Source organism: Magnetospirillum sp. LM-5 (genome assembly GCF_902729445.1).
Taxonomy (GTDB): Bacteria; Pseudomonadota; Alphaproteobacteria; order Rhodospirillales; family Magnetospirillaceae; genus Magnetospirillum.
Map to the genome: position 1 here is coordinate 57,101 of NZ_CACVCE010000023.1, position 205,438 is coordinate 262,538.

185 protein-coding genes and 2 tRNA genes (1 of these 187 only partly in view) are annotated in these 205,438 nt (G+C 66.6%); 100 read left to right on the top strand and 87 right to left on the bottom strand.

Annotated features, from left to right (window positions below; all coding sequences use genetic code 11):
- A protein-coding gene (gene pyc, locus MTBLM5_RS09890; RefSeq protein WP_173975958.1) for a pyruvate carboxylase crosses the window boundary here: on the bottom strand, window positions 1–1,637 show its 5' end (the start). 1,807 nt of this gene lie to the left of the window's left edge; the window shows 1,637 of its 3,444 coding nt (coding positions 1–1,637); the start codon lies at window positions 1,635–1,637; its stop codon lies beyond the left edge, outside the window.
- A 179-nt stretch (window positions 1,638–1,816) separates the two neighbouring features.
- Between pyc and MTBLM5_RS09895 the strand changes: the two genes are divergently transcribed.
- The 5 genes from MTBLM5_RS09895 (at window position 1,817) to MTBLM5_RS09915 (ending at window position 7,694) form a co-directional block, all read left to right on the top strand.
- Complete coding sequence (locus MTBLM5_RS09895) at window positions 1,817–2,563, top strand: (Fe-S)-binding protein (RefSeq protein WP_173975959.1); 747 nt, start codon at window positions 1,817–1,819, stop codon at window positions 2,561–2,563.
- Entirely contained in the window at window positions 2,556–3,974 is a 1,419-nt protein-coding gene (locus tag MTBLM5_RS09900; RefSeq protein WP_173975960.1) for a LutB/LldF family L-lactate oxidation iron-sulfur protein, read from the top strand. Before MTBLM5_RS09895 ends, MTBLM5_RS09900 begins: the two co-directional genes overlap by 8 nt.
- Window positions 3,967–4,590, top strand: coding sequence for a lactate utilization protein (locus tag MTBLM5_RS09905; RefSeq protein WP_173975961.1), 624 nt, complete (start codon window positions 3,967–3,969; stop codon window positions 4,588–4,590). The genes MTBLM5_RS09900 and MTBLM5_RS09905 overlap by 8 nt, the downstream gene beginning before the upstream one ends.
- A gap of 8 nt (window positions 4,591–4,598) precedes the next feature.
- On the top strand, window positions 4,599–7,310 hold the full coding sequence (locus MTBLM5_RS09910) for an FAD-binding and (Fe-S)-binding domain-containing protein (protein WP_173975962.1): 2,712 nt from the start codon (window positions 4,599–4,601) through the stop codon (window positions 7,308–7,310).
- Between the two features lie 75 nt (window positions 7,311–7,385).
- Window positions 7,386–7,694 carry an STAS domain-containing protein gene (locus MTBLM5_RS09915; RefSeq protein ID WP_173975963.1) on the top strand — a complete coding sequence of 103 codons (309 nt, stop codon included), beginning with the start codon at window positions 7,386–7,388 and terminating at the stop codon, window positions 7,692–7,694.
- Between the two features lie 6 nt (window positions 7,695–7,700).
- Here the strand turns inward: MTBLM5_RS09915 and MTBLM5_RS09920 are convergent, their stop codons facing one another.
- Window positions 7,701–9,287: a peptide chain release factor 3 gene (locus MTBLM5_RS09920; RefSeq protein ID WP_173975964.1), complete on the bottom strand. Its 1,587-nt coding sequence runs from the start codon at window positions 9,285–9,287 to the stop codon at window positions 7,701–7,703.
- A gap of 63 nt (window positions 9,288–9,350) precedes the next feature.
- On the opposite strand from MTBLM5_RS09920, the gene MTBLM5_RS09925 reads away from it, so the two are divergent.
- Both MTBLM5_RS09925 and MTBLM5_RS09930 read left to right on the top strand, forming a co-directional pair.
- The gene (locus MTBLM5_RS09925; protein ID WP_173975965.1) at window positions 9,351–9,545 is read left to right on the top strand and encodes a hypothetical protein; all 195 of its coding nucleotides are present in this window, start codon (window positions 9,351–9,353) and stop codon (window positions 9,543–9,545) included.
- A 64-nt stretch (window positions 9,546–9,609) separates the two neighbouring features.
- Complete coding sequence (locus MTBLM5_RS09930) at window positions 9,610–10,872, top strand: sensor domain-containing diguanylate cyclase (RefSeq protein WP_173975966.1); 1,263 nt, start codon at window positions 9,610–9,612, stop codon at window positions 10,870–10,872.
- A gap of 21 nt (window positions 10,873–10,893) precedes the next feature.
- Here the strand turns inward: MTBLM5_RS09930 and pheT are convergent, their stop codons facing one another.
- From pheT to rpmI, 4 genes are all read right to left on the bottom strand, one after another.
- Window positions 10,894–13,290 carry a phenylalanine--tRNA ligase subunit beta gene (pheT, locus tag MTBLM5_RS09935; RefSeq protein WP_173975967.1) on the bottom strand — a complete coding sequence of 799 codons (2,397 nt, stop codon included), beginning with the start codon at window positions 13,288–13,290 and terminating at the stop codon, window positions 10,894–10,896.
- The gene (pheS, locus tag MTBLM5_RS09940) at window positions 13,287–14,366 is read right to left on the bottom strand and encodes a phenylalanine--tRNA ligase subunit alpha (RefSeq protein ID WP_173975968.1); all 1,080 of its coding nucleotides are present in this window, start codon (window positions 14,364–14,366) and stop codon (window positions 13,287–13,289) included. The genes pheT and pheS overlap by 4 nt, the downstream gene beginning before the upstream one ends.
- A gap of 79 nt (window positions 14,367–14,445) precedes the next feature.
- Window positions 14,446–14,802, bottom strand: a complete 357-nt coding sequence (gene rplT / locus MTBLM5_RS09945; RefSeq protein ID WP_068502442.1) for a 50S ribosomal protein L20 — start codon at window positions 14,800–14,802, stop codon at window positions 14,446–14,448.
- 1 nt (window position 14,803) lies between these two features.
- A complete protein-coding gene (gene rpmI / locus MTBLM5_RS09950; protein ID WP_173975969.1) occupies window positions 14,804–15,010 on the bottom strand; it encodes a 50S ribosomal protein L35 in 207 nt (68 codons plus the stop codon).
- A gap of 186 nt (window positions 15,011–15,196) precedes the next feature.
- On the opposite strand from rpmI, the gene MTBLM5_RS09955 reads away from it, so the two are divergent.
- The 10 genes from MTBLM5_RS09955 (at window position 15,197) to MTBLM5_RS10000 (ending at window position 28,316) form a co-directional block, all read left to right on the top strand.
- Window positions 15,197–15,556 carry a hypothetical protein gene (locus tag MTBLM5_RS09955; protein ID WP_173975970.1) on the top strand — a complete coding sequence of 120 codons (360 nt, stop codon included), beginning with the start codon at window positions 15,197–15,199 and terminating at the stop codon, window positions 15,554–15,556.
- Between the two features lie 309 nt (window positions 15,557–15,865).
- Window positions 15,866–17,680 (top strand): trypsin-like peptidase domain-containing protein, encoded by a 1,815-nt coding sequence (locus MTBLM5_RS09960; protein WP_173975971.1) that lies wholly within the window; start codon window positions 15,866–15,868, stop codon window positions 17,678–17,680.
- A gap of 215 nt (window positions 17,681–17,895) precedes the next feature.
- On the top strand, window positions 17,896–18,387 hold the full coding sequence (rimP, locus tag MTBLM5_RS09965) for a ribosome maturation factor RimP (protein WP_173975972.1): 492 nt from the start codon (window positions 17,896–17,898) through the stop codon (window positions 18,385–18,387).
- 24 nt (window positions 18,388–18,411) lie between these two features.
- Entirely contained in the window at window positions 18,412–19,923 is a 1,512-nt protein-coding gene (nusA, locus tag MTBLM5_RS09970; protein WP_173975973.1) for a transcription termination factor NusA, read from the top strand.
- A gap of 5 nt (window positions 19,924–19,928) precedes the next feature.
- Window positions 19,929–20,522 carry an RNA-binding protein gene (locus MTBLM5_RS09975; protein ID WP_217425010.1) on the top strand — a complete coding sequence of 198 codons (594 nt, stop codon included), beginning with the start codon at window positions 19,929–19,931 and terminating at the stop codon, window positions 20,520–20,522.
- A 67-nt stretch (window positions 20,523–20,589) separates the two neighbouring features.
- Window positions 20,590–23,256, top strand: a complete 2,667-nt coding sequence (gene infB, locus MTBLM5_RS09980) for a translation initiation factor IF-2 (protein WP_173975974.1) — start codon at window positions 20,590–20,592, stop codon at window positions 23,254–23,256.
- A gap of 36 nt (window positions 23,257–23,292) precedes the next feature.
- Window positions 23,293–23,733 carry a 30S ribosome-binding factor RbfA gene (gene rbfA, locus MTBLM5_RS09985; RefSeq protein WP_173975975.1) on the top strand — a complete coding sequence of 147 codons (441 nt, stop codon included), beginning with the start codon at window positions 23,293–23,295 and terminating at the stop codon, window positions 23,731–23,733.
- 181 nt (window positions 23,734–23,914) lie between these two features.
- Window positions 23,915–25,519, top strand: a complete 1,605-nt coding sequence (locus MTBLM5_RS09990; protein ID WP_254430979.1) for a tetrathionate reductase family octaheme c-type cytochrome — start codon at window positions 23,915–23,917, stop codon at window positions 25,517–25,519.
- Between the two features lie 3 nt (window positions 25,520–25,522).
- Window positions 25,523–26,134, top strand: a complete 612-nt coding sequence (locus tag MTBLM5_RS09995) for a cytochrome b/b6 domain-containing protein (protein ID WP_173975977.1) — start codon at window positions 25,523–25,525, stop codon at window positions 26,132–26,134.
- A gap of 223 nt (window positions 26,135–26,357) precedes the next feature.
- Window positions 26,358–28,316, top strand: a complete 1,959-nt coding sequence (locus tag MTBLM5_RS10000; RefSeq protein WP_173975978.1) for a methyl-accepting chemotaxis protein — start codon at window positions 26,358–26,360, stop codon at window positions 28,314–28,316.
- A gap of 61 nt (window positions 28,317–28,377) precedes the next feature.
- Here the strand turns inward: MTBLM5_RS10000 and MTBLM5_RS10005 are convergent, their stop codons facing one another.
- A complete protein-coding gene (locus tag MTBLM5_RS10005; RefSeq protein ID WP_371814012.1) occupies window positions 28,378–28,872 on the bottom strand; it encodes a methyl-accepting chemotaxis protein in 495 nt (164 codons plus the stop codon).
- A 49-nt stretch (window positions 28,873–28,921) separates the two neighbouring features.
- On the opposite strand from MTBLM5_RS10005, the gene MTBLM5_RS10010 reads away from it, so the two are divergent.
- From MTBLM5_RS10010 to MTBLM5_RS10030, 5 genes are all read left to right on the top strand, one after another.
- Window positions 28,922–30,544, top strand: coding sequence for a recombinase family protein (locus tag MTBLM5_RS10010; RefSeq protein ID WP_256367169.1), 1,623 nt, complete (start codon window positions 28,922–28,924; stop codon window positions 30,542–30,544).
- A 206-nt stretch (window positions 30,545–30,750) separates the two neighbouring features.
- Window positions 30,751–32,457, top strand: coding sequence for an iron ABC transporter permease (locus MTBLM5_RS10015; RefSeq protein ID WP_173975981.1), 1,707 nt, complete (start codon window positions 30,751–30,753; stop codon window positions 32,455–32,457).
- A gap of 167 nt (window positions 32,458–32,624) precedes the next feature.
- A complete protein-coding gene (locus tag MTBLM5_RS10020) occupies window positions 32,625–33,686 on the top strand; it encodes an ABC transporter ATP-binding protein (RefSeq protein ID WP_254430980.1) in 1,062 nt (353 codons plus the stop codon).
- A 69-nt stretch (window positions 33,687–33,755) separates the two neighbouring features.
- Window positions 33,756–34,769 (top strand): Fe(3+) ABC transporter substrate-binding protein, encoded by a 1,014-nt coding sequence (locus tag MTBLM5_RS10025; RefSeq protein WP_254430981.1) that lies wholly within the window; start codon window positions 33,756–33,758, stop codon window positions 34,767–34,769.
- A gap of 135 nt (window positions 34,770–34,904) precedes the next feature.
- The gene (locus MTBLM5_RS10030) at window positions 34,905–35,300 is read left to right on the top strand and encodes a (2Fe-2S) ferredoxin domain-containing protein (RefSeq protein WP_173975984.1); all 396 of its coding nucleotides are present in this window, start codon (window positions 34,905–34,907) and stop codon (window positions 35,298–35,300) included.
- 149 nt (window positions 35,301–35,449) lie between these two features.
- Here MTBLM5_RS10030 and MTBLM5_RS10035 read toward each other — a convergent pair whose 3' ends face one another.
- The gene (locus MTBLM5_RS10035) at window positions 35,450–36,877 is read right to left on the bottom strand and encodes a plasmid recombination protein (RefSeq protein WP_173975985.1); all 1,428 of its coding nucleotides are present in this window, start codon (window positions 36,875–36,877) and stop codon (window positions 35,450–35,452) included.
- Between the two features lie 455 nt (window positions 36,878–37,332).
- Between MTBLM5_RS10035 and MTBLM5_RS10040 the strand changes: the two genes are divergently transcribed.
- Together MTBLM5_RS10040 and MTBLM5_RS10045 are read left to right on the top strand one after the other, a co-directional pair.
- The gene (locus MTBLM5_RS10040; RefSeq protein WP_173975986.1) at window positions 37,333–38,631 is read left to right on the top strand and encodes a DUF3987 domain-containing protein; all 1,299 of its coding nucleotides are present in this window, start codon (window positions 37,333–37,335) and stop codon (window positions 38,629–38,631) included.
- A complete protein-coding gene (locus MTBLM5_RS10045; protein ID WP_173975987.1) occupies window positions 38,628–39,041 on the top strand; it encodes an HIRAN domain-containing protein in 414 nt (137 codons plus the stop codon). Before MTBLM5_RS10040 ends, MTBLM5_RS10045 begins: the two co-directional genes overlap by 4 nt.
- A 176-nt stretch (window positions 39,042–39,217) precedes the next feature.
- Here MTBLM5_RS10045 and MTBLM5_RS10050 read toward each other — a convergent pair whose 3' ends face one another.
- The 10 genes from MTBLM5_RS10050 to MTBLM5_RS10095 all read right to left on the bottom strand — a co-directional run bounded on the left by MTBLM5_RS10050 (window position 39,218) and on the right by MTBLM5_RS10095 (window position 53,090).
- Window positions 39,218–40,777: a methyl-accepting chemotaxis protein gene (locus MTBLM5_RS10050; RefSeq protein WP_173975988.1), complete on the bottom strand. Its 1,560-nt coding sequence runs from the start codon at window positions 40,775–40,777 to the stop codon at window positions 39,218–39,220.
- 130 nt (window positions 40,778–40,907) lie between these two features.
- Entirely contained in the window at window positions 40,908–41,495 is a 588-nt protein-coding gene (locus MTBLM5_RS10055) for a DUF3035 domain-containing protein (protein WP_173975989.1), read from the bottom strand.
- A gap of 3 nt (window positions 41,496–41,498) precedes the next feature.
- Window positions 41,499–42,002 carry a signal peptidase II gene (gene lspA / locus MTBLM5_RS10060; protein WP_173975990.1) on the bottom strand — a complete coding sequence of 168 codons (504 nt, stop codon included), beginning with the start codon at window positions 42,000–42,002 and terminating at the stop codon, window positions 41,499–41,501.
- A gap of 5 nt (window positions 42,003–42,007) precedes the next feature.
- Window positions 42,008–44,863, bottom strand: a complete 2,856-nt coding sequence (gene ileS, locus MTBLM5_RS10065) for an isoleucine--tRNA ligase (RefSeq protein ID WP_173975991.1) — start codon at window positions 44,861–44,863, stop codon at window positions 42,008–42,010.
- A gap of 17 nt (window positions 44,864–44,880) precedes the next feature.
- Complete coding sequence (locus tag MTBLM5_RS10070) at window positions 44,881–45,867, bottom strand: bifunctional riboflavin kinase/FAD synthetase (RefSeq protein WP_173975992.1); 987 nt, start codon at window positions 45,865–45,867, stop codon at window positions 44,881–44,883.
- 89 nt (window positions 45,868–45,956) lie between these two features.
- Window positions 45,957–47,651 (bottom strand): hypothetical protein, encoded by a 1,695-nt coding sequence (locus MTBLM5_RS10075; RefSeq protein WP_173975993.1) that lies wholly within the window; start codon window positions 47,649–47,651, stop codon window positions 45,957–45,959.
- A 74-nt stretch (window positions 47,652–47,725) separates the two neighbouring features.
- A complete protein-coding gene (locus MTBLM5_RS10080; protein ID WP_173975994.1) occupies window positions 47,726–48,457 on the bottom strand; it encodes a hypothetical protein in 732 nt (243 codons plus the stop codon).
- Window positions 48,458–48,663: 206 nt separating this feature from the next.
- Window positions 48,664–49,692, bottom strand: a complete 1,029-nt coding sequence (gene dctP / locus MTBLM5_RS10085) for a TRAP transporter substrate-binding protein DctP (protein ID WP_173975995.1) — start codon at window positions 49,690–49,692, stop codon at window positions 48,664–48,666.
- Window positions 49,693–49,701: 9 nt separating this feature from the next.
- On the bottom strand, window positions 49,702–51,795 hold the full coding sequence (locus tag MTBLM5_RS10090) for an adenylate/guanylate cyclase domain-containing protein (RefSeq protein ID WP_173975996.1): 2,094 nt from the start codon (window positions 51,793–51,795) through the stop codon (window positions 49,702–49,704).
- A gap of 89 nt (window positions 51,796–51,884) precedes the next feature.
- Window positions 51,885–53,090 carry a class I SAM-dependent rRNA methyltransferase gene (locus MTBLM5_RS10095; protein ID WP_173975997.1) on the bottom strand — a complete coding sequence of 402 codons (1,206 nt, stop codon included), beginning with the start codon at window positions 53,088–53,090 and terminating at the stop codon, window positions 51,885–51,887.
- A gap of 230 nt (window positions 53,091–53,320) precedes the next feature.
- Here MTBLM5_RS10095 and ccoN point away from each other — a divergent pair, with 230 nt between their 5' ends.
- The 11 genes from ccoN to panC all read left to right on the top strand — a co-directional run bounded on the left by ccoN (window position 53,321) and on the right by panC (window position 63,785).
- The gene (ccoN, locus tag MTBLM5_RS10100) at window positions 53,321–54,772 is read left to right on the top strand and encodes a cytochrome-c oxidase, cbb3-type subunit I (RefSeq protein WP_173975998.1); all 1,452 of its coding nucleotides are present in this window, start codon (window positions 53,321–53,323) and stop codon (window positions 54,770–54,772) included.
- 14 nt (window positions 54,773–54,786) lie between these two features.
- Window positions 54,787–55,515 carry a cytochrome-c oxidase, cbb3-type subunit II gene (ccoO, locus tag MTBLM5_RS10105; RefSeq protein WP_173975999.1) on the top strand — a complete coding sequence of 243 codons (729 nt, stop codon included), beginning with the start codon at window positions 54,787–54,789 and terminating at the stop codon, window positions 55,513–55,515.
- Window positions 55,516–55,583: 68 nt separating this feature from the next.
- Window positions 55,584–55,694, top strand: a complete 111-nt coding sequence (locus tag MTBLM5_RS10110; RefSeq protein WP_173976000.1) for a cbb3-type cytochrome c oxidase subunit 3 — start codon at window positions 55,584–55,586, stop codon at window positions 55,692–55,694.
- A gap of 1 nt (window position 55,695) precedes the next feature.
- On the top strand, window positions 55,696–56,559 hold the full coding sequence (ccoP, locus tag MTBLM5_RS10115; RefSeq protein WP_173976001.1) for a cytochrome-c oxidase, cbb3-type subunit III: 864 nt from the start codon (window positions 55,696–55,698) through the stop codon (window positions 56,557–56,559).
- A gap of 262 nt (window positions 56,560–56,821) precedes the next feature.
- Complete coding sequence (gene ccoG / locus MTBLM5_RS10120; RefSeq protein ID WP_173976002.1) at window positions 56,822–58,252, top strand: cytochrome c oxidase accessory protein CcoG; 1,431 nt, start codon at window positions 56,822–56,824, stop codon at window positions 58,250–58,252.
- A gap of 13 nt (window positions 58,253–58,265) precedes the next feature.
- A complete protein-coding gene (locus MTBLM5_RS10125; protein WP_173976003.1) occupies window positions 58,266–58,754 on the top strand; it encodes a FixH family protein in 489 nt (162 codons plus the stop codon).
- Window positions 58,751–61,090 carry a heavy metal translocating P-type ATPase metal-binding domain-containing protein gene (locus MTBLM5_RS10130; RefSeq protein WP_173976004.1) on the top strand — a complete coding sequence of 780 codons (2,340 nt, stop codon included), beginning with the start codon at window positions 58,751–58,753 and terminating at the stop codon, window positions 61,088–61,090. Before MTBLM5_RS10125 ends, MTBLM5_RS10130 begins: the two co-directional genes overlap by 4 nt.
- A complete protein-coding gene (ccoS, locus tag MTBLM5_RS10135) occupies window positions 61,087–61,287 on the top strand; it encodes a cbb3-type cytochrome oxidase assembly protein CcoS (protein ID WP_173976005.1) in 201 nt (66 codons plus the stop codon). The genes MTBLM5_RS10130 and ccoS overlap by 4 nt, the downstream gene beginning before the upstream one ends.
- A gap of 22 nt (window positions 61,288–61,309) precedes the next feature.
- Complete coding sequence (locus MTBLM5_RS10140; protein ID WP_082910747.1) at window positions 61,310–62,065, top strand: helix-turn-helix domain-containing protein; 756 nt, start codon at window positions 61,310–61,312, stop codon at window positions 62,063–62,065.
- Window positions 62,066–62,081: 16 nt separating this feature from the next.
- On the top strand, window positions 62,082–62,915 hold the full coding sequence (gene panB, locus MTBLM5_RS10145; protein WP_254430983.1) for a 3-methyl-2-oxobutanoate hydroxymethyltransferase: 834 nt from the start codon (window positions 62,082–62,084) through the stop codon (window positions 62,913–62,915).
- 12 nt (window positions 62,916–62,927) lie between these two features.
- Window positions 62,928–63,785, top strand: a complete 858-nt coding sequence (gene panC / locus MTBLM5_RS10150; RefSeq protein WP_173976007.1) for a pantoate--beta-alanine ligase — start codon at window positions 62,928–62,930, stop codon at window positions 63,783–63,785.
- Between the two features lie 19 nt (window positions 63,786–63,804).
- Here panC and MTBLM5_RS10155 read toward each other — a convergent pair whose 3' ends face one another.
- Entirely contained in the window at window positions 63,805–65,763 is a 1,959-nt protein-coding gene (locus tag MTBLM5_RS10155; protein ID WP_173976008.1) for a methyl-accepting chemotaxis protein, read from the bottom strand.
- 153 nt (window positions 65,764–65,916) lie between these two features.
- Between MTBLM5_RS10155 and MTBLM5_RS10160 the strand changes: the two genes are divergently transcribed.
- The 7 genes from MTBLM5_RS10160 (at window position 65,917) to MTBLM5_RS10190 (ending at window position 74,909) form a co-directional block, all read left to right on the top strand.
- Window positions 65,917–66,261, top strand: coding sequence for a DUF952 domain-containing protein (locus MTBLM5_RS10160; RefSeq protein ID WP_217425011.1), 345 nt, complete (start codon window positions 65,917–65,919; stop codon window positions 66,259–66,261).
- 1 nt (window position 66,262) lies between these two features.
- Window positions 66,263–67,324: a quinone-dependent dihydroorotate dehydrogenase gene (locus MTBLM5_RS10165; RefSeq protein WP_173976009.1), complete on the top strand. Its 1,062-nt coding sequence runs from the start codon at window positions 66,263–66,265 to the stop codon at window positions 67,322–67,324.
- On the top strand, window positions 67,321–68,187 hold the full coding sequence (locus tag MTBLM5_RS10170; protein WP_254430984.1) for a TIGR01459 family HAD-type hydrolase: 867 nt from the start codon (window positions 67,321–67,323) through the stop codon (window positions 68,185–68,187). The genes MTBLM5_RS10165 and MTBLM5_RS10170 overlap by 4 nt, the downstream gene beginning before the upstream one ends.
- Before the next feature lie 14 nt (window positions 68,188–68,201).
- Window positions 68,202–69,218, top strand: coding sequence for an NAD(P)/FAD-dependent oxidoreductase (locus MTBLM5_RS10175; RefSeq protein WP_173976010.1), 1,017 nt, complete (start codon window positions 68,202–68,204; stop codon window positions 69,216–69,218).
- A gap of 88 nt (window positions 69,219–69,306) precedes the next feature.
- Window positions 69,307–70,719 carry a diguanylate cyclase gene (locus MTBLM5_RS10180; protein WP_173976011.1) on the top strand — a complete coding sequence of 471 codons (1,413 nt, stop codon included), beginning with the start codon at window positions 69,307–69,309 and terminating at the stop codon, window positions 70,717–70,719.
- A gap of 56 nt (window positions 70,720–70,775) precedes the next feature.
- Window positions 70,776–72,509: a diguanylate cyclase gene (locus tag MTBLM5_RS10185; RefSeq protein ID WP_173976012.1), complete on the top strand. Its 1,734-nt coding sequence runs from the start codon at window positions 70,776–70,778 to the stop codon at window positions 72,507–72,509.
- Window positions 72,510–72,518: 9 nt separating this feature from the next.
- On the top strand, window positions 72,519–74,909 hold the full coding sequence (locus MTBLM5_RS10190; protein ID WP_173976013.1) for a DUF748 domain-containing protein: 2,391 nt from the start codon (window positions 72,519–72,521) through the stop codon (window positions 74,907–74,909).
- Here MTBLM5_RS10190 and mog read toward each other — a convergent pair whose 3' ends face one another.
- Genes mog through MTBLM5_RS10210 form a run of 4 tightly spaced genes read right to left on the bottom strand, consistent with a single transcriptional unit; the run spans window position 74,910 to window position 80,162 of the window.
- Window positions 74,910–75,440 carry a molybdopterin adenylyltransferase gene (gene mog, locus MTBLM5_RS10195; RefSeq protein ID WP_173976014.1) on the bottom strand — a complete coding sequence of 177 codons (531 nt, stop codon included), beginning with the start codon at window positions 75,438–75,440 and terminating at the stop codon, window positions 74,910–74,912. It abuts the gene before it with no gap.
- Between the two features lie 3 nt (window positions 75,441–75,443).
- Window positions 75,444–76,196: a YkgJ family cysteine cluster protein gene (locus tag MTBLM5_RS10200; protein ID WP_173976015.1), complete on the bottom strand. Its 753-nt coding sequence runs from the start codon at window positions 76,194–76,196 to the stop codon at window positions 75,444–75,446.
- A gap of 10 nt (window positions 76,197–76,206) precedes the next feature.
- Window positions 76,207–78,282, bottom strand: coding sequence for a heparinase II/III family protein (locus tag MTBLM5_RS10205; RefSeq protein ID WP_173976016.1), 2,076 nt, complete (start codon window positions 78,280–78,282; stop codon window positions 76,207–76,209).
- Window positions 78,282–80,162: a nucleoside-diphosphate sugar epimerase/dehydratase gene (locus MTBLM5_RS10210; RefSeq protein WP_173976017.1), complete on the bottom strand. Its 1,881-nt coding sequence runs from the start codon at window positions 80,160–80,162 to the stop codon at window positions 78,282–78,284. Before MTBLM5_RS10210 ends, MTBLM5_RS10205 begins: the two co-directional genes overlap by 1 nt.
- 29 nt (window positions 80,163–80,191) lie before the next feature.
- Here MTBLM5_RS10210 and MTBLM5_RS10215 point away from each other — a divergent pair, with 29 nt between their 5' ends.
- Window positions 80,192–82,027, top strand: a complete 1,836-nt coding sequence (locus MTBLM5_RS10215; RefSeq protein ID WP_173976018.1) for a hypothetical protein — start codon at window positions 80,192–80,194, stop codon at window positions 82,025–82,027.
- Complete coding sequence (locus MTBLM5_RS10220; RefSeq protein ID WP_173976019.1) at window positions 82,024–82,965, top strand: glycosyltransferase family 2 protein; 942 nt, start codon at window positions 82,024–82,026, stop codon at window positions 82,963–82,965. The genes MTBLM5_RS10215 and MTBLM5_RS10220 overlap by 4 nt, the downstream gene beginning before the upstream one ends.
- On the opposite strand, the gene MTBLM5_RS10225 is transcribed toward MTBLM5_RS10220, so the two are convergent.
- A complete protein-coding gene (locus MTBLM5_RS10225) occupies window positions 82,952–84,208 on the bottom strand; it encodes a glycosyltransferase family 4 protein (protein WP_173976020.1) in 1,257 nt (418 codons plus the stop codon). The two genes, MTBLM5_RS10220 and MTBLM5_RS10225, sit on opposite strands and share 14 nt — an antisense overlap.
- Window positions 84,205–85,413, bottom strand: a complete 1,209-nt coding sequence (locus tag MTBLM5_RS10230) for an O-antigen ligase (RefSeq protein ID WP_173976021.1) — start codon at window positions 85,411–85,413, stop codon at window positions 84,205–84,207. Before MTBLM5_RS10230 ends, MTBLM5_RS10225 begins: the two co-directional genes overlap by 4 nt.
- A 67-nt stretch (window positions 85,414–85,480) precedes the next feature.
- On the opposite strand from MTBLM5_RS10230, the gene asnB reads away from it, so the two are divergent.
- The 3 genes from asnB (at window position 85,481) to MTBLM5_RS10245 (ending at window position 88,536) form a co-directional block, all read left to right on the top strand.
- The gene (gene asnB, locus MTBLM5_RS10235) at window positions 85,481–87,511 is read left to right on the top strand and encodes an asparagine synthase (glutamine-hydrolyzing) (RefSeq protein ID WP_173976022.1); all 2,031 of its coding nucleotides are present in this window, start codon (window positions 85,481–85,483) and stop codon (window positions 87,509–87,511) included.
- 111 nt (window positions 87,512–87,622) lie between these two features.
- Entirely contained in the window at window positions 87,623–87,919 is a 297-nt protein-coding gene (locus MTBLM5_RS10240; RefSeq protein ID WP_173976023.1) for an ATPase inhibitor subunit zeta, read from the top strand.
- A gap of 14 nt (window positions 87,920–87,933) precedes the next feature.
- Window positions 87,934–88,536 (top strand): exopolysaccharide biosynthesis protein, encoded by a 603-nt coding sequence (locus MTBLM5_RS10245; protein ID WP_173976024.1) that lies wholly within the window; start codon window positions 87,934–87,936, stop codon window positions 88,534–88,536.
- On the opposite strand, the gene MTBLM5_RS10250 is transcribed toward MTBLM5_RS10245, so the two are convergent.
- The 7 genes from MTBLM5_RS10250 to hisB are packed head-to-tail and all read right to left on the bottom strand — an operon-like array spanning window position 88,533 to window position 92,529.
- A complete protein-coding gene (locus tag MTBLM5_RS10250) occupies window positions 88,533–88,901 on the bottom strand; it encodes a histidine triad nucleotide-binding protein (protein WP_173976025.1) in 369 nt (122 codons plus the stop codon). The two genes, MTBLM5_RS10245 and MTBLM5_RS10250, sit on opposite strands and share 4 nt — an antisense overlap.
- 9 nt (window positions 88,902–88,910) lie before the next feature.
- Complete coding sequence (locus MTBLM5_RS10255; RefSeq protein ID WP_173976026.1) at window positions 88,911–89,237, bottom strand: phosphoribosyl-ATP diphosphatase; 327 nt, start codon at window positions 89,235–89,237, stop codon at window positions 88,911–88,913.
- Complete coding sequence (hisF, locus tag MTBLM5_RS10260; RefSeq protein WP_173976027.1) at window positions 89,234–90,010, bottom strand: imidazole glycerol phosphate synthase subunit HisF; 777 nt, start codon at window positions 90,008–90,010, stop codon at window positions 89,234–89,236. Before hisF ends, MTBLM5_RS10255 begins: the two co-directional genes overlap by 4 nt.
- Window positions 90,011–90,016: 6 nt before the next feature.
- The gene (gene hisA, locus MTBLM5_RS10265) at window positions 90,017–90,742 is read right to left on the bottom strand and encodes a 1-(5-phosphoribosyl)-5-[(5-phosphoribosylamino)methylideneamino]imidazole-4-carboxamide isomerase (RefSeq protein ID WP_173976028.1); all 726 of its coding nucleotides are present in this window, start codon (window positions 90,740–90,742) and stop codon (window positions 90,017–90,019) included.
- Window positions 90,739–91,284, bottom strand: coding sequence for a methyltransferase domain-containing protein (locus MTBLM5_RS10270; RefSeq protein ID WP_173976029.1), 546 nt, complete (start codon window positions 91,282–91,284; stop codon window positions 90,739–90,741). Before MTBLM5_RS10270 ends, hisA begins: the two co-directional genes overlap by 4 nt.
- Window positions 91,281–91,925 (bottom strand): imidazole glycerol phosphate synthase subunit HisH, encoded by a 645-nt coding sequence (hisH, locus tag MTBLM5_RS10275; protein WP_173976126.1) that lies wholly within the window; start codon window positions 91,923–91,925, stop codon window positions 91,281–91,283. The genes MTBLM5_RS10270 and hisH overlap by 4 nt, the downstream gene beginning before the upstream one ends.
- A 4-nt stretch (window positions 91,926–91,929) precedes the next feature.
- The gene (gene hisB / locus MTBLM5_RS10280; RefSeq protein WP_173976030.1) at window positions 91,930–92,529 is read right to left on the bottom strand and encodes an imidazoleglycerol-phosphate dehydratase HisB; all 600 of its coding nucleotides are present in this window, start codon (window positions 92,527–92,529) and stop codon (window positions 91,930–91,932) included.
- 119 nt (window positions 92,530–92,648) lie between these two features.
- Between hisB and MTBLM5_RS10285 the strand changes: the two genes are divergently transcribed.
- From MTBLM5_RS10285 to hslU, 3 genes are read left to right on the top strand one after another with little or no spacing between them, the layout of a single operon-like run.
- Entirely contained in the window at window positions 92,649–93,809 is a 1,161-nt protein-coding gene (locus MTBLM5_RS10285; RefSeq protein ID WP_173976031.1) for an SGNH/GDSL hydrolase family protein, read from the top strand.
- The gene (gene hslV, locus MTBLM5_RS10290) at window positions 93,806–94,354 is read left to right on the top strand and encodes an ATP-dependent protease subunit HslV (RefSeq protein ID WP_173976032.1); all 549 of its coding nucleotides are present in this window, start codon (window positions 93,806–93,808) and stop codon (window positions 94,352–94,354) included. The genes MTBLM5_RS10285 and hslV overlap by 4 nt, the downstream gene beginning before the upstream one ends.
- Before the next feature lie 3 nt (window positions 94,355–94,357).
- On the top strand, window positions 94,358–95,680 hold the full coding sequence (gene hslU, locus MTBLM5_RS10295; protein WP_173976033.1) for an ATP-dependent protease ATPase subunit HslU: 1,323 nt from the start codon (window positions 94,358–94,360) through the stop codon (window positions 95,678–95,680).
- Between the two features lie 49 nt (window positions 95,681–95,729).
- On the opposite strand, the gene MTBLM5_RS10300 is transcribed toward hslU, so the two are convergent.
- Window positions 95,730–96,323, bottom strand: a complete 594-nt coding sequence (locus MTBLM5_RS10300; protein ID WP_173976034.1) for a YajG family lipoprotein — start codon at window positions 96,321–96,323, stop codon at window positions 95,730–95,732.
- Window positions 96,320–96,925: a YajG family lipoprotein gene (locus MTBLM5_RS10305; protein ID WP_173976035.1), complete on the bottom strand. Its 606-nt coding sequence runs from the start codon at window positions 96,923–96,925 to the stop codon at window positions 96,320–96,322. The genes MTBLM5_RS10300 and MTBLM5_RS10305 overlap by 4 nt, the downstream gene beginning before the upstream one ends.
- Window positions 96,926–97,051: 126 nt before the next feature.
- Here MTBLM5_RS10305 and MTBLM5_RS10310 point away from each other — a divergent pair, with 126 nt between their 5' ends.
- Entirely contained in the window at window positions 97,052–98,392 is a 1,341-nt protein-coding gene (locus MTBLM5_RS10310) for a hypothetical protein (RefSeq protein ID WP_173976036.1), read from the top strand.
- A 4-nt stretch (window positions 98,393–98,396) separates the two neighbouring features.
- Here MTBLM5_RS10310 and MTBLM5_RS10315 read toward each other — a convergent pair whose 3' ends face one another.
- Window positions 98,397–98,936 (bottom strand): hypothetical protein, encoded by a 540-nt coding sequence (locus MTBLM5_RS10315; protein ID WP_173976037.1) that lies wholly within the window; start codon window positions 98,934–98,936, stop codon window positions 98,397–98,399.
- 186 nt (window positions 98,937–99,122) lie between these two features.
- Between MTBLM5_RS10315 and MTBLM5_RS10320 the strand changes: the two genes are divergently transcribed.
- Window positions 99,123–99,677, top strand: a complete 555-nt coding sequence (locus MTBLM5_RS10320; protein ID WP_173976038.1) for a Crp/Fnr family transcriptional regulator — start codon at window positions 99,123–99,125, stop codon at window positions 99,675–99,677.
- Here MTBLM5_RS10320 and MTBLM5_RS10325 read toward each other — a convergent pair.
- From MTBLM5_RS10325 to MTBLM5_RS10350, 6 genes are read right to left on the bottom strand one after another with little or no spacing between them, the layout of a single operon-like run.
- Window positions 99,670–100,710 (bottom strand): glycosyltransferase, encoded by a 1,041-nt coding sequence (locus MTBLM5_RS10325; protein WP_173976039.1) that lies wholly within the window; start codon window positions 100,708–100,710, stop codon window positions 99,670–99,672. The two genes, MTBLM5_RS10320 and MTBLM5_RS10325, sit on opposite strands and share 8 nt — an antisense overlap.
- A gap of 4 nt (window positions 100,711–100,714) precedes the next feature.
- Complete coding sequence (locus tag MTBLM5_RS10330) at window positions 100,715–101,467, bottom strand: glycosyltransferase family 2 protein (protein ID WP_173976040.1); 753 nt, start codon at window positions 101,465–101,467, stop codon at window positions 100,715–100,717.
- Entirely contained in the window at window positions 101,464–102,597 is a 1,134-nt protein-coding gene (locus MTBLM5_RS10335) for a glycosyltransferase family 4 protein (RefSeq protein WP_173976041.1), read from the bottom strand. Before MTBLM5_RS10335 ends, MTBLM5_RS10330 begins: the two co-directional genes overlap by 4 nt.
- A gap of 3 nt (window positions 102,598–102,600) precedes the next feature.
- Window positions 102,601–103,332: a polysaccharide deacetylase family protein gene (locus MTBLM5_RS10340; RefSeq protein ID WP_254430985.1), complete on the bottom strand. Its 732-nt coding sequence runs from the start codon at window positions 103,330–103,332 to the stop codon at window positions 102,601–102,603.
- 44 nt (window positions 103,333–103,376) lie between these two features.
- Window positions 103,377–106,196, bottom strand: a complete 2,820-nt coding sequence (locus MTBLM5_RS19130; protein WP_173976042.1) for a glycosyltransferase — start codon at window positions 106,194–106,196, stop codon at window positions 103,377–103,379.
- A complete protein-coding gene (locus MTBLM5_RS10350; protein WP_173976043.1) occupies window positions 106,193–107,416 on the bottom strand; it encodes a DUF2478 domain-containing protein in 1,224 nt (407 codons plus the stop codon). Before MTBLM5_RS10350 ends, MTBLM5_RS19130 begins: the two co-directional genes overlap by 4 nt.
- A gap of 94 nt (window positions 107,417–107,510) precedes the next feature.
- Here MTBLM5_RS10350 and moaA point away from each other — a divergent pair, with 94 nt between their 5' ends.
- Window positions 107,511–108,497 (top strand): GTP 3',8-cyclase MoaA, encoded by a 987-nt coding sequence (moaA, locus tag MTBLM5_RS10355; RefSeq protein ID WP_173976044.1) that lies wholly within the window; start codon window positions 107,511–107,513, stop codon window positions 108,495–108,497.
- A gap of 70 nt (window positions 108,498–108,567) precedes the next feature.
- Window positions 108,568–109,335: an NAD kinase gene (locus MTBLM5_RS10360; protein ID WP_173976045.1), complete on the top strand. Its 768-nt coding sequence runs from the start codon at window positions 108,568–108,570 to the stop codon at window positions 109,333–109,335.
- A gap of 7 nt (window positions 109,336–109,342) precedes the next feature.
- On the opposite strand, the gene MTBLM5_RS10365 is transcribed toward MTBLM5_RS10360, so the two are convergent.
- Window positions 109,343–111,187: a DUF262 domain-containing protein gene (locus tag MTBLM5_RS10365; RefSeq protein WP_173976046.1), complete on the bottom strand. Its 1,845-nt coding sequence runs from the start codon at window positions 111,185–111,187 to the stop codon at window positions 109,343–109,345.
- Window positions 111,188–111,267: 80 nt separating this feature from the next.
- Complete coding sequence (locus MTBLM5_RS10370) at window positions 111,268–112,053, bottom strand: carboxylesterase (RefSeq protein WP_254430986.1); 786 nt, start codon at window positions 112,051–112,053, stop codon at window positions 111,268–111,270.
- A 14-nt stretch (window positions 112,054–112,067) separates the two neighbouring features.
- On the opposite strand from MTBLM5_RS10370, the gene MTBLM5_RS10375 reads away from it, so the two are divergent.
- The 6 genes from MTBLM5_RS10375 to MTBLM5_RS10400 all read left to right on the top strand — a co-directional run bounded on the left by MTBLM5_RS10375 (window position 112,068) and on the right by MTBLM5_RS10400 (window position 117,958).
- Window positions 112,068–113,297, top strand: a complete 1,230-nt coding sequence (locus MTBLM5_RS10375; protein ID WP_173976047.1) for a glycosyltransferase family 4 protein — start codon at window positions 112,068–112,070, stop codon at window positions 113,295–113,297.
- The gene (locus tag MTBLM5_RS10380; RefSeq protein WP_371814009.1) at window positions 113,294–114,214 is read left to right on the top strand and encodes a glycosyltransferase family 9 protein; all 921 of its coding nucleotides are present in this window, start codon (window positions 113,294–113,296) and stop codon (window positions 114,212–114,214) included. Before MTBLM5_RS10375 ends, MTBLM5_RS10380 begins: the two co-directional genes overlap by 4 nt.
- Window positions 114,211–115,146 (top strand): metallophosphoesterase, encoded by a 936-nt coding sequence (locus MTBLM5_RS10385; RefSeq protein ID WP_173976048.1) that lies wholly within the window; start codon window positions 114,211–114,213, stop codon window positions 115,144–115,146. Before MTBLM5_RS10380 ends, MTBLM5_RS10385 begins: the two co-directional genes overlap by 4 nt.
- Before the next feature lie 64 nt (window positions 115,147–115,210).
- Entirely contained in the window at window positions 115,211–117,127 is a 1,917-nt protein-coding gene (gene thrS, locus MTBLM5_RS10390; protein ID WP_173976049.1) for a threonine--tRNA ligase, read from the top strand.
- A gap of 116 nt (window positions 117,128–117,243) precedes the next feature.
- On the top strand, window positions 117,244–117,765 hold the full coding sequence (gene infC, locus MTBLM5_RS10395; protein ID WP_068503915.1) for a translation initiation factor IF-3: 522 nt from the start codon (window positions 117,244–117,246) through the stop codon (window positions 117,763–117,765).
- Window positions 117,766–117,868: 103 nt separating this feature from the next.
- A tRNA-Ser gene (locus tag MTBLM5_RS10400) sits at window positions 117,869–117,958 on the top strand.
- Between the two features lie 63 nt (window positions 117,959–118,021).
- On the opposite strand, the gene MTBLM5_RS10405 is transcribed toward MTBLM5_RS10400, so the two are convergent.
- From MTBLM5_RS10405 to MTBLM5_RS10430, 6 genes are all read right to left on the bottom strand, one after another.
- Window positions 118,022–118,528: a polymer-forming cytoskeletal protein gene (locus MTBLM5_RS10405; RefSeq protein WP_254430987.1), complete on the bottom strand. Its 507-nt coding sequence runs from the start codon at window positions 118,526–118,528 to the stop codon at window positions 118,022–118,024.
- A complete protein-coding gene (locus MTBLM5_RS10410; RefSeq protein ID WP_254430988.1) occupies window positions 118,509–119,618 on the bottom strand; it encodes a M23 family metallopeptidase in 1,110 nt (369 codons plus the stop codon). Before MTBLM5_RS10410 ends, MTBLM5_RS10405 begins: the two co-directional genes overlap by 20 nt.
- Window positions 119,619–119,845: 227 nt before the next feature.
- Window positions 119,846–121,888 (bottom strand): hypothetical protein, encoded by a 2,043-nt coding sequence (locus tag MTBLM5_RS10415; RefSeq protein WP_173976050.1) that lies wholly within the window; start codon window positions 121,886–121,888, stop codon window positions 119,846–119,848.
- A complete protein-coding gene (locus MTBLM5_RS10420; protein WP_173976051.1) occupies window positions 121,885–124,551 on the bottom strand; it encodes a DUF4159 domain-containing protein in 2,667 nt (888 codons plus the stop codon). The genes MTBLM5_RS10415 and MTBLM5_RS10420 overlap by 4 nt, the downstream gene beginning before the upstream one ends.
- Window positions 124,545–125,402, bottom strand: coding sequence for a DUF58 domain-containing protein (locus MTBLM5_RS10425; RefSeq protein WP_173976052.1), 858 nt, complete (start codon window positions 125,400–125,402; stop codon window positions 124,545–124,547). Before MTBLM5_RS10425 ends, MTBLM5_RS10420 begins: the two co-directional genes overlap by 7 nt.
- On the bottom strand, window positions 125,399–126,334 hold the full coding sequence (locus tag MTBLM5_RS10430; RefSeq protein ID WP_173976132.1) for a MoxR family ATPase: 936 nt from the start codon (window positions 126,332–126,334) through the stop codon (window positions 125,399–125,401). Before MTBLM5_RS10430 ends, MTBLM5_RS10425 begins: the two co-directional genes overlap by 4 nt.
- Before the next feature lie 52 nt (window positions 126,335–126,386).
- Here MTBLM5_RS10430 and MTBLM5_RS10435 point away from each other — a divergent pair, with 52 nt between their 5' ends.
- Genes MTBLM5_RS10435 through MTBLM5_RS10450 form a run of 4 tightly spaced genes read left to right on the top strand, consistent with a single transcriptional unit; the run spans window position 126,387 to window position 129,401 of the window.
- The gene (locus MTBLM5_RS10435) at window positions 126,387–126,917 is read left to right on the top strand and encodes a DUF1285 domain-containing protein (protein WP_371814013.1); all 531 of its coding nucleotides are present in this window, start codon (window positions 126,387–126,389) and stop codon (window positions 126,915–126,917) included.
- A complete protein-coding gene (locus MTBLM5_RS10440; protein ID WP_173976054.1) occupies window positions 126,866–127,543 on the top strand; it encodes a CoA pyrophosphatase in 678 nt (225 codons plus the stop codon). The genes MTBLM5_RS10435 and MTBLM5_RS10440 overlap by 52 nt, the downstream gene beginning before the upstream one ends.
- The gene (locus MTBLM5_RS10445) at window positions 127,540–128,832 is read left to right on the top strand and encodes a CCA tRNA nucleotidyltransferase (protein WP_173976055.1); all 1,293 of its coding nucleotides are present in this window, start codon (window positions 127,540–127,542) and stop codon (window positions 128,830–128,832) included. The genes MTBLM5_RS10440 and MTBLM5_RS10445 overlap by 4 nt, the downstream gene beginning before the upstream one ends.
- Window positions 128,829–129,401, top strand: coding sequence for an isoprenylcysteine carboxylmethyltransferase family protein (locus tag MTBLM5_RS10450; RefSeq protein ID WP_173976056.1), 573 nt, complete (start codon window positions 128,829–128,831; stop codon window positions 129,399–129,401). The genes MTBLM5_RS10445 and MTBLM5_RS10450 overlap by 4 nt, the downstream gene beginning before the upstream one ends.
- Here MTBLM5_RS10450 and MTBLM5_RS10455 read toward each other — a convergent pair.
- The 3 genes from MTBLM5_RS10455 to MTBLM5_RS10465 all read right to left on the bottom strand — a co-directional run bounded on the left by MTBLM5_RS10455 (window position 129,394) and on the right by MTBLM5_RS10465 (window position 136,175).
- Entirely contained in the window at window positions 129,394–130,269 is an 876-nt protein-coding gene (locus tag MTBLM5_RS10455; protein WP_173976057.1) for a transglutaminase family protein, read from the bottom strand. The genes MTBLM5_RS10450 and MTBLM5_RS10455 overlap by 8 nt on opposite strands.
- Window positions 130,266–132,728, bottom strand: coding sequence for a circularly permuted type 2 ATP-grasp protein (locus MTBLM5_RS10460; RefSeq protein WP_173976058.1), 2,463 nt, complete (start codon window positions 132,726–132,728; stop codon window positions 130,266–130,268). Before MTBLM5_RS10460 ends, MTBLM5_RS10455 begins: the two co-directional genes overlap by 4 nt.
- A gap of 114 nt (window positions 132,729–132,842) precedes the next feature.
- The gene (locus MTBLM5_RS10465; protein WP_173976059.1) at window positions 132,843–136,175 is read right to left on the bottom strand and encodes a DUF2126 domain-containing protein; all 3,333 of its coding nucleotides are present in this window, start codon (window positions 136,173–136,175) and stop codon (window positions 132,843–132,845) included.
- A 174-nt stretch (window positions 136,176–136,349) separates the two neighbouring features.
- On the opposite strand from MTBLM5_RS10465, the gene MTBLM5_RS10470 reads away from it, so the two are divergent.
- Both MTBLM5_RS10470 and MTBLM5_RS10475 read left to right on the top strand, forming a co-directional pair.
- On the top strand, window positions 136,350–137,813 hold the full coding sequence (locus MTBLM5_RS10470) for a circularly permuted type 2 ATP-grasp protein (protein ID WP_173976060.1): 1,464 nt from the start codon (window positions 136,350–136,352) through the stop codon (window positions 137,811–137,813).
- 4 nt (window positions 137,814–137,817) lie between these two features.
- Window positions 137,818–138,765 (top strand): alpha-E domain-containing protein, encoded by a 948-nt coding sequence (locus MTBLM5_RS10475; RefSeq protein ID WP_173976061.1) that lies wholly within the window; start codon window positions 137,818–137,820, stop codon window positions 138,763–138,765.
- Between the two features lie 5 nt (window positions 138,766–138,770).
- On the opposite strand, the gene MTBLM5_RS10480 is transcribed toward MTBLM5_RS10475, so the two are convergent.
- The 4 genes from MTBLM5_RS10480 to MTBLM5_RS10495 all read right to left on the bottom strand — a co-directional run bounded on the left by MTBLM5_RS10480 (window position 138,771) and on the right by MTBLM5_RS10495 (window position 139,980).
- Window positions 138,771–139,058, bottom strand: coding sequence for a HigA family addiction module antitoxin (locus tag MTBLM5_RS10480; RefSeq protein ID WP_173976062.1), 288 nt, complete (start codon window positions 139,056–139,058; stop codon window positions 138,771–138,773).
- A 10-nt stretch (window positions 139,059–139,068) separates the two neighbouring features.
- A complete protein-coding gene (locus MTBLM5_RS10485) occupies window positions 139,069–139,347 on the bottom strand; it encodes a type II toxin-antitoxin system RelE/ParE family toxin (RefSeq protein WP_173976063.1) in 279 nt (92 codons plus the stop codon).
- Between the two features lie 97 nt (window positions 139,348–139,444).
- Window positions 139,445–139,520: transfer RNA gene (locus MTBLM5_RS10490), tRNA-Ala, on the bottom strand.
- Between the two features lie 88 nt (window positions 139,521–139,608).
- Window positions 139,609–139,980 carry a TIGR02300 family protein gene (locus MTBLM5_RS10495; protein WP_068498278.1) on the bottom strand — a complete coding sequence of 124 codons (372 nt, stop codon included), beginning with the start codon at window positions 139,978–139,980 and terminating at the stop codon, window positions 139,609–139,611.
- A 182-nt stretch (window positions 139,981–140,162) separates the two neighbouring features.
- Between MTBLM5_RS10495 and aroA the strand changes: the two genes are divergently transcribed.
- The 8 genes from aroA (at window position 140,163) to MTBLM5_RS10535 (ending at window position 147,370) form a co-directional block, all read left to right on the top strand.
- Window positions 140,163–141,500, top strand: a complete 1,338-nt coding sequence (gene aroA, locus MTBLM5_RS10500; RefSeq protein WP_371814010.1) for a 3-phosphoshikimate 1-carboxyvinyltransferase — start codon at window positions 140,163–140,165, stop codon at window positions 141,498–141,500.
- A gap of 99 nt (window positions 141,501–141,599) precedes the next feature.
- Complete coding sequence (gene cmk, locus MTBLM5_RS10505) at window positions 141,600–142,241, top strand: (d)CMP kinase (RefSeq protein WP_173976065.1); 642 nt, start codon at window positions 141,600–141,602, stop codon at window positions 142,239–142,241.
- Between the two features lie 143 nt (window positions 142,242–142,384).
- Window positions 142,385–144,061, top strand: coding sequence for a 30S ribosomal protein S1 (gene rpsA, locus MTBLM5_RS10510; protein ID WP_173976066.1), 1,677 nt, complete (start codon window positions 142,385–142,387; stop codon window positions 144,059–144,061).
- Between the two features lie 281 nt (window positions 144,062–144,342).
- Window positions 144,343–145,302 (top strand): Abi family protein, encoded by a 960-nt coding sequence (locus MTBLM5_RS10515; protein ID WP_173976067.1) that lies wholly within the window; start codon window positions 144,343–144,345, stop codon window positions 145,300–145,302.
- Between the two features lie 107 nt (window positions 145,303–145,409).
- Window positions 145,410–145,694, top strand: a complete 285-nt coding sequence (ihfB, locus tag MTBLM5_RS10520) for an integration host factor subunit beta (protein WP_068498288.1) — start codon at window positions 145,410–145,412, stop codon at window positions 145,692–145,694.
- Window positions 145,695–145,703: 9 nt separating this feature from the next.
- The gene (locus MTBLM5_RS10525; RefSeq protein WP_173976068.1) at window positions 145,704–146,003 is read left to right on the top strand and encodes a lipopolysaccharide assembly protein LapA domain-containing protein; all 300 of its coding nucleotides are present in this window, start codon (window positions 145,704–145,706) and stop codon (window positions 146,001–146,003) included.
- Between the two features lie 24 nt (window positions 146,004–146,027).
- Window positions 146,028–146,735, top strand: coding sequence for an orotidine-5'-phosphate decarboxylase (pyrF, locus tag MTBLM5_RS10530; RefSeq protein ID WP_173976069.1), 708 nt, complete (start codon window positions 146,028–146,030; stop codon window positions 146,733–146,735).
- Complete coding sequence (locus MTBLM5_RS10535) at window positions 146,732–147,370, top strand: phosphoribosylanthranilate isomerase (protein ID WP_173976070.1); 639 nt, start codon at window positions 146,732–146,734, stop codon at window positions 147,368–147,370. Before pyrF ends, MTBLM5_RS10535 begins: the two co-directional genes overlap by 4 nt.
- Here MTBLM5_RS10535 and MTBLM5_RS10540 read toward each other — a convergent pair.
- From MTBLM5_RS10540 to MTBLM5_RS10555, 4 genes are all read right to left on the bottom strand, one after another.
- The gene (locus tag MTBLM5_RS10540; protein ID WP_173976071.1) at window positions 147,345–148,478 is read right to left on the bottom strand and encodes a GGDEF domain-containing protein; all 1,134 of its coding nucleotides are present in this window, start codon (window positions 148,476–148,478) and stop codon (window positions 147,345–147,347) included. The two genes, MTBLM5_RS10535 and MTBLM5_RS10540, sit on opposite strands and share 26 nt — an antisense overlap.
- Window positions 148,479–148,531: 53 nt before the next feature.
- A complete protein-coding gene (locus tag MTBLM5_RS10545; protein WP_173976072.1) occupies window positions 148,532–149,818 on the bottom strand; it encodes a pitrilysin family protein in 1,287 nt (428 codons plus the stop codon).
- Window positions 149,815–151,164: a pitrilysin family protein gene (locus MTBLM5_RS10550; protein WP_173976073.1), complete on the bottom strand. Its 1,350-nt coding sequence runs from the start codon at window positions 151,162–151,164 to the stop codon at window positions 149,815–149,817. The genes MTBLM5_RS10545 and MTBLM5_RS10550 overlap by 4 nt, the downstream gene beginning before the upstream one ends.
- 88 nt (window positions 151,165–151,252) lie before the next feature.
- A complete protein-coding gene (locus MTBLM5_RS10555; RefSeq protein ID WP_173976074.1) occupies window positions 151,253–151,696 on the bottom strand; it encodes a ligand-binding protein SH3 in 444 nt (147 codons plus the stop codon).
- A gap of 136 nt (window positions 151,697–151,832) precedes the next feature.
- Here MTBLM5_RS10555 and MTBLM5_RS10560 point away from each other — a divergent pair, with 136 nt between their 5' ends.
- Complete coding sequence (locus tag MTBLM5_RS10560) at window positions 151,833–153,224, top strand: tetratricopeptide repeat protein (RefSeq protein WP_254430990.1); 1,392 nt, start codon at window positions 151,833–151,835, stop codon at window positions 153,222–153,224.
- On the opposite strand, the gene MTBLM5_RS10565 is transcribed toward MTBLM5_RS10560, so the two are convergent.
- The 12 genes from MTBLM5_RS10565 to MTBLM5_RS10620 all read right to left on the bottom strand — a co-directional run bounded on the left by MTBLM5_RS10565 (window position 153,225) and on the right by MTBLM5_RS10620 (window position 164,177).
- Complete coding sequence (locus MTBLM5_RS10565; protein WP_371814011.1) at window positions 153,225–153,725, bottom strand: 3TM-type holin; 501 nt, start codon at window positions 153,723–153,725, stop codon at window positions 153,225–153,227.
- A gap of 2 nt (window positions 153,726–153,727) precedes the next feature.
- Window positions 153,728–154,198, bottom strand: coding sequence for a cell wall hydrolase (locus MTBLM5_RS10570; RefSeq protein ID WP_173976075.1), 471 nt, complete (start codon window positions 154,196–154,198; stop codon window positions 153,728–153,730).
- The gene (locus MTBLM5_RS10575; protein ID WP_173976076.1) at window positions 154,195–154,500 is read right to left on the bottom strand and encodes a hypothetical protein; all 306 of its coding nucleotides are present in this window, start codon (window positions 154,498–154,500) and stop codon (window positions 154,195–154,197) included. Before MTBLM5_RS10575 ends, MTBLM5_RS10570 begins: the two co-directional genes overlap by 4 nt.
- 20 nt (window positions 154,501–154,520) lie before the next feature.
- A complete protein-coding gene (gene terL, locus MTBLM5_RS10580) occupies window positions 154,521–156,008 on the bottom strand; it encodes a phage terminase large subunit (protein WP_173976077.1) in 1,488 nt (495 codons plus the stop codon).
- Complete coding sequence (locus MTBLM5_RS10585; protein ID WP_173976078.1) at window positions 156,005–156,316, bottom strand: hypothetical protein; 312 nt, start codon at window positions 156,314–156,316, stop codon at window positions 156,005–156,007. Before MTBLM5_RS10585 ends, terL begins: the two co-directional genes overlap by 4 nt.
- 322 nt (window positions 156,317–156,638) lie before the next feature.
- Window positions 156,639–156,908 carry a hypothetical protein gene (locus MTBLM5_RS10590; protein WP_173976079.1) on the bottom strand — a complete coding sequence of 90 codons (270 nt, stop codon included), beginning with the start codon at window positions 156,906–156,908 and terminating at the stop codon, window positions 156,639–156,641.
- A 1-nt stretch (window position 156,909) separates the two neighbouring features.
- Complete coding sequence (locus MTBLM5_RS10595; RefSeq protein ID WP_173976080.1) at window positions 156,910–158,751, bottom strand: hypothetical protein; 1,842 nt, start codon at window positions 158,749–158,751, stop codon at window positions 156,910–156,912.
- Between the two features lie 66 nt (window positions 158,752–158,817).
- Window positions 158,818–160,506: a hypothetical protein gene (locus tag MTBLM5_RS10600; protein WP_173976081.1), complete on the bottom strand. Its 1,689-nt coding sequence runs from the start codon at window positions 160,504–160,506 to the stop codon at window positions 158,818–158,820.
- A gap of 11 nt (window positions 160,507–160,517) precedes the next feature.
- Complete coding sequence (locus tag MTBLM5_RS10605) at window positions 160,518–162,443, bottom strand: hypothetical protein (protein WP_173976082.1); 1,926 nt, start codon at window positions 162,441–162,443, stop codon at window positions 160,518–160,520.
- Window positions 162,440–163,012: a hypothetical protein gene (locus MTBLM5_RS10610; RefSeq protein WP_173976083.1), complete on the bottom strand. Its 573-nt coding sequence runs from the start codon at window positions 163,010–163,012 to the stop codon at window positions 162,440–162,442. Before MTBLM5_RS10610 ends, MTBLM5_RS10605 begins: the two co-directional genes overlap by 4 nt.
- Window positions 163,013–163,076: 64 nt before the next feature.
- Window positions 163,077–163,346 carry a hypothetical protein gene (locus MTBLM5_RS10615; RefSeq protein WP_173976084.1) on the bottom strand — a complete coding sequence of 90 codons (270 nt, stop codon included), beginning with the start codon at window positions 163,344–163,346 and terminating at the stop codon, window positions 163,077–163,079.
- 12 nt (window positions 163,347–163,358) lie between these two features.
- Window positions 163,359–164,177, bottom strand: a complete 819-nt coding sequence (locus MTBLM5_RS10620) for a phage capsid protein (protein ID WP_173976085.1) — start codon at window positions 164,175–164,177, stop codon at window positions 163,359–163,361.
- 387 nt (window positions 164,178–164,564) lie between these two features.
- Here MTBLM5_RS10620 and MTBLM5_RS10625 point away from each other — a divergent pair, with 387 nt between their 5' ends.
- From MTBLM5_RS10625 to MTBLM5_RS10640, 4 genes are all read left to right on the top strand, one after another.
- Window positions 164,565–165,260, top strand: coding sequence for a chemotaxis protein (locus MTBLM5_RS10625; RefSeq protein ID WP_068496375.1), 696 nt, complete (start codon window positions 164,565–164,567; stop codon window positions 165,258–165,260).
- 321 nt (window positions 165,261–165,581) lie between these two features.
- Window positions 165,582–166,424, top strand: coding sequence for a bifunctional DNA-formamidopyrimidine glycosylase/DNA-(apurinic or apyrimidinic site) lyase (mutM, locus tag MTBLM5_RS10630; protein ID WP_173976086.1), 843 nt, complete (start codon window positions 165,582–165,584; stop codon window positions 166,422–166,424).
- A gap of 5 nt (window positions 166,425–166,429) precedes the next feature.
- Window positions 166,430–166,789 (top strand): hypothetical protein, encoded by a 360-nt coding sequence (locus tag MTBLM5_RS10635; protein WP_173976087.1) that lies wholly within the window; start codon window positions 166,430–166,432, stop codon window positions 166,787–166,789.
- Between the two features lie 29 nt (window positions 166,790–166,818).
- Complete coding sequence (locus tag MTBLM5_RS10640; RefSeq protein ID WP_173976088.1) at window positions 166,819–167,595, top strand: enoyl-CoA hydratase; 777 nt, start codon at window positions 166,819–166,821, stop codon at window positions 167,593–167,595.
- 171 nt (window positions 167,596–167,766) lie between these two features.
- On the opposite strand, the gene MTBLM5_RS10645 is transcribed toward MTBLM5_RS10640, so the two are convergent.
- On the bottom strand, window positions 167,767–168,186 hold the full coding sequence (locus MTBLM5_RS10645) for a hypothetical protein (RefSeq protein WP_173976089.1): 420 nt from the start codon (window positions 168,184–168,186) through the stop codon (window positions 167,767–167,769).
- Complete coding sequence (locus MTBLM5_RS10650; protein WP_173976090.1) at window positions 168,183–168,926, bottom strand: tetratricopeptide repeat protein; 744 nt, start codon at window positions 168,924–168,926, stop codon at window positions 168,183–168,185. Before MTBLM5_RS10650 ends, MTBLM5_RS10645 begins: the two co-directional genes overlap by 4 nt.
- Window positions 168,927–168,995: 69 nt before the next feature.
- Between MTBLM5_RS10650 and MTBLM5_RS10655 the strand changes: the two genes are divergently transcribed.
- Together MTBLM5_RS10655 and MTBLM5_RS10660 are read left to right on the top strand one after the other, a co-directional pair.
- Window positions 168,996–169,844, top strand: a complete 849-nt coding sequence (locus MTBLM5_RS10655) for an SDR family oxidoreductase (RefSeq protein ID WP_173976091.1) — start codon at window positions 168,996–168,998, stop codon at window positions 169,842–169,844.
- Between the two features lie 87 nt (window positions 169,845–169,931).
- Window positions 169,932–172,259, top strand: a complete 2,328-nt coding sequence (locus MTBLM5_RS10660; protein ID WP_173976092.1) for a cache domain-containing protein — start codon at window positions 169,932–169,934, stop codon at window positions 172,257–172,259.
- A 533-nt stretch (window positions 172,260–172,792) separates the two neighbouring features.
- On the opposite strand, the gene MTBLM5_RS10665 is transcribed toward MTBLM5_RS10660, so the two are convergent.
- Window positions 172,793–174,457, bottom strand: coding sequence for a methyl-accepting chemotaxis protein (locus MTBLM5_RS10665; RefSeq protein WP_173976135.1), 1,665 nt, complete (start codon window positions 174,455–174,457; stop codon window positions 172,793–172,795).
- 189 nt (window positions 174,458–174,646) lie between these two features.
- Complete coding sequence (locus MTBLM5_RS10670) at window positions 174,647–175,522, bottom strand: branched-chain amino acid aminotransferase (RefSeq protein WP_173976093.1); 876 nt, start codon at window positions 175,520–175,522, stop codon at window positions 174,647–174,649.
- A gap of 91 nt (window positions 175,523–175,613) precedes the next feature.
- Here MTBLM5_RS10670 and MTBLM5_RS10675 point away from each other — a divergent pair, with 91 nt between their 5' ends.
- From MTBLM5_RS10675 to MTBLM5_RS10685, 3 genes are read left to right on the top strand one after another with little or no spacing between them, the layout of a single operon-like run.
- A complete protein-coding gene (locus MTBLM5_RS10675; protein WP_173976094.1) occupies window positions 175,614–176,111 on the top strand; it encodes a MarR family winged helix-turn-helix transcriptional regulator in 498 nt (165 codons plus the stop codon).
- Between the two features lie 5 nt (window positions 176,112–176,116).
- Window positions 176,117–176,797, top strand: coding sequence for a response regulator (locus MTBLM5_RS10680; protein WP_173976095.1), 681 nt, complete (start codon window positions 176,117–176,119; stop codon window positions 176,795–176,797).
- Window position 176,798: 1 nt separating this feature from the next.
- The gene (locus tag MTBLM5_RS10685; RefSeq protein WP_173976096.1) at window positions 176,799–178,124 is read left to right on the top strand and encodes an ATP-binding protein; all 1,326 of its coding nucleotides are present in this window, start codon (window positions 176,799–176,801) and stop codon (window positions 178,122–178,124) included.
- 1 nt (window position 178,125) lies between these two features.
- On the opposite strand, the gene MTBLM5_RS10690 is transcribed toward MTBLM5_RS10685, so the two are convergent.
- Window positions 178,126–178,404, bottom strand: coding sequence for a hypothetical protein (locus tag MTBLM5_RS10690; RefSeq protein ID WP_173976097.1), 279 nt, complete (start codon window positions 178,402–178,404; stop codon window positions 178,126–178,128).
- A gap of 251 nt (window positions 178,405–178,655) precedes the next feature.
- Between MTBLM5_RS10690 and MTBLM5_RS10695 the strand changes: the two genes are divergently transcribed.
- The 9 genes from MTBLM5_RS10695 (at window position 178,656) to MTBLM5_RS10735 (ending at window position 188,256) form a co-directional block, all read left to right on the top strand.
- Window positions 178,656–179,576, top strand: coding sequence for a cytochrome c3 family protein (locus MTBLM5_RS10695; RefSeq protein ID WP_173976098.1), 921 nt, complete (start codon window positions 178,656–178,658; stop codon window positions 179,574–179,576).
- A complete protein-coding gene (locus MTBLM5_RS10700) occupies window positions 179,573–180,187 on the top strand; it encodes a cytochrome b/b6 domain-containing protein (RefSeq protein ID WP_173976099.1) in 615 nt (204 codons plus the stop codon). The genes MTBLM5_RS10695 and MTBLM5_RS10700 overlap by 4 nt, the downstream gene beginning before the upstream one ends.
- Before the next feature lie 37 nt (window positions 180,188–180,224).
- Entirely contained in the window at window positions 180,225–181,274 is a 1,050-nt protein-coding gene (locus MTBLM5_RS10705; RefSeq protein WP_173976100.1) for an ethylbenzene dehydrogenase-related protein, read from the top strand.
- Between the two features lie 179 nt (window positions 181,275–181,453).
- Window positions 181,454–182,623: an isovaleryl-CoA dehydrogenase gene (locus tag MTBLM5_RS10710; protein ID WP_173976101.1), complete on the top strand. Its 1,170-nt coding sequence runs from the start codon at window positions 181,454–181,456 to the stop codon at window positions 182,621–182,623.
- A 2-nt stretch (window positions 182,624–182,625) separates the two neighbouring features.
- Window positions 182,626–184,233, top strand: coding sequence for a carboxyl transferase domain-containing protein (locus tag MTBLM5_RS10715; protein ID WP_173976102.1), 1,608 nt, complete (start codon window positions 182,626–182,628; stop codon window positions 184,231–184,233).
- Window positions 184,234–184,237: 4 nt separating this feature from the next.
- On the top strand, window positions 184,238–185,020 hold the full coding sequence (locus tag MTBLM5_RS10720; protein WP_173976103.1) for an enoyl-CoA hydratase/isomerase family protein: 783 nt from the start codon (window positions 184,238–184,240) through the stop codon (window positions 185,018–185,020).
- A gap of 4 nt (window positions 185,021–185,024) precedes the next feature.
- Window positions 185,025–187,028, top strand: a complete 2,004-nt coding sequence (locus tag MTBLM5_RS10725) for an acetyl/propionyl/methylcrotonyl-CoA carboxylase subunit alpha (RefSeq protein WP_173976104.1) — start codon at window positions 185,025–185,027, stop codon at window positions 187,026–187,028.
- Window positions 187,025–187,918 carry a hydroxymethylglutaryl-CoA lyase gene (locus MTBLM5_RS10730; RefSeq protein ID WP_173976105.1) on the top strand — a complete coding sequence of 298 codons (894 nt, stop codon included), beginning with the start codon at window positions 187,025–187,027 and terminating at the stop codon, window positions 187,916–187,918. Before MTBLM5_RS10725 ends, MTBLM5_RS10730 begins: the two co-directional genes overlap by 4 nt.
- Entirely contained in the window at window positions 187,819–188,256 is a 438-nt protein-coding gene (locus MTBLM5_RS10735; RefSeq protein WP_254430991.1) for a hypothetical protein, read from the top strand. The genes MTBLM5_RS10730 and MTBLM5_RS10735 overlap by 100 nt, the downstream gene beginning before the upstream one ends.
- 263 nt (window positions 188,257–188,519) lie before the next feature.
- On the opposite strand, the gene MTBLM5_RS10740 is transcribed toward MTBLM5_RS10735, so the two are convergent.
- From MTBLM5_RS10740 to rfaD, 6 genes are all read right to left on the bottom strand, one after another.
- Window positions 188,520–189,446, bottom strand: coding sequence for a ribose-phosphate pyrophosphokinase (locus MTBLM5_RS10740; protein WP_068498655.1), 927 nt, complete (start codon window positions 189,444–189,446; stop codon window positions 188,520–188,522).
- Entirely contained in the window at window positions 189,443–190,564 is a 1,122-nt protein-coding gene (locus MTBLM5_RS10745) for a hypothetical protein (RefSeq protein WP_173976107.1), read from the bottom strand. The genes MTBLM5_RS10740 and MTBLM5_RS10745 overlap by 4 nt, the downstream gene beginning before the upstream one ends.
- 80 nt (window positions 190,565–190,644) lie before the next feature.
- A complete protein-coding gene (gene pgeF, locus MTBLM5_RS10750; protein WP_173976108.1) occupies window positions 190,645–191,412 on the bottom strand; it encodes a peptidoglycan editing factor PgeF in 768 nt (255 codons plus the stop codon).
- 11 nt (window positions 191,413–191,423) lie between these two features.
- Window positions 191,424–192,491 carry a class I SAM-dependent methyltransferase gene (locus MTBLM5_RS10755; RefSeq protein WP_173976109.1) on the bottom strand — a complete coding sequence of 356 codons (1,068 nt, stop codon included), beginning with the start codon at window positions 192,489–192,491 and terminating at the stop codon, window positions 191,424–191,426.
- Between the two features lies 1 nt (window position 192,492).
- Window positions 192,493–193,299 (bottom strand): prolipoprotein diacylglyceryl transferase, encoded by an 807-nt coding sequence (lgt, locus tag MTBLM5_RS10760; RefSeq protein ID WP_173976110.1) that lies wholly within the window; start codon window positions 193,297–193,299, stop codon window positions 192,493–192,495.
- Window positions 193,296–194,282: an ADP-glyceromanno-heptose 6-epimerase gene (rfaD, locus tag MTBLM5_RS10765; protein ID WP_173976111.1), complete on the bottom strand. Its 987-nt coding sequence runs from the start codon at window positions 194,280–194,282 to the stop codon at window positions 193,296–193,298. The genes lgt and rfaD overlap by 4 nt, the downstream gene beginning before the upstream one ends.
- Before the next feature lie 147 nt (window positions 194,283–194,429).
- On the opposite strand from rfaD, the gene MTBLM5_RS10770 reads away from it, so the two are divergent.
- From MTBLM5_RS10770 to MTBLM5_RS10780, 3 genes are read left to right on the top strand one after another with little or no spacing between them, the layout of a single operon-like run.
- Window positions 194,430–194,678, top strand: a complete 249-nt coding sequence (locus MTBLM5_RS10770; RefSeq protein WP_173976112.1) for a carboxymuconolactone decarboxylase family protein — start codon at window positions 194,430–194,432, stop codon at window positions 194,676–194,678.
- Window positions 194,671–195,207: an RNA polymerase sigma factor gene (locus MTBLM5_RS10775; RefSeq protein ID WP_173976113.1), complete on the top strand. Its 537-nt coding sequence runs from the start codon at window positions 194,671–194,673 to the stop codon at window positions 195,205–195,207. The genes MTBLM5_RS10770 and MTBLM5_RS10775 overlap by 8 nt, the downstream gene beginning before the upstream one ends.
- A gap of 60 nt (window positions 195,208–195,267) precedes the next feature.
- Complete coding sequence (locus MTBLM5_RS10780) at window positions 195,268–195,597, top strand: accessory factor UbiK family protein (RefSeq protein ID WP_173976114.1); 330 nt, start codon at window positions 195,268–195,270, stop codon at window positions 195,595–195,597.
- Here MTBLM5_RS10780 and MTBLM5_RS10785 read toward each other — a convergent pair.
- Both MTBLM5_RS10785 and MTBLM5_RS10790 read right to left on the bottom strand, forming a co-directional pair.
- Window positions 195,586–196,767 carry an alanine--glyoxylate aminotransferase family protein gene (locus MTBLM5_RS10785; protein WP_173976115.1) on the bottom strand — a complete coding sequence of 394 codons (1,182 nt, stop codon included), beginning with the start codon at window positions 196,765–196,767 and terminating at the stop codon, window positions 195,586–195,588. The two genes, MTBLM5_RS10780 and MTBLM5_RS10785, sit on opposite strands and share 12 nt — an antisense overlap.
- A gap of 6 nt (window positions 196,768–196,773) precedes the next feature.
- A complete protein-coding gene (locus MTBLM5_RS10790; RefSeq protein ID WP_173976116.1) occupies window positions 196,774–197,763 on the bottom strand; it encodes a DUF2125 domain-containing protein in 990 nt (329 codons plus the stop codon).
- Between MTBLM5_RS10790 and MTBLM5_RS10795 the strand changes: the two genes are divergently transcribed.
- Window positions 197,762–198,343 (top strand): gamma-glutamylcyclotransferase, encoded by a 582-nt coding sequence (locus tag MTBLM5_RS10795; protein WP_173976117.1) that lies wholly within the window; start codon window positions 197,762–197,764, stop codon window positions 198,341–198,343. The two genes, MTBLM5_RS10790 and MTBLM5_RS10795, sit on opposite strands and share 2 nt — an antisense overlap.
- Here MTBLM5_RS10795 and MTBLM5_RS10800 read toward each other — a convergent pair whose 3' ends face one another.
- Window positions 198,344–199,357 carry an ion transporter gene (locus MTBLM5_RS10800; RefSeq protein ID WP_173976118.1) on the bottom strand — a complete coding sequence of 338 codons (1,014 nt, stop codon included), beginning with the start codon at window positions 199,355–199,357 and terminating at the stop codon, window positions 198,344–198,346.
- Window positions 199,358–199,494: 137 nt separating this feature from the next.
- Here MTBLM5_RS10800 and cobA point away from each other — a divergent pair, with 137 nt between their 5' ends.
- The gene (gene cobA / locus MTBLM5_RS10805) at window positions 199,495–200,247 is read left to right on the top strand and encodes a uroporphyrinogen-III C-methyltransferase (RefSeq protein ID WP_254430992.1); all 753 of its coding nucleotides are present in this window, start codon (window positions 199,495–199,497) and stop codon (window positions 200,245–200,247) included.
- Window positions 200,244–201,005, top strand: coding sequence for a CbiX/SirB N-terminal domain-containing protein (locus tag MTBLM5_RS10810; protein WP_173976120.1), 762 nt, complete (start codon window positions 200,244–200,246; stop codon window positions 201,003–201,005). The genes cobA and MTBLM5_RS10810 overlap by 4 nt, the downstream gene beginning before the upstream one ends.
- A 38-nt stretch (window positions 201,006–201,043) precedes the next feature.
- Here MTBLM5_RS10810 and addA read toward each other — a convergent pair whose 3' ends face one another.
- Window positions 201,044–204,499 (bottom strand): double-strand break repair helicase AddA, encoded by a 3,456-nt coding sequence (addA, locus tag MTBLM5_RS10815; RefSeq protein WP_173976121.1) that lies wholly within the window; start codon window positions 204,497–204,499, stop codon window positions 201,044–201,046.
- Between the two features lie 112 nt (window positions 204,500–204,611).
- On the opposite strand from addA, the gene MTBLM5_RS10820 reads away from it, so the two are divergent.
- Complete coding sequence (locus tag MTBLM5_RS10820; RefSeq protein ID WP_173976122.1) at window positions 204,612–205,373, top strand: ABC transporter substrate-binding protein; 762 nt, start codon at window positions 204,612–204,614, stop codon at window positions 205,371–205,373.
- Window positions 205,374–205,438: the final 65 nt, after the last annotated feature.

Here is a 205,438-nt window from a genome sequence, read left to right on the forward strand (position 1 = left end):
TGGGCGTCGCGCATGGTGGTGTCGGTCAGCAGCACCCGGTCTTGCGCCAGCATCCAGTCGGCCAGGCCCTTGGCGCCCTGTTCGGCCAGGATCTGCTTGGTGCCGGATGGAATGTCGCCAAGCGGCAGATGGGGCAGGGGCGGCGCGTATTCCTGGTGCGGTCGGGTGCTGCCCTTGACCTCGGGGTGGCCGTTGACCATCACCTCGGCGACGAAGGACAGCAAACGGGTGGCGCGGTCCTTGCGGGCGGAATGATGGAACAGTTCCGGCGTTTCGTCGATGAAGCGGGTGGTGTACTCGCAGGCGACGAAGCGCGGATGGGCGATGACGTTTTCCAGGAAGGTCAGGTTGGTGTTGACGCCGCGGATGCGGAACTCGCGCAGCGCGCGGTCCATGCGGGCGATGGCCTCGTCGGGGGTCGACGCCCAGGCGGTGACCTTTTCCAGCAGCGAATCGTAATGCCTGGTGATCAGCGCCCCGGAAAAGGCGGTGCCGCCATCCAGGCGGATGCCGAAGCCGTTGGCGCCGCGATAGGCGGTGATGCGGCCGTAATCGGGGATGAAATTGTTGGACGGGTCCTCGGTGGTGACGCGGCACTGGATGGCGTGGCCGTTCAGGCGGATGTCGGCTTGGCGGGGCACGCTGGAACCGGGCGCCCCGATGGGCGCGCCGCCGGCGATCAGGATCTGCGACTTGACGATGTCGATGCCGGTGACGACTTCGGTGACGGTGTGCTCGACCTGGACGCGGGGATTGACCTCGATGAAATAGAAGGCGCCGGTATCGGCATCCATCAGGAACTCGACGGTGCCGGCGTTCTGATAGCTGACGGCGCGGCCCAGCTTCATGGCGGCGGCGCACAATTCGTCGCGCTGGCGTTCGGACAGATAGGGGGCGGGCGCGCGTTCCACCACCTTCTGATTGCGGCGCTGGACCGAGCAATCGCGCTCGAACAGATGGACCAGATTGCCGTGGGCATCGCCGATGATCTGCACTTCCACATGGCGGGCGCGGCGCACCAGCTTTTCCAGATAGACCTCGTCATTGCCGAAGGCGGACTTGGCCTCGCGCCGGGCGGTGGCGACCAGTTCGATCAGCTGGGTGTCGTCCTCGATCACCCGCATGCCGCGGCCGCCGCCGCCCCAACTGGCCTTCAGCATCAGGGGATAGCCGACATCGGCCGCCAGCTTCAGGCAGGCCTGGTCGTCATGGGGCAGCGGGCCGGTGGCCGGCATCACCGGCACGCCGGCCGCGACGGCGGCGTTGCGGGCCGACACCTTGTTGCCCAACAGGCGCATGACGTCGGAAGACGGCCCGACGAAGGTCAGGCCGGCGGCTCGGGCTGCGTCGGCGAAATCGGGGTTTTCCGACAGGAAGCCATAGCCGGGATGAACGCCGTCGGCGCCGGATTCACGCGCGACGCGGATCATCTCGTCGGCGGACAGATAGGCCTCGATGGGGCCCAGTCCGGTGCCGATCAGATAGCTTTCGTCGGTCTTGAAGCGGTGCAGCGCGAAGCGGTCCTCGGTCGAGTAGACCGAAACGGTCTTCAGGCCCAGCTCGGTGGCGGCGCGCGCGATGCGGATGGCGATCTCGCCGCGATTGGCGATCAGAAGCTTGGTGATGGGCTTGGACATGAAGGCCGCCTGTTCAAAGGTTGTCAGAGCCGGTTCATCCGGCATTTTTCGCGCGCTATACACAGAAAACCACCAGCGCCATCCTGGCAACCGCCCGTATGGGCCATCGAACGGGTAGGCGCGCCGTTTGGAAAGTGGTATTACCAGATGGATGCCCCGTCGTCACTCAGAGAGAAGCCATGCCTTTGCCCGGCCGCCCCGACACCGTCTATTATTTCGGCACCTGCCTGGTCGATCTGTTCTATCCCGAGGCCGGTCTGGCCGGGATGGAGCTGTTGAAGCGGGCCGGGATGCGGGTGGTGTTTCCCGCCGACCAAAGCTGCTGCGGCCAGCCGGCCCGGAATTCCGGCTATTTCGACGAGGCCCGCGCCGTGGCGCTGCGTCAGATCAAGGCCTTTCCCCAGCCCTGGCCGATCGTGGTGCCGTCGGGGTCGTGCGCCGGCATGATGAAGACCCATTATCCCGACTTGTTCGAAGGCCGGCCCGAGCACGAGGCCGCCAAGGCCTTTGCATCCAGAGTGTTCGAACTGACCGACTTCCTGGTCAACGTCGTCAACATCCGGTTGACCGACAAGGGCCAGCCGCTGACCGTCACCTGGCACGGCTCGTGTCATTCGATGCGCGAGATGGGGGTGGTCGATCAGCCCAAGGCCCTGCTGCGCCAATTGGCCAACGTCACCCTGGTCGAGAACGGCCGCGAGAAGGAATGCTGCGGCTTCGGCGGCACCTTCGCGGTGCGCCAGCCGGAAATCTCGGCGGCCATGGTCGCCGACAAGGTGGCGGCGCTCGAGGACACCCGGGCGGCCCGGGTGGTCTCGGGCGATTGCGGCTGCCTGATGAACATCACCGGGGCCATGGGCAAAAAGGGCAGCCCCATGGGCGGCCAGCACATCGCCCAATTCCTGCTGGAGCGCGTCGATGGGTGACTTCACTTCCCGCGCGCCGGCCGCGCTGAACGATCCCACCTTGCGCGCCAATTTCCGCCGGGCCATGGACGGCCTGATGACCAAGCGCGCCGCCCAGTTCGCCGACCAGGACGCCTGGGAGAGCTTGCGCGCCCGGGGCGCCGCCGCCAAGGCCCGTGTCGTCGCCCGCCTGCCCGAATTGTTGGTGGAACTGGAAGCCAACCTGACCCGCAACGGCATCGTCGTTCATTGGGCCGAAACCACCGCCCAGGCCAACGCCATCGTGCTCGACATCTTGCAAAAGGCGGGTGCGAAAACGGTGATCAAGGGCAAGTCGATGGTGTCCGAGGAGATGGAGCTGAACCATCACCTGGAAGCCCACGGCATCCGCGCGGTGGAATCCGACCTGGGCGAATACATCATCCAATTGGCCGGCGAGGCCCCCAGCCACATCGTCATGCCCTGCATCCACAAGAACAAGGCCGAGATCGCCCGATTGTTCGAGGCCAACATCGCCGGCCTGGGCTACACCGAGGATGTCGATGCCCTGACGGCCGCCGCGCGGGCGGCGTTGCGCGGCCAGTTCGCCGCGGCCGATGCCGGCATCTCGGGCGTCAATTTCGCCGTCGCCGAGACCGGGACCCTGGTGCTGGTGGAAAACGAAGGCAACGGGCGGCTGTCCACCACATTGCCGCCGCTGCACATCGCGGTGATGGGCATCGAGAAGCTGGCGGAAAAGCTGGACGATCTGCCGGCGCTGTTGTCCTTGCTGCCGCGCTCGGCCACCGGTCAGGCCATCACCACCTATGTCAACATGATCAGCCGGCCCCGGCAGCCGGGCGAGAAGGACGGGCCCAAGGCGGTCCATGTGGTGCTGCTGGATTCCGGGCGTTCGCGCGTCTATGCCGACGCCCAGCTGCAAGACACGCTGCGCTGCATCCGCTGCGGCGCCTGCATGAACCATTGCCCGGTCTATTCCCGGGTCGGCGGCCACACCTACAAGTTCGTCTATCCCGGGCCGATCGGAAAAATCCTGACGCCGCAGCTGGAGGGACTCGATTGCGCCGGCGACCAGCCGCACGCTTCGACCCTGTGCAACGCCTGCGTCGAGGTCTGTCCGGTCAAGATCCCCATCGCCGACATTCTGGTCCGGCTGCGGGCCGAATCGGTCAATTCCACCGGCTCGGGCGCGGTCAAGGGCGCCGGCTCGATGCGCAAGCGCCTGGAAAGCCTGGCGTGGCAAGGGTGGGCGGCGATGTACAAGGTGCCCATGCTGTACCGCCTGGGCAGTTGGGGGCTGACCCGGCTGGGCAATTGGCTGCCGGACAGCCTGCCGATGCTGAAGCGCTGGACAGCGGTGCGGACCCGGCCGCGCTTCGCCGCCAAGACCTTGCACGAACTGGCCCGCGACAAGGGTTACGACCATGAATGAGACCGCCCGCGCCAACATCCTGGCCCGCCTGCGGGCGGCGCCGCGCCAAATGGTGCGGGACCGGCCCGACTGGACGCCGCCGACCTATGGCGAGGGTCGCCTGGCCCGGTTCCGCGCCATGCTGGAAGCGGTGCACGGCGAAATCCACGAGGTCACCACCGAGGATTGGGCGGAACGCCTGGGCGTGCTGCTGGCCGATCGCGGCGCGACCCGGGTGATGGTTCCGCCCGGCCTGGCCCTGCCCGACGGGCTGGTCGCCGTCCCCTATGACCAACCGGTCGAGGAGCTGAAGGCGGTCCTGGTCCAAGGTGTCGAGGCCGGCATCACCTGGGCCAAGGCGGCCATCGCCGATACCGGCACCCTGGTCTTGTGGCCCGACGCGGACGAGCCGCGCCTGACGAGCCTGCTGCCGCCGATCCATGTGGTGCTGCTGCGCCTGGGCAGCCTGGTGGACAATCTGGCCCAAGTGATGGCCGATCAGAACTGGGCGGCGGGCATGCCGACCAACGCGCTGCTGATCTCGGGGCCGTCGAAGACCGCCGACATCGAACAGACCCTGGCCTATGGCGTGCACGGCCCGAAAGAGCTGATCGTCCTGGTCCTGACCGACGCCTGAGGCCCGCCATGACCACCCTGATCCACGACCTTGCCGCCTTCGTTCCCGACGACCGCCTGATCCGCGATCCGCTGCGGCTTTTGGCCTATGGCACCGATGCCAGCTTCTATCGGCTGGTGCCCAAGGTGGTGGTCAAGGCCGAAAGCGAGGACGAGGTCCGAAGCGTGCTGGATGTCTGCCATCGCCACCATGCGCCGGTGACCTTCCGCGCCGCCGGCACCAGCCTGTCGGGGCAGTCGGTCACCGATTCGGTGCTGCTGCTGCTGGGCGACAATTGGAACGGGGTGCGGGTGCTGGACCAGGGTCTTAGCATCGCGCTGCAGCCGGGCGTCATCGGCGCGGAGGCCAACCGCCGCCTGGCCGCCTTCGCCCGCAAGATCGGCCCCGACCCGGCCAGCATCGATAGCGCCAAGATCGGCGGCATGGCCGCCAACAATTCCAGCGGCATGTGCTGCGGCACCGCCGACAATTCCTATCAGACCCTGGTGACCATGCGGCTGATCCTGGCCGACGGCACCTTGGTCGATACCGGCGACGCGGCCTCGGTGGAACGCTTCCGCCACAGCCATGCCGGATTGCTGGCCGAACTGGCCGAACTGGGCCGCGCCACCCGCGCCGACCAGGCGTTGGCCGAACGCATCCGCGCCAAGTTCGCCATCAAGAACACCACCGGCTACGGGCTGAATTCGCTGGTGGATTTCGAGGACCCGCTCGACATCTTGCAGCATCTGATGATCGGGTCCGAGGGCACCTTGGGCTTCATCGCCGAGATCACCTATCGCACCGTGCCCGATCACGCCGACAAGGCCAGCACCTTGATGCTGTTTCCCGACCTGGCCGAGGCCTGCCGGGCGGTGGCGATCTTGAAAAGCCACCCGGTGGCGGCGGTGGAACTGATGGACCGCCCGGCGCTGCGCGCCGTCGAGGACAAGCCCGGCATGCCGGACGGTCTGGCCGATCTGCCCGACCAGGCCGCCGCCCTGCTGGTGGAAACCCGTGCCGAGAACGCGGCCGCCCTGGCCGCCAATATCGAGGCGATCAGCCAGGCTCTGGCCGGCTTTGGTTTCGCCCGGCCCCATGCCTTCACCACCGATTCCGGCGAGAGCGCCAAACTGTGGAAGATCAGGAAGGGCCTGTTTCCGGCGGTGGGCGCGGTCCGCAAGGTCGGGACCACGGTGATCATCGAGGACGTCGCCTTCAAGATTCCCGACCTGGCCGCCGCCACCCTTGACCTGCAGGCGCTGCTGACCCGGCACGCTTATCCGGAAGCGATCATTTTCGGCCATGCGCTGGACGGCAATCTGCACTTCGTCTTCACCCAGGATTTCGGGCAAGAGGCGGAAGTGAAACGCTACGCCGCCCTGATGGACGACGTCGCCGATCTGGTGGTCAACAAGTATGACGGGTCCTTGAAGGCCGAACACGGAACCGGCCGCAACATGGCGCCCTTCGTCGCCCTGGAATGGGGCACCCAGGCCCACGCCTTGATGTGGCGGATCAAGCGGCTGCTGGACCCGCAGGGGCTGCTCAATCCCGGTGTCATCATGGATGACAACCCGCATGCCCATCTCGAGAATTTGAAGCCGCTGCCGCCGGCCGATCCTTTGGTCGATACCTGCATCGAATGCGGCTTCTGCGAAAGGATGTGCCCGTCGCATGGCCTGACCCTGTCGCCCCGCCAGCGCATCACCGGCTGGCGCGAGATCTCGCGCGCCGATGCCGCCGGGGAAGACAGCCGGGCCTTGTCGACGCTTTACGATTACATGGGGCTCGACACCTGCGCCGCCTGCGGCTTGTGCGCCACCGCCTGTCCGGTCGGCATCGAGACCGGCAGTCTGATCAAGGCGCTGCGCGGGCGCAAGGCGGGCGGCCTTGAAAAGGGAATCGGCCGGCTGGCCGGCAAATATTTCGGCGCCACCCTGACCGCCACCCGCCTGGGCCTGGCGGCCGCGTCGCTGGTGCGCCGCCACTGGCCGCGCCCGGCCCAGTCACCCCGACCGGGCAAGCCAGCTTCGACCGGCGACGCGGTGGTCTATATCCCGTCCTGCGCCTCGCGAGCCATGGGCACGGCGGCGTCGGATGGCGAGACCCGGCCTTTAACCTCGGTGGTCGCCACCATCTTCGACCGCGCCGGCTTCGCCATGGTGCTGCCCGACGGGCTGGACGAACTGTGCTGCGGGTTGCCGTTCGAAAGCCGCGGCCTGGCCGCCACCGCCCAATCCAAGGGCGACCAGATGCTGGCCGCCCTGATCACGGCCAGCGACGGCGGCCGGTTGCCGGTGGTGATGGACACCTCGGCCTGTTCCAACCGGCTGAAGGCGATCCGCCAGGCCGGCCTGACCGTGCTGGACCTGGTCGAGTTCCTGGCCACCCGTGCCCTTCCGCGCCTGACCATCCGGCGCCAGACCGGCCCGGTGCTGCTGCATGTGCCCTGTTCGATCAAGAAGCAGGGGCTGGAAGAGGCGATGATCGCCCTGGCCCGGGCCTGCGCCGATCAGGTGGTGGTGCCGGAATCGGTCACCTGTTGCGGCTTCGGCGGCGATCGCGGTTTCGCCGTGCCGGAATTGAACAGCCACGCCTTGCGCCGACTGACGGTGCCCGAGACCTGCCCAGAGGGATTTTCCGCCAACCGCACCTGCGAGATCGGTTTGACCGAGCATGCCGGCATCCCCTATCGCTCCATCGCCTATCTGGTCGAGCGCTTAAGTCGAATGGCATAGGCCAGAGGTGATGCGGACAGGCGCGGATGTGTGTAAGGTAGCGCCTGTGTGCAACGCCAGGGGTAGTGGTGCTCGATGGAGTACGTGGTTGAGAACGAGCAGGGCGACAATTCCGGGATTGTCATCTGTCTGACCGGGCGGGTCGATTATGCGGCGGTCGGCAGCTTCACGTCGATCATCGAGACCGCGCAGGAATTGGCGCCCAAGCGGCTGCGGGTCGACATGACCCGGGTGTCCGGCATCGATTCGGTCGGGTTCGGCCTGATGATCATGCTGCGCGAGGCATTGCCGACCGCGCAGATCGTCCTGTCGGGCGCCGAAGGCGTGGCCAAGCGGCTGCTGGGCCTGTTCGACGCCTCCAGCCTGTTCGAAATCCGCGAATAAGCCGGCTTAATGCTGCTCGCGGGTGGCGGTGAAGCGGACCTTGGGGAAATCCTGGCCGGCCCGGCCCAATTGCCATGAATTGCGCGCCAGATAGACCAGGCCGCCATCGCGGTCTTCAGCCATGTTCGACTTGTTGGCGGCCATGAAGCGCTCCATCTCGGCCGGCTCGTCGGCGAAGACCCAGCGGGCGGTGACGAAGCCGCCATCCTCGAACCCGGCCTTGATATTGTATTCGGCCCCGATGCGGGTGGTCAGCACGTCGAACTGCAAGGGGCCGACCACGCCGACGATCCAGGTCGAGCCGTCCAGCGGCTTGAACACCTGGCTGACTCCTTCCTCGGCCAGATCGTCCAGCGCCTTCTTCAATTGCTTGGCCTTCATCGGGTCGTCCAGGCGGACCCGGCGCAGCACTTCCGGGGCAAAGGTGGGAATGCCCAGGAAGTTGATGTCCTCGCCCTCGGTCATGGTGTCGCCGATGCGCAATTGCCCGTGGTTGGGGATGCCCATGATGTCGCCGGGGAAGGCCTCTTCCGCCAGTTCGCGGCTTTGCGCCAGGAAGAACACCGGATTGTAGACCGCCATCACCTTGCCCGACCGCACATGCTTGAGCTTCATGCCGCGCTTGAACTGGCCCGAGCAGATGCGGAAAAAGGCGATGCGGTCGCGGTGGTTGGGATCCATGTTGGCCTGGATCTTGAACACGAAGCCCGAGACCTTGTCTTCGGCCGGCTCGACGATGCGGGTGTCGGCCTTGCGGGCCAGGGGGGCGGGGGCCAGCCGGCCGACGCCCCTCAGCAATTCGGCGACGCCGAAGGTCTTCAAGGCCGAGCCGAAGAAGACCGGGGTCAGGTGACCGGCCAGGAAGCTTTCCAGATCGAATTCGGGATAACCGCCCCTGACCAGCTCGACATCGTCGCGAAGCTTGTCGGCGGCGGCCTTTCCCACCGCCTCGTCCAGGCGGGGATCGTCCAGGCTGGCATCGACGGCGATTTCGGCGATGTGGTCGCCGCGGCCGGGATCGAACAAGATCACCCGGTCGCGCAGCAGGTCATAGACGCCCTTCAGGTCGCGGCCCATGCCGATGGGCCAGGTGACCGGGGCGACGTCGAGCGCCAGGGTCTTCTCGATCTCGTCCAACAGGTCCAGGGGATCGCGGCCCTCGCGATCGACTTTGTTGACGAAGGTGACGATGGGCACGTCGCGCAGGCGGCACACCTCGAACAGCTTCAGGGTCTGGGTCTCGATGCCCTTGGCGGCGTCCAGCACCATGACCGCCGAATCGACGGCGGTCAGGGTGCGGTAGGTGTCTTCCGAGAAATCTTCGTGGCCGGGCGTGTCCAGAAGGTTGTAGGACAGGCCCTCATGTTCGAAACTCATCACCGAGGCCGACACCGAGATGCCGCGTTCCTTTTCGATGGCCATCCAGTCCGACCGGGTGCGGCGCTGCTCGCCCCTGGCGCGCACGGCGCCGGCCATCTGGATGGCGCCGCCGAACATCAGAAGCTTTTCGGTCAGCGTGGTCTTGCCCGCATCGGGATGCGAGATGATGGCGAAGGTGCGCCGAAGCGCCAGTTCCTGGATCAGCGTGCTCATGGGGGCGGTTTTTCCCCGGTTCTGCACCGGAAAGCAAGCGAATTGACGAAAGGAAGGCTGTCCATGACCACGCTTATCCTGCCACCCGATCTGGCCGACCGCCTGGACGCCGTCGCCCGCCGTCTGCGCCGCAAGCCCGAGGAATGCGCGCTCGCGGCCATCCGCACCTTCATCGAGGATTGCGAAGACAACGCCCGGCTGGCAACCAGCCTGAACCCCGACGGCATCGCCCGCCCGCCCGAGGATTTTTGGGATTAGCACACAAGGTTGAAAATCCCTTATAGTCATTGGTCATAGTGCAGCGATTAGGCGCTCCCCTCCGATGCAGCTTTCGATCTCGCGTACCTTGGTGGTGATCTACTCGGCGATCGCCGTGGTGTCGTTCGCGGCCATCGGCATGGCCAGCACCTGGATTCAGGAACGTTCCGTCACCACCATCGCCGCCGCCGAGTCACGCCGCAACGCCGAACTGATCTTCCAGAATCTCTATTCGGTGATGCGCAAGGGCTGGAGCAAGGCCGAGATCACCGATCTGGTCGGCCGCATGAACGACGCCATCCCCGACATCCGGGTGTCGGTCTATCGCAGCCAGCAGGTGGCCGATTCCTTCGGCGAGATCGAGGGCGACCGCGTGGTGCGCAGCACCGACCAGGACATCGCCGCCGCCATGGCCTTGGGCCAGGACCGGCTGATCACCCTGGGCGACACGCTGCGCTATATCTATCCGGTCACCGTCAGCGCCGAGTGCCAGGAATGCCATGTCGGGGCGAAGATCGGATCGGTCAACGGGGTGATCGACATCCGTTTCCCGATCTCGCGCCTGCGGGTGCCGCTGGAATTCACCCTGGGCACCATCACCTGGGTCTTCACCGCCGTCATCGCCATCATCTTCGTGCTGGTGCTGGTCAAGGTCCGCTATCTGGTGGCGCGGCCGATCACCAATCTGGCCCGCCACATCGACGGCATCGTCGTCTCGGGCGACCTGTCGCGCCGCGTCACCGGCCGGTCCTATCAATGGCTGTCCGAGGTGGGCTCGCTGGCCCACAACTTCAACCGCCTGATGGAGGACCTGGAAAGCAGCCGCGCCGCCCTGGTCGAGCAATCCATTACCGACCCGCTGACCGGCCTGGCCAATCGCCGCCGCTTTTCCGAGGCCCTGGCCGCCGAAGTGGTGCGTTCGCAGCGCTACGGCCATCCGTTCGGGCTGATCATGCTGGATCTCGACGGCTTCAAGCCGATCAACGACCGCCACGGCCACGCCGCCGGCGACATGGTGCTGTCGGCCGTCGCCGAGGCGCTGACCGCCAATGTGCGGGTCAACGACCTGGCCGCCCGGTTGGGCGGCGACGAATTCGTGGTGCTGCTGCCGGAAACCGGGCCGGAAGGCATCAAGGCGCTGTGCGACAAGCTGACCCACGCCATCCACGCCCTGCGGGTCACCACCGCCACCGCCGAATTGTCGGTGGGTGTCAGCCTGGGCGCGGCGCTGTTCCCCGACCAGGGCCGCTCGGCCGGCGAATTGCTGGCCCGCGCCGATGCCGCCATGTATGCCGACAAGGGACGGCACAAGAGCCGGGGGTTCTAAGCCCCGGCCCCTGCCGGCAGGTCAGCCGCGCAGCGTTCCCCCGGTGGCCTTGACCACCGCATCGACCACCTTCTTGGTCACCGCCTCGATCTCGTCGTCGGTCAGGGTCTTTTCGGTCGGCTGCAGGGTGATCGACACCGCCAGCGACTTCTTGCCCTCGCCGACATTCGGCCCTTCATACAGGTCGAACACCGAGGCGTCGGTGATCAGCGCCTTGTCGGCACCTCGCGCCGCCTTCAGCACCGTATCGGCGGCAACCTTGGCATCCAGCACGAAGGCGAAGTCGCGTTCAAGCGGCTGGAAGGCGGCCAGCTTCAACAGCGGCTTGGCCTTGGTCGCACGCGCCTTGACCGGCGGCAGGGCTTCCAGGAACAGCTCGAAGGCCACCATCGGCCCCTTGACGTCCATCTGGGTCAGGATGCCGGGATGCATCTCGCCGAAGAAGGCGACGGCCTTGTTGCCCAGCTTCAAGGTGCCCGAGCGGCCGGGGTGGTACCAGGCCGGCGCTTCCGCCACCACCTGGAACGAATCCGGGTTGGCCCCGGCGGCATTGATGGCGGCCAGCAGATCGGCCTTGGCGTCGAACAGATCGACGGCCCGGGCCTTGTCGGCCCAATGGCGGGCGCTAGCGCGGCCGGCGCGAAGACCGGCGGCGACGGCGCGCTGCTGGCCGGGCATCGGACCGTCGAATTGCGGGCCGATCTCGAACAGGGCCAGGTCCTTGAAGCCACGGTCGGCGTTGCGGCCGGCCGCCGCCACCAGATTGGGCAGCAGGCTGGGGCGCATGCAATCCAGGTCGGCCGAGATCGGGTTGGCCAGATGCAACTCGGGCGCGCCGCCGCCGAACAGCTTGGCCTGGTTCGAGGCCAGGAACGACCAGGTGACGGTCTCGACCATGCCGCGCGTCGCCAGATGACGGCGCACGAACGAGGCGCGGCGCTGGCCGGGCGTCAGCACCGGCTTCGGCGTGGTCGGGCGCGGCAGCGGCACTTCCGGCAGCTTGTCGAAGCCGTTGACGCGGATCACCTCTTCCACCAGATCGTGCTCGGCCGAGATGTCGCCGCGCCAGGACGGCGGCACCACCAGCAGACCGCCGGCATGTTCCGACACCGTGCAGCCCAGGCCCCTCAGGATGGCTTCCTGCTTGGCGACCGCCACATCGACGCCGCCCAGGCCGGCGACACGGGCCGGGCGCAGCACGATCGATTTCTGCCATTCCGGCGGTTCGCCGGCGACGATGATGTCCGACGCTTCGCCGCCGCACAGTTGAAGGATCAGCCGGGTGGCGATCTCGGTGGCATCGACCAGGAAGGCCGGATCGACGCCGCGCTCGAAGCGGAAGCGGGCGTCGGACAGGATGTCCAGCTTGCGGCCCGTCGCGGCGGTGCGGATCGGGTCGAAAGTGGCGGTTTCCAGGAAGACCTCGGTGGTCGTCTCGGTGCAGCCCGAATGCTCGCCGCCCATGATGCCGGCCAGGGCTTCCGGCCCGGCCTCGTCGGCGATCACCGTCATGGTCGGCTCAAGCGCATAGGTCTTGCCGTTCAGGGCCACCAATTGCTCGCCGGATCGCGCCAGGCGGGCGCGGATGTCGCCCTTGACCTTGCCAGCGTCGAACACATGCAGCGGCCGCGCCAGGTCGTAGGTGACGTAATTGGTGATGTCCACCAGGGCGGAAATCGGACGCAGGCCGATGGCGGTCAGGCGGTCCTTCAGCCAGGCCGGGCTTTCGCCGTTCCTGACGCCCTTGATCATGCGGCCGACGAACATCGGGCAGGCCGAGGCGGTGTCGGCGGAAAATTCCAGCTTGACCCCGATCGGCGACTTGAAGGTGCCCTTGACCGGGCTTGCATCCAGCGGCTTCAGCGTGCCCAGGCCCGAGGCGGCCAGGTCGCGGGCGATGCCGCGCACGCCCAGGCAGTCGGCGCGGTTGGGGGTGATCGACACCTCGATCATCGGATCGACGCTCAAGATATCGACCAGCTTGGTGCCGGGCGTCAGCGTGGCGTCCAGTTCGGCGATGCCGTCATGGTCCTCGCCCATCTCCAGCTCGCGCCACGAGCACATCATGCCCTGGCTTTCGACGCCGCGGACATTGCCCTTCTTCAGGGGCTGGCCGGTGGCGGGAATGACCACGCCGGGCTGGGCCAGGATCACCTTCAGGCCGGCCCGGGCGTTGGGCGCGCCGCACACCACCTGCAGCACCTGGCTGCCGTTATCGACCTTGCACACCCGCAAACGGTCGGCGTCGGGATGCTTGTCGGCCTCCAGCACATGGCCGACGACGAAGCCGGAAAGCCGGGCGGCCGGATCGACCACCCCTTCCACTTCCAGACCCATCTCGGTCAGGCGGGTCTCGATCTCGGCCAGGGTGGCGGTGGTTTCCAGGTGGTCCTTCAACCAGGACAGGGTGAATTTCATCGGGTCAGCCCCCCGGACAGCGTGGGCACGTCAAGGGGCACGAAGCCGTAATGCTTCAGCCACCTAAGGTCGGATTCGAAGAAGGTGCGCAGATCGGGGATGCCGTATTTCAGCATGGCGACGCGCTCGACGCCCATGCCGAAGGCGAAGCCCTGATACTCGTCGGGATCGATGTTGCAGGCCCGCAGGACGTTGGGATGGACCATGCCGCAGCCCAGGATTTCCAGCCAGCCTGCCCCGTTTCCAATTTTGAGCTCGCCACCCTCGCGCGAGCAGCCGATATCGACCTCGGCCGACGGTTCGGTGAAGGGGAAGAAGCTGGGGCGGAAGCGCACCGGCACCTCGTCCACCTCGAAGAAGGTGCGCACGAACTCGGCCAGCACGCCCTTCAGGTGGCCCATATGGGTCGCCTTGTCGATGACCAGACCCTCGATCTGATGGAACATCGGGGTGTGGGTCATGTCGGAATCGCAGCGATAGGTGCGACCGGGCGCGATGATGCGGATGGGCGGCTGGTTGGCCAGCATGGTGCGGATTTGCACCGGGCTGGTGTGGGTGCGCAGCAGATGGCGCGAGCCGTCTTCCTGTTCGCCGAAATAGAAGGTGTCGTGCATCTGCCGGGCCGGATGCTCGGCCGGGATGTTGAGCGCGGTGAAATTGTGGAAATCGTCCTCGATGTCGGGACCTTCCGCCACCTCGAAGCCCATGTTGGCGAAGATGGCGACCATCTCGTCCATCACCTGGGCGATGGGGTGGACGCGGCCCGATTGCGTGTCGGGGCGGACCGGAAGCGTGACATCGACCCGCTCGCGGGCCAGGCGCTGATCCAGGGCGGCGCTATCCAGCACCGCCTTGCGCGCGGCGATCGCTTCGGCCACCTGATCCTTGACCTGGTTCAGCGCGGCACCGGCGGCCTTGCGGGCCTCGGGGTCCATCTTGCCCAGCGACGCCATCAGGGCCGAGATGCTGCCCTTCTTGCCCAACAGCGCGACGCGCGCCGCTTCCAGGGCGTCACCGTCGGCGGCACCCTCGACCGAGGCCAGCGCGGCGGCCAGGATATTATCCAGATCTTCCATCCCGAGTTCCCCATCAGACACGAAAGGGGGCCGCCTTCTCAGGCAGCCCCCTCCATCGATTTCAAAGGCCGGACCAGCCTTACTGGAGGGCCGCCTGGGCCTTTTGAACCAGCGACTTGAAGGCTTCCGGCTCGCGCGCGGCGATGTCGGCCAGGACCTTGCGGTCCAGGGCGATGCCGGCCTTCTTCAGGCCGTCCATGAAGCGCGAATAGGGCAGGCCGTGCTGGCGGGTGCCGGCATTGATGCGCTGGATCCACAGGGCGCGGAAATTGCGCTTCTTGGCCCGGCGATCGCGATAGGCATAACGCAGCGCCTTCTCGACCTTCTGGATCGCCACCCTAAAGCAGGTGGAGGAACGGCCGCGGAAGCCCTTGGCCAGCTTCAGAATCTTCTTGTGACGGGCGGACGTGGTCACGCCCCGCTTGACGCGCGCCATGTTACTTGTCTCCGTACGGCAGGTAGTAGGTCTTGACCTTCTCGGCATCACCCTTGAACAGGATGAACGTGCCGCGGGCCTGACGCTTCATGTCCTGGGGCTTGGCCGACAGGCAGTGACGCTTGTTGGCGGCAGCGGCCTTGACCTTGCCGGTGCCGGTGAGCTTGAACCGCTTCTTGGCGGCGCTCTTGGTCTTCATCTTGGGCATTTTCGCGATCCTTGCGAATGAGAGTTCAGATGCGTTTCCGAGGCGGCGGGGCATGCCCTTGATCAGGCCCGCGCTCGCCCGAAGGGTGATGCTTATAACGGCAGAGGGCCGCGATTGCAAGGGGGTGCGCCTCTTGACGAAAGGACGGTGCTGACATCTGATAGACCACGGCCCTGGGAGACAGCCATGAGCGAGTCCGAACCCGTGACATTGCACGAGGACGAGAAAACAGGAGATCGGTTTCTCGTCTACGGGACCGACAAGGGACTTCGGCTTGATATCCGTTATGAAGGCAATTCCCTGTGGATGACGCAGGCGCAAATCGCTGAGCTGTTCGGTCGCGATGTTTCGGTGATTTCCAGGCACATCGCCAATGTGATCGAAGACGGGGAGCTTCCTCAGGAAGGCAATTTGCAAAAAATGCAAATTGCCGGATCAACGCGCCCTGTCGTCCTCTACAGCCTCGACATGGTCATTTCGGTCGGCGCCGGGTTCAAAACTCAAGTGCAACAGCGATTGATTTTGCGAAGGCCTCGATGGGGGTAAGGAGGCCGGGGCGCTTTCGGGTTGTGGTGTTGCAGGTCCAGACGATGCCGTGGATGCCGTTTTCCGAGACGGCGTTGAAAAGGGTTTGGCGCGGAAGGCTGATCGCAGCGAAGCCATGATGATGGCCACCGACGGCCTGATCACTGCCGTTAGCGGGTGGCGCTGAATGCTCATTTCTATTTTTTCTTGGCTGGCCAGATGGACTTGGCAAAGTTGTGAGGATAGCAGCTGACCCAACGCGCATCCCGTTGGTTGAACATCTTTTCCATCTGCCGCAAGATTGGCTTATTGTGGTGATGGGGGGTGATCATGCGATCTACGTTCCGGCTGGCGCCAAGCCTGATCGTGCTGGCGCTCGTCTTGGGCGGGTGCCGGACGATCCAGGACGTCGCCTACGTCAAAGGCAGCGATGCCGCAAACGAAGGGCGCTACGAAGAAGCGTTCGAACGCTTCAAGTCTGTTGCTGCCGTCGATGGATACGACGGCCAGGCTTCGGCCCAATACCGGCTGGGCGAGATGTATCTGAATGGCCAGGGCACCCGGCGTGATCCTGCCGCAGCCAAGAGGATGTTCGAACTCGCTGCCGCCAACACCGACCGCAGCTGGCGTCGCCTGGCGCTCTACAAGCTGGGCGCCATGCACGATGAGGGCATGCCCGGTGTCGTCACCAAGGATCGGCTGAAGGCTGCCGAATACTTCAAGAAGGCGGCCGATGATGGCTACGATATCGCCACCGACCGTCTCAAGAGCCTGCAGCGGCACCCGGAGGTGTTCGTGCCGCTCCATCCAGAGGAATTCACCCGCCCGGAGACCGGCGTGGCGCCAGCCGGGCTGTCGGCCGCATTCAAAGCCTTCGAGCGCGGCGATGCCGAAGGCGCCTTGAAGATCTTCATGTGGCACGCCAAGAAGGGGAACGAGCAAGCTCAGGCCGCAGTGGCCAAGTTCTACAAGGACGGCCTGGTGGTGCCGAAGGATCCTGCCAAGTACGCCGGTTGGGCCTGGCTCGCCGCCCGCAACGGCAATCCGCAAGCCCAGTTCGAAATGGGACTGCTCTACAACGAGGGGGAGACCGTCCCCGGCAGCGACGACGAAGCTCTGCGTTGGTTCTCAATGGCCTCGACCCAAGGCCTTGCTGAGGCCACCAACTGGTTGGGGATCATCGCCGCCAACCCCGTCGACAAGAACGTGAAGCCTGACTGGGAAAAGGCCGTCGGGCACTTCCGAAAAGCAGCCGAGGGCGGTTCCGTCTTCGCGTTGGTGAACCTCGGCGATGCCATGGTTGAGGGACGGGGCTTGCCCAAGGATGCCGATGGCGCCCGCCGTCTATACCAGAAGGCCGCCGACGCCGGGAATGTCGTAGCACGGCGTAAGTTGATCGAGATGGGCCTGACGCCGATTGCCAAGGCGGCGGAGACGCCTGTGAAGCCGATGGTGGCCACCAAGTCAGCAGCGGCAGCGGTAGCAATTCCATCAGCTACTCCAACTGCCGCTCCAGCCCCAGTACCCCCGGTGCCGGTCGCACCGCCGCCACCGGTCGTGGTCAGTATGACAGTGCCGCTGCCGAAGCCTTCGCCGGTGGAGATTTACTCGAAACTGTCGCCGTCGGTCTTCCGCCTGATCGCGGTCAACGTGGGCAAGGACGGAGGAGCCACCGGCTCTGCCGTCGCGCTGACCGGCTCGCTCGCCATCACCAACTGCCATGTCACCGACGGTCATGATGGTCTTGGCGCCAAGCTCGGCGGGCAGGTGGCGGTGTTCCGCGTCATCAACGGGAACCGGAAGAAGGACATGTGCGTGATCAAGGCCGATCAGCGCCTCGTCCCGGCGACGGATGTCCGCCGCTATTCAGACCTGAAGGTGGGCGAAAAGGTCTACGCTATCGGCTCGCCCAAATCGCTGGAGAACACGATCTCGGAAGGCATCGTGTCGGGTCTGCGGACGTCCGACGGAGTTCGCTATGTCCAGACCACGGCGCCGATCGCTCCAGGCTCATCTGGCGGCGGTCTGTTCGACGAAGAGGGGCGTCTGATTGGCATCACCACCTGGAAAGTGCCCGGGGAAGGCAACCTGAACTTCGCCGTCGCCGTCGATGAGGCGCTCGAAGTGCTCGACCGCAGCAAGTAGGGGAATGGCTATGATCCGAAAGCCGCGCCGCCCAAGAACTTGAGGTTCGGCGTCACCCCACTCTCTTCTTGCCCTCTCGGACGAATCCGCATATTGTCCGCTCCATAGACACATTCTTGCTTCATTCCCAAGAGGTCGTGTTCGATCGGAGGGATTGATCGTAAGGGTGGGCCAGTGGCCCACTTTTTTTGTTTTTTGGACCCTGGATCACGATAATGGACCTTGAAACCCGCCTGACCGCGCTGATCGCCCCGTCGCTGGAAGCGATGGGATACGAGCTGGTGCGCGTGCAGTTCCAGGGCAAGACCCACCCGACCCTGCAGATCATGGCCGAACGCGCCGACCAGGCGCCGATGACCGTCGATGATTGCGCGACCATTTCGCGCTCGCTGTCGGCGCTGCTGGATGTCGAGGACCCGATCCAGGGCGGTTACGTGCTGGAGGTCAGCTCGCCGGGCATCGACCGGCCGCTGACCCGGCCCAAGGACTTCCAGACCTGGGCCGGCTTCGAGGCCAAGCTGGAAAGCCTGGTCGCCGTGGATGGCCGCAAGCGTTTCCGGGGCCGCCTGGTCGGCCTGGAAGGCGAGGCGGTGCGCATCACCCTGGATTCCGGCGACGCCCTGGTGCCGCTGGCCGATTTGAAAAGCGCCAAGCTGGTGCTGACCGATGAACTGATCGACGCCGTGACCGCCAAGGGTCAGGCGTAAGGAAACAAGGGAAACAGACGAGCAATGGAACGTATCGCAGCCCTGCCCCGCCCCGAGCTTCTCCAGGTCGCCGACGCGGTGGCCCGCGACAAGGGCATCGACCGCGACGAAGTGCTGGAAGCGATGGAACAGGCCATTCAGAAGGCCGGTCGCTCGAAGTACGGTCACGAACACGACATCCGCGCCCATATCGACCGCAAGACCGGCGAGATCCTGCTGGCCCGCTATATCGAAGTGGTGGAAGAGGTCGAGAACGAGACCACCCAGCTGCCGCTGGCCCGTGCCCTGAAGAAGAAGCCCGACGCGGTGGTCGGCGACTTCCTGGTCGATCCGCTGCCGCCCATCGATTTCGGCCGCATCGCCGCCCAGACCGCCAAGCAGGTCATCGTCCAGAAGGTGCGCGACGCCGAGCGTCAGCGCCAGTTCAACGAATACAAGGACCGCGTCGGCGAGATTTCCAACGGCCTGGTCAAGCGCGTCGAATTCGGCAACGTCATCATCGATCTGGGCCGCGCCGAGGGCTTGCTGCGCCGCGACGAGCTGATCCCGCGCGAGACCTTCCGCACCGGCGACCGCGTGCGCGCCTATATCTACGACGTCCGCCAGGAGCAGCGCGGCCCGCAGATCTTCCTGTCGCGCACCCATCCGACCTTCATGGCCAAGCTGTTCGCCCAGGAAGTGCCGGAAATCTATGACGGCATCATCGAAATCCGCGCCGTCGCCCGTGACCCGGGCTCGCGCGCCAAGATCGCCGTGATCAGCCACGATTCCTCGATCGACCCGGTCGGCGCCTGCGTCGGCATGCGCGGCTCGCGCGTGCAGGCGGTGGTCGCCGAACTGCAGGGCGAGAAGATCGACATCATCCCGTGGTCGAGCGAATACGCCACCTTCGTCGTCAACGCCCTGGCCCCGGCCGAGGTCAGCAAGGTGGTCCTCGACGATGAATCCCACACCATGGAAGTGGTGGTGCCCGACGATCAGCTGAGCCTGGCCATCGGCCGGCGCGGCCAGAACGTCCGCCTGGCCAGCCAGTTGACCGGCTGGTCCATCGACATCATGACCGAGGCCGAGGAATCCGAGCGCCGCAACGAAGAGTTCCGGTCGCGCTCGAAGATGTTCATCGACGCCCTGGATGTGGACGACGTCATCGCCCATCTGCTGGTGACCGAAGGCTTCTCGAGCGTCGAGGAAGTGGCCTTCGTGCCGGCCGAGGACATTTCCGGCATCGAGGGTTTCGACGAGGATGTCGCCGTCGAGCTGCAGAACCGCGCCAAGGCCTTCCTGGCCGAGCAGGACGAGCGCTACGATTCCATGCGCCGCGATCTGGGCGTCGTCGACGAGATGGCCGCCATCGAGGGCCTGGCCCCGTCCATGCTGGTCAAGCTGGGCCATCGCAACATCAAGACCCTGGACGATCTGGGCGACCTGGCGTCGGACGAACTGATCGACATCCTGGGCAAGGAAGAAATGACCGAGGACCAGGCCAACGCCGTCATCATGGCCGCGCGCGCGCACTGGTTCGAGGGTGAGGGCTGAGACCTTTGGAGGCCGAGGGCGAAGAGGAAATCCTGACCGGGCCGGAGCGGCGTTGCGTCGTCACCGGCCAGGTACAGCCCAAGGCGGAGTTGCTGCGTTTCGTGGTCGGACCCACCGGTGAGGTGGTCCCCGACATCGAACGGAAGCTTCCCGGGCGGGGAATCTGGTTGAGCCCCCGCCGGGATGTGGTAAATACGGCCGTGGCGAAGCGAGCCTTCTCGCGCGCCGCGCGCCGCCCGGTGACGGCGCCCGAGGATCTGGCCGACCGGGTCGAGGGATTGTTGGCCCGCCGGGCGCTGGAATGTCTGGCCCTGGCGCGGCGCGCCGGCCAAGCGGTGTGTGGCTTCGAGAAGGTCAAGGCCGCGCTGGACGGGGGCACCGTGGCGGTGCTGGTCGAGGCCCGGGACGGGTCGCGGGCCGGCCAGGCCAAGTTGACACCCAAGGCGGGGGGCGCCATGCAGGTTCGCCTGTTCGACGCCGCCGATCTGGGCCTGATTTTCGGCCGCGACCACGCGGTCCATGTCGGCGTGGCGGCGGGGGGGCTGGCCGATCGATTGAAGGAACTGGCCAGGCTTCTGGCCGGGTTCCGCGAAGAGTGACGTTATGAGTTGATGTGAGGTCGGACCATTCTGGTCCGCCGAAAGCCGAAAGAGACGAAGTCCGTTCATGAGCGAGTCCGACAACCAAGATCGCAAGACCCCGTTGAAGCTGTCGCAGCCGGGGAAGCTTGAACTGAAGAAGACGGTGGAATCCGGTCAGGTCCGCCAGAGCTTCTCGCATGGCCGCTCGAAGGTGGTGACCGTGGAAGTGCGCAAGAAGCGCACCTTCACCGCCGACGCCGGCGGCGCCATGCACGAGGTGCGTGGCCAGCAGGCCCATTCCGGCGCCGAGGCTGAGTTGGCCAAGGCCGTGGCGATCGTCGAGGCCGCCCAGCAGGCAGCCAGCGCCCACGACCTGACCAACCACGAGAAGGTGGCCCGCGCCAAGGCCCTCGAGACGGCGATGAAGGTCGCCGAGGACGCCCGCCTGCGCGCCGAGGAAGAAGCCCGCATCCGCGCCGAGGAAGAGGCCCGCGCCGCCATCGAGGCCGCCGAGCGGGCCGCCATCGAGGCCGAGGAAGCCGCCAATCGCCCCGAGCCCGAGGCCGTCGAGGCCGCTCCGGTGGCCGAGGAAGCCCCGGCTGTCGCCGCTCCGGCCCCGGTCGCACCCGCTGCCGCCGCTCCGGCTGCTCCGGCCGCCGCTGCCGCCACGCCGGCCGAGCCCCGCCAGGGTCCGCGCATGACCGCGCCGCCGCCGCCGCGCCCCGAGGGTGCCGCCGCCCCGGCCGCCGCTGGCGTGGCCCGTCCGCGCACCGCCGAGGAAGAAGAAGAGGAAGAGGAGCGCGCCAAGAAGCGCGCCGCCGCCCACAAGCCGGCCCCGGTCAAGCGCACCGAACCGCGCCGTCGCACCGGCAAGCTGACCATCACCGCCGCCCTGGACGACGACGATCGCGGCGAACGCGGCCGTTCGCTGGCCGCCGTCAAGCGCGCCCGTGAACGCGAACGCCTGAAGCACCTGCAAAAGGGATCGGAGAAAGTCATCCGTGACGTCATCATCCCGGAAAGCCTGACGGTCCAGGAACTGGCCAACCGCATGGCCGAACGGGGCGGCGACGTCATCAAGTGCCTGATGCGCATGGGCGTGATGGCTTCGATCAACCAGTCGATCGACGCCGACACCGCCGAGCTGGTGGTCGCCGAGTTCGGCCACAACATCAAGCGCGTCTCCGACGCCGACGTGCTGGTCGGCCTGGAAGGCGAGGTCGACGACGACGCGGTGCTGGTCACCCGTCCGCCGGTGGTCACCATCATGGGTCACGTCGATCACGGCAAGACCTCGCTGCTGGACGCCCTGCGCGAAACCGACGTGGTGTCGGGCGAAGCCGGCGGCATCACCCAGCATATCGGCGCCTATCAGGTCCAGTTGGCCTCGGGCGCCAAGATCACCTTCATCGACACCCCCGGCCACGAAGCCTTCACCGCCATGCGCGCCCGCGGCGCCAAGGTGACCGACATCGTGGTGCTGGTGGTCGCCGCCGACGACGGCATCATGCCGCAGACGGTGGAAGCCATCCGCCATGCCAAGGCCGCCGGCGTGCCGCTGATCGTCGCCATCAACAAGATCGACAAGCCCGGCGCCAATTCCGAACGGGTCCGCCAGGAATTGCTGCAGCATGACCTGGTCACCGAGGAACTGGGCGGCGACATCCTGGCTGTGGAAGTCTCGGCCAAGAAGCGCATGAATCTCGACAAGCTGGAGGAAGCCATCCTGCTGCAGGCCGAGATCCTGGACCTCAAGGCCAACGCCGCCCGCGCCGCCCAAGGCACCGTGGTCGAGGCCAAGATGGAAAAGGGCCGCGGCCCGGTCGCCACCGTGCTGGTCCAGAAGGGCACCTTGAAGGTGGGCGACGTCTTCGTCGCCGGTTCCGAATGGGGCAAGGTCCGCGCGCTGGTCGACGACAAGGGCAACCGCGTCGAGGAAGCCGGCCCGTCGACCCCGGTCGAGGTGCTGGGTCTGGACGGCGTTCCCGCCGCCGGCGACGACATCATCGCCGTCGAGGACGAATCCCGCGCCCGCGAAATCTCGGGATACCGCCAGCGCCAGGACCGCGAGGCCCGGGCCAAGGCCGCCGCCCGCGGCACCCTGGAACAGATGTTCTCGGCGATCCAGGCCGGCGAGGCCAAGGAACTGCCGATCGTCATCAAGGGCGACGTGCAGGGCTCGGTCGAGGCCATCACCGGCGCGGTCGAGAAGATCGGCAACGACGACGTCAAGGTGCGCGTGCTGCACGCCGCCGTCGGCCCGGTCAACGAATCCGACGTCACCCTGGCCAAGGCCTCGAACGGCCTGATCATCGGCTTCAACGTCCGCGCCAACCCGCAGGCCCGCGACATGGCGCGCCGCGACGGCGTCGATATCCGCTATTACAGCATCATCTATGACGTCACCGACGACATGAAGAAGATGCTGTCGGGCATGCTGGCCCCGACGCTGAAGGAACACCAGATCGGTTACGCGCAGATCCGCGAAGTCTTCAACATCACCAAGGTCGGCAAGGTCGCCGGCTGCATGGTCACCGAAGGCATCGTCAAGCGTGGCGCCGGCGTCCGCCTGTTGCGCGACAATGTGGTGATCCACCAGGGCGAGCTGAGCCAGCTCAAGCGCTTCAAGGACGACGTCAAGGAAGTGCGCGAAGGCTACGAGTGCGGCATGTCGTTCGCCCATTACGACGACATCCGCAACGGCGACGTCATCGAGTGCTTCGAGGTCGAGGAGATCGCCACCACCCTGTAAGGGCGGGGCGATCTTTCATCGCGCGAAAGGACCACCATGCCCAGGGGCTACAAGCCGCCCAGCCAGCGCCAATTGCGCGTCGGCGAGGAACTGCGCCACATCGTCGCCAACATCCTGGAACGCGGTGACATCCGCGATCCCGATCTGGCCGGGCGGGCCATCACCGTGACCGAGGTGCGGGTCAGCCCGGATCTCAAGAACGCCACCGTGTTCGTGGTGCCCTTGGGCGGCGGCGACGCCACGCCGTTGATCAAGGGCTTGAAGCGGGCGAAGGCCTTTCTGCGCCACGAAATGGCCCGTCAGATCGACCTTAGGGTGGTGCCGGACCTGTTCTTCGAGGCCGATACCAGCTTCGACGAAGCCGGCCGTATCGAGGCGTTGCTGCGCAGCCCGGTGGTGCGCCGCGACCTGGGCGACGATGATTTCGCCCCCGCCGCCACCTCGGACGGCGTCGATGGCGCCGACGACGGCGAATAGCCCTCTCCGACCGCATCCGACCCGAACATCGCGTCACCGCAAGGTGATCGACGGCGGCGCGGGCGCGCACGCCGGTTGAGCCACATCAACGCGGCCTAATTTACCAAGTGCTACATTTTACGCCGCACCTCCATCGACCGGGAGCGCGCCGATGGGGAATTCCTTGCCACAGGGGGGAACCATGCTGGCAAAATCCACGTTCATCGCCCTAGCCGCCCTGATGGTCGCCCTGGTTGTGGGCGGCCCGGGTCACGCGGCCCAGGATGCCGGTCCCAGCCTTCGCCAGGCCAGCACCGCCGATCACAGCAAGTTCAAGGATCTGCAAGGCCCGTTCGCCTCGGGCCCCGAGGTCACCAAGGCCTGCCTGTCATGCCATACCGAGGCGGCCAAGCAGGTCCACAAAAGCCTGCACTGGACCTGGGACTACACCAATCCGCAGACCGGCCAGAAGCTGGGCAAGAAGAACATCATCAACAATTTCTGCGTTTCGCTGGGCACCAACGAACCGCGCTGCACCTCGTGCCATGTCGGGTTCGGCTGGAAGGATGACGGCTTCGACTTCGCCTCGGAAGCCAATGTCGATTGCCTGGTCTGCCACGACCGCACCGGCAGCTACAAGAAGTTCCCGACCGATGCCGGGCATCCCAATTATGTCGAGAAGCAGTTCCCGCCCGGCAGCGGCAAGGTCTGGCCGCCGGCCGATCTGGCGAAGGTGGCGCAAAATGTCGGGCCGTCCAGCCGCCAGACCTGCGGCGCCTGCCACTTCTTCGGCGGCGGCGGCGATGCGGTCAAGCATGGCGACATCGATTCGTCGCTGGGCAAGCCCGACAAGGCCTTGGACGTCCACATGGATGCCAACGGCCTGAACTTCACCTGCGCCACCTGCCACACCACCACCTGCCACATCACCGCCGGCTCGCGCTTCGCCACCAAGGCGGTGGACAAGACCGGCATCGACGTTCCCGGCCATACCGACGGCAACCGCGCGACCTGCGAATCGTGCCACGGCATGGCGCCGCACAAGAACGACACCTTCGCCGCCAAGTTGAACGACCATACCGACCGGGTGGCCTGCCCGACCTGCCATGTGCCCACCTTCGCCCGCAAGCAGGCGACCAAGACGGTGTGGGACTGGTCGACCGCCGGCAAGCTGAAGGACGGCAAGCCGTTCATGGTCAAGGACCCGTCGGGCCACGTCACCTATGACAGCATGAAGGGCGACTTCCAGTTCGCCGCCAACGTGGTTCCGGCCTATCGCTGGTTCAACGGTGACATCAAGTACACCGTGAAGGGCGAGAAGATCGACGACAGCCGCACGGTCGGCATCAACATGCTGGGTGGATCGGCCGCCGATCCCGCCGCCCGCATCTGGCCGTTCAAGGAATTCAAGGGCCGTCAGCCCTATGACACCGTCAACAAGACCTTGTTGATGCCCCATGTGTTCGGCAAGGACGAAAACGCCTTCTGGGGCAATTTCGACTGGGGCAAGGCGCTGACGGCGGGCATGGCCAATGCGGGCTATCCCTATTCCGGTCAGTATGGCTTCGTCGATAGCGTCTATTACTGGCCGATCACCCACATGGTGGCGCCCAAGACCGACGCGGTGAAGTGCGGGTCCTGCCATTCGGCCGAGGGCCGCCTGAAGGACCTTCCCGGCTTCTACATGCCCGGTCGCGACCGCTTCGCCTGGCTGGACCTGATCGGGTTCGGGCTGGCGGGGCTGACCCTGGCCGGCGTGGTTCTTCATCTGGTGTTGCGCGTCGCCTTGTCGCGGCGGGGGAGGTAAATCATGGCTAAAGCCGTCGTCTTCACCCGCTTCGAGCGGCTATGGCACTGGACCCAGGCGATCTTGATCGTGGCCCTGATGCTGACCGGTTTCACCGTCCACGGGACCTTGTCCCTGATGAAATGGGGCCGGGCCGCCGACCTGCACGTCACCTTGGCCTGGGCGTTGCTGGTTCTGTGGGCCTTCGCCATCTTCTGGCATGTGACCACCGGGCAATGGCGTCACTACATCCCGACCGGCGACAAGCTGGTCGACGTCGCCCGTTATTACACCATCGGCATCTTCCAGCCGGGGGTGAAGCATCCCTACAAGAAAAGCCTGACGGCCAAGCACAATCCGCTGCAACGCCTGGCCTATCTGTTCTTCAAGCTGATCATCTCGCCGGCCCTGTGGGTGTCGGGGCTGCTTTACATGTTCTACAACGACTGGCCGGCCTGGGGATTGGGCGGGTTGTCGCTGGGATTGGTGGCTTTCGTCCATACCGGCGCAGCCTTCCTGATGCTGGTCTTCTTCATCGCCCACGTCTATATGGCCTTCACCGGCAAGCCGTGGTGGGAGATGGTCGGCTCGATGATCACCGGCAAGGCCGAGGTGGTCGATCCGCCCACCGGCTAAGGTCAGATTATCCGTCATTCGGCACCCTATGACGCCCTGCCTTGTGCAGGGCGTTTGCCGTCAATGTCGCCGCCGCCGATCGCGGCCATCGCTATCTCGCAGGGCGGCCATTGAGAATTCTCGATGCTGGACTGGATCGACACGGCCTAACATGAACAAGCCCGTGCGGTGACGGGACGGCTTGCTTCCGCCCGGACTTGCACGCGGCAAGGAGGGGTGGGCCATGAAGAAGACGGGAATCAACGGGCGCCTGGTGGCCAGTTTCGCCGCGACGCTGGGCTTGGTGGTGGCGGCGGTGGTGCCGCTGCTGCTGCATCAGATTTCTTCGACCATCATGCGGGCGGAAACCCGCGAACTGGAGGGCGTCAACGACGCCTTCACCGCCGCGGTGGCCACCGCGGCCGACACCGGTGCCGGCATGGCCTGGCTGGTGGCGACCGTGCCCGAGGTCCAGCAGGCCTTCGCCATCGGCAACCGCGAGCGTCTGACCCACATGTTCGCCCCCGGCTTCGCCACCCTGAAGGAAAAGGTCGGGGTCGATCAGTTCCAATTCCATACCGCACCGGCCCGATCATTCCTGCGGATCCACATGCCCGGCAAGTTCGGCGACGATCTGTCGTCGTTTCGCATGACGGTGGTGGATGCCAACCGCAGCCGCCAGCCGGCGATCGGTCTGGAAAGCGGGGTCGGCGGTTTGGGAATCCGCAGCGTCGTCCCGATGGCGTGGGAAGGTGTGGCCAGCGGCACGGTGGAATTCGGCATGTCGGTCGGCAAGCCGTTCGTCGAATCCTTCAAGGCGCGCTTCGGCGTCGATCTGGCCATCCATGTCGTCGATCCCAAGGCCGATGGCTTGAAGGTGCTGGCCGCGACGGTGTCCCAGGCCGTCCTGGCCGAGCCCGACCTGCGCCAAGCCCTGGCCGGCCAGCGGATCATCCGTCAGGCCGAGTTGGGCGGCCAACCGGTGGCGGTCCTGGCGGCGCCGGTGATGGATTATTCCGGCAAGCCGGTGGCGGCGGTGGAAATCATCCTTGATGCCACCGACTATGTCGCCCAGTACGGCCAAGCCCGCCTGATCGCCGGGGCGATCGCATTGGTGTCGCTGGCGGTGGGGTTGGCGGTGGCCTGGGTGCTGGCCCGTGGCATCTCGGCGCCGCTGCTGGGCATTACCGCGGTGATGCACCGCCTGGCCGATGGAGAGCTGGACGTGGCGGTGCCCTCGACGGCGCGCACCGACGAGGTCGGCGAAATGGCCCGTGCGGTCGAGGTCTTCAAGCGCAATGCCATCGACAAACTGGCGATCGAGACGGAAAGCCAGCGCTCGCGGGAGATCGAGGATCAGGCCCGGGCGGAACGCGACAACGCCGCCGCCGAGCACGCCCAGGGGGTTCGCTCCCGCGTCGAAGAGGTCGACCGCGCCACCGGTGCGATCAGCACCACGGCGCTAGGAATGTCCGAGCGCTCGCAGCGCAGCGGCAGCCTGTCGCTGGAGATGGGCGAGGCGGCCCGCATCACCAGCGAACGGGCCAGCATCGTGTCCGAGGCGACCAGCCAATTATCCATCGCCGTCGATGAAATCGCCCAGCAGGTCAGCGCCGCCAACGACATCACCCGCAAGGCGGTCAGCGAGGTCAGCGAGACCGCCAACCGCATGGAGGGATTGACGGCGGCGGTTCAGGCCATCGGCCATGTGGTCGGACTGATTCAGGGAATCGCCGCCCAGACCCGCATGCTGGCTTTGAACGCCACGATTGAAGCCGCCCGCGCCGGCGAGGCCGGCAAGGGTTTCGCCGTCGTCGCCGACGAGGTCAAGCACCTGGCCGACCAGACCGCCAGCGCCACCGGCGACATCGCCCGGCAGGTTTCCGAAATCCAGGATTCCGCCAAGGTGATGGCCGACAGCATTGCCGACGTCGTCACGGTCATCCAGACCCTCGACGGCGTTTCATCGACCATCGCCGGCGCTGTGCAGCAACAGGATGCCTCGACCCGCGAAATCGCCGAGCATGTGGGTGAGGTGGCCCGCCAGGCCGACGTGGTGTCCAACTCGGTCAGCTTGCTGGCGCGGACCTCGGCCAAGACCTGCGCCGGTACCATTCGGGTGATGTGGAGCGCCAAGGCGCTGGCCCAGACCGTCGATAGCCTGACCGGTGAGACCGAGGACTTCCTGGCCCGTCTGCATTGACCTGGTCGAACCATCGAGGCAAAAGCCGCACCTGACGCCTTGGCGTCAGGTGCGGTCGGGATCAAGCGCCGGATTGCGCGCGCACCCTTTCCAGGAAGCGATCGGTCTCGCCGGTCAGTCCGTCGACCAGATCGGCCAGACTGCTGGCGCTCCAGATCACCCGCACGGTTCCGGCGCAGGTCTGCGCCGACGATTTCGACAGGTCGGAGACGTTCTTCGAGACGGTATCGGCCTGGTGGGCGACCTCGTCGATATTGTCGGCGATGTCGTGGGTCGCCGCCTCCTGTTGCTGGACCGCTCCGGCGATGGCCGCCGACACTTCGTCGAGCGACCGGATGATCTCGACCACGCCGCCGATCCGTTCGGCCATCTGCCGCGACGAATCCTGGACGTCCTGGACCTGGTGCGAAATTTCCTCGGTGGCCTTCGAGGTCTGGTTGGCCAGGGCCTTGACCTCTTCGGCGACGACGGCGAAGCCTTTACCGGCTTCGCCGGCCCGCGCCGCCTCGATGGTAGAGATTTGTCCTATTAAACAGAAGATAGGACGCTGGATTATGCTCCACCCTCAGCATAAACTAAGGTTCCGCTTCGCTCGGACCGGAACCATGGCTCTCGCATTTTCCTACCTGCGCATGTCGCGCCCGGAACAGATCAAAGGCGACTCGCTCCGGCGTCAGCTTGAGGCATCACGTGAGTATGCCATCAAGCACGGCCTGACCCTCAACGAAACCATGCAAGACATCGGCGTATCCGCCTTCCGAGGTAAGAACCGCACCGAGGGAACGCTGGCGGCCTTTCTCGACCTGATCCGGGACGGCGACATTCCATCGGGATCGGTATTGCTGGTTGAGAACCTCGACCGGCTGTCACGGGAGCAGGTCTCCACCGCCCTGGCGCTGTTCCTGTCGATCATCGACGCCGGGGTTTCCATCGTCACCCTGTCGGACGGCCAAGTGTATTCCAAGGCGGAAGTGGATCGGGATTTCACCAAGCTGCTGATGTCCATCGTCTACATGGCCCGCGCCCATGATGAGAGCGCCATGAAATCGGCGCGGCTGGTCGAGAGCTGGAAGGCCAAGCGGGCTCGGGCGCAAGCCGATCCAAAGGCGAAGCTCACAGGGTGCATTCCCGGATGGCTGACGCTCAACAAGGCTCGGACGGAATTCCGGGTTCGGGAAGATCGGGCGGCGATTGTCTGCCGCCTCTTCGAGGAATGTGCTTCTGGAATCGGCAGCCGGATGAGTGCGCGGAGGCTGAACGATGAAAATGTCACTCCGTTCGGGCGGGCCAAGGGCTGGCGCAACACAAGCATCCGCCAGATCCTGACGAACGAGGCGGTGATCGGGCGCTTCCAGCCCGGCGTGATGAAGGATGGGGTGCGGGTTCCGGAAGGTCCGCCCATCGAGGGCTATTTCCCGGCCATTGTGCCCGAGGCTCTGTTCTTCCGCGCCCAGAAGGCGATGACCGGGCGGCGGAAAGGATCGGCGGGGCAGGATCGGGGAACCTGTGCCAATTTGTTTCGCGGGCTTGTCAGATGCGCCTATTGCGGCGGCCCAATGTATTATCACACCAGCGGTGGCCTGCCCGAGGGGCGGGGCTGGCTGCAATGCGATATCGCCCGCCGCCGGGTTCGGAAAGATGGGGAACTCGTATGCTCCCACATCAAAACCTATCCTTATGAAATGCTCGAAAGGCACGTCCTCGCCTGCTTGCCCGATATCGACATCAGCCAGATGCTCGATTTGGAAAATCAGGCGACCGCCGCCCTGCGAGAAGAGCTTGGCCAAGTGGAGGCCCGGCTTGCCTCCGCCTTGGCCAAGCAGAAGCGTCTGGTGGCGATGGCGGAGGAGGTCGAGCCCGGTGACGGTGACGAGGTTGACGATGCCTTGGCTGGCCGAATCGCGGAATTGCGATCGGAAATCCGCTCACTACGAGCCCGCCGAAAGGAATTGGAGGGACGCCTTCAATCGACAGAGGCGGCAGTTGTGAACGGCGAGCATGAACTGATGATGGCCGCATTGGAGCACATGCAGCGCCTGGACGAGATCGACGACCGCTCGGAGCGCTACCGGGCCAGAGCCAGCTTCGCACAGGATCTGAAGCGGTTCATTGAGCGGATCGATATCAATGAAGCCTTTGCAGACGTCATTCCCCATGGCGGCGAGGGCATTGCCCTTATTCTCGATGCCAAGGCCTTCGCCGGAATGATGGAAGGGAATCAAGCGTAAAGGGTGTTCTAAAGCGCTTGCTTGGGCTATCTGACCGCAAGTGCCATGACAGCGGCCATTGGGCGGAAATGTCCGCTACGGCCCAGTTGTGCCAGATTTGGACATTCGTGCTGCCTAGCGGCCGATGAGTTGTCCGATGAGTTTGACTCTGCTTGGCATTCTCAATATTGTTCGGCAGGGAACAACCCCCTGAGCAGGTGCTTGGCATGAACGGAACGGCCCCCCTTGATACCGCTGTGGGTCCTCGGAATCCGCCTTTTTTCAAGATGGAGCGGAAATTTGGATTCGGTTCCGGGTGGGTCATATCGACGCTTTTAATCGCGGTTCTGGTTGGTGCTCCGGTGGCATTTATACTCGGCCATGTTTTCGTGTCGTCGGGTGATATATGGGGGCATCTCGCCCAAACGGTACTGCCGTTGTATATCGTCAACTCCATACTCCTCATGATCGGAGTTGGCGCTTGCGTGATGGTCGGTGGCGTCGGCACGGCATGGCTTGTCACCATGTGCCGATTTCCGGGACGGAACACCCTCGAATGGGCGCTATTATTGCCCATGGCCATGCCGGCCTATGTCGTGGCCTACACCTATACCGGCCTTCTCGATTTTTCAGGTCCCGTTCAGACGCTTCTTCGGGATGTTTTCGGCTGGAGTTCATCACGCGACTATTGGTTCCCGGAGATCCGTTCGCTGGGCGGCGCCATTGCTGTCATGTCCCTCGTCCTCTATCCCTATGTTTATCTTCTGGCGCGTTCGGCCTTTATGGAACAATCGGTCTGCGTGCTTGAAGCCAGTAGGACGCTGGGCCGAGGCCCCTGGAGCGGATTCTTCAAGGTGGCGCTTCCCTTAGCGCGGCCATCCATCGCCGCCGGAACGGCGCTGGCACTTATGGAAACATTGAACGATTTCGGAACGGTCCACTATTTCGCCGTCGATACCTTTACAACAGGGATCTACCGAACGTGGCTTGGCCTGGGAGAGCCGACAGTTGCATCCCAACTGGGGGCTGTCCTGCTTCTTTTTGTCCTAGCACTGGTGATCATCGAACGTATTTCGCGTGGTGTTGCGAGGTTTCATCATACGACGTCCCGTTATAGACGCCTGCCCGGCTACCAGCTGAGCGGATGGCGCTGCCTAACCGCCCAGTTGTTCAGCTTCAGCGGGTTGTTCTTCGGCTTTGTGCTGCCTGCGACGATCCTAGCTTGGTGGTCGCTTCGCTATAGCGTCCTCAACTTCGATTTTCTCCCCATTGTGCGCAACAGCTTCCTCTTGGCGCTGGTTGCTGCTCTTGCGGCTGTATCAGTCGGGGTCGTCATGGCTTATGCGCAGAGGCTGAGCCCTTCACCGACAACCCGCTCGGCAGTTCGCCTCGCCAGCCTTGGCTATGCGATCCCCGGTTCAGTCATTGCCGTCGGCACGATGGCTCCCCTGGCAATGATCGACAACATAGTCGCGACTTTCGTGTCCGAGCACTTCGGCGTCAATGTTGGGATGTTGCTGACAGGCAGCATTGCCGCACTGGTTTACGCATATCTTGTGCGTTTCCTGGCTGTGTCATTCAATGGCATCGAGGCGAGTTTGGCCAAGGTCACCCACTCCATGGAGGCAGCCTCCAGGACCTTAGGACAGGGAGCCTTCGGGACGTTGCGTCGCGTTCACATTCCGCTGATCAGGGGATCGCTTCTGACGGCGGGCCTTCTCGTTTTTGTCGATGTTATGAAGGAACTTCCTGCAACGCTCATCATGAGGCCGTTCAATTTCGATACGCTTGCAGTTCGCACATTCTCTCTTGCTTCAGATGAGCGTCTGATGGAGGCCGCCGCGCCGGCATTGGTGATCGTACTGGTGGGACTATTGCCCGTAATCATGCTCAGCTATGCGGTTGCCAAGTCCCGCCCGGGAGGAAAGTCATGAACAAAATATCCACCAAACCAGTCCCCGCCCTGTGTGGCCCTGGTCCACATTGCTCATTCAATCCCCATGGCGGCTGCGCAGCCGACCCTGTTCGCACGTCGCCATGCCCTCCGGGGTCAGCGTGCCTGATTATGGATCGTGTTTCATGCGCATATGGCGAGAACCGCGTGGTCGACGACGTTTTCTTCGCTGTACGGCCGGGCGAGTTGTTGTGCCTGCTAGGGCCGTCCGGATGCGGCAAGACCTCAACGTTACGCATGGCAGCAGGCCTGGAGAAGCCGGTAGAAGGGCGGATTCTGCTCAATGGCCAGTTGGTAGGTGGCCAAGGGGTCCATGTGCCGCCTGAAAATCGAAATGTTGGGTTCCTCTTCCAAGACTACGCCCTGTTTCCTCATCTCAACATCCTGGACAATGTCGCCTTCGGCATTCTCAACAAGCCCAAGGCCGAGCGTCGTGACCGCGCCATTGAGATGCTGAGACAGGTCGGCATGGATAAGTTCGCCGATGGCTGGCCACATCAGTTATCTGGCGGTCAAATGCAGCGCGTAGCTTTGGCGCGGGCTTTGGCGCCAAAGCCCATGTTGATGCTGCTCGATGAGCCATTCTCTGGGCTGGACAAGCGCTTGCGGGATCAGATTCGAGACGAGACACTGCATGTGCTGAAATCCTCTGGCGTTTGCGTGCTGATGGTCACGCACGATCCCGAGGAGGCAATGTTCATGGCCGATCGCATAGCGATAATGCGGGGAGGCCGCATCATTCAGATCGGCGAACCCGAGGAGTTGTACAGACGTCCGGCATCCTCCTTCGTCGCATCGTTCTTTGGCGAGGTGAACCGCCTCTCCGTGAGAGTTATGGACGGGGAAGCGCTGTCACCGTTCGGTTCGTTTCCCGCCCCAGACTTCAAGGATGACGAGGTGGTCGATCTGGTGATCCGTCCCGAGGCGGTGTCACTTGAAGTTGACGACGACGGCATTGCGACCGTTCTGGTGTCGCACATGCTGGGGAGATCCAATCTCATCCATATGCGCATCGACTCCGATCACGCCCCCCCCCTCCATCTTCACGCGCGAACGACAGGGAGCCTTCCACACATCGAGGGAGCCCGCATCTCGGTCACCATTGATCGATCACAGGTCCATGTTTATGCGCGGGAGGATCAGGTAGACCCCGACCCCGTACCAGAGGACGTTCCCGCACCACCATCAAATGTGGGAAACTTCTGCTGACCCGTTTTCTTGCTTCATCCCAACAAACGAGTGAGGACTTGTACAGTGACACCCACTAGCAAACACATCTTGTCTCTCATCCGGATCAGCGCCGCCGCGCTGTTCAGCATCTCTGCTTGCACCGTTTCTGCGGCCGAGGTCAATGTCTATACTGCGCGCAAGGATCATCTAATCAAGCCGATCCTCGATAAATTCACGCAGCAGACGGGCATCAAGGTTAATCTGCTATCAGCAGGTGAAGATCAGTTGATCGAAAGACTGAAAAGCGAGGGCAACAATAGCTCCGCCGATATCTTCCAGACTACCGACGTAGCTCGTCTCAACCGTGCACGGGTCGAGGGGCTGCTGCAGCCAATATCGTCGCCGGTTCTTGAGAAGAACGTCCCCACAAAGTACCGAGACCCCCAGGGCTATTGGTTCGGCCAGTCGGCTCGTGCGCGAGTGATCTTTTTCAGTAAGGACCGCGTCAAGCCCTCCGATCTTTCCACCTTCGATGACTTGGCCTCCCCGAAATGGAAGGGGCGCGTTTGCGTGCGCAGTTCGGCTTCTGCCTATAACCAATCCCTGCTGGCGGGAATGATTGCGGTCGATGGGTTAGAAGCTTCAGAAAAGTGGGCCAAGGGTGTAGTCGACAACATGGCCAGGAAGCCGCAAGGCGGCGACCGCGATCAGATTGCCGCCGTCGCATCGGGACAATGCGACATCGCCATTGCCAATACCTATTACTTCGCGGGAATGCTGAAATCCGACAAGGCCGAGGAGCGCGACGCAGCGAACAAGGTCGCGCTGTTCTGGCCAGGGCAGCAGGGGCGTGGCACGCATATGAATATCTCGGGAGCGGGTGTCACCAAGTCCGCCAAGAACAAGGCAGAGGCAATCAAGCTGATGGAGTTCCTCTCAGGAGTAGAAGCGCAGCAGTTTTACGCCGAGGCCAATAACGAGTTCCCCGTTCTTCCTGGGGCCAAGCGCTCGCAGCTCGTATCGTCCTGGGGAGATTTCAAGGAGGAGACGATCAACGTCGCCATGTTGGGAGAGAACAACGTCCAATCTATTCGTATCTTCGATCGGGTTGGCTGGAGATAATCTTCCGACGAAACGCATGACAAGCCCAGATCCAGACTGAAGGTTCTTCATTGAGAGCCTTCTATCTGGCAGGGCATCATGGTCCCTTCATATTTGGCAATTTCGCCAGATAGCGGCGGGCCGCAACTACTACACATGAAATGGTATGATCGCAGGAGGTACGGCGTGAGCGACCAGATCCAATCTCTCTACTTCCGCATGCACATTTTTGTCTGCACAAACCGCCGCCCCGACGACAATCCGAAGGGATCATGCGCAGCCCACGGCTCTGAAACCCTGCGCGAGCATCTTAAGGATGCCCAGAAGCGGCTGGGTCTCAAGGATGTGCGGGTCAATTCAGCCGGATGCTTGGATCGCTGCGGCCACGGCCCGGTGTTGGTGATCTATCCTGAGGGGATTTGGTATAGCTTCCGCAGTACTGCCGATATCGACGAGATCTTGGAAACTCATATCGTCTGTGGCAGACGGGTAGAGCGATTGATGGTGGACAAGCCTTTCTTACCTGAGATTGATTCAGAATTTAGTGATTAGCCTCTGTCTCATGGGGCCTCCAAAGAGTTTATTGGTACACGCGGCAAACATATAGTGATCGGCTTGTCGGATGGCTCCTGTGGGTCACGAAGTGCCGATGGACCGAAACCCGTTGGATGGCCGGATTTTATGAAAGCGGCCATCTGCCGCTATCTTTCCCTCCCCCGCTCCCTTTCCGGCTCCGTCATGGCGACGTCCTGGATGGTTAGCAGTGTGTCACGGAGCCAACGAACTGCCTGCCGGTGACGCTGATGGAGGGATCCGCCACCATGGAGGCGGATCCAAGCCCCAATCCCCTCGGACACAATCCGGGAGGGATTGACCAGGATGGAAACATGCCCCAGCAGCTTTGCGCCAACCTCCATGAGATACAGCATGCGCTTTCGCGCCCGCGTCACCATTGCTGCCTGCCAGCCCCCAAACTCCTTCAACTCGTCGGCATATTCGGCAAGCTGACGTTCGTACTTGGCCCATTCTTCGTCGCCCTTGCCATTGCGCAAGGCTTCCACGGCCCGCGTGTCACACTGCCATGACTCAAATTCCTGGCGGAGACCGCGGCGCTCAAGGAATGTCCCAAGATCCTTCTTTTGCGCCGTGACAATGTCATGTTCGGCCCGCACCTCGGCGAGGACAACGATGCGCTCCTGCTCAGCGGCCTCGGCGCGGCGCTGTGCTTCCTGGGCGGCAGTCTCGGCGGCCTGCGCCTTGCGCAGTGACAAATCGGCCTCGTCTTTGACAAACTTGGCAGCGGCGGCTGACAATTCCGCCGCTTGGCGAAGCGCCGTCATCTTGCCCTCCTCCATCAATGCCAGATTGCGGGCATGATGCGCCTCGACCCGCTTGTCGATGGCGGCATCCTCGTGTTGCTTGATGCGGGCGTAGTATTCCCGGATGGGCTGGTGATGGGCCTTGCTGTGACGCTGGCCCCGCTGGAGGCCGAGCGGCGCCATGGCATTGGCATAGCGGTCCTGTCGTTCGGAGAAGGCGTCCTTGCCGGAGCCGAAGACCAGATCATGGTTCAGGGTCCAGCCCATCACCGGCGCAGATTTGGTGCCGTCCTTGCGGGGACGGCCCCGGCCCTTTTTCTCCACCTTGACCGCCGTTGTCACCCAAACATGGGCATGAGGCACAGATTCATCGAAATGGGCGGTGAGGGTGACCAAATTGGCACCGAACTCCTCTTTGAGAAAGGCCACGGTCGCCACCTTCCAGGCCGTGAGCCGATCCTGATCCCAGTCACCGTCCCGCCCGGTCTGGCCGGGGCCGGCGAAGTAAGTGTGAGAGGCACTGACCAGCAGCTCGCGTGCCACCACCTGGCCGACCTTCGGCTCCAGGCCGACGGCGGCCAGGCGCACCCGCACATCCTCGACGACATAGCCGGTGCCCACCAGCGTCTCATTGAGGGCGGTTCGGGCCGGATCGATGTTCTCGCCCAACCACGAAACCGACGGATCGCGCATGGTGTGCTGGGCGGCCTGTCGCAGCGTCCCCCATGTGTGGCTCTTCCGACCATGTCTGAAAACGCAGAGAGGCCCCCTGCCGCTGCCGCCGATGTTGTCGTTCGTCGCGATTACCATGACATCCCCCCGCAAAATCTCCCCCGCCGTCGACATCGGGCGAAATTTGAAACCGGCAAGGGGAAAAATGCAGCTCGCCTAAAAGGCGGCACCTACGCCGTCGGGTTTCCCGTTCGGAAAGCCGACCTGTAGGCAAGGGCGCTGCCCTTAACCCGAAGTGTAAAATCGTGCTGACCGAAACATCCGATTCGTCGGCGCGAAGGCGATGACGAAGCGGCATCGCCGGCCAAAGCCGTAATGCCCAGCCAGTGCCGACGGGGTGCCGACGCCCTGCTGACGCCGCCAAATCGGCCCGAGAGGCGCGGATTTCCTGGGGGTCGCGGGCATTGTGCCGACGCTGACGCCGGGGTCGCCACGGAGCCGAAAACAAATTGCCAAATCCACTTGATGGCCGCCGACGGGGGCCTAGGTCAACGAAAGCGGACGACGGTGTCCGCCCCATCAGGAGACCCGCCATGCCCAAGCCCACCCGCCCTAAACGCCCCAAGACACCGCCCATCGATCCGCGACAGATGGATCTGCTCGACTTCATCGCCGCTGGCAAGCTGAACGGCGAGCGGGGTGAGACCCTGCGCGGCCTGATGGCCGCCAAGCCTGATCCGCGCAGTTGGCGCGGCACGACCATGGTTCCGCCCGGCACCCTGTTGGACCGGGTGGTGGCCCTGTTCCAGCGGACCACGGACTTCCCGCTGGAGCTGCCGGCCTTCCTTGTGCTCCACGCGTTGGCGGCCTATCTGCTGGAGCGCGAGGTTGAGATCGAGGTGGCGGGAACCAGGCTGAAGCCGGATCTGTGGTCCACCCTGCTCGCGTCCAGCGGGGCGGGCAAGACCAAGACCGCTTCGGTGCTGAAGCGGGTGATGCCCATGCGGCTGTTTCCCGAAACCACCTCGGCGGCACGCTGGATCGAGGAGATGGAGACCCATAACAAGTGCCTGTGGCTTCAGGACGAATGGGCGCAGCTCCTCAAGCGCATAGAAAGCCAGACCTGGGCGGAGGAGATGCGGGGCTACCTTCTCACCCTTCACGACAATCAGGAGATGTCGCGACGGACAAAGACAGGGTCGCTGGTCATCGAGGATCCGGCCTTGGTCATCTTCGGCACGACGGTTCTGGAGACCTTCAACCAGAACGTCTCGGTCGAGTCCATGCTGGATGGCTTCATGCAGCGATTCGGCATCATTATCGGTGATGCCGATCCGAAGCGCACGCCCGACATGTTCCCCATCTACCGGGTGGAGGAGCCGGGCAACCTCGCCCCGCTGCATACCGCCTGGGAGGCGATCGCCGCCGTGCCGCTGCACCGGACCTATACGGTGACGCCGGAGGCCGAAGCGGAATTCGAGGCCGGTTTCCGCAATCATTTCCAGCAGCACAATTCCATCCCCCCATCGTTCTTTAGGCGCGTCCTTTGGCGGGGGTTCAAGCTTGCGGTGGTCTACCACGTCATGCTGGGCAAGGCTGACGCCGACATCGACGCCGAGGACATGGGCTGGGCCATGCGAGTGGCGCTGCTGCACCTGACCGATGCTCGCCGACTACTGGACGGGTATCACCTCACCGAGTTGGAGGACATCGTGGTCAAGGCCGAAGCCTACCAGGCGAAGATCGGCCGGCGGCCGAGCAAGCGGGAGCTGATTTCCAGGGTGCGGGGAATTCGCAACAATGCCATGGCGGAGTTCGTGCTGGAGTTGATGTCACCGCTGCCGGGGGCCAATGACAACACCGGCCCGACCGATGACAAGGTCGCCGCATGAGCGGCCATGACAAGCTGGCGCGGATCAGCGCCATCGTTGACGGCAAGGATTGGCGGGCGGCGAACAGGCCGCCCCTGACCTACCGCGGCCGAGTTGCAGGAGCCTACTTCTATGATGGAGCATTTGACTGGTCGCAGCAGACCGCCCGCCAGGGCGCAAGACAGGGCGATGTGCTGGCCGCGATCAGAGAGCCCGACAATCCCTACGACCGCCACGCCATCGCCTTGTGGACCTTTGACGCCCAGGTCGGCCATGTTCCGGCGAACGTGGCCTGTGACCTGGCCCCCCTGATGGACGCAGGACACCCTCTCTGGGTCCAGGTATGGCGCGAGGCGATCACGGATGAGCCGTCCAATATCGAGATTGTCTATTTCGGTCCCGCCATTGATGAATGGCGCGACCGGCAATGACGGCGCCGGTGATTCGGGATGGCAACCGTCTGGAAGATGCCGCCCATCCCCATCCAGGCCCGTAGCAGGGGGGCGTATGACCGGTTCGGCACGGAGCACTCCATTGAGCGCGTTGCCGCTCGGGTGGTCTCCCTGCGGTGAACGACCGAGCGGGTGCGTTCAGCGGCACAGTATCATCAGGCTGCGAGGGAAAGCGGTGTCCTACACGGCGAAGATTGTACTTGTTTAATAGAACGAAACTTGGTGGCGTTCAGGGCCAGCATGCGGGTCTGCGAGGCGATGGCGTTGATCATCGACACCACATCGCCGATGGCCTGGACCGAGCCCGCCAATTGCTCCATCTGGTTGGCGGTGGCATCGACGTCCTCGACGGTCTTGCGGGCGATCGCGGTGGAGTGGGCCACCTGCTGGGCGATCTCGTTGATGGCCAGGGCCAGTTGCCGCGTGGCGTCGGCGACGCTGTTGGCGCGTTCGTTGGAGATGCGGGCGGATTCTCCGACATCAAGCGAGCGGCTGCCCGATCGCTGCGACCGGTCGGCCATGGTCTGGGCGGTGCCGCGAATGCCCAAGGTCGCATGATCCACCGCCGCCACCTTGGTCTTGACCGACGCCTCGAAATCGTCGGCCATCGACAGGATCGCCGCCGCACGGTCGCGGGCAGCCCGGCGCCGTTCCTCCTCTTGCTCAAGGCGCAGATGTTCGGCCTCGGCCATGGCGGTGCGGAAGATCTCGACCGAGCGCGCCATGTCGCCGACCTCGTCGTGGCGGTTCTGGGCGGGAATGGCGATGCCGGTCTGACCGTCGGCCAACTGCAGCATGACCCCGGTGATATCCTTCACCGGTCGATAGATCGAATGGGCCAGCAGCCAGCCGACAATGACGATGACCGCGATGCCGCCAAGCTCGATGGCCAAGCCGGTGGAGCGGGCCTGGCGACCGATCCGGTCGGCCAGGGCCTGCGACTGTTCCATGTCGGCGTGGGCCTTGGCGGACAGCGCGTTCAAGGCCGGCTCCAGGATTTCCCGGTGGGCCTGGATCATCACCTTCTCGGCGGCGCGGGCGGCCTGGGCCTGGTCGAGGGCGGTGGTGACCGCGGCGCGATAGGCGTCAAGCTGGCCGCGCAAGCCGGTTCCGTCCGCCAAACGTTGGAATTCGGCGGCCAGCTCGGTCCACGCCGCGCGGGACTCGGGGCCGGGTTTGGTCAGGGCGGCGGCTTCGGCCCGGCGCATCGACAGGAACGCCACCGACAGGCGCGGCTGGTCAAGTCGGCGAACCGCCTCGTCGATCCTGGCCCCGGCCGGGCCGTCGCTGGCGTCCAGGCCGGCGGCGATCTGCAGGCCGACCATCGTGCGAAAGCCATCGACATAGCGGCCGACGCCTTCGCGCACCTTGGCCGCCAGGGCCTGCTGCTCGGTCTGGTCGGCCGGCAACCGGGAGGTCAGTCCGTCCAGGGCGGCGGTCATGGCGGCGACCGCTTGGGCGTGCTCCCGTTGCGATTGGGCATCGTGGCGAAGCAGGAAATTCTTTTCATGCCGCCGGGCTTCCAGCAATCCGACCGCCAGCTTATCGACCTCATCGAGAACCTGGCGTTGGGTGCTGGCCGCCTCCAGGCTGGCTTCGACCTGATGGCGGCTGACGGTCTGGATTGCCGACGAACCGGCGAAGACCAGGCCGGCCAGGACCACCAGCAACCCGATCTGAACTTTCAGCGAAACGCGAGATAGCAGGCTCTGCATGCCCCCCTCCATCGGAAAAGGGAATCGACAATAACCTGTAGTTTATATCCGGAGGGGGTGTGGCACCACCGCGCGACCCCGGCCTGGGCCGGGCGTCAGACCTGCAAGCCAGGCATAGCGGCTGTCAGGATCAGTCGAAAATGCCTTCCAGGACGCCCTTCTTGCGCCGTCCGATGCGCGGGGTATCGCCTTCCAGGGTCGAGCGACCGAGCGCCTGGTTCTCGCGCAGGCGCTGGGCTTCCTTGGCGGCGTCCAGCTGTTCGCCGAAGCCGGGGCCGGCCGGCTTTTGCCAGAACACGATCTTGTCGGCGAAGCTCTTGTCGGCCTCGGCGATCGACTGGGTTTCCTTGTTGATCAGCATGCGGATGTTGGGCTGGATGTTCTCCGCCCCGGCCTTCTTCAGCAGGGCGACGTCGCCCTGGGTGCGGCCTTGGGTGGAAACCGGCGTGACCTGACGGGCGTTGCCCAGCAAAGCCTGGCGGGCCTGGTCGCGGGTGTTGCCTTCCTGCGGCCGGGCGGCGCCGGGTGACGGCGGGCGCAGGGCGAAGTCGGGCGGCATCGCCAAGGGGGCGCGTTCGACCACCTGGAACTCGTCGGGGACCGATTTCTCGAAGCCCATGCTTCGCTTGACGCTGTCGCAGCCGGACAGCAGAACGACCATTACCCCGCAGGTCAGCAGGGCGGGCAGGGGGCGGCGGAAGAGGGCGAGCATCGTCATGGCCTAATTCTTATCCGAGTTCCGGCGTGTGAACAAGGAATCCAATATCAACAGCACGGCGCCGATGCTGATGGCCGAATCGGCGACATTGAAGGCCGGCCAATGATAGCCGGCGACATGGACGTCCAGGAAGTCTGCGACCGCGCCCCAGCGCAGCCGGTCGATGACATTGCCCAGCGCGCCGCCGATGATGGCGCCCAGCGCCAGGGCGACCAGCGCGTTCTCGGCCCTTTTCAGCCACACCGCCAGGCCGGCCGAGATGGCCACCGACAGCACCGACAGAACCAGCCAGTTCCAGTCGCCGCCATTGTTGAAGATGCCGAACGACACGCCGCGGTTCCACGCCATCACCAGATCGAAGATCGGCAGGATTTCGACCCGGACCGGGCTGAAGAAGGGGGTGTCGGTCACCCCCTCGGGCCGCATCACCCGCTCGACGATCCAGTATTTGGACACTTGGTCGAGGATGATGATGATGGCCGCCAGGCCCAATCCGCGTCGCAACATGGCCGTCAGCCCGCCACCGCTTCGGCGCAGCGGGCGCAGATTCCGGCGTGGGCTTGGTGGCCGACCTCGGGCAGCACCTTCCAGCAGCGCTGGCATTTGTCGCCCTCCGACGGGCGCGACACCACGCCGACACCGTCGATGTCGGGCAGGCGGAACGCCTCGGCCGGGGCCTCGCCCTCGACCACCAGCATGCCCGAGGTGATGGCAAGTTCGGCCATGTCCTGCCCTTGGATGGCGGCGGCCAGGGCGCCCTCGACATAGAGGACCGGATTGGCCTGCAGGCTGGAGCCGATGCGCTTGGCGGCGCGTTCCACTTCCAGGGCGCCGGTGACGACGCGCCGCACGCTGCGGATATTGTCCCACTTGGCGGCCAGGTCCGGGTCGGCCCAGCCGGCCGGGATGTCGGGGAAGGTTTCCAGATGGACCGAGCCGTCTTCCGACGGATGGCGGGCCAGCCAGGCTTCCTCGGCGGTGAAGCAGGCAAACGGGGCCAGCCACTTGCACAAGGAATCCAGCACGATATCGAACACGGTACGGGCGGCGCGGCGGCGCAGGGAATCGGGCCGGTCGCAGTACAGTGCGTCCTTCCTGATGTCGAAATAGAAGGCCGACAGATCGACGGCGCAGAAATTGTGCAGCTCGGTGAACCAGCCGTGGAAGGTGAAGTCGTCGCAGGCGGTCTTCAGCCCGGCATCCAACTCGGTCAGGCGGTGCAGCACCCAGCGTTCCAGCTCGGGCATCTGGTCGGGCGCCAGCTTCTCGGCGGGGTTGAAGCCGTCGAGCGCGCCCAGCAGATAGCGCAGCGTATTCCTGAGTCGGCGATAGATATCGACCTGGGTCTTCAGGATTTCCGGGCCGATGCGCAGATCGTCGGAATAATCCGAGCCCACCACCCACAGGCGCAGGATGTCGGCGCCTTGGGTGCCGACCACGTCCTGCGGGCTGACGACGTTGCCCAGCGACTTGCTCATCTTGCGGCCGTCCTCGTCCAGGACGAAGCCGTGGGTCAGCACCGCGTCATAGGGCGCCCGGCCACGGGTGGCGCAGCTTTCCAGCAGCGAGGAATGGAACCAGCCGCGATGCTGGTCCGAGCCTTCCAGGTACAAGGATGCCGGCCAGGCCAGGTCCGGCCATTCGTCGCCTTCCAGCACGAAGGCGTGGGTGCAGCCGGAATCGAACCACACATCCAGGATGTCGAACACCTGCTCGTAATCGGCCGGGTCGCGGCCTTCGCCCAGGAAGCGCTCGGGCTTCGAGGTGTACCAGGCGTCCGATCCCTCGGCCTCGAAGGCGGCGACGATGCGGTCCATCACGGCGGCGTCGCGCAGGGGCTGGCCGGTCCTTTTGTCGACGAAGACGGTGATCGGCACGCCCCAGGCGCGCTGGCGCGACAGGCACCAATCGGGCCGGCTTTCGATCATCGAACCGATGCGGTTCCTGCCTTGCGCCGGCACGAAGCGGGTGTCGTCGATGGCAGCCAGCGCCTTCGCGCGCAAGGACGTGGTTTCCATCGACACGAACCATTGCGGCGTGGTGCGAAAGATCAAGGGCGCCTTGGATCGCCAGGAATGCGGATAGGAATGCTCGACCTTGCCATGGGCCAGCAGGGCACCGCAGGCCTTCATCGCCTCGATCACCGGCTTGGCGACCGGGCTGTAATACTTGCCGTTCTTGCCCTGGGCCAGCACGGCCTGGCCGGCGAAGATCGCCACCGACGGGTAATAGGTGCCGTCGGGCTGCACGGTGTCGGGCACGGCGATATTGTTGGCCCGGCCCAGATGGAAGTCGTCCTCGCCATGGCCGGGCGCGATATGGACGAAGCCGGTGCCGGTGTCGGTGGTGACGAAGTCGCCCTCCAGCAGCGGCACGGCGAAATCATAGCCGCCGGCGGCCTGCGGATGATTGCGAAGCGGATGGCGGCAGATGGTGCCGGCCAGGCCAGAGCCCTTATAGGTTCCCAGAACCTCATAGGATGCGAAACCGGCATCCTTCTGGACCTGTTCCAACAGCGGTTGGGCCACCAGCATGCGCACGCCTTCAAAGGCATGCGGGCCGGCATCGGCGGCGAAGCCCGACGGCGTGACCAGCACATAATCGATGTCGGCGCCGTAAGCCACGGCACGGTTGCCCGGCATGGTCCACGGCGTGGTGGTCCAGATCACCACCTTGGCGCCGACCAGTTCGCTCTTGGGGCTGGTCTCGACCGGGAAGCCCACCCAGATGGTGGTGCTGGTATGGTCGTGATACTCGACCTCGGCCTCGGCCAGGGCGGTCTTTTCCACCACCGACCACATCACCGGCTTGGCGCCCTTGTACAAGGACCCGTCCAGCAGCACCTTGCCCAGCTCGCGGGCGATGGTCGCTTCGGCCCGGTTGGTCATGGTGGTATAGGGATGGTTCCAGTCGCCGCCCACGCCCAGACGCTTGAATTCCTCGCGCTGGATGTCGATCCATTGGCGCGCGAACTGGCGGCATTCCTCGCGGAACTGCACCACCGGCACCTGATCCTTGTCCTGACCGGCCTCGCGGTACTTTTCCTCGATCTTCCACTCGATCGGCAGGCCGTGGCAGTCCCAGCCGGGAACGTAATGGGCATCCTTGCCCAGCATGGACTGGGTGCGGTTGATGACGTCCTTCAAGATCTTGTTGAGCGCGTGGCCGATATGCAGGTGGCCGTTGGCGTAGGGCGGGCCGTCATGCAGCGTGAACTTGGTCTTGCCCTTGCCGGCGGCGCGCTGACGCGCGAACAGGCCGATCTTTTCCCACCGCGCCAGCAGCTTGGGCTCGAGCTCGGGCAGGCCGGCCTTCATCGGGAAGTCGGTCTTGGGCAGGAAGACGGTGGCTTTGATATCGACGCTCATGGCGGTGCTCGGGGGGCTTATGGTTCGGCCACCGGCACCAGCGGGCCGGGGCTTTCGGGGAAATGGCGCAGGGCCAGCATGGCGCGGGCCTGAAGGGCGTCGGCGGCGATCTGGGCCTTCAGGGAATCCAGGCCGTCGAAGCGGCGTTCGGGGCGGATGAAATCGACCAGGGCGACCCGCAGATGGCGGCCGTACAGATCCTCGGAATGGTCGAACAGGTGGACTTCCAGCACCGGCGGCCCGCCACCGACGGTCGGGCGGTGGCCGAAATTGGCGATTCCGTCGCGCCACAGGGTGGTCGCGCCCTTGTCGATGCCGGCCCTGACCGCATAGACCCCGGCGGCCGGCGGCTGGTATTCGCCCAGGTGCAGGTTGGCGGTGGGAAAGCCGATGGTGCGGCCGCGGGCGTCGCCATGTTCGACGCGGCCTTCGATTTCCCAATAATGGCCCAGCAGGCGGGCGGCGTCGGCGGGGCGGGCCTCGACCAGATGGGTGCGCACCGCCGTCGAGGAATAGGTCTCGCCCGAAGGGGCGACTTCCGGCGGGACCGAGGTGAAGCCGAAGCGGCCTTCGTCGGCCATTTTCTGCAGCAGGGCGCCGGTGCCCTGGCGGCCCTTGCCGAACACGTAATCATAGCCGACCACCACATGGCGGACGTTCAGGCAATGGCCCAGCACCTCGTCGATGAAGGCCTGGGCCGACAGGTTGGCGAAGTCGGCGTCGAAATGCTGCTGGAACAGCAGGTCGATGCCCAAGGCCTCGATCAGGCGGGACTTGACGCGAAACGGCGTCAGGCGGAACGAGGCCTGGGCCGGATTGAAGAAGGCGCGGGGATGCGGTTCGAAGGTCATCACCCCATGCGGCGCGCCCAGTTCGGTGGCGATGCGCTTGGCGGCCAGGATCACCGCCTGGTGACCGCGATGGACGCCGTCGAAATTGCCAAGCGCCACCACCGCCCCGGACAGGTCGGAGGTCAGTTCGCCGCAATGTCTGATCAAACGCATGATGCCGCCGCCGGCTCGGTTCCAAGAATCAGGGACGGTAAGGGGTATCCGATGCCGGCCTTGGACGCAAGCGCGGCTGCAAGGGATGATCAGCCGAAGCCGGCCTTGACCAGCAGCTGGTGGAAGTCGCGCAGGGCCTTTTGTTGCTTTTCGGGGTCATTGATGCCCTCGACGAAGCGGGCGTCGAAATTGGGCATGCGCAACAGCTTGATGATGCGTTCGCGCGCGCGCGCCAGCGCCTTGCCCTCGGGCAGCACGCCGGCACCGGCGAATTTGACCAGGCGCACGGCGCGGTCGCGGATATGGTCGGTCGGGTGGTCCAGCTTCTCGATGACGTTCTCGTCCACCAGGAAGCGTTCCAGCACGCCGTCGATATGGGCGGTAACCTTCTTCTTGACCTCGTCGGGCAGCGCCGACGACAACGCGGCATTGAAGGCGTTGGTGGCGGTCTGCAGCCGTTCCTTGGGTGAATTGGTCCGCCGGGTCAGCTCGCCGATGACGCGGGCGGAAAAGACCAGATCCAGCTGCTTGACGATGTCGGCCAGATGCTCGTCGGCGAAGCCGGTCTTGCTCAGCTCGGCCAGGTACATGACGCCGGTGGCCTTGTCGGGAAGCGCGTGGACGGTGTTGGTGATGGCGGCGCGCCGGCCGGTGGCGCCGCCTTGCTCGACGAAGCGGGTACCGCGCACGGTCAGGGCCTCGGCCGCCTCGGCCCCGGCCAGCAGGCCGCCGGGCGACAACAGCCGCACCAGCACCTTCTGGTATTCCTCCATCTCCTTGCCCGGGTCGTTGCGCGACAGCGGGTTCGAGGATTTGAGCTGGCGCATGGCCCGCTCGATCATGACGTGGCGGCTGCCGGGCAGGCGGCCTTGGCCGAACAATGTGTTCAGCTTCAAGGTGGTGTCCTGGGCCTCGCTTTTCGAGCAATCGAACTTGCCGTCGGCCAGGTCCAGCATCGCCACGATGGCCGAGCCCAGTGCCGGCTGCCAGCCCAGGATCTCCTGGATGATGTTGGCCCCCAACACATCGGCGATGACGGTGTCGAGCAGCAGGCCGGCCTGACGGTTGGGCTCGCCCAGGGCCAGGCGGCACAATTGGTCCAGCTTGCCCACCCAGTTGCGCCGTCCGATCAGGTCGCGCGACAGCACCACCATGGCCAGATATTCCGGCCCGTCCTCGCCCTTGCCGGCCAGGTCCTCGAACAGGTCGGAAAAGCGCTCGCCGATCTGCGGCAGCTTCAGTCCGTCGGCGCGCCGGGCCTGGGCATAGATCTGGTCCAGGGCGGCGAACATATCGTCGCGGCGCTGCTTGGCCGGGATCTCGGTACCCTTGGTCTGCAGCGTCGCCACCAGATCGACCGCCGACGGCACCAGGCTGTCCTTCTCGCGGATGCGGCCGAGTTCCTTGGCGTTATGCAGCAATTCCGTCGGCGTCAGGAACACCTGTTCCAGATAGGTGCGGAAGATGCGGTTCATCGCCATCCGGCTTTCCAGGCCGAAATAGTCGCGCGGGCGTTCGCAGATGGCCGGGGCGGAATCGATGGGGTTGATGCGGACGACGGATTCACCCTTGGGCGACTGGGTCTGCTCGAACAGAACGGTCTCGTTCATCGAGCCGTCGTGGTTCAACCAGTTGCGCATGACCCGCGCCCCGGCGCAGGACTTGTCGGACAGGAACTTCTTGGCCAGGGCGCGCGCGTCTTCTTCCTTGTCCCGAGCCGACTCGGTGACCCAGCGGCCTTCCTTCAACACCTGGACTTCGAAGTTCTCGCGCCCCGACGCCACCGTGACCCCCGGATTGTGCGTTACTCTTGTCTATCTATCCGGGGTGTGCCGATAAGAATCGGTTAATGGCCGGGTCAGTCCTCGACCTCTAGTGCCGTCAGGATGTCCTCGAAATCGCCGTCGATGTTGGCCGGGGCGATCTGGGCGAACAGGTCCAGGATGATGACCGCGTTCAGCACCGCGTCGCGGGTGGCGACCGTGCGCAGCCGCTCGGCCAGGCTGGAATTGACCACGCTCATCTCCTCGTAGCGGTGCTTGAGGCCTTCCAGCGAGGCCTTGGCGTCGATGCCGGCCATGTGGTTGCGGACATGCTCGGCCAGCAGCCAGGTGGCGAAGGAGCGGAACAAGGTTTCCTGCTCGTCGGCGAAGGGCAGGTGGAAGCGGGCCATCGGCCGCAGGAACTTGGTCTGCGGGCAGCCCGAAGTGGCGCAGATCAGCCCCATCAGCGAGGCCAGACCCTGTTGCAGGGTGGTCTTGGTGACCACCGTGCGGTTGGCGGTGCCGACCTCGACCACCGAGCGTTCGTGCGACACCCTTCCAGCGAAGTCCGGCAAGATGGTGGCCAGACCCAGGGCGGCCGGGCACCATTGCTCGGTCGCGGCCAGCGGGCAGTTGGGGCACTTGTTGCACGACAGCCGGGCCCATTCGGGCTTGGGCGCGTCGGGCGGCAGTTCCAGGCGGTGGGTCTTGGCGTCGAAACGAAGCGTGATGGCGATGTCCGGCTGGCCGGCGGTGAAGAAGGTGTAGCGGATGGTTCTTGCCGCCGATAAGGCCAGGCTGGCGTTCGCGCTGTCGATGTGAGCCATGGTCCCGTTCGCCGTCCTTCGACGTGCGCCTTCCTTGGTCACAATATCATCAAATATTGCAACGAGTTCGATTGAATGAATCATAGGGCCGGCAAGGCCAGGCGACAATCACTCGGAAGGATGTCGGGTAGCAACCCCAAGCGCCTCGGGTGGCAACCTTAGGCCTTATACTTACGCATCGCTCGCCTACTTCCTTCGCCCCGGACTCAGCGGCCGCTGCGAATGGCCTGGATGAACATCCCCACCCATTTCTCGCCCTGGTCGCCCAGTTCCTCCAGGATCGCCTCTTCCACCGGCGGGCGGAAGACGGCGCGGAACGCGGCGCGTTCCTCGGGCGTCGGGGTGCGCACATTCATGCGCTTGCGCAACCCCATCAGGCCGCGCTCGGATCGTTCCAGGCGGTCGGCGATGGCCCGGCCGTGGGCGATGGCGGCCGTCGCCGCCTGGCGCACCAAGGCCTGGTCCTCGGGCGCCAGGGCATCGAGCGTCGGGCCGTGGAACAGGAAGACCAGCGGGGCGTACAGATGGTTGGTCAGGGTGGCATAGCCCTGGACCGTGTCGAAATTGCGTGAAACGACGGTGATGGCCGGATTCATCTGGCCATCGACCGCCCCGGTGGCCAGGGCGATCATCTCTTCGCGCGACGACACCCGCATCGGCCGCGCGCCGGCGGCGCGGATCATCGCCTCGAGCGGCTTGAAGCCGGGGATGGCGCGGACGTTCAGGCCCCACATGTCGTCGGGCACGCGGATGTCGCGATCCAGGTTGGTCAGGATGTGAAAGCCGCCCGGATCGACGAAACCCAGCAGGCGCATCTTGGTGGTGGCGGCCATGTCGGCGGCCAAGGCCTGGCCGAACGAACCGTCCAGCACCCGCCGGGCCTGGGGGATGGTGTCGAAGGCAAACGGCAGGTAAAGGACCTGGATCGGCGGATGCAGGGGGGAAACGCCGCCGATGGTGGTCATGGCGGCGTGCAGGGTTCCCTTGTTGACCAGGCCGGTCATGTCGCGATTGCCGCCGACCAGGCCGTCGGACAGGATCTCGACGGCGATGCGTCCGGCCGACAGGCGCTTGACCTCGGCACGGAAGAAGTCGGCGGCGGCGGCCACCGGGTCCGACTTGGGCAGATGCTGCTGCGGATGGCCCAAAAGGATCTGCACGGCGGCGGCGCCGGCATTGTCGGGCCGGGCCAGCAGGGCCGCCAGGATCAACAGGAGCGCGCGGGCCAATGTCATCGACGTCTCCTATTTGCTGGTGAACCGCAGGGCGCCGTCCCAGTCGGCGGGACAGCCCTCGGCTTGGAAGTGCCGGGCGTTGGCCAGCAGCAGATGGCCCGCCTTGTCGGCCGGGTGTGACTCGGTAAAGGCGGCGAAGCCGTCGATCGCGGCGGCCCAATCGCGGGACTCATAAGCGGCGAAGGCCCGGTTCCACGCCGCCAGATGCGGATGGTCGGCTCCGGCCTCGTCCACCAGTTCGTGGACGGCCATGGGGATCGAGGCCCCGGCCACCACCACCGGCCCGAACGGGCGCAGCAGGAAGCGGCCCGCCACCGCCTGCGCCACCGCGTCGGTGACCAGCAACTCGGTGCCCAGTTGCTTGTTCAGGCTTTCGATGCGCGACGCCAGGTTCACCATCGCCCCCAGGGCGGTGTATTGCATGCGGTCCGACGATCCGACATTGCCGACCATGGCGATACCGGTATGCAGGCCCATGCGGGTGACCAAGGCCGGACCCGCCTGATCCTTGTGGATGCCATCCCGGCAGGCCAGCATCGCCCGGCAGGCGTTGACCACATGGTCGGGATCGTCCAGCGGCGCGTTCCACATCGCCATCACCGCGTCGCCGATATACTTGTCGATGGTGCCGCGGTTGGCGTGGATCGCCGTCGACATCCGGTCGAAATAGTCCGACAGCCACGGCAGCACCGCTTCCGGGTCCATGGATTCGGTGGCGGCGGTGAAGCCTTGCAGATCCGAGAACATCACCGTCAACGGCCGGCGTTGGCCGCCGATGGTGGTGCCGATGCCCGAGCGCACGATGTCTTCGACCAGCCCCTTGGGCACATAGCGGCCGAAGCTGGACAGGCCGGCCTTCATGGTGTCGACCGCATTGGCCAGGGCGTCGATTTCCAGGATCGGCGAACGGGTGCTGACCGGCGTGTCCAGTTCCAGCCGGCGGATGCGGTCGGTTTCCTCGATCAAGGCGTGGATCGGCCGGACCAGCAGGCGCGACAGCCACACGATGGCAGTGGTGGCGATCAGGACGAAGGCGGTGCCGATCCCTAAGATGGCCATGCTGGCCTGACGCAAGGGGCCGACGAAGACATCTTCGGGGGCGACCACGCCGATCACCCACTTGCGGCCGAACTGGTCGGGGAACGGGCTTAAGCTGGCCAGCCAGGTGCTGCCGTCCTCCTTGGATTGGACGGTGAAGTTTTGTGTGCCGCCGCGATAGGCCTCGACCGCCGCCGACACCACCGGGTCATCGACCTCGGAACCGTGCACCAGGGTCAGGCGCCCGTTTCTCTGCATGGCGATGCGGTCGGCATAGGGATAGCCGATCAGCCGCAGATCCTCGTCCAGGATGAAGGTGGTGCCGCCCAGGCCGACGCTGCGTTCGCGCAGGAAGGCCGACAGCGAATCGATCGACAGGTCGGCGCCGAACACGCCGACGCGGGTGCCGTCCTCGGTGGTCAGGCGCTTCGACAGGGTCAGGCCGGGCCGGCCGGTGCCGCTGAAGACATAGGCGCCGGAACTGACCACCTGGTCATCGGGCATCGCCGCCACGTACCACGGCCGCTCGCGCGGGTCATAGGTGGCGTTGGCGCGCTCGATCTTGATCACCTTGCCCCAGGTGCTGAGGTACAGATAGGTGTCGCGCCGCTCGCCCGACGAGGAATCGATGACCCGCATCACCCATTTGGCGTCGGCCGGCGGCTTGGCCCCGGCCGGGCCGAACTTGGTCATCTCGGGGCTCAAGCGGACGATCTGGTGGAAGGCGCCGTCGCCGTGCAGGCCGTAATACAGGCTGTAGGCCTGGGGGATGCGCTGCAATTGTTCGAACAACGGCCGCAAGGATTCCGGCCGGTGCAGCCCGTCCTGGGCCGCCTGGCCGGCCGCCGCCGACATCTGCACCGCCGCCGCCAGGTTGCCGAACAGGGCGGTGACGGTGATCTTGACCTCGCGCTCGGCCAATTGCATGGCCTGGACCGCCATCTGACGGGCCAGCATCGCGTTCTGGCGATAAAGAAAGCCGACCATCGCCACCGTCAGCGGGACGACGACGATCAGAAAGGTCACCGCGATGCCGATTCGCAGGCGTACTCTGGACTTTTCCATGGTGCGCCCCCCGCGCCGCCGCGCTTATGCCTTTATACATAAGCGTGGGGCAGGGTAGTCGGCTATTGGGCGAAGATCAACCCGACAAACTAATCCAGCTGTAGGGTCACCGCCTTGAGATAGGCGCTTTCCGGCACCATCGGATGCAGCGGATGGTCGGCGCCGGCGCCCGAGCGGCGCAGAATCCGCCCGGTGCGGCCGGCCTGGGACAGTCCGTGGGCGATCTCGTCGGTGAACAGGTCCAAAGGCATGTGATGCGAGCACGAGGCGGCCAGCAGGAAGCCGCCCGGCTCGACCAGGGGGGCGGCCAGGCGAACCATCTTGCGATAGCCCTTCGAGGCCGCCTGCAGGTCCTTCTTGGACTTGACGAAGGCCGGCGGGTCGACCACCACCATGCCGAACCGCTCGCCGGCGCTGTGCAGGCGGGCCATTTCGGCGAAGGCCTCGGCCCGGACCCAGGTGACGCGGGCGCCGTTCAGCTCGGCCGAGCGGGCCGCCAGTTCCAGCGAATGTTCCGACCGATCGATGGCGACGATTTCGGTGGCTCCGGCCATCGCCGCCTGGACGGCGAAGCCGCCGGCATAAGTATAGACGTCCAGCATGCGCCGGCCCTTGGCCAGCCCTGCCGCGAAGGCCCGGTTGTCGCGCTGGTCGTAGAACCAGCCGGTCTTCTGGCCGCCATCCAGGTCGGCCAGGAAGCGGCAGCCGTTCTCGATCAACTCGACCGGGCCGTCGATGGCGCCCAGCGCAACGCGGTGCTCGAGGGCCAGGCCCTCGAGGCCGCGCACCGGGCTGTCGTTCTTCAGCACGATGGCGGCGGGCGCCAGCACCTCGGTCAGGGCATCGAGCAGCAGGGGCGTTAGCCGCTCCATGCCGGCGCTGTTGACCTGGGCCACCAGCACGTCGCCATAACGATCGAGAACCAGACCGGGCAGTCCGTCGGCCTCGGAATGGATCAGCCGGTAATGCGGCGTCGGGAACAAGGTGTCGCGCAAGGCGAGCGCGGCCCGCAGGCGGCGAGCCAGGAAGGCGGCATCGACCGCTTCCGTCCAGTCGCGCGACAACGCCCGGGCGGCGATCAACGAATGGGGGTTGAAGGTGGCCACCGCCAGTTTCTCGTCGCCGGCATCCTGGATGGTGACCAGGCTGCCGGGCGGCAAGGACTTGGCGTCGGAGGTCATCTCGATCTCATTCGAGAAGATCCACGGGTGGCCGGCGCGGAAGCGCCGCGACCGGCCCTTGGCGAAGCGAATCACCGGGCGGGTGGCGGGCGTGTCGGGGGATGAGGCGGGCATGGCCCCACTCTAACGAGCGGAATGAATCCAGGAAAGGCAGAAAAACTGCGGTGGAGACCTTAATTTTTAAGCGATTTTGATATGGATCAATGGCGTTCCTTGTTCATCTGGTCATAGTGCGCCCACTCGAGGCAAAGTCTATCCGACCGGTTCGTGCGGCGGGGGAACGTTTCGCATGGGCCGGTAGGCGCTTCGGGTTGACCCTTTTCCGGTCGAAACAGGAGTTCGGCATGAGCACCAACACCGACGCCACGCGCTATTGCGAAGACGTGGTGAAGAAGTTCGTCCTTGCGGCGATTTTCTGGGGTGTGGTGGGCTTTCTGGCTGGCGATTTCATCGCCTGGCAGCTGGCCTTCCCCGCCCTGAACATGGACCTGGAGTGGACCACCTTCGGTCGTCTGCGTCCCGTTCACACCTCCGCCGTGATCTTCGCCTTCGGCGGCAATATTCTTTTCTCCACCTCGTTGTATGTGGTTCAGCGGACCTGCCGCGCCGAATTGTTCGGTGGCGCCGGTCTGGGCAACTTCATCTTCTTCAACTTCCAGGCGCTGATCGTCGTGGCCGCCCTGACCTATGTGCTGGGCTTCAGCCAGGGCCAGGAATACGCCGAGCCGGAATGGTGGATCGACCTGTGGCTGACCGTGATCTGGGTGGCCTACCTGATCGCGTTCGCCGGCACCATCATGAAGCGCAAGGAACCCCACATCTACGTGGCGAACTGGTTCTTCTTCTCGATGATCCTGACCGTCGCCATGCTGCACCTGGGCAACAACCTGGCCGTTCCGGCCGGTCTGTTCGGTGGCTCGTGGATGAAGTCGTACAACCTGTTCGGTGGCGTCCAGAACGCCATGACCCAGTGGTGGTACGGCCATAACGCGGTGGGCTTCTTCCTGACCGCCGGCTTCCTGGGCATCATGTACTACTTCGTGCCCAAGCGCGCCGAGCGTCCGGTCTATTCGTACCGTCTGTCGATCGTGCACTTCTGGGCCCTGATCTTCCTGTACATCTGGGCCGGCCCGCACCATCTGCATTACACCGCCCTGCCGGATTGGGCCCAGACTCTGGGTGCCACCTTCTCGGTGATGCTGTGGATGCCGTCGTGGGGTGGCATGATCAACGGCCTGATGACCCTGTCGGGCGCCTGGGACAAGCTTAGGACCGATCCGGTCATGCGCTTCCTGGTGTCGTCGGTGGCCTTCTACGGCATGTCGACCTTCGAAGGTCCGATGATGTCGATCAAGGCGGTGAACTCGCTGTCGCACTACACCGACTGGACCGTCGGCCACGTGCACTCGGGCGCCTTGGGTTGGGTTGCCTTCGTGTCGTTCGGTGCCCTGTACTACCTGGTTCCGAAGCTGTGGGGCCGTAAGGAAGTCTACTCGCTGAAGCTGGTGGGTGTGCACTTCTGGGTCGCCACGATCGGTATCGTGCTGTACATCACCGCCATGTGGATTTCCGGCATCATGCAGGGTCTGATGTGGCGTGCGTACGACAACCTTGGTTTCCTGCAGTACTCGTTCATCGAGACCGTGGAAGCCATGCACCCCTACTACGTGATCCGTGCTCTGGGCGGCCTGCTGTTCGTCCTGGGTGCGCTGGTGATGGTCTATAACTTCGTTAAGACCATCAAGGGTGACGTGGCCGACGAGGCCATGCAGCCCTCCACCGCCGGCGCTCGCTAAGGGGAGGAACGGCAATGTCTGTCTTCAAGCATCACAAGCATCTTGAAACCAACGTCTTCTTCCTGGCGGTCGGCATTCTGCTGTGCGTGATCGTGGGCGGCCTCGTCGAGGTCGTGCCGCTGTTCCACATCGAATCCACCATCGAGAAGGTCGACGGTGTTCGTCCGTACAGCCCGCTCGAGCAGGCTGGTCGTGACATCTATGTCCGCGAAGGCTGCTACAACTGCCATAGCCAGATGATCCGTCCGTTCAAGGACGAGGTCGAACGCTATGGTCACTACAGCCTGGCGGCCGAGTCCAAGTATGACCACCCCTTCCAGTGGTCGTCGAAGCGTACCGGCCCGGACCTGGCCCGCGTGGGTGGCAAGTACACCAACGACTGGCATGTCCGTCACATGATCAATCCCCGCGACGTTGTTCCGGAATCGATCATGCCGGGTTATCCGCACCTCATGCGCGCTCTGGATACCTCGAACATCCAGGGCAACATGAAGGCGCTTCAGATCGTCGGTGTTCCTTACACCGATGCTCAGATCGCCAATGCGGTGAAGGATCTGACCGAACAGGCTTCCAGCGACTCGCCGGACGCCGCCGTTCTGAAGTCCTACCCGAAGGCCCGCATGGGTGATGTCGATGGTGACCCCAAGAAGGTCACCGAAATGGATGCGCTGGTGGCCTATCTGCAGGTCCTCGGCACCATGGTCGACTTCACCAAGGTTAAGCCGGAAACCATTCGCCGTTAACGGAGGGACACGGAGTGACTCTTATTCAAATTTCTGAGTTCCTCCGTTCCATCTGGGGACTTTGGTTGATGGTTTTGTTCCTCGGGATCGTCATCTACGCCTTCCGCCCCAAGAACAAGGATCGGCTGGAATCGTACGGTGACATCCCCCTGAGGGACGACGACGACAAGGAGCGCTAACATGGCTTCGATGGAAAAGGACTCGGTTTCCGGTCAGATGACGACCGGTCACGAGTGGGACGGCATCAAGGAGTTGAACACTCCTCTGCCGAAATGGTGGGTTTATGTGTTCTGGGCCTGCGTGCTGTGGGCCATCGGTTACTGGATTGCGATGCCGGCCTGGCCGACGCCTACGGGCTACACCCAGGGCATGCTGAACTATTCCTCGCGCGCCAACGTCGCCGAGGATCTGAAGGCTCAGCAGGCTTCGCGCGCCCAGTGGATGGCCAAGCTGCAGAACGCTTCGCCCGAGGACATCGTGAAGGACAAGGCCCTGCTCAACTTCGCCCAGTCGGCGGGTAAGGCCCTGTTCGGCGAAAACTGCTCGGCCTGTCACGGCGCCGGCGGTGTCGGTGTTCCCGGCGCCTATCCGCGTCTGGCCGATGACGAGTGGATTTGGGGCGGCACCCTGGCCGACATCGAACAGACCATCAAGTTCGGTGTCCGCAATGCCCACCCGGATTCGCGTCAGAGCGAAATGCTGCCCTTCGGTACCGGCGACGCGTTGTCGGCCGACCAGGTCAGCCAGCTGGCCGACTATGTCGTGTCGCTGAGTGCCAAGACCCCGGCCGCCGGTTCGCCCGGCGAGGCCCTTTTCGCTGAACGTTGCTCGGCCTGTCACCAGGAAGGCGGCGTTGGCATGAAGGACCTGGGTGCTCCGGCGCTCAACAACAACATTTGGCTCTACAAGGGCGGCAAGGAGGGTGTGATCGCCCAGATGACCAAGCCCAAGCACGGCTCGATGCCCGCTTGGACCGAGCGTCTGGACGCCGGCACCATCAAGATCCTGGCTGTCTACGTCCACTCGCTGGGTGGCGGCAAGTAAGCCAAGGTGATCGGGTCGGGGTGCGCTCTGTTCGCGGGGCGCACCCCGTCTCCGTTTCTGGTGTCCTGACCCGAAGGTTCGCGCCGCGTGCCTTCGGGTCAGGGCATTTGTCATTGGTCGATTACCTGAAATTAAGTTGACGCCGGCCGCGCTGCGCGCGCATTTCGGCGATGATCGTTGGATGGCCCGGTCGATCGCCCGTTTCGGGCGCCCCGTTTCCGGCGCAAAGCAAGGGGCTCGGCCCCCGGAGAGAAGTGTCGCGATGAACCAGCATGTGTCGCCGCCCAAGCAATCCACCTCGCTATACGCCGAGACGGTGATCATCCACCCGCGCGCGGTCAAGGGCATCTACCGTAACCTTAAATGGTGGTTGATGGCGCTGACCCTGGGCTTCTGGCACCTGGCGCCGTTCCTGCGCTGGGACCGCGGCCCCGGCGCGCCGGACCAGGCCATCCTGGCCGACCTGGATGGGCGGCGCGGCTATTTCTTCTTCATCGAGATCTGGCCGCAGGAAGTCTATTACCTGACCGGCCTGCTGCTGCTGGCGGCGATCGTCTTGTTCTTCATGTCGGCCGTGGCCGGCCGCGTGTGGTGCGGCTTCCTGTGCTGGCAGACGGTCTATACCGACCTGTTCATCCTGGTGGAACGGCTGGTGGTCGGCGACCGCCCGGCCCGCATGAATCTGGTCCGGCGCAAGTGGGATGCCCACAAGATCACCAAGACCGCCATCGTCCATGCGCTGTGGCTGGTGATTTCGGCGGCGTGCGGCGCCTCGTTCGTGCTGTTCTTCGGCGACGCCTTCCAGACCCTGAAGGAAATCCTGACGCTGGAAGCGTCGATCGGCGCCTATTCGTGCATCTTCATCATCGGCGGCTTCTGCTATCTGCTGGCCGGCTTCGCCCGCGAGCAGGTGTGCCTGTACATGTGCCCCTATTCGCGCTTCCAGTCGTCGATGCTCGACGAGCATTCGCTGATCATCAATTACGAGACCTGGCGCGGCGAGCCGCGTGCCCCGATGCGCAAAGGCGGCACCTTTGAAGGGCGCGGCCATTGCATCGATTGCAAGGCCTGCGTCCAGGCCTGCCCGACCGGCATCGACATCCGCGAAGGTCTGCAGATGGGCTGCATCGGCTGCGGCCTGTGCGCCGACGCCTGCGACACCGTGATGAAGAAGTACGGCTTGCCCCCGCACCTGATCAGCTATGATTCGGCCAACAATGTCGAGGCCCGGGCCAGGGGCGCCAAGGGCGAGACCAGGCTGATCCGTCCGCGCACCTTGATCTACACCGCCCTGATCGTGGTCATCGCCGCCGGCATGATGATCTCGCTGGGGACCCGGCGCACCACCGAGGCCAACGTGCTTCACGAGCGCACGCCCTTGTTCGTGGTGCAGTCAGACGGCACCGTGCGCAACGGCTATACCTACAAGGTGCTGAACATGATCCGCAAGGACCGGACCTACCGGGTGAAGGTGGCCGGTCTCGAGGGGGCCACCATCAGCGTGGTGGGCGGTGCCACCCGTGTCACCGAGACCGAGTTGCAGGTGACCGGCGACGATATCGGCACCTTCCGTGTCTATGTCGATGTGCCGGAAAGCAACCTCAAGGGCAAGAAGACCCCGATCTTCTTCGAGTTGACGGAATTGTCCGAGGGGAGCACGCTCCGCACCGAATCTCTGTTCGCGGGACCATAAGGATATGACGAGCATGGCAAAGACCCGCCAACGCGGCTGGTGGTATCCCTATATCTTCGTTGGCGCCTTCCTGGTGGTCATCGGGGTCAACGCGACCTTGGCCTATTTCGCCACCTCGACCTTCACGGGCCTGGCGGAAACCGACGCCTATGAAAAGGGCCGTCTTTACAACCGTGCGCTCGAGGCGGCCAAGGCCCAGGCCGAGATGGGCTGGACGGTCGAGACCAAGCTGAAGCCGGTGGCCGGAATCCAGCCGGGCATGGATATCGACATCGCCTACAAGGACCGCGACGGCAAGCCGGTCGAGGGTTTGGCGGTGACCGCGTCGGTGATTCGTCCGACCCTGGGCGGCTTTGATCACCAGATCACCCTGGCCCCGCTGGGCGGTGGGCGTTATGGCGGCCATTACGACCTGCCCCTGAACGGGGTGTGGGACCTGGAAATGGCGGCGATCGGCGACGGCGTTTCCTATCAGCACAGCCAGCGCATCGTGGTTCCGTGATCGAAACACCCTGCCGTCATTGCGGGTCGCCGGTTCCGGCCTCGCTGGGCGGCGAGTTCTGTTGTCGGGGCTGCGAGGGCGCCTTCGAGCTGCTCCAGGGGCTGGGGCTCGAGCGCTATTACGCGCGCCGCTCGCTCGACCCCAACGCCCGGCCGACCCGTCCGGACGAGGCCGCCTCGGCCTTCCATGACGTCTCCGCCCATGTGCGCCAGGACGACACGGGCGAAGCCAGCCTGAACCTGATGGTCGAGGGCATCCACTGCGCCGCCTGCGTCTGGCTGATCGAGGCGCTGCTGTCGCGCCAGCCGGGCGTTACCTGGGCGCGGGTCAACATGACCACCCGGCGCCTGGTGGTGCGCTGGCGGCCCGATCAGGTCGATCCCGGCACCTTCCTGGCCCCGGTTTTCAAGGTCGGCTATCGCCTGGTGCCGTTCGACCCGGCCAAGCTGGGCCGCGAGACCGACAAGGCGGAAAAGGACCTGCTGCGCGCCATGGCGGTGGCCGGCTTCGCCGCCGGCAACGTCATGCTGCTGTCGGTGTCGGTGTGGGCCGGGCATTTTTCCTATATGGGGCCGGCGACCCGCGACCTGATGCATTGGATCAGCGCCCTGATCGTGCTGCCGGCGGTGCTGTATTGCGTGCGGCCCTTCGCCCGCTCGGCCTTCACCGCTTTGCGCGGCGGGCGCACCAACATGGACGTGCCGATCACCCTGGGTGTGACCCTGGCCTCGGCCATGAGCCTGGCCGAGACCATCCGCTCGGGCGAGCACGCCTATTTCGATTCGGCCATCACGCTGTTGTTCTTCCTGCTGATCGGGCGCTATCTCGACAGCCGGGCCAGGGGGCGCGCCCGCTCGGCGGCGGAACATCTGCTGGCGCTCGACGCCGTCGCCGTCACCGTGCTGGAAGCCGACGGCACCCAGAAGCTGGTGCCGCCGACCCAGGTGGCGGTCGGCCAGACCGTGCTGGTGGCGGCCGGCGAGCGCATCGGCGTCGATGGGCTGGTGGCCGAGGGGGTGTCGGATGTCGATACCAGCCTGATCACCGGCGAGACCGTGCCGGCGGCCATCGGCCCCGGCGCGCGGGTGTTCGCCGGCACCATCAACCTGTCGGGGCCGCTGCGCCTGACCGTCGATGCCGTCGGCGAGAGGACCTTGCTGGCCGAGATCGTGCGCATGATGGAGGTGGCCGAGCAGGGCCGCGCCCGCTATGTCGCCCTGGCCGACCGGGTGGCGCGGTGGTACGCGCCCGTCGTCCATGTGGCGGCTCTGGTCACCTTCCTGGGCTGGGTGCTGCTGGGGTCCATTCCCTGGCAGGTGGCGCTGCTGCATGCGGTGGCGGTGCTGATCATCACCTGTCCGTGCGCCCTGGCCCTGGCGGTGCCGGTGGTCCAGGTGATCGCCTCGGGCCGGCTGCTGCGCCAGGGCATCTTGCTGAAATCGGCCACGGCGTTGGAACGCTTCGCCGAGATCGACCGGGTGGTGTTCGACAAGACCGGCACCCTGACCCTGGGCCGTCCTGTATTGATCGAGGATGGCGGCTGGACCGCCGCCGACCTGGCCGATGCCGCCCGTCTGGCCGCCGGCTCGCACCACCCGCTGGCCAAGGCGCTGGCGTCGGCGGCGCCATCGGTGGGGCTGGCGCCCGATCTTCGCGAGGAACCGGGACGCGGCATGGTCGCGGGCGCCATCCGTCTGGGCAGCCGCGCCTGGCTGGGCATCGCCGACGACGACCATGCCCAGGGGCCGGAATTGTGGCTGGACCGGCCGGGCTTGGCCCCGGTGCGCTTCGGCTTCCAGGATGGGCCGCGCCCCGATGCGGCGGCAATGGTGCGGGACCTGAAGGCCCGCGGCCTGACCGTCGAGCTGTTGTCGGGTGACCGCGAGGCGACCGTGCGGCTGCTGGCGGCCGAATTGGCCATCGATACCTGGCGGGCCGGCTGCACCCCGGCCGACAAGGTGGCCCGGCTCGAGCACTTGAAGGGCCTGGGCCACAAGGTCCTGATGGTCGGCGACGGCTTGAACGACGCCCCGGCCCTGGCGGCCGCCCATGTCTCGGCCTCGCCGTCCAGTGCGGTCGATGTCAGCCAGACCGCCGCCGACGTGGTGTTCCAGGGCGAGCGCCTGGCGCCGGTGCTGGAGACCTTGCGGGTGGCGGAAAAATCGCGCCGTCTGGTGATGGAGAATTTCGCCCTGGCCCTGGGTTACAACCTCTTTACCGTGCCCTTGGCGGTGGCCGGCCAGGTCACCCCCCTCATCGCGGCGATTGCCATGTCGACCTCGTCGCTGGTAGTAATTGGCAACGCCCTGCGGCTGACGCGCGGGAGAAAGGCTTGACCAATCTTTTGATGCTGATTCCGGTGGCCCTGGTTCTGGGGCTGATCGGCCTGGTGGCCTTCCTGTGGGCCCTGAAGTCCGGTCAGTTCGACGACCTGGACGGGGCGGCGCATCGCATTCTTTTCGAAGATGACGACGCAGCACCCACCGAACCGCCGGCGACCCCGCCGGCCGGTCCCACCGGATCATCGGGCTGACGGGGGCGAATGGTTGAGTGTGATGCCGCCGCCACTGGACTTTGAAGACCACAAGGCAGAACGCGAAATCGATCTCGCGCGGCCGTCATGCCGCAATTGCGACGTCGTGCGCGAGATCGCCTTCTGTGCCGACCTGTCGTCGGACGAGATCAAGCGCCTGGCCAGCGTGCGCTGCCACGCCGAGCTGCCGGCCGCCTTCACCGTCTTCCGCGAGGGCGACGTCGCCGACCACGTCTATTCCATCTCGGGCGGCGCGGTGAAGCTTTACAAACTTCTGTCCGACGGGCGACGCCAGATCATCGGGTTCCTGTTCTCGGGCGACCTGTTCGGCCTGGGGCTCGACGGCGGCTATGCCTATACCGCCGAGACCCTGACCCAGACCCAGTTGTGCCGCTTCACCCATAGGAAGCTCGATTCGTTGCGCGGCGAGATTCCGATGCTGGAACGCCGGCTGTTCACCATGACCGTCAAAGACTTGGTGGCGGCACACGACCAGATGCTGCTGCTGGGCCGCAAGACCGCGCGCGAAAAGGTCGCCAGCTTCCTCGACACCTTGTCGCGGCGCGCCGTCGAGCGCGGACTGGCCGCAAGCCCGGTCGATCTGCCGATGAGCCGGGCCGACATCGCCGATTATCTTGGCCTGACCATCGAGACGGTCAGCCGCACCTTCACCCAATTGAAGCGCGACGGCATCATCGGATTGCCGGCCTCGGGCCATGTGGTCCTGCAAGACACCAAGCGCCTCAAGGAAACCGCCGAGGGCGGCCCCACCGGTTGAAGCGAGGATCGCCACCGTGAGCACCCAAGTCCAAGCCAAGCGGGTCACCACCCGCGACATCCGCGCCCGCAAGGGTGGCGAACCGATCGTCGTGCTGACCGCCTATACCACCCCGGTCGCGCGCCTGCTGGACCGCCATGTCGACGTGCTGCTGGTCGGCGATTCGCTGGGGATGGTGCTTTACGGCATGGACACCACCCTGGGGGTGACGCTGGACATGATGATCAATCATGGCCGTGCGGTGATGCGCGGCTCGGACCATGCCTGCGTGGTGGTCGACATGCCGTTCGGCAGCTATCAGGAAAGCAAGGAGGTGGCGTTTCGCAACGCCGCCCGGGTGATGGTCGAGACCGGCTGCGCCGCGGTCAAGCTGGAAGGCGGCCGCGAGATGGCCGACACCATCGCCTTCCTGGTCGAGCGCGGCATTCCGGTGATGGCCCATGTCGGGTTGAAGCCGCAGGCGGTCCACGCCGCCGGCGGGTTCCGGGCGCAGGGCCGCCAGTCCGAGGAAGCGGCCGGCATCCGCGCCGACGCCCGCGCGGTGTGCGAGGCCGGGGCCTTCTCGGTGGTGGTCGAAGGCACGGTCGAGCCGGTCGCCCGCGCGCTGACCGCCGAGATCATGATCCCGACCATCGGCATCGGCGCCTCGCCGGCCTGCGACGGCCAGGTGCTGGTCAGCGACGACATGTTCGGTCTGTTCTCGGATTTCACCCCGAAATTCGTCAAGCGCTATGCCCAACTGGGTCCGATCATCGACCAGGCGGCGGCGACCTATGCCGCCGAGGTCAAGACGCGCGCCTTCCCCGGCCCCGAACATTGCTTCGGCGTGCCCAAGCCCCCCAAGATCTGACGAGCGTTGCCCATGGCCGAATCCCTCGACATCGTCCGCTCCAAGGCCGACCTTCGCGCCCGGGTGCGCTATTGGCGCGACCAGGGCCTCAAGGTCGCCTTCGTCCCCACCATGGGGGCGCTGCATGACGGTCATCTGGCGCTGGTCACCGCTGGCCTGGACATCGCCGACCGGGTGGTCGCCTCGGTGTTCGTCAATCCGACCCAGTTCGGCCCCAACGAGGATTTCTCGCGCTATCCCCGCCAAGAGGAACGCGACGCCCAATTGCTGGACCAGGCCGGCTGCGCCCTGCTGTTCGCGCCCACCGTCGACGAGATGTATCCGCAAGGCTTTGCCTCCAAGGTGTCGGTGGCCGGGGTGTCGGAAGGCTTGTGCGGCGGTGCCCGGCCCGGCCATTTCGACGGTGTCGCGACGGTGGTGACCAAGCTGCTGTTGCAGGCCCAGGCCCATGTCGCCCTGTTCGGCGAGAAGGATTGGCAGCAATTGACGGTGATCCGCCGGCTGGTCACCGACCTGGACATCCCGGTCGAGGTGGTGGGCGTGCCGACGGTGCGCGAGGCCGACGGGCTGGCGATGTCATCCAGGAACGCCTATTTGTCGGCCGATGACCGCAAGGTGGCGCCGACGCTGCATCGGTCCTTGCAGAAGGTGGCCGAGGGCCTGAAGGCCGGCAAGGGGTCCGAGGAACTGTGCCATCTGGCCGCCGCCGACCTGCTGGCCGCTGGTTTCTCGTCGGTCGATTATGTCGAGGTGCGCGACGCCCTGACCCTGGCGCCGATGGCGCACCTGACCGGGCCGGCCCGCATTCTGGCCGCGGCCCGGCTGGGCGCCACCCGCCTGATCGACAATATCGGGGTCGGCCCGGTCTAGCGGATTTCGGCGGGGCCGGCTATTCCGCCGCCTCCAGCAAGGTGTTGGGCAAGGGTTGGTCGAGCGCCAGGCCGACGCGGCCGTTGCGGGTGCCGCGGACCCTGGCCTGGACGGTGACGCCGTGTCCGGGCACGGTCAGCGCCAGGGTTTCGCCCGGCTTGAAATCCACGCCGGCGGCGACGATCGAGGCCCCCGTCTCGCAGACGTCGAACAGTTCGCAACTGGCGCATTTGCCGGGGCCGTCGACCATGCATTGTTCGCTCACCCGACGGCGGGCCAAGGTGCGGCGGTCAACGTCGGACGTGGCGGTGCGCACAGTGTGAATCAGGGTCACCGACAGCGCCTCGACGGCACGGTTGAGCAGGCCGGCGGTGTCTTGCACCGTCTCGGAGCGACGGCCGGTATCCTCGGACTGGTTGGCGACCATGCCGATCCGCTCGGAAACCTCGCCGGCGGCGCGGCCGGTTTCGGCGACATTGCGGGCGATTTCGCCGGTCGCGGCACTTTGTTCCTCGACAGCGGCGGCGATGGCGGCCGAGATGCCATCGACGGCGCGAATGGATTGGGCGATCAGATCGACTGCCGCGACCGCCTCGGCGGTGACGCTGCGGATGGTTTCAATGCGGGCGGCGATCTCGCCGGTGGCCGCCGCCGTCTGGTTGGCCAGGCTCTTGACCTCGCCGGCCACCACGGCGAAGCCCTTGCCGGCTTCCCCGGCCCGGGCCGCTTCGATGGTGGCGTTCAAGGCCAAAAGGTTGGTGCGCCCGGCGATGTCGGTGATCATGCGCGACACCTCGCCGATCTGGCCGACCGCCTCGGACAGGGCCCGGATGCGCTGGTCGGCCGATTGGGTCGCCTCGACCGCCAGCCGGGCCGAATGGGCCGCGCCCGACACCTGTTCGGAAATCTCGCCGATCGAGGTGGACAATTGCTGGGTCGCGGCGGCGACCGCCTGGACGTTGCTCTTCGCCTGGTTGGCCGCGGTGGCCACACCCTGCGACTCGCGGATGACGTCCAGGGCCGATTGCGCCATGTGGGACGCCTGGGCCGACATTGCCCCGGTCTGCGCCGACACCGCGTCCAGCGCATGGCGGGTCTCACGTTCGATGGTGTCGGCCATGGCCCTGAGCGAGGCGACCTTGTCGGCCTCGGCGGCGGCGCGGTCGGCCTCGCGCCGGATCTCGGCCGCGTGGACCGCGATGGCCTGGGCCTTGAACACCGCCACCGCCCGAGCGATGTCGCCGATCTCGTCCTTGCGGCCCTCGGACGCCGGGATGGCGACCTCGAGGTCACCGCGGGCCAGCCGCCCCATGACCTCGGTCAATTGGCGGATCGGCCGCACGATCTGGCGCGACGCCACCCACGACACCACGCCCAAGCCGGCGCCGAGGCCGATGACCAGCACCGCCAGGATCGAATCCAGGCTGCGGCGATAGACCGCCGGCACCTCGTCGCCCAGCACCTGCACCTCTTGGGCGTTGCGGTCGGTCAGGACGGTCAGCTTGTCGTTCAGGGCCTTGCGGACCTTGCGGTTGGCATCGTTGTCGCCGAAGGTGCGGGCCTCGGGCAGGCTGGCCTCACGCGATAATCGCACCAATTCGGTTCTGAAGCGGATGAAGTTCAAGGTCGCCTGTTCGGCCTCGTCATACTGGTCAAGCTGATCGGCCGGCGCGAAGGTCTTCCACTGGGCCACCTGGGTCTTCAGCGTTTCCAGGTTGGCCAAGAGCGGTTTGGCGTACTTTTCCGAAACGTCCGGCCGGTCCGACATATAGATGCCGCGGGAATCCATCACCACCGCCAGCACCAGGCTGTTGATGCGTTCGCCGATGATGGCGCGTTGCGAGGCGGCCTCCATCTCGGCCACCACCGCGCCGTACTGGCGCAGCGTCGAGATGGCATAGGCGCCGATCGCCACGGCGACCAGGGCCAAGGTGGCCGAGGCCACGCGAATCTTGTTTGCCAACGGCCACGAGCGCATCTGTCCCTCCTGATCCGGATCGACCCCGAACCTGGGATATTTGACCGCCATCGCGGTGCGATAACCCCTACTGATGGCGGGGTGATCGGGCCAACACCCGAGATCACATTATCGATGAACGCCCCGACACTTTGCGGTATGGTCCGCCCCATCATGAGTCCGACCATCTACCATATGTGCCGTGCCGAGGAATGGCGGGCCGCCCAGGCCGTAGGGCGCTATGGCGGCTCGTCGCAGGATGTGGCCGACGGCTTCATCCATTTCTCGACCGCCCTCCAGGTCGAGGCCAGCGCCGCCAAGCATCGCGCCGGCCAGGACGGTCTGGTGCTGCTGGAGGTCGATGCCGCCCGGCTGGGTCCCGCCTTGAAATGGGAGCCGGCGCGCGGCGGCCAATTGTTCCCGCATCTTTACGGATCGCTGCCGGTGGCGGCGGTCAAAGCCGTTCACGACCTGCCGCTGGTCGATGGCCGTCATCACTTCCCGCTTCTGAGGGGCTGACTTGTTCGATTACTTCAAGCTCGCCGGGCCGGTCATCCGCAGCCTGGACCCGGAAAAGGCCCACGGCCTGACCGTCCGCGCCCTGGCCTGCGGCCTGGTGCCCGGTCAACCGCGCGTCGATTCCGCCATGCTGGAAAGCACGCTGTGGGGCCTGCGCTTCCCCAATCCGGTCGGCCTGGCCGCCGGCTTCGACAAGAATGCCGAAGTCCCCGACGCCATGCTGCATCAGGGCTTCGGCTTCGTCGAGATCGGTTCGGTGACGCCCCGTCCGCAGCCCGGCAATCCCAAGCCCCGGATGTTCCGCCTGCCCGAGGACCGGGCCATCATCAACCGCATGGGCTTCAACAACCAAGGCCTGGAGGCGGTGGCCAAGCGCCTGGAAGCGCGGCCGCGCATCGGGATCGTCGGCGCCAATCTGGGCAAGAACAAGGACACCGAGGACGCCGCGTCGGATTACGAGAAGGGCGCCGCCCGCCTGGCGCCGCTGTCGGATTATCTGGTCATCAACGTGTCGTCGCCCAACACGCCGGGCCTGCGCTCGCTGCAGGGCCGCGACCAACTGGAAGGGCTGGTCGGGCGCACCCGCGAAGCACTTGACCGGGCGGTGCCGTCGGGCAAGCGCCCGCCGCTGTTGCTGAAGATCGCCCCCGATCTGAACGACGAGGATCTGTCCGACATCGCCGCCGTCGCCCTGGCCGGCGCGCTGGACGGGCTGATCGTGTCGAACACCACCATCGCCCGGCCGGACAGCCTGAAATCGGCTTTTTCGAAGGAAACCGGCGGCTTGTCGGGGGCGCCGCTGTTCGCGCCTTCGACCGCCGTGCTGGGCCGCATGTATGTGCTGACCCAGGGGAAATTGCCGCTGGTCGGGGTCGGCGGCATCGCCAGCCCGGAACAGGCCTATGCCAAGATCCGGGCCGGCGCCTCGCTGGTCCAGCTTTACTCGGCGATGATCTATGAAGGCCCCGGCCTGGTCACCCGGGTCAATCGCGGCCTGATCGGCCTGCTGGCCAAGGACGGCTTTGCCAGTCTGGCCGACGCGGTGGGGGCGGATCACCGGTGAGCATTCCGATCATTGCCGGATTGTCGGCGCTGGCCGACCGTTTCGACGGGCTGATCCTTGATCTGTGGGGGGTGATCCATGATGGGGTCGAGGCCTATGCGGGCGCTCGCGAGGCCCTGGTCGCCATCCGCGCCGCCGGCAAGAGCACCTTGTTGCTGTCCAACGCGCCCAGGCGGTCCGACGCGCTGGTGACCCAGTTGGACAAGATGGGCATCGGCCGCGAGCTCTATGATTTCGTGCTGTCCTCGGGCGAGGCGGTCCATCTGGAGCTGAAGGACCGCACCGATCCCTTCTATGCTGTGCTGGGCCGCAAGCTCTATCATCTGGGCCCCGAGCGCGACCGCAATGTCTATGACGGGCTGGATTACCGTCCGGTGCCGCTGGACCAGGCCGATTTCATCTTGAATACCGGGCCGGTCGAGCTGACCGAGACCTTGGCCGATTACCAGGCGTTGCTGGCCGAAGGGGTCGGGCGCGGCCTGCCGATGGTATGCGCCAATCCCGACCATGTGGTGATCCGCCAAGGGGCGCGCATCATGTGCGCCGGTGAACTGGCCAGCCGCTACGCCGAACTGGGCGGCCGGGTCTCGACGCGCGGCAAGCCCGACCCGGCCATCTACGGTCAGGTGTCGTCGATCCTGGGGGCGGCGAAGGACCGCATCCTGGCGGTCGGCGACGCCCTGCACACCGATATTCGCGGTGCCAACGGCGCCGGCATCGGCGCCATCTTCGTCACCCAGGGCATCCATGCCGAGGAACTGGGCATCCGCCCCGGTGACATTCCCGATGCCAGCCGCCTGGACGAAGTGGTCGCCCGCCATGGCGACCGACCGTTGGCGGCATTGCCCACTCTTTACTGGTGAAAGGCTCGACCTGCATGAACTACGAAACCGACGCGGTGGTGGTGGGAGCCGGCCCGGTGGGTCTGTTCGCGGTGTTCCAATGCGGCATGGTCAAGATGCGCTGCCATCTGGTCGATGCGCTGGATGCGGTCGGCGGCCAATGCATGGCGCTGTACCCGGAAAAGCCGATCTACGACATTCCCGGCTTCGCCAGCCTGCCGGCGGCCGAGCTGATCGCCCGGCTCGAGGCCCAGGCGGCGGCCTTCAAGCCGACCATCCATCTGGGCCGCCAGATGGTCGGGCTGGACCGCGTGGCCGATTCCTGGCGCTGCACCCTGTCGGACGGCACCCAGATCACCGCCAAGGCGGTGATCGTCGCCGCCGGCTCGGGCGCCTTCGGCCCCAACCGGCCGCCCTTGGACGGCATCACCGCCTTCGAGGGCAAGGGGGCCGGCCTGGGCGTTCATTACTTCGTCGCCCGACGCGAGGATTTCCGGGGGAAGAAGGTGGTGATCGCCGGGGGCGGCGATTCCGCCGTCGATTGGGCCATCTCGCTGGCGGAACTGGCCGAGCGGGTGATGGTGGTGCACCGCCGGGCGAAGTTCCGCGCCGCCCCCGAATCCGAATCGCGCCTGAAGGACCTGGCCGATGCCGGCCGGGTCGAACTGGTGGTGCCTTATCAGCTGCATGGGCTGGAAGGCGATAACGGCCGGCTGGCGGCGGTCACCGTCGCCACCCTGGAAGGCGAGGTCCGCCGCCTGGAGGCCGACGCCCTGCTGCCGTTCTTCGGTCTGGCCACCAACCTTGGTCCGATCGCCGAATGGGGGCTGGCCATGGATCGCAACACCATCGCCGTCGATCCGGCGACCATGGCCACCAGCGCGCCCGGCATCTTCGCCGCCGGCGACATCTCGGCCTATCCCGGCAAGCTGAAGCTGATCCTGACCGGCTTCGCCGAGGCGGCCAGGGCCGCCCATTCGGCCTATGAATTCGCCCATCCCGGCGAGGCGCTGCATTTCGAGCACTCGACCAGCGCGGGCGTTCCGCGCTGATCTGGGCGTTTCTTCTTTCCGGTTGGCGTGCCAAGGGACCTCTGCGAAGATGGCTCCACGGGGGGGATTCCACGACGGATCGGGGCCGATGGCAGAGGAAAAGACCAAGCTATCCCTGAAAAAGGGCACACGCGCCAAGACCGACAGGGCCGATCCCTGGCAGGTGCTGGTGGTCGATGACGAGCCCCAGGTCCACAGCATGACCCAGGTCCTGCTGCGCGACTTCCAGTTCGAGGGCCGGCCCTTCGCCATCGTCAGCGCCCATTCGGCCGGCGAGGCCCAGGAGATCTTGAAGGCCAACCACGACATCCCGGTGGTGCTGCTGGACGTGGTGATGGAAACCGACCATGCCGGGCTGGATCTGGCCCGCATGATCCGCGAGGATTTGGGCGACCGCCGCCAGCGCATCATCCTCAGGACCGGCCAGCCGGGCGAGGCCCCGGAACGCGACGTGATGCTGGCCTACGACATCAACGATTACCGCGCCAAGACCGAGCTGACCGCGCAGAAGCTGTTCACCGCCTTGGTCGCGGCGCTTCGGTCGTGGCAGCAGATTTCCACCATCGAGCAGTTGAACGCCACCCTGGAAGCCCGGGTCGAGGAACGCACCCGCGACCTGGCCGAGGCCCGCGCCTTCGCCGAATCCCTGGTCGAATTGATGCCGCAGCCGGTGTGGTTCAAGGATGCCCAGCAGCGCTACCGTCTGACCAACCGCGCCTTCCGCGAATTGTTCGCCATCGCCCCCGACCAGTGGCACGGCATGACCGCCGCCCAGGCGCTGGGGGCGCGCATGCCGGCGCACGAAGAGGCCGGCGACCAGTCCCTGCTGGGCGGCCACCAGGCTCGCATCGAGCTCGAGACCCAACTGGTCGATGCCCGGGACCAGCAGCGCACGCTTCTGATCACCAAGGGGGTGTTCACCCAAGACGAAACGGTGCTCGGCATCATCGGCATCGCCACCGACATCAGCGAGCGCAAGGCGCTGGAAAAGGAACTGCACCGCCTGGCGGTCACCGACCCCCTGACCGGTGCGGCCAATCGTCGCCGTTTCATGGCCAGCGGCCATATCGAGATCGAGCGCGCGGCGCGTTATCAGACCCCGCTTTCGGTGGTGATGCTGGATATCGACTATTTCAAGAAGGTCAACGACACCCACGGCCACGGAATCGGCGACGAGGTGCTGCGCAAGGTCGCCGACGCGGTGCAAGGGTGCCTGCGCGAAATCGACCTTCTGGGCCGCCTGGGCGGCGAGGAATTCGCCGTGTTGTTGCCGGAAACCGGATTGGACGCGGCCGTCGCGGTGGCGGAACGCTTGCGCCGGGCCATTGGGGCGATCATCATTCCCGTGACCGGCGGCGCGCTGACGGTCACTGCCAGCTTCGGTGTCGCCGAACGCGACGCCGACGAATTGCTGTTCGACACCTTTCTTGGCCGCGCCGACGGGGCCTTGTATCGGGCCAAGGAATCGGGGCGCGACCGGGTGGATGCCTGTCGGCCATAAGGGGACGGGCCGCCTTCCAGGGGGATGGAAGGATCGGCCGAGAAAGGGGTATGGACATGGAACCGGGCCAGAACATCATCGATCTCGCCACGGAACGGCGACGCCGGGGACCGCGCTTCGACGGCGAGATGATGCAGATTCTCGAGGTCAGCCGCGACCTGATCTGCCTGTGCCGGGCGGGCGCCATCACCGCCATCAACGGGGCGGGCGCCCGCATGCTGGGCGGCAAGACCACCGAGGAATTGATCGGGCGGCGCATGGCCGAATTCCTGATCCCCGAATACGGCCCGGTGCTGGACCTGTTCCTGGCCGGCATGGCCAGCGAAGACCGGCCGGTGCCCACCCGCATCCAGCGCCTTGACGGCTTGACCCGCGATGTCGAGCTGCAGGTGCACCGCGCCCGCGAGATCGCCGCCGACGCGACGGTGGTGACCTGCCGCGACATCACCAAGGAAGGCAAGCTGGCCGGCTCGGCGCAAGACAGCGATTCCCGCTTCCACCTGCTGGTCGACAATTCGATGAACCTGGTCTGCCATGTGGTGGGCGGGGTGATCCGCTATGTCAACCAGTCGGGCCTGAAGATGCTGGGCGCGGCCGAGCCCGAGGCGGTGCTGGGCCGCCGCCTCGAGGAGATCTTCCATCCCGATTACGCCGATCTGTTGAAGGGCGAGATGATCGAGACGGCGATCGCCGAGGATGCCTCGGTGCCGCTCAGGCTGCACCGTCTGGATGGCTCGAACTTCGACGCCATCGTCAAGATCGCCAAATTGCCGTCGCGCACCGGCCTGGAGCTGATGGTCGAGGCGCGCGACATCACCGCCCACAACCGCGCGGTGATGGCCCTGCGCCGCGCCAACGAAACGCTGGAGATGCGAGTGGTCAGCCGCACCCGCGAACTGGCCGAGCAACGCGCCAAGGCCGAGGAGATGCGTCAGATCGCCGATGCCGCCCGACGCTTCACCGAACGGTTGACCGATACCCTGCCCAGCCCGGTGTGGTTCCGCGACGCCCGCGGCAACATCCAAAGCACCAACCGCGCCTTCCGCGACCTGTTCGGCCCGGGCGACGGCGCCGCCGTCCTGCCCGACGAAGACGCGATCTCGGACGTCGAACTGATGGCCGGAACCATCGAACGGACCAGCTTCGAGGCGGCGATCCTGCTGCCGGGCGGCGGCCGCCTGGACGGGCTGTTCCTGAAGACCGCGTTTTGCGACGAGGAAGGTCGCCCGGTCGGCACCATCGGCATCATGACCGACATCTCGGATCGCAAGGTGATGGAGCGCGAGCTGCGCCGCCTGGCCACCACCGATCCGCTGACCGGCGCCCACAATCGCCGCAACATCTTGTCCCTGACCACCAACGAGATGGAACGTTGCCTGCGCTATGGACACGAGATGTCGGTGCTGATGCTGGATGTCGATTTCTTCAAGATGATCAACGACCGACACGGCCACGCCACCGGCGACGAGGCGCTGAAGGCCTTGGTCGCGGTGTGCAAGGATTCGCTGCGCGACATCGACGCCATCGGCCGCATGGGCGGCGAGGAATTCGCCATCATGCTGCCCGAGACCGGGCTGTCCGGCGCGCTTGAGGTGGCCGAGCGGCTGCGGGCCAATATCGCGGCGTTGCGACTGAAGCTGGCCGATGGCGACACCATGGGCATCACCGCCAGCATCGGCTTGACCACCTGCCGCCCCGTGGACGTGGCGGTCGATATCTTGCTGAACCGCGCCGACCAGGCGCTGTACCGCGCCAAGGAATCGGGGCGCAACCGGGTCGAAGCGGGCTAGAGGCCGCCGGTGACCGGGCGTCGGCAGGCAATCTGGTGGGGGGCGGCGGCACTGGTGCTGGCGGCCCTGGCCGGGCTGGCCCATTGGGGGCCGGATGCCGGCCTGCGCTGGGCGTTGAACCGCGTCCTGCATCAAATGGGCTGGACCCAGGTGGCCATCGCCCATGCCGATTTGTCGCTGTTCAACGGCGCCATCGTCGTCAAAAGCATGGAAGCCGGGCCCAGCCTGGGCCGTGCTCTCGGCATCGACGGGCTGGATTTGCGGTTCCGCTGGAGGCCGCTTTTGTCGAAGCGGGTCGAGGTCGAACGGCTGGACCTGTCGGGGGTCACGGTCGAGGCGCGCCGCGTCGGCTCGGCCATCGAGGTCAACGGATTGCCGGTCGCCGCCAGTGGCGGCGCCGGCGGCGAGTCCTGGAGCTTCGACATCGCCGCCCTGGCCCTGACCAACAGCACCTTCCACCTGTTCGACGGGGCGTTCAAGGCGACCATCGCCATCGACCGCTTCGACCTGACCGACCTGAAGAGCTGGGCGCCGGACCAGCCGGCCCGCTTTCGCCTGGCCGGGCGGATCAACGGCGCGCCGCTGACCCTGTCGGGCCACGCCACCCCGTTCGCCGACCGGCCGGCGCTGGCCGTGACCCTCGACATCGCCCGGTTCGATCTGGGCAGCCTGGCCGAGCTGGCCAAAGGCGCCGGCATCACCCCGCCGAGCGGTGTGCTTGACGCGCGCATCAGCGTCGAGGGCCAACCGGACAGCCTGGCCGCCGAGGGTCGTTTCGCGGTGGCTGGCGCCGCCCTGGCCTGGGACGGCGGTCGCATCTCGGCCGAGCGCCTGGAATGGACCGGCACGGCATCGCTGGCCACCCGGGCCTTGGCGGGCAAAAGCGTGATCGACAATCTGCGGGTCGTCACCGGCGACATGACCATCGCCAATCGCCGTCTGACCATCGACGGCACCCTGATGCCGGCCAAGGCCTTCGGCATCCTGCCGCCGCTGGCCGGTCGGGCCGAGATGGTGGCCGACGGGGTGTCGATCCTTCAGCCGGACCGGGAATGGCTGAGCGCCGACCGGATCGACGCCCGCGGCATCCAACTGGCCGCCGGTCAGCCGGCGACCATTGGCCGGATCGACTTTCGCATGCTGTCGGCCTTGGCCGGCAGGGGCGCCGAGGCCTTTCCCCGCCGGGTCGAAAGCCGTCAGGTCGGGCTGGAAGGGCTCAGCGTCGATCCCGATGGTCGGGTGACGATGGCCGCGGCCAACCTCACCGGCGCGCTGATCAGGGTGACGCGGCTGAAGACCGGCTGGGTCGGGTTGGGCCAGGGCGATGACGGCGGCGGCGAGATGCCGTCCTTCGCCGTCGGCCGGCTGCGCATCGACGGCCGCTCGCGCCTGGAATACGAGGACCGCGTCCCCTCCGAGCCGGTGCGGGTGGCCCTGGACGGGCTGGACCTGACCGCCAAGGACCTCGACAGCACGCGGCCCGGCCGCGACAGCCCGTTCACCCTGAAGGCCCGGCTGGGCGAGGGCCGCATCACGGCCTCGGGTGATATAAGGCCGTTCGCCGATTCCTTCGCCGGCCGCGTCACCGTCACCGCGCGGGCCATCGACTTGCCGGTGCTGTCGCCCTATGCCGCCGATGTGCTGGGGGTGCATCTGCATACCGGCCAGTTGGACGCCGACATCAAGGCCAGCACCGACAACGGTCGCCTGACCGGTCAGTTGGAATTGACCCTGACCCGGCTTTACGTCGCCCAGCCCGACCCCAACGCCAAGCTGGCCAAGCAGGCCGACATGCCCATCGAGACGGTGCTGGACCTTTTGCGCGATTCCGAGGGCCGCATCCGCCTGACCATCCCGGTCAAGGGCGAGCTGGCCAATCCCGATTTCGACGTGTCCGACGCCGTCGGCCAGGCGGTGGCCGGCGCCCTGAAATCGACGGTGTTGACCACGCTGAAGGTGGCCTTTCCGGTCGCCGCCCTGATCGGGCTGGTGATCGACGAGGCGGAAAAGCCCCGCCTGGGGCTGGAGCCGTTGCGCTTCGCCGCCGGCTCCAACCAACTGGAAGGCCCGGCGCTCGAGCAGTTGGGAACGGTCGGCGGCCTGTTGCGCCAGCGTCCGGGGCTGAGATTGTCGGTGTGCGGCACCGCCGACACCCACGAGGATTGGAGCGCGCTGATCCGCGCCGGCAGTCTGCTGGCCCGCCTGCAGACCCTGGTCGGCAAGGAACCGGCCACGCCCCCCGACTCCGAACGGCTGCTGGCGCTGGCCGATTCGCGCGCCCAGGCCGCCAAGACCTATCTGGTCGAACGCGCCGGCATCGATCCCGGCCGCCTGTTCACCTGCCGCTCGCGGGTCGATTCCGACAAGAATGCGCCGCCCGGCGTGCTGCTGCTGTTGTAATTATTTCTGCTTGGGTCGGAAGGCCTGGCACACGGACGGGTCGGTTTCCAGGAACGGGCCGCCGACCAGGTCGATGCAATAGGGGATGGCCTGCATCACCGCGCCCAGGCAATCGGCGATGGCGCTGGGCTTGCCGGGCAGGTTGACGATCAAGCTGGCGCCGCGAATGCCGGCGGTCTGGCGCGACAAGATGGCGGTCGGCACCACCTTCAGGCTTTCCATCCGCATCAGCTCGCCGAAGCCCGGCATCATCTTTTCGCACACCGCCTGGGTCGCCTCGGGGGTGACGTCGCGCTTGGCCGGGCCGGTGCCGCCGGTGGTCAGGATCAGGCAGCATCCTTCCCGGTCGGCGAGGTCGCGCAAGGTCGCCTCGATGGTCGGCTGGTCGTCGGGGATCAGGCGGCTGATGGCTTGCCACGGGCTGACCAGCGCCTTGGTGATCCAATCCACCATCGCCGGCCCGCCCAGATCCTGATAAACGCCGGTCGAGGCGCGGTCGGACACGGTGACGAAACCGATCTTGGCATTCATGGCTTAAGTCCTCGACAGGCGGGTCAGGTCGGCCGACCAACTGGTATAGCGGGCGTGATAATCGGCCTGGCCGGGATCGGCGGCGGTACGGGCGGCGAACGCGTCCAGGACCGGGCGTTGACGGGATGCCACCAGGGCGGCGTCGGTGCCGGCCAATTGGCGCAGCAATGGTCCGAAGCCCATCACCACGTTGCCGCCGGCCTGGGTGGCGGTCTGGGCCAGGATCTGGCCCATGCGCGGCTCGGCCTGCATCACCCTGGCGGCGAAGGCGCGGATGGCGGGCTGGTCGGCGAGCAGGGCATCGTGTTCGGCCCGCCAGTCGGTGTCATCGACGATCATGTCGTCTTGAAGCACCACCGGCGCCTTCTCGCCTGCGTCGCACTCCCAGCCGGGCCGAGGTGTCAGCAGGTCGGCCTGGTTGTCGGGTTCGCGCCAGCCGACCAGCGGCATGGTGCGGCAGCGGATCGGCTTGGTGTGGTGAATGCCGCACAGTCCGTCGGATTGCAGTTCGGGGCAGCGGAAGCTGGGCGGGATATAGGCGGTCGGCGCCACCCGCACCGGTAACAGCCGGCCCGGACCGACGGGGATCAGCAGGCCGACCCCGGCGCCGGGCTCGCGGCCGGGGGTGGCGCGAAGCGGCGACCACACCACCGCCAACGGGAAGCGGACAGCATGGGCCAGCGCCTCGGGGATGGTGAGCGGCACCCAGCCGAAGCAGCATTTGCCGCAGGCGGTGCAGGAAAATCGCGTGTCCATGGGTTCAGTCCTACAGCCCTGCGGGCGGGTTTGGCAAGCCGTAGCCGGCCGAGAACGGCACCGTCAGACCCCACAACCGGGCCAGCTGGTCGGGCGAGGTCACGAGGTGGTGGCCGGGCGCCAGATGGCCGGCGCTGTCCTCGATGACGATACGGCCGGGCTCGATGGCCACCCGGCGGGTCACCGGTTGGCCGAAGCCGTGGTGGGTTCCGACGAATTCATCGGCGGTGAAGCGGATCGGCTGTGCCCGGGCGCGGTCCTCCAGGCGGAACGGGGCCAGCAAAGTCGCCGGCTCGCGCTCACCCAGGCGCGGCGCGAAATGGGCCAGGACCGAGCGATAGCGATTGCGGATCGATAGGTCGGGGGTATAGACGCCGGTGCCCGGGTCGGTGGCCCAGCCGATGCCGTCGATCTCGATCTCGACCGCCAGCTGGTCGTTATGGGCGTGGCCGCCATTGCCGTTCTGGCCCACCGGGCCACAGCGCACCGCGATGAATGTCCTGTCGTTTCGCCACAGGAACAATCCGAATTCCGGAGTGGCGATGGCGGTCAGGCCATCCAGCGCCGTCGGATCGGGCGGCACGATCTCGAGCCGGATGGCCGGGGTGAAGACGGCATTCCCGTCCGGCCAGACGGCGGAAGGAATGGCAACATCGACCGGGCCGCCGGACAACTGGCGGACCAGTTCGGTCTCGAGGGCGGCCCGTGGCGGGGCGGTCAGGTCCACCCGCACCAGCCCCTGGGCGGCGGCGATCAGCCCGCCCGGGTCCAGCCCGTCCAGACCGGGGGTCAGGATCAGGAAGCGGCCGGAATCGTTGTCGCCGATCTGGGCCATGCGGCCCGACGGCATGGTCGTATCGAAAGCGAAACGGGCAGCGCCGGCCAAGCGGGCCAGGCATTCGGGACCGAAGGGCGGCCAGGCAAGGGGGCCGGGCGGCAAGGCAGGCTGGCGCCGCCACAGGCGGTGATCATAGAAGGTGACGCGGCGCGCTTCGGGCAGGCCGTTGATCATCGCCACCGTATGGATGGCCATTTCCGCCGACAGGCGGTGATAGGCGATCGAGGCCTCGAAATTGGCGCCTTGGGCATCGAACTGACGGGGGATTTCCACCTGCAGCCAGCGGATCGCCAGGGCCAGATAGATGTCGGTCTCGGGGGTGGCGGGCAGGGTGGCGGCAATCCAGGCCAGGCCGCAGATGTCGGCCAGGAAGTGGTTGCCGCGATGGGCCTCGTTCCATTCCAGATGGCCGGCGACATGGCGGGCATGGGCCAGCAGGGCGGTGGCGACGAACGAGTGAAAGTCCTCGTCGAAGGTGGCGCCGCAGGCCTGGAACAGGTCCAGCGCCACGATGATGTTGACGGCGCGGATCGCCACATCCATCGGGCAGGCCCAGTTGACCCCCCAGCCGGGCGGGTTGGCGGCCAGGAAGTCCAGCACCTGGTCGTGGAACTCGACGGCCAGGCGCCGGTCGCCGTCCAGTCCGTAGGCCAGGGCCAGACCGGGCAGGTGTTGCAGCCGGGCCAGTTCCCACGGCACCTTGACGTCGACGCCCGGCTTGTGGCCATAGGCCACGCTGGGGCCGAAGGTGTCGGGCTGCCAGCGATAGCCCGACTTGAAATCCACATGCCAGTCGATCGGGCGGTAATCGGGATTGGTCAGGCAATCCAGCAGGATCATCACCTGCACCCGGTTGCCCGGCGTGGCCTGGGCGACGATGGCCGCCTTCCAGTCGGCGCCCAGCGCCCGGCCCGGTCCATAGCGATGGCGGCCGAAGCCGGCAAAGCGCGCCCCGTGCGCGACCACCACCGGCCCCGATCCCAACAGGTCGAAGCGATGCGCCAGCACATCGGCGGCCAGCACCCGCAAGGAATCGGCATTGGCCTCCAGCATGGCGCGGTCGGGGGCGTGGAAGCGACGGATCAGCGCGCCCCTGACCTGCTCGGGCGGCGGGAAGGTGCTTTGGCGGCGCAGCATCTTGCCGACCAGCCGCCGGCCGATTGTTCTGGTGGCGTAACGGATGGTCTTGGCCGCCGCGTCGGCGGGCGACATGGTGAGGGCGTGGCGGATCAGGTGGGCCAGCGACATCAGGGCCGCGGGGAATATTCGGGCACCAGCCGGCGCAGGCGGGCGATGGCGGCCGGGGCGTCGTGGGCGCGGCATTCGCCTTCCAGGCTGTGCAGTTCGGCGGCCAGTTCGGCCACATCGACCGAGCGGGGCGTGGCCACCAGGATGCCTTCGCGGTCGGTGGCGACCGGCGGCTCGGCGCCGTGGAAGATTTCCTCGAACAATTTCTCGCCGGGGCGCAGGCCGGTGAAGGCGATCTTGATGTCGATGTCGGGGCGCAGTCCGGCCAGCCGGATCATCTGGCGGGCCAGGTGGACGATGCGGACCGGCTCGCCCATATCCAGCACGAAGATCTTGCCGCGATAATCGGGATGGGCATCGCCGAAGGCCGAGGCCTGCAGGACCAGTTCGACCGCCTCGCGCACCGTCATGAAATAGCGGGTCATCTCGGGGTCGGTGACGGTCAGCGGCCCGCCCTCGGCCAGCTGCTTCTGGAACAGCGGCACCACCGAGCCGGTCGAGCCCAGCACGTTGCCGAACCGCACGGTGACATAGCGGGTGCTGATGCCCGACAGGTCAAGGGCCTGGGCGTACATCTCGGCGACGCGCTTGGACGCCCCCATGACATTGGTCGGGTTGACCGCCTTGTCGGTCGAGATCTGCACCATCAGCCGGACGCCGTGGGCGGCGCAGGCATCGGCGACGTTGCGGGTGCCGACGGCGTTGGTCAGCAGGCCCTCGTCGGGATTCCATTCCACCATCGGAACGTGCTTCAGGGCGGCGGCGTGGAACACCAGCTCGGGCCGGTGGGTGCGCATGGCGGCCTCGATCCGGGTGGCGTCGCGGACATCGCCCAGCACCGGGTGACGCGCCAGTTCGGGGTGGCGGCCGGCCATTTCCAGGTCGATAGCGTAAAGATTGAACTCGCACGCCTCGAACAGCACCAGGCTTTCGGGCGCCCAATCGGATATCTGGCGCACCAGCTCCGAGCCGATGGATCCCCCGGCGCCGGTCACCAGCACGCGCTTGCCCTTGATCAGGGCCTCCATGCCCTCGCGGTCCAGCACGGTCTGCGGCCGGCCCAGCAGGTCCTCGACGGCGATCGGGCGGATGGTCAGCTTGTCCTCGAGCCCGTCCTTCAGGTCGGTCAGGCGGGGAATGCGGGCCAGCGGCAGGCCCAGGCGGTCGGCCTGGTCCAGCAGGCGGCGCATCTCGCCGCCATCCAGGCGGTGGTCGGTGACGATCAGCCGCTGCGGCTGGGTGCCGGCGGCTTTCAGCCGGGCCATCACCGCGTCCAGCTCGGCGGTCGAGCCCAGCACGTCGATGCCGTGGATGTTGCGCCCGACCCGGCCGCCGCCATCCGAGATCAGGCCGATGGCCCGATACTCGGCGTCGGGGGCCATGGTGGCGCGGATGAACAGCTCGGCCTCGTCGCCGGCGCCGACCAGCAGGACCGGAACCCGGGTGCCGCCAGCGGCGTTCTTGGCCGAGCGGCGGCGATCCTTCCACGACCGATACAGAAAGCGCGGGCCGCCCAGCAGGGCCAGCAGCACGAACCAATTGATCACCGGCACCGAGCGCGGCAGGTCCTGCAGGCGGGTGACCAGGAACATCAGCACGGTGAAGATCAGGATGGTCAGGGTGGCGCCGCGGGTCAGCGTCATCAGATCGTTGACCGAGGCATAGCGCCACACCCCCTTGTACATCTTCGACATCAGGAAGGCGGCGGCGGCGGTCAGGGTGAAGGCCATCGTGGCGGTCGCCATCATGGTGGCGTCCCAGCCGGGCATCGCCAATTCGCCCTGACGCAGATAGACGGCGGCCAGGAACGACAGGGCGGCCATGATCACGTCATGGGCGAAGGCGACATGGCCACGGTGCAGAATCGGTTTCACACGCATGATCGGATCATTAGCGGACTTGGCCTTTGATGTCCAAGGCGATTCCGCTACTTTCTGGCCCGATGGAAACCGTATTCGCCTTTTTTCCCGACATCGGCCAGGCCATCGGCCTGCTTGCCGTCCTGGCCGCCGCCGCGGCCCTGGCGGTGCTTGGCGCCGCCCTGGGCGGCACCACCTGGCGCGAGACCGACCTGGCCGCCGGCTGGGGGCTGGGCGCCGCCCTGCTGACCCTGGTGGGCGGCACCTTCGGCTGGCCGCTGACCGGGCTGGCCGCCGGGCTGGCGGTGGCGGTCGCGGGCGGTGCGTGGTGGCTGGGGCGCCGTTCCCAGCCGCCGGTGGCGCCGGGCGCGGTGCTGGCGGTGGCTTTGGTCCTGCCGCTGCTGGTGGTGGTGGCGGCGATGGTGCCGTCGCAATGGGACGAATTTTCGCAATGGCTGTGGAACGCCGCCTATCTGGTCGAGCACGACCGGGTGCCGCGCCAGGGGCTGGCGGCCCACCCGGGCAGTTTCCCGGCCTATCCGTTCGGCGCCGCCCTGCTGCCCTATCTGGCCTCGCGCCTGGCCGGCGGCCTGGTCGAACAGGCCGGCGCCCTGGGCAATGTCTTGCTGCTGGCCTCGTTCGGTCTGGTCATGGCCCGGATCATGGCCGACAGCCAGGGATTGTCCCGGCCCGGCCCGGCTTTGGTGGCGGCAGGCTTGCTGCTGGCCACCCTGGCCGGCCCCAGCTTCGTTGCCAAGGTGGCGCTGACCGCCTATGCCGATGCCGGAACGGCGGTGCTGCTGGCGCTGGGGGCCTTTCTGGGGTGGGCGTCCATCGAGGCGCTGGCCGCCGGCCGCGACGGGCAGGCGCGCGCCCTGGCGTGGAAGGCCAGCCTGGTCCTGGCCGGAATGGTCGCCTTCAAGCAATCCAATCTGGTTCTGCTGGTGCTGCTGGGCGGGGCCATCGCCGTGGCTTTCCTGCAAGAGACCCGGATCGGGCGGGGTGCGGCGCTGGGTCATCTGATCGTGATCCTCGCCCTGCCGGTGCTGGTGCTGATGCTGTGGCGCAGCCACGTCGCGACCCATCTGCCGGGGGCGGAATTCACCGTACGGCCGCTCGCCCACTGGTCGCTGGACCTGTTGCCCGACATCCTTGCCAGCATGGGACACGTCGCGCTCAACAAGGGTGGTCATTTCGGGTCCATGGCGATGGTGGCTTTGCTGGGGGCGCGGGCCTTGTGGCGCCGCCGCCCGGGGCCTGAACGGCTGGTGGCCATCGCCGCCCTGGTGACCCTGGGCTATCAGGCCTTCCTGCTGTTCGCCTATGTCGCCGCCTTCGATCGTTACGAGGCCGCCGCCGCCGCCTCCTATTGGCGCTACAACCTGCATGTCGGTGCCCTGCTGACCCTGGCCCTGGTGGCCTGGGTGGCTTACCGGCGCCATTGGCGCGGCCGGGCGTGGATCGGCTGGCTGGCGGTGGCGCTGGTGGTGGCCGGCCCCGCCCTGCTGGCGCCCCGCATCCGTTTCGATCGCGAGCCCCCCAAACCGTTCCTGCGCCATGTCGCCCAGCAGGCGGCGCCGGCCTTGGGCGCAGGTGACCGGGTGGCGGTGGTCGATCTGACCGATTCCGGGCAAACCTGGCTGGCCATGCGCTGGTCGTTACGGGGAAGCCGGGCGCGGGTCGATGGGCTGTTCAACATGGCCGACGCCGATGCGGCTTTGGTCGCGGCCCGCCTGGCCGGGTACACCCATCTGATCATCCGCCGCGCCACCCCGGCCGTCGAGAGTGCGGTGGGCATCGACATGGCGGCCGGTCAGGCGATGCTGTTGCAACGAAGCCACGAGGGGTGGATCATCCTCAAGCGCTGGAACGGGGACAAGCCATGATCGTTGCCGCCATCCTGCCCTGTTATCGGGTTTCCGGTCAGATCGCGGCGGTGATCCGGGCGATCGGGCCGGAATTCACCCACATCGTCGTGGTCGATGATTGCTGCCCGGAATCCTCGGGCGAGGTGGCCGCCGCCATCGGCGATCCCCGGGTGACGGTGGTGAAGCGCGCCCGCAATGGCGGCGTCGGCGCCGCCATGGTCGATGGCTATCGCACCGCCCTGGCGCTGGGCGCCGACATCCTGGTCAAGATCGACGGCGACGGCCAGATGGCGCCGGCCGACGCCGCCCGCCTGATCCGGCCGCTGACCGAGGGCGAGGCCGACTATGCCAAGGGCAACCGCTTCCGTGACTTCAAGGCCCTGGCGGCGATGCCGCCCACGCGGTTGTTCGGCAATTCGGTTCTGTCGTTCCTGGTCAAGGCGGCGTCGGGCTATTGGACGGTGATGGACCCGACCAACGGATTCACCGCCATCCGCCGCGAGGTTCTTGAGGCGCTGATGCTGGAACGCCTTGATTCAGGCTATTTTTTCGAGATCGACCTATTGTGCCGGCTCTATCTGGTCGAAGCGGTGGTGGTCGATGTCGCCCTGCCGGCCCGCTATGGCGACGAGACCAGCTCGCTGTCGGTGGCGCGGGTGGCGCGGCAATTTCCGGCCAAATTGGGCCGCGCCTTCCTGCGCCGATTGCTGCTGCGCTATTTCGTCCACGACTTCAACATGGCGTCGATCTACCTGCTGCTGGCGGTGCCCATGCTGCTTTTTGGCGGAATCGCTGGGGTTTTCGAGTGGGTCCGCTCGGTCGAAAGCGGTCAGGTACGTTCGGCCGGCACGGTGATGCTGGTGGCGATGCCGGTGATCCTTGGCTTGCAACTTCTTTTGCAGTCAATCGCCATCGACATTGCGGCGGTTCCGAAACGATTCGTTAAGAATCGATGAAGCCAGCCCGGTCGCGGCTGGTTCCGTCAACCGCAAGTTCCAGGACATCCATGAAGCGCTGGGCCTGATAGGCGCGGGAATGGCTGTTTGCCGCCGTTCTGCTGGCCTCGGCCAAGGTGGTGCGCAAGGCGCTGTCGTCAACCAATTGCCGGGCCGCATCCGCAAGTTGTTGCGGCCGGGCGGCCGGGACCCACAAACCGGCCCGGTCGGACTGGATGATGCGGCTGGCTTCGCCCTCGGGGGCGACCAGCAGCAGGGGCAGGCCCATGCCCATGGCCTCGAAAATCTTCGACGGGATCACCTCGGCGAAGGCGGGATCGTCCTTCAGGTGGATCAGGGCGGCGTCGCACAACGACCAGATGCGCGGCATCATCTCCTTGGGCTGCATGCCCTGGAACACCACGTTGGGCAGGGTGCGCCGCGCCGCTTCGTCCATCAGCATCTGCCGCTCGGCGCCGGCGCCGACGAACAGGAAGCGGATGCGGTCGTCACCCTTCAATATCTCGGCGGCGTTCAGCACGTTGATCAGTCCGTGCGCCATGCCGTGGGTGCCGACATAGCCCAGCACGAACTTGCCCGCCAGGCCCCATTGTTCGGCCAGTTCGGAATCGCGCGGGCGGGGGGCGTAGCGCGGCAGATCGACGCCGTTGATCACCACCGCGATCTTTTCCGGCGGTATGGCGCGGCGGACCAGATCGGCCTTGAAGGCATGGGTCAGGGCGACCACCGCGGCCGCGCGGCGGTACAAGAACAGCTCTATTGCTTCCAGGGCGCGGATCACCGGGCTTTCGCGCATGGCGCCAACGGCGGTGATCGAGCGCGGCCACAGATCGCCCAGTTCGAAGATGAAGGGGACGCGGCGGGTGGCGGACAGCGCCCAGCCGCCGATCGCCGCGAAGAATTGCGGGCTGGTGGCGACGATCACGTCGGGGCGGGACTCGAACAGGCCGGCGCCATAGGCGGTGATCATGAAGCTGACGAAATCAAGGGTGCGCTTGGCGAAGCCCTCGTTGGCGCTGATATAGGTCTTGACCCGCACCACCCGCATGCCATCGACGTCCTGGACCTGGCGCCAGCGGTTCTGCCAGCCGTCGAACAGGCGGCCTTGCGGGAAATTGGGCGCCGAGGTCAGGATGGTGACCCGGTGCCCGGCCTTGACCCAGTAAAGGGCGCGTTCATAGACACGGGTGGCGGCGGCGTTGGTCTCGGGCGGGAAGTTCTCGGTCAGGAACAAGATGTTCATGCGGACGTGCCTTCGCTGCTGGGCGCGCACAGGGCGGCGATGATCCACAGGGCCGAGACCCACCAGCTTTGCCAGATGCCATAGCTGACCGAGGCCACCGCCAGCGTTGCCGTCAGACAGGCCAGGTTCGCCGGCCGGCGGTCACGGGTGGCCTGGCCGACCAGCAGCAGGATCAGGGCGACGCCGACCATGCCCAGTTCCAGCCAGATCTGCAAAAGGGCGTTATGCGGGTGCAACGGTAGGCGCGTGCCGGTCAGGCTGCCCTTGTCGATTCCGGCCGGCGTGATCCATTGGGTGTCCAGGCGCTCCTCGGCGCCGGGAATCACCCGCGAGGATTCCATGCCCCAGCCGAGCAGGGGGTGCTCGGCGGCCTTGGTGCTGCTGAACTGCCAGACCGCCAGGCGGTGATGGGCCGAAATCGGCAGCCAGTCCAGGCTGGTGAAGCTGGCCGGCGGAATGGGCAGGCGTGGCGCCAGCGTCACCAGGGCCAGCACCAGGGCGGCGGTGGCGACGACCACCAGCCGGGCCGCCCATTGGGGTGACCAGGTGGCGATGCCATAGACGACCGATCCGGCCAACACCGCCAAGATGGCGGCCAGGCTGTCGCCGGCCAGGATGACCGCGCCGATCACCGCCAGCGGGATGAAGCCGCGCTTGCGGCCCTGCCGCTCGGTCAGCCAGCCGACCAGCGGCCACACCGCCAAAGCCAGGATGGTGGCGCCGCGATTGAATTGCGACTTGGCGCCCGGCGGCAGCGGCTTCATGCCGCGCACCTCGAACAGAAGCCCCGACAGGCTGTTGCTGGTCAGGTATTCGACGCTCAGGATCAAGGCGGCGACCAGCGAGCCGATCATCAACCCGGTCATCAATCCGTCGCGCTCGAGGCGGTCCAGGCTGCGGGCGGCAAGAATGCCGGCGGTCCCCACCACGACCATGCCACCCAGCCGCGCCGCGGAACCCAACGCCATCAGCGGCACCGGCGACCACAAGGCCGACAGGGCCGCCCAGGCGAACAACAGAATGGAAAGGGCGGCCACCGGCCATCCGGCGACCGGGTCGGCGCGGCGCGACCACAGCCGCGCCAGCGCCAGTACTCCCAGCAATCCCGCCAATGGCGCCATCCCGTTGGCGGCCAGGACCGCCAGCGGCGGCAGGATCAGGCCGGCCGCGAACAGCAACAAGCGGGAGGGCGAGGTGGTGGTCATGATGGCCGGACCATATCAGCGAGCCGACCGGTTGCCAACCCGCCGGGCATGGCCTAGAAAGGCTGCCATGTGCGGCATCGCAGGCCTTCTTCACCCCCCAGGCGCCGGTTCGGTCGAGCCGGGGCTGCTGGCCGGCATGAGTGCCGCGATCACCCATCGCGGCCCCGACGGCGCAGGGATGTGGCTGTCCGACGACCGTGCCGTCGGCTTGGCCCATCGGCGGCTGTCGATCCTGGACCTGTCGGACGGGGCGGCCCAGCCCATGGCCAACGAGGATGGCTCCGTCCGCGTCACCTTCAACGGCGAGATCTACAACCACGTCCCCCTTCGCCGGCAATTGGAGCAGGCCGGCCATCGCTTCGCCTCCGACCATTCCGACACCGAGGTCCTGGTGCACGGTTTCGAGGAATGGGGCATCGACGGACTGCTGGAACGTCTGGACGGCATGTTCGCCTTCGCCCTGTGGGACCAGGCCGGCGCCACGCTGCATCTGGCGCGCGACCGCATGGGCATCAAGCCGCTTTATTTCGCCCGCATCGACGGCGCCTGGGCCTTCGCCTCGGAAATCAAGGCGCTGCTGGCCCATCCCCGGCTGGTGCGCGACGTCTGCGCGCCGGCTTTGTGGCACACCTTGTCGTTCCTGACCGCGCCGGCGCCGTTGACCTTGTTCGAAGGGGTGTTCAAGCTGCCGGCCGGCCATCGGCTGGGCATCACCGCCGCCGGCGCCTTGGCGGCCAAGCGCTGGTGGCGGCCACTGCCCGGGCGGACGCAATCGCCGGGCCACGTCTCGGCCGCCGCCCGGCGCGACTATTTCGTCACCGGCATCCGGTCGCGTCTGGAAGCGGCGGTCGCCAGCCATCTGGCCGCCGATGTTCCGGTCGGCGCCTTCCTGTCGGGCGGCATCGATTCCTCCAGCCTGGTGGCGCTGATGAGCCGGCTGGCCGGCGACCGGGTCAACACCTTCACCGTCGGCTTTAGCGATCACACCCATCTGAACGAGCTGGACTGGGCCGAGCGGGTGGCGCGTGAATTTTCCACCCGGCACCATGTCGTCACCCTGGCCGCCCCCGAGATGGAGGCCTATCTGGACGAGCTGATCCACACCCAGGACGAGCCGATCGCCGATTGGGTCTGCATCCCGCTGCATTTCGTCTCGGAACTGGTGCGCAAGAGCGGGGTCAAGGTGGTGATGGTCGGCGAGGGCGCCGACGAATTGTTCTGCGGCTATGCCAGTTGGATGAGCTGGCTGGATGTGCACCGGCGGGCCTGGGGGCCGTGGCGGCGCTGGCTGCCCCGGCCGTTGCGCGCCCTGGCCGCCGGGCTGACCGCGCCGCTTTCCTGGGCCCGGCCCGATCTGGCCAGCCGGTTGGACATCCTGGACCGCGCCGCCCAGCCCGACGGCGAGCTGTTCTGGGGCGGCGCCGTGTCGCTGTGGGAAGGCCAGAAGGCGGCCTTGGTGCCGGACAACCGGGCCTTCGCCGGCTCGCCCGCCGCCCAGGCGCTGGTCGCCACCGGCCTGCTGCCCGACGAGTGGCTGGACCCCGACAGCGCCAAGGTGCCGGGCTGGGTGCTGGGCGGCTTCGACCATGTCCGTCCCGGCAGCGACCAATTGACCCGCATGGCCCATCTGGACCTCAGCCTGCGGCTGCCGGAATTGCTGCTGATGCGGGTCGACAAGATCGCCATGGCCAGTTCGCTGGAAGCCCGGGTGCCGTTCCTCGATCATCATCTGGTGGATTTCGCCATGGACATCCCCCAGGCCGACAAGGTGGCGGGCGGGGCCAAGGATCTGTTGAAGCAGGCGGTGCGGGGGCTTATTCCCGACGCCGTGATTGACCGGCCCAAGATGGGGTTCGGCGCGCCGATGGCGCATTGGCTGCGGGGGGGCTTCGGCGCCAAGGCCCGCGCCGAGATCTTATCGTCGTCGCTGCTGGATCGCTTCGGCTTCTCGAAGAAGGCGGTGGCGGCGATGATCGACGACCACATCGCCGGCCGGCGCGATGCCTCGCTGCCGATCTGGGTGCTGTGGAACATCACCGCCTGGAACCGCCGCTGGATCGGCGAGGCGCCCAAAGCCCGGGGCGGCTGCTGCGGTTGATAGGAAATTCCTATCAATTCAATATCATTTCCCGGCCTTTACTTGTCAGTCTTTGGGCCCACTTCCATTTTCGACGCGGGATCACAGCCGCCGACGACGATGGAGGACACGATGAACGGATTCATGATCGCCCGTGACGGCAAGGCCAAGCTGGACGAGGACGCCGCCTTCAAGGCCAGGGTCCGGGGTGTGCGGCGGATGGGCCAGTGGGCTGCCGAGCGGCTGGGGCTGGCGGGCCAGGCGGCGACCGACTATGCGAAGTCCCTGGTCGAGGCCGATTTCGAACTGCCCGGCGACGATGACGTCGTCGCCAAGCTGCTGCTGGACCTGCCGCAGGGCAGCGTCACGGCCGACCAGTTGCACGCCCAATTGGCCCTTTGCCTGGCCGCCGAGGACGGCCCGGCCTGATCGCCGAGACCAAGATGAAGGGTAAGGACCGATCGCTGGCCTTGACGGTGGCCGGCTTGCGCAGGCTAGGCGGGGATGGCGATGCCACCCTCGCCCAGGCTGCCGACCGGCTGGCCGAGCGTTCGGCCCTGCTTCCGCTTCTGCCGCTGGCGGTGTTGGGGATGGTCCCGTCGCCCGGCATCCCCCTGGGATTGATGTGCGGCCTGCTGGTGATGTGGCTCAGTCTGGCCCACCTGACCGGACGGCGCCACGGAAGCCTGCCGTCCATCCTGGGTGGACGCCGCCTGCCGCAGCCGGTGATGGACGCGGCCTTGCGGCGATTGGTGCCGCTGTTGCGCCGGATCGAGCGCCGGTCGGCCGCCCGGCTGACGGTGCTGGCCAGCGGCGGCGGCGCCGTTCTCGCCACCCTGGCTTTGGCGGGGCAAGGCATGATGCTGGCCCTGCCGATTCCTTTCGGCAATGTCCCGCCGGGCCTGGCCATCCTGGCCTTGAGCGCCGGCCTGATCTGGCGCGACGGAATCGCCATCCTGGTCGGCTATGGCCTGTCCATCGCTTCGTTCGCCATTCTGGGCGGCCTGCTGTGGGGTGGCGGTCTGACGCTGTCCCATTTCTTTTAAGCCGATCTCTCCGGCAGCATGTGGCCCAGCTTGCGGCCGCCGAAGATGTGGACATGCAGGTGCGGCACTTCCTGGTGGCCGTTGGCGCCGATATTGGCCAGCATGCGCCAGCCATCCTCGGCCACGCCAGCCTCGGCGGCAAGCTTGCCCACGGTCCGGAACAGGGCGGCGATCTCGGCGTCACTGGCCTTGGCGGTGAAGTCGTTCATCGACACATAGGCGCCCTTGGGGATCACCAGGATATGGGTCGGCGCCAGCGGGTTGATGTCGTGGAAGGCCAGGACGAACTCGTCCTCATAGACTTTCTTGCAGGGAATTTCCCCACGCAGGATGCGGGCGAAGACGTTGTTCGGATCATAGGTCATGGCGGCCTCCTATCCCTTGCGGCTGTTCTTCTCGTCGATGCCGGAAATGCCCTGGCGCTGGGCCAGTTCGGCCCACACCTGCCCGGGCGTCAGGCCGGCATCGGCCCACAGGACCAGCAGGTGGTACAAAAGGTCGGCACTTTCGGCGCAAATCCCCTCGGGTCCTTCCGACACGGCGGCGATGGCGGTTTCCAGTCCTTCCTCGCCGACCTTCTGGGCGATCTTCTTGCGGCCCTTGGCGAACAGCTTGGCGGTGTAGGAACTGTCCGGGTCGGCGCCCTGGCGGCCTTGGATGGTGGCGTAAAGCTGCTCGAGGATGCGGGCGTCCAGGCTCATGATTCGCTTCCTTCCACCGGACGGATGGGGATGCCGGCCTTGGCCATGTGCTCCTTGGCCTGGGCGATGGTGAAGGTGCCGAAATGGAAGATCGACGCCGCCAGAACGGCGGTGGCGTGGCCCTCGACGATGCCTTCCACCAGGTGGTCGAGCGTGCCGACGCCGCCCGAGGCGATCACCGGAATGGTCACGGCATCGGCCACCGCGCGGGTCAGCGGGATGTTGAAACCCTGCTTGGTGCCGTCGCGGTCCATCGAGGTCAGCAGGATTTCGCCCGCCCCATAAGAGGCCATGCGCCGGGCCCATTCCACCGCGTCGATGCCGGTGGGGTTGCGGCCGCCATGGGTGAAGATCTCGAACTTGTTGGGGCCGGTCTGCTTGGCGTCGATGGCCACCACGATGCACTGGCTGCCGAACTTTTCCGCCGCCTCGCGCACGAATTCAGGGCGGTGCACGGCGGCCGTGTTGATCGACACCTTGTCGGCTCCGGCCAGCAGAAGCTTGCGGATGTCCTCGGTCTGGCGCACGCCGCCGCCCACCGTCAGCGGCATGAAGCATTGTTCGGCGGTGCGGCGGACCACGTCATAGATGGTGTCGCGATTGTCCGAACTGGCGGTGATGTCCAGAAAGGTCAGTTCGTCGGCACCGGCGCGGTCGTAGATCTTGGCCTGCTCGACCGGATCGCCGGCATCGATCAGATCGACGAAGTTGACGCCCTTGACGACACGGCCGTCCTTGACGTCCAGGCAGGGGATGATGCGCATCTTGAGCATCGGTGGTTACTCCGCCAGCAGGGCGATGGCTTCGGCGACGTCGATGCGGCCGTCATAGATGGCGCGGCCGGAAATCACGCCGGCGATGCCCGACGACGCCACCGCCTTCAAGGCGCGCAGGTCATCCAGGCTGGACACCCCGCCCGAGGCGATCACCGGGGTCGAGATGGCCCGGGCCAGGGCGGCGGTGGCCTCGACATTGGGACCGGTCAGCACGCCGTCGCGGTCGATGTCGGTATAGATGATGGCCGCCGCACCGGCATCCTCGAACTTCAGGGCCAGTTCGGTGACGGTGATGTCGCTGGTCTCGGCCCAGCCTTCCACCGCGACGCGGCCGCCCTTGGCGTCGATGCCCACGGCGACGCGACCGGGGAAGCGCTTGCAGGCCTGCCTGACCAGGGCGGGATCGCGAAGGGCCACGGTCCCCAGGATCACCCGCGACAGGCCGCGGCTCAGCCAATCCTCGATGGTGGCCATGGTGCGGATGCCGCCGCCCAATTGGACCGGGACATCCACCGACTTCAGAATCTGCTCGACCGCGCCGGCATTGACCGGTCGGCCTGCGAAGGCGCCGTTCAGATCGACCACATGAATCCACTGGGCGCCGGCGGCGGCAAAGGACTTGGCCTGGGCGCCGGGATCGGTGTTGAACACCGTCGCCTCTTCCATCAGGCCCAGCTTCAGGCGCACGCAGGCGCCGTCCTTCAAGTCGATGGCGGGAAACAGGATCATGATGCTTGCTCTCCTTGGCGTTCGACCAGCACCCAGAAGCCGTGGGGGATGCGGGTGAACTGAATCAATTCGAACCGGGCCAGCAGGCGGGGCAGCCACCAGGCCGGGCCTTCCTGGATCAGATGGGCGTTGCGGCCGTCGGGCAGCACGCGCCGGGCCTGGCCGGTATGGACGGTGAACAGCCCGAAGCGGCGGGTGACGCGGGCCAGATCGTCCAGCACATTGTCCAGAAGCTCCGGCTCGATATGTTCCAGCACGTCGATGCAGGTGACGAAATCGTGCGGGGCCGGCGGGGTCGCCCATTCCGGCCGGGACGGCTCGTAGGGGGTGACGATCGGCGGAATCTTCATCAGCTTCAGCAATTCCTGGCCCAGCCGGCCCTTGCCCGCGCCGTAATCCAGCAGGTGGGTGGCGTCGAGGCGGCCGATCATCTCGACCACCAGCGGGGCCATCGCCACCGAGGCCATGCCGTAATCGGGATTGTCCTCGTGCAGCTTCTGCTGAAGCTTGCGGTATTCCTCGGTGATGACCGGACCGGTCACGGCGTCCACCGCAGGAAATTGGCGATCACCTTCAGGCCGGTGGCCTGGCTTTTTTCCGGGTGGAACTGGGTGCCGACCACCGAGCCGGCCCCGACCATGGCGGTGACCGGCCCGCCGTAATCGACGCGGGCCAATTGTTCGGCCGGGTTGGCGCAGGCGAAGCGGTAGGAATGGACGAAATAGGCGTGCGGATTGTCCGGCAGGCCGTCCAGCAGCGGATGGCGGCCGGGCACGAAGGCCAGTTCGTTCCAGCCCATGTGCGGCACCTTCAGGGCCGGGTCGGACGGCGTGATCGGCAGCACCTCGCCCTTGATCCAGTCCAGGCCCTGGTGGGTGCCGTGTTCGCGGCCGATGGTGGCCAGCAATTGCATGCCGACGCAGATGCCAAAGAACGGCCGGGCCTTGACCATGGCGTGCTGGCGCATGGCCTCCACCATGCCGGGCAGGGCTTCCAGGCCGGCCTTGCAATCGGCGAAGGCGCCGACGCCCGGCAGCACCACGCGGTCGGCCGCCGCCACCATGTCGGCGTCGGCGGTGACGGTGACGGTGGCGCGCAGGCCTTCCTCGGCGATCACCCGCTCGAAGGCCTTGGCGGCCGAACGCAGATTGCCCGAGCCGTAATCGACGATGGCGACCTTCATCACCTTACAACGACCCCCCCAGAACGCCCTTGGTCGACGGCACCGCGTCGGCCTTGCGGGGGTCGATCTCGATGGCCTGGCGCAACGCCCGGGCCAAGGCCTTGAAGCAGCTTTCGACGATGTGGTGGTTGTTCTCGCCGTACAGGCATTCGACGTGCAGGGTCGCGCCCGCCGCCTGGGCGAAGGCCTGGAACCATTCCTTGAACAGTTCGGTATCCATGTCGCCCAGCTTGTCGCGGCCGAAATCCACCCGCCACACCAGATAGGGGCGGTTGGACAGGTCGATGGCGACGCGGGTCAAGGTCTCGTCCATCGGGATCAAGGCCTGGCCATAGCGGGTGATGCCCTTGCGATCGCCCAGGGCCTGGGCGACGGCCTGGCCGATGGCGATGCCGGCATCCTCGGTGGTGTGGTGGGCGTCGATATGCAGGTCGCCGTCGGCGTTGACCGTCAGGTCGATCAGCGAATGGCGCGACAATTGCTCCAGCATATGGTCCAGGAACCCGATGCCGGTATCGACGGAATAGGAACCGGAGCCATCCAGGTCGATGGTGACGCCGATGCTGGTTTCGGTGGTCTTGCGCTCGATGGTGGCCCTGCGCATATGGCCCTCCTTGCTGATGATGACGGTTTAGCAGGAACCAGAGGGCGATGAAAGCGCCAGGGTGGACTTTCCGCCATCAAGAAGGTAGGCAGAGAGGCCAGGACCGGGAGACGAACAAGATGATCGGGCTGTTCAAGCGGGTCTTCACTGCCGCCGCCGTGCTGCTGCTGAACGTGGTGGTGCTGATCGCCGCCGCCGAGTGGGGGGCCAAGGCGGTGCTGAAGATGGCACGCGACGCCAGGCCGGCTTATATGCCGACCTACAGCGACGCCGAATATTCCAAGCTTTACGGCACCGACGACCCGGCCAAGTACCGCGAGATCAGCACCGAGAGCTGGCGCATGGGCGACACCATCTACAGCCCGTTCGTCGAATATCGCATGACCCCCTATCAGGGGAAGCACTTCACCATCACCGAACAGGGGTTCCGCCCCAACGATCAGGCGCCGCAGGACCTGGCGAGGCCGGGGCGCAAGGTGTTCGTGTTCGGCGGCTCGACCACCATGGGGTCGGGGGTGGCCAATTCGGAAACCATCCCGGCGGCCATCGAGCGGGCCCTGCAGGCGGCCGGCCTGACCGACGTGCAGGTGTTCAATTTCGGCGTGGTGTCGTATTTCTCGACCCAGGAGCGCATCGCCCTCGAGCGCCTGCTGACCGCGGGCATCAAGCCCGATGTCGCGGTGTTCATCGACGGTCTCAACGATTTCTATTACTGCACCATCCCCGACCAGAGCTCGTGGAACGAGCGGCTGGTCCAGCTGACCTCGGCGCGGTCGCGCCAGCCGTTGGTGCTGGAGATCGCCAACCGCTCGAACGTCGTGCAGCTGGCCCGCCATCTGGGCGGCGACAAGTCGGTGACGGTTCGCGAATGGGGCAGCTTCTGCCAGTCCGACGCCGACGTCGCCGGCGTGGTCCAGCGGCTCGACACCAACCGCCGCATCCTGGACGGCATGGCCGAGCGGCTGGGGTTCGAGCTGATCCTCGTGCAGCAGCCGGTGCCGACCTATCATTACGACAATGCCAAGCGGGTGGTGCCGGTTACCGACGAGATGCTGGGCTATCACGCCAACGCCCGGCGCGGCTATCCGATGATGGCGGCGATGCGGGACATGGGCAGCTTGTGGACCCGCAACCTTCTGTGGCTGGCCGAGCTGGAACCGGCCGCCGCCAACGCCTATGTCGACATGGTCCATTACAGCCCGGCCTTCAACGACATCATCGGCCGGACCATCGCCGACGAGATCGTCAAGCGCGGCATCAAGGAAAGACAGAAGCCATGAGCGAATCCCAAACCCTTCCCTCGTGGCACGGCACCACCATCTTGTGCGTCCGAAAGGACGGCCGGGTGGTGATCGGTGGCGACGGCCAGGTCAGCCTGGGGGCGACGGTGATCAAGGGCAATGCCCGCAAGGTCCGCAAGATCGGCGAGGGCTCGATCCTGGTCGGCTTCGCCGGCGCCACCGCCGACGCCTTCACCTTGCTGGAACGCCTGGAAGGCAAGCTGGAAAAGCATCCCGGCCAGCTGACCCGGGCCTGTGTCGAGCTGGCCAAGGATTGGCGCACCGACCGGTACTTGCGCCGGCTGGAGGCGATGATGGCGGTGGCCGATGCCGAGGTGTCGCTGGTGCTGACCGGCCAGGGCGACGTGCTGGAACCGGAAGACGGCATCATCGCCATCGGCTCGGGCGGCAATTACGCCCTGTCGGCGGCGCGCGCCCTGATCGACACCGAGCTGGACGCCGAGGCCATCGTCCGGAAATCCATGAAGATCGCCGCCGACATCTGCGTCTACACCAACAGCAATCTTATCGTCGAAAGCCTGTAAGCCATGAGCGCGTCAGCCTTTTCCCCGCGTGAGATCGTCTCGGAGCTCGACCGCCACATTGTCGGCCAGCTTGAGGCCAAGCGCGCCGTCGCCATCGCACTTCGCAATCGCTGGCGCCGCCAGCAATTGTCCGACGCGCTGCGCGAAGAGGTGCTGCCCAAGAACATCTTGATGATCGGCCCGACCGGGGTCGGCAAGACCGAGATCGCCCGCCGCCTGGCCCGCCTGGCCCAGGCGCCGTTCCTGAAGGTCGAGGCCACCAAGTTCACCGAAGTCGGCTATGTCGGCCGCGACGTCGAACAGATCGTGCGCGATCTGGTGGAAATCTCGATCCACATGACGCGCGAGCGGCTGAAGAAGCAGGTGACCGCCAAGGCCGACCTGGCCGCCGAGGAACGCCTGCTGGACGTGCTGGTCGGCGAGACCGCCAGCCCCGACACCCGCCAGAAATTCAGGAAGATGCTGCGCGAAGGCACGCTGGACGACCGCGAGGTGGAAATCCAGGTGGCCGATACCGCCACCGGCATGCCGACCTTCGACATCCCCGGCGTGCCCGGGGCCAGCATGGGCATGCTGAATCTGTCGGATATGCTGGGCAAGGCGTTCGGCAACCGCACCAAGCCCAGGAAGATGCGGGTCAAGGACGCCCTGGCGGTGTTGCTGTCGGAAGAATCCGACAAGTTGCTGGACCAGGAAGCGGTGGTGAAGGACGCCATCGCCGCGGTCGAGAATCATGGCATCGTCTTCCTGGACGAGATCGACAAGATCTGCGCGCGCTCGTCTGAAACCCATGTCGGCGGCGACGTGTCGCGGGAAGGCGTTCAGCGCGACCTACTGCCGCTGATCGAGGGCACCACGGTCACCACCAAGCACGGTAACGTCAAGACCGACCATGTGCTGTTCATCGCCTCGGGGGCCTTCCACCTGGCCAAGCCGTCCGACCTGTTGCCCGAACTGCAGGGCCGTCTGCCGATTCGGGTCGAGCTGAAGGCTTTGTCGGTCGAGGATCTGAAGCGCATCCTGACCGAACCGGAAGCCTCGCTGTTGAAGCAATATGTCGCGCTTTTGGCGACGGAAGAGGTGGATTTGTCCTTCACCGACGGCGCCATCGATGCCATCGCCGAGTTGGCCGCCGACATCAACCGCACGGTCGAGAATATCGGCGCCCGGCGGCTGCAGACGGTGATGGAGCGCCTTTTGGAAGAGATCAGCTTCACCGCCCCCGACCAGCCGCCCGGCACCAAGGTCGAGATCGACGCCGATTTGGTGAAAACCCGCGTCGGCGAACTGGCAAAAAAGACCGATCTGGCGAAGTTTATTCTTTGACGGGATTTCCGTGCCAGGGGCGGCGGCCCCGGGCCGGATTTCACCAAACTCAGCGCCGGTTCGCCGCGAACAGGGCCTGGATCAGGCGGTCATCGTCGGCCATGTCGCGGATGGTCTTGGCCAGAATCTTTTCCAACTGCTCTTTGCCTTCGTCGTAATTGCCGATGAAGACGGAATTGGTCGCGTCTTCCTTCGCTTGGTAGGCTTTGGAATACAAGATGTCGCCTTTGGCGCTCAGGACGGTGGCTTTCAGCTTGGCGTCCCCGGTCACGGCGGTCCGTGCCAGGTACCAGATGGCGCGGCTATCCGCCCGCTCGATATCGACCAGCAGAAAGGCCGGTCCTTCATCAAGGCGATAGCCGCGTGCCAAGAATTCCGCCTCGATGGTGGCGGCGATCCGGCCGTCGATCGGTTGGTTGGGAATGACCATGAACTTCGTTTCAGGGGACGCATAAGACGACCCGTAGCCGATATTGGTGCGGTCGATCCGTTTGTCGGCGACCGAAACCTTGAGGCCGACATTTTCGGCGCCACCTTGTTTCGTCCGGGCGCCGGGGGGCGGCAACGCCAAATCGGTCATGTGGGTGCGGACGCAGCCGGTTACGGCCAACGCCGCGGCAAGGATCAGCCACGAGAACTTCATGACGGGGTCCCCCGGTTGGCGGCGATCAACGCCTGGATCAAACGGTCGTCGTCGATCATTTCCTGGATCAGGCCGGCGACCACCTTCTGTAGCCGGTAGGCCCCCTGCTCGACCGTGTCCAGAGTCCAGTACTCGCCTTGTCCGGTTTCCTTGCGCTGGTAAATCTTCTGGTGCCTGGTGGCGCCGTCTGCTCCCATGACCATGGCCGACAAAGCCGCTTCCGCCACGACGCCGACCCTGAAGTTGCTGATGTCGGTCGCGCTGTCGAGCTTGAGGATGTCGACCAGGAGATAGGCCGGGCCGTCCAAGCGGTTGACGCCGCGCGCCCGGAGCTCGGCTTCTACCCGCTGTTTAATGGCGTCTTGTGGATTGTTTGTCGATTGCACGACGAAACGATGAAGATCGCTATTCGCCGCCTGGGCGCGGCCAATATTGGTCTTGTCGGTTCGTTTGTCGATGACCGAGATGTTCACGCCGACCATCTGCGCCCAACTGGCACCGTTCCGGCTTTCGGGACCGGGTGGGGTGAACTCGACCGTCCGCGTGCGGACGCAGCCGCTGACGGCCAGTGTTATCAAGATCGACAACAGAATCGCGCGCATCGAGCCCCCCAGGAACCTACCCTTGCAGCATGATAATTGGTCCGTTGCGACCGATAAAGCGTCATCGTAGAGTCCTTCAGCAATAGCTCGCTGAAAGGTGTCTCCTTGTCGAAGGGGCAATACACGATGGGCCATGTTCTGAATGGGGTGGCGACGGCGCTACTGGTGGTGTTGCTGGCGCCACGAATGCCGCAGGCGGCCGGGGCCGATTGCCTGGCCGGCGCTCCGGCCGGGTTGAATTTCCACTGGTCCGCCCTTTGCGACAGCCCAGAGAACGATCGCGTCCTGCACCGGATGCGCGCGGGGCAGGCGGCGTTCGTCGCCGGCCACTTTCACCACGCCGAGGAGCAGTTAGACGCGACCCTGGATGCCATCGAGGCGATCTATGCCGACAACGAGGCCGCGAACAAGGCACGTTCCGTTTATCACTCCGAAAAATCGAAGGATTTCAAGGGCGAGCCGTTCGAGCGGGTGATGGCCTATTACTACCGGGGCCTGCTTTATACCTTCGCCGGCGATTGGGGCAACGCACGGGCCGCCTTCAAGGGCGGTGTGCTGCAGGACACCTTCGCAGCGCAGGAGCGGCACCGCGCCGACGTGGCCTCGCTGGTCTGGCTGGAAGGTTGGGCCAACCGCTGCCAGGGAAACAATGTGGCCGCCGAGACGTTGTTCGCCGAAGCCCGAGCGCTTCGGCCCGGCCTGAAGCCGCCGGCCGACAACGCCAACCTGCTGATCGTGGCGGAGCCGGGGACCGGGCCGCGCAAGTTCTCCAGCGGGTCCTACAATGAAATATTGGGCTTCCGCGAAGGCGGGCGCGGCAATGACCGGCTGGTGGTGGCCATCGGCGGTACCCGCGTCGAGATGACCGAAGCCGAGGACGTGTTCTTCCAGGCCATCACCCGTGGCGGCCGCGAAATGGACAAGATTCTGGTAGAAAAGGCCAAAGCCAAGGAAGGCTCGGCCCAATTCGGCAATGCGGCCATGGCGGCGGGAATGGCCACGATGGCGGTCTCGAGCAGCCAGCGCAACGACAGCAATAGCGGCAGCCGCGCGGCCGCCGCCGCCGGCGGGGTGGGGCTGCTGATCGGCCTCTTGGCCCATGCCAACGCTGCAGCGATGAACCCGGAAGCCGACACCCGGACCTGGGATACGCTGCCCCACTCGATCTATTTGGCGGCGCTGCCGACCCCCGACGGCGGCTGGGCCGATCAGATCGACATTCTGGACGGGAACGGCATTTCGGTCCTGCCCGGCCGCGCCGGCCTGAAGACCGTCACCCATCCGACCTGTTCGCTGGCTTGGGTGGGCAGCGGCGGGCTGCTGCCTTCGCGCGTCATTCCGGCCGGAACCGACGTCACCCCACTGCAGGCAAGCCCGGATGCTCCGATCTGTCGCACCGCCTCGGGGGCGGATAAGCCGTTGCCGCGCGACATCTGCCGCAGGATCGGTGGCACCCCTCGGGAATAGCCGTCTAAAGAAGCCCGTTTTCCTTCAATTGCCCGACCACCAATAACCAGTACGCCTCGAGGTCGGCGTTGTCGTACTGGTGCAAGCCGCTCTTCTCCGGAATGTCGGCCGACATCTGCCACACTTCCTTGTCCAATTTAGTGTCGAAGACACTGGTGACGACGGTGATGGTGCTGCGGCAGGTCGCCGTGCATCGGGTCTGCATGCGGTGGGGTTGGACGATCAGGAAGTGCCTGGGCGGGGTGCTTCCCGCCAATCCGGCGACCTTCCGATAGCCGTCCCTGGTGAAGTCCGGGTCGGCCACGGTCACCAGTTTGGGCGCGAACCCGTCGCCGCTGGCAAGCTTGGGCAATCCAGCTTGCGCGACTTTGGTGAATTCGGCCAACGCCTTATCGGCCTTCGCCCCCAGGGCGCCGGCCGGCGCATCGACGACCTTGGTCGATTTCAGGACAAGGGTGGCTCCAGCGATCCTCTCGTTGAAGTCAGGGGCCTTCACCACGCCGATCTTGGTCGGACCGCAGGCGGACAGCAGGGCCACGGCCAAGATGGCGACGGACTTCAATATGAACCGGCCCATAGCTTTCCCCTCTTCCGCCAGGTCTGGCGGCAAGACTCCCTCAAAGCGTGCTGCGAATCCACCGCATTTTTGTCCACGGCCGTATCTGGTATAGACGGTGGGTGGCGGACGGGGCGAAGATTCGGGCGGGGCTATAGTGGCGTGATGGCGGAAATGAGCTTGCCCCTGTTGAACGCGCTTCCCGGCCGCATCGTTCGGCTTGTCGCCGGCCAGACCCTGTTTTCGGCCGGTCAAGCGCCAGAGGCGCTGTATCGCATCGACAAGGGGCTGGTCCGGCTGACCCGCGACGGTGCGACCATTCATCGTGCCGGACCCGGCGACCTGTTCGGCGAAGTCGGGCTGTTTCGTGCCACCTGGGACGCCACCGCCACCGCGATCGGGGCCACCACCGTCACCGCCTATCCCCGCCATGCCCTGCTGCTGGTGATGAAGGCCCATCCCGACCTGGCGGTCGGCTTCGCCGCCTGGATGGCCGCGCGGCTGGATCAGGCCCGCGCCGAGGCGGAAATCCTGCGGATCAAAGGCGCCGACGCCCGCATCCTGGCTGCCATCGCCCAGGCCGGCGGCCGGCTGGAATTGGACGGTCCGCTGCTGGCCTGGGCCGGCCAGCTGGGCCTGACCCACGAGGCGCTTTATCGCACGCTGAAACGCCTGGTCGCCCAAGGCCGCGTCGAACGAATCGGCCGGCGCGGCTTTCGGATCATTTGAGGCCGGCGATCCGTTCGAACTCGGCCGCCGCCTGGTCCCAGCCCCAATTGTTCTGCAATGCCAGGCAATCCCTGTGCATGGCCAGCCACAAGGAATCGTCGGTCAGCACCTTGATGGCATGGGCGACGAAGTCCTCGTCCGAGCCGGCGGCCCAGCCGGTGCGGCCTTCGACCACCCGTTCCTTCATGCAGGCGATGTCGCACAGCACCGTCGGCACGCCCATGGCCTGGGCTTCGGCCACCGCCGAGCAGAAAGTCTCGCCGATATCGCCGCGATAGAGCAGGGCGCGGGCTTGGGCCAGTTCGGTCACCAATTGCGCCTTGGGGACCGGGCCGCGCAGGATCACGCCCTGGCCGGCCAGCCCGGCGGCGCGGTCCAGCACCGGCCCCATGCGGCCGGCCTTGGCCGCGCCGGCCGCGCCATAGGTGGCCTGGCCCGCGAAGACGTGCAACTCGGCCGCCGGGACGTGCGGGCGGATGCGCGCCTCCCACAGATCCAGCAACCAATCGAGCGACCGCATCGGGTTCGAGGTGAAGGCCACCTTGGGCGGCGGCGCCGCCGTGCGTTCGCTCGCATGGCGGAACAGGTCGGTCAGGCCATAGGGAACGATCTCGCGCCCGCCGCAGAAGGCCCAGCCCGGATAGGTGCCGGCATGCGACGCCCCGGAAAACACGATGGTCGGCCGCCGCCAGGCCAGCTTCCACTGATAGCGCCACTTCAGCAGATATCCTGCCGGATTGTGGATCCAGAAGATCACCCGCTTGGCGTCGCGGCAGGCCTTCAGCAGCTTGTCGCCGCGATTGGGGATGTAAAGGTCGGCATTGTCGGGGATGCCCTGGGAGATGGGGCGCCAGGTCACCCCCTTGTGGGTGATCTCGGCCTCACACTTGTTGCAGACCAGCACCTCGTGGCCGCGCGCGGCCAGCGCGTTGGCCATCTCGATGAAGCTGGTCTCGGCGCCGCCCAGCGGGCGTTCTTCCAGGGTACGGCCGTCGAAGACGATGCCGTCGTCGGCCATGACGATACGGGCCATCAGATCAGTCCTTCTCGTGTTTGGCCTTCAGGTGCGACAGCATCGGATAAAGGGCCGCGCAGACCGCGATGATGAAGCCGTGGCCGCCTTCCTTCCACCCTTTGCGGCGGACATAGCATTTGAAGAAGCGGCTGACCATGCGCCTGGTGTTGGCGGCGGTGCCGCCCCAGGTCTCGCCCCGCTCGCGCAGGTCGCGGGCCTTGGCGGTGGAATAGGAATCCAGCCGGCGGATCATGTCCGAGATGTTGCGATCGACATAATGGTTCAGGCGGCAGGACAGCATCGGGCCTTTGGTGCCGGTCCAGCGCAGGCTGGGATGGACGCGGTCTCGGCCCCATACCTTGGCGCCCTTCTTGAACAGGCCGGGATAGGCCGCCTTGCCGTAGCTGGCGCCCCAGCCATGGCGGACCAGGCGGTCGCCGATGTAATTGTCGACCAGGATCTCGTGCCAGTCGAAGCGGCTGGTCTCGATGGTGCGGCGGATCTCGGCGGCCAGGTCGGCGGGGACGTGTTCGTCGGCATCGACTTCCAGGATCCAGTCGCCGGAACAGGCCTCGATGCCTTTATTGCGGCGGTCGCCCTCGATGTCCCAGCTGCCTTCGAGGGTCTTGGCGCCGAAGCGTTCGGCCACCGCCTTGGTGCCATCGGTGCACTTGTCGCACACCACCACCAGCTCGTCGGCGAAGGCCAGTTTTTCCAGGCAGGCGGCCAGGCGCGCTTCCTCGTTGTGGGCGACCACCAGGGCGGACAGCTTCATGGCTTCACGCTGACCCACGGGCGCGATCGGGCGCGGCGGATGGCGGTGCGATAGGTTTCCAGCGTCTGGCTCATGCGATGGTCGAAGCGCATCGCCTGCTCGGCCAGGCGCCGCGCATTGGCGGCGACGCGGGCGGCGGTTTCCCGGTCCTTGACCAGGCGGGCGATGGCGGCGGCCAGTTGGGTCGGCTCGGCCGGCGGCACCAGCCAGCCGGTCTGGCCATCCTTGACGATTTCGGGCACGCCGCCGACGGCGCAGGCGACCACCGGCTTGGCCGTCGCGAAGGCCTGGACGGCGACGCGGGGCTGGGCCTCGGTCAGGGACGGGATGACCACGCCGTCGCCGGTCTGCATCAGTTCCGATACGTCGTCGCGATAGCCCAGGAAGCGGACATCGACGTCCAGCCGCGCCGCCTGGTCCTTCAGACCCTGTTCGTATTCGGCGCTTTCGGCGGTGGCCGACCCGGCCAGCAAGGTGGTGAAGGTCAGGCCCTCGGCCTTCAACAGGCCCAGCGCGTCGATCAGGAAGTTCTGGCCCTTGTCGGGGCGCAGCATGCCGACGCAGACCAACACGAAGGCATCGTCGGCCAGCCCGATCTCGGACCGCAGGCGGGCGCGGGTCGCCACCGGGTCGGCCAGTTGGAAGAAGCGTTCATCGGCCCAGCCGCCGATCGAGGTCGATCGCGCCGGGTCGGCCAGGCCGATCTCGACCAGATGCTCACGGGTGCATTCGGCGACGGTGATGATGTGGTCCGACAACCGCCATTGCAGCCGCCGGACCCAGCCGGGCTTCAAGGGCTGATTGACATGGCGCGAGCGCACCAGCGCGCACAGATCCAGGCAGGCCAGTGCCGCCTTGGCGTCGCGGGTGACGTGGGCGTCGATCACCTCGATCTTGTGCTGGCGCACCAACCGGCGCATCGCCTGCACGGTCGAGGCCTTCCACGGCCGGTCGAAGTCGAAATCGATCACCGGCAGGCCCATGGCCTGGGCCCGCTTGAACGGCTCGCCGTCGGCGGGCGCCGCCAGCCATACCGCATGGCCGTTGGCCACCAGCCAGCGCACCTGCTCGATGGTCCGGTGTTCCATGCCGCCCCAATTGCGGCCGGGGATGGTGTGCAGGATGCGCATGGGTCAGACCAACATGAAACGGGTCCACCAGGGCTGGGCGGACAAAGGTTGCAGGGGGGCGGTCTTCAGGCCCTTGGCCGCCAGGCCTTCCAGCAGCAGGCGCATCAAGGTGACGGTGACGGCGGGTTTGTGGATGGCGCCCGGCCGCTCGTTGATCGGCTGGTCGTGCATCAAGAGGATCGAGCCGGGAAGCCGGGGATCGGCCATCAAACGGTCGACCTCGATGCCGCACTGGCGGACGACGTCGCCGGCATCGGTGCAGCGGGTGGAAATCAAGTGGTCCTCGGTCGAGGTGCCCCAATGGGCGAACTGGCAGCCCGGCTTCCATTGGGCCAGGGTGCGGTGGATGCGGGCATTGCGATAGCCGCCATTCTGCGGCAGCCGCACCAGATAGGGCGAAGGCGTCGGGCGGAAGCCCGACAGGAGCGATTCGGCCCGGGTCATGTCATCGACCAGGCGGACCGGGCCGGCCTTGTCCAGGCGGATATGGTCCCAGCCATGGGCATAGACCGGGTGGCCGCGACGGATGATGTCGGCGACCAGCGCCAAATGGCCTTCCATGCGGCAGCCCGACAGGAAGAAGGTGGCCATGGCGCCGTGGCTTTCCAGCAAATCCAGCAGCGCGGGCGTGGTGTCGGGCATCGGCGCGTCGTCGATGGTCAACGCCACGCTATCGGCGCCGGGCACGCGGCGCAGCACCGGAATCCACGCCCCCATCGACCAAGAAACACCCACCGATTCACCCTTTCATCGCATCGGGCCGCATCGTGCCATGTCGCTTAGGCCCTCGCCACATCCAACAGCACGGTGGCGGTCGCCTCGGCGCAGGAATCCCAGGTGAAGCCCCTGGCCCGCTCGATTCCGGCCTGTGACAGCTGCCGCCACAATTGGGGATCGTCCAGCAGACGGTCGATGGTGGCGGCCATATCGACTGGATCGCCGGGCGTCGAGTAAAGCGCCGCCGGGCCTGCGACCTCGGGCAGGGCGGCGGCCCGCGAGCACACCACCGGCAGCCCCGAGGCCATGGCCTCCAGCAGGGGATTGCCGAAGGTTTCCACCAGCGACGGGAAGACGAAGATTTGGGCCTGGCGGTAAAGCTCGGCCACCTCGGGTTGGGTCTTGCCGCCCAGGAAGGTGACGTGATCTTCGATCCCCAATTCGACCACCATCGCCTTCAGCCGGCTGAAATAGCCTTCGTCCAGCGGCCGTCCGGCGATCTGCAGGGAGATGTCCGGCCGGGTGCGGGCCTGAATCGCCACCGCCTTCAGCAAGGTCTCGAAGTTCTTCTGGACATAGATGTCCGACACCGCCAGCAGGCGGTGGGTGACGCGGAGGCCTTCGGTCGCGGGCGGCGAGAACAGCGGCGACACCCCGTGATGGATGACGTCCAGGCGGGAATCGCCTTCCATGCCGAAGGTTTCCAGGAAGTTCTCGGCGGCGTGGCGCGAGACCACGATGGCCCGCTCGGAGGCTCGGAACGACCATTCGGTGGTCAGCTTGACCGCCAGCCAGTAAAGGCGCTTGTCGAGCCGGCGGTCCATCGCCGACACTTCGAAAGCGTTGCGCAGCAGCAAGATGTTGCCTTTGCCGCGGATCGGTCCGTAATTGGCCGGCGAGAACACCGCCGTCGCGCCGATCCTGGCGGCCAGCCGGGGAATATCGACCTGCTCCTGCCAATAGACGGTCGCCAGGCGCGACACCGACGGCAGGACGTGAAGGGTCAAGCCGGCGGCCATGTCGCGGAATTGCCGTTCCTGGTCGGATTGGATCGCCACCTCGATCTTCAGCTGGGGATGGGCCGCCAGCCGGGGCAGGATGTTGGCGAGATAGGTGATGCCGCCGCCGCTTTTGGCATGAACCGCGTTGACCAGCACGGTATGGCGTTGCGGCGACACCGGGGCGCAACGGGTTGGCACGTCCCGGCGCAGGCGGTCGAGCACGCCCTGGACGTGATGCGACCAGGTGAAGCTGGCCAGGGCGCGGGCGCGGGCGTTGGCACCGACGCGGGCGCGCCACTCCGGATGGCTGCCGGCGTGGACCAGGGCGGCGGCCAGTTGATCGACATTGGCCGGCTCGATCAAGATGCCGACGGAATCGGGGAAAAGGTCGTCCTGGGCGGCCTGGGCGACGGGCGGCGAGCCGGCCATCATTTCCGAGATCTGGCCCAGCGCGCTGGCGATGGTGGGCCGTCCCATGCCCATATATTCGAACAATTTTGTCGGCGAGCCGAAGAATTCGGTTCCGTCGGAATTGGGAACGTGCGGGGCGATGAAAATGTCCGACGCCGCCAGCATGGCCGGCGCCTGGTGGGGCGGAACCAGGCCCGAGAAGGTGCACAGATGGCCAAGGCCAGCCTGTTGCAGGCGGGACTCGACCTCGGCGCGCGACATGCCGTCGCCGATGAACAACAGGTGCAGTCCAGACTGTTCCAGCCATTCCGGTTGCGATCGGGATAAGTGAATCAGAGCCTGGGCCAGAATCTCGGCACCATGCCACGGCCCGAATGTGCCGACGAAGGTGGCGACCACCGCATCGACGGGGATACCCAGCCGCCGCCTTTCCTGGGCCCGGTCGGCGGCGGTGAAGCGGGTGGGGTCGAATCGCTTCGGGTCGAACCCGTTGGGCTGGACATGGATGCGTTCGGGCTCGATGCCGCGGCCGATCAGTTCCTCGCGCAGGGGTTCCGAGACGGTGACGATGAGGTGGGCATGGCGCAGACAGGCCTCCTCGTTCAAGGTCGCCACCGTGCGGTTCTTCAGCCGCGCTCCCCAATGGTCGGCGATCCAGATCTCGGACCCGTTATATTCCAGCACCAGCGGTACACCCAGGCGCCGCGCCAGGCTGACCGCCGCCGAACTGCCCAGCGACAGGCGGTGGTAAAGGAAGGCGGGCCGGCGCCGGTTGTAATCCTTGATCCATCGCCTCAGCCGGGAGTCGTAGCGGTAATTGTTGACCTCGCGCGGGTAGGTGTAGCCGAACGGCAAGGGCACTCGAAGAATGGACAAGGCCGGGATGCCGGCCAGTTCCGGCGCCTCGGACGGCGAGACATAGGTTACCCGCAGGCCGTTCTCGTCAAGGCCCTGGATGACGCCGGCGGTGTGCGACACCGAACCGCCGGCCATGACCCCGGTCCACAGGTTGGTCTTCAGGTACAAGACCTCGTCGCTGTCGCCGTCGATGGTGACGGACTGACGGGGTGCGGCCGCCAGTTTGCGCAAACGGCCGCTCGATAGCGCCATCGCCAATCCGGCGCTGACGCTGTGCCAGCCCAGTTTCACGGCGGCAAGCACGACGCCGGGCCAGCCCAGCCGGGTCTGCTCGAAATTGGGGCCGAGCAGGATGACCCGGTTCGACCTGGGCAACAGGGCGATCAGGCGCAACATCGGCAGGAACGGCACCCAATCCCGGCTGGGGCAGGGCAGGAACACCCGGTCGAACGACATGGCCCGCACCTGGCGCAGGATGTCCAGGGTGCCGCGGCCGCGAATGTTCGAGACCACCAATGTCTCGACCGGGTTGCCCAGATGGGCCTCGATCTCGGCGACGGTGTCGCTGGTCAGGGGGTAATAGGTGATCAGGACGTCCGGGGTGTCGGTCACGGCCGCTCCTCCGGGCCGATCAGCGTGGCCTGGCGGCAATATCGCTTGAGGTCGCGCGCGCCGGCTCCTTCGGCGACGGCCCGGGCCAGGCCGTCGGGATCGGTGGCGACCAGCCCCGAGGTGACGCCGATTCCGTACTCGAACAGGCGAGGCGACAACGGCGCGCCGGGGCCGACCAGGGCGATGCGGGCGAAGGGGGCCAGGCGCAAAAGGTGGGCCAGGGTGCGGTTGGCCAGGGCCGAGGCGGTGACGATCACCGCTTCGGCCTGCGGCAGCAGCCAGTCGGCGGCTTCGGCGGGATATTGGCCCGGGCCGGGCCGGCGGTCGATGACCACAGCCCCCGGCAGCCGTTCGGCCAAGCCGGGAAAGGCGCCAATCACCACCATGCGGTCGGGGGCGCCCAGGCTGTCCAGGCCGTTGACGTCAAGGGCCGCCAGGTCGAAGCGGTTGGTGAAGGCGTTGGCCGCGGCGATGCCGACCGCTGCCGCCAACGGGTCCCAGCCCAGCATTCCTTGCGCCAGCTCGGCCAGCGGCCGGCCGGTCCAGCCGCCGGCGGCGCCGCGACAGACCGGGGCGGTCCGTTCCGGCGTCTGGGCCAGCCCGATGCCGTCGGGGCCTTCGACCATGATCCAGTTCAGCCCGACGATCACCCGCTTGGCATCGCCCGGACCCACGCTGTCCACCAGGTCGCGATACAGGTGGGTCGGTCCCCACCAGCGCCACAGGCTGGCCATGTCGGCGCCCAGCAAGCGGCCGCGGCCACCGGTGAAGGCGTGCCAGTCATCGACCAGGGCGGCCGGTACGGCGGTCAGCAGCGGCACGCATTGTTCCATGGCCAGCAGCATCTCGGCGGCCAGGCCGTCGCCGGCCTGTTCGGCCTTGGAAAACTTGTTGACCAACAGCAGGTCGACCTTCGCCTCGATGGCCCGGCGCAGCGGCGCCGACGCCTCGGCCAGGCCGGCCGGGTCCAGCGAGCACGAACGCGAGCCGCTTCCCAGCTTCTGGCGGATCGACAAGATCTCGCCGGTGGCGACGTCGGTCAGCTCCATGTCGGTCTTGCGGCCGTCTTCCCCGAAGCGGGTGGTCTGGATCATGCCGCCGATGGTGAAGCCGCGCGCCTGCAAGGCACGGGCGAACGCCGCCTGCAGCGCTTCCGGCTGGCGGTCGGGCGGATAGACGATGGCGCCGATCAGCGGCGGGGCCTGCAGGGGATCGATCATCGGTCTTGACCAAGCTTAAGACTCGTTTTCACTGCCTCACCCATATTAGGATTGTTCCTGCCGCGCAACGGCGCGTTTCATTGGAGTTGCCGTCATGCTGGACCCGTTCGGTCGCAAGGTGACCTATCTCAGGGTCTCGGTCACTGACCGCTGCGATCTTCGCTGCGTCTATTGCATGGCCGAAGAGATGCATTTCCTGCCCAAAGCCGACCTGTTGTCGCTCGAGGAAATGGAGCGGCTGTGCCGGGTGTTCGTCGCCAAGGGAGTGAAGAAGATCCGCCTGACCGGCGGCGAGCCCTTGGTGCGCCACAATGTGCAAAGCCTGATCGTCAATCTGGGCTCGCTGATCGGCGAAGGCGGCCTGGACGAGCTGACGCTCACCACCAACGGCACCCAGCTCGGCAAGTATGCCGAGACCCTGGCCAAGGCCGGCATGCGCCGCATCAATGTCTCGCTCGACACCCTGGACGGCGATCGCTTCGCCGCCATCACAAGGGGCGGGCGCATGGCCCAGGTGCTGGAAGGGATCATGGCGGCCAAGTCGGCGGGTCTTTCCATCAAGATCAACAGTGTGGCCCTGAAGGGCGTCAACGACCACGAATACGACCGGCTGGTCGAATGGTGCGGCAGCCACGGCTTCGATCTGTGCCTGATCGAGACCATGCCGATGGGTGACATCCATTCCGACCGCACCGAGCAATATCTGCCGCTGTCCGACGTGCGCCGTCATCTGGAAAGCCGCTGGACCCTGCAGGCCACCGACTACCGCACCGGCGGGCCGGCCGAATATTGCACGGTGGCCGAGACCGGGCGCCGCGTCGGCTTCATCACGCCCCTGACCCATAATTTCTGCGAATCCTGCAACCGCGTGCGGGTGACCTGCACCGGCACGCTGTATATGTGCCTGGGCCAGGACGACGCCCACGATCTGCGCGCCCCCTTGCGGGCCGATCCGACCGATGCGTCGCTGTCCTTGGCCATCGACGACGCCATCGCCCACAAGCCCAAGGGCCACGATTTCATCATCGAGCGGGATGCCAAGCCCGGAGTGGCCCGTCACATGAGCGTCACCGGCGGCTGACCGATCGGGGGTCGCGCAATTTCGGCAAGCGGCTATACTGGTTTTGGTTCCGACTGTCCCGGTTCTTCCGATGCACCAAGCCAAGATCGCCTTTGTCGCCGCCGACACCGAGGCCGGCCGCGCCGCCCTGAGGCGGCTGGAAGACCGTTACGAGCATGCGGCACCCGAAACGGCCGACGTGATCGTGGCCCTGGGCGGCGACGGCTTCATGCTGGAAACGCTGCACCGCTGGCTGCATCGTGGCGTGCCGATCTATGGGATGAATCGCGGCACCGTCGGCTTCCTGATGAACGGCTTTCGCGAGCACGGCCTGCCGGAACGGCTGCACCGCGCCCAGCCGGTGGAACTGCACCCCTTGCGCATGCTGGCGACCCTGGCCGACGGCACCCAAATCGAGGCCCTGGCCATCAACGAGGTGTCGCTGTTCCGCGAGACCCGCCAGGCGGCCAAGCTGCAGATTCGCATCGACGGCAAGGTCCGGCTGGACGAGCTGATCTGCGACGGCGCGCTGGTGGCCAGTCCGGCCGGCTCGACCGCCTATAATTTGTCGGCGCACGGTCCGATCGTGCCGCTCGGCGCCGGCATCATGGCGCTGACCCCGATCTCGGCCTTCAGGCCCCGGCGCTGGAGGGGCGCGCTGCTGCCGCACCATGCCCGCGTCACCTTCGAGGTTCTGGAACCCGACAAGCGCCCGGTCTCGGCGGTGGCCGACTATACCGAGGCCCGCGACGTCCGTCTGGTGGAAATCCGCGAGGACCGTTCGGTCAGCCTGACCTTGCTGTTCGACCCCGAGCACAATCTGGAAGAACGGATCCTGGCGGAACAGTTCCAGGGGTAGGGGGGGCTTACTCGGCGGCTTCGTCCAAGGCTTCCTCGTCACGCTCGACGCCGCGATAGACCTCTTTGCCGGTGACCCGTTCGATCATCACGGCCAGGTTCTCTCGGCGATCCTCGAAAAAGCGATCAAAGTCGTCGCTCCGGAGGAGCGTCGGCGTGATCCCGTGGGACCGCAAATGCGTCTCCAGCGGCTCTCGCGCGACCGCCTCGCTGGTTTCCAGGCGATGGCAATAGGCCGACGGAGCCGATCCGCCCAGAATACGGTTGGTTCGGGCGGAAATCGGCGTCTTGTTGACGATACTGTCGTAAAGTGATTTGGGAATTCGCTTCGTCTGACACCAGGCCTTGGGGAAAATGTGGTGGATGTCGACGTTGTCGTCGAAATAGATCGCTTCCTCGAAGGCTTGGCCCGAGCGGAAGTCCCGGGCGCCTTGCTGCATCAACAGGGCATGGACACCCTTGTAGGCGGCTGACAACCGGGAGCGCAGGCTTTCCAAGCGGTCGATCCGGCATTGGAAGTCCCGCACCGCGCTGGGTTCCGGCCCGCCCTCGATCCATGCCGGGACCTCGATGACGTCCTTGGCAAATCGCGATTCCACCGCCGACCCGTAGAACTCGCCGAAAACACCGCACCAGAACCATTGGGCCAGCTTGCGCTGAACGGCGTCTTGTTCCCATCGCTCGCCAAGCAGCGCCAGAATCGCCGCCAAGGGGACCAATTGCGTATGATAGGGAACGTCCTTTACCCAATAGATGTGGCGCCGGCGCAAGAACCGGGCCGCCAGCTTGAAGCCCGTCTCGACCCGGTCGGCCCACGTCCGATAGGCGTCCAGCGGCAATGCCAGGATGGCGCGGCCCTGGCACGACACCGAAGCCGCGTCGGTTTCGCTTTTGCCGCTTCGCAGGTCGCTCAGGCGGCGACTTCTGGTGTGCAGCAGCGAGATCGCCTGCAGGAAATTCGTGTTGCCCAAGTCAGACAGCACGTCAAAATCCCCCAGCCGGGCCAGGCGTCCCTCGGTGATCACTTCGGCCCCGGTCGCGCGGTCCGTGTCGCGCCCGCCCAGCCAGTCGCTGCGTAGATTGAACCCGCTGCCGGCGTAGATGGCCGTCAGCAATTCAAACGAATCCAGCTTTTTGCCGCCGGAATTGACCTTCTCGAAAACGGTGCAGATCGCACCGCGAGACGAGGTGGCGTCAAGGGTAATGACCGGCATGTGATAGCCATTGAAGGCCGCCAAGACGGTGTTGGCGAAGGCGAACCAGAACTCGCTCTTGTCCGGCGCGTGGCCCCAATGCCGGAAGAATCCCATCATCCACTGGTCGGCGTTGAAAACCTTGTTCAGCGGGAACATACACGCCGCGTACTCTTTCTCGTCGCAGGACAGGTCGCGCAGAATGTCGCGGCCAAAGGCCGATCGGGAGATGCGGTCTTCCGGCACGCCGATGATGGCGTCTTCCCGGTCACCCCCAGCCAGCGCCACAGCCATGTCGATGTAATACCAGCGCTTGATCTCTTGCTTCTGGACGTTCTTGGTGGCGATGACATCGTCGCTGACCAGGGCTTGGTAAAGCGACGTCAGGCGCTGCTGTCCGTCCAGAAGATAGAGCAAGGTCTCGGTGTCCTTGGCCGTCTTCGGCGTGCCTTCCAACTGACGGGTGCCGAACGTCAACTCGCCGCCCGCCCGGAGCATCATGATCGCGCCGACGGGAAATGATTGCGAAACCGAGGCGATCAGGCTGCGGATGGCGTAATCGTCCCAGACCCAGCCGCGTTGGAAGTCGGGAAGCTTGATGTGGCCGCGGGCCGCTTGCGTCAGCAGATCATGAAGGCTGGTCTTGGTGCTGTCGAACATCGGCAACGCTCCGGCGCACAGGGTGTCGATGTTTGATTATATCAAGACTATTGGTTGTTCAACCGCGATTGTGCCTATCGTTAAATTGCCGTCACCAGCCGCTCCACCACCGCCACCAGCCGCTCCAAGTCGTGATCGCGGCTCAGGCGGTGGTCGCCATCCTTGACCAGGATCACCTCGACGTCGGCGCTTTCCAGCCGGTCGGCGATCTTCAAGGCGGTCTGCCACGGCACGTCTTCGTCCTTCTGCCCCTGGATCAGCCGCACCGGGCAGGACAGGTTGATCTGATCGACCAGCAAAAGGTTGTTGCGGCCGTCCTCGATCAGCAGGCGGGGCACGATCCAGGGGTTCTCGGGCTCATAGCAATTCTCCAGCGTCACGAAGCCTTGCTCCAGCAGGTCGCGGCGCTGCTGGTCGGTGAAGTCGGCCCACATCAGATCCTCGGTGAAGTCGGGGGCGGCGGCAACGCCGACCAGGCCGGCAACCCGATCGCGGCGGCGCAATGCCGCCAGCAGGGCCAGCCAGCCGCCCAGGCTGGAGCCCACCAGCACCTGCGGTCCCTCGGTCAATTGGTCCAGCACCGCCACCGCGTCCTCGGCCCAGCGGCTGATCGAGCCGTCTTCCACCTTGCCGGAACTGATGCCGTGGCCGAACAGGTCGAAGCGCACGAAGGCCCGGCCCTGGGCCCGGCACATCGCTTCCAGGGCCAGCGCCTTGGTGCCTTCCATGTCGGAATGAAAGCCGTGCAGGAAGACGATTCCCGGGCCTTTTCCCGACAAACGCTTGTAGGCGATGGACGCGCCGAAATCGCGTGCTAATATCCCGGCCGCGATGGGGGGGACCCCGTCCATGTCCTTGTCAGCCATTGTGCTTGCCTTTCATGACCAGCGAGAATTCTTCCTCCATCGATGCCCCCGTGGGCGGCGAACGTCAACCCACCGTGCTGCAGGTCCTGCCGGCGCTGGTGACCGGCGGCGTCGAACGCGGCACCGTCGATGTCGCCGCCGCCCTGGCCGAGTCCGGCTGGCGTTCCATCGTCGCCTCGACCGGCGGGCCGATGGTGCGCGAACTGATCCGCGCCGGCGCCGAACATGTCGAGTTGCCGCTGGCGTCGAAGAACCCGCTGGTGATCCGCAAGAATACCGAGCGCCTGATCCGCCTGATCGAGGATAAGGGTGTCGATCTGGTGCATGCCCGCTCGCGCGCGCCGGCCTGGAGCGCCTATGGCGCCGCCCAGCGGACCAACACCCATTTCGTCACCACCTTCCACGGCACCTATAATCTGGGCTGGTTCGGCCTGAAGCAGAAATACAATGCGGTGATGACCAAGGGCGAGCGGGTGATCGCCATCTCGGAATTCATCGCCGAGCATACCCGCCGGGTCTATGGGCTCGAGCCCGAGCGCATCCGCGTCATCCATCGCGGCGTCGATCTGGCCAAGTTCGACCCCGCCCGCGTCAGCCAGGAACGCATCATCCAACTGGCCAATCGCTGGCGTCTGCCCGATGGCTATCAGGTGATCATGCTGCCCGGCCGGCTGACCCGCTGGAAGGGCCAGGCGGTGCTGATCGAAGCCTTGGCCGAACTGGGCCGCCACGACATCCGCTGCCTGCTGGTGGGGTCCGACCAGGGCCGGACCAGCTATCGCCAGGAACTGGTCGATCTGGTCAAGAAGCGCGGCCTGACCGACGTCGTCCACATCGTCGATGAATGCAACGACATGCCGGCCGCCTATATGCTGACCGACGTGGTGGTGTCGGCCTCGACCGACCCGGAAGCGTTCGGCCGGGTGGTGATCGAGGCCCAGGCCATGGGGCGCCCGGTGATCGCCACCGATCACGGTGCCCCGCGCGAGATCGTCGCCCACGGCCGCACCGGCTGGCTGGCCGCGCCCGGCGATGCTTCGGCCCTGGCCCAGGCGGTGGGACGCTTCCTGGCCCTGAACGAGGCCGAGCGCGGCACCATCGCCGATCTGGGTCAGCGTTTCGTGCGGGCCAACTTCACCAAGGAAGCGATGTGCGCCCGCACTTTGGCGGTCTATCGCGAGGTCCTGTCCGGCGAGGCCCCGGTCGCCCGCCAGGAGGAGTTGATTCCCCTGGAGATGGCGTGATCCGGCGGGTTCTGGTCGTCAAGCTCGCCGCCCTGGGCGATTTCGTCCAGGCCTTCGGTCCGTTCGCCACCATCCGCGCTGCCCACCCCGATGCCGAGATCACCTTGCTGACCACAAAGCCCTATGCCGAGTTGGCCGTGGCCAGCCCGTGGTTCGATCATGTGTGGATCGACGACAAGCCGAAATGGTGGCAATGGGGCAAGGTGGCGGTACTGAAGGACAGGCTGCGCCAGGGCCGCTTCGACCGGGTCTACGACTTGCAGACCTCGGATCGCTCGGGCTGGTATTTCCGGCTGATGGGCGGGCGGGTCCAGTGGTCGGGCATCGCCAAGGGCTGTGCGCTGCCCCACGCCAATCCCCGCCGCGACTTCATGCACACCCTGGACCGTCAGGCCGAGCAACTGGCCATGGCCGGCCTGGCCCCGATGGTCGCCCCCGACCTGGCCTGGGCCGATGCCGATATCGGCCGCTTCGGGCTGCCGCGTCCGTTCGCCCTGTTGTGCCCGGGGGGCGCGCGGCATCGGCCGGGCAAGCGCTGGCCGGCGGCGCATTTCGGCCAATTGGCGGCGTGGCTGGCCGCGCGCGGCATCATGCCGGTCCTGCTGGGCACCAAGGACGAGCAGGCCGAGATCGACGCCGTCGTCGCCGCGTGTCCGCAGGCGGTGGCCCTGACCGGGCGGACCAGTTTCCAGGACATCCTGGGTTTGGCTCGCCAGGCCCGGCTTGCCGTCGGCAACGATACCGGCCCGATGCACCTGATCGCCGCCGCCGGCTGCCCGGGCCTGGTGCTGTTCGGCCCCGACAGCGATCCCGACTTATGCGCGCCGCGCGGACCGGTTCGGGTGGTGCGGGTGCCTGATCTGGCCGGGCTTGCCGTGGACGATGTCCAGCACAAGGTCACGGAATTGCTGTCGTGAGCGAGGGGCGCGATTCTCACCGTCAGGCCTGGCGCCGGCGAAGGGACGAGCTGGAGTTGCGGCTGCAACAAGAGAGTATCCAGACCCATCAGGGTGGTGAACGGCGATTACCCGTTGCCGCGAAGGATTCCGTCCACCGCCTGTTTAAAGCGGTGGTGGCGGGGGTGGGGTTGAGAAAGCGGGCATTGGCCAATGCTCAGGCGATCCGGGTCGAAGAACTGGTCCTGACCTTTGCCGATCTGCCCGACGCCTTTGACGGCTACACCATCTTGCATCTGTCGGACCTGCATGTTGGATCGGTGCCTCAGGGCGAGGCCAGGGTCGCCGACCTGATTCGTTCCCTGCGTCCCGACCTGGCGGTGATCACCGGCGACATTCAATCCATGGGGCGTCCCGCCGCCTGCGCCGCAATCGACGTGCTTGCCCCGGTCTTGGCGGCGATCACGGCGACGGATGGCATCGTGGCGGTGCTGGGAAACCATGATCAGGCCGATCTGGTCGAGCCGCTGGAGCGTTCGGGCGTCAGGGTGCTGTTGAACGAAGGAATGGCGGTGCGCCGGGATGGGCAGGTGATCCATCTGGTCGGGCTGGACGACATTCACGCCTTCTTCACCCCGGCGGCCGAGCACGCGCTGGCCGCCTATCGCGACGGTTTCCGCATCGCCCTGGTCCATACGCCCGAGATCGCCGGCTTGGCCGCCGAACTGGGCTACCGGCTTTATTTGTGCGGCCATACCCATGGCGGTCAGATCTGCCTGCCGGGCGGCCGTCTGGTGTTCCACGCCCTGCGCAGCCATACCGATCTGGCCAGTGGCGCCTGGCAATTGGGCGATTTGCAGGGCTACACCTCGCGCGGCGTGGGCGCGGGGATTGCTCCGGTGCGCTTCAATTGCCCGCCCGAGGCGACCCTGATCCGCCTGCGGCGGCCTTGACTTGAAATCCAAACACCTTACTGTCACCTGTTTCGCTTGACCCCGTCACAAAGAGAGTTTTTCCATGGTCGCCATTACCCTTCCCGACGGCAATGTCCGCCAGTTCCCCGGTCCGGTGACCGGGCTGGAGGTCGCGCAAAGCATCGGCGCCGGCCTGGCCAAGGCTGCGCTGGCCATCCGCGTCGATGGCGTGATGAAGGATCTGGCGACGACCCTGACCGCCGATTGCCAATTGGCCATCGTGACGCCCAAGGACCCCGACGCGCTGGAATTGCTGCGCCACGATGCCGCCCACGTCATGGCCGAGGCGGTCAAGGAGCTCTATCCCGAGACCCAGGTCACCATCGGCCCGTCGATCGAGAACGGCTTCTATTACGACTTCGCCCGCGCCACCCCCTTCACGCCCGAGGATCTGGAGAAGATCGAGGCCAAGATGAAGGAGATCGTCGATCGCGACGAGGCCATCACCCGCGAGGAATGGGAACGCGACAAGGCGGTCGCCTTCTTCCAGGGACTGGGCGAGCATTACAAGGCCGAGCTGATCGCCGCCATCCCGGCCGACCAGCCCATCGGCCTTTACCGCCAGGGCGCCTTCATCGATCTGTGCCGCGGGCCGCATCTGCCCAGTACCGCCAAGCTGGGCAAGGCCTTCAAGCTGATGAAGCTGGCCGGCGCCTATTGGCGCGGCGATTCCCGAAACGAGATGCTGCAGCGCATCTACGGCACCGCCTGGTTCGACAAGAAGGACCTGGATTCCTACCTGCACATGCTGGAGGAAGCCGAAAAGCGCGACCATCGCCGGCTGGGCCGCGAGATGGACCTGTTCCACCTGCAAGAGGAAGCGGTCGGCTCGGTGTTCTGGCACCCCAAGGGCTGGGCGCTGTGGCGGACGGTGGAGACCTATATGCGCCGCCGCCTGGAAGCCACCGGCTATGTCGAGGTCAAGACGCCGCAACTGGTCGATCGCAAGCTGTGGGAGGCCTCGGGTCACTGGGAGAAGTTCCGCGCCTCGATGTTCGTCGCCACCTCGGGCGAGGAAGAGCTGGAGCTGGCCATCAAGCCGATGAACTGCCCCTGCCACGTCCAGATCTATCGCCACGGCATCAAGAGCTATCGCGACCTGCCGTTGCGCATGGCCGAGTTCGGTTCGTGCCACCGCTACGAACCGTCGGGCGCTCTGCACGGCATCATGCGGGTGCGCGCCTTCACCCAGGACGACGCCCACATCTTCTGCACCGAGGACCAGATCACCTCGGAAACCATCGCCTTCTGCGAGCTTTTGAAGTCGGTCTACAAGGATTTCGGCTTCACCGACGTCCGGGTCAAATTCTCGGACCGGCCGGAAAAGCGGGCCGGCGAGGATGCCATCTGGGACAAGGCCGAAGGCGCGCTGCTCGAGGCTTCCAAGGCGGCCGGGCTGGAAACCACGCTGAATCCCGGCGAAGGCGCCTTCTACGGTCCCAAGCTGGAATTCGTGCTGCGCGACGCCATCGGCCGCGACTGGCAGTGCGGCACGTTGCAGGTGGACTTCGTCCTGCCCGAGCGTCTGGACGCCCATTACACCGCCGAGGACGGCTCGAAGAAGCGTCCGGTCATGCTGCACCGGGCCATCCTGGGCTCGTTCGAGCGCTTCCTCGGCATCCTGATCGAGAATTATGCCGGCCGCTTCCCGATGTGGCTGGCGCCTACCCAGGTGGTGGTGGCGACCATCGTGTCGGACGCCGACGATTACGCCCATCAGGTGGTCGATGCCCTGCGAGCCCAGGGAATCCGCGCCGAGATCGACCTGCGCAACGAAAAGATCAACAAGAAGGTGGCCGAACATTCGGGCCAGAAGGTGCCGATGCTGCTGGTGGTCGGCCGTCGCGAGGCCGAGGAACGCACGGTGGCGATCCGTCGCCTGGGCTCCCAAGCCCAAGAAATCATTGCGTTGGACCAAGCAGTTGCTACACTTGTGTCGGATGCCGCGCTTCCGGGCTGAGACCCGGGGCGCGCTTTCCCTTGAAGTTTGAGGGGTTGGCCGTGGGGGTGACACGGCAGACCACCCCTTGTATCTGAGTTCGAACCGATGGAGATGGTTACATAGCCAGGCCGCCAATGCAGACGCCGCCCAAGAACGACGGGCCGCGCGTCAACCGAGAGATCGATGTCCGCACCATTCGTTTGGTCGGCGCCGAAGGGGAAATGATCGGAGTCGTGTCCTTGCGCGAAGGCCTGTTGATGGCCGAGGAAGCGGGACTGGACCTTGTCGAGGTGTCACCGAACGCTGACCCGCCCGTTTGCAAAATTCTGGATTTCGGAAAGTTCAAGTACGAAGCCCAGAAGAAGAAGAACGAGGCGAAGAAGAAGCAGAAGGTCATCGAGGTCAAGGAAGTCAAGCTGCGCCCCGCCATCGACGACAATGATTACGGCGTCAAGGTCAGGGCCATGCGCAAGTTCCTCGAGGAAGGCGACAAGGTCAAGGTGACGCTGCGCTTCCGCGGTCGCGAACTGGCCCACCAGGACCTGGGTATGAAGGTGCTGGAGCGGGTGCGCGACGACCTGGAAGACATCGGCAAGATCGAACAGATCCCGAAGATGGAAGGCCGCCAGATGGTGATGGTGATCTCGGCGAAATAATCGTCGAGATTTCCGTCAAAACCCGGCGAGTCGGGGGTTGCGGAGCGCGCGCACTTGCGCTAAGTTCCGCGCCTCCCCACCGACCGGGGTTCATCTTTCATGCGGAGAGGTGCCAGAGCGGTCGAATGGGCCGGTCTCGAAAACCGGTGTGGGTGTAAGCTCACCGTGGGTTCGAATCCCACCCTCTCCGCCATTCATCAAAAAAGCCGCGCCCTATCGGGTGCGGCTTTTTGCTGTCGGTTCGCTCGGCCGGCGATCAGTTGATGGTGGCGGGTGCCGGCTCGTCGGTTGCCGCCTCGATCGCCGCGGCTTGCGCCACCGGGGCGGCGGGGGCCGGCAGGGCGGCGCCGTTGCTCTTCTTCGGAGCCTCGGGGGCGGCGGCCTGGGCCGGGCTTCCAGCATTCTTGCGGGCGAAATGGCCTTCGACCTCGGCGCCGGCTTCGATCTCCAGGCTGGAATGGGTGATGTCGCCGATCACCTTGGCCGAATGGGCGATCGAGATGGTGGTGGCGGTGATCTTGCCGCGCAGTTCGCCGTGCACATGCACGGTCTCGGCGGTCACTTCGCCGGAAATGCGGGCGCCTTCGCCGACCACCAGATTCTGACAGGCGATGTCGCCCTCGACCTGCCCGTCGATCTGCATCTCGCCCTGGGTGAAGATGTCGCCGACGATGCGGACGTCGGGACCGATCACCGACAGCGGGACCGCCGTTTTGGCGTGACCGCCGCCCATGGGGTTGACCTTAGCGAGCTTTCGGAACATCGCGACCTGCCGAGATGAATTTGACCGGGTCCTTGGGAGCATTGTTGACGCGCACTTCATAGTGCAGATGCGCGCCGGTGGAACGCCCGGAATTGCCCACCAAGCCAATGACCGTCGAGCGCGTCACCTTCTGGCCGTCCTTGACCTTGATGCGCGACAGATGGGCGTAGCGGCTGGAAATGCCGTTGCCATGGTCGATCTCGACGGTGTTGCCGTAGCGGTCCCATGGTTCGGCCAGGGTGATGATTCCGTCGCCGGCGGCATAGACCGGCGTGCCGATCGGCGCACCCAGATCGACGCCTTCATGGATGCCGCTGCGATTGTTCAGCGGATCGTTGCGGGTGCCGAAGCCGCTGTTGAATTCATAGCCGCCGCGGATCGGCTCGGCCAGCGGCAGGCGCTGCAGCGTCGCCTTCACACCCTTCCATTGGGCCATCCGCTCGACCAGCGCGCCCATGCTGACATCTTCCACCGCGCCGGCGGGGGCCGGGATGAACGGGCCGCCCAGACCGGGCGAACGCTTGGCCTGCGACAGCACGCGGGCCGGGTCCAGTCCCAGCTTGGAAATCTGCTTCTCGGTCTCGGCGATGCGCGAGCCGGCGGCGTCCGAGGTCTTTTCGATGGCCTTGACCGAGGTGTTGCGCAGCCGCTCGAGCGAGGCTTCCAGCTCGCGCACCTGGTCGCGCACGGCGCCGGCCTCGTTGGCGCCGGGCTGGCCCTTCTCGTCATAGGCCGGTTCCGGCACCACGCGGCCACGCGCCAAAGCCGGCGCGCCCTTGCCCGGGCGGTCCTTGGCCAAGGCGTCGTTGGATTCCGCCAGCGTCTTCAGGTTGGTGTGGACGGTATCGACCTCGCGGGCGATGTCGCCGACCAGCCGCTCGGCCGAGTTCAGGCGGTGCTGGGCGGCGCGGTACGACGCCATCATCTCTTCCAGCGTGCGTTCCTTGGCGGCCAACTCGTCGGGCTGGCGGGTCAGCAAAGTGGTGGCGGTGCCGGCCCAGAAGGCCAGGGCGGCGACGCTGGCCACCAGCATCAGCTGGCGCTTGCGAGTCACGGTGAAGTGTTCGGCGCTGCCATCCGGGCGACGCACGAAGACCTGCCACTCGGGCAGAATCTGTGCTGCCAGGCGTTTTGCGATCTTGGAGTTTTTACCCCTCGCGATGAGGCCCAGTTTCCTGTCCACCACCTTGGTATCTTCCCCCTGCCGTGTCGCGGATGTTGGATTCTCTGGTACGGCGACGGCGAGTGTACTCAGGCGGTGTGCGTTAATCTATAGGTAATGACTCCAAACGATCGGTTAATTCGAAAAGCTTGATGTCACCTGCCTTCCCGCCACCAGGCGGCCAGGATCGTGGCGAGCGATAGGATCAAAAGCAGCAAGGGTGTGAAAAGGGGAACATCGCGAGCGCCGGTGACGACGAACTCGTCGCGGGCGACCACGCCGATCCAGCCATTTCCGGCGGTCGCGCCGCCGCCGGTGACGCGGCGGATGTCGGGAATGCCGTCCTTGGCGAGCTGGGTGATCGAGCCGCGGCTGGCCGCCGCGATCGGGGCCAGGATGGCCGTGGTGGCGGTCAGTTCGCCCATTTCCAGCGGGTTGGCCCCGCCATGCGCCGCCACGGTGCGGAAGGGGCCGTCGCTGACCCGCCACAAGCCAGGCTGATCGGCCGCCAGGCTGGCGTGGAACGCGCCGTCGGTTCCGGCGGTCAGCGGATGGTCGGCGCTGCTGCCGTCGGGGCGGGTGACGGTGATCGGGCCGGCCTGGTCGGCCAGGGTGCGCCGGGTCACCTCGAGCCGGCCGGCGCGGATCTCGGCGGCCAGCGCCTCTTCCTCCAGTTCGGGCTCCTGCATCAGCCAATGGGCCAGCCGGCGCAGCAATTCGTCGTGCGGGCCGCCGCCCTCGTGACCCCGCGCCCACAGCCAGGCGGTGTCGGACAGCAACAGGCCGACGCGGCCGTCGCCTACCCGGTTCAACACCAAGAGCGGCCGGCCGTCGGTGCCGGTCAGCACCGTTTGCCCCGCGCTGGGCCCCACCGCGATCTGGCGCACCCACGGCCCCCAGCCGGCTTCCGTCGCCGCCAGCGGGCCGCTGACCGGGTGGCGCCGCCCGATCTCGGCCAGGCGCGGGCGGAAGCTTTTTTCGATGACCTGGCCGGTGGGGGCGGCCGGCAGCACCGCGCCCAGCGAGGATTCCGAAAGCGCGCCCGGTTCGGCGAATTCCGGCCCGACCGACACCAGAAGTGCGCCGCCCTTGCGGACATAGTCGGCCAGCGCCTGGTAATAGCCGCCAGTCAGGATGCCGCGGCCGCGATAGCGATCGAACACCACCAGATCGAAGTCGGGCAGCTTCTCCTCGAACAATTCGCGGACCGGGAAGGTGATCAGCGACAACTCGCGGATCGGCGTCAGATCATCCTTTTCCGGCGGGCGCAGGATAGTGAAATGGACCAGATCGACCGAGGGGTCGGCCTTCAGCAGGTTGCGCCAGGCCCGCTCGCCGGCATGGGGCTCGCCCGAGACCAGCAGCACCTTCAGCCGGTCGCGCACCCCCGACACCGAGACCAGTTGGCGATTGTTGGCGTCGGACAGCTCGCCTGCGGCCGGCTGGGCGGTCAACTCGACCAGGTTGGCGCCGCCATGGCGGATGGGGATGTCCACGTGCAGGTCGCGATTGACCGGCTGGGGCGCATCGATCAGCGGCGTGCCGTCGATGGCGACCGTCAGCCGCACCGGGGCCGATTGGCCGGGATCGTCGATGCGCAGCGTGATCGGCGCGCTTTTGCCGACCAGGGCGAAGCCGGGTTGGCGGACGATGGTCAGGCGGCGGTCGCGCTCGGTGGCGGTGCCGGTCAGCAGGACGTGCAGGGGCGCGTCCAGGCGGGGCGCATCCGGGCGGGGTGGGGGGCTGGCATCGTGGATGCGGCCGTCGGTGATGGCGACGATGCCGGCCAGCCGGCGCCGCCCGATATCGGCCAGGGCGCGGTCGGCGGCCTCGAACAGGCGGGTGCCCTGGTCGGTGCCGGCCACCCGCTCGACCCGGACCTCAAGGTTGGGCAGGCGGGCCAGGCGCTCGCGCACCGCAGCCAGGGCTGATTCGCTACGTTCGGCCCGACCGTCGATGCGGTTGGACGGGCTGTCGTCCACCAGCACCAGGGCGATGTCGGGCAGGGATTGGCGCTCGGCCACCGTCAGGCGCGGGCCGGCCAGGGCGGCGGTCAGCACGGCGAACAGGGCCAGCCGCCACCACGCCCCGCGGGCGCGCCGCGCCAAGGCGAAGGCGGCGGCGGCCAGGAAGGCCAGGGCCAGCATCGCCAGGTCCGACCAGTCCAGCAGCGGGGCGAAATGCAGGCTGGCGTTCATCGGCCCAGCCTTTCCAGGATCGCCGGCAGGTGGACCTGGTCGGCCTTGTAATTGCCGGTCAGGGCGTACATCACCAGATTGACGCCGAAGCGCAGCGCCATCTCGCGCTGGCGCTCGCCGCCGGGGACGCAGGCGTAAAGCGGGCGGTCGCGCTCGTCGGTGGCCCAGGCGCCGGCCCAGTCGTTGGCCCCGGCCACCACCGGCGACACGCCGTCCTGGCCGCCGGCGCGGGGATCGGCGGCCCAGGCCGGCCCGTTCCACCGCCCGGGCAATTCGCGCAGCAGATAGAACGAGCGGGTCAGCACATGGTCCGGCCCGACCGGCACCAGGCCCGGCAGGGCCAGATCGGCGGTAAGCGCGCGGGCGCTGTCGGCCTCGCCGCCGGCATTGGCTCCGTCGCCGGCACTGTCCAGCACGATCATGCCGCCGGCCCGCAGATAGGCGGTCAGGCGGGCGATGGCCGCCGGCGAGGGCGGCTTTTGCGCCACCCCCACCGGCCAATAGATCAACGGGTAAAGGTGGACCGGATCGGCTTCGAGATCGATGCCGACCGGTGCGGCCAGCCGCGCGGTCGAGCGTTGGCCGACCAGCTTGGACAAGGCCTTCAGGCCGGCGGCACTTTTGCGGTCGGTCTCGCCGTCATGGGTGCGCACCCAGGCCAGCCGGGTCGACAGCGCCGCCTCGGGCGGGGCGGGGTCGGCGGCATGGGCCGGCAGGGCGGCGGCGGTCAGGGCCAAGGCCGCCAGTGCCGCGCGGGTCAGCAGGCCGCGCAGACCCAACGACACCATCAGGTCGAGCAGGACCAGCAGGCCGGCGGCCAGCAGCAGCGGCCCGCGCAGGTCGCGCTCGCCGGGCTTTTGGCCGGACAGCGCGGTGGATTTCACCCCGGGCACCGCCGCCAGCGGACGCAAGGGGCCGATCAGCGGCGCCAGATTGACCGCCTGGCGCCAGGGGCCGGACCCGTAGAAACCGGGCGGGTGGCGCGGGCCGACCGGCGCGCCCTCGGGCCGGGCCACCACCAGCGGGCCGGGCGGGGTCAATCGGCCGAAGCCGTCCAGCGTCTCGATGGGCATGGCCGGCCCGGCCGGCCGGTCGGCCACCAGGCCGGTGGACAATTGGGTCAGCCGGCGGGTCATCTCGACGAACAGGCCCGACAGCGGCAGGTTGCTCCATTCGGCGTTGGCGGTGGTGTGGATCAGCACCAGCCAGCCCTTGCCCTGTCGTCGTCCGGTCACCAGCGGCGTGCCGTCGGTCAGGCTGGCCCAGGTCCGTTCCGCCAGGTCGGGCACCGGCTCGGCCAGGACCTGCGAGGCGACGCGGATGTCGGGATCGGCGGTCAAGCCCGCGAAGGGGCCGTGATCGGGGAAGGCGGCCAGGCCTTGCGGGTTGGTCCAGCTCATGGCGCCGCCCAGGCTGCGGCCGCCAGTGCGCAAGGCCACCGGGGCCAGCGGATCGGGGGTCGTGCGGCCGGAGATGGCGCGCGCGGTCTCGGGGCCGGCGAAGCGGACCAGCACGCCGCCGGCCTCGACCCATTCGGTCAGCCGGCGGGTCATGCTGGCCGAGGGCGGCGGCAGGTCGGCCAGCACCAGCATCGCCACGCCGCGATCCATCAGGCTGCCGACCTCGCCGTGATGCAGGTCGGCGAACGGCGCCAGGGCGCGGTCCAGGTAATAAAGCGGCGCCAGCAGCGGTACCGCCGCCTCGTCCAGCGCCGCCAGTCCGACCGGGCGACGGCGCCAGCGCTCGTCCAGCAAGGCGGAGGTGCCGGCGCCCATCATCCCATCGATATCCAGCCGGACCACCTGGTTTCTCAGGTCGGCCGGCAGGCGGATCTCGATTCTGGCTTCGGTGCGGCCGGCCGGCAATTCGGTCTCGGCGCGGGCCAGCACCCGCCCGGCCGGATCCGAGGCCCGGACGGCGATGCGCTCGGGCTCGGGCGGGGCCTGGGCGCGGACCAGCCGGGCGGTCAGGCGGTCGGCGGCGCCCGATTCCTCGGGCGGGGACAGCAGCAAGGCGGCGCGGCCGAACACCAGCTCGACGCCGCCGCCCAGGGTTTGCAATTCCCGCATCAGCTCTTGGCCGGCGCCGTCCTCCAGCCCGTCGGTCAGCCAGACGACTTCGGTGACCGTGTCGCGCGGCCAGGCCGCCACCGCCTTTCGCACCTCGGACCGCCCCGTCGGCCACGGCTTGGGCTCCAGCGCGGCCAGCCGAGCCAGCGCCTCGGTGGCGGTCAGCCAGTCGTCGGACAGGAATGGCGGCGCGGTGGCGACCAGGCGAACCGGCCGGCCCAGGCGGTCGGCGTGACGCAGGACCGATTGGGCGAAGGCCTGGCGGTCGCGCCAGTCGGCGGCCGCCGCCCAGCCGTCGTCGATCACCAGCACCAGCGGCGAGTTGGCGTGGTGCGCGCGTGGATGGGCCACCGGCCCGGCGGCGGCGGCGACCAGCAAGATCACCGCCAGCAGGCGCAGCGCCAGCATCCACCACGGCGTGCGCGCCGTGCTGTCTTCGGCCGAGCCCAGTGCGGCCAGCAGGACCAGCGGCGGGAAGGATTGGTGCCGGGGTGCGGGCGGCAGCAGGCGCAGCAGCAGCCACAGGATCGGGGCCAGGGCCAGCGCCCCCAAGGCCCACGGCGCGGTGAAGCCGATGGCGCCCAGCTCTAGCATGGCAGGCCGTTTCGCGGCGACGCCAGCCGGCGGTAAAGGGCCAGCAGGGCGGTCTGTGGCGGCTGGTCGCTATGGTGGCAGGAAAAGCTCCAGCCGGCGGCGCGGGCGATGGCCACCAATCCGTCGCGGTGGGCGGTCATCCGCTGCTGGTAGCCGTCGCGCAGGTCCTGCGCACGCCGGGCCAGGAACTGGGCGCCGCCTTCCGGGTCGGTGAAGCGGATGCGGCCGTCGAACGGCAGGGTTTCCTCGGCCGGGTCCAGCACCTGCAGCAGATGGCCGCCGGCCCGGCCGCCGGCCCAGGCGCGGACCCGGGCGGCGATCATGTCCAGCGGCTCAAGGAAATCCGACACCAGCACCATCTCGACGCCCTTCGGCGGCGGTTCGGCGGGCGGCGCGGGCGTTGCCGCCAGCGCGGCGGCCAGGCGCGACAGGGTCTGCGGCCCGTGGCCGGCCGCCAGCCAGCCGGCGGCGGCCACCCGTTCGCCGCCGCGCAGCAGACAGGCGGCCAAGGCCAGGGTCAGCACCAGGGCGCGTTCGGCCTTGGTCGGCAGGTTCGGATCAGAGCGCCACTCCATCGAGGCGGTGCCGTCGCACCACAGCCAGACCGTCTGGGCGGCGGCCCACTCGGTCTGGCGCACGAACAGGTCCTGGCCGCGCGCCGATTGCCGCCAGTCGATGGCCGAGGCCGGGTCGCCGGTCTGGGCGTGGCGGAACTGCCAGAAGGATTCGCCCGGTCCGGCCCGGCGTCGCCCGTGCGCGCCGCCGGTCACGGCGGCGGCCACCCGCTCGGCCGCCACCAGCAAGGGCGGCAGCCGGGCGGCCAATTGCCGGGCGGCGCCCTCGGTGGTCACCCGATGGTCTCGATCAGGCGGGCGATGATGTGACCGACCGTGATGCCGTCGGCGCGGGCGGCGAAGCCCACCGCCATGCGATGGCGCAGCACCGGCGGGGCCAGGGCGACGACGTCATCGACCGACGGCGACGGCCTGCCGTCCAGCAGGGCGCGGGCGCGGGCGGCCAGCATCAGCGCTTGCGCCGCGCGCGGGCCGGGGCCCCAGGCGACGTGACGGCGCACCTCGTCCAGGGGCGAGGTCTCGGGCCGGCCGGCGCGGACCAGGGTCAGGATCGCCTCGACCACGCTTTCGCCGACCGGCAGACGGCGCACCAATTCTTGCGCCGCCACCAATTCGGCGGCGGTCAGCACCGCCTGCGGCGGCGCTTCGGCCGGGCCGGTGGTGGCGACCAGCATGTGGCGCTCGGCCGCAAGGTCGGGATAGCCGACATCGATCTGCAGCAGGAAACGATCCAACTGCGCCTCGGGCAGCGGATAGGTGCCTTCCTGCTCCAGCGGGTTCTGGGTGGCGACGACGTGGAACGGCTTGGGCAAATCGTGGTAATGGCCGGCCACCGAGACGCGGCCTTCCTGCATCGCCTGCAGCAGCGCCGATTGGGTGCGCGGGCTGGCGCGGTTGATCTCGTCGGCCATCAGAAGCTGGCAGAAGACCGGCCCCTTCAGGAAGCGGAACGCCCGCGCCCCGCCGGCCGCCTGCTCCAGCACCTCGGACCCCAGGATGTCGGCCGGCATCAGATCGGGGGTGAACTGCACCCGCTTGTCGGTCAATCCCAGGGTGATCCCCAACGTCTGCACCAGCCGGGTCTTGGCCAGGCCGGGTACGCCGATCAACAGGGCGTGACCCCCCGCCAGCAGCGTGATAAGTGTCTCGTCGATGACTCGATCCTGGCCGAAGATGACGCGGCCGATCGCCGCGCGGGCCTCGGCCATGCGGGCGGCGGTGGTTTCGAGCGCTTTGACGGTTTCGTCCGGGGCGGAGATGATGGTCAAGAAGGCAAACCTCGTGGGGCGACCGGTGGACCCGGGTGATTGCGGCGATCTGGGGATTCATATCGACCGAACCGGGCGTTGGTTTTACCACGGCTCTTCGATCGATCGCAAAGAGATGGTCTGCCTGTTCGCCCAGATGATGAGCCGCGACGCCGATGGTCGCTATTGGCTGATCAGCCCGGGGGAAAAGGGCACCATCACCGTCGAGGACGTGCCCTTCCTGGCGGTCGAGATGTTCACCGGCGGCTCGGGCCGCGAGCAGGTGGTCAGCTTTCGCACCAATGTCGACGAGCTGGTGACGGTCGATCAGGACCATCCGATCTACTTCGCCGATTGCCCCCAGACCGGGGAAGTGGTTCCCTATGTGACGGTGCGCGACGGTCTCGACGCGCGCCTGACCCGGCCGGTCTATTACGAACTGGTGGCGCTGGGCTTCGAGGAACGGTTCGACGACGAAGAATTGTACGGATTATGGAGCAGCGGGACGTTCTTTCCCCTGGGGCGGCTGACCGACCCCGACTGACCCTGGCGGACATCCGCCAGCGGCTGGGGCGCGGCCATAATCCGGCCGCGCGGGGCGACGCCCATCTCGAACGCCAGATCGACGGCCCCGATGCTCCGGGCCGGGCCGCGCTGACCGATGGAAGCGAACCCACCCCCGCCGCCGTGCTGGTGCCGCTGGTCGAACATTCCGACGGCTTCACCGTCTTGTTGACCCAGCGCACCGAGCATCTGGCCCATCATCCCGGCCAGATCAGCTTTCCCGGCGGCCGGCTGGAACCGGCCGACCAGGGCGACGCCGTCACCTGCGCACTGCGCGAAACCGAAGAAGAGATCGGCTTGCCGGCCTCACGCGTCACCATCCTGGGCCGGCTGGACGATTACGTCACCGGTACCGGCTTCATCATCACGCCGGTCGTCGGCGTGATCACGCCGCCGGTGGTGACCAATGCCGACCCGTTCGAGGTCGCCGAGGTGTTCGAGGTGCCGCTGCACTTCCTGCTCGATCCCGAGAACCACAAGCTGCACCGGCGCATCGTCGAAGGCCGCCACCGCCCGTTCTGGTCGATGACCTGGGAACAGCGGATGATCTGGGGCGCCACCGCCGGCATGCTGGTCAATTTGTCCGACGTCCTGGGGCAGCCGTGATCGCCACCCGTTCATCCTCCGAGCCGGTCGGGCAATTGTCGCCGCAGGACTGGCTGGACGCCCCCGAGACCCAGGCGGTGCTGGACGCCCTGACCGCCGACGGGTCCGAGGTCCGCTTCGTCGGCGGCTGCGTGCGCGACGCCGTGCTCAAGCGCCCGATCAAGGATATCGACATCGCCACCCATGACCCGCCGCAGGTGGTGATGGCGTTGCTGGACGATGCCGGCATCCATTGCATCCCCACCGGCATCGACCATGGCACGGTGACGGCGGTGATCGGCAAGGCCCATTACGAGATCACCACGCTGCGCGAGGATGTCGAGACCTTCGGCCGCCACGCCCGGGTCGCCTTCACTGACGACTGGACCGCCGACGCCGCCCGGCGCGACTTCACCATGAACGCCATGTTCGCCGACCGTCAGGGCCGGGTCTATGACCCGTTCGACGGGCTGTCCGACCTGGGCGCCGGCCGGGTGGTGTTCGTCGGCAACCCGCAAAGGCGGCTGGAAGAGGACGTGCTGCGGCTGCTGCGCTTCTTCCGCTTCCACGCCCATTACGGCCGGCCGCCGATGAATGAGTCGGCGTTGGCCGCCTGCCGCCGCATGGCGCCCCGGCTGGTCGAGTTGTCGGGCGAGCGGGTGGCCGGCGAGTTCGTGCGGCTGATGCAGGCCCCCGATCCGGCGGCGGTGCTGCTGGTGATGCATGGTCTGGGCATCCTGGCCCATGTCCTGCCCGAGGCCGCCGCCTTCGGCCGGCTGCGGGTGGTGTGCTGGCTCGAGACCCGGGCGATGGTCCGGCCCGGATTGGGAATCGACTGGTTGCGCCGGTTGGCTGCGGTGCTGGACACCGACGCTGCCGGCGCGCGGGCGGTGGGCGAACGGCTGAAGATGTCGGCGGTGCAGACCGCCCGGCTGGTGTCCATCGCCGCGCCCAAGGTCCGGCTGGATCCGGCCATGGACGGGCCGGCGATCCGGCGCGCCCTTCGATCGGTTGGGGCCGACACCTTCCGCGACCTGCTGCTGGTCGCCTGGGCCGAGGCCCGGGCCGTCGATGGTCGCGCCAACTCGACCGAAAGCGCCCGGTGGATCGCTCTGCTGGATGAATGCGACGGGTGGCGGCCGGTGGAATTGCCGGTCAGGGGCGCCGACTGCCTGGAATTGGGCGTCCCCAAGGGGCCGCGCATCGGCCAGGTGCTGGCCCTGGTCGATCAATGGTGGGAAGACCGCGATTACCGGCCCGGTCGCGACGCGTGCCTGGCCCGCCTGCGCGAACTGGTGGGGCAGGGGTGAGCGCGGTGCTGGCCTATGCGCTGGCCTGGGGGGCGTTCGGCCTGATCCATTCCCTGCTGGCACGCGCCGCCGTGAAGGACCGGCTGCGGCCGTTGTTCGGGCGGGGCTATCGCCTGGCCTACAACCTGTTCGCCGGATTGTGTTTCGCCGCTGTCGCCTGGGTCGGCGCCGTCACCCTGGGCAACTGGCCGGCCTTCGAACTGCCGTTCCCGGTGGCGGTCGGCCTGGGTGGGATCCATCTGGCCGGCTGGGCGGTGATGATCTGGGCGGCCCGTCACACCGATCTTTCCAGGCTGGGCGGCCTGGCCCAATGGCGCGGCCAGGACGATGACGGCCCGTTGACGCAAGCCGGACCCTATCGTCTTTGCCGCCACCCGCTTTATTTGGGCGGCCACCTGATCTTGTGGGGGCTGGCGCTGTCGCCGCTGGGCCTGGCCACCGCAGCTTTCGGCAGCACGTATCTGGTGATCGGCGCTGCTTTCGAGGAACGCGATCTGCGCAAACGCTATGGCGCGCCCTATGCCGAATATTGCCGGCGGGTGCCGTTCCTGTTTCCTCGAATCAACTGATCTCGACCACATCGACGGCGACGTGGACCTGGTGTTCGCCGCCGCCCAGCACGACGCCGCGCACCGGGCTGACATCGTCGTAATCGCGGCCCCAGGCGACGGTGACGTGGTCCTGGCCGGCGACCATGTTGTTGGTGGGATCGACGTCCAGCCAGCCCCAGCCGGGCTGATAGACCGACAGCCAGGCGTGCGAGGCGTCGGTGCCGATCATCTTTTCCTTGCCTGCCGGCGCGATGGTGCGGATATAGCCGCTGACATAGCGGGCCGCCAGCCCCATGGCCCGCAAACAGCCGATGCCGACATGGGCGAAATCCTGGCACACGCCGCGTCGCTCGGCGAACACCGCCGCCAGCGGCGTGCCGACGGTGGTGGCGTGGGAATCGAAGGCGAAATCGGCGTGGATGCGGGCCACCAGTTCCATCACCGCCTCGGCCAGGTTGCGGCCCGGTCGGAAGCTTGGCGCGGCGTATTCGGCGGCTTCGGCCAGGATCGGCACCTGCGGCGAGGCGAAGACGTAATCCATCACCGAACCGTCCAGGTTCGAACATTGCCACGAATCGAAGCGCACGCTGTCCCAGGCCGGCACGGCAAAGCGCGACAAGGGCGGCTGGTCGCTGGTTTCGACCACGAACGAGGATTCGATCACCAATGTCGAATGCGAGTTCTGGATGGTGAAGAAGGTCACCGGATTGCCGAAATAATCGGTGCCGTCGGCATGCAGCACCGCCGGCTCGGGACGGATCGACACCGCCGCCTCGCTGATCTTCTGGCCGGCGACGACGCGCGGGCGCAGATGGGCGGCATGGTGCGACAATTGCACCGGCTCGGCATATTTGTAGGTGGTGGTGTGGCGGACCTTGTACTTCACGGCAGCACCTCCAGCCGGGTGACCGGCAGCCGCCATTGGGCATGGGTGAAGTAGGTCCGGGTCACCTGTTCCGACAATTCCCACAGGCGCGAGCGCAGGAAATCCAGCAGCCGTTCGGCATCGTGATAGCCGGCGTCGCGCTCGAAGCGGGACAGGATTGCGACATCGGTGGTGCGCACCGTGCCCAGAAGGATGGTCATCAGCTTCTGCGCCGGCGTGTAGAAGCCGGAATCGTCGCCGATGGCGGCCAGGCGGTCGGTATGGGCGGCCATGGTGGTCACCTGGAAGGCCAGCGAACGCGGGTTGCTTTCGTCGCACAGCAACAGGTCCAGCACGCCCGCCAGCCGGGGCGAGGCCAGATAGCGCGAGCGATAGGTCATCACGCTGTCCCACAATTCCAGCAGCAATTCCAGCGGGACGGCATCCTCGCTTTCGGCGTCGGTCAGGGCGCCGGACAGGGTATCGACCATGGCGATGGCGCGCTCGAGGCGCCGGCCGGCATCCAGGAACAGCCATTGCGGCCCGCGGGTCATGTTCTCCATGGCCAGGCCGTTGATGGCCTGGATCACCATCAGCACCGAATTCAGCCGGCCGATGACGTCTTCGTCCAGGCTTTCGTGGCCAAGCGCGCCGACCTCTTCGCGCAGGCGCTGGACGGCGCGCCAGGTGTCGGCCGACAGGCGGTCGCGCAGGTTGGTGACCACCCGGATCATGCGATCGACGGCGTTGGCCAGGCCGGGCTTGGCTCCGTCGAGATGATAGCCCAGCAGCGTGCCGGGCAGGGTCTCGGCGGCGGTGCGCAACGAATCGGTCGGCAGGTGCAGGCCCAACAGGCCCATCATCACCAAGGTCTCGCGCGCCTGTTTGGCATCGTCCTGGGCCAGCGCCTCTTCCATGTGCGACAGCGTCGCGCGCAACAGCCGCGTGGTCGATTCGCAGCGTTCGAGATAGCGGCCCAGCCAGAACATGTTGTCGGCCACTCGCGACGGCAGATCGCGGTTGTCGCGGGTCAACCGCACCTCGGGGGCGCGGACCCGGCCGGCCGCCGCCGCCGCGTCGCGCGGGCCGGTGCTGCTGATCCACACATCCTTGCTGCCGCCGCCGCCGGTCTGCAGCCGGGTGGTCATCAGGTCGCGTTCGGCCGACAATCGGGCCAGGCCGCCGGGCAGCACCTGCCAGCCCTTGTCGGTGTTGGTGGCGAATACCCGGATCACGCAATGCTGCGATTCCAGGAACCCGCCGGTCCAGACCGGCACCGTCGAGGTGCCGCCGATCTCCTGGGCGACCCAGTCCCACGGCCGCGTGGTGATGGCCGTCTTCAGGCGGGCCGCTTCCGGGCTCGTCAGGGCTGCGCCGACCAGCGACTTGTCGCGGGCGACGAAGGCCGGCCGCACGATCAGGCGTTCCAGATTGTCGATGACGTGGCGGCAGGCGTCGGGCTCGCCGCACCACCAGGTCGGCACCGAGGCCAGGATCAGCGGCTGGCCCAGCAAGGCCTGGGACAGGGCCGGCATGAAGCCCATCAGCGAGGCGCCGTCCAACAGGCCGGTGCCGATGGCGTTGGCCACCGCGACGTTGCCGACGCGGGCCGATTGCAGCAGGCCGGCCACGCCCAGCGTCGAATCGCCCCTCAGTTCCAGCGGGTCGCACCACGAGCCGCCGGTCCTGCGCAAGATCACATCGACCCGCTGCAGGCCGGTCAGGGCCTTGAGGTAGACATGATTGTCGCGCACGGTCAAATCCTCGCCCTGGACCAGGGTGACGCCCAGTTGGCGGGCCAGGAAGGCGTGCTCGAAATAGGTGGCGTTGTAGGGGCCGGGCGTCAGCAGCACGATGCGCGGATCGTCGGTGTGGCGCGGCGACAAGGACGGCAGCGAGCGGTAAAGCGCGTCGAAATAAGGCCCCAGCCGTTCGACCTGATGCGAGCGGTGCAGTTCGGGCAGCACGCGGCTGACGATGGCGCGGTTTTCCAGGGCATAGCCGGCGCCCGACGGATTTTCGGTGCGGTCGCCGACCACCCGCCAGCGTCCGTCATGGCCGCGTGCCAGATCGGCGGCATAGGTGTGCAGCCGTTTACCCCCGGCCGGCGCCCAGCCGTGGCAGGGACGCAGGAAATCGGGATTGGCGTGCAACAGCGCCGACGGCACCAGCCCACGCGCCACCAGGCTGCGCGGGCCATACAGGTCGTCGAGGATGGTTTCCAGCAGGCCGGCCCGCTGTATCACCCCCTGGGTGATGGTGTCCCATTCCTCGCGCGACAGGATGACCGGCAACGGGTCCAGCTGCCACGGCCGGTCCAGTCCGGCCGGGTCGCCATAGACGTTGTAGGTGACGCCGTTGTCCCTGAGCAGACGCTGGCCCAGATCCCACCGCCTGCGCATCTCGGCCGGGTCGAACCGCATCAGGGACTCGATGAAGGGCTGCCAGTGCGGGCGCACCGAACCGTTCGCCGCGATCACCTCGTCATAGGTGCCGGCTTGCGGACGGTACAGGCTTTGGAAATCAACGACCGGGGCGCCCCAGCTGTTCCTGATACGGCGTGGAATGTTCGTCTCCCCCCCAGGGTGTTTTTTCTATTGTAGCCGCAAATCCAGCGTATGGGGATAATCGGGATGTACCGCCCGACTGACCACCCGAACCGGGCCGTGGGTATGGCCGAACGGGAAGAAGCGGGCGCGCCGCCGGGCCTCGGCCTCGTAGGAATTGACCGGGAAGGTGTCGTAATTGCGCCCGCCCGGATGGGCGACATGGTGGGTGCAGCCGGCCACCGCCTGGCCGGTCCAGGTGTCGATCAGATCGAACACCAGCGGCGAATGCACGCCGATGGTCGGATGCAGGCAACTGGCCGGCTGCCAGGCGCGATAGCGCACGCCGGCGACGAACTCGCCCTGGGTGCCGGTGGCGGCCAGCGGCACCGGATGGCCGTTGCAGGCCAGCTTATAGCGATCGCCCGCCAGGTTGGAGAGCTTGACCTGAACCCGCTCGACCGAGCTGTCGACATAGCGCACGGTGCCGCCGCCGCCGGCTTCCTCGCCCATGACGTGCCACGGCTCCAGCGCGGTCCTGAGTTCCAGGCCGATGCCGGCATGGGTGATGGCGCCGATCACCGGGAAGCGGAATTCCACATGGGCGGCGAACCAGGCCGGGTCGAAGCGGTATCCGCCGGCCGCCAGCCATTCCAGCACCTCGGCGAAATCCTTCTCCAGCCAATGGGGCAGCATGAAACGGTCACGAAGTGCGGACCCGAAGCGGACCAGCGGCTGGGTATAGGGCTGGTCCCAGAACCGGGCGACCAGGGCGCGCAGCAGCAATTGGCTGACCAGGCTCATGCGGGCGTGGGGCGGCATCTCGAAGGCGCGGAACTCGACCAGGCCCAGCCGGCCGGTCGGGCCATCGGGCGAATACAGCTTGTCGATGCACAATTCGGTGCGGTGGGTGTTGCCCGACGAATCGATCAAGACGTTGCGCAGGATGCGGTCCACCAGCCACGGCGCGACCGGGGTGCCCGGCGGCGGCAATTGGGCCAGGGCGATTTCCAGCTCGTACAGCGTGTCGTCGCGGGCCTCGTCGACGCGGGGATGCTGGCTGGTCGGGCCGATGAACAGGCCCGAGAACAGATAGGACAGGCTGGGATGGTTCTGCCAGAAGCGGATCAGGCTGCCCAGCAGATCGGGCCGGCGCAGGAACGGGCTGTCGGCGGCCTTGGCCCCGCCCAGCACCATGTGGTTGCCGCCGCCGGTGCCGACATGGCGGCCGTCGATCATGAACTTCTCGGTGCCCAGCCGGCACTGATGGGCTTCCTCGTACAGGATTTCCGTGCTGGTCACCAACTCGCGCCAATGGGCGACGGGGTGGACGTTGACCTCGATGACGCCGGGGTCGGGGGTGATCTTGATGATCCGCAGGCGCGGGTCGTTGGGCGGCGGATAGCCTTCCACATGGATCGGCGCCTTGGTCTCGGCGGCGGCGCCCTCGACGGCCTCGATCAGGTCCAGATATTGCTCGGCGGTCTCGACCGGCGGCAGGAAGACGTTGATGCGCCCGTCGCGCGGCTGGATGCACAGCGCGGTGCGGACATTGCCCGACACCAGGCCCTTTTCGGTCTCGTGCGGGCGCAGATCGACCGGGATCTGCTGGGTGACGGTGCCCTTGGGCGACGGGTCGGCGGCCACCCGCGACATCTGGGCGCGCGGCGCCCGCCTGGGCGGCGGCGGCAGCGGGCCGCGTTCCTCGAACGGGTCGCGCTCGTTGTGATAGGGGTACGAGCCGGGGGCAATCCACGGCAGCGAGGCCAAAGGCAGGCGCAGGCCCAGGGGCGAATCGCCCGGCACCACGATCAGCTTGCCGTCGCGGGTCGGCCATGGTCCGGTGACCCAGCGGAACCCGTCCTTCGCCTGCCACGGCTGCAGCGGCAGCACGAAGCCGGTGGGGGTGCCCAGGCCGCGCCGGAACACGGCGGCCAGGCGGGCGCGCGATTCCGGGTCGTCCAGCTTGTTGTCGATGGGATCGACGTTGATCGGCAGGTTCTGTTCGGCCAGCAGGTAATGGGCCGGGTCCTCGAAGGCCGGATGGGCGAAGTCGGGATCGACGCCCAGCCGCTCGGCCAAGGCGTCGGCGAAGGCGCCGGCCAGTTCGACGGTGGGCTGGTGATCGTCGCTTTCCAGCGCGATCAGGGCGGGGTCGGTCCACAGGGGTTCGCCATCCTCGCGCCAGATCAGCGAAAAGGCCCAGCGCGGCAGGCTTTCACCGGGATACCATTTGCCCTGGCCATAGGCGATCAGCGCGCCCGGCGCGAAGCGGTCGCGCAGGCGGCGGATCAGGGAATCGGCATGGGCGCGCTTGGTCGGGCCGACGGCGGCGGTGTTCCATTCCTCGCCTTCCATGTCGACGGTCGAGACGAAGGTCGGCTCGCCGCCCTGGGTCAGGCGGACATCTCCCGCCATCAAGGCGCTGTCGACCTGATCGCCCAGGGCCAGCACCGCCTGCCATTGCTCGTCGGTGTAGGGCTTGGTGACGCGCGGCGTTTCGGCGATGCGGGTGACGCTCATCTTGTGGTCGAAGCTGACCTCGCACAGCTCGACCGCGCCGGTGACCGGGGCGGCGCTGGTCGGATCGGGCGAGGCGGCCAGCGGGATATGACCCTCGCCGGTCAACAGGCCCGAGGTCGGGTCCAGGCCGATCCAACCGGCGCCGGGCAGATAGACCTCGGTCCAGGCATGCAGGTCGGTGAAGTCGGCCGCGGCGCCGGCCGGGCCATCCAGCGGCTTGACGTCGGGGACCAACTGGATCAGGTAGCCCGACACGAAGCGGGCCGCCAGACCCAGGCGGCGCAGGATCTGCACCAGCAGCCAGGCCGAATCGCGGCACGAGCCGCTTTTCAGGGTCAGCGTCTGCTCGGGCGTCTGCACGCCCGGCTCCATGCGGATGGTGTAGGAAATGTCCGATTGCAGGCGCTGGTTCAGCGCCACCAGGAAATTGGTGGTCTGGGTGGGCGCGCTGGTGTCGATCGAGGCGACATAGGCGGCCAGCAGCGGCCCGGCTTCCTCGCACAACAGGAACGGCTTCAGCTCGTGGTCCAGTTCGGGGGCGTAGCGGAAGGGAAAGTGCTCGGCGTCGGGCTCCAGGAAGAAATCGAACGGGTTGGTCACGCTCATGTCGGCGACCAGTTCGACATCGACGGTGAAATGGCTGACCGGATCGGGGAACACCAGCCGGGCCAGCCAGTTGCCCTGCGGGTCCTGCTGCCAGTTGATGAAATGGCCCTTGGGCTCGATATCCAGCGAATAGGACAGGACCGGCGTGCGGGCGTGCGGGGCCGGGCGCAGGCGGACCACCTGCGGCGACAAGGTGACCGGGCGGTCGTAGCGGTACGAGGTGGTGTGGCGCAGCTTGACGTTGATGGCCATGGTCGGTCAGGGGTCCTTTCGCGAACGGATTCGGAAACCCTAGCACAGCCGGCGGCGATGCCACCTGCCAAAAGCTTAATTTTTCGGCATGGCAGGTATCCTGGCTATGATTTGATCAGGGGCTGAGGCGGTGCTAGGCTTGCGGTCAGGGTGACGATGATCGGAGGGTGGTGGATGGAGCAATCCCAGGGTACGCCGCAGGGCGGCGGGCTGATGGCCCGTTACCGGCGGGGCGAGTTCTTCTGCGAGCTGACCTCGCCGCGCGCTGCCGGGCAAGAGGCGCTGCAGGCGCTGTTTTCCCGCCTTGACGGGCTGGACGAAGAGACTCTTCGCCGACGCATCGCCGCCGCCGAGGAAGAGCTTTACGACCTGGGCATCACCTTCACCGTCTATTCCGACAAGGATGCCATCGACCGCATCTTGCCGTTCGACGTGCTGCCCCGGGTGATCACCGCCCCGGAATGGAGCGTGCTGGAAGCCGGCATCATCCAGCGCGTCACCGCCATCAATCTGTTCCTGGACGACCTGTACCACGACCAGCGCATCGTCGCCGACAAGGTGGTGCCGGCCGATCTGGTGTTGGGCAACGCCAATTATCACGCCTTCATGAAGGGCCTGAAGGTGCCGTGCGGCGCCTATTCCCACGTCTGCGGCATCGACCTGATCCGCGACCAGGAAGGGCTGTTCCGCGTGCTGGAAGACAATGCCCGCACGCCCTCGGGCGTGTCCTATGTGGTCGAGAACCGCAACCTGATGCTGCAATGCTTTCCCGACCTGATGGAAGGGTTCGGGGTGCGCTCGGTCGATAATTACGGACTGATGCTGCGCCAGGCGTTGGAAGAGATCGCGCCCGACACCGGATCCGAGCCCAAGGTGGTTCTGCTGAGCCCCGGCATCTTCAACTCGGCCTATTTCGAGCATGTGTTCCTGGCCCGCGAGATGGGCGTGCCGCTGGTCGAGGGCCGCGATCTGGTGGTCGAGGACGGCCGCGTCTTCATGCTGACCACCGCCGGCCGTTCGCCGGTCGATTGCATCTATCGCCGCATCGACGACGCCTTCCTCGACCCCAAGGTGTTCCGTCCCGATTCGATGCTGGGCGTGCCCGGGCTGATGGAGGCCTATCGCAAGGGCACCGTCTCGATCGCCAACGCGCCGGGCACCGGCGTCGCCGACGACAAGGCGGTTTATGCCTACATGCCGCGCATCGTGAAATATTACCTGGGCGAGGACGCCATCCTGCCCAATGTCGAGACCTTCATCTGCCGCGAGGCCGAGGGGCTGAAATACACCCTGGACAATCTGGACCAGCTGGTGGTCAAGCCGGTGGGCGAATCGGGCGGCTACGGCATGATCCTGGGGCCCAAGGCGACCCGGGCCGAACTGGACGAGTTCCGCGCCAAGCTGAAGGCCGATCCGGCCAATTACATCAGCCAGCCGATGATCGGCCTGTCGGTCTGTCCGACCCTGACGGCCAAGGGCGTCGAGCCCCGCCACGTCGATCTGCGCCCCTTCGCGGTGACCGGGGCCAAGACCCGGGTGCTGGCCGGCGGCCTGACGCGGGTGGCGATGAAGGAAGGATCGCTGGTGGTCAACTCGTCGCAGGGCGGCGGGTCCAAGGATACCTGGGTGCTGGAGTAGGACGATGAGCGAGCTTCTCTCCCGCAATGCCGATTGCATCATCTGGCTGGCCCGCTACATGGAGCGGGCCGAGAACCTGGCCCGCATCCTGGGCGTGGCCGAGACCTTCTCGCGCGATCAGGCCGGCCGCAACTGGCTGGCGGTGGTGCAGATCAACGCCGACGAGGAACGGTTCTTTGCCCGCCACCGCGTCGCCGACGCCCACACCGTGCCGCATTTCTATATCCTGGACGCCGACAACCCCAATTCGGTGATCTCGTCGGTCAGGGCCGCGCGCGAGAACGCGCGCTCGCTTCGGCCGCTGCTCTCGACCGAGATGTGGCGGCAACTGAACCGCATGAGCCGGTGGATGGGCGGCCTGTCGGCCAACGCCGTCAGCCAGGCCAATCTCTCCGCGCTGTGCACCGAGATCAAGGAAGCCTGCCAGCTGCACCTGGGCATCACCGAGGGCACCTTCTATCGCGACCAGGCCCATTATTTCTATTGGCTGGGCAAGAACATCGAGCGCGCCGACCAGACCACCCGGTTGCTGGACATCAAGTACCATACCCTGCTGCCCCGGGTCGAAGATGTCGGCTCGCCCCTGGATACCAGCCATTGGGGGGCGCTGTTGCGCGCGGCCGCCGGCTACCAGGCGGCGCGGCGCGTGCTGGGCGGCACCATCACGCCGAAATCGGTGGCGGCGTTCCTGCTGTTCTCGGATTCCTTCCCGCGTTCGGTGATCTTGTGCGTGCGCCAGATGGATTGGCTGTTGGCCCAATTGCGCAGCCGCTACCATCTGCGGGGCGGCGCCCGGGCGATGGAATTGCTGGACGAATTGCGCGCGGCGCTGTCGGACCAGACCATCGACCATGTGGTCGATCACGGCCTGCACGAATTCATCGACTGGGTCCAGCGCCAGCTGATCCTGATCTTCACCGAAATCCGCGAGACCTTCTGCCAGTCGCGGTAGGGGGGTTACGCCGCCCGCGGATTGACGTCTTGCGCGATGGCTGAACCTGTTTCGGCTTCAGCCCGCGAAAGGTCGTGGGCGGATTGCAGGTTAAGCCAGAATTGCGGCGTCGTGCCGAAATAGCGGGCCAGGCGCAGGGCGGTGTCGGCGCTGATGGCGCGGCGCTGGTGGATGATCTCGCCGATGCGCGAGGCCGGTACCCTCAGCGCGATGGCCAGGGCGTTGGCGCTGATCCCAAAGGGCTCGAGGAACTCGGTGCGCAGAACCTCGCCGGGGTGGGTCTTGATCCGCATGGTTGTCTCCTCAATGGTAATCGACGATCTCCACCGCCTCGGCTCCGCCCTCGCTCCATACGAAGCACACGCGCCATTGGTCGTTGATCCGGATGCTGAAGGCTCCCTTGCGGTTCCCTTTCAACGCCTCCAGGCGGTTGCCCGGCGGCACCCGCAGATCGACCAGATCGTGGGCGGCGTCCAACATGTCGAGTTTGCGCAGCGCTACCTTGGCGATGGACGCCAGCCGATGGGAAGCCATGCCCTGCCACAGAGCCTCGGTGTCCTTGTCGGCGAAGCTTCGGATCATGGTGTGATCATATAACGCGACACGTTAAACCTCAAGCGGATTGCTCGGGTGCGGGCGCTGCAAAGAAAAACCCCTAGGTTTCCCTAGGGGTTGATCTTGGTGGAGCCAGACGGAATCGAACCGACGACCTCTTGAATGCCATTCAAGCGCTCTCCCAACTGAGCTATGGCCCCTGAAACTTTTTACCGGTCGGCTTGGGTTGCCGTCGGTGGAGGCGGAACATATGGATTTGTCCGACCAGGGTCAAGCCAAAAAATTGGCTTAAACCTCGTCTTCGATTTCCTCGTCCATATGCTCCATGACCTCGGCCATGTCGTCATCGTCCTCGCCCAGGTCCGAGGCGTCCTCGATCAGGCCGGTCTCGTCCTCGTCGGCGGCGTCCTCGTCGGTGGCGATGGCATCGTCGTCCTCGACCACGGCCAGGTCGTCAACGACCAGCGCGGCCTTGGCGGCAGCGGCGGCGGCGGCGGCCTTGGCTTCGGCCGGGGCACCACCACGGCGCACCTTGAACGGCAGCTCCGGCTCGACCGTCGCACCGCACTTCGGGCAGATGATCGGAGAGCGGGTCAAGTCATAGAAACGGCAACCGCAGCTGCTGCAGGTCCGCTTCTGGCCCCATTCCGGCTTGGCCACGTCAGATCTCCTTGAAAACGCATCGGGGGCGGATCGCCACCTTGGCGGCGACGACCCAGAGGGGGCATTTGCCATGTTCGCCCCCCTGTGTCAAAACGAAAAAATCGTTTGCCCTCACGCTGGCTTTGCAGGCGGCCGTCCGACCTGCTAGACCTGCCCCGCTTTCACCCTTCGAAGGTTCGATGCCCGCCATGTCCAGACCGTTGATTTCCCGCCGTGCCGAGCCCTTGACCGGCCGGGCGAAGGTTCCCGGCGACAAGTCGATTTCGCACCGCGCCCTGATGTTCGGCGCCCTGGCGGTGGGCGAGAGCCGGATCGAGGGTTTGCTGGAAGGCGACGACGTGTTGCGCACCGCGGCGGCGATGCGGGCGCTGGGCGCCGAGGTGGAAAAGCAAGAAGACGGCTCGTGGCGGCTGTGGGGTCGCGGCGTCGGCGGGCTGATGGAGCCGGCCGACCTGCTGGACCTGGGCAATTCCGGCACCGGGGCGCGGCTGATGATGGGGCTGGTGGCGACCCATCCGTTCACCACCTTCTTCACCGGCGACGCCAGCTTGCGCTCGCGGCCGATGAAGCGGGTGTCCGAGCCGCTGTCGCGCATGGGGGCCAAGTTCGTCACCCGCGAGGGCGGGCGGCTGCCGGCGGCGGTGGTCGGCACCACCAACCCGGTTCCCATCACCTACGAGCTTCCGGTCGCCTCGGCCCAGGTCAAGTCGGCGATCCTGCTGGCCGGCCTCAATACCCCCGGCGAGACCACGGTGATCGAGCGCGAGGCCACCCGCGACCACACCGAGCTGATGCTGCGCCATTTCGGCGCCAACGTGACCACCACTGTCCGCGAGGACGGCGCCCGGGTGGTCACCGTCACCGGCTTTCCCGAACTGACCGGGCGCACGGTGATCGTGCCGGCCGATCCCAGCTCGGCGGCTTTTCCGCTGGTGGCGGCGCTGGTGGTGCCGGGCTCGACGGTGACCCTGGCAGGCATCGGCATGAACCCGCTGCGCACCGGACTGTTCCAGACCCTGCGGGAGATGGGCGCCGACATCCGCACCGACAATCCCCGCATCGAGGGCGGCGAAGAGGTCGCCGACCTGGTGGTCACATCCTCGGCCCTCAGGGGCGTTGACGTTCCGGCCGAGCGGGCGCCGTCGATGATCGACGAATATCCGATCCTGGCGGTGGCGGCCTCGTTCGCCGCCGGCACCACCCGGATGTTCGGCCTGTCCGAGCTTCGGGTGAAGGAAAGCGACCGCTTCACCGCCACCATGAACGGCCTGAAGGCCTGCGGCGTCGAGGTCGAGGCCGAGGGCGACACCCTGATCGTCCATGGCAAGGGCAGCCCGCCGCCGGGTGGCGCCACCATCGCCGTCAATTTGGACCACCGCATCGCCATGAGCTTCCTGGTGATGGGCATGGCCGCCGCCCAGCCGGTGGCGGTGGACGACGCCGAGGCGGTCGATACCAGCTTCCCCGGTTTCGTCGAGCTGATGAACGGCTTGGGCGCCGTGATCGAAAACAACTGATCCTCCCGGTCTCGTCATGCCCGGACTTGATCCGGGCATCCATGGATTGCCGGGTCAAGCCCGGCAATGACGAAGAGGGGGGCGAAAAGGGATGCTGTCATGACCACCACCACCATCATCGCCATCGACGGGCCGGCCGCCGCCGGCAAGGGGAGCCTGGCCAAGCGCCTGGCCGCCGAACTGGGGTTCGATTATCTGGATACCGGCCTGATCTATCGGGCGGTGGGGATGAAGGTCCTCGATGCCGGCTTCGACCCGGCCGATCCGGCCCGCGCCGGCGAAGCCGCCCGCGATCTCGAGCCCGCCGACCTGCAAGGCCCCGATCTGCGCACCGACGAAGCGGCCCAGGCGGCGTCGAAGGTGGCGTCCATTCCGGCGGTGCGCGATGCCCTGCTGGATTTCCAGCGCCGCTTCGCCGCCACTCCGCCGAATGGCAAGGGCGCGGTGCTGGACGGGCGCGACATCGGCACGGTGGTCTGCCCCGACGCCCCCATCAAGCTTTACGTCACCGCCAGCGCCGAGACCCGCGCCGAGCGGCGGCTGAAGGAGCTGCAGGCCAAGGGAATCGCCACCACCTTCGATCTGGTTCTGGCCGAGATGAAGGAACGCGACGAACGCGATTCCAGCCGGGCCGTCGCGCCCCTGAAGCCGGCCGATGACGCCCATCTGCTCGACAGTTCGACCCTGAATGCCGACCAGGCCTTCGACGTGGCGATTGCGTTTGTTCGCGCAAAGCTTTAAAAGGCTTGCCCATCATTTCGTCTTCAAGGCCCCGGCCGGTTACGGTCCGGGGCTGGTTTGCTTTTTTGGCGGGGCCAAACCCCCGAAGACCGCCGGAACCAACCGGCAGGCCGGATAATGATGATTGAAAGGACAGTAAACCAATGACTATGGAAGATTTTGCGGCTCTGCTCGACGAGAGCATGGGCGTCTCGAACCCGTTCGAGGGTTCGGTGATCAAGGGCATCGTGGTGCGTGTGGAAAGCGATTTCGCCGTCGTTGACGTCGGCTTGAAGTCGGAAGGCCGCGTGCCGCTGAAGGAATTCGCCACCGCCGGCCGCGCGCCGGAGGTGAAGTCGGGTGACGCCATCGAGGTGTTCGTCGAGCGCTACGAGGACAAGAACGGCGAAGTCGTCCTGTCCCGCGAGAAGGCCAAGCGCGAAGAAGCCTGGACCCTGCTGGAAAAGTCGTTCGAAGCCAACCAGCGCGTCAACGGCGTGATCTTCGGCCGCGTCAAGGGCGGTTTCACCGTCGATCTGTCGGGCGCCGTGGCGTTCCTGCCGGGCAGCCAGGTCGATATCCGCCCCGTGCGCGACATCACCCCCTTGCTGGGTTCCCCGCAGCCGTTCCAGATCCTGAAGATGGACCGCTCGCGCGGCAACATCGTGGTGTCGCGTCGCGCCGTGCTGGAAGAGACCCGCGCCGAACAGCGTTCCGAGCTGATCGAGAACCTGAAGGAAGGTCAGATCCTGGAAGGCGTGGTCAAGAACATCACCGATTACGGTGCGTTCGTGGACCTGGGCGGCGTCGACGGCCTGCTGCACGTCACCGACATCGCCTGGAAGCGCATCAACCATCCGTCGGAAGCGCTGCATATCGGCCAGACCGTCCGCGTGCAGGTCATCCGCTTCAACTCGGAAACCCAGCGCATCTCGCTCGGCATCAAGCAGCTTGACGCCGATCCGTGGGAGGGCGTGGAAGCCAAGTACCCGGTGCAGGCCAAGTTCGTCGGTCGCGTCACCAACATCACCGACTACGGCGCGTTCGTCGAGCTGGAGCCGGGTGTCGAGGGTCTGGTCCACGTCTCGGAAATGAGCTGGACCAAGAAGAACGTCCACCCCGGCAAGATCGTCTCGACCTCGCAGGAAGTCGAAGTGATGGTGCTGGACGTCGATCCGCAGAAGCGCCGCATCTCGCTGGGCCTCAAGCAGTGCCTGTCGAACCCGTGGGAGAGCTTCGTCGAGAAGTTCCCGGCCGGTACCCTGGTCGAGGGCGAGGTCAAGAACATCACCGAATTCGGTCTGTTCATCGGCCTGCCGGGCGACATCGACGGCATGGTCCACATGTCCGACCTGAGCTGGGAAAAGAGCGGCGACGCCGCCATCGCCGAGTTCAAGAAGGGCGACATGGTCAAGGCCAAGGTCCTGGACGTCGACATCGAGAAGGAGCGCATCAGCCTCGGCATCAAGCAGCTGTCGTCTGATCCGTTCCAGGATGCCGTCGCCAACGTCAAGAAGGGTGACATCGTCACCTGCACCGTGACCCAGGTGACCGAGAACGGCATCGAGGTCCAGGTGGACGGCATGACCGGCTTCATCCGCAAGGCCGAGCTCTCCCGCGAGCGGTCCGAGCAGCGGCCCGAGCGTTTCGCCGTCGGCGAGAAGATCGACGCCAAGGTCACCATGATCGAGAAGGGTGCCCGCAAGGTCACTCTGTCGGTCAAGGCCCGCGAGATCGACGAGGAAAAGCAGGCGATGGCCGAGTACGGTTCGTCCGACTCGGGCGCCAGCTTGGGCGACATCCTGGGCGCTGCCATGCGCAAGGCTCAGGAAGACAAGTAAGCCGGTTTTCGGCCCAAGGTCAGGAAAGGCCCGTCCCCGCAAGGGGGCGGGCTTTTTCGTTGAATCCGGTTGACGGCAATCAACCTTGTACGAAATGATATCGCTGATTAATCGATGAACACGCGCATGAAGCTTCGTTGTGGTTGCGGTGTTAAGCTTTGATGTTTTTGTTGACAGTCGATTCCCAAGGGGCTACTTAGGCGGCCAACAACGCCTCCCACGCCTCTCAACGATGCGCACCATGGGAGGCTATTTTTTTGCATGAGAGCCGTGAGCCCTATTTGAAGCAGCCGTTGGCTCCCGCGGAGCTTGTCGCCCTGCTCAGGTCGAGAGGACTTGAGGTCGGAGACGAATCTCGGCTCACGCATTACCTGACCTATATCGGCTATTTCCGGCTGTCCGGATATTTTCCGCCCTTTCAGGTGCGCCGAGAGGATGGGGGCGGTGCCTTCCGCCCCGGCACGACGTTCTCGCAGATCCTTGATCTCTACGTGTTCGACCGAAAGGTGCGACTGCTGCTGATCGACGCTTTGGAGCGTATCGAAGTGGCGATCCGCACGGTCATTTCGGACAAGATGTCGCTTGCCCATGGCGCCTTCTGGCTCAACAACGACACGCTGTTCGATAAGCCGCACCATCCCGAGATTGTCGAGCAGATCAATGCCTCGATCGATCTCCGGGATGGCAAGACGCACCATGCATTTCTTAAGCACTATTCCAGAAAGTACGCCAACATCTATCCGCCAAGCTGGATGGTGTTCGAAACCTTGTCGTTTGGTCAGGTCTCACATATCTACAAGCGGCTGCGGGGGTGTAATCAGAAATTGATCTCGGACGAGTTCGGCTTGGATAACGCCTTCTTCGAGAGCTGGCTTCACGTGCTGTGGTTCTCGCGCAATGTCGTCGCTCATCACAGCCGCGTCTGGAACAGGGTTTTCACCATTCAGCCGAAGATTCCCCGGAAACTTTCGGAAGCTTGGCCACGGGAAGCGGCAAACCGCTTTTATGGTCTTTGCGTCATGATCAATTATCTGATGGATGTCGTTGCTGACGGGTCTCGCTGGCCAGACCGCTTGCGGTCATTGCTGATGGAATATCCGGAAATTCCACTGGCGCAGATGGGGTTCCCCGAAGGATGGACGGGACTTGAGTACTGGAAACGACGGTTTTCCGTCGCTGAGGACGCGGCCGTGCTGTGTCCCTTGACGAACTCACTTTGCTATACACCCAACAGCGATTGACCGGCTGGCGGAATTCTCCCGTTCCGACAACGCCTTAGCTTGACTCCCACTGCGGCCTTCGGCACCCTGGCCGATAGTTGCAGGACAGACCAAAGAACGGACCCAGCATGACCAAGTCGGAGCTGATCGCCCGCCTGGCCGAGAAGAATCCCCATCTCTACCAGCGCGACGTCGAACGGATCGTTACCACCATCTTCGAAGAGATCGCCAACGCCCTGTCGCGTGGCGACCGGGTCGAGCTGCGTGGTTTCGGCGCCTTTTCCGTCAAAAGCCGCGATCCTCGCCAGGGCCGCAACCCGCGCACCGGCGAGCAGGTGTCGGTGGACGCCAAGGCGGTGCCCTTCTTCAAGACCGGCAAGCAGCTGCGCGAGTTGCTGAACGCCGACGAATAGGATTTCTCGATGGCGCGTTTCCTCGGTTGGATCGTGGGCTTGCCGCTGGCGGCGCTGATGGCGCTGTTCGCGGTCGCCAACCGGCACGAGGTTCGCCTGGAATTGTGGCCGCTGCCGTGGTCGGTGGACTTGCCGGTCTATCTGGCGGTGCTGGGCGCCCTGGGCCTGGGTCTGGTGATCGGCCTGGCCGCCGCCTGGCTGTCGGGCCATGGGGCGCGCCGTGCCGCCCGCCAGCAGCGCCATCGCGCCGAATCGCTGACGCGCCAGATCGAGCAGGCCCAGACCGACCAGGTCAAGCCGGCCGCCTGACCATTTTTCCCCAAGGGAAACACGATGCCCAATCCCGTTTATGTCGCCGTCGATACCACCAACATCAACCAGGCCGTCGCCCTGGCCACCAGCCTCAAGGGGCTGGTCGGCGGCGTCAAGCTGGGGCTGGAATTCTTCTCGGTCAACGGCCCGGCCGGCATCGAGGCGGTGGCCGGCCTGGGCATGCCGGTGTTCCTGGACCTCAAGCTGCACGACATCCCCAACACCGTCGCCGGCGCCATGAAGGGCGTCGCCCGGCTGGCGCCCCGGCTGACCACCATCCACGCCTCGGGCGGGCTGGCGATGATGAAGGCCGCGGTCGATATGGCGCGCGAGGAAGCCGCCCGCGTCGGCCGCCCGGCCGCCAAGGTGCTGGCGGTGACCATCCTGACCAGCATCGATCAGGCGGCAATGGCGGCCATCGGTTATGGCGGGTCCGTGCTGGATCAGGTCAAGCGCCTGGCCGATCTGGCGGAACAGGCCGGGATCGACGGGCTGGTCTGCTCGCCGCACGAAGTAGCCGCCTTGCGCGCCCAGGTGCGCAAGGAAACCGTGCTGGTGGTTCCGGGCATCCGTCCGACCTGGGCCGAAGCCGGCGACCAGAAGCGCATCATGACGCCGTCGGAAGCCCGCGCCCAAGGCGCCGACATCCTGGTGATCGGCCGCCCCATCACCGGTGCCGCCGATCCGGCCGCCGCCGCCAGGCGCATCGCCGAGGAACTGGGGGTATGAGCACCGAGGTCAAGATCTGCGGACTGACCGACGCCGACACTGTCGATGCCGCCCTGGAAGCCGGCGCAGACTATCTGGGCCTGGTGTTCTTCGCCAAAAGCCCGCGCGCCATCGAGCCCGATGCGGCCGCGGAAATCCTGCAATTCGCCGATGACGTCATCAAGGTCGGACTGTTCGTCGATCCCGACGATGCCCTGCTGGACCGGGTGCTGTCGACGGTGCGTCTGGACCTGTTGCAGTTCCACGGCGACGAAAGCCCCGAACGCATCGAGCAGGTACGGCTTGATTTCGGTCTGCCGGTGATGAAGGTGATCCCGGTGTCCGGTGCTGCCGACCTGGAACGGGCCGAATTGTTCGTGCCGGTGGCCGATCGTCTGCTGTTCGACGCCAAGCCGCCGAAGGGGTCGGACCTGCCGGGCGGCAACGCCGTCAGCTTCGACTGGACCATCCTTCAGGGTTTCAAGTGCCGGCTGCCGTGGATGCTGGCCGGCGGGCTGACCCCGGCCAATGTCGCCCAGGCGATCCGCATCAGCGGGGCCAAGGCGGTGGACGTATCGTCCGGGGTGGAAAGTGCCCCGGGCATCAAGGACCCTGATCTGATCCGCGCCTTCATCCGGGCGGCGAAAGGGTCTTAACGGTTTCCTCGGTCACCGCCACCAGGCGATCGCGGCCGGAATTCTTGGCGGCGTACAGCGCCTGGTCGGCCTGATGCAGCAGGCTCGACAGATCGTGCGCGGTCGCGGTCGACGCGATGCCGATCGATACGGTGAAATTGACCGTCTGGTCGCCGGCCAGCTCGATCTGGGCGGTGCGGACGGCGTGCAGCATGCGGTCGGCCAGGTTGGTGCCGCCCTCGACCCCGGTATTGTGCAGAAGCACGGCGAATTCCTCGCCGCCCAGCCGGCCGACGGCGTCGTCGGCCCGGGCCGAGGTGGCGACGATGCTGGCCAGGCGCTTCAGCACCTCGTCGCCGACGGCGTGGCCGTGGGTGTCGTTGACACTTTTGAAGCGGTCGGCATCCAGCATCAGCACGGTCAGCGGCTTGTGGCCGCGATCGGCCATCATCCGTTCTCCCGCTTCCAGGAAGGCGCGGCGGTTCAACAGGCCGGTCAGGCTGTCGGTGGTGGCCAGCCGGGTCAGGCGCTGTTCCTTCTCGCGCTGGCGGGTGATGTCGCGCAGCAGGCCGACATGATAGGTGGTGCCTTCGATTCGATGGGTGCCGACGGTGACCTCGATGGGGAATTCGCTGCCGTCGGCGCGCCGTCCGATGATCTCGCGGCCGCGTCCCATCAACTGGAACCCGGTGGGGTGCTTTTGCTGCAGATATTGATCATGCTTGGCGGCGACCAGATCGGGCATCAGCCGGTTGACGGTGCCGCCGATCAGCTCGGTCGCGGGATAGCCGAACATGCGCTCGGCGGCCGGGTTGAATTCCTGGATGAGGCCCTGGCCGTCGATGACGATGACGGCGTCGTGCGCCACCTGGATGAAGGCGCGCAGCCGAGCCTCGGAAGCGCGGAACTCGGCGGTCCGGGCAGCGACGCGTTCTTCCAGCATGGCGTTGACGGCCGCGCCGCGCCGGGTCCACAGGACCATCGCCGCGCCGCCGCCGGCGATCAGGATGTTGACCAGGGTGCCCAGCAACAAGACGGCGCCGGTGCTCAGGCCCTCGACGAACAAGATGGTGTCGAGTGCCGCCAGCACCGCCACAGTCGTCGCTATCCACCACGCGGCGTTGCCCATGATTCCACCCGCTCCTTCACCCCCCGCCACCATAGCCCCAAAAGGGGCTGGTGTCAGGGGGTCGGGCGCCCGGCCACCACGATGGTCAAGGCGTCGGCATCCAGCAGACGTTTGGCGGCGCGGCGCGTGTCGGCCAGGGTCACCGCCTCGATGAAGCCGTTCCGCCGTTCCAGATAGTCCAGTCCCAGCTTGTCGGTCTGCATGGTCACCATCAGGCCGGCGATGGCTGCGGTGGAATCCAGCGACAACGGGAACGAACCGGTCAGATAGGTCTTGGCGTTGGCCAGTTCGGTCTCGGTCGGGCCTTGCTCGGCCATGCTGCGCCATTCGGCCTTGATCAGGTCCAGCGAGGTGTTGATGCGGGCGTTCTCGGTGGCGACGCCGCCGATGACGATGCCGCCCCGATCGAACGGCATCAGGTAGGAATAGACCGAATAGGCCAGGCCGCGCTTTTCGCGCACTTCCTCGGTCAGGCGCGACGAGAAGCCGCCGCCGCCCAGGATGTAATTGACCACATAGGCCGGCCACCAGTCGGGATCGTCGCGCTTGATGCCGGCGGACCCGAACATCGCGACACTTTGCGGGTTGTCCAGGACCACCAGTTCGGTGCGACCGCCGAAGGCTGCGGCCTCGGGGACGTTGATCGGCGGATGGCGGGCCGGCAGCGAGGCGAAGGTGCGGTCGAGCAGCGGCCCCAGCTCGGCCGGGGTAATATCGCCGGACACGCCGATCACCATGCCCTCGCGGGAAAGCCAGGTCTTGGCGAAGGACTTCAGCTCGGCGGTGGTGATGGCCTTGATGCTGGCGGCGTCGCCCTTCAGCGGGCGGCCATAGGGGTGATCGGGGAAGGCGGCGCGGTACCACGCCTTCGAGGCCTGCGCCTCGGGGCTTTGCTGCTCGCGGGCCAGGCCGGCCAGGATCTGGCCGCGGATGCGTTCCACCGGCTCCTTGTCGAAGCGGGGCTGGGTCATGGCCAGGCGCAACAGCTCGAAGGCGGTGTCGCGGTGCTCGGTGAGGGTCTTCAGATGGCCGCGCAGGCGGTCCTTGCCGGCATCGAAGCCCAGGCTGATGGCCAGATCCTCCAGCTTGCCCTGGAAGGCCTGGGAATCATAGGGGCCAGCCCCTTCGTCCAGCAGGGCGCTCATCATGTGGGCGGTGCCGGGCTTGGCGTCGATGGCGGCGCCGCCGGCAAAGGCGATTTCGACCGCCAGGATCGGGTTGGCATGGTCCTGGACCAGCCAGGCCTCGATACCGCCGGGGCTGACCACCCGTTCGACGGTGACGGCGTAGGCCGGCCAGGCCGTCAGCAGGGCCAGGACGACAAGCAGACGGCGGATCATCGGCGGGTCTCCTGCTGGGCGGGCAACAACAGGCCGGTGACCGAGGCGCGTTCGTCCAGCACGGCGCGCGCGGCTTGCGACACCTGCTCGGGCGTGACGGCGGCGATGCGTTCGGGCCAGGCCTCGACATCGGCGACCGACTGGCCGGTGGTCAGCGCCTCGCCCAGCACGCGCGCCGCGGTATGCAGGCTGTCGCGGGCGAAGGTGATTCCGGCCTTCAGGCGGGCTTGCGCACGGGTGACCTCGGGGGCGGTGACGCCGTCCTTGGCGACGCGGGCGATCTCGGCCAGCACCGCCGTTTCCAGCTTGTCCATGCCTACTCCCGGGCGCGGGCTGGCGCTGATGCCGAAGCTGCCCCAATCCAGCGCTTCGGCCTCGTACCAGGCGCCGGCCGAGGCGGCCAGGCCCTGCTCGACCACCAACGATTTGTAAAGCCGGCTGGTGGCGCCGCCCCCCAGGACCTCGGCCAGAATCTGCAGGGCATAGGGCCGGGTCTTGTCGGTGGCGCTGGCATAGCTGGGGGCGACATGCTGGCGCATCCAGCTGGGCTGGCGGACGCGGGCGTCGCGGAGTTCGATGCGGCGGGCGCCTGCCTGCGGCGGTTCGGCGGCGCGGAGGCGGGGCTCGAGTGTCTCGGGCTTCAGGGGGGCGTAATATTTGTCGGCCAGCGCCTTGACCTGTTCCGGCACCACGTCGCCGGCGACGATCAGGATGGCGTTGTTGGGGGCGTACCAGCGCCGATAGAAGGCCAGCGCGTCCTCGCGGGTCAGCCCGGCCAGCTCGGCCGGCCAGCCGATGACCGGGCGGCGATAGGGATGGGTCAGGTAAAGCGCCGCTTCCATCCGCTCGTGCAGCAGGGCGGACGGGTTGTTGTCGGTCCGCGAGCTGCGTTCTTCCTGCACCACCTTCAGCTCGGAGCGGACATGGGCATCGTCCAGGGTCAGGTTGCGCATGCGGTCGGCTTCCATGCGCATCACCATTTCCAGGCGGTCGGCGGCGATGTTCTGGAAATAGGCGGTGTAGTCCGACGAGGTGAAGGCGTTGTCGCGCCCGCCGTTCCTGGCGACGATCTTCGAGAACTCGCCAGGGGCGATGTCCGGCGTGCCCTTGAACATCAGATGTTCCAGGAAGTGGGCGATGCCCGACTTGCCGGCCGGTTCGTCGGCGGCGCCGACCTTGTACCACACCATATGGCTGACGATGGGGGCGCGGTGGTTTTCCACCACCACCACCTGCATGCCGTTGGCCAATTGGTAGGTGGTGGGATCGAAGATGGCGGCGGTGGCCGCCACCGGCACCAGCGCGGTCAGCAGGGCCGCCGCGCGGGCAATGGCCAGAAACCTCATCAATCCTCCGCATCACATCCTGGTCCGCTTGCCCCGGATATGGGGCAAGCGTCAAGGACAGGCAAGGGTACGCGCTTTTTGTCCAGGCTCAAGCGGCGAACTGGCTTTTGGCGGCGCGCGCCTTGGCGGCGTCCTCGGCGGAATAGGCGGCTCCCTGCCACAGCAGGTGATAGCCGGTTTCCTCGTTGCCGTTCTCGCACAGCGCCAGCACGTCCTTGAACAGCGGCTGGAAGGTCTCGGACCGATGCGAGGCCTCGTGCTCGGCGAAGCTTCGCCAGAAGGTGACGATCAGCGCCTCGCGGTCCTTCAGCGGGCTTTCCACCGCCTGGCCGACGGTCGAGCCCTCGTTCGAGATGAAGCCGGCATTCAGGCACACGAAGCCGCCGATGAAGCCGGTTTCGGAATGGAAGGTCTTGACGTTCTCGCACAGCAGCGCGACCCGCTCCTGCAGGTCGTCGACGTCGAAGCCGTCCTTCAAGATGACGCGGTTGACGGTGATGACGCCGTCGGACGGAAAGCCGGAAATCAACATGGAGAGCCTCGTTTCAAAAGTGAACTCTAATATACATAACGCACTAAGACGCATTATCAAGATGCGAGAATGATCTGCCCCTTGCGTCGCGGACGCTTGCGGTCGAAAATGCGGCGAACTCTCCGGGGGGAAGCGTTTGACCAAGCCGACACGGGCCTCGATACAATTGGAAGCAGGGCGCGCCCTGGCCGATGGCGCCAGGGCCTGGTCGGACGGCGACGTCGATGCGGCGGTCAGCGGGTTCTCGCGCGCGGCTCTGCTGAATCCGGGCATGCCGCTGGCCCACATGAATCTGGGGGTGGCGCTGCGCCGGCAGGGCAAGGTGGTGGCGGCGCTGGCGTCGTACCGCCGGGCCTTGGCCCTGGGCGGTGCCGATCCCGCGCTTCATTCCAACATGGGCAACGCGCTGCGCGAGGCCGGCGAGTTGATCGAGGCGGAAGGCTTCCTGCGCCAGGCGGCGGCGGCCCAGCCCGAGAACGCGTCCTTCGCCTATAATCTGGCGCTGCTGCTGCGCGACCGCCGCCAGCATGCCGAGGCGCGGGCGATTTTCGCCAAGCTGGTGGCCGACCATCCCGACAGCGGCGATTATGCGTGGGACTTGGCGCTGTCGGACCTTTATCTGCAAGATTACGAAGCCGGTTTCGCCGGCTACGAGGCACGCTGGCGCCTGGCCCGCTCGCCCGAACGCAAGTTCGAAGGCACACGCTGGCTGCCGGGCGCCGACATCACCGGCAAGACGGTGCTGGTCACCGCCGAGCAAGGCTTCGGCGACGCCCTGCAATTCGCCCGTTTCCTGCCGGTGCTGGCCGGCAAGGGGGCGCGGCTGGTGGTCGAGTGCCAGCCCGAGCTTCTGGACCTGTTCGGGGCCATCGCCGGGGTGAATGCGGTGGTGCCCAAGGGGGCGCCGCCGCCGGCCTACGATCTGTGGACGCCGATCATGAGCCTGGCTTGGCTGCTGGGCACCACCATGCAGACCATCCCGGTCCAGTTACCCTATCTGCGGCCGCCGCGCGCCTTGACCAGCCATCTGGGCCGGCCGCCGGGCACGGTGCTCAATGTCGGCCTGATCTGGGCCGGCAAGACCACGCCGCGCGACCGGTCGTGGCCGTTCGACAAGCTGATGCCCCTGCTGTCCGACCCGCGCGTGGCGGTGTGGAGCCTGCAGATGGGCGAGCGCAGCGCCGATCTGGCGACCCATGGCGCCAGCGCCCTGGTGCGCGATCTGGCCCCGTTGATCGGCTCGTTCGGCGATACCGCCGCGCTGATGGCCGAACTGGACCTGATCATCACCATCGACACCTCGGCCGCCCATCTGGCCGGCGCGCTGGGCAAGCCGGTATGGATGCTGCTGCGCTATGTGTCGGATTGGCGCTGGCTGGACGAGGGCGAGGGCAGTGCCTGGTACCCGACCATGCGGCTGTTCCGCCAGGCCGATCCCTTCGACTTCGACGGCCCGGTCGCCCGTATGGCCGAGATGCTGAAGACCGTGGCCGACAAGCGGGCGGGGCAAGCCAAGGCCCCTGCTTGATCAGGGACGGGGTTGGACAGCCTTGTCCTGGCTTCGCTTGACCACCGCCACCCCCAGCACGCCCAAGGCGATGCCCCAGATCGGGCTGGTATTGACCAGGGCGGTGATGATGGCCGGCGCCTGGGTCGGCTCGGCGACGATGGCCCAGGCGATGGCGGCCATGGTGGCGGTCCAGGTGATGGCCACCGCATAGCCGAAGGTCGGCCGCCAGCGGCGGACATACCAATCCTCGGACCGGATTTCGGCACGCAGCGAGGCGTTGACCTGGGCCAGGGCGGCCCGCGCCTCGATACTGTCCAGTTCGGTCATGCGTTCCAGGTGGCGGTTGGCCTCGGCCACCTGCTCGGGCGTGATGGCGCGGTCGGACAAGGCCTGGCCGACCTGGGCCAGGGCGGCGGATGCGGTCTTGGCGGCGGGATGGTCAAGGCCGTCCAGGGCCGACCCCACGGCTTTCGCCAGCAGGGGCAGCCCGACCGAGGCGATCAGGGCGGGAATCATCATCGTCACTCCACATTGGCGTAGAACAGGAAGGGGCCGATCTCGGCCATGGGGAAGCGTCCCCGGGTCCAGGGCGGCAACTCGGTCTGGCGGTGCCAGTGGGTGGCGCCGCCGGTGGGGTCGGCAAGGATGCCGGCCATCGCCCGGCGCGCCGTGCGCACCGCGACGCGGAAGGCGCGGTCCTCCATGGTCACCGTCAACAGGCGGCAGGGCTTGCTCCAGCACGGGAACTGGCCGGGGCGGCGACAGATCTCATTGATGGAATTGCCCCACCAATAGCGCCCGCCCATGGCTTCGGCATGGCGCAGTCGGTTGACCACCAGGGCGGCCAGGGCTTCCTTGGCCCGCAAGGATTCCGAGCGGGTCTCGCCCCACAGGGTGCGGGCCAGGACGTCAAGCGACGAGCCGGGTGGTGGCGGCCCCTGGCCCAGATCGGCATCGGGGGTCAGCGCGATATCGACCAGCAAGGCGCTCATGGCCGCCCCCCGCCGTGCTGCACGGCGTCCAGCTTGGCCTCGATGCGCACCAGATGCTCGGTCAGGCGGCGCTCGACATCCTTCAGATAGCCGGTGGTGGCATAGCTCTTGGCCACTTCCAGCTTGTAGGCGGACAGCGCCTCGCGCAATTGCGCCAGGCCGACCGCCAGTTTGTCCTCGATCTGGTCGTCGCGGTCGTCGCAGGTGATGCGGTTGCTCCACATCAGCCAGAACAGCCCGCCCAGCGCCGGCAATTCGACGGCGCTGATCCACCACATCAATTCGGTGCTCCAATGGTCCATCGGGGGAAACTCCGTCGGGTTCAGGGGGTGAAGTCGGTGTCGGCGACCAGTCCGGACCCGCCCGGGCGCCAATCGCGACGTTCGAGCGCGCCGGCGGTCGGGCGGCGGCCCAGGCGGACCGGCTGGGCCAGCAGGCAGCCGGCCACCGCGTCCAGGCCGTCGTCGCGGCATTTGCCGCCGGGCAGCCATTCGCGCATCTCGGTGATGAAGGGCGTCGCCCACACCGAGCGGTGCGCCGCCAGCGCGCCGGCGGCCAGAACGGCGTCGAAGGCATCGACGATGCGCTGGTCCTTGGCGCGATGGCTGGACATTTCGACCACGGCGCAGGGCGTGCCTTGGGCGGCCAGCTCGCGGCGCAACAGGCCGGGCAGGAAGCGGCCCAGGCCGTTGGTTTCCAGCGACACCGCCGGCAGGAACAAGTCGCGGGCGAAGCGGGCGACCTGGCGGCACAGCTGGGTCGCCTCGTCGATGTCGGTCTGGGCCGGGTCGTGGGTCAGGTAACTGACCCGGTGCAGCCAATAGCCGCCATCGGCATCGGTATAAAGGGCGGCGATCACGCTGGAATCGCCCTTGCCGGGCGCCCCGTAGGCCGGGTCCCACCAGCACGACGCCGACACCAGGCGCTTGCCGTCCAGCGACAGCACCGGCAGATGGTTGCCCTCGGCATAGACCAACTCGGCCTCGTACAGGCGCAGGCGGTCGGGGTCCAGCCGGCCGTCGGCGATGTTGACCGGCTTCAGCATCATCTGGCTGTCGAACTTGTTGGGGCCGGTGCGTCGCCGGATTCCGGCGATCTTGTCGGGCGGAAAACGCTCGGGCCAGGCCGAGCGGCCCTTGTCGTCCTGCAGCGGAATCTCGAGACGCGAGAACCCGTCCAGGAACGGGCGTGTCTCGCCGGCCTCGGGCCGGGCCTCGGCCGCGTAGATGGTATAGAACGAATGCGGCGTGCCGACGTAAAGCTGCATCCCGCCCGGCACCAGGACATAGTCGGTCTCGGCCAGGCGTTCGCGCAGATCGACGCGCTTGGGCGCGCTGTCGCAGGTGTTGGGCACCTCGACGTCGTCGCAGATCAAGATGTCGGCGCGCGAGCCGGTGATGTTGGCGCCGATGCCCTTGGCGATCATCGACGGATCGCGCAATTCGCCGGGCCGGTTGACGGTGAACTGATCCGACGCCCATTGCTCGCGGCGCTTGGGCTTCAGCCCTTGCGTCAGCGGGTGGCGCTCGACGATGCGCTTGACGTTTCTGACCATCTTCTTCGCCAGGGCGAAGTCGGCGGCCAGCACCATGATGCGCAGGTCGGGCTGGGTGGTCAGGACCCAGGCGCAGAACAGGCCGACGATGGTCGACTTGCCGGAATTGCGAAAGGCCATCAGCAGTAATTCGCGCCGATGGCCGCGCCAGCCGGCGGCCAGCCAGCGGGCCATGCGCAGATGATGGCGGGGCGTCGGCAGACCCAGTTTGTTGTTCCAGATCCACAGGAATTCGGGAAAGCCGGCCGGCTTCATTCCTCGTCCTCCTCGTCATCGTTGGACAGCAGGGACAAGGAGGCGCGGGCCTCGGCCAACAGGGCGTCCAGGCTGGGCTCGGCCGGGTCGGCTCCGCCATCCTGGCCGTCGGCCCAGCGGGCCAGCTTGACCAGCACCTCGACATGGGCCAGGGCCGCCTTGGCCGCAGCCTGCCAGGCGGCGAAGCCCTTGGCGTCGGCCGGCGGCTCGTCGGCGGTGAAGCGCCCATAGGATTCGAGTGCGGCGCTGATCCGCGCCGGCAAGGTGCGCCGAAGTTCGGCGCGCAGGGTGTCGAGATCGTCGGGCATGGGTTCCCCCTTGGGGCTGAAAGGAAAGCCCCGCCCCGACGTGATGTCGGGGCGGGGCGATGGAAGAACGATCAGGCGTTGGTGATGTCGGAATTGCCGTTTCCGGTGACGGTGTCTTCATGGAACTGGGCCATGGTGATCTCCGGTGGTCAAAGAAAAGCCCCGCTCCGGCTGGGCCGGAACGGGGCTGGAAGGCGGGGGAACAACGATCAGCCCTGGGCCGGCACCTGCGGCTTCGGGTTCTTCACCGGCTTGTGGCCGGGATTGATGGGGAAGGGAGGCATCGGGTTCTCCGTGATGGATGGGGTGAAGAGGTTCGGGATCAATTGCCGTTGGCCAGTCGCCGCCGGAGCAAGTCGATGGCTCGATCCGTCGCCATCAGCCAATCCCGGCCTTCTGGTGTCAGAATGGCGTCACGCAGACGACGGTTGGTGATGGTGGCCTCGATGTCGGCGATGTCGCGCAAGATCGCGGCCTTGGCGGCGATCGACTGATCGATTGAGCGAGCAAGCTCGATCGCCGTGATCTCCTCGACGGTCAGCGGAACGTCCCTGGCTTGTCCGGTCGAGATATCGATTTCAATGCGGCGCATGTCAGGCGCTTCTCTTGCGGCGATACAAGGTGGCGGTCCCGTACCCGACGTTGCCGCTATAGGAGACCAGGCGCAACCCCGTGACCGGTCCGGTCGTCACATTGTGGCGGCCGGCGCCGGAGCTGAAAGACGTGTATTGGGTGGACGCGCCGTAAATGCCGAAGCCGTGGAACGAAAAGGTCTTGTATGTGCCGTTGGTGTCGGGGGCATAAAGTTCGACCACGGCATAGCCGCCGCCGGTGGATGAACTCGCGTTGCTGTTCTGGCAGGCGCCGCACGGAATCGACCAGCCGACGGTGTTTCCGCCCTGGCCCCCGCCATTGTTGGAGCCGTCGGTCCAAGCCGAGACATTCGCATAGGCGTAGTTCGGCGAGGTGTGCCAGGTTGGCGACGCTCCGGTTCCCAGATAAAGACCCAGCGACGACCCATAGGGTGCGTAATAGTCACTGATAACCATCTGGTAGTCGTAGCCTGGGGCAAGCCCGGTGAAATCGACCGTGGTCGCATTGTTCATCGCCGAGGACGCGACGAAGCTCCACGTCCCCGTCGATATCGCGGCCCAGGTCTGGTCGCCACGCAGGTAGGTCCCATTGCTGGCCGTACCCGAGCCAAGCCGGGCGGTATCGATCGTGCCGGACACGATGGCGCTTGCGGGGTGGTCGTGGCTGACGGCCGGCACGCCCAGATTGGCCCGCGCGGTGGCTACATCGGCGACGTCGCTCAGGTTGGCGGCCTTTTGCAGAGACGAGGCGGTGACCGCACCAGCGGCCGAACCGATGGCCGCGTCGGTCTGGGTCTTGGTGTCGGTGTCGGCGGCGGCCGGCACGCCCAGATTGGCCCGCGCCTGGGCGGCGTCGGCGACGTCGCTCAGGTTGGCGGCCTTTTGCAGAGACGAGGCGGTGACCGCACCAGCGGCCGAACCGATGGCCGCGTCGGTCTGGGTCTTGGTGTAGGTGTCAGCGGCGGCCGGCACGCCCAGATTGGCCCGCGCCTGGGCTGCGTCGGCGACGTCGCTCAGGTTGGCGGCCTTTTGCAGAGACGAGGCGGTGACCGCACCAGCGGCCGAACCGATGGCCGCGTCGGTCTGGGTCTTGGTGTAGGTGTCGGCAGCGTCCGGCACGCCCAGATTGGCCCGCGCCTGGGCGGCGTCGGCGACGTCGCTCAGGTTGGCGGCCTTTTGCAGCGACGAGGCGGTGACCGCACCAGCGGCCGAACCGATGGCCGCGTCGGTCTGGGTCTTGGTGTAGGTGTCGGCGGCGGCCGGCACGCCCAGATTGGCCCGCGCCTGGGCTGCGTCGGCGACGTCGCTCAGGTTGGCGGCCTTTTGCAGAGACGAGGCGGTGACCGCACCAGCGGCCGAACCGATGGCCGCGTCGGTCTGGGTCTTGGTGTAGGTGTCGGCGGCGGCCGGCACGCCCAGATTGGCCCGCGCGGTGGCGACATCAGCGACGTCGCTCAGGTTGGCGGCCTTCTGCAGCGACGAGGTGGTGACCGCACCAGCGGCCGTATTGATGGCCGCGTCGGTCTGACTGGTGGAATAGACCCCCAGATTGACGCGGGCGACCGCCTTGTCCTGCAGGTCGGCCAGGTTCTCGTCCTGGACCAGATAGGCCACCTGCGGCGGAATTTTGTTGCGGGCAATCAGGACCACCTGGCCGCTGGTCGGCGCGGAGACGAACTCGATGGCGCCGCCATTGCCACCGCCCAGGCCCAGCGCGCTCCAGCCGGTCAGCTGGGGCGTGCCGTTCAGGCTGACCGACAAGTCGGACTGCTCGAAGGCGGGAAAGCGGAACGCGAACAGACGGGTGTTGCCGTCGGCGATATACTCGTTGGATTGAGCCATGATGCTTCTCCTAAGAAAATGCCCGCCGGGTCATCCGGCGGGCAGGGGTTCGCCTTGCGGGGCGGCTCAACGCCACTGCATCCACACGCCGTGCAGGCGCTGTTCCTTGGCGTTGAGGGTCCTGAACCGCCATTTCATCGACGTGCCGGGCGGCTGGCCCGACAGGTCGATGGTGGCGGTCAGGATGTTGGTGGTGGCGTCGAAGGCGCCCTGAAGGGTCAGCGCGCCGGCGGTCCAACTGGTGCCGTTGTCGCGACTGACCTCGATGGTGACGTCGGTGTTCAGCGTGACCGGATCGACCGGCTGGTGCAAAAGCACGATGCGGGCCTCGGTGTCGCTGGCGCCGGCCAGGGCCGCCGTCGCGGCCGAGACGACGGTGATGTTGGTCGGGGCTCCGGCCGCCTTCCACAGCTCGAATTCGATCAGATTGGGATGGTTGGCGGTGTTGACGCCATTGGTCCCCGAGGTCGGGACGACCGCCCAATAGCGGTAGGGCGTAGAGGCGGTGAAGGATTTCTCCTGCCACCCGTCGCTGTTGGCGAAGGCGCCGGACGACGCCGACGACGCCACCAGGGTTCGACCGGTGGTGTAGTCGGCGTTGTTGCCGCCGTACAATTCCCAGCCGGCGACACAGGTGGACGCCGTCGTCGTGTATTGGCGGATTTTAGACGCCGAGATCGCGGACCCGGCGTCATAGCGGATTTCCTTGCCGGAATATCCGGTTCCCAGCCAGCCGAACTCGGCGCCCAGCGTTCCGTCGATGGTGTCGGACGGCAAAGCTCCATAGGACCCGGTCGCCGACGCCCCAGTCAGAATGGCGGCGGCGCTTGCGGTGCCGGGGTTGTGAATGTAGTCCCCGGCGGTGTCGTAGGTGCCGTCGCTGGAGCCGATGCCGCTGGTATCCTCGAACTCGTCGGCAACGCCGCCGGCCATCTTCAGAACCGACCAGCCGGTGTCGATCTGGTCGCGCAGCGTGTTGACCGCCAGGTTGATTTCCAGGAAGGCCAGCCGTGCGTCGCTCGCGTCGGCCGGCTGCTGGTCGATCACCGCCTGCACGGCGGCGGTGAAGTCGGTAAGGTCGGCGGCGACATGGCCGTGGCTGGAGGCGGCCACCCCCAGATGGGCCCGTGCCGCACTGAAATCGGTCATGTCCGATAAGTTGTTGGCACGGCGCATGTCGCCACTGGCGGCTGCGGCGGCGGCTTCGGCCTGGGCGGCGGCGGCTTCGGCCGCCTGCCGGGCGGTGGTGGCGATGGCCGCCTGCTGGGTGGCGATGGTGGCCTTGGCTTGCAGGTCGCCCGGATCGTTGGCTAGGCCGGTGCCGTCGGCGTTCCAGCCGATGGCCTGGCCCGGTGCCGGTTCGGGCAGGGTCAGGTCGGCGGTCGAGGCGCTGGTGACGGCGCGGACCACCGCGCGGCCGGCATCGTCGGCGACCTGCAGATCGAACTCGTCGTTCAGGGTCTTGGCGCGGATGATGCCGTCGGCCTGAAAGTCGCTGGTTCGGCCGATGGCCAGGCGGCGGCGCAAGGTGACGCGGGAGCCTGCGGCCGGCGGGACCGCGAACAGGACCGCCCCGCCGGTCGAGATGCCCGCGCCCGAGACCGAGAAGCCCGAATTCTGGCGGATATCGTCCAGCCAGACCTCGATGTCGGCGGGGGCGAAGATGGCGAACGGATAGGTGAAGGCCGATTGGACGCCGTCGGCGGCATAGGCCACGCGCGGGGCGACCGGGTTGATCTGGATGTGTTCGATCATGATTTGTTCTCTTAGCCTGAGAGTTTCATTTCGGTCGCCACCGCCAGTACGGTGCATGGAAGCGGCACGTCCTGGGCGATGCGCCACAGCGGTTTCATGACGTCGCGGCTCCAGCCGATGGCGCGAACCTTGACGTCGCCCGAGAAGGTTGGGGGCGCGGCATCCAGGCTGTCGCGGCCATAGCGGCGAAAGGCGATGGGCGTGGTGCCGCGTCCGGTGTCGAGATGCAGAGCCTGGGTGTCGAGCAGGCGAAAGCCCGCCGAGACCAGCCGCACCGAATCGCCGGCATCCGCGCCTTGGGCCACCGGCGGCAAGGGCTCGATGACGTGGGTGAAGGCCAGGCCGGCCTGGATGTGCAAGGCCGGCTCGGCCAAGGTGACGGCGCCGCCGGCGACCACATGGCTGCTGATCGAGCCGTGGTCGGCCAGCACCCGGACGGTGCGTCCCTCCAGGTGGTCCAGGCCGGTCCAGACGGTCTTGGGCTCGCTCGACTGGCCCTCAAGGGCGCAATCCAGGCGGATGTCGTCGTCGAAGCGCTCGATCAGGGTGGTGCCCGCCCGCTCGACCAGCAGATAGACCTGCTCTTCCACCGCCGCCACCGCCTTGAAGGCGCCGTCGGTGTCGTGGCGGGTCCAGGCGGTGACCTTCTCGGCCCGGAAGATGGTGACGGTGGCAAGCGTGCCGTCGGCCATCACCACATGGAACAGCCGGCGCCCGGCATCGTAATCCTGATCGACGGCGCCGGTCATGACGTGCTTGGAAAACATCGCCAGATCGGTGGCCTGATAGGCCTGCTCGACGTCGGCGAACAGGAACTCGCGCAGGTCCTTGCCGCTTCTCGACACGAACAAGGTGGCGCCATCGACGTCCCGGGGCGGCACCGTGCGGTCGATCGGCGAGCCGACCCGGGTCTGCCGGGTCAGCTGGATCTTGGTCGGCGTCAGCGGTTCTCCCGACACCATCCATTCGGCGCCCGAGGTGAAGACCTGCAGGTGCCGGCCGGAAAACACCGCGCGGATGGCGTTGACCTGATCGGACAGCAGGGCGAACTCGATGGCTTCGTCGTCCAGCCCCTCGCCCAGGTCGAAATTGAACAGGTCCGACGATTTCGACAGCCACAGCCGGTTGGGCAGATCGCGGCTGCCGCCGATCACCAGGCGGTCCTGGTGGAAGCAGATCGATACCGGCCAGCCGCGCACCGGGCTCAGTGCCTGTTCTTCCCAATCCTTGCTGGCGCTGGCATTGACCAGATTCTGCTTGGTCACCGCGTTGGCCTGGGTGGGCGAGACGATTTCGGTGATCTCGACCTCCTTGCCCTGCAGGCGGAAGCGGGTGCCGACATGGTCGGCCAGGAAGGTGGCGGCCGACGCCGTCAGGGTGATGGAGCCGGTGGTCCCCGACGGTGTCATGGTCACCTCGTCGCGGCCGAACTTGTGATAGGGCTGCTGGATCACCCCGACATCGTCGATATCGTCATCGTCGTCGGAATCGTCGCGATAGAAGGTCCAGCCCTCGACGGTCCAGGAATCGTGCGCGGTGCGGGTGATCTTGCGGGGCGCGACATCGGGATGGACCACCAAAAGCGTGTCGGCGGTCTGGGTCCAACTGATCTGGGCCAGTTGAGCGGCACTCCACGGCGTGGCGAAATCGGCGACCTTGACGTCATCGGCGTAGATGTCGGCATGGGCATCGGTCAGGACCACCAGATAGGTCTGCTCGGTGTTGAACTCGAAGGCGATCAGCCGGCCGGGGCCGCGGGCCTGGTCGATGAAGCGGGTGCCGAAGCGGCGCGACACCCCGCCGATGGGCGCGATGAAGACGTTCATCAGGGTCCGGGCGCCATTGGCATAGGCGGCGACGTCGCCGCGCCCCAGCATGTCCAGGCTCAGCTCGCCGGCGGTGAAGTTCGTCTTGGTGATGGTGACCAGGCCGCTCATGACCGCACCTCCACCAGCGGGAAGCTGGAGATGGCGCTGGGCACGTCCTGCTGGCCGTCGATCAGCTTGGCGCGGCGGAACTCGTCCTCGGCCAGTCGGTGCAGGAATTCGGCCCGCGTCGTGCTTTCGGTCAGGGGGATGCAGAACTCGGCGGCCAGCCGGGCGATCAGCGCCTGATCGAAAAAGGGCGGGAAGTTCAACTCGGCCGGGCGGAACACATAGGTCAGCACCACGCCGTCCTCGACGTTGCAATGCAGGCGGTTCTCGGCGATGCGGTAATCCAGGCCGAAGCCCCGGGCCCCCAGGCCGGCCGACAAGGCCCGCAGGAAATCGGCGGGAAGCTGGTAGGCACAGCTGTAATCGGCGACCGGGGCGGCGGCCAGCAGAGGAAGCGTGGCTTGGCCGGTGGCGAAATTCCACGGATGCGACGACAGCATGGCGTCGCGGAGCGCGGGATAGAGGTTGGCGCAGACTTCCGACTCGGCGGTGCCTTCGTCGAACGAGGCGATGCTCGCCGCCCCCAGTTTCAAAAGGGCGCGCGAACACAGCGCGATGGCGGACAGGGCCATGGCGGGTCTCCTGGGTTGGGGATGAAAAGACCCGGCGGGGCGATCCCGCCGGGTCCGGTCACGGTCAATCGGCGTCGGTGGCGCCGATCTGGGTCATGTCGTTGACATCGACCACGCCCGAGGCCGCCTGCGACACGAAGAACAGGCCGCCCTTGGTGGTGCCGGAGGTCTCGACGTTGGCGATGATGATGTCGCCGGCGCGCAGCATGTCGACGGCCGGGTTGAAATAGCCGGCGGTATCGACCGAAGCGGCGGTGTCGGCGGTGGTGTAGTGCCACAGCGTGAAGCCGTTGGCATAGGCCAGCACCGACAGGTCCTTGGATTGGTAAGCCATACGCGTTGCTCCTTAGGATTCGAGGCAGCGCAGCGAAACGACGCCGGCCGGATCGACCAGAACCGCGCCCTGGCTCATCATGTTGTTGCAGAACCACGCGGCGCGGTCGCCGTGGTAGGTGATCTCGCTCTTGACCTCGGAGCCGACGGCGTGGGCCACGGCGCTCTTGTGGTACCAGTAGCAATGGCGCACGCCGCCCGACTTGGTCAGGCCGGAATGGGGCATCCACAGGGTGCCCAGCCAATGCTTGGCCTGGGTGCCCTTCCACGGCAGGTCCTCGTCGCCGACATAATCGGCGTCGGCGAATTCCGGGATCTGCAGCAGGTCGGACCATTGCTTCCAGCCGATGATCGCGGTGCGTTCGCCGTCGTCGGGGACGTCGGCCTCGCCCAGCATCTCGAAGGCGGCCAGGACCTTGGCCTTGGTCAGGGCGGTGGTGCCGTCCAGCGCGTAGTTGGTGGACTTGTCCAGTTCGGTGATGATCAGCTCGTCGGTCTTGCGGCCCAGCGCATAGGCGCCGGCATTGACCAGCACGGCGCGCTCGTCGTGCTCGACCTTCAGTTCGTCCAGCTTGTCCAGCCAGTCGCCAGCGTAATAATCGTACAGCTGGCACTCGACCGAATCGTGCTCGACATTCATCACCGGCACCTTGCCGTGGCGGGCCTTGGTGCTGGCGGTACCCTTGCCAACCTTCGAGAACACCGCGATGGCGCCCTTGACGCTGTTGCGGGCGCGGACGGTGTTCCGGAGCTTGGTGCCCTGGCGCTGATAGGCGGCATGGACCTGGGCGCCGTATTCCTTGGAGTAATTGTTGATGACGGTCGTCGACATGGGTTCACATCCTTCATTGGTGGAATGGATCGTAAGGGCGCGCCCCCCGGCCGGTTCTGGCCCAAGCACCCGGGATGGCCGGGCCGCCGTCGGGAGGCGCGTGAGAAGCCACCCGCCGGGCCGTTCCGGGATGCGAAAGGGCATCCGGTCCGGTTCTCCGGCGGGTGGAAAGGGTGACCAACTTTCGGACCCGCCCCGCGCGGCCCATGGACAGGCGCGCGGGGCGGGGAGAGCGGCGCTCGGCGACCGGGAAAAGCGGTTCGAGCAGCCTGCCCTCGCGAACAGGGGGAGGGGCAGAAAATTCCCCCTGTCGCCAGCGGTGAAAACGGATATGATCGGTGGTCAGGCGGGGCGCCCGCCGGTCAACGTGGGGAACAGCGGATCGTCATGAATCAAGTCGAACCAACGGCGCGCAGCATTTCCGGCACCCAGCGCACCGAGCGCATTGAGGCGCGGGCCAACGCCCTGCTCAGTGATTGCCGGCGGGCTTTCCATGCCTTCGGCGAACTCGACGAGTTGGCCGAGAACCTTCGCATCTTGTCGCTCAACGCCGAGCTGGCCGCCGGCCGGGCCGGCGACAAGGGCCGCGCGGTTCGGGCGCTTACCCAATACACCCGCGAACTGGTCAATCGCCTGGCCCAGATCCGCGGCGAGATGAACCAGCTGCGCCTGCGCACCGACACCTTGTCGGAAAAGATCGAGGACGAGCTGAAGCAGTTGCGCGCCCTGGAAGAATCCGGCCAGGGCGGCGCCGAAAGCGTCGCTTTCGCCGAGATGATGCGCTCGCTGGTCGACAAGCTCGACGACCTCTCGACCAATGTCGAGGAATTGTCGCGCCGCGCCCATGGCGTCGAGGAAGTGGTCAGCCAGTCGGACTCGATCGCGACCAACATCGCCATCGAGGCCGCCGCCGCCGGCGTCCACGAAAAGGAATTCCGCACGGTGTCCGACACCATGCGCCGCTATGTCGATAATCTGCGGACCATGATCGACGACGCTTCGGACGCCGTTCGCCGGGCCCTGGAAAAGGTCGACAGCCTGCGTCGCCTGGGCATCGAGAATCTGCAAAGCCTGCGCGGTTAACAATCGCCTAGAGCGCCGATCCTCAATTGTGAGGCGCGGCGCTCCGGCGAGCGTTGAGCGAGCGGCCAAGCGGCCGGATGGCCGCGCCCGGTGAGGGGCAATCATCAAATGAGACCATCGTGCGCCATATTTGGCGCTCGATGGTCTAGTGGAAATGACGAAGGGCCCGGGGCTGGATCAGCCTCGGGCCCTTTGTCATGTCTGCGGCCTGGACGCAAGTGTGGCGGTGACAGGAACGTATATAGAACAAACGGGCCGGGCCGGTCAAGGGCTTTTTTCGCCCCCCTTGCCGGGCCGGCACTTTTCCCGCAAGCTGCCGCCATGCCTGAATTGCCCGAAGTCGAGACGGTGGCGCGGGGACTGGCCGCCGTGTGGGAAGGACGCTCCCTGGTCAGGGTCGAGTGCCGCCGGCCCGACCTCAGAAAGCCTCTGCCGCCCGATTTCGCCCCTCGCCTGACCGGCCGGCGGATCGACCGGGTGGGGCGGCGCGCCAAATACCTGCAGGTCTTCCTGGATGACGGACTGGTGATGCTGGGTCATCTGGGCATGTCGGGGCGCATGGTCATCTCGCAAGGGCGCAACGAGCCGCCGGGCAAGCACGACCATGTGCTGTTCGTCACCGACCAGGGGGTGACGGTGACCTTTTGCGATCCGCGCCGCTTCGGGCTTCTGGATTTGTGCACGATCGATCAATTGGCTGCCCATCCATTGATGGCTGCCCTGGGGCCCGAGCCGCTGGACCAGGATTTCACCCCGGCCGTGCTGGGTGCTGCCCTGAACAGCAAGGCGACGCCGATCAAGGTGGCGCTGCTGGATCAGTCGGTGGTGGCCGGCCTGGGCAACATCTATGTTTCGGAAAGCTGTTTTCGTGCCGGCATCCTGCCGACGCGCGCCGCCGGCTCGCTGAAGAAGGCGGAAATCGCCCGACTGGTCCCGGCCATCAAGGCGGTCCTGACCGAGGCGATCGCCGCCGGCGGCTCGTCGTTGAAGGATCATGTGCGGCCCGACGGCGAACTGGGCTATTTTCAGCATTCGTTTGCGGTTTATGATCGCGCGGGCGAGGCTTGCCCGGGCTGCACCTGCGATGTGGGGCGGACCGGCGGCATCACCCGCATCGTCCAGGCCGGACGATCGACCTTCTTTTGTGCCAACAAGCAATCGTGACGGACATGCGCATCCTTCCTGCCATCGTGGTCGCCCTGGGACTGGCCTTCGCCGCAACGGGGGCCGGCGCTCAAGGGGCCGCCTTCCTGTCGGCCTATGAGGATCTGCCGTTGGCGCCGGGCTTGACCGAGGTCGCCGGCGCCGGTCTGTCGTTCGACACCCCCCAGGGCCGCATCGTCGAGGCCATGGCCCGCTCGGGCGCCAAGGCCGCCGACATCTTGTCCTTCTATGCCGAGACCTTGCCGCAATTGGGCTGGTCCAAGGCCGGCGACGCCCGCTATCGCCGCGACGCCGAAGTGCTGACCATCGAGGCCCGGCCCGACGGGCGCCAGACCCTTGTCCATTTCACCATTTCCCCCGAATAGAACCGCCCACAAAGGGAGCATCAAGACCCATGCCCTACGAAAACATCCTGGTCGAGACCCGCGGCCCCGTCGGCCTGATCACCCTGAACCGGCCGAAGGCGCTGAACGCGCTGTGCGCCGCCCTGATCCGCGAGCTGGGTGCCGCGCTGGACGCCTTCGAGGCCGATAACGAGATCGGCGCCATCGTGCTGACCGGCTCGGAAAAGGCCTTCGCCGCCGGTGCCGACATCAAGGAGATGGCCACCAAGTCCTACATGGACGTCTATCTGGCCGACTTCATCACCAACGGCTGGGAACAGGTGACCAAGTGCCGCAAGCCGGTGATCGCGGCGGTGGCCGGCTATGCCCTGGGTGGCGGCTGCGAGATGGCGATGATGTGCGACTTCATCCTGGCCGCCGATACCGCCAAGTTCGGTCAGCCGGAAATCACCATCGGCACCATTCCGGGTGCTGGCGGCACCCAGCGCCTGACCCGCGCCGTCGGCAAGGCCAAGGCGATGGAAATGTGCCTGACCGGCCGCATGATGGACGCCGCCGAGGCCGAGCGCGCCGGCCTGGTCAGCCGCATCATCCCCGCCGCCGATCTGGTGGACGAGGCCATCAAGGTCGCCGAGCGCATCGCCGAGATGAGCCGTCCGGTGGTCATGCTGTGCAAGGAATCGGTCAACGCCGCCTTCGAGACCACCCTGACCCAGGGCGTCAAGTTCGAGCGCCGGCTGTTCCACTCGACCTTCGCCACCGAGGATCAGAAGGAAGGCATGGCCGCCTTCGCCGAAAAGCGCACGCCGTCCTTCAAGAATCGCTAAACCAAGATGAAGTCATCTTGGTCCAGCTTTTTCTTGTCCCTCGCCGGGCGCAAACCTCCGGTTTGCTTGGCCGCGGCCGCAATGGCCGCTGGAGCAGGATGATTTCCACCTGAAATCACCCTGCTCGAGGACAGGAGCGCGAGAAGGGGCGCCCCCAGCGGGGCGCCCTTTTCACAGGCGCTGCACGCTCCAGCCCATCAGGCGGATGATGCCGTGTTCCATGCGCGGCCGGACCAGCCCGGTGGCGATCTCGACATAGGAACAATAACGCTGCGACTTGGCGTCGTCCTTGACCTTCAGCATCAGGCCGGTGCGGTTGGCGAAGGCGTCGCCAATCTCGGGCGGCGTGCGTTCCGGTCCGTCGGAAAAGGCCAGCGATACCCCATCGACCGGAACCAGCGGCAATTCCGGGTCGATATAGCGCAACGCCATGCGGCCGGGCTCGGGCCGGGGCTCCAGCACCACCAGGAAGTGATTGGTGTGTTCCTTGCCGATGCGCTCGGCCTTCAGGCACAAGGCGCGAACACCGTCCAACTCCAGGGTCACGAAGCTGCCGGCGGCGATTTCGTAAGCGGGCTTGGGCGTGGTCACTTGGCCTTCATCTCCATTTTCTGAATGTTCAGGCGGGCGGTCTCGGCCGCCTCGGTGTGCGGGGCCACGTCGATGGCGCGGGCCCAATCGGCGCGGGCGCCGGCATCGTCGCCGGCCAGGCGCTTCAAGATGCCGCGTTCCAACAACGCGTCGGGGAAGTCGGGGTCCAGCTTCAGGGCCTGTTCGACATCGTCGCGAGCCCCGGGCAGATTGTCCTGGTAGCGAAAGGCGCTGGCCCGCAGCACCAATGCCTCGACCCGGTGGGGCTGGCGGCGCAGCAGGCCGGTCAGGATATCGACGACCTCGTTGTAATGGTGGACCTGGGCCAGCAGCACCGCGTGGTCCAGCAAGATCTCGGGGTCGCCCGGGGCCAGGATCAGGGCGCCCCGCTGGGCGGCGTCGGCACGTTGCAGCTTGCCGGCCAGCATCCAGGCCTGGGCCGCCTGGGCCAGCATCTGGGCCCGCACGCTGTCCTCGCGCACGCTTTCGTTGGCCAGGGTTTCCAGCCGGGTCGCCGCCTCGCCATACTTGCCCAGGCCGATCAGGGCGACGGCGCCGCAATGGCGCGCCGCCTCGCCGCCGCCCAGCGACTGCCAGGTCAGCGCCTCTTCCCAGCCCTGTTCGGGTTTGTCCTTGGCCATGACCAGGCAGACCCGGTACTCCTCGGGGCCATCGATGGTCTGGGCCAGGGCGGGAAGGGCCAGGCCGGAAAGGATCAGGGCAAGAAGAGCGCGGCGCATGGAAATCCTGGCGGGGTTGTCGGGCTGGCATTAGTGTGGTCAGCGGGGCCGACAACGCAAGGGCTAAGGATGAGCAGGCGCTTCTTCCTGTTTGGTTTGGGTTTCTCCGGCCGGGTCATCGCCCGGGCTCTGCTGGATGCCGGCTGGCAGGTCGCCGGCACCACCCGCTCGGGAGAAAGCGCTGACCTGCCCGAAATCACCGTCCATCCGTTCGACCGCGACCATCCGCTGCCGGCGGGCGCGCTGGACGGGGTCACCCACGTCCTGTCCTCGGTGCCGCCCGACGAAATGGGCGATCCGGTGGTCGATGTCATGGGCGAGCACCTGCGGGCGCTGGCGCCGTCCTGGGTCGGCTATCTGTCGACAACCGGGGTTTACGGCGATCGCGGCGGCGACTGGGTCGACGAGGACAGTCCGCTGATGCCGGGTCTGGATCGGTCGCGGCGCCGCGTCGCGGCGGAAGCCGCCTGGCTTTCGCTGGGACTGGCGGTCCATATCTTCCGCCTGGCCGGCATCTACGGTCCCGGCCGCTCGGCCATCGACACCGTGCGAAACGGCCAGGCCCGGCGCATCGTCAAGCCCGGCCAGGTGTTCAGCCGCATCCATGTCGAAGACATCGCCGGTGCCGTGCTGGCCTCGATCGCCAGGCCGCATCCCGGCGGCCGGATCTATAATCTGTGCGACGACGACCCCGCCCCGCCGCAAGAGGTGATCCTCCATGCCTGCACCCTGTTGGGCGTCGAGCCGCCGCCGGAAATCGACTGGGATCAGGCGAAGGCCAGCCTGTCGCCGATGGCGCTCAGCTTCTATGCCGATAATAAAAGGGTCAGAAATGATCGGATGAAAACCGAGTTGGGCGTAGAACTTCGCTATCCGACCTACCACGAAGGTTTGAAGTCGATCCTTCTTGGGCACTAGACGGAATGTGGATCGGCATTTCCATGTTGTAAAACTAATGTAGCGACACGTAACATGCCGGCCGGGGTGAAGTCGGAGTGTCAAAGCATGAAGTTCGGTCTCGCGGTTCGGTTCGGATTATGGCTGGTGGCGGTGTCGCTGGTGACCGCCCTGGTGATCGGCGTCGCGGTCAACAACCATGCCGATTCCCTGGTGCGCCAGGCCGAGGAACGCGAACTGCACGGCCGCTTCGACCAGTTGGAAGAGGCCATCGCCGCCTCGTCGCGACAGGCGGAATCGCTGGCCGCTTTGGTGGCGGCAATCCCCGGCATCGGCGAACTGGTGGCCGCCGGCGACCGCGATGCCTTGGCGCGGCAGTGGGTGCCGGCCTATCAGCAAATCGCCAAGACCTATGGCATGGAGCAATTTCAGTTCCACCTGCCGCCGGCGACCTCGTTCCTGCGGGTCCATTCCCCCAAGAAGTTCGGTGACGACCTGTCGGCCATCCGCCAGACGGTGGTGCGCACCAACAATACCAAGTCGGCCACCCGCGGCCTGGAATACGGCGTCGCCGGGTTGGGCGTGCGCGGCGTGGTGCCGGTGATGAACGGCGGCACCCATGTCGGCTCGGTCGAGTTCGGCCTGTCGTTCGGCCAGCCCTTTTTCGACGATTTCAAGAAGCAGCATGGCGTCGATGTCGCCTTGCACGTCAAGGCCGGTGACGGTTTCAAGGCGCTGGCCGGCACGCTGGGTGACAACAGCCGGGTGACGGCCGCTGACCTGGCGGCGGCACTGGCTGGCCAAGCGGTGATCAAGACGGCCCAGGACGGCGGCGCCCGTCTGGCGGTGCTGGCCCATGTCATCCCCGATTATTCCGGTCAGCCGCTGGGCGTGATCGAGCTGGTGATGGATGCCAGCCATTACGCCGCCCTGCAGGCCTCGGGCAGGAGGACCATACTGTTGTTGATCGCCGGGACCTTGGTGCTGGCCGCCCTTCTTGCCGTGGCGATCGCTCGCGGCATTACCGGGCCGATCTCCGAGATGACCGAGGCGATGGTGCGCATCAGCCGCCACGATTTTGCCTTCGACTTGAAGAACAGCGCCCGGTCCGACGAGATCGGGCGGATGAGCCAGGCGCTGGCGGTGGTCCGCGACGAAGCGGGCGAGTTGGCGCGCCTGAAGGCAGAACAAGGCGAGATGGTCGCCAAGCTGGAAGCCAACCAGGCCGAACTGGGCCGCAGCATGCGCAAGCAGTTGGAAGGCGTGGTCGAGGCCGCCATCCAAAGCAACGAGGCCGCCGTGGTGCTGGCCAAGATGATGGTCGATGTTCGCGCCGCCGCGTCGGAAAGCCAAGGCATCGCCGCCGCCATCGAGGAAATGGTGGCGTCGGTCAACACCATCGCCCAGACCTCGGAAGAAGTCGCGCACGAAGCGGGCGACGCCGAAACCGCGGCGCGGGATGGGGTCGGCGCCGCCGGCTCGGCGCGCACCGCCACCGACGCCTTGCTGGTGGCGGTCGGCGATGTCGGCGCCCGCATCGGCGATCTGGCCTCGGCGTCGCAGCAGATCGGCGACATCGTCAACCAGATCGAGGCGATCGCCAGCCAGACCAATCTGCTGGCGCTGAACGCCACCATCGAGGCGGCCAGGGCCGGTGAAGCCGGCAAGGGTTTCGCGGTGGTGGCCGGCGAGGTCAAGACCCTGGCCAGCCAGACCGGCAAGGCCACCGAGGATATCCGCAACCGGATCGCCGGCCTGAAGTCCGACATGGATGCCGCCTTGGCCGCCATGCGCCAAAGCACCAGCGCGGTCGAGCAGGGCCGGGTGGCGGTCGATACCGTCACCGGCAGCCTGGATGCCATCGCGGGGCGCATCGACGGGGTGACCGGCCGCATGCGGGATATCGCCGGCATCCTGGGGCAGCAATCCAGTGCGGCGGCCGAAGTGTCGTCGGGCACCGCCCGCATCGCCGCCTTGTCCAACAAGAATTCCGACGAGATCAACCAGGTCCTCGAGGCGATGAGCCGGGCCGGCGCCGTTCTGGATCAGCGGGTCGAGGATTTCTCAAGCCTGGGCACTCCCGAAACGGTGATCACCATCGCCCAGAACGACCATGTCCGCTTCAAGCGCAGCGTCGTCGATCGGCTGCTGGACCGCAGTCAACTGACCGCCGACAAACTGGCCGACCACCATACCTGCCGCCTGGGCCGGTGGTACGATCAGGTGACCGACCCGGCCATCAAGGACCACCCGGCGTTCGCCCAATTGCTGGGGCCGCACCAGCGGGTCCACGCCCACGGCAAGCGGGCGCTGGAACTGCACGGCCAGGGCGAGAAGGTGGCGGCGATGCAGGAAGTCGAGCTGCTCAACGACGCCTCGCACGAGGTCCTGGCCCTGCTGGACGAAATGGGGCGCAGCTTCAAGCCGGCCGAGTGAGGGCGGGGCTTCGGCCCCGCCGGATCGCGCGTCGCTTGCCCAGAATGACAAGCCTTCATCTGTGCTGCCCGGCCTTGGCGGGCATCTGTGTTCATCGGTGTGAAATGACGCTTCGGCAGCGGTGTCCGACTCATCGAGGGGACCGCCGCGTGGGCCCTCGGGTCAAGCCCACTTCTGTCCGGTTTAATTTTCGCGGGACCATCCACACACCTCGTCGTCATGGCCGGGCTTGACCCGGCCATCCACGCGCATCCGCATAACGCGATGTTTCCATTCGATTTTGTTCGGCACCACGGGGATGCCCGTGTCAAGCACGGGCATGACGGAGTGTGGGGCCATGGCGTCGCGTCCCTTCCGGGCTCGAGGCTTTGAAAGGCGCGCGCCACAAGGGTTTGCGCCGCGACGTCTGAGATTGAACCGGACAGAAGTGGGTAAGCCTGAGGGTGACGAGACAGGGGTGCGGGAACCGCCCCCCAGCCGGCGAGGCGCTGAAACCTCCGGAAGACCTGTCGCGCGGCCGGAAACGGCCGGTCTCAGGCCTCGCGGATGGCGGCCAGGAAACGATCGACCTCGGCCCGCAGGTGGCTGGCTTGGGCCTGCACCAGTTCGACCGCGCTCAACACCTCGCGGGCGGCCTCGTCGGTCATGTGGATGGCCCGACTGACCTCGTTGATGTTTTCGTAGACCTGATTGGTCCCCGATGCCGCATGGTCGATGTTGCGGGCGATCTCCTGGGTGGCGGCGCCCTGTTCCTCGATGGCGGCGGCGATGGTGGTGGTGATGCCGTCCATCGACGAGATGGTGTTACCGATATCCTTGATGGCGCCGACCGTCTGGTTGGTTTCCTTCTGGATGGTCGAGACCTGGGCCGAGATATCCTCGGTCGCCTTGACGGTCTGGCGGGCCAGGTTCTTGACCTCGGAGGCCACCACGGCAAAGCCCTTGCCGGCGTCGCCGGCGCGGGCCGCCTCGACCGTGGCGTTCAGGGCCAAAAGGTTGGTCTGCTCGGCGATGCCGGTGATCAGCTCGATGATCTCGCCGATCTTGTCGGCGGCTCCGGCCAGGCCGTTGACGCGGGTGTTGACGCCGTCGGCTTCGCGCGATGCGCTGATCGCCACCTGGTTGGACATGCCGACCTGCTGGGCGATCTCGGAAATCGAGTTCGACAGTTCCTCGGCGGCTTGGGCCACCATCTTGACGTTGGCGTTGGCCTCGTTGGCGTACTGCGCCGCCGACTGGGCGTCGATGGCCGCCGAATCCGCCACTTCCACCAGATGGCGGGTGGTGTTGGTCATGGTCTCGGCCGAGGCGGCGACGGTGTTCAGCACTTCGGCCACCGCGGTCTCGAAGCCTGCGATCAGCCCTTCCAGGCGGCGCATGCGGGCCTCGCGGGTGGCGGCGGCCTTGCGGGCCTCTTCCTCCATGGCCTGCTTGGCGATGGAATTTTCCTTGAACACCTGGACGGCGCGGCCGATGTCGCCCACTTCGTCGCGGCGGTCGAGCGCCGGAACCTCGACCGAGATGTCGCCGGCGGCCAGCGCGCCCATGCGCACCGTCATGTCGCGGATCGGGGTGGCGATGATGCTGTTGAGAATCCAGCGCACGCCCAGCACCGACAAGATCGCCGCGATGATGCCGCCAATGGTCAGGAAGGTCAGGATCTGGCGCAGCTTCGCTTCGGTATCGGCGGTCGATAGCGACGAGGACAAAACGGCGATGACGTCACCCGATTCCATTCCCATGCCGCCATGGCAGGCGAAGCACACCTCTTCCTTGGCGCCTTCGGTGACGCCCAGGACGATGGGATAGGCATAGCGGTAATAGCCGTCGATCATGCGGCCGACCGGCTCCTTGCTGGAAAAGGCTTCGGCGTCGATGGCATCGACCGGCTTCTTGGGCGCCTTCGATGGCTCGGTCTCGGCCATGTAGGCGGTGACCTTCTCGCCCCAGGCGCTCCACACCTTGCCGGGATAATGGATGTTGCGGCTGTCGAACCAGTTGTTGAACACCTGGATGCCGATATTGTCGCCATCCTCGGGTCGCTTGGCCATGACGCTCAGAATCAACGCATGCAGCGACGTCATCTCGTTATGAGACAGTTGCTGAAGCTGGCGCTCCATTTCGGAGCGCTCGAAGCGGGCGATAACCAGGACGACACTGGCCACCAAAGTGATGACGCCGACGCCGACGATGATCATGAAGCGGCTCGAGAGCCTGAGATTACGCCAAGCCTGCACGCTTGTCCGTCCTTCCTGAGTGCCTCGGCCGTCGCCCCCAACGCCTCGCCGAATAAGGTCCTTGACCCAGTCAGAGACTATTATGAAAGGCCGGTATTGGGAATACCGGCCTTTCGAGAAACGCACAAAAAGTTTTGCGGACTGGAATGATTATTCCCTGACCAGCGCTTCGTAGTCAGCGATCAATTGCCGCGAGACCTCGCCGGGGGTGAACGTATAGGGGCCGATCTCGCGGACCGGGGTGACCTCGGCGGCGGTGCCGGTCAGGAAACATTCGCTGGCCTTGGCCATTTCCTCGGGGAAGATCGCCCGTTCCACCACCTTGATGCCGCGCTGCTTGGCCAGGGCGATCACGGTCTGACGGGTGATGCCGTTCAGGAAGCAGTCGGGGGTGGGGGTGTGCAGCTCGCCGTCGAAGACGAAGAACACGTTGGCACCGGTGGCCTCGGCGACCTGGCCGCGCCAATCCATCATCAGGCTGTCCTCGAAGCCGTCACCCTCGGCCTTGTGCTTGCTCATGGTGCAGATCATGTAAAGGCCGGCCGCCTTCGAGGCGGTGGGCGCGGTCTCGGGGTGCGGGCGCTTCCAGTCGCTGATATTGAGGCGGATGCCGCGCATGCGGGCCTCGGGCGACCAATAGCTGGGCCAGCTCCACACCGCGATGGCGACATGGATGCGGTTGGCCTGGGCGGCGACGCCCATCATTTCCGAGCCGCGCCAGGCGACCGGGCGGACATAGCCGTCGACGATGTTGTTGGCCTTGATCACCTCGATGGTGGCGGCGTCGATCTCGGCGGCGCTATAGGGCACCTTCATGCCCAGGATCTCGCCCGACTTGACCAGCCGCTCGGAATGTTCGGCAAGCTTGAACACCTTGCCGCCATACACCCGCTCGCCTTCGAACACGCAACTGCCGTAATGCAGGCCGTGGGTCAGCACGTGAACCTTGGCGTCACGCCACGGCAACAGCTTGCCGTCGAACCAGATGAAGCCGTCACGATCGTCGAAGGGGAGGACACCAGCCATCGGAGTTTCCGTTCGCAAGAGGGGTGGGCAGAGTTATAAAGTTACCGTTCGCACTTGCGTCGAGTAACATTTTGAGGCCATATATGTCAATATGACTGACATAAAGACCGGCATCAATCCCCTCTTCCTGCGCGAGGAGGAGCTGCGCCAAGGCATCGAACTGCTGTTCTACGCCTATCGCGACTTCACGTCCGAGCCCGACGCCATCCTGGCCGATTACGGGTTCGGCCGGGCGCACCACCGGGTCATCTATTTCGTCGGCCGCAATCCCGGCATGACCGTGTCGGACCTGTTGGACATCCTGCGCATCACCAAGCAATCGCTGTCGCGGGTGCTGGGGCAATTGGTGGACGAAGGTTTCGTCACCCAGAAGCCGGGCATCCGCGACCGCCGCCAGCGCCTGTTGGCCCTGACCGAGAAGGGGATCGAGCTGGAGCGCCAGTTGACCGAGCGTCAGCGCGCCCGGATCGCGCGGGCCTATCGCGAGGCCGGGGCCGAGGCGGTTGAAGGTTTCCGCAAGGTCATGCTGGGCCTGATCGACGAGGCCGACCGCCCGCGCTTCCCCCTGCGGCAGCCCCCCCGACGGTAGGTGCCATGGACGACAAGCCGCACATCCTGGTGGTCGATGACGATAAAAGGCTGCGCGAGCTGCTGCGCAAATATCTGGCCGACAACGATTATCTGGTGACGGTGGCCGAGGATGCCGCCGACGCGCGGGCCAAGCTGGCGGTGCTGGCGGTCGATCTGATCGTCCTGGACGTGATGATGCCGGGCGAAGACGGTATCTCGCTGACGCGGGGCATTCGCGGCGAGTTGGGGGTGCCGATCCTGCTGCTGACCGCCATGGGCGAGGTCGAGGACCGCATCAACGGGCTGGAGGCCGGGGCCGACGATTACCTGACCAAGCCGTTCGAGCCGCGCGAGCTGCTGTTGCGCATCGCCTCGATCCTGCGCCGGACCCCGAAGCCGGAACCGGCCGGCCAACTGCTTCGTTTGGGCCTGTTCACCTGGGACCCGGTCCGCGCCGAATTGATGCGCGGCGACGACATGGTCCACCTGACCACCGCCGAGCGCGACCTGATGACCATCCTGGCCGGCGCCGCCGGGCAGGCGGTCGAGCGCGACGATCTGGCGGCCAGGACCGGCAATTCGGCCAATGCGCGGGCGATCGACGTCCAGGTGACGCGCCTGCGCAAGAAGCTGGAGGACGACCCGCGCAGCCCGCGCTATCTGCAAACGGTGCGCGGCCAGGGCTATATGCTGAGGCCCGACTGACATGACCAACCCGGGCGCCTGGCTGAAAAGACTGGCCCCGCAGGGGCTGTTGGCGCGCTCGCTGCTGATCATCGTGACGCCGCTGATCGTGGTCCAGCTGGTCAGCACCTTCATCTTCTACACCAGCCACTGGGACACCATCGCCAAGCGCCTGGCGCAAGGCCTGGCCGGCGATGTCGGCGGGGTGATCGAGATGATGCGGGCCTTCCCCGACCCGGAAAGCCAGCTGCGGGTGATGCGCATCGCCGCCAACAAGATGGACCTGGACATCCGCTTCCATGCCGGCGGCATCCTGCCCAACGTTCCGCCGCCCAAGACCTTGGGCATCATGGAGGCGTCGCTGTACGACGCGCTGGGCGAACGGGTGCAGCGTCCGTTCATGGTCGATTTCACCTCGTTCGAGCGCGAGGTGCCCATAAGGGTGCAATTGTCCGACGGGTTGCTGGAAGTGTTCGTGCCCCGGAAGCGCCTGTTCTCGTCGACCACCTATATCTTCGTGCTGTGGATGATCGGCACCTCGATGCTGCTGTTGGGCATCGCCATCGTCTTCATGCGCAATCAGGTGCGCAGCGTGCGCAAGCTGGCCACCGCCGCCGACCGCTTCGGGCGCGGCCTGGAAGTCCCCAACTTCAAGCCCGAGGGGGCGATCGAGGTGCGCCAGGCGGCCCATGCCTTCAACGTCATGCGCGAGCGCCTGAAGCGCCAGATTCAGCAGCGCACCGAGATGCTGGCCGGCGTCTCGCACGATCTGCGCACGCCGCTGACCCGGATGAAACTGCAATTGGCCATGCTGGGGGATATCGACGGCCGCGCCGACCTGGAAGAAGACGTCCACGAGATGGAGCGGATGGTCGAGGGCTATCTGGCCTTTGCGCGGGGCGAGGGCAGCGAGGCGCCGGAACCGGCCGAACTGGGCGCGCTGGTCGAAGATGTCGCCGGGCGCTTCCGCCGCGAGGGGCGTGAACTGGACGTCCATGTCGAAAGCCGGATCACCCTGGCATTGCGCAGACATGCCCTGGCCCGCGCGCTGTCGAACCTGATCGGCAACGCCTTTCGTTATGGCGGCCATGTGTGGGTGCGGGTGGTGCGGCTGGACGAAGCGGTCGAGGTGATCATCGACGATGACGGCCCCGGCATTCCGGCCGACAAGCGCGAGCAGGTGTTCAAGCCGTTCCTGCGGCTGGAAGGATCGCGCAACATCGCCACCGGCGGCGTCGGGCTGGGCCTGACCATCGCCCGTGACATCGCGCGCGGCCATGGGGGCGACGTGGTGCTGGAAGACAGCCCGCTGGGCGGATTGCGGGCACGGTTGCGCCTGCCGGCGTAAGTCAGGCCGCGTGGGCGGCGTGCGGACAGTTGTAATCGACGGTGGCGCAGGCGCCCGGTCGGCACCGCGTGCTGGTCGGGCGCATTTCCCACTTGTCGGGCATGAACCAGGCCCGGGTGAAGGCTTGGGCGTCCTCGTCCCTTTCGAAACGGAACTCCCCGTGATCGATGACGGTGAAGGTGCCGCGGCAATTCGCCTCGCACCAGCGTTCCATCGCCAGATGCATCTCGACCACATAGCCACCGGCGACGCCGTCGTCGCCCAGAACGCAGCATCGCATTGCTCTTATCCTTTTGGTATGTGCTGGGGTATCTCTCCTCATGATTGTATCGATGGGGCTGGGTGTGGCGACAGACTCGGCTTGTAAGGAGAGGCGGCCAATTGTGACGGACGCGGCGCTTTGCCAGCTCTTCAACCAACTTGCAAACTAGGCCAAAGGGCGTAGCATATGCCGATTGATGTTTGTCAATTCCGGGGGCATGGATGACGACCCTGAGGGAAACCCTCCCGAAGATTTGGCTGTTCCTCGCCGTGTTTTTGGTCGTCTCGCCCGCCTGGGCGCAAGGGGACGCCAAGCCGATCGATCCGGAACTGCTGGAAAAGATCCGCAAGTCAAATGCCGAGTGTTTCGCCTGCCACAGCGAGGCGGGGCTGAAGAATCCGCCGCTTCCGGGCCTGGACCTCGCCAAGCTTCGCGACACCATCCGCGACGACGAGGTGTTCAAGAACTCGAACCACGGCAAGATGGAATGCCGCCAGTGCCATGGCCAGGGCTACCAGGCCTATCCGCACGCGGTGGGGTCCAAGCAATTGATCAGCCCTTGCGAGCAGTGCCACGCCGTCCAGGTGATGAAGGCCGAGATGCAGTTCGACAACTCGGTGCACGCCAAGAACCTGAAGGACAAGTTCACCTGCAGCACGTGCCATGATCCTCATGTGGCGCTGGCGGCGGCCAAGCTTGGCGACCCGCGCAAGGCGGCGGCCCAGGACAACCACATGTGCCTGGAATGTCACAATTCGGACCTGACCTTCGCCAAGTATGCGCCTGCCGACAAGAAGCGCCCGAACATCGACAAGATCCATGCCTGGCTTCCCAACACGCGCCTGCACTGGGACGCGGTGCGGTGCGTCGATTGCCACACCCCGGTCGCCAAGACTCTGTCGCACGAGGTCGCCAACAAGGACAAGGCCGAGCGCCAATGCGTGACGTGCCACAGCACCAATACCGCGCTGGCGACCAGGCTTTACCGGCATGTCGCCAAGACCGAGGCCAACACCTACGGCTTCGCCAACAGCGCCTTGCTGAACTCGATCTACGTGGTCGGGGCCACCCGCCATCCGCTGCTGGACTGGGCGATGGTCGCGTTGGTCGCGGCGACGGTGGCCGGCGTGCTGGGGCACGGTCTGGTGCGCATCATCCTGGCGTGGCGTCGCAACAGGAGCGGACGATGAGCGAGCGCATCTATCTCCTGCCGGTATGGATCCGGGCCTGGCATTGGTGCAATGCCTTGCTGATCTTGACCCTGATCGTCACCGGGGCCAGCCTGCATTTTTCCGACCCGAAGCTGCCCTTGCTGGAATTTTCGCGGGCGGCCAGCATCCATAACGTGGCGGGTGTGGCCTTGGCGTCGCTTTACGGGGTGTTCGTGGTCGCCAACATCGTCAGCGGCAATTGGTGGCAGTACGTGCCCAAGCCGCCTGGCATCGGTCACCGCTGCTTGGTCCAGGCCCGCTATTACGCCTATGGCATCTTTCGCGGCGAAAGCCACCCCTATCCGCCCACGCGTGAGGCCAACTTCAACGCCCTTCAGGCCGTGGTCTACTGGTTTGTCATGTACATTCTGGTGCCGACCGTGGTGGCCACCGGCCTGGTGTTCATGAACCCGGAAATCGCCCCAGAGCGTCTGTTCGGCTTGGACGGGCTGCTGCCGGTGGCGGTGCTGCATTACCTCAGCGGAACCATCATCACCCTGTTCGTCGTCGCCCACATCTATCTGGGCACGACCGGGGTCACGGTGACCAGCCTGTTCAAGATGATGATTACCGGCTGGCACGAACATTGAACAACAATTTTGGGGAGTGACCGTCATGAAGAAACTGATGAGTTCAGTTGCGATCGTTCTGCCGTTGCTGCTGTCCGCCGGCATGGCCAACGCCCAGGAAAAGCCCAAGAGCTTCAAGCCGGTACCGGTTACCGCCGTCAAGGCCGCCGCCGCGCCGGTTCTGGACGGGGACGCCTCGGACGCGGTGTGGAAGGCCGCCCCGGTGGTCAAGTTCGACGCCATCAAGGGCGTCAACTTCAAGGATAATCTGGGCAACACCAGCGGGACCGTGCAGGCCGCCTATGCCGGCGACATGCTGTACATGCTGGTGACCTATGACGACCCGACCTTGTCGGTTCGCCGGTCGCCTTTCGTCAAGCAGCCGGACGGCGCGTGGGTGAAGCTGAAGGACCCGGACGACAAGGGTGGCGACAACAACAAGTTCTACGAGGACAAGATGGCCGCCATCTGGAACATCGGCGGCTCGATCTTCGGCTTCAACGAGCGCTTCTCGTGCCAGGCCGCCTGCCATGCCGGCGAACCGGGCAAGCCCTATGGCAACAAATACACCATGGAAGAAGGCGAGATGGGCGACATGTGGCATCTGAAATATGTCCGTGGCGGCGCCATCGGCCAGATCGACGACCAATATCTCGACCATACCCGCTATGACCCCGAGAAGGCCAAGGAAGCCGGGCGCAAGTCCGACGCCAAGACCGGCGGCGGCTACGAGGACGTCAAGCTGGTCGATGGTAAGCCGGAATTCATGAGCAAGGACGCCAAGGCCGCCAACAAGGGCGGCACCTATTGGCTGAAGGCCGAGGACAAGGTGGCCTTCGACAATTCCAAGTTCGCGGCCGGCGACGAGATCGCCTCGATCATGGTGGCGCCCTTCACCGGCGACCGCGGCGATATCGCGACCGGGGCCAAGTGGGCCAACGGCAAGTGGACGGTGGAAATCGCCCGCAAGCTGGTGACCGGCTCGAAGACCGACGTCCAGTTCGACGACATGGCCAAGGCCTATGGGTTCGGACTGGGCTTCTTCGATAACGCCCAGGTCCGCCATGCCTTCATCCAGGAGCCGCTGCATCTGGTCTTCCAGAAATAGCGGCTGGCATGGACGAAAGGGGCCGGCCGCTCATGCGGCCGGCCCCACCTTTTTAAGAGTTTCGTTTGGGGTGACAAGTGGCCGATTGTGACGTCCAATCGTCGCCACACGAGACTTGATCTCCGATTAAAAAAACGTATGCTCGTTTAAATTCCGTCACGCGAGGCAGGGAGCGCCCGATGTACGCCTTCAACGCCACCATGAATTTCGACCTGGGCGAGACCGCCGACATGCTGCGCGATCAGGTCGCCGCCTTCGCGGCCGCCGAGATCGCGCCCCTGGCGGCCGAGATCGACCAATCCAACGAGTTCCCCAACCATCTGTGGCGCAAGCTGGGCGACATGGGCCTGCTGGGCATCACGGTGGAAGAGGAATATGGCGGCACCGGCATGGGCTATCTCGAACATGTCATCGCCATGGAAGAGATTTCTCGCGCCTCGGCCTCGGTGGGCCTGTCCTATGGGGCGCATTCCAATCTGTGCGTCAACCAGATCCGCCGCAACGGCAATGCCGCGCAGAAAGCCAAGTACCTGCCCAAGCTGATCACCGGCGAGCATATCGGCGCCCTGGCCATGAGCGAACCCAATGCCGGTTCCGACGTGGTGTCGATGAAGCTTCGGGCCGAGAAGAAGGGCGACCGCTACATCCTGAACGGCACCAAGATGTGGATCACCAACGGCCCCGACGCCGATACCCTGGTGGTCTATGCCAAGACCGACATGGCCGCCGGCCCCAAGGGCATCACCACCTTCATCATCGAGAAGGGCTTCAAGGGCTTCTCGGTGGCGCAGAAGCTGGACAAGCTGGGCATGCGCGGCTCGAACACCGGCGAATTGGTGTTCACCGATTGCGAGGTGCCGGAAGAAAACGTGCTGGGTTTCGTCGGCAAGGGCGTCAACGTCTTGATGAGCGGCCTGGATTACGAACGCGCCGTGCTGGCCGCCGGCCCCTTGGGCATCATGCGGGCCTGCATGGACCTGGTGGTGCCCTATATCCACGAACGCACCCAGTTCGGCCAGGCCATTGGCACCTTCCAGCTGATGCAGGGCAAGATCGCCGACATGTACACCACCATGAATGCCTGCCGCGCCTATGCCTATGCGGTGGCGAAGGCCTGCGACCGGGCCGAGACCAGCCGTAAGGACGCCGCCGGCGTGATCCTTTATTGCGCCGAAAAGGCCACCTGGATGGCCCTTGAGGCGATCCAGACCCTGGGCGGCAACGGCTACATCAACGAGTTCCCGGCCGGCCGCCTGTTGCGCGACGCCAAGCTGTACGAGATCGGCGCCGGCACCTCGGAAATCCGCCGCATGCTGATCGGCCGCGAACTGTTCGAAGAGACCAAATAGCCATGTCGGTGATCAAAAGCGCCATCAATCCGCGGTCGGACGAGTTCAAGAAGAACGCCGCCGTGACGCAGGACCTGGTCGACGACCTGAAGAAGGTGGTGGCCCAGGTCAAGCAGGGCGGCGGCCCGGTCGCCCGCGACCGCCATCTGGCGCGCGGCAAGCTGCTGCCGCGTGAACGCATCCGCCGGCTGCTCGATGTCGGCTCGCCCTTCCTGGAATTGTCGCAGCTGGCCGCCTGGGAGATGTATTCCAAGGACGTCATGGCCGCCGGCATTATCACCGGCATCGGTTCGGTGGCCGGGCAGGAATGCATGATCGTCGCCAATGACGGCACGGTGAAGGGGGGCTCGTATTACCCGCTGACCGTCAAGAAGCACCTGCGCGCCCAGGAAATCGCCAAGGAAAACAACCTGCCCTGCATCTATCTGGTGGAATCGGGCGGCGCCAACCTGCCCAACCAGGACGAGGTGTTTCCCGATCGCGACCATTTCGGCCGCATCTTCTATAATCAGGCGCAGATGAGCGCCTTGGGCATTCCGCAGATCTCGGTGGTGCACGGCTCGTGCACGGCGGGCGGCGCCTATATCCCGGCGATGAGCGACGAATCGGTGATCGTCAAGGGCCAGGGCACCATCTTCCTAGGCGGACCACCGCTGGTGCGGGCCGCCACCGGCGAGATCGTCACCGCCGAGGAACTGGGCGGCGCCGACGTTCATTGCCGCACCTCGGGCGTCACCGACCATTATGCCCAGGATGATGGTCACGCTTTGGCCATCGCCCGGCGCATCGTCGGCACCTTGAACCGGTCCAAGCCGGTCGGCCTGGATGTCGTCGCCCCGGAAGAGCCGCGCTACGACCCCAAGGAACTGTACGGCATCATCCCGGCCGATCCGCGTAAGCCCTATGACGTGCGCGAGGTCATCGCCCGCCTGGTCGACGGGTCCCGGCTGGAAGAGTTCAAGCAGAATTACGGCACCACCCTGGTCTGCGGTTTCGCGCGGATCTGGGGCTATCCGGTCGGCATCGTCGCCAATAACGGCATCCTGTTCTCGGAATCGGCGCAGAAGGGCGCCCATTTCGTCGAATTGTGCAGCCAGCGCGGCATTCCGCTGATCTTCTTGCAAAACATCACCGGCTTCATGGTCGGCAAGAAGTACGAAGCCGGCGGCATCGCCAAGGACGGCGCCAAGATGGTGACCGCCGTGGCCTGCGCCAAGGTGCCCAAATTCACCCTGATCATCGGCGGCAGCTTTGGGGCCGGCAATTACGGAATGTGCGGGCGCGCCTATCAGCCGCGTTTCCTGTGGATGTGGCCGACCGGCCGGGTCTCGGTGATGGGCGGCGAACAGGCGGCCGGCGTCATGGCCCAGATCAAGAAGGACGCCATGGCCGCCAAGGGCGAAAGCTGGGACCCCGCGGAAGAGGAAGCCTTCAAGGCGCCGATCCGCGCCCAGTACGAGACCCAGGGCCATCCCTATTATGCCGGCGCCCGGCTGTGGGACGACGGTCTGATCGACCCGGCCGACACCCGCATGACCCTGGCACTGGGGATTTCCGCCTCTCTTAACGCACCGATCGAGCCGACCCGGTTCGGCGTGTTCAGGATGTAAGACCATGAGCGCGCTGATCATCGACACCAAGACCTGTGTCCGCTTCATCACCCTGAACCGGCCCGAGCGCCACAATGCGTTCGACGACGGGCTGATCGCCGAATTGACCCAGGCCTTCCTGGCCGCGTCGGCCGACGACGGCGTGCGGGTGGTGGTGCTGGATTCGGTCGGCAAAAGCTTTTCCGCCGGGGCCGACCTCGAATGGATGAAGCGGATGGCCGGCTATGACCGCGCCCGCAACCTGGAAGACGCCAAGGCGCTGGCCCGGCTGATGGCCGTGATCGACCAATGCCCGAAGCCGACCATCGCGGTGGTGCAGGGTGCCGCCTATGGCGGGGGCGTCGGTCTGGCCGCCACCTGCGACATGGTGGTTGCCGCCGACCATGCCCTGTTCTGCCTGTCCGAGGTCAAGCTGGGCATCATCCCGGCGGTGATCAGCCCCTATGTGGTGCGTGCCATCGGGGCGCGGGCGTCGCGGCGCTATTTCCAGACCGCCGAGACCTTTTCGGCGACCAAGGCGGCCGAGTTGGGGTTGGTGTCGGAAGTGGCTTCGCCCGACCAGTTGATGGCCGTCCGCGACCGCTGGATTGCCGCCTTGCTGGTCAATGGCCCGGCGGCCATGGCGGCGGCCAAGGATCTGGCGGTGCAGGCGGCCGAACGTCCGTTGGATGATTCCTTGCGGGCCTGGACCGCCGAACGCATCGCCGATCTTCGCGCTTCCGACGAAGGCAAGGAAGGCGTCACCGCCTTTCTGGAACGGCGCAAACCTTCATGGATCGGGGGCTGATCCGATGTTCGACAAAATCCTGATCGCCAACCGGGGCGAGATCGCGGTCCGTGTCATCCGCACCGCCAAGCGCCTGGGCATCCGCACCGTGGCGGTCTATTCCGAGGCCGACTGCAACGCCCTTCATGTCCGCTTGGCCGACGAGGCCATTCTGATCGGGCCGGCGGCGGCGGCGGAATCCTATCTGGTGGCCGACAAGATCCTGGCCGCCGCCAAGGCGACCGGGGCCCAGGCCATCCATCCCGGCTATGGTTTCCTGTCGGAAAACGCCGCCTTCGCCGAGGCCTGCGCGGCCCAGGGCGTCACCTTCATCGGCCCGCCGGCCGGGGCGATCCGCGCCATGGGCTCGAAGGCGGAATCCAAGCGTCTGATGGAATCGGCCCGCGTGCCGATGGTGCCGGGCTATCACGGCGCCGACCAGTCCGACGCGGTGCTGACCCAGGCGGCCATGGACATCGGCTTCCCGGTGCTGGTCAAGGCTTCGGCCGGCGGCGGCGGCAAGGGCATGCGGGTGGTCCGGGCCGAACCGGAACTGGCGGCGGCCATCGCCGGGGCGCGGCGCGAGGCCAAGGCTTCGTTCGGCGATGATTCGCTTTTGCTGGAACGCTATCTCGACCATCCCCGCCATGTGGAAATCCAGGTATTCTGCGACCGCCTGGGTAATGGCATCTATTTGTTCGAGCGTGACTGCTCGGCCCAGCGCCGCCACCAGAAGGTGATCGAGGAAGCGCCGGCCCCGCTGCTGCCCGACGAGGTCCGCCAGGCCATGGGCGAGGCGGCGGTTCAGGCGGCCAAGGCGGTGTCCTATGAAGGGGCCGGCACCGTCGAGTTCCTGTTCCAGGACGGGCAGTTCTATTTCATCGAGATGAACACCCGCCTGCAGGTCGAGCACCCGGTGACCGAGATGATCACCGGCCAGGATCTGGTGGAATGGCAATTGCTGGTGGCCGCCGGCCGGCCGCTGCCCCTGGGCCAGCACGAGCTGACCCGCAAGGGCCACGCCTTCGAGGCCCGCCTGTACGCCGAGGACCCGGCCAAGGATTTCCTGCCGGCCACCGGCCGCTTGGTCCATCTGGTGCCGCCGACCGCCAGCCCCCATGTTCGCGTCGATACCGGCGTGGTCGAGGGCGACGAGGTCACCGCCTTCTACGACCCGATGATCGCCAAGCTGATCGTGTGGGACGAGGATCGCGATTCGGCGCTGCGCCGTCTGCGTCGGGCGCTGGCCGATTACGAGGTGGCCGGGCTGGTCACCAACATCTCGTTCCTGGCCGCCATCGCCGGCCATCCGGCCTTCGCCGCCTTCGAGATGGATACCGGCTTCATCGATCGCCACCGGGCCGACCTGATTCCCGCCATCCGCAATGTGCCGGCCCCGGCCCTGGCCTTCGCCGCCGCCGCCCTGCTGCTGGATCGCGAAGACCATGCCGCCGCCGCGGCGGCGCGCTCGGGCGATCGCTGGTCGCCCTGGCACCAGACCGGTGGCTGGCGGATGAACGACGACAACCACCATGATTTCCGCCTGATCGACGCCGATGCGGTGCGGCTGGTCACCGTCCATTTCCGCACCGACGGCTGGGAGGTCGATCTGGACGGTGGGACCATGCGGGTCCGTGGGGCCAGCCGGCAGGGCCGGCGTATCACCGCCGAACTGGACGGCGAGCGTCGCTCGGCCTCGGTGGTGACCGACGGTTTCGACATCACCGTGCTGCTGGACGGCGCCAGCTGGCGCCTGAAGCTGGACGACCCGTCGGCCAAGGCCGCCGACCAGGACGGGCCGGGCTCGTTGGCGGCGCCGATGACCGGGCGGGTGGTGCAGGTGCTGGTGGCGGCCGGCGACCGGGTCGAACGCGGCCAGCCCTTGATGGTGGTCGAGGCGATGAAGATGGAACACACCATCGCCGCCCCCGCCGACGGCACGGTCAAGGAGGTGCTGTACGCGGTGGGCGATCAGGTGGCCGACGGCGCCGAATTGCTGGCCTTCGACGCCGACGAGGCCAAGAAATGACCCTGCCCCGCGCCGTCAGGATCGTCGAGGTCGGCCCGCGCGACGGCCTGCAGAACGAGGCCCAGCCGGTGCCGGCCGCCGTCAAGGTCGAGCTGATCGAGCGGCTGGCGGCGGCGGGCCTGACCGCCATCGAGGCCGGCAGCTTCGTGTCGCCCAAATGGGTGCCGCAGATGGAATCGTCGGCCGAGGTGATGGCTTCCATCACCCGCTGTCCGGGTGTCAGCTATCCGGTGCTGGTGCCCAACCTGCAAGGCCTTGAGCAGGCGCTGGCGGCGGGCGCCGCCGACATCGCGGTGTTCGCCGCCGCCTCGGAAAGCTTCTCGAAGAAGAACATCAATTGCACCATCGCCGAAAGCCTGGACCGCTTCGCCCCGGTGATCGACAAGGCTCGGGCGGCGGGGCTGGTGGTGCGCGGCTATGTCAGTTGCGTGCTGGGCTGTCCCTATGAAGGCGACATCGCCCCGCAGGCGGTGGCCGATGTCGCCCGTCGCCTGTTGGACATGGGCTGCGCCGAAATTTCCTTGGGCGACACCATCGGCACCGGCACTCCGGGCAAGGCACAGGCCCTGATCGAGACCGTCGCCGCCCAGGTCCCGGTGGATCGCCTGGCGGCCCACTTCCACGACACCTACGGCCAGGCGCTGGCCAACATTTTCGCGGTGCTGGAAAAGGGGGTGGCGGTGGTCGATTCCTCGGTCGCCGGCCTGGGCGGCTGCCCCTATGCCAAGGGCGCATCCGNGTCAGTTGCGTGCTGGGCTGTCCCTATGAAGGCGACATCGCCCCGCAGGCGGTGGCCGATGTCGCCCGTCGCCTGTTGGACATGGGCTGCGCCGAAATTTCCTTGGGCGACACCATCGGCACCGGCACTCCGGGCAAGGCACAGGCCCTGATCGAGACCGTCGCCGCCCAGGTCCCGGTGGATCGCCTGGCGGCCCACTTCCACGACACCTACGGCCAGGCGCTGGCCAACATTTTCGCGGTGCTGGAAAAGGGGGTGGCGGTGGTCGATTCCTCGGTCGCCGGCCTGGGCGGCTGCCCCTATGCCAAGGGCGCATCCGGCAACGTCGCCACCGAGGACGTGGTCTATATGCTGAACGGTCTGGGGATCACCACCGGCATCGATCTGGATCTGCTGGTCCAGGCCGGCGATTTTATCTGCCGTGAGTTGGGCCGCGCCACCGGATCGAAGGTCGCCAGGGCCAAGGGCTGCGCGATGATTTCAGGTTGAAATCCTCGCGCCCCAGCGGCCATTGCGGCCGCGGCCAAGCATGCCGGAGGCATGCGCCCGGCGAGGGGCAGAAAAGAATGAGACCAAGATGATTTCATCTTGGTCCAAGAATCCCCGGCCGCCCGTCGGTTCAGGGCGTCCGGGTCGACCCCTCCACAGGGGGGAGGTTGTCTCCCATGAACCACACCTCGAAAGGGCCGGGCGGTTTTCCGCCCGGCTCTCTTTCATACCGCCCACCCCATGACTTCAAAGGCCGACCGGTATCAATCAAACAGGCTGGAAACCGAGCGCTCTTCCGAGATGCGCTGGATCGATTCGGCCATCAAGGGCGCGATGGTGATCTGGCGGATGTTGTGGGCCATCTTGACCGCCTCGGTGGCGGGGATGGAATCGGTGATGACCAGCTCTTCCAGCGGGCTCGAGGTGACGCGGGCCACCGCGCCGCCCGACAGCACGCCGTGCGTCACATAGGCCGAGACCGACACCGCGCCGGCCTTCATCAGGGCCTCGGCCGCGTTGCACAAGGTGCCGGCGGAATCGACGATGTCGTCGACCAGCACGCAGCGGCGTCCGTGCACTTCACCGATGATGTTCATCACTTCCGACACGCCGGCCCGTTCGCGGCGCTTGTCGATGATCGCCAGATCGGCGTCGATGCGGCTGGCGATGGCGCGGGCCCGCACCACGCCGCCGACGTCGGGCGACACCACCATGACGTTGTCATAGCGGGCGCGGATGTCGTTGACGAACACCGGGGCGGCATAAAGATTGTCCAGCGGGATATCGAAGAAGCCCTGGATCTGGCCGGAATGCAGGTCCAGCGTGACGACGCGGTCGGCGCCGGCGGTGGTGATCAGGTTGGCGACCATCTTGGCCGAGATCGGCGTGCGCGGACCCGACTTGCGGTCCTGGCGGGCATAGCCGAAATAGGGGATGACCGCGGTGATGCGCCGGGCCGAGCCGCGCTTGAGCGCGTCCAGGCTGATCAGCAGCTCCATCAGATTGTCGTTGGTGGGATAGCAGGTCGACTGGATGACGAAGACATCCTCGCCACGAACGTTCTCGTGGATCTCGACGAAAATCTCCATGTCCGAGAACCGGCGCACGCTGGCCTTGGTGATGGACATGGTCATGTATTCGGCGATCGCTTCGGCGAGCGGGCGATTGCTGTTGCAGGCGAGGATTTTCATCGAGCTGGCACCTTGGGTGAGCGCGGGGCGTTGGGTTTTGGCGAAGAAGCCTTCTTCACCGTCTTCTTCTTGGAGGGACTGGCCTTGACCCCCTTGGCAGGCTTCGATTTCACCGGTTTGACCGGCGAAACCTTGGCAGGCGGTTTGGTCGCCGCCTTCACCTGACCCGGGGCCGTTCCCGCCACAATTTTCTGCTCGCTTGAATTGGCCCTTCCTATATCAGCCGGTCTCATTTCTGTAAACGGGCTTGGGGCCGGGGGCGGCGTCTCGGCGGGTCGGGCCTCGGTTTCGGGGGCGGCCATGCCGGCCCGTTCGGCGGCGCGGATGACCTGGATGATGCCGGCGGCGCCGCCTTCGGCGACGTCGCGGGCCAGTCCGCCCCACGGCCCTTTCAGGCGCCCCTTCGGCACCTCGCCTTCCTGGTCGATCAAGGCCATCTGGCCGCCATCGATGGCGCGCTTGACCTGCCAGGCCACCGACAGCAGGTCATCGCCGCTTTTGGCCGGGGCCACCGAGACCAGGCCGCGCACCACATAGGCGCCGCCGGCTGGCACCACCTCGAACCCGGCGGACTCCAGGGCCAGGCGCAGCGCCTGCGGCAATGCCTTGTCGCCATCGCCGGGCAGGCCGGCGACGGGCTCGACGCGAATCTTGGGCCGGGTCGCCTGGGCCGCCGGGGCGTCGCGGCGCGGCTGGGCGTCGGGGTCGGTCAGGCGGGCGGCAAGGATTCCGGTCGCCTCGGCGGCGACGGCCTTCAGGCGCCGCGGGTCGGGGCTTTGCCAGACCGCGCGCGGGATCGGCTGGGTGAAGGCGGTGACGATTTCGCCGTCGGCAGCGGCCACATTCCAGGCCAGGCTGTTATCCATCACATCGGCGGTCAGGACGTGGCCGAAGGCGGCGTTGGAACTGATGGTCGCCGGGATTTCCTTGAGTTCCAGGGCCTTGACCATTTCCTCGGCCAGGTCGGGGAAGGCCAGGATCGGCCGGATGGTCAGGCCGCGCCCCATCTTCGGCCGCGCCAGCGACGGCGGCGGCCCTTCATGGCGGAACGGCTGGGGAATGTCGCCGCAGGCGGCCATCGCCGCCGCCAGCACCAGAAGGGACCAGCGCAGCCGCATGGTTCAGCCCACCATCAGGCCGACGCAGGTGGTCAGGGTGGCGATGGCCAGGAAAGCCAGCAGCATCATCAGGTGGGGCATCAGCGCTCCAGCACGATCACCGACAATTGTCGGCCATAATCGGGTTCGCCGGCCAGGGTGGTGCGACGATAGCTGAAGAAGCGGGCCTTGTCGCGCAAGGTGTCGGCCGGCAGGCGGGTGACCTCTTGCACTCCCAGTCGGGCCAGCTTGCGCGACACGTAACCCGGCAGGTCGAACAGGAAATGTCCGGCCCTGGGCGCGGGCGCGAAGAAATCGGCATTGTCGGCGGACTCGGCCAGGAAGGGGGCGGGAAAGTCCGGCCCGACCTCGTACGAGCGCTGGCCGATACAGGGGCCAATGGCGGCGACGATGGTCTTGGCCTTGGCGCCTTGTTCGGCCATGCGGGCCAGGGTGTTGTCGAGAATGCCGGCCAACGCGCCCTTCCAGCCGGCGTGGGCGGCGCCGATCACGCCTCCCTTACGGTCGGCGAACAGCACCGGCGCGCAATCGGCGGTCAGGATCCCCAGCGCCAGGCCGGGCTGGGTGGTGACCATGCCGTCGGCGACCGGGCGGGAATCGGCGGCGAACGGGGCATCGACCAGGATGGAATCGGCGGTGTGGGCCTGGTGCACGGTGACCAGGGCCTTGTCGGGCAGATCCAGCATGGCCATGGCGCGCGAGCGGTTTTCCGCCACCGCCGAGGGCTCGTCGTTCGAGCCGGGACCGCAATTCAGCGAGGCGTAGATGCCGGTCGATACCCCGCCTTCGCGGGTGAAGAAGGCGTGACGAATGCGCATGATCTCGTTTAAGGCGGACAGCGTGATCATCCTGCTTCCTTTCAGCCGACAAAACCAGGCGGCGCCGGCAATGCCGGATGGGCCAGGGCCAGGGCCTTGAACAGGGTGCCCATTTCATCGGCGTCGATCAAGCGGCGCAACTGGCCGGCAATGTCGGCGCGGGCCTTGGGGCCGGCGGCCTGGGCCAACAGGGCGGCACGGGTCTCGATGCCCAGGCGCTTCAGGAACTCGCCCTGGGTCACCGTGCCCCAGGCCCGGGCCGGCATGGCCGCCCGGGCCAGCGCCTCGAAATCGACATGGGCGGTCAGGTCGGCGCTGCCGGGGTCTTCCAGAACCGGGTGGAAGCGATGGCGGCTGACCGCCTGCAAGGTCTCGCCCAAAGCCGAACGCGGATGGCCGTAATCGATGATCAGGGCCAGGCCGGGCTGGCGGGCGATGCGGGCGCCGATGGCGGCGGCCAGGGTGCGGCCGGCCGGGCAGGTCTCGGCGATGGCGCCGTCCTCGGCATTGTCCAGCAGGTCGTCGGGCAGGTCGGGGCGCGCGTGGGGGCCGGGGGCGAAGGCGAAGCCGGGGGCTTGCAGGCTCACCATCCGCTCGTGCCAGTGGCCCTGGTGGCGGACATGCTGGCGGATCGGCAGGGCGTCGAACAATTCGTTGGCCACCAGCACCATCGGGCCATCGGGGACGTCCTCGAAGCGTTCGGTCCAATGGATGAGGTGGCCGGCCAGGGTCTGGGCCTGGCGGGCGGCCAGGCGCGGGCTGGCCTCCACCAGCCAGATCTCCAGGGCGGCGCGGCAGGCCGGCACGTTGGCGATGGTGCGCAGCATGTCGCTCATCAAGGTACCGCGGCCCGGACCCAATTCCGCGAAGACCAGGCGCTCGGGGCTGCCCAGCATCTGCCAGGCGACGATGGTCCACAGGCCGATCATCTCGCCGAACATCTGGCTGATTTCCGGCGCGGTGGTGAAGTCGCCCTGCGCCCCGAACGGCTCGCGGCTGGTGTAATAGCCCAGCTCGGGATGAAACAGCGCCTCGGCCATGAAATCGGCGACGCTGACCGGCCCGCCCAGGCGGATACGCTCGGCCAGAAGGGCGGTCAGCGAGGCCATGTCAGACGCGGGGACGGCGCTTGCCGGCCCACCAGATCACCAGGCCGCCGGCGGCGAACAGCGGCACCGACAGCAATTGGCCCATGGTGGCGCCGCCGACCAGGAAACCCAGATGGGCGTCGGGCTGGCGGAACAGTTCGCCGATGACCCGGGCGACGCTATAGCCGATCAGGAAGGTGCCGGCGATGGTGCCCTTGCGGTTGCGGATGGCCGGCACCCGCCACATCAGGCCCAGCACCACCACCAGGGCCAGGCCTTCCAGGCCGGCCTGGTACAATTGGCTGGGATGGCGCGGCTCGGGGCCGCCGGCCGGGAATACCATGGCCCACGGCACGTCGGGGGCGACGCGGCCGAACAGCTCGCCATTGATGAAATTGGCGATGCGGCCGAAGAACAATCCGATCGGCACCGCGCAGCAGACGGCATCGCCGACGGCGAACAGGTCCAGCTTGCGCCGATGGGAAAACAAGATGATGGCCAGGATCACCCCCAGGGCGCCGCCGTGGAAGGCCATGCCACCATGCCAGACCATGACGATCTCGGCCGGGTGGGCCAGATAGTAAAGCGGCTTGTAGAACGCCACATATCCCAACCGGCCACCCAGCACCACGCCCAGCGTCGCCCACACCAGGAAGTCATCGACGTCGGTGTCGCGCATGGCGTGCGGCGGCCGCGCGCACAGGAACTTGACGTAATGCCAGCCCAGCATCAGTCCGGCGATATAGGCCAGGGCGTACCAGCGGATGGCGATCGGGCCGAATTCGATGGCGATCGGGTCGATGGCCGGGAAGGCGATGGCGAACATCACTTGTACCGATCGGCCTGGTCGAGATAGTCGCGCACGTACTTGGTGACGCCGTCCTCCAGGCTGGTGAAGGGCTTGTGATAGCCGGCGGCGCGCAGGCGATCCATGTTGGCCTGGGTGAAGTACTGGTACTTGTCGCGGATGGCGACCGGCGTGTCCTGGAACTTGATCTTGGGTTCCTTGCCCAGCGCGTGATAGACGGCGCTGGCCAGATCCTTGAAGGTGCGAGCCTTGCCCGTGCCGACATTGAAGATGCCGCTGACATTCGGGTTGTCCAGCATCCACATCATCACGTCGACGCAATCGTCGATCCAGATGAAGTCGCGCATCTGGCCGCCATCCTTGTAGTTCGGATTGTGCGAGCGGAACAGCTGATAGGCGGCGTCGGCCTTGGCGTGCGGATAGATCTGCGACACCACGCTTTGCTGGCCGCCCTTGTGGTACTCGTTGGGGCCGTAGACGTTGAAGAACTTGAGGCCGACGAATTGCGGCGGCTTGCGCGAGCCGGTGGCGAGCTTGCGGGCGACGCGGCGGTCGAACAGGTGCTTCGACCAGCCATAGGCGTTCATGGGCTGCAAGGTGGCCAGGTGCTCGATCGACCAATCGTCGTCGAAGCCTTGCGTGCCGTCGCCATAGGTCGCCGCCGACGAGGCGTAGATGAAGCGCACGTTGGACAGCGCGCACCACTTCCACAGCGCCAGGCTGAGCGAGAAATTGTTGGCGGCGATCTTGTCGGCGTCGGTCTCGGTGGTGGCCGAGATGGCGCCCATGTGGAAGATCACCTGGACGTGCTTGCGGTTGGCTTCCAGGAAGTCGAACAATTGTTCGGGATGAACGATGTCGGCAAGTTCGCGCTTGGCGACGTTCTTCCACTTGTCGTTGGCGCGCAGACGGTCGCACACCACCAGCTTGCCGGCATCGCGGGCTTCCAGAGCAGCCAGGATGTTCGAGCCGATGAAGCCGGCTCCTCCGGTGACGACGATCATGGCAATCCCCTCGCGCTCAGCTGTCAGTCGAGAGCTGTTTATAGGCCGCGTCGCCATGCGGGGCAAGCCGCAGGGCTTCAGGTGTAACGAAACCGGCGCGGCCGACGTCAAAGCAGGGAAGGCAAACATTCAACCGGAGAAACAACGATGAACGAGAACATGCGTGAACTGATCGCCATGGGGGCCTCGGCCGCCGTCAACTGCCATCCCTGCATGCAGCATCACCTGGCGGCGTGCGACCGGCTGGGCCTGGACCGGGCCGAGGTCAAGGAGGCCGTCGAGGTCGGCCAGATGGTCAATCGCGGTGCGGCGGCCAAGACCAAGTGCTATGCTGACGAGCTTTTCGGCAAGGATACGGGCGGGCATGGCGCCAAGGGCGGTTGCGGCTGTGGCTGACGAATGTTTCGCCGCGCACCGGGCCACGGTGCGCGGCGTCCTCGTCCGTCTGCTGAAGGACGAGGCCCTGGCCGAGGATCTGACCCAGGAAGCCCTGTTGCGGGCGACGCGGGCAGGCCAAGGCTGGCGCGGCGAGGCCCGGCCCGCCACCTGGCTCACTGCCATCGCCCTGAACCTGGCGCGCGACCATTGGCGGACGCAGGCGCGCCGTCCGGTGCTGGCGGGGCTGGATCAGGCCGAGGAATTGGCCTCGGACGACCGGGTCGAAGAGAGCCTGCTGGAAGCGGAAATGTCGGCCTGCATCCTGTCCCACATCGCCCGCCTGCCGGAACGGGCGCGCCAGGCGGTGCTGGCCCACCATTTCGCCGGTCTTGGTCACGCCGAGATCGCGGCGCTGCTGGAGTGCAGTCCGGCCAACGCCCGGGTGATCCTGCATCGCGGCCTGGCGGCGCTGAAGGCCAGCCTTGAAGCCGATTGCCGTCTCGACTTCGCCGATCCCGTGCCCTGCGAGCGGTGCGAGCGCGATTGAGGTTTGGCCCCGGCTCGCCCATAATGGGCAAAGCTTTCCCGAACATTCGCGAGTCCGATCATGCAGACCCAGAACCCCTTCTTCGACGACCTCGCCCGCATGGCTGGCGGCGCCATGAGCGCGCTTTCCGGCCTGCGCGCCGAGATGGAAGCGATGATGCGCCAGCAGATGGAACGCTTCATGTCCGGCGCCGACATGGTGCCGCGCGAAGAGTTCGAGGTGGTGCGCGACATGGCCATCAAGGCCCGCGCCGAGCAGGATGGCCTGCAAAAGCGGGTCGAGGCGCTGGAAGCCCAATTGGCCGCCCTGGCCCCCAAGGCCCCGGCGAAGCCCAAAGCCCCCGCCAAGGCCCCCGCCAAGGCCAAAGCGGCCAAGCCGTCAGCCGAATAGGACCGCGCTGGCGGCGCCTGTCGCCCGGCCGGTGGCGATGGGGGCCTGCATTTCGGCCAGCACGGTTTCCAGGCCGGTCAGGCAGGCCATGACATGGGCGGGCGAGGCACTTTGGCCCATCAGGCCGATGCGCCACACCTTGCCGGCCAGGGCGCCCAGACCGGCGCCGATTTCCAGTCCGAAGCGGGACAGCAATTGCGCCCGCACCGCCGCCTCGTCGATGCCGTCAGGGACAGTGACGGCGTTCAGTTGCGGCAAACGATGGGCGGGGGCGACCGGCAGGGTCAGGCCCATGGCTTCCAGCCCGGCCACCAGGGCGCGGTGCTGCAGCGCGTGGCGCTCCCAGGACGTCTCCAGCCCTTCTTCCTCCAGCAGCACCAGGCTCTCGTGCAGGCCGTACAGGGCGTTGACCGGCGCGGTGTGGTGATAGGCCCGCTTGGCGCCGCCGCCCCAATATCCCAGCAGCAGGCTGAAATCCAGGAACCAACTGGGGCACTTGGATTTGCGCGCCTTGACCGCCTCGACGGCCTTGGCCGAAAAGGTGATGGGAGACAGGCCGGGCGCGCAGGACAGGCATTTCTGGGTGCCGGAATAAACCGCGTCGGCGCCCCATGCATCGACCGCCACCGGAATGCCGCCCAGCGAGGTCACGGTATCGACGATGGACAGCGCGCCGTGCTTGGCCGCCAGGGCGCACAGGGCGGCGGCGTCCGACTGCACGCCGGTCGAGGTCTCGGCATGGACGAAGGCCAGGGCCTTGGCGCCGGGATGGGCGGCCAGCGCCGCGGCCACCTTGGCCGGATCGACGGGCGAGCCCCAGGAATCCTCGACCAGCACGGCGTGACCGCCCATGCGCTCGACATTTTCCTTCATGCGGCCGCCGAACACGCCGTTGACGCACACCACCACCACGTCGCCCGGTTCGACCAGATTGACGAAGCAGGCCTCCATGCCGGCCGAGCCGGGGCCGGAAATCGGCATGGTCAGCTCGTTGGCGGTGCCGAAAGCCGCTTGCAGCCGGCGCTTGATGTCGTCCATCAGGCCGATGAAGGCGGGGTCGAGATGGCCGATGGTCGGCTGGGCCATGGCCGCCAGCACGCGCGGATGCAGGTCGGACGGGCCGGGGCCCATCAACAGGCGCTTGGGCGGATGGAACGAGGCGGAATTCATGGCGGGTTACTCCTCGGGCCAGATGATCGGCGGGATACGGGTCAACAGCGCCGGCCCCAGAAAGACAGCGCCGTCTTGCAGCGTGACCGGGGCGTTGATGGCCGGGCGGCCCTGCGCGTCGGGTTTGGACAGCATCATCAGCAGGAATTTCATGGTGTTGGCGGCGTCGGGCTGGATCAGCCCTGCTTCGGCCAACTGGTCCAGCAGCACCGGCAGGCCGCGCACCCGGGTCGAAAGTGCCGCCAGCGGCTGGCCGGCCGGGTCCAGGGCTAGGGTGCCCTCGCCGTCCAGGGCCAGCTTGCCCCATTCGATCGCCAACCGGGTCAGCTCGACGGTGCCGCCCGACGCCGCCCAATCCTTCAGCGAACGCGGCCGGGCATCGACGGGAAGGGCGCCCTTCCACTGGGCGGCCAGGTCGACCGAGCCGATGGTGCGGCCCAGGAAGGCCGGCACCTCGTCGGCCAGGGTCAGCTCGCGCACGGCAAGGCGCGCCTGGAATGTGGAGGTCTGGTGGTCGATGATGGCGGGCGCGAGTGGTGTCGCCGACAGCTCGATCCGCCCGGCCTGCCAGCCGGCGGTGGCGATGCCGTCGCCGGTCACCGCGACATCCTCGAGCCGGCCGGCCAGGTCCAGGCGCACCAGGGCGGTCAGGGTCTCGGCCGCCAACTCGAGCTCGCCATGGGGCGAGGTCAGGCGATGGTGGCCGGGCGCGCTGACGGTGATCCGGGTCAGGTCGAACGGCGAGGCCTGGGCGTTGACCGCATCGGCCTGCCAGCCGATGCCGTTGACGCTCAGGCGCGGCGCCGTCAGGGTCAGGGCCAGGCGGAACGGGAAGCCCGAGGTCTCGGCGCTTTCCCATTGGGCGCCGACGCGTGCCGCCCATTCATCCAGCCCCTTGCGCAAGGTACCCGCGACATGGAACCAATAGGCCGAATAGGCCGCCGCCAGGACGGTCAGGGCGGCAACCAGGATCGGCAACGGGCGACGCAGGGTCATGACTTCATCCAACGCCAACGGGGCGAGTGATTCGTCTACTCCGCCCGCCGGCTCGACGCAAGGCGATCCGGACGTGTGGGTGTTCGCCTACGGCTCGCTGATGTGGCGGCCCGACTTCCGCCCGGCGGAAATCCGCCCGGCCCGGCTGGCCGGCTGGCACCGGGCGATGTGTGTGCTGTCGACCATCTATCGCGGCACCGAACAATGCCCCGGCCTGGTGCTGGGGCTCGATCGCGGCGGCTCGTGCGTCGGCCGGGCGCTGAAGGTCGCAGGCGTCGATTGGCCGGCGGTCAAGGAGATGCTGGATGCCCGCGAATTGGTGACCGGGGTCTATCTGCCGCGCTTCCTGCCGGTGCGATTGTCCGACGGCCGCCGGGTGCCGGCCTATGCCTATGTGGTCGATCGCGACCATGGACAATATTGGTCCGGCCCGCAATCCGAGGCGGTGCGGCTGGTGCGCCAGGGCGAGGGCAAGGGCGGGCGGGCTCGCGACTATCTGGCCGCCACCGTCGAGCATCTGGATCGCCTGGGCATCCACCGGACGGCCATGCACCGCCTGCTGCGCCTGGTGGGGGAATGATCAAGCCTCGGAGTCTGAATGTCCGTGGATGGTCTTGCCGCAATGGGGACAGGGATGGGGGTGACGCACGGCGTCTTCCAGCACCAGCGAGGCCTCTTCCTCCGACAGGCCCAGGCGCAGGCGGGTGTCGTCGAGCAGGCGGCGTTCGCGCTTGGTGATGGCGCCGTCTTCCAGGGCGCGCTCGACCGCCTCGCGATATTCCTCGCGGCGCATGCGCATCTGCTCGGAAAAGCCCGAGGCCAGCACACCGGTCGGAAGCGCGATCATGCCGATACCCAGCACGGCGGTCAGGCCGCCCAGCAGCCGGCCCAGGGGCGTGATCGGCACCATGTCGCCATAGCCCAAGGTGGTCAGCGTCACCACGCTCCACCACATCGAGGTGGGGATGTCGGCGAAGACATGGGGTTGGGCGCGGTGCTCGAACAGGTACATCAGGGCCGAGGTGAAGACCAGCACCACCGCGATCACGAACAGCACGGCGCCGATGGCGCGGGCTTCCTGGCGCGCCACCGCCACCATGACGTTGATGGCCATGGAATAGCGGCCCAGCTTGAACACCCGGAGCACGCGCAGCACGCGGATGGCCCGAAGGTCCATCTCGACGAACATGCCCAGATAGAAGGGCAGGACGCTCAGCAGATCGACGATGGCCATCGGCGACACCATCCAGCGCAGCCGTCCCCATACCGGATGGCGATAGCGCGGCTCGTCCATTTCGACCGCCGTCCACAGGCGCAAAAGGTACTCGACCGAGAACACCGCTACCGAAAACAGATCGAAGACGTGGAAGGCCGGACCATGGGCGATGGCCAGGTGCTCCATGGATTCCAGCACCACGGCGATGACGTTCAGCACGATCATCACGATCAGGAACCAGTCGATCACCTTGACCAGGCGGTCGTCGTGGCCTTCGCCGCCCAGCATGTGATAGACCGTGCGCCGCGCCGTGCGGGCATGGCGGGGGCGGTGGTGCTGGACGCGCGGACGCGGGTGCGGGTTGATGGTGGCGGGCATGACGCATCAAAATAGCCGGGCGGGCCGGGCCTCGCAATCGCCGTGGAAACATGCCAAGTTCAGCCGGTGACGAAAGTTCTGGCTCTTTGGCTGGGACCGCCGCTAAATTAGAAAAAAATGATATGACGGAGACGGGGATGCCGGCAGGCAAGGTTTTTCTGGTCGGAGCCGGTCCCGGCGACCCCGACCTGCTGACGGTCAAGGCGTTGCGGTTGATCCAATCGGCCAAGACGGTGGTGTTCGACCGTTTGGTCAGCCCCGAGATCATGGCCCTGATCCCTGAATCGGCCGAATGCATCTATGCCGGCAAGCAGATGTCGAACCACCATCTGGTGCAAGACGAGATCAACGCCCTGCTGGTCAGCCTGGCCGGCGAGGGGCGCGAGGTGGTCCGCCTGAAGGGCGGCGACCCCTTCGTGTTCGGTCGCGGCTCGGAAGAGGCCGAGGTGCTGGCGCGTGAAGGCATCGCCTTCGAGGTGGTGCCGGGCATTTCGTCGGCTTCGGGCTGTGCCACCTATGCCGGCATTCCGCTGACCCATCGCGGCCTGGCGCAAGGGGTGCGGCTGCTGCCCGGCCACACCAAGGACGGCAAGCCCTTGGATTACGACTGGGCCAAGCTGGCCGATCCCGACTGCACCCTGGTCATCTATATGGGTCTCAACAGCCTGGACCATATCGCCGACGAGCTGATGAGCGCCGGCTTGGCCTCGGACATGCCGGCGGCGGCGATCGAGAACGGCACCACGCCGCGCCAGCGCACCATTGTCGGCACTATCGGCAGTCTGCCGCGCCTGACCCTCGAGGCCAAGATGAAGGCGCCGACCCTGATCGTCATCGGCCGCGTCGTCGGCCTGGCCGGGCAGCTCGACTGGTTCGGAGCCCGGCAATGAGCCCCGGCCCGGCCATTTTGCTGGTCGGGCACGGCTCGGCGCGCCATCCGGACAGTGCGGCGCCCATCCTGGCGCTGGCCCGGGCGCTGCGACAACGCGGCGCGTGGTCCGATGTCCAGGCCGCCTTCATGAAGCAGGACCCCGGGCTGGACGGCGCCCTCGATCGCCTGACCGCGTCCGACGTGGTGATCGTCCCGGTGTTCGCCGGCAAGGGCTATTACACCGACACGCTGATCCCCAGGGCGTTGGGACTGGACGGGCCGGTGACCCGCAAGGGCGGGCGGGTGCTGCGCCTGACCGAGCCGGCCGGCGGCCATCCCCGCATTCCCGATCTGATGGCGGCGCGTGCCCTGGCGGTGGCCGAAGCGGCCGGCCTGCAGGGGGGCGACACCAGTCTGCTGCTGATCGCGCATGGGTCGTCGCGGCCGGGTGGGGCGGGCGACACGCCCAGGGCCATCGCCGCCGCCATCACCCGGACCAACCGCTTCGCCGAGGTGGCGCTGGCCTTTCTGGAACAAGCCCCGTTCGCCGCCGACTGGCCCGATCTGGTGGCCGGCCGCCAGGTGGTCGCCCTGCCGCTGCTGGTGGCGCAAGGCATGCACGCCAGCCAGGACATCCCGCCCTTGTTCGGTCTGGTGTCGGGCCAGACCGGCCCGGTCGAAAGCCACGGCCGCATCGTCCGCCTGGCCTCGGGCCTGGGGGCGGAACCCGACCTGATCGACATCATCGCCGAAATGGCGACGGCGGCTTTGGCGTGACGCGCCCGTAGCCGGGCTCGCTCAATCGCCGCGCGGGCTCAACCCAGCGCATCATCCATATGGGCGGCATCGATTTCCACCAGGCGCGGCCCATCGGTCCACACCAGGGCGCAGCGGATGCGTTTGCCGGGATAGATGCAGGCCAACGCCAGCCGATAGGCGGCCATCTGCTTGACGTAAATAGCCGGAATCGGATCGCCGGCCGCTGGCGGGCGGCGGTTGGTCTTGTAATCGACCACCAGCACCTCGTCGGCGGTGACCACCAGACGATCGACCCGGCCGGAAATCGCCCGGTTGTCGCCGACCAGGCCGACGATGGGCACCTCGGCGCGGCTGCCGGGCGCGAACAGGGGCGCGAAGCGGGGGTGGTCCAGGATGTCGGCGACTTCGCCGGCGATGGTCAGGGCCTGGCCCGAATCGCGGATGCCCGACTTGTTCAGGAAGCGGATGGCGGCCTTGGCCCGGCCCTCGCGCGGGATTTCGGGCAATAATTCCAGCAGGCGATGGATCAACCGGCCGCGCTGGAAGCGGGCATTGCCGTCGGCGCCGCCCAGTGGCGAGCGGACCGGCGGTTCCTCGCCCTCGGGGGCCGACGGCGCCAGCGGGCGCGGCGGGGCCGGCTCGGGCGGCGGCGAAAGCCGCAGCCATGACGGTTCCGGCAGGTGCGCCAAGCCTTGCGCGTCCAGCGACATGGCCTTGCGGTCGGGCGGGGCCGTCTGCGGGCAGGTCAGCCGCAGGATGGTGGCGGTCTCGGTCTCGGCGGCGGCGGCCAGGAAGGAATCCTCGACCGGTTCGGCCAACGGTTCCAGTCCGGCCTTGACCAGCTTGTACCAGCATGCCGCCGGGGCTTGGCGCTTGGTTTCCCAGCCGCAGACGATCAAGCGATCCTCGGCCCGGGTCATCGCCACATAGAGCAGGCGGCGATATTCCCGTTCGGCCGCCAGCTTGCGGGCGGCGCGCGCGGCGGCGCACATGGAATCGTCGGATTCGGCGCTGGGCGGCCACAGCAGCATTTCCTGCTCGGGCGGACCGCTCCACAGCAGGCGCGGCCCCTTGGTCGGCATCTGCAAGGTGTCGGGCAGGAAGACGATGGGGGCCTGCAGGCCCTTCGAGCCGTGCACGGTCATGATTCGCACCGCGTCGCGTCCGCCTTGTTCCAGGTCGCGCTTGATCTCGACGGCGCCTTGTTCCAGCCAGCGCAGGAACCCTTGCAGGCTGGGCGGGTGGCCGCGCTCGAAGGCCAGGGTCAGGTTGACGAATTCGTCGATGGGGTCGGCGGCGTCGGGGCCCAGCCGGGCCAGCAGCGCCCGCTTGCCGCCCTTGGGCCCCAGGATGTGGGCGAACAGGTCGGCCGGCCCCAGCCGGTCGGTCAGGGCCATCAGGCCGGTCAGATAATCCAGCGCGGCGGCGGCTGTCCGGTCGAAGCCGGCGCGCCGCTGCAACGCCTCCCACAGCGGGACCGGGCCGCGATTCCACGCCAGCTCGAACAATTGCTCCTCGGTCAGGCCGACCAGGGGGCCTTTCAGAACGGTGGCCAGTGTCAAATCGTCCTCGGGCAGCAGCAACACCGCGCCCAGCGCCATCAAATCCATCACCGCCAATTGCTCGGTCAGCACCATGCGGTCGGCGCCGGCCACCGGCACCGCCAGCGCCTTCAACTCGCGCACCAGATCCTCGACGAAGCCGCCGCGCCGGCGCAGCAGCACCATGACGTCGCCGGCCCGGATCGGGCGCCCCTGGCTTTCCAGCATCTCGCCCCCGACCATGGCGGCAATGCGGCCGGCCACCAACCGGGCCAGACGGGTGCTGGGCGAATCGCCCTTGATGCGCTCGATCGGCGGCTTCCACGGCGGCGGATCATCGACGGCGCGCGGGCTGACCGGCGGCCACAGCTCGACCAGGCCGGCCTGGCCCTGGCGGAAGGCGATGTGGCGCTGGTCGTCGCCTTGCTCGGGCTCGAGCACGCCGTCGCGGGCCGGGCCGGTGAACACCGCATCGACCGCGTCCAGCACCGCTGACGTCGAGCGGAACGACAGGTTCAAGGGGATTTCCGCCCAATCCTGGCCGGCGGCGGGCACATGTTCGGCGAACAGCCGGCGCATGGAATCGAAGGCGGCCGGGTCGGCGCGCTGGAAGCTGTAGATCGATTGCTTGACGTCGCCGACGGCGAAGATGGTGCGCACCAACTCGCGGCTGCCGCGGCCGGCGAAGAATTCGGCGGTCAGGCGTTCCACCACCGCCCATTGGTCGGGGTTGGTGTCCTGGGCCTCGTCGATCAAGACGTGGTCGATGCCGCCGTCCAGCTTGTAAAGCACCCACGGCGCCACCCCGGGATGGGCCAACAGGTCGCGGGCGGCCAGGATCAGGTCGTCGTAATCCATCACCGCGCGGGCGCGCTTGCGGGTCTCGTAACCGGCCAGCAGCGCTTGGCCTAGGGTCAGAAGCGCTAAGGTGGCCTGGCCGACCCGGACCGACTTCAGACGATCGGTCAGCCGCAGGACCCGTTCGGCCTCGGTGGCGAGGACAGCCTCGACACCCGGGACCGCCAGCACCTTCTTGGTCGCCAGCGACTTGCGGATGGTGCCGTCATTGGTCAGGAACACCCGGACCCACTCGTCCAGCGCATCGGCTCGGCGCTCGGGCGCGGCCAGCCAGGCGGCCATGGTCTCGCCCTTGCGGGCATCGGCGTCGGACCCGTTCAGCAGGGCCTGGGCGGCGTGGACCAGGGCAGCGCGGTCGAAGGCATGGTCGGCGGTGGCGGCCCGGATGACCGCGTCGGCGCTGTCGGTGGTTTCCAGGCCCAGGGCCGACCACAAGGCATCCTTCAAGCCGACCAGGCCGCCATGGCGATCGATCAGCCGGCGCAGGCGGCCGCGATCACCGGCCAGTTCGGCCATCAATTCGGGAAAGGCGGTTTCGTGCACCAAGCGGGTCACCGCGCCCAGTGCCTCGGCCAGGGCCGGATCGGCGCCGTCGCGGGCCTGGGTCAGCACCTCGTCCTTGGAATCTTCCAGCAATTCGCCGGCATCTCGTTCGTCCATCACCTGGAAATGCGGCGCCAGGCCGGCTTCCAGCGGGAAGCGGCGCAGCAGCGATTGGCAAAAGGCGTGGATGGTTTCGATATGCATGCCGCCCGGCGCGTCCAGCACGGCGGCGAACAATCGCCGCGCCCGGGTCTGCTCGATCTCGGTGGCGTCGCGGCCCAGCAGGGTGACCAGGTCTCGGGCCAGCTGGGCATCGGCGGCGGTGGCCCAGCCGGCCAGCCGGCCGTTGATGCGGATGCTCATCTCGGCGGCCGCCGCCTTGGTGAAGGTCAGGCACAGGATGCAGGCGGGCGGGGTGCCGGCCAGCAGCAGGCTCAGCACCCGGTCGGTCAGCACCTTGGTCTTGCCGGTGCCGGCGCTGGCCGCCACCCACACCGACGAAGCCGGGTCGGCGGCCAGGCGTTGGCGGGTGGTGGCATCGTCAAGCAGGGCGGTGGATGGGGTGGTCATGGCCCCCAACTATAACCTGTGAACAATACGGAGGCAGCAGCCTTTCCATTGACGGCTGCGGGCGCGATAATGGCGGCCAATGGCGTGGGGGAAGACGATGTCTTACAGATGGATGAGGTCGGCGTGGTTCCTGGCGGTGGGGCTGGCGACCCAGTGGGCCGCGGGCACCCTTGGCGCCGCCGAGGTCCGGGTGGCGGTCGGGTTGTTCCTGCCGCCCTATGTGATCGCCGACGAGTGGCGCGGCATGGAATACGACATCGTCCGTCGCGCGCTGGAGCTTGAAGGTCACACCATCGTTCCGCAGCCGACCTATCTGGCCCGCGTCGCCAAGGATCTGGAGCACGGTGCGGTCGATGCGGCGATGCCGGTCCAGGTCCGGGCCGGGGCCAAGGAATTCTATTCCGAGCCGCACATCCAGTATCAGAATTTCGCCATCACCCTAAGGTCCAGCAACCTGGAGCTTAGGAAGATCGGCGACCTGGCCGGGCGCTCGGTGGTGGCGTTCCAGGAGGCCTCGCGCTATCTGGGGCCGGAATTCGAGGCGATGGCCAAGGCCAATCCCAATTACCGGGAAGAGGCCAAGCAGGTGGTTCAGCCGATCCTGCTGTTCCACGGCCGGACCGAGGTGGTGGTGGCCGACCGTTTCATCTTCAACTGGTTCGCGTCGTCGCCGGAAGTCCGCCAGAAGGTCGATGTCACCCAGCCCTTGCGCTTCCACCCGTTGTTCCCGCCCACCGACTACCGGGTCGCCTTCCGCGACGAGGCCTTGCGCGACGCCTTCAATCGCGGTTTGAAGCGCTTGAGGGACAGTGGCGAATACCAGCGGATCATGGACAATTACGACCGGACCTTGACCGCCGCCCTGCCGAAATAGGGCTGGAGCGCCGAGCATAAAATCCGGATCAGCTTTTCTTGATGGTCATTGCCGGGCTTGACCCC

What these genes read in the sequence shown, in the direction of transcription:
- MTBLM5_RS10525 (WP_173976068.1), top strand. Translation starts at nt 145,704, where the DNA reads ATGGCGCGTTTCCTCGGTTGGATCGTGGGCTTGCCGCTGGCGGCGCTG.
- MTBLM5_RS10585 (WP_173976078.1), bottom strand. Translation starts at nt 156,316, where the DNA reads ATGCCCGACGATCTCGACACCCTGCGCGCCGAACTTCGGCGCACCTTG.
- MTBLM5_RS10185 (WP_173976012.1), top strand. Translation starts at nt 70,776, where the DNA reads ATGGAACCGGGCCAGAACATCATCGATCTCGCCACGGAACGGCGACGC.
- MTBLM5_RS10690 (WP_173976097.1), bottom strand. Translation starts at nt 178,404, where the DNA reads ATGCGATGCTGCGTTCTGGGCGACGACGGCGTCGCCGGTGGCTATGTG.
- ccoP (WP_173976001.1), top strand. Translation starts at nt 55,696, where the DNA reads ATGGCTTCGATGGAAAAGGACTCGGTTTCCGGTCAGATGACGACCGGT.
- MTBLM5_RS10470 (WP_173976060.1), top strand. Translation starts at nt 136,350, where the DNA reads ATGGAGCAATCCCAGGGTACGCCGCAGGGCGGCGGGCTGATGGCCCGT.
- MTBLM5_RS09925 (WP_173975965.1), top strand. Translation starts at nt 9,351, where the DNA reads ATGACCACGCTTATCCTGCCACCCGATCTGGCCGACCGCCTGGACGCC.
- rbfA (WP_173975975.1), top strand. Translation starts at nt 23,293, where the DNA reads ATGCCCAGGGGCTACAAGCCGCCCAGCCAGCGCCAATTGCGCGTCGGC.
- MTBLM5_RS10215 (WP_173976018.1), top strand. Translation starts at nt 80,192, where the DNA reads ATGTCCAAGGCGATTCCGCTACTTTCTGGCCCGATGGAAACCGTATTC.
- MTBLM5_RS10650 (WP_173976090.1), bottom strand. Translation starts at nt 168,926, where the DNA reads ATGCGCCGCGCTCTTCTTGCCCTGATCCTTTCCGGCCTGGCCCTTCCC.
- MTBLM5_RS10330 (WP_173976040.1), bottom strand. Translation starts at nt 101,467, where the DNA reads ATGAAGCTGTCCGCCCTGGTGGTCGCCCACAACGAGGAAGCGCGCCTG.
- MTBLM5_RS10255 (WP_173976026.1), bottom strand. Translation starts at nt 89,237, where the DNA reads ATGAGCCTGGACGCCCGCATCCTCGAGCAGCTTTACGCCACCATCCAA.
- panC (WP_173976007.1), top strand. Translation starts at nt 62,928, where the DNA reads ATGGCCGAATCCCTCGACATCGTCCGCTCCAAGGCCGACCTTCGCGCC.
- MTBLM5_RS10540 (WP_173976071.1), bottom strand. Translation starts at nt 148,478, where the DNA reads ATGGGCAACGCCGCGTGGTGGATAGCGACGACTGTGGCGGTGCTGGCG.
- infC (WP_068503915.1), top strand. Translation starts at nt 117,244, where the DNA reads ATGCAGACGCCGCCCAAGAACGACGGGCCGCGCGTCAACCGAGAGATC.
- MTBLM5_RS10350 (WP_173976043.1), bottom strand. Translation starts at nt 107,416, where the DNA reads ATGATCGATCCCCTGCAGGCCCCGCCGCTGATCGGCGCCATCGTCTAT.
- MTBLM5_RS10710 (WP_173976101.1), top strand. Translation starts at nt 181,454, where the DNA reads ATGTACGCCTTCAACGCCACCATGAATTTCGACCTGGGCGAGACCGCC.
- MTBLM5_RS10800 (WP_173976118.1), bottom strand. Translation starts at nt 199,357, where the DNA reads ATGCCCGCCACCATCAACCCGCACCCGCGTCCGCGCGTCCAGCACCAC.
- MTBLM5_RS10785 (WP_173976115.1), bottom strand. Translation starts at nt 196,767, where the DNA reads ATGAATTCCGCCTCGTTCCATCCGCCCAAGCGCCTGTTGATGGGCCCC.
- MTBLM5_RS09990 (WP_254430979.1), top strand. Translation starts at nt 23,915, where the DNA reads ATGCTGGCAAAATCCACGTTCATCGCCCTAGCCGCCCTGATGGTCGCC.
- rfaD (WP_173976111.1), bottom strand. Translation starts at nt 194,282, where the DNA reads ATGATCGTCGTCACCGGAGGAGCCGGCTTCATCGGCTCGAACATCCTG.
- MTBLM5_RS10820 (WP_173976122.1), top strand. Translation starts at nt 204,612, where the DNA reads ATGAGGTCGGCGTGGTTCCTGGCGGTGGGGCTGGCGACCCAGTGGGCC.
- MTBLM5_RS10475 (WP_173976061.1), top strand. Translation starts at nt 137,818, where the DNA reads ATGAGCGAGCTTCTCTCCCGCAATGCCGATTGCATCATCTGGCTGGCC.
- MTBLM5_RS10110 (WP_173976000.1), top strand. Translation starts at nt 55,584, where the DNA reads ATGGTTTTGTTCCTCGGGATCGTCATCTACGCCTTCCGCCCCAAGAAC.
- MTBLM5_RS10685 (WP_173976096.1), top strand. Translation starts at nt 176,799, where the DNA reads ATGACCAACCCGGGCGCCTGGCTGAAAAGACTGGCCCCGCAGGGGCTG.
- MTBLM5_RS10720 (WP_173976103.1), top strand. Translation starts at nt 184,238, where the DNA reads ATGAGCGCGCTGATCATCGACACCAAGACCTGTGTCCGCTTCATCACC.
- MTBLM5_RS09960 (WP_173975971.1), top strand. Translation starts at nt 15,866, where the DNA reads ATGCGATCTACGTTCCGGCTGGCGCCAAGCCTGATCGTGCTGGCGCTC.
- MTBLM5_RS10070 (WP_173975992.1), bottom strand. Translation starts at nt 45,867, where the DNA reads ATGCGTTTGATCAGACATTGCGGCGAACTGACCTCCGACCTGTCCGGG.
- MTBLM5_RS10245 (WP_173976024.1), top strand. Translation starts at nt 87,934, where the DNA reads ATGAAGGGTAAGGACCGATCGCTGGCCTTGACGGTGGCCGGCTTGCGC.
- MTBLM5_RS10230 (WP_173976021.1), bottom strand. Translation starts at nt 85,413, where the DNA reads ATGACCACCACCTCGCCCTCCCGCTTGTTGCTGTTCGCGGCCGGCCTG.
- ihfB (WP_068498288.1), top strand. Translation starts at nt 145,410, where the DNA reads ATGACCAAGTCGGAGCTGATCGCCCGCCTGGCCGAGAAGAATCCCCAT.
- thrS (WP_173976049.1), top strand. Translation starts at nt 115,211, where the DNA reads ATGGTCGCCATTACCCTTCCCGACGGCAATGTCCGCCAGTTCCCCGGT.
- MTBLM5_RS10125 (WP_173976003.1), top strand. Translation starts at nt 58,266, where the DNA reads ATGGCAAAGACCCGCCAACGCGGCTGGTGGTATCCCTATATCTTCGTT.
- hisH (WP_173976126.1), bottom strand. Translation starts at nt 91,925, where the DNA reads ATGAAGGTCGCCATCGTCGATTACGGCTCGGGCAATCTGCGTTCGGCC.
- pyrF (WP_173976069.1), top strand. Translation starts at nt 146,028, where the DNA reads ATGCCCAATCCCGTTTATGTCGCCGTCGATACCACCAACATCAACCAG.
- MTBLM5_RS10210 (WP_173976017.1), bottom strand. Translation starts at nt 80,162, where the DNA reads ATGCGTGTGAAACCGATTCTGCACCGTGGCCATGTCGCCTTCGCCCAT.
- MTBLM5_RS10610 (WP_173976083.1), bottom strand. Translation starts at nt 163,012, where the DNA reads ATGGCCCTGTCCGCCATCGCGCTGTGTTCGCGCGCCCTTTTGAAACTG.
- MTBLM5_RS09930 (WP_173975966.1), top strand. Translation starts at nt 9,610, where the DNA reads ATGCAGCTTTCGATCTCGCGTACCTTGGTGGTGATCTACTCGGCGATC.
- MTBLM5_RS10055 (WP_173975989.1), bottom strand. Translation starts at nt 41,495, where the DNA reads ATGACGATGCTCGCCCTCTTCCGCCGCCCCCTGCCCGCCCTGCTGACC.
- MTBLM5_RS10010 (WP_256367169.1), top strand. Translation starts at nt 28,922, where the DNA reads ATGGCTCTCGCATTTTCCTACCTGCGCATGTCGCGCCCGGAACAGATC.
- MTBLM5_RS10715 (WP_173976102.1), top strand. Translation starts at nt 182,626, where the DNA reads ATGTCGGTGATCAAAAGCGCCATCAATCCGCGGTCGGACGAGTTCAAG.
- rpsA (WP_173976066.1), top strand. Translation starts at nt 142,385, where the DNA reads ATGACTATGGAAGATTTTGCGGCTCTGCTCGACGAGAGCATGGGCGTC.
- MTBLM5_RS10665 (WP_173976135.1), bottom strand. Translation starts at nt 174,457, where the DNA reads ATGATCATCGTCGGCGTCGGCGTCATCACTTTGGTGGCCAGTGTCGTC.
- MTBLM5_RS10320 (WP_173976038.1), top strand. Translation starts at nt 99,123, where the DNA reads ATGAGCTTGCCCCTGTTGAACGCGCTTCCCGGCCGCATCGTTCGGCTT.
- MTBLM5_RS10415 (WP_173976050.1), bottom strand. Translation starts at nt 121,888, where the DNA reads ATGAACGCCAGCCTGCATTTCGCCCCGCTGCTGGACTGGTCGGACCTG.
- rpmI (WP_173975969.1), bottom strand. Translation starts at nt 15,010, where the DNA reads ATGCCCAAGATGAAGACCAAGAGCGCCGCCAAGAAGCGGTTCAAGCTC.
- dctP (WP_173975995.1), bottom strand. Translation starts at nt 49,692, where the DNA reads ATGACATTGGCCCGCGCGCTCCTGTTGATCCTGGCGGCCCTGCTGGCC.
- MTBLM5_RS10035 (WP_173975985.1), bottom strand. Translation starts at nt 36,877, where the DNA reads ATGGTAATCGCGACGAACGACAACATCGGCGGCAGCGGCAGGGGGCCT.
- pheS (WP_173975968.1), bottom strand. Translation starts at nt 14,366, where the DNA reads ATGGAAGATCTGGATAATATCCTGGCCGCCGCGCTGGCCTCGGTCGAG.
- MTBLM5_RS10335 (WP_173976041.1), bottom strand. Translation starts at nt 102,597, where the DNA reads ATGCGCATCCTGCACACCATCCCCGGCCGCAATTGGGGCGGCATGGAA.
- MTBLM5_RS09920 (WP_173975964.1), bottom strand. Translation starts at nt 9,287, where the DNA reads ATGAGCACGCTGATCCAGGAACTGGCGCTTCGGCGCACCTTCGCCATC.
- MTBLM5_RS10045 (WP_173975987.1), top strand. Translation starts at nt 38,628, where the DNA reads ATGAGCGGCCATGACAAGCTGGCGCGGATCAGCGCCATCGTTGACGGC.
- MTBLM5_RS10605 (WP_173976082.1), bottom strand. Translation starts at nt 162,443, where the DNA reads ATGAGCGGCCTGGTCACCATCACCAAGACGAACTTCACCGCCGGCGAG.
- MTBLM5_RS09910 (WP_173975962.1), top strand. Translation starts at nt 4,599, where the DNA reads ATGACCACCCTGATCCACGACCTTGCCGCCTTCGTTCCCGACGACCGC.
- MTBLM5_RS10015 (WP_173975981.1), top strand. Translation starts at nt 30,751, where the DNA reads ATGAACGGAACGGCCCCCCTTGATACCGCTGTGGGTCCTCGGAATCCG.
- MTBLM5_RS10755 (WP_173976109.1), bottom strand. Translation starts at nt 192,491, where the DNA reads ATGGCCTCGCTGACCGCCCTTCTGGCCGAGCGTATCCGCCTGGGCGGG.
- MTBLM5_RS10420 (WP_173976051.1), bottom strand. Translation starts at nt 124,551, where the DNA reads ATGCTAGAGCTGGGCGCCATCGGCTTCACCGCGCCGTGGGCCTTGGGG.
- MTBLM5_RS10365 (WP_173976046.1), bottom strand. Translation starts at nt 111,187, where the DNA reads ATGTTCGACAGCACCAAGACCAGCCTTCATGATCTGCTGACGCAAGCG.
- MTBLM5_RS10465 (WP_173976059.1), bottom strand. Translation starts at nt 136,175, where the DNA reads ATGGCCATCAACGTCAAGCTGCGCCACACCACCTCGTACCGCTACGAC.
- ccoO (WP_173975999.1), top strand. Translation starts at nt 54,787, where the DNA reads ATGTCTGTCTTCAAGCATCACAAGCATCTTGAAACCAACGTCTTCTTC.
- MTBLM5_RS10570 (WP_173976075.1), bottom strand. Translation starts at nt 154,198, where the DNA reads ATGAGCGCCTTGCTGGTCGATATCGCGCTGACCCCCGATGCCGATCTG.
- MTBLM5_RS10635 (WP_173976087.1), top strand. Translation starts at nt 166,430, where the DNA reads ATGCGCATCCTTCCTGCCATCGTGGTCGCCCTGGGACTGGCCTTCGCC.
- MTBLM5_RS10640 (WP_173976088.1), top strand. Translation starts at nt 166,819, where the DNA reads ATGCCCTACGAAAACATCCTGGTCGAGACCCGCGGCCCCGTCGGCCTG.
- MTBLM5_RS10550 (WP_173976073.1), bottom strand. Translation starts at nt 151,164, where the DNA reads ATGAGGTTTCTGGCCATTGCCCGCGCGGCGGCCCTGCTGACCGCGCTG.
- MTBLM5_RS10080 (WP_173975994.1), bottom strand. Translation starts at nt 48,457, where the DNA reads ATGGCTCACATCGACAGCGCGAACGCCAGCCTGGCCTTATCGGCGGCA.
- MTBLM5_RS10675 (WP_173976094.1), top strand. Translation starts at nt 175,614, where the DNA reads ATGACTGACATAAAGACCGGCATCAATCCCCTCTTCCTGCGCGAGGAG.
- MTBLM5_RS10360 (WP_173976045.1), top strand. Translation starts at nt 108,568, where the DNA reads ATGCACCAAGCCAAGATCGCCTTTGTCGCCGCCGACACCGAGGCCGGC.
- MTBLM5_RS10435 (WP_371814013.1), top strand. Translation starts at nt 126,387, where the DNA reads ATGGTCAAGAAGGCAAACCTCGTGGGGCGACCGGTGGACCCGGGTGAT.
- MTBLM5_RS10595 (WP_173976080.1), bottom strand. Translation starts at nt 158,751, where the DNA reads ATGGCTCAATCCAACGAGTATATCGCCGACGGCAACACCCGTCTGTTC.
- rplT (WP_068502442.1), bottom strand. Translation starts at nt 14,802, where the DNA reads ATGGCGCGCGTCAAGCGGGGCGTGACCACGTCCGCCCGTCACAAGAAG.
- MTBLM5_RS10325 (WP_173976039.1), bottom strand. Translation starts at nt 100,710, where the DNA reads ATGGCCCGTATCGTCATGGCCGACGACGGCATCGTCTTCGACGGCCGT.
- MTBLM5_RS10205 (WP_173976016.1), bottom strand. Translation starts at nt 78,282, where the DNA reads ATGTCGCTGGCCCACCTGATCCGCCACGCCCTCACCATGTCGCCCGCC.
- cmk (WP_173976065.1), top strand. Translation starts at nt 141,600, where the DNA reads ATGACCACCACCACCATCATCGCCATCGACGGGCCGGCCGCCGCCGGC.
- MTBLM5_RS10680 (WP_173976095.1), top strand. Translation starts at nt 176,117, where the DNA reads ATGGACGACAAGCCGCACATCCTGGTGGTCGATGACGATAAAAGGCTG.
- asnB (WP_173976022.1), top strand. Translation starts at nt 85,481, where the DNA reads ATGTGCGGCATCGCAGGCCTTCTTCACCCCCCAGGCGCCGGTTCGGTC.
- lspA (WP_173975990.1), bottom strand. Translation starts at nt 42,002, where the DNA reads ATGTTGCGACGCGGATTGGGCCTGGCGGCCATCATCATCATCCTCGAC.
- MTBLM5_RS10670 (WP_173976093.1), bottom strand. Translation starts at nt 175,522, where the DNA reads ATGGCTGGTGTCCTCCCCTTCGACGATCGTGACGGCTTCATCTGGTTC.
- MTBLM5_RS10770 (WP_173976112.1), top strand. Translation starts at nt 194,430, where the DNA reads ATGAACGAGAACATGCGTGAACTGATCGCCATGGGGGCCTCGGCCGCC.
- MTBLM5_RS10620 (WP_173976085.1), bottom strand. Translation starts at nt 164,177, where the DNA reads ATGTCGACGACCGTCATCAACAATTACTCCAAGGAATACGGCGCCCAG.
- MTBLM5_RS10575 (WP_173976076.1), bottom strand. Translation starts at nt 154,500, where the DNA reads ATGGACCATTGGAGCACCGAATTGATGTGGTGGATCAGCGCCGTCGAA.
- rimP (WP_173975972.1), top strand. Translation starts at nt 17,896, where the DNA reads ATGGACCTTGAAACCCGCCTGACCGCGCTGATCGCCCCGTCGCTGGAA.
- ccoN (WP_173975998.1), top strand. Translation starts at nt 53,321, where the DNA reads ATGAGCACCAACACCGACGCCACGCGCTATTGCGAAGACGTGGTGAAG.
- MTBLM5_RS10200 (WP_173976015.1), bottom strand. Translation starts at nt 76,196, where the DNA reads ATGGACACGCGATTTTCCTGCACCGCCTGCGGCAAATGCTGCTTCGGC.
- MTBLM5_RS10705 (WP_173976100.1), top strand. Translation starts at nt 180,225, where the DNA reads ATGAGTTCAGTTGCGATCGTTCTGCCGTTGCTGCTGTCCGCCGGCATG.
- hisA (WP_173976028.1), bottom strand. Translation starts at nt 90,742, where the DNA reads ATGATCCTGTTTCCCGCCATCGACTTGAAGGACGGCGCCTGCGTGCGC.
- ileS (WP_173975991.1), bottom strand. Translation starts at nt 44,863, where the DNA reads ATGAGCGTCGATATCAAAGCCACCGTCTTCCTGCCCAAGACCGACTTC.
- MTBLM5_RS10240 (WP_173976023.1), top strand. Translation starts at nt 87,623, where the DNA reads ATGAACGGATTCATGATCGCCCGTGACGGCAAGGCCAAGCTGGACGAG.
- MTBLM5_RS10405 (WP_254430987.1), bottom strand. Translation starts at nt 118,528, where the DNA reads ATGTTCCGAAAGCTCGCTAAGGTCAACCCCATGGGCGGCGGTCACGCC.
- MTBLM5_RS10625 (WP_068496375.1), top strand. Translation starts at nt 164,565, where the DNA reads ATGAATCAAGTCGAACCAACGGCGCGCAGCATTTCCGGCACCCAGCGC.
- MTBLM5_RS10790 (WP_173976116.1), bottom strand. Translation starts at nt 197,763, where the DNA reads ATGACCCTGCGTCGCCCGTTGCCGATCCTGGTTGCCGCCCTGACCGTC.
- MTBLM5_RS09905 (WP_173975961.1), top strand. Translation starts at nt 3,967, where the DNA reads ATGAATGAGACCGCCCGCGCCAACATCCTGGCCCGCCTGCGGGCGGCG.
- MTBLM5_RS10175 (WP_173976010.1), top strand. Translation starts at nt 68,202, where the DNA reads ATGAACTACGAAACCGACGCGGTGGTGGTGGGAGCCGGCCCGGTGGGT.
- MTBLM5_RS10725 (WP_173976104.1), top strand. Translation starts at nt 185,025, where the DNA reads ATGTTCGACAAAATCCTGATCGCCAACCGGGGCGAGATCGCGGTCCGT.
- hslU (WP_173976033.1), top strand. Translation starts at nt 94,358, where the DNA reads ATGAGCGCGTCAGCCTTTTCCCCGCGTGAGATCGTCTCGGAGCTCGAC.
- pgeF (WP_173976108.1), bottom strand. Translation starts at nt 191,412, where the DNA reads ATGATCACGCTGTCCGCCTTAAACGAGATCATGCGCATTCGTCACGCC.
- hisF (WP_173976027.1), bottom strand. Translation starts at nt 90,010, where the DNA reads ATGCTCAAGATGCGCATCATCCCCTGCCTGGACGTCAAGGACGGCCGT.
- MTBLM5_RS10300 (WP_173976034.1), bottom strand. Translation starts at nt 96,323, where the DNA reads ATGAAGTTCTCGTGGCTGATCCTTGCCGCGGCGTTGGCCGTAACCGGC.
- MTBLM5_RS10655 (WP_173976091.1), top strand. Translation starts at nt 168,996, where the DNA reads ATGAGCAGGCGCTTCTTCCTGTTTGGTTTGGGTTTCTCCGGCCGGGTC.
- MTBLM5_RS09895 (WP_173975959.1), top strand. Translation starts at nt 1,817, where the DNA reads ATGCCTTTGCCCGGCCGCCCCGACACCGTCTATTATTTCGGCACCTGC.
- MTBLM5_RS10000 (WP_173975978.1), top strand. Translation starts at nt 26,358, where the DNA reads ATGAAGAAGACGGGAATCAACGGGCGCCTGGTGGCCAGTTTCGCCGCG.
- addA (WP_173976121.1), bottom strand. Translation starts at nt 204,499, where the DNA reads ATGACCACCCCATCCACCGCCCTGCTTGACGATGCCACCACCCGCCAA.
- MTBLM5_RS10780 (WP_173976114.1), top strand. Translation starts at nt 195,268, where the DNA reads ATGCAGACCCAGAACCCCTTCTTCGACGACCTCGCCCGCATGGCTGGC.
- MTBLM5_RS09955 (WP_173975970.1), top strand. Translation starts at nt 15,197, where the DNA reads ATGAGCGAGTCCGAACCCGTGACATTGCACGAGGACGAGAAAACAGGA.
- MTBLM5_RS10140 (WP_082910747.1), top strand. Translation starts at nt 61,310, where the DNA reads ATGCCGCCGCCACTGGACTTTGAAGACCACAAGGCAGAACGCGAAATC.
- MTBLM5_RS09995 (WP_173975977.1), top strand. Translation starts at nt 25,523, where the DNA reads ATGGCTAAAGCCGTCGTCTTCACCCGCTTCGAGCGGCTATGGCACTGG.
- mutM (WP_173976086.1), top strand. Translation starts at nt 165,582, where the DNA reads ATGCCTGAATTGCCCGAAGTCGAGACGGTGGCGCGGGGACTGGCCGCC.
- MTBLM5_RS10810 (WP_173976120.1), top strand. Translation starts at nt 200,244, where the DNA reads ATGAGCCCCGGCCCGGCCATTTTGCTGGTCGGGCACGGCTCGGCGCGC.
- moaA (WP_173976044.1), top strand. Translation starts at nt 107,511, where the DNA reads ATGCTGGACCCGTTCGGTCGCAAGGTGACCTATCTCAGGGTCTCGGTC.
- MTBLM5_RS10430 (WP_173976132.1), bottom strand. Translation starts at nt 126,334, where the DNA reads ATGGCCGAGGCCCGCGCGGCGATCGGCCGCGTCATCTTCGGCCAGGAT.
- MTBLM5_RS10745 (WP_173976107.1), bottom strand. Translation starts at nt 190,564, where the DNA reads ATGCGGCTGCGCTGGTCCCTTCTGGTGCTGGCGGCGGCGATGGCCGCC.
- MTBLM5_RS10180 (WP_173976011.1), top strand. Translation starts at nt 69,307, where the DNA reads ATGGCAGAGGAAAAGACCAAGCTATCCCTGAAAAAGGGCACACGCGCC.
- MTBLM5_RS10090 (WP_173975996.1), bottom strand. Translation starts at nt 51,795, where the DNA reads ATGGAAAAGTCCAGAGTACGCCTGCGAATCGGCATCGCGGTGACCTTT.
- MTBLM5_RS10555 (WP_173976074.1), bottom strand. Translation starts at nt 151,696, where the DNA reads ATGTTGATTTCCGGCTTTCCGTCCGACGGCGTCATCACCGTCAACCGC.
- MTBLM5_RS10660 (WP_173976092.1), top strand. Translation starts at nt 169,932, where the DNA reads ATGAAGTTCGGTCTCGCGGTTCGGTTCGGATTATGGCTGGTGGCGGTG.
- aroA (WP_371814010.1), top strand. Translation starts at nt 140,163, where the DNA reads ATGCCCGCCATGTCCAGACCGTTGATTTCCCGCCGTGCCGAGCCCTTG.
- nusA (WP_173975973.1), top strand. Translation starts at nt 18,412, where the DNA reads ATGGAACGTATCGCAGCCCTGCCCCGCCCCGAGCTTCTCCAGGTCGCC.
- MTBLM5_RS10155 (WP_173976008.1), bottom strand. Translation starts at nt 65,763, where the DNA reads ATGCGCTCGTGGCCGTTGGCAAACAAGATTCGCGTGGCCTCGGCCACC.
- infB (WP_173975974.1), top strand. Translation starts at nt 20,590, where the DNA reads ATGAGCGAGTCCGACAACCAAGATCGCAAGACCCCGTTGAAGCTGTCG.
- MTBLM5_RS10485 (WP_173976063.1), bottom strand. Translation starts at nt 139,347, where the DNA reads ATGATCCGAAGCTTCGCCGACAAGGACACCGAGGCTCTGTGGCAGGGC.
- MTBLM5_RS10740 (WP_068498655.1), bottom strand. Translation starts at nt 189,446, where the DNA reads ATGAAAATCCTCGCCTGCAACAGCAATCGCCCGCTCGCCGAAGCGATC.
- MTBLM5_RS10040 (WP_173975986.1), top strand. Translation starts at nt 37,333, where the DNA reads ATGCCCAAGCCCACCCGCCCTAAACGCCCCAAGACACCGCCCATCGAT.
- MTBLM5_RS10305 (WP_173976035.1), bottom strand. Translation starts at nt 96,925, where the DNA reads ATGCGCGCGATTCTGTTGTCGATCTTGATAACACTGGCCGTCAGCGGC.
- MTBLM5_RS10030 (WP_173975984.1), top strand. Translation starts at nt 34,905, where the DNA reads ATGAAATGGTATGATCGCAGGAGGTACGGCGTGAGCGACCAGATCCAA.
- mog (WP_173976014.1), bottom strand. Translation starts at nt 75,440, where the DNA reads ATGAATGCCAAGATCGGTTTCGTCACCGTGTCCGACCGCGCCTCGACC.
- hslV (WP_173976032.1), top strand. Translation starts at nt 93,806, where the DNA reads ATGAGCGAATCCCAAACCCTTCCCTCGTGGCACGGCACCACCATCTTG.
- pheT (WP_173975967.1), bottom strand. Translation starts at nt 13,290, where the DNA reads ATGAAATTCACCCTGTCCTGGTTGAAGGACCACCTGGAAACCACCGCC.
- MTBLM5_RS10095 (WP_173975997.1), bottom strand. Translation starts at nt 53,090, where the DNA reads ATGCCCGCCTCATCCCCCGACACGCCCGCCACCCGCCCGGTGATTCGC.
- MTBLM5_RS09900 (WP_173975960.1), top strand. Translation starts at nt 2,556, where the DNA reads ATGGGTGACTTCACTTCCCGCGCGCCGGCCGCGCTGAACGATCCCACC.
- MTBLM5_RS10440 (WP_173976054.1), top strand. Translation starts at nt 126,866, where the DNA reads ATGGAGCAGCGGGACGTTCTTTCCCCTGGGGCGGCTGACCGACCCCGA.
- MTBLM5_RS10700 (WP_173976099.1), top strand. Translation starts at nt 179,573, where the DNA reads ATGAGCGAGCGCATCTATCTCCTGCCGGTATGGATCCGGGCCTGGCAT.
- MTBLM5_RS10375 (WP_173976047.1), top strand. Translation starts at nt 112,068, where the DNA reads ATGACCAGCGAGAATTCTTCCTCCATCGATGCCCCCGTGGGCGGCGAA.
- MTBLM5_RS10285 (WP_173976031.1), top strand. Translation starts at nt 92,649, where the DNA reads ATGATCGGGCTGTTCAAGCGGGTCTTCACTGCCGCCGCCGTGCTGCTG.
- MTBLM5_RS10545 (WP_173976072.1), bottom strand. Translation starts at nt 149,818, where the DNA reads ATGATCCGCCGTCTGCTTGTCGTCCTGGCCCTGCTGACGGCCTGGCCG.
- MTBLM5_RS09915 (WP_173975963.1), top strand. Translation starts at nt 7,386, where the DNA reads ATGGAGTACGTGGTTGAGAACGAGCAGGGCGACAATTCCGGGATTGTC.
- MTBLM5_RS10565 (WP_371814011.1), bottom strand. Translation starts at nt 153,725, where the DNA reads ATGATGATTCCCGCCCTGATCGCCTCGGTCGGGCTGCCCCTGCTGGCG.
- MTBLM5_RS10250 (WP_173976025.1), bottom strand. Translation starts at nt 88,901, where the DNA reads ATGACCTATGATCCGAACAACGTCTTCGCCCGCATCCTGCGTGGGGAA.
- hisB (WP_173976030.1), bottom strand. Translation starts at nt 92,529, where the DNA reads ATGCGCAGGGCCACCATCGAGCGCAAGACCACCGAAACCAGCATCGGC.
- MTBLM5_RS10220 (WP_173976019.1), top strand. Translation starts at nt 82,024, where the DNA reads ATGATCGTTGCCGCCATCCTGCCCTGTTATCGGGTTTCCGGTCAGATC.
- MTBLM5_RS10590 (WP_173976079.1), bottom strand. Translation starts at nt 156,908, where the DNA reads ATGCGCCGCATTGAAATCGATATCTCGACCGGACAAGCCAGGGACGTT.
- MTBLM5_RS10535 (WP_173976070.1), top strand. Translation starts at nt 146,732, where the DNA reads ATGAGCACCGAGGTCAAGATCTGCGGACTGACCGACGCCGACACTGTC.
- MTBLM5_RS10225 (WP_173976020.1), bottom strand. Translation starts at nt 84,208, where the DNA reads ATGAACATCTTGTTCCTGACCGAGAACTTCCCGCCCGAGACCAACGCC.
- MTBLM5_RS10795 (WP_173976117.1), top strand. Translation starts at nt 197,762, where the DNA reads ATGACTTCATCCAACGCCAACGGGGCGAGTGATTCGTCTACTCCGCCC.
- terL (WP_173976077.1), bottom strand. Translation starts at nt 156,008, where the DNA reads ATGAAGCCGGCCGGCTTTCCCGAATTCCTGTGGATCTGGAACAACAAA.
- MTBLM5_RS10615 (WP_173976084.1), bottom strand. Translation starts at nt 163,346, where the DNA reads ATGGCTTACCAATCCAAGGACCTGTCGGTGCTGGCCTATGCCAACGGC.
- cobA (WP_254430992.1), top strand. Translation starts at nt 199,495, where the DNA reads ATGCCGGCAGGCAAGGTTTTTCTGGTCGGAGCCGGTCCCGGCGACCCC.
- ccoG (WP_173976002.1), top strand. Translation starts at nt 56,822, where the DNA reads ATGAACCAGCATGTGTCGCCGCCCAAGCAATCCACCTCGCTATACGCC.
- MTBLM5_RS10160 (WP_217425011.1), top strand. Translation starts at nt 65,917, where the DNA reads ATGAGTCCGACCATCTACCATATGTGCCGTGCCGAGGAATGGCGGGCC.
- MTBLM5_RS10050 (WP_173975988.1), bottom strand. Translation starts at nt 40,777, where the DNA reads ATGCAGAGCCTGCTATCTCGCGTTTCGCTGAAAGTTCAGATCGGGTTG.
- MTBLM5_RS10310 (WP_173976036.1), top strand. Translation starts at nt 97,052, where the DNA reads ATGGGCCATGTTCTGAATGGGGTGGCGACGGCGCTACTGGTGGTGTTG.
- MTBLM5_RS10480 (WP_173976062.1), bottom strand. Translation starts at nt 139,058, where the DNA reads ATGCGGATCAAGACCCACCCCGGCGAGGTTCTGCGCACCGAGTTCCTC.
- MTBLM5_RS10370 (WP_254430986.1), bottom strand. Translation starts at nt 112,053, where the DNA reads ATGGCTGACAAGGACATGGACGGGGTCCCCCCCATCGCGGCCGGGATA.
- MTBLM5_RS10600 (WP_173976081.1), bottom strand. Translation starts at nt 160,506, where the DNA reads ATGATCGAACACATCCAGATCAACCCGGTCGCCCCGCGCGTGGCCTAT.